We start from the raw sequence: 215,712 nt of genomic DNA on the forward strand, positions 1-215,712 counted from the left end.
TTGGCGATGAGGATTTTCTGGAACATCTTTTGGTTGTTCCCGGCTCTACTCAAGAACCACCAGCGGCATTCCGTATTCGACCGGCTGGGCGTCCTCGATGAGGATCGCCGTCACCGTGCCGGCACGCGGCGAGGGGATCTGGTTCATCGTCTTCATCGCTTCGATGATGAGCAGCGTTTGGCCTTCCTTCACCTTCTGGCCGATCTCGACGAACGGCTTGGCGTCGGGCGAGGGCGCCAGATAGGCTGTGCCGACCATCGGCGAGGGCACGGCGTTCTTCGACGGGTCGGCAGGCGCGGTGGCGGACTGAGCCGCTGCGGTCGCCGGAGCCGCGGCGGGCGCCGGCAGCGGCGCTGCAACCGCGTGGACGGCCTGCGACTGGCGCGAGACACGCACCTTGAGGTCGCCGAGCTCGACCTCGATCTCGGTCAGATTGGTGTCGTTCAGAATGCCCGCCAGATCGCGGATCAGCTGCTGGTCAACACCGTTCTTTTTTATCGACATTTTCGAGCCTTCTGTTTGGGGGCCGGTCACAGGCGTGCCGCCAGTGCCTGCAGCGCGAGCGTGTAGCCGAGCGGCCCGAACCCGCAGATCATGCCGACAGCGACCGGCGCGACCATGGAGACGTGGCGGAAGGGCTCCCGCGCGTGGATATTGGAAAGATGGACTTCCGCGACGGGCAGCGGCGCGATGGCGCGGATGGCGTCGTGGATAGCGATCGAGGTGTGGCTGTAGGCGCCGGGATTGATGACGATGCCTGCCGCCTTGTCGCCGGCTTCCTGGATCCAGTCGACCAGATCGCCCTCATGGTTGGACTGGCGAAAATCAATCTCGAGCCCGAGCGCGGCGCCGGCTGCCTTGCAGTCCTCGGCGATGGCCGCAAGCGTCTTGCCACCATAGATCCCCGGCTCGCGTTTGCCGAGCGCATTGAGATTGGGACCGTTGAGGACGAAAATCGTTTTCAATATGGCGACCTTGTTCTACGCCGGCCCCGAGCCGGCGCACTGGCCTCTATAATGGGCATAGCCGCCCGCGAAAAGAGCGCAAGTGCGTTCTTGCGCTGTCCACAGCGGCCGGCTCTCGCATCCGCAAGCGCTTACAGCGCGCTCTTGGCCTCTTCGATCTTTTCCGCCAGAACCTGCTGGCCGAGTGCTCCGAAGACCACCTCGTTGCCGACGACATAGGACGGCGTGCCGGTGATAGATAGTTTCGTCGCAAGGTCATAGGTGCGCGACAGCGTTTCGGCGATGCGCGGATCCTTCATCTTCTCGCGCAGTGCCGCCTCGTCGGCGCCGAGCGAAAGCGCCACCTTGATGGCGGTTGCTTCGGTGGCGCGGCCCTGGCCGCCGAGCAGCGTGGTGTGGAACTCGCCGTATTTCTCCGGATGCATCAGGTGGAACGCCATGGAGACGACGCTGGCCTTCTGCGAATCCGGGCTGAGGATCGGGAACTCCTTGAGCACGAAGCGCAGGTCCGGGTCGGATTTGGTCAGCGCCTGCATGTCCTCGATGGCGCGTTTGCAGAAGCCGCAATTGTAGTCGTAGAACTCGACGATCGTGACCTTGCCCTTCGGGTTGCCGACGACGCCGTCGAAGGTGGAGTTGAAGATCTCGTCCTTGGAATTCTTGATGACGCCGAGTGCCGCGAGCCGCTGCTCTTCCTTCTGCTTGGCCTCGAGCGCGTCCTGCACCTCGAGCAGAACCTCGGGGTTCTTCAACAGGTAGTCGCGGATGATGCCCTCGACCTCCTTGCGATCGATCTTGGTGTCGGTGGAGGACGTGACCTGCGCGATTTGCACGGTGTCGGCCTTCGCAGCCTGCGGGTTTCCCGCGACGAAGCCGAAGGCCAGCATGCCAAGCGCCACCGCCAGACCGCCGGCACTGCCAAGCAGGATTGCCCTGTTCATGATTGTCTATCCTTTTGCCTGTCCCGGTGCGCCCTGGTCGCGGCCAATCCCCGGGAGGTTCATTTGAGTTTGTTCGATGGCGTGAAGTTTATAATATCCTGAGCGCGGACCCAGCGGGGTTCGCCGCGCTTCAATTTCTGTTGAGCGCGCATGGCGAAGATCTTCGCGTTCTTGTAATCGCCCGAATAGTAATGGCCCTCGGCGGTGGCGAGATCCGCAGCCGGAATGTCGCCGAGTTCGCCATAGGCCTGCGCGAGAAAGCGATAAGCATCGGAATTCTCTCTGTCCCGCCCAACGCCGTTGTTGAGCTGGGTGACCGCCTTCTTGAGCGAATCGGGTGTACCGACCGCCATCAGCGCCTGGCCGAGGGAGACCAACAGCAGGCCGGAGCGTGCGGGGTCGAGGCTAACCGCCTTGGCATAGGCGTCCGCCGCGTCCTTCGGCTTGTTGATCTTCATCAGGATGTCGCCGCGCAACTCCTGGAAATAGGGGTTCTTCGGCTGCTCCTTGATCAGCGCCGCCGTCTTGGTCAGTGCCGCGCCCGGATTGCCATAGAGATAGGTCTGCTGCGCGTCGCCATAGCGGGCGGCGAGGCTGCTCGGGTTCTTGCGCATCAGCCGCGCGACGGCTGCCTGGCCCTGCATATAGGCGGCGATCTTGATGCGCATCATGTCGTGCCGCTGCTGCAGCGCCGGCGGGTCGATCGTGTTGACGAAGGGGCTCTGCTTGACGAGCGCTTCGAGGTTGGCGATGCGCTCCTGCGGCATCGGGTGGCTGATCCGGTAGGGGTCGACCTGGGTGCCGGCGAGCGACAGCGCGCTCTGGAAGCGGCCGAAGGTCTTCAGCATGCCCATGCCGGATTGGCCGGTGGCGTTGAGATAGGTGATCGCCGAACGGTCGGCGGTGATCTCTTCGGTACGCTGATAGGCAAGGATCGAGCGCTGCGCCATCTCGCCGCCGCCCGCGGCGACGCCCATGCCGGCGCCGGCAAGGCCGCGGCTGTTGGTGGTGGCGCCGGCCACCATGGCGCCGGCGCCAAGCAGCGTGGCGATGATGGCCATGGTCTTGGCGCGGTCAAGCTGGTCACGCAACTTCTGCTGATGCCCACCGGCGAGGTGGCCGGCCTCGTGCGCGATGACGCCGATGATCTCGTTTGGCGTCTCCGCGGTTACCAGCGCGCCGGTGTTGATGAACAGTCGCCGTCCTGTGACGAAGGCGTTGAAGCTCTGGTCATTGACCAGGACGATGTCGATGCCGTCATTGGCGAGCCCCGCCGCCTTGAAGATCGGCCGGGCATAGTCGCGCACCAGCGCCTCGATCTCGGCGTCGCGCACCACCGGCACGCCTTGCGCGAAGGCACTGACCGAGTTCGACACCGCAACGGCGGCGGCAAGCATAAGCGTCGCGAAACCGCGCGCGGTTCGGCTGAGGGAGGTCGAGTTGCCAATCGATGGTCGGGGTCGGCTCAACATAGGTCCACTGGTAGACGAGCGGGCGAAAGATGAAAAGTCGGCGCCGGCAACTTCCTGCGCGCTTGTGATCCCCATATCAATCGGGCATTTGTGCGGCACTGCCCTTTAACTAGGGCAGTTCAGGGGCAAGTCAGCAACGGTTTGCGTCCCGAATTTCGCCGAACAACGGCAGTTGGAAGAGGTCAAATGGTCGTTCCGCTTTCGCGCCGGGGGGAAGTCGAGCCCTTCCACGCCATGGACATCCTGGCCGAAGCCAACCGGCTGAAGGCAACGGGCGTGCCCGTCGTGTCGATGGCCGTCGGCCAGCCGTCTGATCCGGCGCCGGTCGGCGTCCGCGAGGCGGCGGCCGCGGCGCTTCGACATGGCCGCATCGGCTATACCGACGCCTTGGGCCTGGCCGACCTGCGCAAGGCGATCGCGGCGCATTATGGCGAGCATTACGGGGTCGACGTCGCGCCGTCGCGCATTGCCGTCACGACCGGCTCGTCGGCCGCCTTCAACCTCGCTTTCCTCACCATGTTCGATCCGGGCGAGCGCGTCGCCATCGCCGCGCCCGGCTATCCTGCCTACCGCAACATCATGGCCGCACTCGGCATCGAGATCGTCGAGATCGAGCTCGGCGCGGATGCCTACCTTCACGCCGAGCATCTGAAGGCCGCGCATCGCGAGAAGCCGCTGAAGGGCGTGCTGTTCGCCAGCCCCGCCAATCCGACCGGCGCGGTCATACCGGCGGACGAGCTCGCCGCGCTGGTCAAGACAGCCGAAGAACTCGGCATCGCCGTGATCTCCGACGAGATCTATCACCGGCTGGCCTACGCGGCGCCCGATGTCACCGCGCTGGCGCATGGCGCGGGCGTCACCGTGATCAATTCCTTCTCGAAATACTATTGCATGACCGGCTGGCGCATCGGCTGGATGGTGTTGCCGGAAGAACTGGTGCGGCCGGTCGAGCGTGTCGCCCAGAGCCTCTATATCTCGCCGCCGGAACTGTCGCAGATCGCGGCGATCGAGGCTTTCAAGGCGACGGAGGAGCTCGAAAAGGTGAAGGCGCGTTACGCCTGGAACCGCGACCTTCTGATGACACGTCTGCCGGAACTCGGCTTTACGCTCGCCGCACCGATGGACGGCGCCTTCTATGCTTTCTGCGATGTCACCCGCCACACCAATGACAGCATGGCCTTTGCCCGCAAGATGCTGGCCGAAGCGCATGTCGCAGCGACGCCCGGCCGCGATTTCGACCCGCTTCAAGGCCACCGCACCATGCGCTTTTCCTATGCCGGCAGCCATGACGATATGGTCGAGGCGCTGGCGCGCATCGAAGGCTGGCTGAAATAGATGCCGGAACTCGAGCAGGCATTGGCCGAAGTCGCGGCCGAAATGGCGGCGCGCGCCGATCGCGGCGAGGTGGCGACCTACATCCCTCAGCTCGGCAAGGTCGATCCGACGAAATTCGGCATCGCCGCCGTGACCAATGACGGCCGCGTCATTCTTGCCGGCGACGCCGACCAGCCCTTTTCGATCCAGAGCGTCTCGAAAGTCTTCACGCTCACGCTGGCGCTGGGCAAGGTCGGCGATGCGCTCTGGCATCGCGTCGGCCGCGAGCCGTCCGGCAATCCATTCAACTCGATCGTTCAGCTCGAGCACGAGAACGGCATCCCGCGCAATCCGTTCATCAATGCCGGCGCCATCGTCGTCTCCGACGTCCTGCTCGCCGGCCATCAACCGCGCGAGGCGATCGGCGAAATCCTGCGCTTCATCCAGTTCCTCGCCGACGACGAGGCGATCATCGTCGACCGCGAAGTGGCGGCATCCGAGCGAGCCACCGGCTATCGCAACTTCGCCCTGGCCAACTACATGAAATCCTTTGGCAATCTCCACCATGAGCCGGAGCTGGCGCTGGGTGTTTATTTCCACCATTGTGCCATTGCCATGAGCTGCCGCCAGCTCGCCATGGCCGGCCGCTTTCTGGCCAATGGCGGCAGGAACCCGGCGACAGGGCATTCTGTCGTGTCGGCCGAGCGGGCACGCCGCATCGGCGCGCTGATGCTGACCTGCGGCCATTATGACGGTTCCGGCGATTTTGCCTTCCGTGTCGGCATTCCCGGCAAAAGCGGTGTCGGCGGCGGCATTCTCGGCATCGTGCCAGGGGTGGCTTCGCTGGCGGTGTGGTCTCCCGGCCTCAACGAGAACGGCAACTCCAAGCTCGGCTCCGTCGCGCTGGAGAAACTCGCCCGGATGATGAACTGGTCGATTTTCGCGCCTTAAAAGCAATTCCAGGAAAAGTGTGCAGCGGTTTTCCGTTCGGAATTGCGCAAGCAAAAACAGCAATTCCAGGAAAAGTGTGCAGCGGTTTTCCGTCCTGCGCGGAAACGAAAAATCCCGCGCCAGATACGGCGCGGGATTATTTTAGAAGATCAGTCTAACGACCTAAAGGTTTAGAAAAAACCCTTGCGCTGCCACCAGCCGGCGCGCTTCGGCTTGTCTTCGGCCTTGGCCTCGTCGGACACGTTCGAAGACACAACGGGAACAACCGGTGCGTCGACTGACTGTGGCTTGCGCCGCGTCGGATGGGCGCTGGTGGCAAGCTCCGCCTCGGTGGCCGCGGGAGCAGCAGCCGTCGGCTCCGGCTCGGGCTCGACAGCCACGGGCGCGACCTGGGCCTCGGCCACAGGCTCCGACACCGTCTCCGTCACCGTTTCCTCGGCTGCCTTCTTGGCTCTGGAACGGCGCGGCTTCTTCGGTTTTGCAGCCGCCTCGGCGTCGTCATTGGCTGCCGCAGGAGCGGCAGGCTCTGGCGCGGCTGCCACGACCGGCTCGCCGGCGGCTTCCTCGCCCTCCGCCGCTCCGTCCTCGGTGTCGCCGACAGTCTCGCCGGCAACCGCCTCCGAAACCTCGTCCTCGCGGCGATTGCGTTTGCCGCCGCGCTTGCCGCGCCGGCGCTTCTTGCCGGCGCCCTCATCGCTTGCCGCCGCCACGGCTTCGCCGCCGGCGGTCACTTCCTCGGCTGCCTCATACATCGCCGCATCGACGGCTTCGCCGGCTTCCTCCGGCGCCGGAGCGGCAATGGCTTCACCATTGTGCTCGCGATCGCGATCCCTGCCGCCGCGCCGCCGCCGGCGTTTGCGGCGCCTGCGGCCTTCGCCGTCCTCGGAGTGCTGCGGGTGCTGGCCCTGCTGCTGCGGGTGGCGGGGCTGTTCGGCCTTCGGCGAAACCTCTTCTTCCTCTTTCTCGACGACGATCTCGTCCTCGGGCTCTTCCGGCTCGACATAGGCCGGCAGGCTGCGCACCTCGACAAAGCCTTCCGGCTTTTCGGCAACGGCGCCGCGGAAGATCGCGTAGTGCTGGGTGCCGAGCGTCTCGTCAGCCTCGATCGTGATGGTCAGGCCGAAGCGGGCTTCGAGCTCCACCAGATTGGCGCGCTTGTGGTTGAGCACGTAGAGCGCGGTCGCGGCCGGCGTGCGCACGATGATGTGGCTGCGCGAATCCTTGAGCAGGAATTCCTCGATCGCCCGCACCACCATCAGCGCCACGGAAGAATCGGAGCGCACATGGCCGGTGCCGCCGCAGTGGGGGCAGGGCTTCATGGTCGATTCCAGCACGCTGGCGCGGATGCGCTGGCGCGACATTTCCATCAGGCCGAAATGCGAGATGCGGCCGACCTGGATGCGCGCGCGGTCGTTCTTGAGGTGATCCTTCAGCCGCTTCTCGACGGAGCGGTTGTTGCGGTTCTCCTCCATATCGATGAAGTCGATGACGATGAGGCCGGCAAGGTCGCGCAGTCTGAGCTGGCGTGCGACTTCCTCGGCTGCTTCCAGATTGGTGTGGAGCGCGGTCTCCTCGATCGAATGCTCCTTGGTGGAGCGGCCGGAGTTGACGTCGATCGAAACCAGCGCCTCGGTCTGGTTGATGATGATGTAGCCGCCGCTCTTCAACGTCACCTGCGGCTGAAGCATGCGGTCGAGCTGCGCCTCGATGCCGTTGCGCACGAAGATCGGCGTGGTGTCGCGGTAAGGCTGAACCACCTTGGCGTGGCTCGGCATCAGCATGCGCATGAAGTCCTTGGCCTCGCGATAGCCGTCCTCGCCGGAGACCAGGATCTCGTCGATATCCTTGTTATAAAGGTCGCGCACTGAGCGCTTGATCAGGCTGCCTTCCTCATAGACCAGGGCCGGGGCCGTGGATTGCAGCGTGAGGTTGCGGACATTCTCCCAGAGCCGCATCAGATATTCGTAGTCGCGCTTGATCTCGGCCTTGGTGCGGCTTTCGCCGGCGGTGCGCAGGATGACGCCCATGCCTTGCGGCACTTCGAGGTCGGCCACGACCTCCTTCAGGCGCTTGCGGTCCTGCGCGTTGGTGATCTTGCGCGAGATGCCGCCGCCGCGCGCCGTATTCGGCATCAGCACCGAATAGCGGCCGGCAAGCGAGAGGTACGTGGTGAGCGCAGCGCCCTTGTTGCCGCGCTCTTCCTTGACCACCTGCACCAAAAGGATCTGGCGGCGCTTGATGACTTCCTGGATTTTGTACTGGCGACGCACCGGCTTGCGGCGGTTGCGGATCTCCTCGAGCGCGTCTTCTGCGCCGACCGATTCGACCTCGTGCTCGTCCGAATGCGAAGAAGACACCTCCTCCAGCATGCCGCGATCATTGTCGCTGGCAGCGGCTTCGCCGCTTTGCTCGGGCTGATCCGTCTGCCGGACCGCTTCGGAGATCACGTCGGCGTCGACGCTCGCGGCAATCGAGGTGGAGCCGCCTTCGGACGGCTCGCCGTCCTCGTCATCGGCGGCACCGTCCGCCGCTAGGGCGTCGCCACCGGTCCTGGCGGCAGGTTCTTCAGACGCGGCCTCGACCGCCTCGGAGGCTGTTTCGGCATTTTCAGCCTGGGCGTCGGCGGTCTCGCCGCCGACATCCTCGCTTCCGGCAACCTCGGCAGCGGTGTCGTGAGCCTCTACGGTTTCCTGGTTCTCCGGGGAAGCCGCGATTTCAGCATCGTGCTTGTGCTCGCCGCGGTCGCGGTTCTTGCCGCCGCGGCGCCTGTTGCGGCGGCCGCCGCGATCGCGCGCCTGCTCTTCGCCGCTCTCGGCTTCCTCGTCGTCTTCGTCCTCGGCTTCCTGCGCTTCGGCGCGCAGCAGAGCCTGACGGTCGGCGACCGGGATCTGGTAATAATCGGGATGAATTTCACTGAAGGCGAGAAAACCGTGACGGTTGCCGCCATACTCGACAAAGGCTGCCTGGAGGGAAGGTTCGACCCGGGTTACGCGGGCGAGATAGATGTTTCCTTTGAGCTGCTTCTTGTCCTGGGATTCAAAGTCGAATTCTTCGATGCGGTTACCGCGAACGACGACAACGCGTGTTTCCTCCGGGTGGGAGGCGTCTATCAGCATCTTGTTGGGCATTATTTTGTTTCCTGCCGGCAGCCGACGGCCGCAGCCGGCGTGGCAATGCCCGCCGCTGTGCGCCTGTATCTGTGTGCATGCCGGATAATTGAATGTCCGCTAGCCGCCGCTTGAGCGCGATGGCGGTGCCGCCCGCAGCCACTATGGCGCGGTTCGATGCGGACCTTTCCATGATTGCGCTTGAAGCCATCGGCACCAGCAGAACCTTTTGAACCAAAGCCCGGGCTCAGCCGGACCAGCTTGTTTGCTCACGAAGAGCCGGCGCGGGGCAAACCCGGCCGTTTTCCTCACGCAAGCGATTCCCCCGCCACGGGAGCACGCCTGCGAAAATCGTCGCGACCACCTGAGCCTGGAAGATAACGGAGCCGCCTTTGCATCCGACCTTTGGCAGGAAACTGCTGAGGCGAGCGGTTCCAGGATTGCAGTGATCCAATGTCGCTTTTATGATTTGGCGGGATGGAAGGCAACCCCGATTTCGGATGCCGGCAAAAAGCGCTTCCGCAGGGGAAGGTGCCTTCCATCGCGTCCGTGAAAGGCTTGGTTAACCTTCTCTGAATACCAATCGTTAATTGAATTGGTGGCCTGACAGGCACTCTGCGGGATTGCTGGGCGCAATGCGTCGAACCGGGAGCGACGGATAAGAGATGGGACCGGCGGGTACCGCGGACAAGAGGGGTAGGGTCGCCGGGGGTTTCCTGCGCCTGGTCTGGACTGCCTTGCTGTTGACCGTCCTGTCCTGTTTCGCCGCCGCGCACGCCGACACCCTGCTTGACGCGACCGGCTACAAGATGGCCGGCGACGCCACAAAGATGCGCATCGTCGTGAATTTCGACCGCGAGCCGGACGTCAAATGGTTCCTGCTGCGCGGCCCCAATCGCCTGGTCATCGACCTGCCGCGCACACGATTCGCCCTCGACGCCAAGGATGTGAAGCCGCGCGGGCTTGTGCGGGCCGTCCGCTACGGCGATCAGGGACACGGTTCGCGCCTGATCCTCACCGGCAAGGGACCTTTCGCCGTCGACGAGCTCGACGTGCTCAAGGATGACGATGGCAGCGGCTATCGCATCGCCGTCGACATGTCGGCCGCCTCCGAACGGGAGTTCGACGCGGCTCTCGCCAACCAGTCGCTGACAACCGGTTCGACGGTTTCCACCGAAAAGGGCGAGCGGGTCGGCACCGGACCGATATCTGCGCCCGGCCATCGCTTCACGGTGGTTATCGATCCGGGCCATGGCGGCGTCGATGGTGGCGCAGAAAGCTCGGCCGGCACGGTCGAGAAGGACGTCACGCTCGCCTTCGCCAAGGAACTACGCGACAAACTGGCCGCGGTCGGCAAATACGATGTCTACATGACACGCGACAACGACTTGTACCTGGCGCTGGACGAACGCGTGCGCATCGCGCGCCAGCACGAGGCCGATCTTTTGATCTCCATCCATGCCGACACGATTGCCGTCAAAGGGCTCCGCGGCGCCACGGTCTACACGCTCTCGGACAAGGCCTCCGATCCGGAGGCCCAGGCGCTCGCCGATCGCGAGAATCTCTCCGACCAGTTCGCCGGAATGAAAATCGAGGACGACAACAAGGAAGTCACCGACATCCTGATCGACCTGATCCGCCGCGAAACCCATAATTTCTCGATGAGCTTCGCTCACACGCTGGTCGGTCAGTTGTCGACCAGCGTCGGCCTCATCAACAATCCGCAGCGCTCGGCCGGCTTCAGGGTGCTCAAGGCTCCCGACGTGCCGTCCGTCCTGGTCGAGCTCGGTTATCTTTCCAACGTCAAGGACGAGGCGCAGCTGCTCAACGCCGACTGGCGCGGCAAGGCGGCTCAAAGCATAACCAACGCGGTCGCCCTCTTTGCCGCGGCCAAGGCCGGTACCGCGACGGGCGGCTGACCCGCCGCACCTGCCCGCAACCGCCGGAGGTCTGCAACCACAAGCAGCGTTGCATGACGACAACACCGGGCGTTATTATTCGGCAACCGAGTCCTCAAATTTCGCGCTGCCGTATTTTGTCCACATGGCCGCGACATGGGTTTTTCGATTGCGGATTGGGACCGCCCCGGGAAGCTTGCGCGACTGTCGGCTTCGTTTAGGAAATTCCCGAACCTCGGACTGGAGCGGGCATGATTCGTCTCATCGGCTATTTCTTCGGCATCGGCACGACGCTGGCGCTGCTGGTGGCGGCCGGCCTTGCCATCTATATCAGCCATCTGACGAAGGACCTGCCGGACTACGAGGTTTTGGCCAAATACGAACCGCCGGTGACGACGCGCATTCACGCCTCCGACGGTTCGCTGATGGCCGAATATGCGCGCGAACGGCGTCTCTATCTGCCGATCCAGGCCATCCCTGACCGCGTCAAGGCCGCCTTCATGTCGGCCGAGGACAAGAATTTTTACAACCACCCCGGCATCGACATCACCGGCCTCGGCCGCGCGATTGTCGTCAACTTGCAGAACTTCGGCTCAGGCAGGCGCCAGGTCGGCGCCTCGACGATCACCCAGCAGGTGGCGAAGAACTTCCTTCTCACTTCCGACCAGACCTATGAGCGTAAGATCAAGGAGATGATCCTGGCCTTCCGCATCGAGCAGGCCTATTCGAAGGACCGCATCCTCGAGCTCTACCTCAACGAAATCTTCTTCGGCTTCGGCGCCTACGGCGTCGCGGGTGCTGCGCTCACCTATTTCGACAAGTCGGTCAACGAGTTGACGGTCGCGGAAGCCGCCTATCTCGCCTCGTTGCCGAAGGGCCCGAACAACTATCACCCCTTCAAGCACGCCGACCGCGCGCTCGAGCGCCGCAACTGGGTCATCGACCAGATGGTCGAGAACGGCTACGTCACCCGCGAGGAGGGCGACAAGGCCAAGGCCGAACCGCTCGGCGTGACGCCGCGCCGCAACGGCTCATACCTGTTCGCCGGCGAGTACTTCACCGAGGAGGTCCGCCGCCAGATCATCGCGCGCTACGGCGAGAATGCGCTGTACGAAGGCGGCCTGTCGGTACGCACCACGCTCGATCCGAAGGTCCAGCTCATCGCGCGCAAGGCGATGCAGAACGGCCTGCTCAAATACGACATGCTGCGCGGCTATCGCGGTCCTGTGACGCATATCGACATCTCCGGCGACTGGGGCGTGCCGCTCGGCAATGTGAAGGGTCTCGAGGACGTGCCGGAATGGACCCTGGCCGTCGTGCTCGACAGTTCGGCGTCTGGTCTCGCCATCGGCCTTCAGCCGGCGCGACAGGTTTCCGGCGACCTCGTCAAGGACCGTGTCCAGGGTACCGTCAGCAAAGAAGACATGGGTTTCGCCATGCGCCACTTCGTCAACGGCAAGTCCGTCAGGGCGAAGTCCCCGGCGGAGGTGCTGGAGCCCGGCGACGTGATCTACGTGCAGAAGAACGAAGGCTCCGACAACACCTACATGCTGCGCCAGGTGCCGGAGGTGGAGGGCGGCCTCGTCGCGATGGATCCGCATACCGGCCGCGTGCTTGCCATGGTCGGCGGCTTCTCCTACGCGCAGTCCGAGTTCAACCGCGCAACCCAGGCGATGCGCCAGCCCGGCTCCTCGTTCAAGCCGATCGTCTATTCGGCGGCGCTCGACAATGGCTACACCCCCGCCTCGGTGATCATGGACGGCCCCATCACCATCCAGAGCGGCAACACCACCTGGACGCCGAAGAATTATGACGGCACGGTCGCGGGCCCGGCCACCTTGCGCTCCGGCATCGAGAAATCGCGCAACCTGATGACCGTGCGGCTCGCCAACGACATGGGCATGAAGCTGGTCGTGGAATATGCCGAGCGCTTCGGCGTCTACGATCATCTGGCGCCCTATCTGCCGATGGCGCTGGGCTCCGGCGAGACGACCGTCATGCGCATGGTGTCGGCCTATTCGATCATGGCCAATGGCGGCAAATCGATCAAACCCTCGCTCATCGACCGCATCCAGGACCGTTACGGCAAGACGGTGTTCAAGCAGGACGAGCGCGGCTGCGAAGGCTGTAACGCCACCGAATGGAAGGACCAGCCCGAGCCTGAGCTGGTCGATAATTCCGAGCAGGTGCTCGACCCGATGACCGCCTACCAGATCACCTCGATGATGGAAGGCGTGGTGCAGCGCGGCACCGGCGCCACCATCGGTGAACTGGGCCGCCACATCGCCGGCAAGACCGGCACGACCAATGACGAGAAGGACGCCTGGTTCATCGGCTACACGCCCAACCTCGTCGTCGGCCTTTATATGGGCTACGACACGCCGCGCGGCCTCGGCCATGGCGCCACCGGCGGTGGTCTCGCTGCGCCGATCTTCAAGGACTTCATGCGCGTCGCGCTCGACGGCAAGCCGAACACCGACTTCCAGGTCCCGGACGGCATGAAGCTGATCGCCATCAACCGCAAGACCGGCATGCGCGCCGCCGAAGGCGATCCCAACACCATCGTCGAGGCATTCAAGCCCGGAACCGGACCGGCCGACAGCTACTGGGTGATCGGCATGGGTGCCGACGGTTCGAACGGCTCGGGCGGAGCGCTGTCGCCCCAGGCCAACCAGGCCATCCAGGATGGCGGCGGCGGCCTCTACTGACCTCGTGCATTTCTGAGTTGGGCCGGCGAGAAGCCGCCGGCCATTTCGCTTTACAGGCGGCGATGCCGTGCCTATGTATCGCGCCTATTCCGAAAAGCCGAAAAGAACAGGACCGAACGAAACGCCATGCGCGCGGAAACGCAAAACATTGTCGACGAAATCAGGCAGGCGATAACCCTGCTGAGGAGGCATCTTTGACTGGGATCAGGCTGTAAAGCGGCTTGATTACCTGAATTCGCGTGCCGAGGATTCCAGCCTCTGGAACGATCCGACCGAAGCGCAGAAGCTGATGCGGGAGCGCCAGGAACTCGAGGACGGTATCGCTGCCGTTAAGGGAATGACACAGGCGCTGGAAGACAATATCGGTCTGATCGAGCTCGGCGAGGAAGAGGGCGATGAGAGTATCATCGCCGAGGCGGAGGCAGCCCTGCGTTCGATGCAGGGCGAGGCCAAGGCCCGCCAGGTCGAGACGCTGCTCTCCGGCGAAGCCGATGCCAACGACACTTATCTCGAAATCCATGCCGGCGCCGGCGGTACCGAGAGCCAGGACTGGGCCTCGATGCTCCTGCGCATGTACACGCGCTGGGCCGAGCGCCGCCGTTTCAAGGTCGAGGTGCTGGAAGTCCATGATGGCGAAGAGGCGGGCATCAAGTCCGCCACCGTGCTGATCAAGGGCCACAACGCCTATGGCTGGCTGAAGACGGAGTCCGGCGTCCATCGCCTGGTGCGCATTTCGCCTTACGACAGCAACGCGCGGCGCCATACATCCTTCGCCAGCGTCTGGGTCTATCCGGTCATCGATGACTCGATCGAGATCAATGTTTCCGAATCCGATGTGCGTATCGACACCTATCGTTCCTCGGGTTCGGGCGGCCAGCACGTCAACACCACCGATTCGGCGGTGCGCATCACCCATCTGGCGACCGGTATCGCGGTCGCCTGTCAGGCCGAGCGCTCGCAGCACAAGAACCGCGCCAAGGCCTGGGAAATGCTGCGCTCGCGCCTCTACGAGGAGGAGCTGAAGAAGCGCGAGGCGGTCGCCAACGCCACGGAAGCGTCGAAGAGCGACATCGGCTGGGGCCACCAGATCCGTTCTTACGTGCTGCAGCCCTATCAGCTCGTGAAGGACCTGCGCACGGGCGTCGAAAGCACCTCGCCGTCGAGCGTGCTCGATGGCGACCTCGACGAGTTCATGGAAGCCTCGCTCTCGCATCGCATCGAGGGCGGTGCCGGCGAAGCGGTGGCGGACCTCGACTAGCATTCCCGGCGCTGCACGACGGAGGAAGCCGATGACGCGCAAACTTACCGGGAAATGCTTCTGCGGCGCAGTCCACTATGAAGTGGCGGACGAATTCGTTTACGCTGCCAATTGCCACTGCTCCAACTGCCGGCGCACGACCGGGTCGGCGTTCAAACCCTTCGCCGGCATCGAGCGCGGCAAGTTTCGTCTCACCGCCGGCGACGACAGGCTACTGATCTTCGGCGACGAGAGCGGCCATGACGCCCATTGCGGCCGATGTGGCTCGCTCCTCTATTCATTGGTGCGTGATGGCGCCTACGTTCATGTCGCCATGGGAACGTTGATCGACGATCCAGGCATTCGCCCGAGCGCACATATCTTCGTCGGTTCAAAGGCGCCGTGGTTCACGATTACAGACGATCTGCCGCAATATCGTGAACATGCCGACGGCTGAAGGCCGGAACCTCCGTCAGCGGAACTTCGTTCTTAGGCACCCTGGGCGCAGGCCTGTCGTCTGGTTCTCGCCAGTCAAGTCTGCGTACCTTTCTGTCGCCGAAGCTTGAAGCCCGGCGCGCCGCGGGGGCGCGTCCACTTCTTGCGCCGGCTATGGAATCAGCTCAGCATTCGGGCTGTGGGATAGAAGCATTTATGGCCGGACGCGGCATAACTGCGACTGACGATCCGGCCACTGGGAAGAACACGTTCCGGGAACGGGCAAGCGAAAACGCTTGATGCTCGAAAGGAACGTTTCGATGTCTGCTGCCATATCAAGATCGGCCAAAGCCGTTCGACCGGCCGGCCGACTTTTATTCTCCCTCTTCGCTGTTGGAGCCATCTCGGTGCTGGCGCCGCCGGCCATCGCGCACGACGCCCAACCCACGGCGGCCATGCCGCAAGGCTGGAAATACCCATTTGCCTGCTGCGCCAATTTCGACTGCAAGGAGGTGCCGCAGTCGTCCATCAGCGAGCGGCCTGAAGGCTATGTCATAAAGGGCACAGGCGAGGTGGTGGCCTATAGCGACAAGCGGATCAAGAATTCGCCCGACGGCGAGTACCACTGGTGCGCGCACCAGGCCGGACTCGACGCCGGCAAGACCATCTGCCTTTTCGTGCCGCCGCCCTCTTACTAGAGCAATTCCAGGAAAGTGTGAGCGGTTAAGTTCGGCGCCTTCGCCGTAACCTTCCCTCCGGAATTGCGTAAAAACAAAGAGATAGGGCGCTTCGCCGTTTCCGTGAAACGGTGGAGCGCACTACCTTTACGAGCCGAATGCGAGGCGCGAGAAAGCTTCGAGCGCCGGCATGTTTGCCGAAGCTGCCGAGAGACAGTTGTCAGGACCGCTTCTTTATGTTGCCCTGCTGCCAGGGGAATCCGGCTTGGCGGCGGACAACGGGAGAGGTGATTTCATGACCATCAGGGGAAGCTGCCACTGCAAGGCGACAACCTTCGAGGTTACCGACGCGCCGCAGACGGTGACGCAATGTACATGCTCGTTCTGCGCGAAGCGCGGGTCGCTATGGGCCTATTATGTGCCCTCGCAATTCAAGCTCACAAGTCCGCCGGAGAACGTCTCCTTCTATCGCTGGGGCTCGAAGACCGTGAAGCATGGTTTCTGCGCCATTTGCGGTTGCGGCACCTTCACCGAAACGCCTGACTGGTCGACCGGGAAGCCTGATTTCGACAATCCGAAGATCAGCGTCAACTCGCGCCTGTTCGACGATTTCGACCTGGACAAAGTCGAGGTGGTGGTCATCGACGGCAAGAACTTGTGGTAGAGGCGACGCGGGAACGGCGACCGGGCTTTGCGGCCGCATTGCCGTTCCGTTTTTCGCCGCATTTCATGTTACAAGGCTGCGGAAGGGCTGATTTGGCGTGGCCGCAACGGCCGCGAATTGGAGAGGGACCAATCTTATGAAGAAGACCGTGCTCGTCGTCGTGGCGACGGCTGTGCTGGTGAGCGCCTGCACCACCACCGATCCGTATACCGGCGACCAGAAGATTTCCAACACGGCGGCCGGTGCCGGCCTTGGCGCGCTGGCAGGCGCCAGCCTTGGTCTGCTCGCCGGCGGCAATGACCGCCGCAACGCCTTGATCGGCGCCGGCATCGGCGCTCTCGCCGGCGGCGCTATCGGCGCGACCATGGACCAGAACGAGGCCGAGCTCCGCCGTCAGTTGCAGGGCACCGGCGTCAGCGTCACCCGCAGCGGCGACCAGATCATCCTCAACATGCCGTCCGACATCACCTTCAATGTCGACCAGGACGCGGTGAAGCCGGGCTTCTATCCGGTGCTCAATTCAGTCGCGCTGGTGCTGAAGAAGTTCCGCCAGACCACGGTGGACGTCTTCGGCCATACCGATTCGACCGGCAGCGATCAGCACAATTTCGACCTGTCGCAGCGGCGCGCGCTTGCCGTCGCCAATTACCTTGCCGGCCAGGGCGTCGATCAGCGCCGCTTCGCCGTCACCGGATTCGGCAAGACGCGGCCGATCGCTTCCAATGCGACGGCCCAGGGTCGCGAACAGAACCGGCGCGTCGAAATCCAGCTGTCGCCGCTTACCTGAGAGAAAACTGCGCCCGGCGGCGCGCCTATCAAAACAGACGGCCCCGCACGGGGCCGTTTTCGTTCGGCGAGTCCAAAGACAAATCGGCCGAAGACATAAGCTTATTCTAATTTTCTAATTCATGCTTTTCCAGAACCAGGGAAGGGACTACCATCCTGCTGTTCCAGAGGGGATGGGGCGGTCAACCGGCCGCGCAATCAGCATCTGCCGCCCCGGTCTTGCACGGCCAGATCAAGGAATCTGGGAGGAATGCATGATAAGAACAGCTCGCCTCGGGCGCTGCGGCGTCCTCGCTTTGAGTGGTGTTTTGGGCGCATGGCTTGGAGCCGCCCCGGCGCAGGCCGAGGACGCCAACAAGGCCGATATCGAGGCCCTGAAGAAATCGCTCGCCAAATATGAGGACTACACCGCCGCGGTGCGGGATCTCTATTTGTCGACTGTCGGCTGCGTCCATTACGCTGGCGAGAAGATAGACGGCACGATGTATTATCCGAAGGGCGCCATGGGCATCCATTTCGTCAACGTCCCGAGCGTCGGCAAGCCGCTCGACCCGATGAAGCCCAATGTCCTGATCTACGAGCCGACCAAGAAAGGTTTGAAGCTGGTCGGCGTGGAATGGCTGGTCCCGCTGACGCCGGACACCAAGGAGGTGCCGACGCTGTTCGGCCAGAAATTCATGGGGCCGATGGAAGGGCATTATCCGCTCATTCCGAGGGAGTTCGTCCACTACGACCTGCATGCCTGGCTGTTCAGGGACAATCCGAACGGCATGTTCAGCCCGACGAACCCGAACGTGAAATGCACCAAGGCCGATTTTCCGATGCTGGAAAAGCCGACCAAGATGATGCCGGGACCGATGTAGGGCAGGGCCTGCGAAGGACAGCAAAAGAAACGGCCCCGCTCGGGGGCCGTTTTCATGTCTGACCGGGCTGGAGCTCAGACTTTCGCGACGATCCGCATGAAGGCCGGCACGTCGTCGCCGAAGCCGACGGTTGCGTCGTCTCCCTCCTGACGGTGACGGCCGGGCCGGTCGCGCTGCGGCCGGGTATCGGCGCGCTGCTCGTGCCGGTTGCTCGAGCCCTTGCGGTCGTTCTCGGAACGGATAGCGTCCTTGCGGGCGCGGCGTTCGGCAATGTCTGCCACTTCGGCGACAAGCTGCTCCTCGCGCGCGACTTCGGGCGCCTCCTCGCGCTTGGTGTGACGCTCCTTCTTGGGCTCGCGCCGGTCCTTGCGGCCCTCGTCCTTGCGGCCGGCCCTACGCGGCGCGCCGCGGCCGCGGCGTGGCTGCTCCTCGCCCTCGCTTTCGGTCACGGTCGACAGGTCGCCGTCATGCCATTCGATCTTCGTGCCGATAAGCCTCTCGATGGCATCGACATATTTGGTGTCCGAGCGGGTGGCGATGGTGAAGGATTTGCCGGAACGTCCGGCCCGGCCGGTGCGGCCGATGCGGTGGACATAGTCCTCGGCATGGATCGGCACGTCGTAGTTGAAGACGTGGCTGACGTCGGGAATGTCGAGACCGCGCGCGGCGACATCGGAGGCAACGAGGTAGCGCAGTTTGCCGTCGCGGAAATTGGCAAGCATCTGCATGCGGGCGCGCTGGTCCATGTCGCCATGCAGGGCGCCTGCGTCGAAATCATGTTTCAGCAGCGAGCGGAAGAGCTCCGACACCTCGACCTTGCGGTTGCAGAAGATGATGGCGTTCTTCAGGTCGGCGTCTTCGGCTTTGATCAGGTTGCGCAGCGTCTCCCGCTTCTCCCACGGCTTCGTGCCGGACTTCACCAGCCGCTGGACGATGTTGGTCGCAGCCGACGCCGCCTTGGAGACTTCGACGCGCACCGGCGCGTGCAGGAATTTTTCGGTGAGCTTCGTGATCTCCGGCGGCATGGTCGCCGAAAAGAACAGCGTCTGGCGCGTGAACGGGATCATCTCGCAGATGCGCTCGATATCGGGAATGAAACCCATGTCGAGCATGCGGTCGGCTTCGTCGATGACGAGGATTTCGACGCCGTTGAGCAAGAGCTTGCCGCGCTCGCGGTGGTCGAGCAGGCGGCCGGGCGTGGCGATCAGCACATCGGCGCCGCGCTCGAGCTTCTTGTCCTGCTCGTCGAAGGAGACGCCGCCGATCAGAAGCGCGATGTTGAGCTTGTGGTTCTTGCCGTATTTGACGAAGTTCTCCTCGACCTGAGCGGCGAGCTCGCGCGTTGGTTCGAGGATCAGCGTGCGCGGCATGCGGGCACGGGCGCGGCCCTTTTCCAGGCGCGTCAGCATCGGCAGCACGAAGGAAGCGGTCTTGCCGGTGCCGGTCTGGGCGATGCCCAGCACGTCCTTGCCGAGCAGAGCGTGCGGGATGGCGCCGGCCTGGATTGGAGTCGGCTCGGTGTAGCCGGCATCAGTGACTGCGGAGAGGACCTTGGGCGATAGGCCAAGGTCTGTGAACGTCAACGCTTCTTGAGCGATCGTGGTGTCTGATGACAAGTGTTTGATGTCTTTGGCTGGTTCGGGAAATCGCAACGGTGTCCGTCACGGCAGGCGCCACGCGCCTGCAAGATTGGCCTGCAGTTAGGCGCAAGTCCGCGATTTGTCAACAGAAACAGCCGGGAATCCGGCAATTGTGAAGTCGTAACCTTAATTGCGATGCTTAAAGTGCGTCGCATCGAACGGATTGAGGCTACGCGCTTTAAATCTTTGCTTGACGCATGTCGTATTCCCAAACCGCTGCGCTCTTTTGGGCGACATGCATTGATCGACCGGTATCGTTGCGCCGGCTCAGTAGCGGAACTGCTCGGCCAGGATGCGTTCGTTCCAGGAATGGTTCGGATCGAACAGCAAAGTTGCAGTCGCCGTCGGGGATTCCCGCACGGTGACGGAAGCCACGGCCTTGACCTCGGTGTGGTCGGCTGCGGCGTTCACCGGGCGCTTTTCGGCTTCCAGTATGTCGAAGCGCACCGTCGCCTTGTTAGACAGCAGCGCGCCGCGCCAGCGGCGCGGCCGGAAGGGACTGACCGGCGTCAGCGCCAGCAGCGGCGCATCGAGCGGCAGGATCGGCCCATGCGCGGACAGATTGTACGCGGTGGAGCCGGCGGGCGTCGCAATCATCACGCCGTCGCAGTTCAGCTCCTCCAGCCGCACCTGGCCGTCGACGGTGATGCGGATCTTCGCGGTCTGGTAGGACTGACGCCACAGCGCCACTTCGTTGATCGCAGGCGCCGAAACGGACTCGCCGTCATGGGTTGCAGCGATCATTTCGAGCGGGCGTATCGTCTCGGCAACGGCGTTGGCGATGCGTTCCTCGAGCCCGCCGGCGCGATATTCGTTCATCAGGAAGCCGATGGTGCCACGGTTCATGCCGTAGACCTTCTTGCCCGTGCTCATCGTCTCGCGCAGCGTCTGCAGAAGAAAGCCGTCGCCGCCGAGCGCAATGATGATCTCGGCCTCGGCGACAGGCACCTGCCCATAGCGCGCCGACAGACTTTCCAGGGCGGCGCGGGCGTCGTCGGTGTCGGAAGAGACGAAGGCGAAACGGCTGGCGGCTTTGCTCATGGCTCCCGGAGGGCGACCATCTGCGGGGCCGCGCCGGCGACGGCGTAGCATGCGCCGCCCACATCTGTGAAGGGTGCTGCGCCGGCCGGCGGGTCACACCCGACAATCGCGCTTCGTGACAGGCGCGACATGAATGTGATGGCCGCTATGGTTAAGACGCGGCTTAAACACTCGTAAAGCCGGATCGATCATGTTAGCCGACAGTGGATGGGTTGGCGGGGGCTGGCCAGTCGAGAGACCTGTCTATTGCCGGTAACGCGTCTGATCATAGTCTTCCTGATGATGGGAAGTTTCGCGCTGATGTTCGCTGAACTCGTGCGTCATTCGGAAGAGATGAGTCAGCGGCCGCAGCCGACGACTTCCCGCTGCGGCGACGCGACGGGAACGCCTTGCCCGCAAAGGGCGCTTTAAAGCGATTCCGGGAAACGTGCGAAGCGGTGTCCGTCCGCGGTTGCATCAGCACAAAGGTATGAGCGGTTTGCCGTTCCCATGAGGCGCTTTGGTCTGCGCGGGAATGGCATTCGCCAGATATGCGGCGTGAACGGCCCGCGGTCGCGATGACCGCGGCATCTTTCGTGAAATCGCGTGGGACGTCTCCAGCTGGTTGGGTTCCGCATGCATTTGCGAGATCGGCGGGGTAGCGAAAACGCGCTCGCTAGATTGCTTAGCAATTCGCCAGGCTCTATGTGTCTTTCGATTCAACTCCGGGGCGAGTGCGCTCCGAAAACAAAATCGGCGTGATGATGCATGGAACAAGTCGTAAGGATCGTCGCGCGGTGTTGGTCGCCGGAGGCAGTGGCTTCATAGGCTCGCATCTGGCCGATCGTCTCTTGCAGCGCACGGATCTCGACTGCCTTGTTGTGGTCGACAACTTATGGACCGGCTCGCGCCAGAACCTTGCGCACGTTAACGATCCGCGATTCAGCATCGAGATCGAGGATGCGGAGGTCTTCGCTACCTCGGAACGGTTCGACGAGATTATTCACCTGGCATCGCCCGCTTCACCATGCTGGTATATGAGTGATCCGGCTCGCACCATTCGCGCCAATGTCGGCGGTGCTTTCAACCTCCTGGGTTTGCTCAAGCCTGGCGGCCGCTTCTGCTTTTCATCCACCTCGGAGGTATATGGAGATCCGCAGATCTCCCCACAGCCAGAGAGTTACCGAGGTTCAGTGGATTGCACGGGCCCCAGGTCCTCCTATGACGAAAGCAAGCGCTGCACGGAAGCGCTGTTGTTCGAGACCCAACGCACGCAAGGTCTCGACGTGAGAGTGGTGCGGCTCTTCAACGTATATGGACCCCGCACGCGTATAGATGACGGGCGTGCGATTTCGAACTTCATAAGCCAGGCGCTGACGACTGGAATACTGACAGTCTATGGTGATGGCCTGCAATCGCGCAGCTGGGGTTATGTCGATGACATCGTCGACGGATTGGAGCGTTTCTTCTGGCGCGACAACATTTCACATCGTGGCCCGCTCAATATCGGCAACAATTGCGAGGTTTCGGTCCTGGATATCGCGAAGTTCGTCTGCTCCCTGGTTCCCGGCAGCTCGGTCGTCCATCATGAACCGGTTCCTCAAGATCCGACAAATCGTTGCCCCGACTTGAGATTGGCCAAGCGTATTCTTCCAGGTTGGGAAGCCGTTACAGATTATCAGGACGGTATTCGACGGACATTTGAGTGGTTCCGGAGCCAGATTGCCACCCCTGCCGCGGCCCTAGCCTAGATCAGGATGACGTTTCGTTGAATCGCCATCCTGATCTAACTCTTTTGTTGGAGCATGTCCGAAAACCGGTTCCACTTTTCGGGATCATCCTCTAGTTGTTAAGAGTTTGGCCGACTTCGCTCAGGAAGGCCGTCCTCTCATCGACACCGTCTCCGATCGACCTTCGAGATACGGCACGAAGACGGTCTCGAATGCCTTGAGCGCCGCGCCGATTGCCTGGTGCATGTCGAGATAGCGGTATGTTCCGAGCCGGCCGCCGAAATGAGTGTTTTGTTCGAGCCGAGCGCGCGCCAGGTAGCGCTCGTAGATACGTTGGTCGGCGCGGGTGTCGATAGGATAGTAAGGTTCGTCGCTGCGACGAGCAAAACGCGAGAATTCGCGACCGATCAGCGTCCTGTTGCCTTCAAATTCACGCTCCGGGTTGAAGTGCCTGAACTCGACGATGCGCGTGTAAGGCACGGCTTGGTCGGCGAAATGCACGATCCCTGTGCCTTGATAGTCCGGCGTGTCCATATGTTCGAACTCGATGTCGATTGTCCGCCATCCGAGGTCTCCTTCCGCGTAGTCGAAATATCGGTCGATGGCGCCCGTGTAGGCGATGGGAATATTTTTGGGCAGCGATCCCTTGATCTGGAAGAAATCGACGCCGAGCCTGGTCTCGATCAGCGGGTGCGCAAGCATCTTCTGGAAGATTGCCGTATAGCCTTCGAGCGGCTGTCCCTGGTATCGATCGTTGAAATAGCCGTCCTCGAATGTGTAGCGCACCGGCAAACGCGCGATGATCTGCGGCGGAAGCTCGCGCGGGTCGGTCTGCCACTGCTTGGCAGTGTAGCCTCTGATGAGCGCCTCGTAGAGCGGGCGCCCGATAAGGGAGATAGCTTTCTCCTCGAGATTGGCGGGCTGCCGGTCGCCGAGTTCGGACGATTGCTCGGCAATCAGCGCTCGCGCTTGATCCGGGCTGAGCCGTTTGCCGAAGAACTGGCAGATCGTCGCAAGGTTGATCGGCAAGGAATAGATCTGATCGCGATACGACGAAAACGCACGGTGCCGATAGGAGCTGAATTGCGTGAAGGCGTGCAGATAGTCCCAGACCTCTTTGTTGGATGTATGGAAGAGGTGAGGCCCGTAGCGATGGATCTCGACGCCGGTAGCAGCGTCAGGCTCGGTGTAGGCGTTGCCGCCTATGTGCGCGCGTCGATCGATCACCAGCACACGGCGGCCCAGCCTGGTTGCAACACGCTCGGCAAGCGTTGCGCCGTAGAATCCGGCCCCTACGACAAGAAGTTCGGCGCTATTCAACATGTCATTGCCCCGTCGGCGGTCCGAGCCGGAAACGGCTCGATCGCGATGGCTGAGAGTTCGATCGCCTTGAAATGCTGTCGGCGAACATGCCGCCACAGCGTTTTCTTCAGTCGATACACCTGTCTGAATGCATTTAGCCGTTGGGCGTAATGCAGCATCATGCGCAGGCCTATGGCAGTCTTCGATCGCCAAAGGCGCCCCTTTCTGTCCACGGCCTCATAGGAGATCGGATAAAATTCATCCAGGCCAAATCTGGCCTTCAACTGCGCGTATTCCGCCTGGGGTGTAAGGCCTTTTTCCAACATCGTTCGGGCAAGCGCGCTTCCGACAGGGCGCGTGTGACGAATCGACAAATCATCGAACACGGCGGACTTGCGTCGGTTGTCCGGCGCCAGGCGCGTCCAAATCGAATCAAGGCCGAAGCCGCTCATTGAATGTTCGAAGAGCGGCAGCACCTTGACCAGCACGTCGGCTCTGATGCAGGGAGCCATAATCTCGATCTTGTCCACGAAGCGGAACTCGAAGCTGTCGCAACGCATGAATGGCAGATGCGAAAAATAGCTGTCGAGCGTCAGAGAGGGTTGGCCGACATCAAGGCCGAGCCGGCGCATATTCGCAAATATGGCCTCGATTGTTCTTCGATCTGCATCGAGATCATCGTCCGGAAGCCAGAAATACCGATAGCGCTGGAGCAGGTCCGGCTGCTGATTGAACAGCGCGAAAAGGCCGTCAAACTTGCCGCCTTTCCGATCCACTCGTCTTTCGTAAGGCAGTCTGAAGGCCGATGGATCGGATCCGTAGTAACTGACGATCAGGTCGAAGTCACATCCAGGCTCGTCCGCGCCCCAACCACGATGCAGGGAATGGTCGCCGGCTCTGACGATCACGAGATTGCGGTGGCTGGTCGGCTGCGGAGATCTGCTGGTGGAGTTCATGCTTCGGTGGGCTGCTTTGCTGTCTCGCGGCACTTACACCAAAGTTGCTCGCTTCAGAAGGTTCGAATGCTTGGCACGCTTGCCGCGAGATCGGCGGCCGGTTATCGACTGACGGATAGTTCGCATTTGCGCAAAACGTCCCGTCAGGATGGCTATCCATGAAGCTGATCGTTGTTACTCCGGCCGGACGTGAGAAATATCTTGGCGTGCTTAGCCACTATGTCCTGAAGAGTTCTCATGTGCACGAATGGCATCTGTGGGACAACTGCCGCAACGAGCAGGATCGGGCCTATCTCAGGCAATTGGCGAGCGCCGATTCGCGGACCAAAATCATGACGTTGCCCGGGGCCAAAGGAAAAAACGACGCCATCGGACTTTTTTTCCGTTTCTGCGACGATCCGGATGCTTTCTATCTGAGGCTGGACGATGACATCGTGTTCCTTGAGGACGGTTTTTTCGAAAAGTACATGGAACGGGTGCTGACCGAGCGGGGCTCGGCCCTATGGTATGCGCCGCTCATCATCAACAACGCCATCTGCAACACATTCATCAAATACCTCTCGGCGGTTCAGATCGAAGGGCCGCTGACCTGCCAGGCGATGTGCCCATTCTCATGGTCTCATCCAACGTTCCCGCTCGCGATGCATCCGGTGCTGATCGAGGCGGTGCGCACCGGCCGGCTGGGCGATTTCCGGGTGCCCGACTGCGAAGTCAAGGCGTCGCGTTTTTCCATCAACGCGATCGGCTTTTTCGGTTCGGAGATCGTTGAACTGGGCGACCTTTTTCACCCGCTGGGAGACGAAGAAGAGTGGTTTTCCGCCGTCCTGCCCGTCAAGCTCGGACGGCCGGGCAAGGTTTTCGGCGATCTGATCGCGGCGCACTTTTCCTTCTACCCCCAAGAGAAGGCGCTTCTCGGCACTACGATCCTCGAGGATTATTACGATCTCGCCGGGCTGCCGGCGCCTGTCTACAAGAAGACGGTGGTGCGGTTGAAGGATCGGCTGAGGCCATGGAAGAAGTACCGCAATGGAACGCCGCCGAAATATACGATCACGCTCCCGAAAGATAGGGCTGATCCAAAACGGTGACACGGCGGCGTCGAAAGATGCTTGTTCCCATCGGAAGGCTGGACCGCATCGTCCGCCGTCGGTGTTCCTCACCTTTGCAGGTGGCACCCGGCCTTGCGCTTGCCCGCGACATACTCGTCGATGAGTTGCCGGTAGCGCACCTTGCCGAAGCTCGGAAAATGACCGCCATGCACGACCGAGACGTCAAGCTCGCGCATGGCAAGCAGCGTCTCGACATAGTCGCCGATGTCTGAGTGGTAGACATCGTCGATCAGCGGCCCGTCATAAACGATGTCGCCCGACAGCAGGATACCGGTCTTCCTCTCATAAAGCGCGATGCCGCCGGGCGAATGTCCAGGCGTGTGGATCACCTCGAAGGCGCGGTCGCCGAGATCGACGACATCGCCGTGCTCGAGCAGCCGGCCTGCCGGCGCGGGCAGGATGCGGTAGCGCGCCGTATCCCAGCCTTCCGGCGCGCCGTCGAACATCTCCTCATTGGCATAGCGGTCCGCCACCGTCCATTCGTTGCGCGGATCGGCCAGGATTGCCGCTTCGGCCGAATGCACGCAGCGCTCCGGGAATTCGTGATGGCAGCCGATATGGTCGAAATGCGTGTGGCTGGCCACGCAAGTAAGCTTGCGCTCGCTCACCAGCGGCACATGGCGCCTCAGGCTGAAATGGCCAAGGCCAGTGTCGAACAGCAGATCGCGGTCGCGCCCGCGCACATGCCAGATATTGCAGCGGAAGAACGGTTTTATCCACGGCTCATGGATGAGCGTGATGTCGTCGCCCATGCGGATGGTTTCGTACCAGTCCGGAGCCTCGATGACCGGAAGCGTGCCCATGGATCAGTCCGCCAATAAGATGATGTCTTGAGCCTGGCATGAAACCGGGATCGTGTCGCCTGCCTGAATGGCAGCGGAAGCGGGCGCCTTCGCGATAAATTGCAGTGCAGGATCCAGCGTCGAGGTGGCCAGCACGCGCTTGAAACTACCCTGGAAGACGACATCGCCGACCTTGGCCATGCCCAGCGTGACATTGCCTTTCGCTTCGCCAAAAAACAGGTGCTCGGGTCGGATGGCGAGCGCGACCGTGGCATCGGCAGGCGAGACACCGGGCAGTGAAATCGGCCCGAGCGCCGTCATGGCCGTGACGGTCCCATTCTTCGCCTCGGTAACGGTGCCGACAAGGATCGTGCTTTCGCCCATGAAGGTGGCGGAAAAGCGCGTCGCCGGCCGCGCATAGACCCGCTCGGGCGGGCCTTCGTCCTCGATCCGGCCCTCATTCATCACCACGCAATGGTCGGCCAGCGCCATCGCTTCTTCCTGGTCGTGCGTGACATGGATAAAGGCGGTGCCGACGCGCTTCTGGATCGCCTTCAGCTCGTCCTGCATCTGCCGGCGCAGCTTGAGATCGAGCGCACCGAGCGGCTCGTCGAGCAAAAGCACCGCGGGCTCGATCACCAGCGCGCGGGCCAGCGCTACGCGCTGCCGCTGGCCGCCGGAGAGCTGATGCGGCTTCTTGTCGAAGGCGGCCGCCAGCCCGACAAGCGCCAGTGCCTCGCGCGCCTTCGCCGCCCGGGTCGCGCCGTCAACGCCCTGCATGCGCAGCCCGAAGCCGACATTGCCGCCGACGCTCATATGCGGAAACAGCGCGTAGTCCTGGAACACGGTGGTCGTCGGACGCTTGGCCGGCGGCAGTGCGGTGCAATCCGCGCCGCGGATGAACACCTTGCCCTCGCTGGGCGTGACGAAGCCGCCGAGAATCGAAAGCAGCGTGGTCTTGCCGGAGCCGGACGGCCCGAGCAGGATCGTATAGCTGCCGGGCTCGATGGCGAGCGAGACGCTCTTCAGCACCGCCAGCTGACCGAAGCGGTGCGAGACGCTGCGGATGTCGACCAAAGGCGCGCTCATGCCGGCTTTCTCCGCAACAGCGTCAGTTCGAAAAACACCACCAGGACGATGGAGACGGCAAAGACCAGCGAGCCGACGGCATTGGTCTTGGGGTTGAGGCCGGAACGCAGAAGGTTCCAGATCTCCACCGGCAGCGTCGTTTCGAAGCGGGTGAGCAGGAAGGAGATAACGAACTCGTCCCAGGAGAAGGTCATCGACAGGAAGAAGCCGGCGAAGATCGCCGGCGCCATCACCGGCACGGCGATCATGAGCAGCACCTTCCACTCGGCGGCGCCGAGGTCGCGCGCGGCGCGTTCGATGTTGATCTGGTGGTCGCCCATCTGGCTGTAGATGATGGCGAAGCAGAGCGGCAGGTTGATCACGACATGGCCGATGCCGGCCGCGAGCAGCGATTTCGGCACGCCGGCCCAGTTGAACAGCACCAGCAGACCCATACCGATGATGAGATAGCTGACAGTGAGCGGCAGCGTGATCAGGCCGCGCAGTATGGCCGAGCCCGGCAGCACGAATCGCGCGAACCCCCAGGCTGAGAGGAAGCCGAGCGTGACCGAAACGAGCGAGGAGAGCACCGCCACCAGCAGCGAATTGAGGAGCGCCGAGGTAAGCCGCGCGTCGGAGAGCACCGCCTGATACCAGCGCAGCGACGGGCCGGTGAAGGGCGGGATCGGGAAGGAGGTCGCCTGCAGCGAGAACAGCACCAGCACGACCACCGGCAGGAAGATGAAGCCGTAGATGGCGATGGCGTAGACCCAGGCGGCGAGGCGAACGGCGGCGCGCATGGTCAGGCCCGCTCGATCTTCAGCCAGCGTGCGCAGGCGAGATAGGCGATGGTCACAACAGCCATCAGGATGATCGACAGCGCGGACGCCAGCGGAAAATCGCCGCGGCGGCCGATCTGCATCATGACGAGCTGCGGCATGACCAGCTCGTTGTTGCCGCCGAGGATCTGCGGCGTGATGTAGTCGCCGATGCAGAGCACGAAGGTGAGGAAGGCGCCGACCATGATGCCGGGCAAGGTGAGCGGCAGCACGACATGCAGGAAGGTGCGCACCGGCCCGGCGCCCAGATCGGCGGCAGCCTTGCGGCAACTCGGGCTGAGCTGCTTCAAATTGGCGAAGATCGTCAGCGTCAACAGCATGACGAAGAAATGCACGAAGCCGGTGACGGTGGCGAAACGCGTATTGGCAAGCTGCAGCGGCTCGCCGATCAGGCCGATGCCGGTCAGCGCCCGGTTGATGACGCCGTTTTGCGCCAGCACCAGCAGCCAGGAATAGGAGCGCACGACATGGGAGGTCCAGAACGGCAGCACGGCCAGCATCAGCGCCAGCCGCTGCCAGCGTTCGGGCACCATCTCGGCAAGGATCCAGGCAAAGGGATAGGCAAGCAGGATCGAGATGACGGTGACGATCGCCGTCACCTCCAGCGAGTTCACCATTGCCCGCCAGTAGGACGGATCGGTGAAGAACTGGCTGTAATTGGCTAAAGTGAAGCCGCCGCCTTCATGCGCCGTGAGGCTGGAAAACCCCATGGCGATGAAGGGCAGCACGAAGAACGCACATGTCCATGCCAGCGCCGGCGTGACCAGCGCCCAGGGCAGGGCACGCGAATTGTTTCCCGCGAATGCCATCGGCCGATTTACTGCGCCTGGAGCATCTCGGTCCACATGTCCTGCATCTTCTTGTCGAGAACGGCGTTCGGCGCCGGATAGGCTTGGGCGCGGGCGAGGAAGCCGGGCTGCTCGTCGAAGCGCAGGATCTTCTTCTGATCGTCGGTGAGCGCCGCCTTCTTGTTCGACGGCATCCCCCAATAGCAGGAAGAGGTCGCAAGCCGCGCCTGGCCCTCGGGGCTCAGAATGTACTGGATGAATTTCAGCGCCATGTCCTTGTTCTTGGAATCCTTGAACATGGCGAGCGACTGCGACCAGAGCACAGCACCCTCCTTCGGGATCGAGAAGTCGAGCGCCGGGTTTTCCTTGGCAAGGCCGGCCGTCACCCATTCGCCGCCGCCGACCAATATGTCGACCTCGCCGGTGGCGAGAGCGGTCTGGCTGGCCGTGACCTCGCCGACCAGCTTGGCGTTGGCCTTCATCTTGAGCAGTTCGGCCTTGAGGGCAGGCAGATCGGCCTCGGTGAGGTCGGCGGTCTTCTTGCCGATGGCCAGAGCGGCCATGCCGATCACCGGCAGGTAATAGTCGTAGATCGCGATCTTGCCCTTGTATTTGTCGCTGGTGAGCGACACCAGCGACTGCATGTCGGCCGGGTCGACCTTGGTCTTGTTGAAGCCGATCGTGTTGTAGCCGAACTTTTCGGTGATGCCGTAGCGCTTACCGTTGACGACGGTCGACTTGTCCATCTTCACTTCGGGAAACAGGTCGACGAAGGGCAGCTTGTCCTCGGGCAGCGGCTCGAACAGGCCTTTCTCGACGCCGCGGGGCACGTCGACGGAATCGATCACCATCACGTCCCAGTCGCCGGGTTGCGACTGGTCGACGATGGCGAGCCCCGCGCCGGTGCCTTCGAATTCCTTGACGTTGACCTTGACGTTGTTGGCTTCCTCGAAGGGCTGCAGCAGGGCCGGGTCGGAATGGTCGCACCAGATCAGCGCGTTGAGATCGGCCGCCTGGGCGCCTCCGGCAGCGAGGAGCAGCGCCGCAGCCGCGCAAGCGGCTGAAAGATGAGACTTCAGGGTGGAAAGCGGATTCCGAATGTTGACGGTCATCGAGTGTTCTCCCTGCCTTGCTGGCTTGTTGGAAGAAAAGTTGAACCAATTCTAAAATTGAGTCAATTATGATTTTGTGGCAGAGAGGCCGATATGAGCGGATTGCGCGAACGGCAGAAGGCGGACCGGCACCGCCGCATCATCGATGCGGCAACCGCGCTGTTTCGCGAGGCCGGCTATGAAGGCGCCAAGATCGAGGCGATCGCGACGCAAGCCGAGGTCTCGATCGGCACCATCTACAATTACTACCAGAACAAGGGCGACATCCTCGGCGCCATCGTGTCGATGGAGGTCAACGAGGTGCTGAATGCCGGGCGAGGGGTGGTCGCCAACCCGCCCGCCAATGTCGGCGACGCGCTGGACACGCTGATCGGCATCTATATCGAGCACTCGCTGAATTATCTGAGCAAGGAGATGTGGCGCCAGGCAATGGCGATCTCGACGCAATTGCCCGACAGCCCCTTCGGCCAGGCCTACACCGCGCTCGACCGGGAATTGACCAAGCAGATCAGCGCGCTGATAGTCCGCCTGCAGGAACTCGGCCTTGTGCGCCCGGACATAGACGGCCCGGCGGTGGGCGAGCTGATCTTCAACAACATGAACATGATGTTCATCGAGTTCGTGAAGCGCGACGAGGCTAAGATACCGGAGCTGCGCGCGGCGATACGGCGGCAGAACAGGGTGCTGGTGGCGGCGGTCGGGGTGTGAGTGCGAAAACGCTACCGCCGAAGTGCCCCTAACGGTCGATCAGCCATAGGATCGCCGAGACCACGACGCTGATCAGTATTCCCGTGGTGATGGGAACGTAGAGCCTGAAGTTCTCGCGCTCGATCAAGATATCACCAGGCAACCTGCCAAGGCCGATCCGGGCCACCCAGGGCCACAGCAGACCTACGGCAACCATACCGAGACCAACGATGATCAGTGTTCGCGACATGGCGGCATCCTGCCGGAATAGCATCCTGCCGGAAATATAGAGCGACGGATCTTGCTGGCGGGGCTGCTTCCCCGCATCTGCGTCACGCCACTAGCGATCATAACAGGCGTGCTTAGCCGCGTGCGCTCGCGAACAGCGTTTGTTCGAAGGGGCAATGCGGTCGTCTCCGCTACAGGATGGTGCCCCCGGCAGGGATCGAACCCGCGACCTTCGGTTTACAAAACCGCTGCTCTACCAGCTGAGCTACAAGGGCACGGCGCTCCGGTAGCACATTTCGTGCGCCAGTAAAGACAAAACTCCGTTTCGGGTTGCCAATGGATGCCGCCGCTTGGCCGGCATGCTGAAAAGCGGACCGCCGCTTCCTACATCTTTGTCAGGTGCAATCGCATCGAACGGGGTGCCGCATGATCAGATTTGTCATCATCCTGCCGCTCATCGTCGTGACCTGGCTTTTGCTGGTGAAAGCCGTCAGCGATCTGAAGAAGGCCAATATCGACTGGACCGGCGTCGCCACCTTCGTCGGCTTCATCGTGCTGGCCTTCTGGCTGAGGCACATCATGGGGATGGGTTAGCGAATAGGGAATAGCGGATAGGGTGGCCGGATCGCGAATTGTCCCTATTCGCTACCCGTATTCGCTGTCGCAAAAAAATTTCGAACCTTTTTCCGGGCCGCAGCGACAGACGATCAAGAGGCGGATAGTTCGCCTCTCCACCGAAACAGGAGATCGTCATGTTCAAGCGCACCATCGTTTCCGGCCTCATCGCCACCACCGTCGCGGCCGGCTCGCTCGTCGGCACCGTCCAGCCTTCGGCCGCCCACGACCATCACCACCGCCGCGAGCTTGGCATCGGCATCGCCGCCGGCGTCGGCGGTTTCGTTCTCGGCAGCCTGCTTGCTCAGCAGCAGCCCCGCAGCGTCTATGTCGAAGACGACGGCTATGACTCGATCCACGTCCGCCGCTGCTACGCCCGCTACGCCAGCTATGACGAGCGCACCGACACTTATATGAGCTACGACGGCCCGCGCTATTGCAGGCTCTAGGAGGGAGCTAACTCGACGGCCAGTAAAGAGGGGCTGCCCGCAGCCCCTCTTTTGCGTCTGGGCACAAAGCATCCCTGATTGGCGTGATTTGAACCGGACAATGTTCCCGCCTGCATCAGTTCAGGAACTGGGCTTCAGCTCCGGCAGCGCCAATCCCGCCGCCTTGCAGGCGCCGCTGACTGAAACGGCATTTATCGCAATGAGTTCGAAGCTGTTTCCGGCATCGGGATAGATCTTGCCGATGAAAGGCTCGTTGCCGGGAGAGCCCTTGTCGTCGACAGAGCCGCACACCACGATTTCGTGGCGGCCGTTCAAACTGCGCTCGCCGGCAAGCATAGTCCCGAATTTAGCAGCGATAGGGTTCTTCAAATGCTGGCGCACGCCAGCGGTGATGATCTCCTCCAGAGCCAGCGAGATCGGAATGAGATCGACCAGCGGGTTGCTGCTGGGGCTGCCGATCGGCTCGACCGGCGGTGTCGCCGCCATGCATCCGCAAAGTGAAGCGGCGGATAGAAGGTAAACTGTTTTCCGCATTCGTGCCCTTTTGCGTGCATCCCGACGCCCCGGCAAGACGGTCAAGTCCGGGCCTGGCTATCGCCGGTCGACCTTGCCGAGAAACCAACGATGTACAGCGATTTTGCGAGCGTTTAATCTGGCTTTGACGGCAACCGAGGGAAGGTTCGCTTGGACAATCAGGATCCCAAGGAAGAACGGGTCGAACCGGTTTTCCGCAACGGCACCATCACCATCGTCGGCATCCTGCTGGCGTTCTCGCTAGGCTTCATCACCCATTGGGCGGCCAACCCGATCCCATGGCAGACTTATCATCTGATTGCCGTCCTGCCGATCCTGGTCGGCATCGCGCTGCAGATGCGGGCGCTTGCCATTCTGCTCGACATCAAATCCCTCCAGCGAAGCATTCATGACCGCGCCTGTCGGATATTCATCGCCGGCCTCATCTTGGCGGCCTGTGGCGTCGGCCTGGCCATCCTGCTCGATTTCTTCGACATATCGGCAAAGAGCCCATTGCCGGGCGCGTCCTAGAGCAATTCCAGGAACAGTGTGAGCGGTTTCCGTCCGGAATTGCGGTAAAACAAGAAGATAGTGCGTTTCGCCGTTTCCGTGAAACGGTGAAACGCACTGGTCAGTAGGCTTTCACGCCGCCAATCATCTTCGTCACTTCGACCGCGGCGTCGCGCACCAGCGGACCGATTTCGGCCAGCCGCTCGGGCGTGACCCGCACCGTAGGTCCGGACACCGAAACGCCGCCGAGCGGCTCGCCGAACTCGTTGAAGATGGCGGCGGCCACGCAGCGCATGCCGGGATGGCGCTCCTCGTCGTCGACCGACCAGCCGCGATGCTTGATAACGGCCAGATCATGGGCAAGCGCCGAGATGTCGGAAAGCGTCTTGTCGGTATAGCGCTGCAGGCCCGCCTTGCGCAGGATAGCGGCCACCCGTTCCGGCTCGAGATGCGCCAGCACCGCCTTGCCGATGCCGGAAGCATGAAAGGGGCTGCGCGTGCCCGGCCGGAAGAAGGCGCGGATCGCCTGGTGCGTTTCGACCTGGCTGACGAAAACGACGCAATCGTCCTCGGCGACGCCGAGATTGGCGGTCTCGCCGGTCTTTTCCATCAATTCCTGCATGACGATGCGCGCGCGGTCGACCAGCTTGCGCCGACGCAGGAAAGCAGCGCCCATACGGTAGGTTTCGACGCCGACCGACCAAAGCTGGTCGGCCGTATCGAACTCGACCATGCCGTGGTTCTCCAGCGTCGTCAGCATGCGATAGGCGGTGGAGGCGGCGATGCCGCTTTGCGCCGCGATTTCACTCAGCGACAAGCCGCTGGCCTCGGCGACAATCGCCAGGATCCGCAGCGCCCGGTCGAGCGACTGCACCGAGGCCGCTTCGGACGGGCCATTGAAGGCGCGCGGCCTGCCGCGCTGGCGTTTTTCCGTCGTTTCCATAGGCGGCATTCTCGCCGGTTTTGATTCGGATGCAATGAAAAAGTTTTTCAGTCGTTTCTGCGATGGGTTTTCTGGAAAACGAAAAGTGAAGCAAAATCAGCTTATAACAGCCGTTTCCTGGAAATGGAAAAATATTCTGAAAAAATTGAAAAATCGGAGACGCGCTGTCATAGTCAAGCCAACCAACGAAGTGGAGGCTTGTCATGGCCAGGATGCGCGCTGTCGACGCGGCGGTTCTCGTTCTCGAAAAGGAAGGCATCACCAATGCCTTCGGCGTGCCGGGCGCGGCGATCAATCCGCTCTATTCGGCGCTGAAGGCGCGCGGCACCATCCGCCATGTGTTGGCACGCCATGTCGAAGGCGCCTCGCACATGGCCGAAGGTTATACGCGCGCCAAGGCCGGCAATATCGGGCTCTGCATCGGCACCTCCGGTCCGGCCGGCACCGACATGATCACCGGCCTTTATTCGGCCTCGGCGGATTCGATTCCGATCCTCTGCATAACTGGTCAAGCTCCCCGCGCGCGCCTCAACAAAGAAGATTTCCAGGCCGTCGACATCGCTTCGATCGCAGCACCTGTCGCCAAATGGGCGGTCACCGTCATGGAACCTTACCTGGTTCCAATGGCGCTGCAGAAGGCGTTTCACCTGATGCGCTCATCGCGGCCCGGACCTGTGCTGGTCGACCTGCCGCTCGACGTGCAGCTTGCCGAGATCGAATTCGACATCGACGCCTATGAGCCGCTCGCTCCCTTCAAGCCGGCGATGACGCGCGCCCAGGCCGAGAAGGCGCTGGCGATGCTCAACGAGGCGGAAAAGCCGCTGATTGTCGCCGGCGGCGGCATCATCAACGCCGACGCTTCCGATCTTTTGATCGAATTCGCCGAAGTCACTGGCGTGCCGGTCATCCCGACTTTGATGGGCTGGGGCGCGATCCCCGACGACCATCGGCTGATGGCTGGGATGTGCGGACTGCAGACCTCGCACCGCTACGGCAATGCGACGATGCTGGCCTCCGACTTCGTCTTCGGCATCGGCAACCGCTGGGCCAACCGCCACACCGGCTCGGTCGACGTCTACACCAAGGGGAAAAAATTCATCCATGTCGACATCGAGCCCACCCAGATCGGCCGCGTCTTCGCGCCGGATCTCGGCTTCGTCTCGGATGCGGGCGCCGCGCTGAAGATCCTGCTCGACGTTGCCACGGAGTTGCGCACCGCCGGCAAGCTGCGCGACTGGTCGGGCTGGGCAAAGGAGTGCCAGCAGCGCAAGAAGACGATGAAGCGCAAGACGCATTTCGAGCAGGTGCCGTTGAAGCCGCAGCGCGTCTATGAGGAAATGAACAAGGCGTTTGCCCGCGACACCACCTATGTCACCACGATCGGCCTGTCGCAGATCGCCGGCGCGCAGTTCCTGCACGTCTACAAGCCGCGCAACTGGATAAATTGCGGCCAGGCCGGCCCGCTCGGCTGGACGCTGCCGGCGGCGCTCGGCGTGCGCGCCGCCGATCCGGATCGCGACATCGTCGCGCTTTCCGGCGACTATGATTTCCAGTTCATGATCGAGGAGCTGGCTGTCGGCGCCCAGTACAAGCTGCCTTACATCCACGTCGTTGTGAACAACGCCTATCTCGGCCTCATCCGCCAGGCGCAGCGTGGTTTTTCGATGGATTACGAGGTGAGCCTTGCCTTCGAGAACGTCAACCGTGCAGGCGATCCGGAGGCCGGCTACGGCGTCGACCATGTCGCGGTGGCCGAGGCGATGGGCTGCAAGGCGGTCCGTGTGAAGAAGCCCGAGGAATTCGCCGGTGCCTTCAAGGAGGCGCAGCGGCTGATGAAGGAGCACCAGGTTCCAGTGGTGCTGGAATTCATCCTCGAGCGCGTCACCAACATTTCCATGGGCACGGAAATCGACAAGATCACCGAGTTCGAGGAGCTTGCCGAACGCAACGAGGATGCGCCGACGGCCATCATGATGCTCGATTGAGGCCTGGCGAGCGAAGGAGAAAAAAGGAATGCCGCGTTTTTCAGCTAATCTTTCGATGCTCTTCGGCGAGCATGAGTTCTTCGATCGTTTCGATGCCGCCGCCCGCGCTGGTTTCAAGGGCGTCGAATATATCGGCCCGTATGACCATGCCCCGGACGTCGTCGCGGCGTGGCTGAAGAAGAACGGCCTGACGCAGGTTCTGTTCAACCTGCCGGCCGGCGACTGGGCGAAGGGTGAGCGCGGCATTGCGGTGCTGCCCGACCGGGTGCCAGAATTCAGGCAGGGCGTGGCTAAAGCGATCACCTATGCGCATGCGCTGGGCTGCGAACAGATCAACTGCCTTGCTGGCATCGCGCCGCAGGGTGCCGATCGTACTGTCTTGGAAAACGTCTTTGCCGAAAACCTCGCCTTCGCGGCCGAGAAACTGGAGCAGGCCGGCATCAGGCTCTTGATCGAGCCGATCAACACCCGCGACATCCCCGGCTTCTTCCTGAACTATTCCGACCAGGCCCTGGCGTTGATCGACCGCATCGGCTCGAAGAACCTGTTCCTGCAATACGACATCTATCACATGCAGATCATGGAGGGGGATCTCGCCCGTACCATCGAGGCGAACCTCGGGCGCATCGCGCATATCCAGCTTGCGGACAATCCCGGCCGTCACGAGCCGGGGACGGGCGAGATCAATTATCCCTTCCTCTACGACCACATCGACCGCCTCGGCTATTCCGGCTGGATCGGCGCCGAATACAAGCCGAAGGCCGGCACCGAGGCCGGGCTCGGCTGGTTCAATGAATTCGCCGGGCAGGGCAGCGCGGCGGCTTAAGAGCGTCCTTCTCCCCGTCTCTATAAGGGGAGAAGGTGCCGGCAGGCGGATGAGGGGCAGCGCCGGCCTTCGATGAGTTAGATCAAGCTTTCAGGAGCGACACCAATGGAAACCATCGGCTTCATCGGCCTCGGCATCATGGGCGCGCCGATGGCGGGGCATCTGCTCGATGCCGGCTATCCGGTCGTCGCTAGCGACCATCGCTCCAGGCCGTCTGCTGACCTTGTCGCCAAAGGGCTGAAGACCGTTTCCGGCCACAACGCGGTGGCGAAGGCCGCCGACATCATCATCACCATGGTTCCGGATACGCCCCAGGTGGCCGAGGTGCTGTTCGGCGAGAACGGCGTCGCCTCCGGCTTGGCCAAGGGCAAGCTCGTCATCGACATGAGCTCGATCTCGCCGATCGCCACCAAGGAATTCGCCAAAAAGGTCAACGAACTCGGCTGCGACTATCTTGACGCGCCGGTGTCGGGCGGCGAAGTCGGCGCCAAGGCGGCCTCGCTCACCATTATGGTCGGCGGCGAGGAAAAGGCCTTCGAGCACGCCAGGCCCGTGTTCGAGAGGATGGGTAAGAACATCACGCTGGTCGGACCGAACGGCGTCGGCCAGACCACCAAGGTCGCCAACCAGATCGTTGTGGCGCTCACCATCGAAGCCGTCGGCGAAGCGCTGGTCTTCGCCTCGAAGGCGGGCGCCGATCCGGCCAAGGTCAGGCAGGCGCTGATGGGCGGGCTCGCCGCCTCGCGCATCCTCGAAGTGCATGGCGAGCGTATGATCAAGCGCACCTTCGCGCCGGGCTTTCGCATCGAGCTGCACCAGAAGGACCTCAATCTGGCGCTTGAAGGCGCCAAGGCGCTCGGCGTCTCGCTGCCCAACACCTCGACCACGCAGCAGCTGTTTAATTCCTGCGCCGCCAATGGCGGAGCCAAGGAGGATCACTCGGCGCTGGTGAGAGTGCTGGAGCGGATGGCGGGGCATGAAGTGGGTGAATAGTGAATAGTGAATGGGGGCGCGTCCTGACCATTCACCATTGACTATTCACCATTCACCTTTTCGCCAGGAATTTCCTCGCCGCATAAAGGCTGACCGCCGCCGCATTCGATACGTTGAGCGAGTGGATGGCCCCAGGCATGTCGAGCCGGGCGAGCGCGGCCACTGTCTCGCGGGTTTTCTGGCGCAGGCCCTTGCCTTCCGCGCCCAGCACCAGCGCGATTTTATCGCCGTCGAAGGTCTTTTCGAGCTCGGCCGGTCCTTCCGAATCGAGCCCGATGGTCTGGAAACCGGCCTCGTGCAACTGGCCCAGCGCATCGGCGAGGTTCTTCACCTCGATCTGGTCGATATGCTCCAGCGCGCCGGAGGCGGATTTGGCCAGCACGCCCGATTCCTGCGGGCTGTGGCGGGCGGTGGTGATCAGCGCGCCGGCGCCGAAGGCGACGGCGGAGCGCAGGATCGCACCGACATTGTGCGGGTCCGTCACCTGGTCGAGCACCAGCACCAGCTTTGTGTCGCCGAGCGCGTCGAGACGCTTCGGCGTGAGCGGCTCGGCCTCGATCAGCACGCCCTGATGCACGGCGTCGGACCCTGTGATCCTGTCGATATCCTTCGGCTCGACCAGTTCGGCCTTGAAGGGCAGGGCGGCAAGGTCGGGAATCGAAAGCCGCTCCGCGGCGTTGCGCGTCACCAGCATCTTTTTGATCTTGCGCCGCGGATTGTCGAGCGCGGCCCGCACCGTGTGCAGGCCGTAAAGCCGCACCAGCCCGTCGCCGGGCGCTTCGCCAGGCGGCACCGGCTGGCGCGGCCGGAATGCCGGCGCGCCGCCTGCCTTCTGGTCGCGATGCGCGCGCCTCAGCTTGGCATAATGGGTGTCCTTGCGCGTACCGGGCTTGTTGCTTTTATCGTCGCTCATGCCGGCCTCTATAGCCGTCCCGTCCGGCTAAGGATATGGGCTGGACAAATGAATGCCGAACATCCTCGAAAAACCCTGACCGCGCCGGTTGACACCCACCGGCCTTGCCGCCATAAGGCGCTTCGCTGATTTCGGAGAAGATCTTACTCGGGCTCCGGATCGGCGCGAACGCCTCGTTGCATGGCTCCGGCGGCAGACTGGAGAGGTGCCCGAGTGGTTAAAGGGGACGGACTGTAAATCCGTTGGCTTAGCCTACGTTGGTTCGAATCCAACCCTCTCCACCACTGCCGGCCCGGAAGCCCTGAAACGAAAAGTCTCGGACCGAAATGCATGGCGCTTTTCGGGTGAATCCGGTACCTCAGTGCAAGGCGCGGGTATAGCTCAGTGGTAGAGCAGCAGCCTTCCAAGCTGAATATGCGGGTTCGATTCCCGCTACCCGCTCCACCTTGCGCCACAAGGCTTTGAGCCACTTTCAGCAAGCCTGGAAACAGGACGGTTTTACACCGAGTTTTACTGGCTCCGTTCACTTTCTGGCCTCGTTCATCTTGCGAATCCGATCCTTGATGGCGGCCTGGCGATCGACATAGCGGCGGATGATCTTGCGCACGCTCTCTTCCTCCCAGCCCATAATCTCGCCGATCTCTCGCTCGCTCATTCCAGCCAGGTAGAACTTGGTCGCAGCTGTCCCGCGAAGGTCGTGGAAGTGCAGATCGATGCCGCCCGGCCACGCCTTGGCCTTGGCCTTCGTGTAGGAGGCGCCGAAGCCGGACCATGGCCGATTCTTGCTGTTGGTCAGGATGACCGGCGAGCGGCGCGGGATACGCGCCAGAACATCGCGGAGGGCGTCGTATAGCGGAATGATGGCCTCGCTCTTGGTCTTGCTGGTCTTGACGACAATGGCGTCCTCGCCGACGTGAGACCACGACAAGCGCAGCAGGTCGCCAAGCCGAAGGCCAGTATGGGCTGCCAGATCGACGGCATGGGCTATCTCTGGCGAGCACGTCTTTTTCAGGTGCGCAATGTCGGCATCGGTCCAGATGATCTCGGCTCGGGAGCCGCTATAGACCTGCCTGATACCCTCGCATGGGTTCGACGCGATCTTGCCGAGCGGATCAACGCAATAGGCCAGGACGCGCGAAAGCACCTGCATGCCATAATCCGCGGTGCGCGGCTTGTCGGCCCATTTGGCGCGCCACTTGATGATCAGCGGCCTGATCTTCTCGGATCGATCGAACTGCGCAATGCTCAGATCCCCGAAATGATCGTTGATCCGATCAAGCCAACGCGACCAGTTTCGGCGCGTGCTGTCGGCGAGCTTCTGATAATCAGGGCTCGCCTTGTAGAGGTAGACCGCTGACTTGAATTTCTTCTGGTCCGGCGCCCTATGGTTCGCCACGGCCTCGTTATAGGCGGCTTGGAACTCTGGCGTTCCCGGCACACCCTTGACCGCTGGACCGCCGCGCCAGGCATAGTAATACGTCCGGCCCTTGGCCTTCACGACATGAAGGCCCTTCAACTCAACCATGACCATGCTTCGCCTCGAATGCTGCTAATTCAGCATCGAGGTCGTCCTCTGCTGAGGTGTCAACCACCTCCGGCCTGTGTGTATCGGGGATAACCAGCATCGATCCGTCGCGGCCGAGCTTCACCATAACGCCATGTTCCCGGCAAAGCTTTGCGGCGCTTGCCAGTTCGGCCTTGGTGAAGCGCAGCGGCTTGCTCACCCTGCATCCCCCTTGCGCTCCATGAAGGCGCGGGCGGCGGAATCGTCTGGCTGCAACAGTTGGCTCAGATAGCTGTGCGCCTCCGTTGCAAGCATCCGGTTTTCCTCTCTGAGCCGGGAGAGTTCGTCTAGGATGGCGCTAATGTTCTCTGGGCTGCAAAGGTCAGTGAAGGCATCGATTGCCGACGTTGTGGCAGAGCTAAGATTGAAGATTCCTCGCGTTCCCCAATGCAGGTTGCCGACGCTCTCTAGCGCTTCGCGCATGCCACGCTCTATGCGCTCGATATCAGCCGGGTCGGTCATGGCCGGCCCCCAAGCTCGGGGACGCGGCGATACATTGCGCTATCCGGGTCGGGGCGCTCCTCCAGCCAGAGACGCACTTGTTCCGGGGCAAGCGACATGGCAACCTGCGTCGGAAGCATTCGCTTGCCGTTGTCAACGCAATCGCCGTTCGGCGTCATCAAATCTAGGATGAAGGCGAAGGGCGCCGTGTCGCTATCCGGCTCGGCGTCATCGGAAACTGCGGCATCTTGCTCCGCAATGAAGGATCGAGCCGCTTCCTCTGACAGGCCAGACCATTGGGCAAGCGCGACGAAACCGTTCTGCTCGAAATCCGCTACCGTTAGGACTACGTGGTTCATGGTCGCTCTCCATCGGTGCGCTCCAAGGCAGCGCGGCGGGCCATCTCTCGAAGGTATTCCGCGTCAGCAAACGCGCGCAGGGTGGCGCGATCAACAAAGCCGACACGTTTGCCGCATAGGGTGCATTCTCCCCAGCAGCCGGTATCGTCCGATTGGGTCGTGAATGTCTGGCAAAGGGAGAACCAGCACAGAATGCCGCGCGCCGCGCGCTGGAAGACGTTGCCTGGTAGAGCGGTGACAATCGGGTAGCCACCATGCTCGTTGTTCTGCTGGAAATCCTCTGGGCTCATGGCCTGCCTCCCGGAGCGGTGGGGAGAGAGCGCATGCGGTTGAACACCTCGCGCCACCAGAATCGGCCTTTAGGGTTCAGTGCCTCATGATTGTCGCCGAACCAGTAGCCATTATCATCCGGGCCTTCACCGTTAAGCCAGTCGAGCGCGGCCTTCGGCACCAGCACCATATCTCCAGATAGGGATGCGGCGGCTTCGACGATTTCGAGCAATTCGCAGGCATCATCATAGGAAAACTCGAATGTTTTCGGGTCATGGACGTGCAGGCGAAGACGATCCACGACAGTGGGCGCCTTGTTCAAATCTTCCAAGATTCGATTCTGCGCTTCCGTGACGGCGCTATTCATGTGCTTGATCCTTCGGAGAGAGGGCGGCGTCTGCTTCATCGACAAGCCACTGGCGCATTTCGTCCCGCAGCGTGAAGAACGTGTCGTTCAGCTCGGTACTGAATTTGGGGATCTCCATGAGCAGACTTGAAAACAGCGAAACCGAGCGTCCGATCATATCGTGCGCCTTCTCCAATACGGCTATACGAGCGCGGTCGGATGCGGCTTCCTCTTTTGGAACGTAGAAGATGCAGCTTCCGGGTGCGCCGCCATCGTCAGCGTGGAGGTATCCGGTGGCCGGGTCGAAGCCAAACGCCTGCCCGCTTTCGAGCGCCTCGTGCATGCCGCGGTTTTCCCGCTCCACCACTGCCAGCTTCTCGGCTTGGCTGGCGAGGAGGGCGGCGGCTTCGCGACCATTTCCCCCGAACGCGCTGAGGATGCTTTCGAAAGCGTCGCGCGGCCATGAACCGCCACCGCCTTCAGCGATGTATTTGCGCCACGCGTCCCAGTGGGACATGATACGCTCGTACTCTTCCGGATCGCTCCACTTCGTCAGTTGCGCCACCAGTTCGCCCACCTCTGCCGGTGGATGTGGATGCGGGGCGGCAAGCAAAGCCTGCTTTTCGCGCTCAAGACGTTCAGCGACGCGCCGCCAAGTATCTGCCTCGGTCATATTGCCTCCAAAAACAACGGGCCGGGCAGCATCTGATGAGCCGTCATCGGTTCCGGCATGGCATCGGGAAGGATTTGGAGGGCGTGCAAGCCGCCCTTGGTGAAGCCGGCGTGCTTGAAGCCTGCCTTCAGATAGCAACGGCCAAAATCTCGCTTGCGGCGCACTTTTGTGGTGTCAACGAACGTAACCATCCCGAGCGGTGGCGGCGGCCCGAAATAGGCTTTGGACGCGGCGAGCGCTTCGATGATCAGTTCCGACGACAGAGCAGCTGCTTCGTTGCGAAATGCCGAGCAAACCCATGCGCCAGCCCATTCGTGCTTGACGTACTCAGCGAACGGCCACGAAGTGATCCAGAACGCTTCACCTTGGCCCGTGCGGGCATAGAGGACGAGGCAGCGGCCCGGAGGGACGAACTGGGGCGAACCGATCTTTTGGCGGTTGTAATGCCTGTCAGCCAACGCTCTGGCGTTCCGGTCGGCGCGATGTGAAAGAGACCACCTCACGGCCGCACCCCCTCCACCGCCCCTGCCTTTGCATCTCCTGCGGGGAGAAGGGCATGATCGTCGTGGAACTTCAGCAGGGCGCGCTGCAGGCTTGCCCCAATCCGGTCCCCGCGCTCAATCATTGCGCGATCAACTTCGTCTATTTCCATAAGCTTCACTCTCTCTGGAGCGGCCGCCTGCCGCGTTTCAAACCAACCGAGGTAGTCTGCCGGCACGGGGCCATTCGTCCACGGTCCCCATTTGTCTTCCTTGTGGCGCCGCAAGCGATGCTGCATCTGCCCCCTCCTCTGCACTGGCGCGGCGGTTAACATCTTCCCCACCCTGAAGGACGGGGATTTCCTATTGGAAGTTCGCGCTTCATCGGAAAGCCAAAGCTTTCCTCCACGCGCATAAACGCCGTGTTCCGACGCAAGATGTTCAACGCCGCATTGGTGTCAGCATGCTCAACGTAACCACAATCAATACAGACGAAGCGAGCTTGGCTCTCGCGGCTTCGTTTGTCGATGCAATCGCATTGCGAACACTGTTGCGACGTGTAGGCGGGATCGACCTTTTCGAGCGTCCCGCCGCGCTCGGCAAGCTTGTAGGCAAGGATCGTCTCGAAGCCGAACCAACCCTGGTTAAGAATGCTGCGGTTGAGACCGGCCTTTTGCCGGACGTTACGCCCCGGCTCGGCCATAGTTCCGCGGCCGGAAGCGGTCATGTTGTTGATTTTGAGGTCTTCAAGGACAACCGTTCCGAAGCGGCAGGCAATATCGAGACTGGTCTTGTGATGCCAGTCCTTGCGAATGCGCGAGATGCGAGCAGAAAGACGCGCCACCCGGCGCAATGCCTTGGCCCAGCGCTTCGAGCCGCGCTTGCGTCGCGCCACCACCTTCTGGACGCGCCGCTTGCGTTGCTCTATCGCCTCAAGCGAGCGCGGCATGGACATCTGCTCGCCAGTCGAAAGCGCCAGCGTATTCACAACGCCACGATCAATGCCGACAGACGGGCGAGTATTGGCCGCCGCATCGTGCTCGATCTCGCGGGCGAAGCTGATGTGCCAGCCAAGCGCATCGACCGAGACGGTAACGTTCTTGAGCGTGCCACGCATCGGGCGAGTGTCGCGGAACTTCACCCATCCGATCTTCGGGAGGCGCACGGCAGACCATTTGCCGTTCAGCCGCTTGACATTGACCTCGCGACCCTGAAAGCGGAAGCTGTCATTGACGCCTTTGCAGCGAGATGTCGGATAGCGGGCGACACCTTTGAAGAAATTGGCGAACGCCTTGTCGAGATCACGCAGTGCCTGCTGCTGGCAGGTCTGCGACACAGCGGCAATCCAATCGTATTCGGCGCGGAGACGGGTCAGGTCAACGGCCTGCTGAATGTATCCGATGCGATGCGAGCGACCCCAAACCTGCCGCTGTTCAAGCGCGAGATTGTAGACCAACCGGCAAACGCCAGCGAACTGCCGGAACAAGGCTTCCTGCTCAGGTGCCGGAACCAGCTTGTATCGGAAGCCGCGAAGGATCATGGCAATTTCTCCTGAAATAAAGTTCTCGGAGGCAGCGGCATCTTGGTCTGCTGGCGCGGTTGCTTGGGCGGTTGTGGTATCTTGACCTTGACGCGCGTCTTCATGCCCATGAGGGATTGCGCGACGGTTTTTGCGGCGGTCGGCGTGTCATGGTGGGCCGTCTTGTAGCGGTGACACTTGACACACACGGCAGCGCAATTCTCCAGGCTGTTATCCTTGGAATTGGCATCGAGGATGATATGATCGTACTCGACGCCATGAGCTAAGCCTGCGTGGCAACGCTGGCCTGGTCCGAGTCCGTACCATTCGCCCACAGCCTCGCAGCGCATGTTGGAGCGCTTGAGAGCGGCCTTGCGTGTGGCGGCCGTGAATTCACGACGGTTGGCCATGGCTCTCCAACTCTTCCTCGATCGCCTCTGCCAGCCTCATTTCAAGGAGCGGCCCCGTCACCTCGTCATAGAGCATGTTGTGCAAATTGCGGGATGCCGTCGAGCGCTCTGGCTTTTTCGGTTCTGGCTTACGGCGCCAGTATCCCTCTACGTAGACGGGGGTGATCATGCGACTTTCCCCATGGCGCGATAGTTGCTCTGAACGGTGCGCCACGCCTCTATGACGGCCTCGCACTTGCTGCGCTGGTTGCGATATTCCTCGTCGGCCTCAACAGCCGCATAGAAGCGCTCGCAGGCTTGTTGGTAGGCTTCGTCCAGCACAGATCGCGCATCGCGCTCTGCAACGCTGCCTGTGGCGTTCAGGAAGGCGCGGGCCTTGGCTTGGCGCTTCTCTTCCTCACGACGCTCGCGCATGGCTCTTGCGGCTGCCGCCGGCTGCGCATGGCTTTCGAGCATGTCGAAGGCGCCATGCACAGTTTCGTCTCGAATGGTGAACCGCATCATTCTCGTTGCCCTTTCCGGGCCGGCATTCGCGCCGGCCCTTTGCTCTAGCCAGCCATCAATAGACGGGCTGCTTCGGGGAGTTCTTCACGCAGATGCACCTTGGCGAACGCCAGATAGTCGGCCGCCAGCTTTTCGCAGTGGTCGTGCATTTCCGGGTAGCGGTAGGCCTTGAGCACCTGCGGTTCAGACACGCCATAGACCATCGGCTCCAGTTCCTTCAGAACGAAGATGTTCCAGCGGAATTCATTGGCGCCGAAGATGTCGAGATAGAACTTCCACTGGCACCCGTTCAGATACCGCTCGGGGTCGAACTTGCTGGTTGTCTTGTGATCGGTGACGACGCGGCCTTCCACGCCGTCAACCTGTCCGGTAACGGTCAGGCCGCCATATTGCCCATAGGCGCGCATCTCCCGAATGGCGGGCAGGGAGATGGCAGCGTCGGGCAGATAGAACGTATAGTCGTCCACCTCGAACTGCGTGTGGAGGCCGTCGCCGGCGGTCTCCATGGCCTTGTGGAAGGCCGTGCCGGCTTTCATAGCCTCCGAGGGCTCATCGACGGTGATGAACTGCACCAAGTCTTCCACGGTCGGCTCTTCTTGGCCTTCGAAAAGCGGCTGCCAATTCTTCCACTGCCGGTAGGCCTCAATGTTAGAGACGCGGGCCAGCATTACGCCGCTTCCTTCTTGCTCTCGGCGTATTCGGCGCGCGCCTTGTCGAAGGCCAGACCAAGTTCCGTTGCTCGCTTGTGGAGAAGCGTCTTGCAGACTGTGCCAGCGGTGATGGCCCGGGGCAGAAGCTCATTGATGCCCGAGAGGCTTTCGACTTTGGGAAGGGCGTCACGGAACCACTGCTGCTCGGCCATAGCTTCGCGCTGGTCTTCCGTCAGTTCGTTCAGGCGAGATTTGATGCGATCGATGACGCCGGCAAGGAATCCGTCGAATTCGGGTGCCGACATGTCAGGCACGTCGAGCGGTTCCAACTGGCCCGGATTCTTGCCGAATGCTGCATCGGTCGGGGAGAACCGGAGCTGCCGTTTGCCGTTGGAGATTACAAGCCGGCCCATGGCGTCGGCGGCCTTGTAGATTTCGCCCTTCGATCCTCCCTGAACGTCCAGACGCTCGATGATGTCGTCTCCGTTGCGCTGCTCATCCATATGGGCGATGAGTACGACATCCTTGCCGAAGCTGTTCAGGAGCTTTAGGAAGGCCGTGAACCGCGCCTTGAGTTCGCCGTAGCCCTGGAGGGTGAGGGCGCCGCCACGACCATGCTTGGGGTTGATGCGGATGATGTCGGCGGTGAGCGTGTCGAGCGCGCGGCCGGCTGTGTCCACGATGACGGTATTGAATGGAGCGAGGTCTTCGGCGTTAATGCCGGCGACATCGGACCAGTCAGACACGCGTACGGTATCCTTGCGGTTCGCAGCCCGGTGACTGCCGTTATCGAAGTCGAGCAGGAGCGGCATGTCAGCAGTAAAGGCGAGAGAGGACTTCCCCAACCCGGGCGGCCCGTAAATGACTGTGTTTAGACGCTCGACTGTGATAGGCTCGGAAGCCTTGGTGATGCGCAATGCCATTGGTTTATCCTTTCCTCTGGTTCATTTTCGCGCGTTCCAGATGCCACTTGGCGTCACGCCAGAGCCGCCGCGCTTCGAGCATGCAGGACGCGTAATTCCGGTGGTTGCCGTCAGCCTCGTACTTGAGCGCGTCGGCGCGATAGCGATGAGCCAAGCGCCGTTGCGTCTGTGACAGGCTGAACCATGCGCTTGCCTGCCGAATATTGTCGTTCGCCTGTACCGGCGCATCAGCGATGGCTGTTGCTGCCTCGTACATGGAGGCCATGTGATCACGCGGCATGGCGCATCTCCTCCACCGCCGCTCTGTCTTGTGCTGCAAGATGAGCAATGCGGGATGCTTCGGTTGGGGATATGCCGGCTATGAGGAGCAATGAGCGCTCCCATGCCTGGCGTTGCGCGCGTGACAGTTCGATGTTGACGCGCTCGTCGAGTTCGTCGCGGGCCATGTCAGGCACCCTCCGCCTTGGCGATGACTTCGCGAAGCCAATCCCAATCCGGGAGAGAGCCATCTTCGACGATGCGCAGGCACCTCTTGGCTACGGCGAGCAGTTCGTAGTGGCTGTTGACTGCTCGGACGATAAACTCTGCATCTTCGGCCGGCACAATCTGGAGCATGCCCTGTGGGTGCTTCCATGCCTCCGCGCCGCCACGCCGGAGAATAGCTCCGCCATTGGAACAGGGGGCAGTGGACCACGGAGTTGCGGTATGTTCTGGACCGGTCATCTCACTCTCCCCAAATCTCATCGTCGGAAGCAGCCGGATCGACTTCCAGCATGAAGAGTTCATCCGGGCTGACGCCGCGCTTGAGTTGTGAAAGGCCAAGCTCGCCGCAGATGAATTCGCGGGTATCGGCGCCGTGGCCGTAGGCGATGCGGTATTCCGTCCCGAGCAGCTTGTTGCAGCGCTTCGTCATCACGCGAACGTCACAGCCGACTTCGCGAACAGCCTGGAAGCTGAAACCGAGCGCGTTCACTGGCGTTGCCCCGCAATTGCAGCGCGGCCTTCTGCCTTCAAAATTGCGGCGATTGGCGCATCCCAGTTCTGTTCAAGGAACCATCGCGGTCCGAGGCGCGCGGCAACTTCCTTGAGCGCAGCCAGCATGTCGGGCGCTGCCGCGATCAGGCGGGCGTTGGCCATATTCTCAGGGTGGAATTCGCCTCTTACGAGAACGGCCCCAGATACTTCGCAAACCTCAACCGTCTCGTTTGCTATCACGCACTGTTGCAGCCCGTTGTCGTCGGCGGATAGCGAAATTTCCAGGTGCCACGGTCCTGGCGTAAAATCAGACATGATTTGCCTCCCGCTGCGCGCGCCTAAAAGCTCGGGTTCCGTTCGCTTGGTTGCTCGCCCTAATGGCCGCAGAATGGGATGCGCCTCGGGAAGTTCTCCCATGGCGGGCGCGATCCTCTGCGTTTTCTTTCTGCGTACCCCACGCAAGATTGTCCGCGTTCGGGTTCAATTTATTCCCGTCGAGGTGCCGAACCTCATGTCGAATGGACGGCTTTTGCGGGAGGAAATGTTTGGCTACAAGGCTATGAACTGTGCGGTTCTTCCGCTTTCCGTCGATGATTATCCGAACGCTTGGGTAGCCATCTTTATTCAAGACCTGGGTCAGCTCGCGCTTGCCGTATCCGCGCCAGTTTGAACCGACAGAGAACACGCGACCATCACGAGTGACCTCGTAAGTCGGCGTATGCTTCACTGTCTCAGACATCTCTCGGTTTCCGTTCGTTGTGTTTGAACTGGATGGGATTAGGCGGCGTCGAGTTCGAACCGCGCTTTCTCGTTGAGAGCCGAGAGCGCTGCCTTCTTTGCCGCGATGTGCGCCTCGATGATTGGCCGCGCCAAAGGCCAAGGAACTTGGTAGAGCGTCCTGCCAGTGTCGCTTGTCGGAATGCCGAGCTGCAGGCCATCTGCCCGCCGGCCGAACGCATCGCGGATATCGACGTGGCTGCTCTTGTCCATGGTGGCAGCTATGTCAGTCAGCAGCTTCTCAGCCGTCTCGATCTCGCGATAGGCGTAAGCGATGTCGGTCGCGGTTTCCTTGCTGATCATCTGCTCATTCCCTCATGCTTGTGATAGGGTTGGAGTTAGTTCGGGGATTAGGCACGCCGCGCGATCGCTAGTGCCGCCGCTGCCTCTGTGCCTGGATAGCCGCCTGGGGCTCCATTGGCCCATGCGATCATCTTTTCCAAAGCCGCTACGAGAGCATCGATCACCATTCGGTCGTCGCTGCGTCGCTGGGCATCGAGAACTGGCGTCCAATCTTCCTGCTCCATCTTCATCTTCCTTATTGGCTGCTGATAGGCTGGGAGGGGGTGTTGCGGCTGGGGTTGGCGCTCGGGGATAGATTGGCATTCCGCTATCGGCCGTCTGCATTTCCGGCAGAGGAGAGGGTATGAATAGCGATTGTCCCTGAGCCATTGAGCGCAGTCCTCGGTCACCGGGTGCCTCCGTAGTTCCAGAGAACTTTGGCCGCGCCGCGCGGTCCAAACTTGCGCAACGAAACCGTGTCGTCGGCTTCGTTGCAGACGTAGTAGAGGGCGCGAACCTTCTTATTCTCGGCGAACTTGCGCATGGCGTCGCGGCGAGCATCCATAGCGCGAAGGCGCTGACCGCCAGCGCGAACACGTTCGGCAACCTCGGCGATGTCGATCTGGTTGGCAGGATGGTTCGGGTTGGTCGGGAAAGTCAGCATCGGTAGTTCTCCTTCGTTGAGACCAGATCGGCTTGCGCTTCTTCGTGGTCTCGTTAGTGCCCGTCGCCATCCATCTTGCGGGTGACGCGGGTGTTCCAAGCCTCGATGGCGTCGCTCTCGCTGTCCTTGGCGGGACCATCCGCATGGCAGTCCCGGCAGACCACGAAGAAGATGCTGTGGTACTGGGTCGGTTCGGTCTTGCGGGAACCGCAGAAGGGGCAAGCTTTGAGCCGGTGGGCCATCGGAGCAATTCCGTTTCTGTCCCTAATACCTACTACGGAAAAAAACGTAGTGCAAGCCCCTTTACGGAAAAATACGGAAATAGTTGTTTGGCTTGTGCGTAAAGTTCCGCTATATGGACAGCATGGTGATCAAGACACACAACCGGCCCCAACGTACGCGCGAGGGCGAGTGGTACTTTCAGCGAGACAACTGGGTGAGGGATCTGGACAAGCGAACAGACCTGCCGATTATGGCCAGGTTTGTGGGTGGATATATTGCCATGCATATCAACCGGATCGACCGGGACATGTGGCATCAACAAACTACGATGGCTAAGGAATTGGGCCTGCACAAGCAGACCATCAAGATGGCGATTCGCGCCCTCGTGGAGGCCGAATTGATCGTTGTTGAAAAGGTCAGGCGCGGCGTCAAAAAGCGCGCGGTCAATCGCTACCGGATCAACGCACCATGGTTTCTCTAGGGTACGCTACAGGACCCTAGAGGAGGGTACTCACCATGACCCCCTAATAACCGAAGGCAGAATAACAGAAGGTCTTTCTCTCTTAAGAAGGATATGGCTTAGGAGAATAAGCGCTAGAGCTTCTGGGGGTTGTAAACGCTTAAAACGATGCCTCTGATAAAAACGTCCACGCCATTGTGGCGCCGCGTCGTAATTGGCTTGTAGATCGGGTTTGAGCTGCGCGGCCGAAGGATTGTTTCACCGCTGTCGAAAGCAATCTCCTTCAGGGTCGTCTCCGATTTTCCGACCTCAACACTTTCGACATGGGCAATCATTCCGGCTTTTAGCCTGAGGCCGCTTTCGGCGAAGTCGACGCAAACGACGAATGACCCATCGGGCGCTATTTCGTCCATGCTGTCGCCGGAGACAGCAAGGGCATATTGGCGGGCGTGGGGGAATCGACGATCACGAGCGACCGGGATTGTTCCCTGGTCTTCTACGTCGAGCATATAAGTTTCAATCCAAGCTCCCGCGCGTATCGTTCCGATTACGGGGAGCTCTGGCAAATCATTTCTGAGGGGCACCTCCGTCAAGGTTAACGAGGCGTCTATGCCGCCAACCTTCTCGGCTATGCGGAGCAGATCGTCAGCTTTAAGGCTGCGCTTCCGGCCAACCAGGTAGTCGCGGATGTAGTCTTTGTCCCGGCCTATGGCGAGCGCCAGCCCAGCGGGGGTCATTCCCGCTTGTTCTATGGCTTCCGCGAGCTTTTCCGGCGTGATTCCAGACATGTACGGAACTTATCTTTTTAGGGAAATTGCCGCCATGCGTATAAATTCGCGGAACGGGGCTTGTAGGCTGCGTAGAAATACGTATACTGCAGTGCCATGGAACAAGAGCTTCGCAACCGACTATTCGAAACCGCCGCCCTTGTCACCGCCGTGACGGGCCAGACCGAGCAGACGATCGGTCTCCGGGCGATCAAGGACAACACATTTTTTCGAAGGGTGCGAGAGAACAACGCCGGCTTCACGGTCAAGACGTACGACCGGCTAATGGAATGGATGAGGGCCGAACTGACCAAGAAGCAGGAGCGCGCTGCATGAGCGACACCATCGCCGCCGGCCAGCTTCGCTCTTTCGTTGAGCGCATCGAGCGTCTTGAGGCCGAGATCAAGGAACTGAACACCGACAAGTCCGAGATCTACAAGGAACTTCGCGGCTTCGGCTTTGACGTGAAGGCGGTTCGCCAGTGTGTCACGGCTCGCAAGCTCGACATGTCCGAGCTGCAGGAGCGCAATGCGATTTTCGACATGTACTGGGAAGCGCTGACGGGCGTCTCTCGCGTGCACGTGCACGAGGAACAGCCACAAAGGCAACGAGCAGCCGAGAACCCACGGTTCGAGTCCGTGCATGCAGCAAGGGAAGCTGGTCGGCCCGCAACCTACGGTCAATTGGTGACAGCCGGAGAGACGGCGCAGGTTTCTAATTCGCAGCCAGTAACGACGGATCAGTACGCCGACGTGATCACTGCGGATAGCCCGGCTCTCGCCACCCCGGGGCCGGGCACCATTTCCGATGATGACGTGCCGGCCTTCCTCTTGAAGGATCGCGCGCCAGTCGTCCTCCGCCCTCACTGCAAAAACCCCTCACTTTGCGCCGGCACCGGTCGCCAGCATTGTCATTCTTGTTCGAGGGCTATCGCCGAAAGCGAGGCCGCATGAGCCACCCGTCTTCCCATTCATTGCCAGCCTGTTCTGTTGCGAGGGCGATATGAGCGAGATCAACACGGACATCGCGGTCTGCCCGAAATGTGATGGCGAGGGTTTCCTGATGAATCGCGGCCAGCAGATTGCGGCCGGTATTATTAGCCTCGGCCTATTCCCTCTGGTTGACGCCGCCATGAGCAATTCTGTTCGGGATAGCGAATTTTCCCGTCGCTGTAATGTCTGTCGGGGACACGGCGTTGTTCGGGTGCCGACATGACCATCAACCTCACCAAGAGAGCACAGAGGCAGTCATGAGCGGCACCAGGATTTTCGTCTATTCGCTTTTCTGGTCGCTCGGAAACGTGGTGTACGGAATCGCAACCCATAAGAGCAGTCTGGTAATTTTCAGCAGCGCTTGGGACCTTACCTGTTTTGCTTTGTCGGTCGCTCTCATAGCTCGGATCGAGGGCGCCCGCCCATGATCTTCACTGCCAACACCTCATTTCCGATGCGCGTTGCGACTTACACCCCGCACCGTAAACCCGCCGGCTACCTCATCCGCATCGGAATGCGGGCAGGGGGTAGTGAAGACCGAGTTAGTTCCTCCCCTCGGGCCGGCATTTTGTCGATTAGCCTGAACCTGCCCGCAGACCCTTTCCAATCCACTGCTTGGTTCCCCTTGAGCAGTGTGGTCGCCAGCCTGTCCTCCCTGGCTGGTGTTCGACTGGCCGGTAGCTTTGAAGCGCAGCGGACCCCTAAGGCGCTCAGCTACCGGCCAACTTTCAGCTCGCGAGACAAGGGACATTTGTCGCGGCTGATCAGAATTTGGGCCGACACCAAGTCCACTGTCGGCAAGTGTTTTTCTCTTCTTCGCGCGCTCGTCCAAGACGCCAATCAAACGGCGAGCCGCATCTTCGAGGCTTTCGGCCTCACGCCAGTTCAGTTCCTTTCGTTGATCGCCCTCAGCCATGGGAAAACCATGCATCAGAGGAGTGTTCGAGGTCATGGAAAAAGTCTCCGCAAACACGGATAGCCAGAAAATGTCAGACGTTACCTTGGCTCGATCTTACGTTGCCGACATCGGTGGAAGGGGAAAGGTAAAAGCCATCCTCAACGCCGCTTATGACCGGCTTGTTGAAATGTTCCCGCACAAGGGGAATCCAGAATGGCAATGGACCGAGAGGCGCATTCGCTCGTTCTGGTATGGGGAGGCCGCCTACGTTGAGTTCCGAGAGATGAAGGAGCTCCACGCGGCTGCCGCCAGGGCAAAAGAAGAGCATGAATTGCTCCAGAAAGCGAGGAAAGAGCATGCCTCATTCATCGAGAAAACCGCCTCTCTTCGTGCGCTTCTTGAGCACGCGGACCCGGATTTCCATCGCCCTTCGATTGAGGGATTGGGCGGCCAATTTGGCGACTTGGATAGCACCCGAGTTGGAAGAGGCTGACGATGTTGAAGACAGTGGTTTCGGGCACTGAAAAGAAAAATGGCGGCACACCCGAAAGTGCCCGCCAAGGAATTCAACTGATGCTGAACATACTCGAACGAGAGAATGACGGCAAGATTGAGCCGGAGTTCACTGATCGCATGCTGAAGGCGTCCAGGGACTACCTGGCCCGCAAGATTTCACGGGCTGAAGCCTCCGGTCAGCCGTTTGCCGAAGTTGTTACCATCGATCCGCCTCTTGCCCACCTTCTACTCCAGCGCAACCCGGCAGACGAAAACCGCAAGCTGTCGGCCTCCACTGTGGCCAAATATGCTGCCGATATGGCTGGGGGCCGCTGGCAGGGGCTTAACGGCCAGACCATCGTCATCTCGAAAGATGGATATCTGAACGACGGGCAGCATCGTCTCAACGCGGTTATATCGTGTGGCGGAAGCATTCCGTTCACGGTGGTGTTCGGCGCCGAACGCGAGAGCCGGATGACCATCGATCAGAACAAGGTCAGGACATCCGGCGACTATATCGGAATGGCGGGCATCAAGAACGCCAATAAGGTCGCTGCGATAGCCGCTCTTGTTCATGCCTATGAGACTAACCAATTGCCAAAGGGGTCAGCTGTCGGCCCCACGCACGGTGACGTGAAGCCAACGAAGGCGCTTTTGCATAAGTTCGCGCTCGCCCGCCTTCCTGATATCGAACAGGCTCTCCGCTTTGCCGACCGGAAAGACGTTCGAAAAATTGCCACCGACACTCGCATAGCCGGCGCTTTATACATCATCGCTGGAGTGGTCGGGTTCGAAGACGCGGAACAGTTCTTCGCAAAGTTTATCGACGGCGACAATCTCGGCAAGACGAGCCCGGCTTTTCAAGTTCGCGAGCGCCTTCTTCAAGAACGAATGAACGGCATGGTTCCGATCAGGCGCACGCTCGAAATCATTTTCCGTGGCTGGAATGCTTATCGTCGTGGCGAGCGCATGTCTCGCCTCACGCTCCGCAACGATCTCCCTGAAATCGAGGGCTGATCCATGAAGCCGGCCGCGCCAGAAAACATTGACGTTGACCTGATTACCATTGGTCACGGCCGCCGCCATATCGATGCAGAGGCTGTGTCTCGCCTCGCGAAGTCGATTGATGAAATCGGCCTCAGAACGCCCATCACGGTTTTGAGCGTCAATGAGGGTGAGAGGCTTGACTTGGTTGCTGGCGCACATCGCCTCGCAGCCGTCAAGTCTCTGGCGTGGCCGACTATTCCTTGTCTGGTCATAGAGGGCGATGCCCTCGATGCCGAGATGTGGGAAATTACCGAAAACCTCCTCCGCGTCGATCTCTCCAAAGAGCAGCGCGATCAGCAGATCAGGCGTTACGCAGAACTGTTGGAGGAGAAGGAAACGAGAGTAGCGGTTCAAAATGAACCGAAACTCAGTAAGCGCAATCGGACTAATGAAGGTCGCCCGAAAGGTATTGCTAAGAAGGTTTCTGAGCAAACCGGACTCAGCAAAAGCACGGTGCGTCGCGCCCTTTTCCACCCAGACCCTGAAAAGGTGGAGCAAGAAAAGGCCAAGAAGGCTCATGACAAGACCATCAAGGCGGACCTCTCCGAAGATGCGGCTGAGTTGCTGTTCGACAATTTCGGCCTGCAAGGTGTTCCGCATCTCCTAAGCCTTCTGGACGGGGCTAGTCTCAAGGAAATCATCGCCGGTCTTCGCCGTCGTCTTCATGATGCCCCCGTCTTCGACAGGAGCGCTGCATGAGACCCCGCATCGTCACCCTCGACGGCATCTATCAGCTCAACCGAGACGGCTTCTACGAGCCTGAACGAGAGGAAGAAGAAACACGCCTCTCTTGGCGCTACCTCCTCTTCTACGGCTGGCCTCTTGTGGTGGGTGTTGCTGCTGCTGCTATCACGGTGTGGAGGCACTTCGCAGGATGAGCATTCGCATCATCACTGGCGATTGCAGAGACGTGCTCGCCGGCCTTCCTGCGGGGTCTGTCGACTGCTGCGTGACCTCGCCGCCATATTTTGGTCTCCGGGATTATGGCGTTGATGGCCAGATCGGACTTGAGGAAACGCCTGACGCTTTTGTTGCTGAGATGGTGGCGGTGTTCCGTGATGTGCGGCGCGTGCTGCGTGACGACGGCACGCTTTGGCTTAACCTCGGAGACAGCTACGCCAACGACGGAAAGTGGGGTGGTTCTAGCGGCGGTAAGCACGTCACGGCGCTTCACGGCAACACTGGCGTTGGGCGGGCGAAGAAATCGACGGGCCTTAAGCCTAAAGACCTGACCGGCATCCCGTGGCGCGTCGCGTTCGCCCTGCAAGCAGACGGCTGGTATCTGCGCCAGGACATCATCTGGTCGAAGCCGAACCCAATGCCTGAAAGCGTGCAGGACCGCTGCACCAAGGCGCATGAATATATTTTCCTGCTGAGCAAGAGCCAGCGCTACCATTTCGACGCCGCGTCGATCGCAGAAGAGAGCCTGACCGACGATCCTCGCCGGCCGTACGGCTCGCCAGGCGCGAACGCGCTCGATCCGCGCGGACGGCAAGGGAACGGCGAGCGGCGCCGAGGCGTTCCGCCTCGTCATGCCGACTACGAAAGCAGCGACCAATCCGGCCTTAACCAGGTCGGACGTGGCATGGGCCGCAACAAGCGCTCTGTCTGGACCGTCGCAACACAGCCTTTCAAGGAAGCGCATTTCGCGACATTCCCGCCCGAACTGATCGAGCCTTGCATCAAGGCAGGATGCCCAGCAGGCGGCACGGTGCTCGACCCCTTCGGCGGCGCTGGCACGACCGGCCTCGTTGCTGATCGCCTGCAGCGCAACGCCATCCTGATCGAACTCAACCCAGCCTATGCCGAAATGGCACGCAAGCGGCTTTCAACAGACGCCGGCATGTTTGCGGAGGTCGCATGATCACCATCGATCTCCCGTGGCCGCCCCGCGAGCTTCATCCAAACGCCAGAGTGCATTGGAGAAGACGCGCGCGAGCAGCCAAAATGTGCCGCACGCTGGGCTGGGGAATGACGCTAACTGCCGGAGTTCGCGGGAACGACCCAGACATTCCGCAAGCCTTGAAGGTCACCGCAGTCTTCTTTCCGCCAGACGATCGCAGGCGAGACGAGGACGGCATGCTCTCGAACATCAAAAGCTATCTCGACGGAATCTCCGATGTGATCGGCGTCGATGACAGCAAATGGCAGATCGCCATCCGTCGCGAAGCCAAGAGGACAGGCGGTCTCGTCCGTATCGAGTTGGAAGCTGCCTAGACGCATTCGATAGGGCGCAATGCCCTGACTTTGAGGGATCGAAGATGAGCCATTGGGAAACCGCCGGCCAGTCCGATGAGTGGTATACACCGAAGTACATCTTTGACGCGCTCGGGTGCCGCTTTGATCTCGACGTGGCACACCCGCATAGTGTCAAGACCCATGTTCCGGCTGACATGATGTATTCAGCGGATGGCCTCGACAGGCCATGGCATGGGCTTGTCTGGATGAACCCTCCATTTGGCGGAAGAAACTCCATAGAGCCATGGCTCGACAAATTCTTCGACCACGGCCACGGCATTGCCCTAGCGCCAGATAGAACCTCGTGTCCCTGGTGGCAGACAGCCAATCGCAGGGCGAGCTTCACACTTTTCATTGCTGGCAAGGTGAAGTTCGAGCGGCCCGATGGATCGCTCGGCAAAAGTCCATCCAACGGTACAACCCTGTTCGCCGTGGGGCCAATAGCTTGCCAAGCGCTCAAGCGTGCCGAAGAGCGCGGGCTTGGGTGTCTCATGTTTCGCTATCAGGCGCTTTGGGTGAGGGCGGCTGCATGAGCCAAGCCATTCTGAATGAGCTGATGACCGTGCTCGATGAGGACTCCGCGCTGGCGATCATTAATCATCGCAACGCGAAGCCAACGAAGAAGCCATTTGACCTATATCGCGCCAAGCTAACTACGGCAGCGATAAAACGTTCCCTCGATCGAAACGCGACCATCACCGCAATGCTATACGGTTCGGATAATAAGAAGAACCTCACGGTCGAATATCTCCGCGCGGTTATCCATTACGATCCAGAAACGGGCGCCTTTACAAGGCGAGAGACTGGCGAGCGTTGTGAGAGCAAACACCTAGCTGGCTATGTTACTATTGCAGTCGCCGGACGTTCATATCTCGGCCATAGGGTAGCCTGGTTTTATGCCCACGGGGAGTGGCCCACTCATCAGATAGACCACCGAGACCGCGACCGAACCAATAACCGTCTTGATAATCTGCGGTCAGCTACCAACCAGCAAAATTGCTGGAACATGAGTTTGCCCAAACACAACTCAACGGGGGTCAAGGGTGTCCACGTTGAGCGCCGTACAGGCAAGTTTGTCGCGACAATTCGCTTGGACGGGAGGACTAGGTACCTGGGTCGGTTTCCCACATTGGAAGAGGCCGCTGCCGCCTATCGTGCCGTCGAGTTCATGCATCGCGGTGACTTCTTGGGGAGGGCGGCATGATCACCTTTGAGGATTTCTGGTCGTTGTACCCGCGCCGCGTTGCCAAGCGGGCTGCACTTAAGGAGTGGGAGCGCGAAATTCGCGCCGGAACAGACCCCAGCGAGATCATCTATGGTCTTCAAAGGCAACTCCCCTCTCTCCGGAACAAAGAGCCGCAGTTCATACCGCACGCGCGAACTTGGCTCCATCAAGGAAGATGGGAAGACGAGATTGAGGATCGACGATCCCCAGGAAATCGGAAGCGAACCATAGTTGATGCAGCGCGGGACAGGATCAATGAACTATACGGCCATAACGGAAATCACGCGGATGCTCAACGCCTTCCCGACGAGCAAGTCAGACCCGGATCTGACGCTGGACACGTTCGAAATGGCTACGTCGGGCCTCTCGTCCCAAGCCGTCATTGAGGCAGCGCAACGGTACACCATGGGCGAGGTCCATGGTCAGACCAAGACGTTTGCCCCGTCAGTGGCGGAGTTCGTGACGGAAGCTCGCCAGCGGCAGGAATACATCGAGCTGAAGGCAAAGCCGCGCCTGCCGGCACCGCGGTACTTCCCGGGCCCGCTAGCGCCCTTCCAGGTGCGCCAGGAAAAGCGCAGGGCAGAGAACGCCGATCGGCAGGTGATTGAGGCCAATGTTCCGCTAGACCGGTTCGTTGCCCTGTCTCGGGCAAAGCAGCTTCCCGTGGGCGCGGTCTGGGTGGCGACAATGGGTATTCTCGGCCCTGCGCCAAAGGAACAAACCATCATCAAAGGGGGAACGTAATGAACTTGCTTCAAGGCGCATGCGCGCTTGTCCTTTGGGAATCCGGTCGCTTCGACACGCTGGATATCGCCAAGGCGCTGAACGTTTCGGAGGCGGATGTCTGCCGCCTGTTAGACGCCGCAAAGGAGCGAAAGCGCGGCCCGAAGTTCATGGTCATAGAGGGATCGCTGGCATGAAAGAGCCCGTGAATTGGTGGAAGGCAGAAGAGGACGAGGTAATCGTCCGCATGATCGGCGAAGGAAGGTCTGGCTCGGAGATCGGGAAAATACTGGGTCGATCCAGGATGGCGGTCATCAGCCGGAATCTCAGACTCAAGGAGCGCCAGGAGCGGCAGAAGCAGAACAGGAAGCCCTATGCGAAAGTGCGCTTCACGGCCGAAGAAGACGCCAAGATCGCAGAGATGTCGGATGATTGCCGCTCCGGCAGGGAGATCGGGCTGGCGCTCAAACGGAGCGCGGCGTCCATTATCAAGCGGGCCAGAACAATCGGCAAGCCGCTGCACGCTCGGAGTGGGGCCAAGAAGCAGGAACGGCCGGAGGGAACTGTGATCCCGTTCCCAGTCAAGCAGCGCCGACCACAACATAAGCCGGCGGAGCGTCCCAAGCTGATGGTGGTATCGAACAACATCCCTCTCATGGTTGAGGATTGGCTTGCGAGGCACGGCGGCCCGAGGCGGTTCACAGCGAACGACACGACCGATCCCATCTATGTTGCCGATTATCTAAGGGAACATGGTGTAATCGCGAAGCGCCTCCGGGGGGACTGGAACTCGCCTACAGGGAAGTGGTCCGTCTCGCGAGGCACAGGGCGACCGAAAGCGGCAACGTGGTCCGACGTTCTTCGGATTGCGGATGGGTTCCGGGCCTCGGAAGGTCTGCAACCTTTCTTGGCGCCGCAACAGCAGCCCGAGCAGCAACTTCGGAGGGCAAGATGAGCCAACACGATAGAGGAGGCCGCTTGGGCGAAGGTTGATTCCAATATCGATGACTTCTGGCGCGCTATGGTAGACGCCGCGCTCTCCAACTCCAAGCACGGGGAGAGGGAGCCGTGAGCGAGAAACGGCCGGCAGACTTTTGCCCATATTGCAATAAGCACGTCGGCTACGTCGGCCGTGCGCTTGCATGGTTCTTCGGCACGCGAATCCACGGCTGCGATTTCTCGAACACCGACAGCCCGAAGCCATGGCTCATTGATCGCGAAGGCATAGTCTACAAGCCGGAGCGGCGCGTCGTGCTCAAGGCCAAAGATTCCGCCTAACCCCCATCCGCCAAGCAATATTGAGGGACAGCCGCATGACCTGGTACGCAGTCAGAACAAAGCCTGGCTCTCAACAGCCACAACGTGCCTACGAGGTCGAGACAACCCGGAGCGCGAAGGGCTATCGGCTCGTCCCCAGCTTAGATCCAAACATATCAGCGGTGGAAGTGTCCCTCAAGCGCGGCGGCTTCACCTACTACATGCCGGCTGACATGCGCGTTGTCCGCGATCGGAAGAAGACGAACGTTTGGACGAAGCGCCGGTTTGCGCTGCTCCTCGGCTACGTCTTCGTTAGTGACGCGGAGAAGGCTATTGACTGGCGCAAGCTCGAAGAGAAGACGCCCGGCGTTGAGAAGGGCGTGAAGTGCCGCGGAACGCCCATGCCGATCCCCGAAAGCGACATGGAGTTGCTTCGTGAGATGGAGGCTGAATCGGCGGAAATAGCCGAGAAAAAACTGCGCTTCTTTGAAGAGCAAGCCGCACTCAAAAGCCAAACGCGTAGGATGACATCCAGCAAGTTCCCGACCGGGACGCTTGTCAGGATCACAAAGGGGCCAGCACAGGACAAGCATGGCCATGTGACGGGTCTATCGAGAGACGGGCGCCTGAAACTACTGGTTCAAAAGCTGGAGATGTCGGTGCCGTTTGATTCAGTTGAGCTTGATTATACGGAGGCAGCGGAATGACGAATTGGGAAACAGACAGACGCGATATCGGTGAATGCCTATCATCATGGGAGCGACAATACGGTTGGTCAGAGGAAGACGCTGCGCTTGAGTTGCGTCTAACCAAACAGACCTATCGGAGAATTAAAATCGAGCAGCACCTAGTGGGCGAGGGTTGGCTTCGCCGCATGATGTGTCTGATAGATAAGGTTGGACCGGAGGATGTCTCCGAAGACGTGGAAAGGTGGCTCAATGCCCACGCATGCTCTTGAGACTGAAACCATCATGACGGCATACGACCTTGCCGGGGACTTTGAGGAGAAATGCAAGGAAGCGTCGTCCATGCAGGACATCATGTGGCTAGCGTGCGACCTTGCCCACAAAGCCATTCTCGCGGAACGCCATCGTTGTACCCTAGCCGTCACGGCTGCATTCGAGGAGCAGGGAGGACGCACAGCGCTGATGGAAGCCATATTCGAGCACTTCAATCGGCCAGAACAGGACTTGCAATAGAAATTATTCTCGCGTATATTTTCCGCAGGTGATTTGGGCGCAGGGACACGTCCCGGTCTGTCAGCGGAAATTCACCGTTCCGCGCCAAACCCTTAACTTTGCCAAAATTCCAGATCGAGACGGCGGAGCGCCAAAGCTTCGTGAAGGTTGGGGTTCGGTCCTGGCCGTTCCGTCTCGCTTCATTTGCAGGTCTTCCGGCCTCGCTGTGAACAGCATGGTCTCGGGATAAGCGCATACCCTTGAGGATGCCGCCTGCAAGCCACTATGTAGAAGAAAAAATACTGCTTTCGCGGGATTCACATGCTCGAATACCGTCACTATATTATGGGCATGAGCAACTCTTTCGACTCACTCGCGGAGATCATGCGCGAAGGCTCGAAGCCCAGCCATATCGGCTTCATCGTCAATTCCTTCCTGAGCAAGTTTGCTTCCGGTCTCGCAATTGGTGCCGGTGTTGTTCTTGTTCTGGCGATCGCAAAGGCCACCGGCCTCTAAGTGCCCCGCCAAAGGTCACGACCGATGGCCCCCTGCCGCTCCGTGCGGCAGGACTTATCATTGTCAGATGAAAGGGCATAGAATGACCCTTCGCTACACCTCAGGCGGTGCTGGCTCAGCTATTGCCGCTGCCGGCTTCAATGTCGCCGACGTAAGCTATGTCTCGGCCCTGAACGAGTTGCCAGCAGGAATGCTTGGCCTCGTCTATCTCGGGGAGAAGAGCGGCGCAACGGATGCGTTCAAGGCCAAGGTCAAGCCATTCATCGGCAATCCGAAGCTGTACGGCTTTTTCCTGTGTGATGAGCCCGATGCACGGTATGTCCCGGCTTCGCTGCTCAAGGCTGAGTCAGACTACATCCACACCACCTGTCCCGGCGCAAAGACATTCATCTCGATGAACAACATGGGTTCGGTCGCAAGCCCGAGCTTCATGAATACCTACAACCCGGCAAACACCGGTATCGATCTCTACGGCATCGGCGCCTATCCGATCAAAGCCAAGACGCTGAGCAATCCAGACTATGCGATGATCGATCGCATGGTTGCCGCGGCCCTGGCTTCCGGCATTCCGCTTTCGGCCATCGTTCCAGAGTATCAGGCATTCGGCGGTGGCAACTGGATCAGCTCAACGGGCGATGCGTTCGTTGTCCCGACTGTCGCTCAGATGCAGACCATGCTGGATCGCTGGGCCAAGCTGGTGCCGAGCCCGCAGCTCGAATACTGCTACAAATGGTCATCGCAGAACGGCGACACCGCACTCGGCACATTGCCTGAGCTGCAGAAGGTGTTCCTTGCCCACAACACTGCAACCGCCCCGGCGCCCACACCGACGCCTGTGCCAACGCCGGTTCCCGCACCGATATCCACCCTGACCATCGAAGGCCAGCCAGCCACACAGGCAGGCATTGACGCATTGGTGGCAGCTCGCAACGCTGCACAGAAGATCATCGCAAGCGTGAAGACGCTGGTGGCATGACCTGGCTGATTGGCTCGCTAGTTGTCTACGTGCTCGGCTGTGCCTTTACCGTTGGCGTTATCGGCGAGATGGGACAGCGTAACCCCAATACGATAGACGATTGTTTTTCGGGCGATTATGGGCTGGACGCGCTTATCGTATTGATGTGGCCTGTCTTCTGGCCATGTTGGACATCATATAAACTCGGTTGCGCTCTACCGCTTAGCGATGATGACGAGCAATCCAAGCAGCCATTAACCACTATCGGCTGCCCTGATCTTGGCGGCAATCCGCCCAAGGTCAGAAGGTAGGCGACGTGAAGGCGTTTCTCGTCGTCGCGCTCCTCACCCTCACAGCCTGCACAACTCAACAGCCATGCAGCTTCGACAAGTGGCTGGTCACGCCGACGTGTAGATGAGCAGGCGCCAGGATCGTAGAAGCGAAGAAGCCAAGGCATACCGCAAGCTCTACTCCACCGCACGATGGCAGGCCATTCGGGCCAAGCAACTGGCCAAGCACCCACTATGCCAGAGGTGCAAGGCCAAGGGGTACGTGGTCGAGGCAACGGTCTGCCACCACATAGACCCAGAGACAAAGAAGACAGCGTTCTTCGAAGGTCCATTCCAATCCGTCTGCGCTCCTTGTCATGACGGGCCAATCCAATCGATAGAGAAGACAGGGTTCGACACGACCATCGGATCTGATGGCTGGCCGATCGATGGCAACCACCCCGCCAACCGATAGGGGGGGGTAGTCACGACCGAAATTGAAATCGGCCCCAGACCGCTTGGGCAGTATTTTTGCCATATCTGCCCCGAAAAAAGATTACGACATAAGGATATCTTTATATGGGAGTGCGAGGCAGGAAGTCCGTTGCATCCTTGGCTGTTGCGGCGCCGATCGAGACGCTAGAGCGCCCGGATGCGCCTTACGATTTGACGGACGAGCAGGCAGACGAATGGTGGGCCGTCGTCAACAGGATGCCGGCGGATTGGTTTCCACGTGAAACGCATGGGATGCTTGCCCAGTATTGCAGGCATGTCGTCTCTGCCAGACGCGTGGCGCAATTGATCGCGGCCGAGGAAGGCAAGAAGGAAATCGAAATCCCCGTCCTGGACCAGCTCTACAAGATGCAGGAGCGGGAGGGGCGGGCGCTGTCCTCATTGGCCACGCGCATGAGGATCACGCAGCAAACGACATATGACAAGTCCAAGAAAAAGCCGCAGCAAGTCAGCAAGCCTTGGGAGTAGGTGCGCTTGCGAAGGCTGCACAAAGCCTTCGGTTCCACTTTGGAGGAGTGGCGGAAAGCTCTATTGTACTCGATCATGCCGGAACATCGGGTGGATCGAGGATAAATGCCATATTCCAGAAGGCCGCGATGTCGGTAAACCCGTGGTGCTACGAGGATGGCAGCGGGCTGAGCTAGTCAAGATCTATGACAATCCGGCCGGTACAAGGCGAGCAATTCTCTCCTTCGGCCGTAAAAATGCGAAGACGACACTCGCGGCCTTCATCCTTTTGCTCCATCTCTGCGGGCCGGAAGCAAAGCCAAACTCGCAACTCTACAGCGCGGCGCAATCGAGGGATCAAGCGGCTATCCTGTTCAATCTGGCGGCGAAGATGGTTCGCATGTCGCCAGCGCTGATCGAAGTCACAACTATTCGGGACACGGCAAAGCAGCTCTTTTGCGCTGAGTTGGGCACGTTATACCGGGCTTTGTCGGCCGAAGCGTCCACAGCCTATGGTCTTTCGCCGGTTCTGACCATTCATGACGAGTTGGGCCAGGTCAAAGGCCCGCGCTCGGAACTTTACGAGGCATTGGAGACGGCGACGGGCGCACAGGAAAGCCCGCTTTCGGTGATCATCTCGACGCAGGCGCCGACAGATGCGGATTTGCTGTCCGTCCTGATCGATGATGCGCTTGCAGGGCATGATCCAAGGACGGTCGTTTCCCTGCATACCGCTCCGCCAGAGGAAGATCCATTCGCTGAGGAGTCGATCCGCAAGGCGAACCCCGCCTTCGGTGACTTTCTCAATGCGAAAGAAGTCCTGGCAATGGCGGAAGATGCGCGCCGCATGCCAAGCCGAGAGGCAGAATACAGAAATCTCGTTCTTAATCAACGGGTTGAAGCATCAAGCCCGTTTGTGTCGCGGTCGCTATGGCTCTCGTGCGGAGAAGCACCGAAGTCGCTGAAGGGCGTTCCTGTTTACGGCGGGCTCGACCTTTCGAGCGTCAACGATCTGACAGCTCTGGTTCTGATCGGCAAAATCGATGGCATCTGGAATGTCAAGCCGACATTTTGGCTACCAAAGGAAGGACTGGCTGAGAAATCCCGCAAGGACCGCGTTCCATACGATGTCTGGGAGAAGGATGGGCATCTTAAGGCCGCCCCCGGGAAATCAGTCGACTACCGCTTTGTAGCCGAGGAAATGAAGCGGCTTTTCGACCAACTGGATATTCGCAAGATCGCCTTTGATCGCTGGGGCTTCAAACATCTGAAGCCCTGGCTACTTGAGGCAGGATTCACCGAAAAGCAGATCGAGGAGCATTTCGAGGAGTTCGGGCAGGGATACCAGTCCATCTCCCCGGCTCTGAGAGAGCTTGAGAGCGAAATCCTCAATGGGCGCATAGCTCATGGGAATCATCCCGTCCTGACCATGTGCGCGGCCAATGCGGTCGTTCAGTCTGACCCGGCGGGAAACAGGAAACTTGCCAAGGACAAGTCATCGGGCCGCATCGACGGCATGGTGGCGCTCACAATGGCGATTGGTGTTGCCCCAGCCGAGCAAACCAGGGCGCCCGAATATCAGATGCTCGTCATCGGTTAAGGACTACCAACATGAACAGAGCCTATTCCGTATTGACGGTGAAAGCCGTCGATGAGGACCAGCGCGTCATCCGCGGCATGGCCACAACGCCAACTCCAGATCGCATGGGCGATATCGTTGAGCCGATGGGCGTTGAGTTCAAGAACCCGATGCCGCTGCTCTGGCAGCATCAGGCCGATAAGCCGGTTGGGACCGTCAACTTCGGCAAGCCGACCAAGAATGGCATCCCTTTCGAGGCGTCTCTTGCACAGATCGATGAGCCAGGCACGCTGAAGGACCGCATTGATGAAGCCTGGCAGTCGGTGAAGGCAGGCTTGGTCCGGGCTGTCTCGATCGGCTTCCGGGCCTTGGAATATGCCTTCATCGAAGGTACTGGCGGCATCCGCTTTGAGAAATCCGAAGTGATGGAGCTGAGCCTGGTCACCATCCCGGCCAATGCTGAGGCCGTCATCACCACGATCAAGTCGATCGACACCGAAGTTCGCACGGCCACAGGCGTTAAGGAAGATCGCCCCGTGCCTCCCGAGATTCAGACCGACGCCGCCGCCGCGACAGGCAATACCGTTCGCGTCGTGAAGCTGAATGACCCCGCCCGCGACAGGGCCAAGCCGTTCGTGATCCGCAAGATACGAACGAGCTAGTCCGCTTTCAAACGCCCTTGGACAAGGCGCCCGCCAGCGTCGCGATGACGCCGGCCTTCCCAGCACCCGAAAGGGTCCGAAGGAGTCCCCAAAATGGCAACCATTGCCGAACAGCTCGCGGCCTATGAGGCCAAGCGAGCCGCAAATGTCGCGTCCATGAAGTCGATCATGGACAAGTCCGGTGAAGAGGGCTCGACCCTCGACGCCGCACAGCAGGAAGAGTTCGACGGCCTCAACGAAGACAACGAGGCCATCGACAAGCACATCGACCGCCTCCGCATCATGGAGAAGGTCAATGTGCAGACCGCCAAAGAAGTCAACGGCACCAATGGCCAACAGGCCAGCCAGAGCCGCCAGACTGGCCCAGTCGTCAAAGTTCTCGGTTCTCCGGCGCCGAAGGGCTCCGGCTTCGTCCGTCTTCTGTCGGCCAGATTCATGGCCAAGGAATACGGCGGCCACCCGGCCGATATCGCCATCTCGCGTGGTTGGGGCGACGATCTCGCCTCCATCCTGCGCACGCCACGCGACATCCTGCAGAAGGCAGCCGTAAGCGGCGGCAGCACGACCGACCAGGCGTGGGCCGGCGCGCTGGTAACCTACCAGAACCTGCAGAACGAGTTCATCGATCTGCTGCGCCCGCGTACGATCATCGGTCGCATCCCCGGCATCCGTCAGGTTCCCTTCAACATCAAGGTGCCGCGCGAGACGGGCGAGACGACCGCCTACTGGGTGGGTCAGGGTTCGCCCAAGCCGGTTTCGAAGGGTGCCCTCGATACCATCACGCTGGACTTCAACAAGGTCGCCGGCCTGACCTTCCTTACGCAGGAACTGCTCCGTTTCTCGGCTCCGAGCGCAGAGCAGATGATGATCAACTCGCTCACCAAGGCGATCATCAAGCTCACCGACAACGACTTCCTCGACCCGTCGAAGGCCGTCGCTACCGGTGTGTCTCCGGCCTCGATCACCAACGGCGTGACCCCGATCACGGCAAGCGGCACGACGGCGGATGCATTCCGCGCGGACTTCGCCGACCTGCTGGCGCAGTACACGATGTCCAACTACACGCTGGACGATCTGGTCATCGTCATGAGCCAGACGCAGGCTCTTCGCCTCGCTCTGATGCGCAATGACTTTGGCGGTCGCGAGTTCCCCGACCTCAATAAGGACGGCGGCTTCATCGAGGGCGTTCCTGTCGTCACGTCGGAAAACGTTGCAGCCAATGGCGGTTCGCCGGCCGATGGCCGCATCATCGTAGCCCTGGCGGCCAACTCGATCCTGATGGCCGACGATGGCGGCGTGGAGGTCAACATCTCGACCGAAGCGTCCATCCAGACCGACGATGCTCCGGACTCGCCGCAGACTGCCTCGACCTCGTTCGTGTCGATGTTCCAGACGAATCAGGTCGCTATCCTCTGCGAGCGTTTCATCACATGGACCAAGGCTCGTTCGGGCGCCGCCGTCTACATCACGGGCGGCAACTACGGCAACTGATGACCACACCCAAACCCGCCGGGCTCCGGCTCGGCGGGCCTTCCATGAGGTTTGCATGATCAAGATGATAGCCGCGAAACGGATTTATGACGGGTCGGTTCGCAAGGAATACAAGCCAGGTCAGGAATTCGAGATCGCCAGCGAGCGCGAAGCCGCGAAACTGGAGCGGACGCACAAGGCCGTTCGCAAGACATTCGTCCAGCCGGCCATGGTCGATATCCCGGCCGTTCGTCTTCAGCCAGAGGGGGCGCCGGGGGAGCCCAAGAGACGCGGCCGCCCGCCAAAATATCTCCGCCGCGATATGACGGTAATGGATGGCCAGAGTGGCGAGGAGATACCATTGCCATCGTCGCTTCAGGAGCCTCCACAAGAGGAACAGACCTCGGAAAGCTCAGAGAGCGCTCCCGAATAATCGCGATCAAGGAAAATATAGACCTCTGCCCATGGGCGGATGTGGTGTACGGATGCGATGCGGCCTGGTGGGTGCATCGTAAGGGATTGCCTGAATTCGACGGCTTGAAGCTCTGCTTCCGCGATAATGGATTGGCAGGCTTCCACGACATCCGAAGGATCGAAATCAACCGTCGTGAGGACAAGTTACAGCTCGGCAGGATTGGGCTAGTCGGAAATGGCGGCAACAGCGGGTTCCAGGCGCTGAATCTGGCAGTTCAGTTTGGGGCCAAGCGCATCCTGCTGATCGGCCTCGATATGTCGCTCTCGGGCGGCGTTCATTGGTACGGGCCGAACAAATGGCCGAACGCCAACAACCCGAACGATAGCAACTTCAAACGCTGGATTGACGCTTTCGAAGGCTCGGCCGCGCTTCTCAAGTCAATGGGCGTCGAAATCATCAACTGCTCGATGAATTCCGCCATCCAATGCTTCCCCAAACGCTCCCTGGAGGACGCCATCCCCGCATGATGCCATTGGCTGTGTTCATCGGCTTTGATCCGCGCGAAGCGGCGTCATTTGCCGTGGCAAAACATTCCCTGGAACGCCACGCCATAGCGCCAATTCGAGCGCGCGGGCTTATTCTTTCGGACTTGATCCGGCGCGGGCTCTACAGGCGCCCCACAGAGCGCAGGAACGGCAGGCTTGTGGACGTTCTGTCCATTCGCCCGGACTATGACGGCTCTATATCGACCGAGCACGCGAATGCCCGGTTTCTGGTGCCGTTCATCGCCGACAAGGGCTGGGCTCTTTTCTGCGATGCCGACGTGCTCTTCCGGGCCAATGTCGACATGCTCGCAAAAGACCTCGATTCCTCGAAAGCCGTCTATTGCGTGAAGCACAAGCATGAGCCGAAGCCCGGAATCAAAATGGACGGGCAAATCCAGAGTGTCTACGCCCGAAAGAACTGGACATCGTTCCTCGTCTGGAACGTCGGCCATGAGGCAAACAACCGGCTCACCTTGGAGATCGTCAATTCGTTACCGGGGCGCGATCTTCATCGACTGTGCTGGCTTGAAGACCATGAGATTGGTGAACTCGATCCGGCTTGGAACTGGCTGGTTGGACACAGCGATCCGGCGACTGACCCCAAGGTCTGCCACTTCACTGAAGGTACGCCAGATATGCCAGGCTATTCCGAATGCGAATATGCCGACGAGTGGAGGGCGGAACTAGAGCGTTGGGCCGCCTGAATGGGGCTCGGAGATAACTTGATGGCTACGGGCCTTGCGCGTGGTGCCCATGCTAAAGGAAAAAAAATTGCCTTCGGGGACGGGATCAAAATCCGTTGGGACCATCATTCCCATGAGGTCTTTAAGTGGAACCCAAACATCGCTGCCCCGGGGCGCGAGCGTGACAGCTGCGTCGAGTGGATTCCGTTCTTCAAGGGCCATCGTATCTACAACCGCCAGGACGGCGATCGGTGGATCTGGAATATGGACTTCAGCCCGACGCCGGGCGAGATCTATCTAGACGATATCGAGCGCAAGCACGGCAAGAGGTATGGCTCTGGGTTCATCATCATTGAGCCGCAGAGCGCACCTTGGAAATCGGTGGCGGCGAATAAGGATTGGGGTCGCTCGAAATATCAGGAAGTGACGAACCGGCTTAAGGCCGAGGGCTACAAGGTTCATCAGTTCCTTTCGGATAAGGGTTCGCCACCCCTTTCTGGAGTATCGCCGCTTCGAACTGAGAGCTTCAGGGACGCCATTTCGATCCTGGCCAATGCGTCGATGTACATCGGCTCGGAGGGCGGACTTCATCACGCCGCGGCGGCGGTAGGTATCCCCGCTGTGGTGTTGTTCGGAGGGTTCATTCCTCCGAAGGTTACCGGGTATCCGACACATGCGAATTTGACCGGCGGCGCTGAAGCTTGCGGCTCTCTGAAGCCTTGCCAGCACTGCCGGAGGGCAATGGAAGCCATATCCGTCGATGAAGTCGTTGAAGAGGCTCTGGAAAGGCTCTGAATGGTCGATAAGTTCAAACCCGCTGGCGCATCGTATGTCGTTCAGCGACGTGTTGCGGGATATCACGATATCCGCATGGACGGCATGAGCGATCTGCTCCTGAGAGCCAAAGGCAAGTCGGTCTTCGATATTGGTTGCAATCGGGCGAAGGTAGCTGAGGAATTTTACAGGAACGGCGCAATCAAGGTTCATGGCTGCGATATCTATGAGCCGGGGATCACTCTCGCCCGCGAGAATTTCGCCGATTATCGCTCCTGCCAAAGTCGTTTCGAGGTTGTTGATCTGTCGAAGGGCGCATCTGCGCTTAGTGCTTTTGCCGGCGAACAATACGACTTCACGCTCTGCCTTGCGACGTATCACAAGCTGAAGCGCATCATGCCGACTTCGGATCTGACGGCCTTAATGCAGCATTTCGGGAGGTGGACGAAGGGCTATTTTGCCTGGCGTGGGACTTCCGACAAGCCAACCGAGAATGACGAGGAAATCGCGGCATTGGATCGCGACCTGAAGCCGGTCGGCTTGGTTCGCATCCATACCTCCTACATTTCCGCAGAACTTGGCGTTGCAGCCATATGGGCGCGCGCATGACCGGGGGAAGCTACACGTTCAAGCTCCGGCGCCGACATCAATGCGTTGTTGATGCACTTGAAGAATTGCAGAAGCCTAACGGTGACGTTGAGCAACAGCATTGCGATGCCGATGGCATTCTAATCCAGTTTATCCGCTCTCTCGGCTATGACGACATTGCTGACGCATGGCTAAAAGTTCCGAAGTGGTACGCATGACGACACAGGCGCTTCTACAGGTAGAGGAAGAGATCGACGGGCTTGCGGACATCATACGCTCTGAGGGCTGCCGCTCGCTTCTGGAAATAGGATCAAAGTTCGGCGGATCGCTTGATCGACTTGCGCGCGCAATGCCGGTTGGCTCGACTGTTGTTTCGGTCGATCTTCCGGGCGGAACCCGGCTATGGGAGCAGAGCCGCAAGTCGTTGATGCAAACCGTCGATGGCCTGATCAAGGACGGCTATAACGCCCGTATCATCTGGGGCGACAGCACCGATCCGAACGTGATTGAGCGCGTCAAGGCCCTTGGCCCGTTCGATGCGGTCTTCATCGACGCGAACCACACTATGCCGTTCCTCGAGAAGGATTGGGCGAATTACGGCCCCATGGGTAGGATCGTGGCTTTCCACGATATCGCTTGGCACCGCGCGCCGGAATGGGTCGGGACCAGGATCGACGCACCGCAGTTCTGGGACCGCATCAAGCAGGATTACGCCCATCGGGAATTCAAGCTCTGCCCGACCGGCAAGAATAACGGGATTGGCGTCCTATGGCGCTCATAATCTCGACGTGGGCTTGGGGCACGAAATATGGTCCTGAGTACGTCGCCAAGCTTGCCTCTGCGGTAAGGCGAAACCTGAAACAGCCGCATCGGTTCGCGGTATTCTTCCCGCAAGAGGAAGACGCCTATCTGACCGAAATTCCAGGTTGCTTTGCTCGGCTGCGGGCGTTCGACCCAGAATGGCAGGCGTCGAATGGGATTGAGCCCGGCGACAAGATCGTCTGCATGGACTTGGATCTGGTCGTGACGGGCTCCTTGGACGGCCTGTTCGATAGATATGAGCCTTTCACCATCTTGCAGGGCGTTAATTCTGCAAATCCTTGTCCATTCAATGGGAGCTTATGGGCTTTGACGGCCGGCTACCGCCCAGATGTTTGGCATGAGTTTTCGCCTGAGCTTGCAGCAAAGGTGCCGTTCTACGAATTCCCCGACGACCAGGCATGGCTTGCCGATATGATCCCTGAAGCCAGGTCATTCGGTCCGGAAGACGGCGTGTACGCATTCCAGAAAAAAGGCTGGCCCAAGGGCGAAGCGTTGCCAAAGAATGCGCGCATCGTGGCTTTCCCCGGCTGGCGTGATCCTTCGCAATATGTGCGGCTCGATTGGGTCGCGGAGAATTGGCGCGCATGATCCACGCGCTGGCCCACTATGACGGTTCCGGGCAGATAGGCGAGGGAACGAAGGTCTGGCAGTTCGCCAGCATCATTCGCGGCTCGACTATAGGCCGAGACTGCACAATAGCGAGTTGCGCGATTATCGACGGCGCGGCGGTCGGAGACGATAGCATCGTCAGCCACGGCGCTTCGATTAATCCAGGGACGGTGATCGGCAACGGCGTCTTCGTCGGGCCAAATGTCACCATCTGTAACGATATGTGGCCCTCCGCAGATAAGGAAGGCTACGAAACGCCGAAGCGGTCAACGGTAGTGATCGAAAATGGCGCCTCGATCGGTGCCGGGGCGGTCATCCTGCCGGGTGTTCGGATTGGCAAGAATGCAGTTGTCGCGGCCGGCGCGGTGGTCAAGGGCGATGTCCCTCCTGGCTATGTCTATCGGAGGAACGACTATAAGGCCCGGAAGCCGGATGACTGGCATCAGCGGCGTATGAGGTATGTAGCCTAAAGGAAGTGCTTCTTAATCGTTCCGTATATTGTTTCGGGGCGCACCCGATGCATAGAAGCCACGGTTAGAACCGGAAGAGCATCTACAAGGACCGACCTGGCTCTCTCTATTGCCTTTGCTGTGATTTTCAGACGGGAAGCGATGCTGTCAAATTCATCTCCCGACAAGATGCCTTGGTACATCGCCTGCTTGGTCGGAGTGCGCATTTGATCACTATAGCCTGCTGCCTCTGGGATGCCAACGATCTTAGCGCGGATTTCTCCCGCTGCTATGATGAAACGTGGGTCGATAAGCTCTATCGCGGGTTCGAGCGCAATCTGACCAAGCCATTTAGTTTCGCCTGCTTCACGGATCGCGAAAGGAACTTTCGGGAGCCCGTAGAGCAAATCATCGACAAGACGCTAGGCATGAACGGTTACGGCGATTGCATCGCGCCGTTCATCCTGGATGAGCCGATGATCTTCTGTGGTCTCGATACCGTCATCACCGGGAACTGCGACGAGTTCGCCAACTACTGCCTGACATCCGACATCATGGCGCTCCCGCAGCACCCGAGAGAGCCGCAACATGCCTGCAACGGGATAGCTCTGGTCCCTGCCGGTTATCGCAAGGTCTATGAGGACTGGCGAGGCGAAAACGACATGGTGTGGCTGCGCAAGTGGCCTCACGTCTACATCGACGCGATCTTCAAGGATCAGGTGAAGAGCTACAAGGCGCATGTGCGCGAATTTGGGTTAGGCGATGCTCGGATCGTTTACTTCCACGGCCGGCCCAAGCAGCCTGACTTGAACGAAGCCTGGATCAAGGAAAACTGGCGTTGATCGACCCCGCCAAGGTCTGCCTGTTTATCCCCGGCCATCTGAAGAAGTTCAAGCTCGAACTGTTCAATCGGATCGGTGCCACGGTCGAGAGAGCAGGCGGGCGGGTTGTACGAGCCGAGTTTGCAGCGCTCGATAGATTGCCCGACGACATCATTCCGATTGTCGGTTGCACACCGGAATTGAAGCCGCTGATTGAAGGCTGGCGGGCGCGCGGCAGGAAGTGGATTTACTGGGATCGGGGCTATGCGCGCAGAGTGTTCGCGACCGATCTGCCAACGGGAGAAAACGGAGGGTTCTATCGCTGGCATGTTGGCTCATTCCAAACCCAGGCGATTCGCGACGTTCCTGACGATCGTTGGAGGGCGCTGAAGACCGAAGTATGGCCATGGCAGAGAACTGGCCGCCACATCGTCGTTGCCGAGCCGAGCGAAACCTATGAGCGCTTTCACGGCATCGAAGGCTGGACGATGCGAACGGTCAGGCGGTTGAACGAACTGACCGACCGGCCGCTGATTATCCGCAACAAGGAGATGCAGCGCTTCGGACGCAAGCTGCATGAGGATCTAAAGGGCGCGCATTGCCTCGTCACTCACGGCTCAAATGCAGCCGTTGAAGCGGTGATCATGGGTTGCCCGGTGTTCGTCCATCAAGACAGCGCTGCAAGCATGGTGGGGCGCTGTGATCTTTCGAGAATCGAAGAGCCTATCTATCCCGACCGCCAGCCTTGGCTCAACTCGCTTGCCTACTCTCAGTTCGATGAACGCGAACTGGTGAACGGGGATTTGTGGAAGATGATCACCTGATGAAACTTCCGTTTGGCCTTTCCATCACACGCCAAAAAGCAGCGCCGGCAAGCGCCGTTGCCGTCGCGGAAAATCGTGGCGGCTGGTACAACCTTATCAGGGAAAGCTTTACCGGCGCGTGGCAGCAAAACATTACAATCGACTACAATTCGGTCCTCTCCTACAACGCGGTCTATGCGTGCATCACGCTGATCGCTTCGGACATCTCGAAGCTTTGCGTTGAGCTTGTTCAGAAGGACAAGAACGGCATTTGGACCGAGACGGACAGCCCGGCTTACTCGCCTGTCCTTCGCAAGCCCAACCGCTACCAGAATCGCATCCAGTTCTGGGAGACGTACATCCTCTCCAAGCTGATGAGGGGCAACGTCTATGTCCTGAAGCAGCGGGACGGGAATACGAACGTCAAGGCGCTTTACGTTCTCGACCCGAACCGGGTTAAGGTGCTTGTCGCCGATGACGGTTCGGCCTGGTATCAGCTTAGCAGCGACAATTTAGCAGCAATCGGAGAACCGGTGACGGTCCCGGCGAGCGAGATCATCCACGACCGCTTCAATTGCCTGTTCCATCCGCTTGTGGGGACGTCTCCGATCTTTGCGGCAGGCGTTGCTGCGACCCAGGGCCTCGCAATCCAGAACAATTCGGCGACGTTCTTTGGAAATAAGTCCCAGCCCGGTGGCGTTCTCACAGCGCCAGGGTCGATTTCGGATGAGACCGCGGCACGGCTGAAAGATGCATGGGAAACCAAGTTCTCCGGCGCGAATGCCGGCAAGGTCGCGGTCCTTGGTGATGGACTCACTTACGAGCGCATGGCCCTCACTGCTGAGGAATCGCAGCTCATCGACCAATTGAAATGGACTGCCGAGGTCGTCTGCTCCGTCTTCCATGTGCCGCCCTATAAAATCGGCCTCGGCACGATGCCGACCTATAACAACATCCAGAGCCTCAACGTCGAATATTATAGCCAGTGCCTTCAGAGCCTCATCGAGGCCGCAGAGCTTTGCCTGGACGAAGGCTTGGGCATCGGTGAAGGCGTTGTCGTCAATGGCAAGACCTATGGCGTCGAGTTCGACATCGACAATCTGCTCCGCATGGATTCGGTGACGCAGATGCAGGTGCTCAAGGATGGTGCTGGCATCATGGAAGTGGACGAGATGCGAGGCAAGCTAGGTCTGCCCAAGACCAAGGGCGGCAATGCGGTCTATCTCCAGCAGCAGAATTATAGCTTGCAGGCCCTCGCCAAACGGGATGCCCAGCCCGATCCATTCACAATAGCGAAGCCGACTTCAGTCCCCATGGAGCCGCCGGCTGCGCAAGCGGAAGACCCGCAAGCCGCAAATGACAACGCCACGGCAGCAGCCGCAAAGGATGCTCTCCTTGAAATCTGGAAAGGTCTCGGCTGATGTTTGACGGGAAGGCATTCGGCCAAGATGTGGTTGGCGTCGTCAAGACGTACATGGAGCGCACAGTCGCTCCATTGCTGACGAGGATCGATGCATTGGAAAAGGCAATCGCTTCGATGCCGATCCCGAAGGATGGTAAGGACGCGGATGTCGAAGAGGTGGCAGCCTTAGCGGCAGCAAGCATTCTCCCCGACATCATGGAAGTGCGGGGCATGGTTGAAGCACTTCAGACGATGCCGGATGTTCCCGCGCTTGTTGCAGAAGCCATCGCGGCTATCCCAGCGCCGAAGGATGGCGAGCCGGGCAAGTCCATCACCGTCGATGATGTTGCGCCGCTGATCGCCGATGAGGTCGCGAAAGCCGTCGCCGATATCCGCGTTCCCGAGGATGGCAAGCCGGGCGCAGACGGCAAGGACGCCGATCCCGAAATCGTCAAGGCTCTAGTCGCAGAAGCTGTTGCCGCATTGCCGCCCGCAGAGAGGGGCAAGGACGCCGATCCTGCGTTGGTGGAGGAATTGGTCATCCGACACGCCGAACGCATCCTGGCTGGCTGGGAGAGGCCAAAGGACGGTGTTCCCGGCGAGAAGGGATCTGACGGCAGGGACGGCGAGCAAGGACCAGCCGGCCGCGATGGAAAAGACGGCCTCGACGCCGTGGAATTCCTCCGCGATGCCAACGGCCATCTCATCGTCACCATGTCGAACGGCAAGACGCGCGATCTTGGCGAGGTCAACGGCAAGGATGGGGCGCCAGGCGCTCCGGGCAAAGATGGCATCGATGGCGTCGGCTTCGCTGACATGGACATGGTGGAGACAGATGAGGGCGTATTCCTCCGCTTCACGCGCGGCGATGTCGTGAAGGATTGGCGCCTGCCGGTGCCGCGCTATTGCGGCATCTATAGCGCCGGAAAGTCCTACTATGTCGGCGATAGCGTGACGTGGGGCGGCTCACTGTGGATTGCGCAGGAGCCCACCACTGACAAACCGGATAGCGGCAAGGGGTGGAAGCTTGCAGTCAAGCGCGGTGCCGATGGCAAGACCCCCGCACTGAAAAAGGGCGAATGACCCATGTTCATGCTGGTCACCGTCGATCAGGTCAGGACTGCGCTAAAGCTCGACAGCGGCGAGAGCGATACCATCATCGCTCTGTACATATCAGCCGCCTCTCGCGCGATCGTGCGACATCTCAAGGGCCAAGCCGGAGACCTTCTGACCATCGATAGCCCGCCGAATTCGCCGCCCGACGACCTTTCGTCGGTTCCCGAGGATATCCAGATGGCGACGATCCTCTTGACTGGCCACTTCTACAACAACCCGGACGGCGATCCAGACCACGATTGGGAGCGGGGGTATCTGCCTCGCCCGGTGACGGCTCTGCTCTATCCGCTTCGCGATCCGGCGCTTGCCTGATGCCCGTCAAAGGTTCGCGCGAGACAGCGGCGGCGCTGCGGGAACTATCGAAATTCGTTGCCACGCCGATCTCTGCGGCGTCACGCTTCGCCCTGCAGCCGACTTTGAAGACCGCCAAGGCCAACGCGCGCAACATCGAAGAGAAAGAGCGCACTAATACGCTGGCGAACTCGCTCACGATCAAGCAGGAGGCCCGAACCTCGAAATTGAACCCGACCTACCAAGTTGGTCCAGATTCCAGTGTCGAGAAGCAGACGCAATACGGTCTGCGTAGGCCAGTGAAATACGCTCATCTCTTGGAGTTCGGCACAGCACCGCATTACCAGCCGGGCAGGGGCGTCGTGCATCCTGGGTCGCGTCCCGAGCCGTTCTTGACGCCGGCCTATTTCGAAACGCGCGATCAGGTCGTGAAGCGGTTCGGCGATAAGATCGGCCCCGAGATGGAAAAGCGCGCGGCTAAACTGGCGGCTAAGCAGGCAAAGTGAATTCATGCCGGCAGAACCGGCAAATCTTGGCATCGACCTTCACCAATTCGGCGCATAGCGGGCACGCCTTTTCGAATATTGGGCCGTTGGTGAAGCGCTGAGGCTCTTCGGCCGTCACGCTTACTGTCAGATGAGACTGGCGCAAGTCCTTTGAGGCCAAAAGCAGAAGACCGCCTATCAGCGGTGTAGCGACGAGAGACAGCAGGAACCAAGGCATTCCACGCCGGCCGCGATGGTTCTGCGCGGCTATGCCGACAATGAAACTGAGGCCGAGATAGATAGCGATCAGCATGGTTTCAGCCGGTGAACTCGATAGACAGGTGCAACTACAAAGCGCCACCACTTCGACCAATGACTATAACGAGGTTGTGCAGACGTGGGCAACCTACGCCACGGTCTGGGCAAAAATGGAATTCCATCAGGCCAATGAAGCCACGGAATCGGCCAGGCAGTTTGCGCAGATGGACCTGTATTTCACCATCCGCTGGCGCTCGGGTTTGGAGCCTGACCACCAACTGGTTTTCGAAGACAAGACCTATCGCATTGTCGGCCGCCCGCGAGAGATCGATCGGCGCCGGTTCCTGAAAATTCAAGCGAGCCTAGTTGAATGAGCGGCGTTTCCCTGACCATCAATGCATTGCTCGCACAGGCTGGCGTGACTGCTCTGGTCTCTACGCGCGTCAGGCCGTTCCCACTCCCCCAAGGAGAGAGCCTGCCGGCAATCGCCGTTGCGATGTCAGCGGAGGATGAAGAGCAGCTTTTGTCGGGCGGCTCGCAATACCCGCAAACCTCGGTCCAGATCCACTGCATCGCGACCAAGGCAAGTGCCGCGATCGATCTCGGGGAGGCGGTGAAGAACGCTCTCCGCGATCTGCTCTACACCTCGACGGATTCGCCGCCTGTCAAAGCCTCGTTCCAGAAAGACCCAGTGGATTTCACCGACTTCGCTGACGATCTCTCAACCCACCGCCGCGTGATGGCCTACTCGGTACGCTGGCGCTGAAATTCCCCATTCCCGGGGATGAGCCCAAATGCCCTTGGGCAAGGCACTAGGCCCGCTGTGAAGCGCGCCAATCCCAATAGATGGAGCCTCTTATGACGCAAACGACCGGCTTTACCGGGATCGGCGCCGCACTCAAATTGGGTGACGCCGCTTCGCCGGAAACCTTCAATGTCATCGGCAACACCACGTCCTTCTCGATCGAACAGCAGGCCGATCAGGTAGACGCCACCCACCTTCAGTCTACCTCCGGCTTCCGCGAATACAAGCAGGGCTTCAAGGCGGCTACCGTTTCGTTCGAAGGCCACTTCGACCCGGACAACACTTCGCAGGATGACAGCACGGGCGTGATGTCAGCCTTCGCCGCTGGCACTTCGCGCAACTTCAAGGCTGACTTCTCCGCTGCCGACAACAACGGCGCCGGCAAGCCCGCCACCGATCCGGTCTGTTCCTTCTCCGGCGTCATCACTCAGCTGTCGATCAACGTCGCTGAGGGCATGGTGACCTATCAGGGCCAGATCAGCCTGTCGTCGGCACCGACCTGGGGTGCGACCTGATGGCTAATAAGTTCCTCGCCGAAGTCGAGGCGGAGGAGTTCGGGACGGGTTACACGATCCGTCTCGACATGGACGGAATGGCTAGGCTTGAGACTGAGCACGGCGAGTTCGATTTCGCCCACAAGCTTAACTATGGGCTTGCACTGCTCTCGGCCAAATATCTGCGCTCCTTCCTGAACGTGGCGCTGCGGGACGCAAATGGCGATGTCGTGAAGACATACGACATGCCGCTTCCGCTTGAGACGGTAGGGCGCAAGTGTCTCGATGCATTCTCGCTGTTTCGCTATGGCAAGGATCACGAGACATGGACCGCCGAAGCCGCCAAGGCTGACAAGAAGAAAGCAGGCGCCGAAAACCCTACGAAGGGCACGAAAGCCTGACAGGGTTCCTCCTGTCGCTTGCTGTTCGTGCCAGCGTCTCCGAGCGTGACTTCTGGAAAATGACAGCCTTCACGGTCGTCCAGTGCTTCAACGCCTCTCTCGTCCAGCGGAACGAGGAAATGAGCATCCTTGCCTATCGCACGGGGCTCTATTCCTCCTCCTTCCGCCTCTCCCGCGTCAAGTTGAACAAGCTGCCCATGTCTGAAGCTGAGCTTCTGAAGAAGCCCGAGCCTAAGAAGGCAACTCAGTCGCTTAAGGATCAGTTAGCCATGGCTAAGTTCGTCACGAAGTTCATGGGCGGGACGGTCCACTAATGCCCGCGACAGTCGGCTCGATCAGCATTGATCTTTCGACCAATGCCGCCAAGTTTGCGACCGGCTTCAAGTCGGCTGCGACGACGGTTGAGAGCCAAAGCGCGCGTATGGCCAAGAGCGTTGCGGCGGTTGAGGTTGGCGTCAACAGGATCGGCGGCACGCTGAAGACATTCCTTGGTGGTCTTGCGGCAGGGGCCGGCATCGCGGCTCTCGGTTCCTTGGGCGGCGCGTTCGATAAGCTGAAGGAAACCATCTCTCAGTTTGACGAAATCGCGACGAACGCCAAGACGGTTGGGCTTAATACAGACGCCTATCAAGCTTTCGCTTTCGCAGCGAAGCAGGCCAACATTGATCAGGCATCCTTCAATTCCTCCCTGTCCATATTCGCAAAAAATGCCGGCCTTGCTCAAAAGGGTACCGGCGCGCTCTTTGCCAGCCTATCGAAGCTAAACCCGGAACTTCTGCGAAACATACTTAGCACCACAGATCAGGAGAAGCGTCTTGATGCCGTTGCCGATGCGATGGCTCGAACGAAGGACGCGACCCAGCAGGCAGCTCTTGCCACTGCAGTTTTCGGTAAGGGCGGTGTCGAGATGGCGCGCATCCTGGATGGAGGCCGAAAGCAGCTTGAGCAGTTCAAGCAATCAGCGAAGGAAATGGGGATTATCATCCCCAATGACCTTCTCCAGCGCGCTGGAGAATTGGACGACAAGCTTGACGCATTGCAGGCGATCATTAGCAGCCAGCTTAGCCAGGCAGTCATCAATTTGGCACCGGTCTTGGTGAAAACCACAGGTGCCTTCGCTACGTTCTCCCAAGAGGTCAACACACTTTCTGGCAACCTAGACAAGTTTGTCCAGAATCCCAGCCTTGAGACGTTCAGGAAGTTTATCGGTGCTCCTGATACGAGCCAGGGGTCTCTTCTCGATTATCTTGAGCGGTTCAACAAGTACCTCGCCAATGCCCCGCTTGCAAATGCCATGCGGGACACGTTTGACACGACGAACGATGAGCAGATCCAAGCCATTAAGGCGAATATCGAATATGTCGAAAGCTTGCTCGACAATCTGCATCAGGCAGCGGCCCAGGGTCAGGACGTTCATCTAGAAATCGCTGATGCTGAGGCGAAGCTGAAGCGTCTCCAGGACGATCTGGCGGCTACTGGTGCCGCCGGGGTATCCGCCGCCAATGATATCAGGGCGGCCTTTGCGCAAGCGTTCAGAGAGGCTGAAAATGCTTCCATGGCAGCCCTGGCGGCATTCCGCAAAGAAGGCGGCACTGCTGTTCCGCTGCCGACTGTCACGCGTTACGGTGCGCCTGCCAGCTCAATCACGCCAGGGTCGACTTATCAGACGGATGTCAATGGGTCAGGAGTTTCTGTCCGCAAATACGGCGGCACATCACTTAGCCCTACAGGCGACAGGACCGAGCAAACGGATGTCAACGGTTCCGGTGTCAACGTCACAAAATACAGCAGCGCCACTGCAGATAATACCAAAGACACCGCGGGCTACACCCACGACACCGCCGACAACATCGATAAGCTGGATCAAAACACGCGCGGTTATTTCCGCGATCTGAGCAACGATATCGGCGGCTACACGTCACGTCAGATCGATGCCATTGGCGGACTTGGTAATTCAATTTCTTCTCAATTGGACACCTTGGATGCTATTACTGCGCAGATGGTGGCTGAGGGGCTGAACTCCGGCAACATCAGCCAGCCCTCGTCCATGTTCGGCGACCAGTGGGACCCTCAGCACGGCTCCCATGTCGGCGGCATCATCAATACAGGCTTGCGCCACAGTGGCGGCAATGTGGGGCATTTCCGCCTCCCGTCTTACGCGGATGATGGCTCATCGAACAACCAGGTTTCTGTCGCGCAACCTGGCTCCGACATCACCCTCAACTATTACGCAGCTCCCGGCGAAAGCACCGAGACAGCCAAGCAGCGGGCGCGCGAAATGTTCAATGAACTCGTGCTCCAGGCATCGAGGGCATAATGGTCGATACAGTCGCAATCAATGACAAGTTTGCCCTGAACATGAAGATGGGGCCGCAGTTCCAGACCACTACGGTCAAGCTCTCTGGCGGTTATGAGGACAGAAATCAAGACTGGCAGATCGCGCTGTGGCGCTACGATGTCGAGCTGAACAACCGGCCATTGTCGGAGATCCGGTCCTTCCTTGCGCATGTGCTCGGACGTCGCGGTTCGGCCTATGCCTTCCCGCTGCGCGACCCACTGGACAATACCCTGACGGACGAGAACATAGGAACTGGTGACGGTACGACTGCGGCCTTCCAGATCAAGAAAACCTATTCAGACAGCGACCGCCCATATCAGCGGCCGATCACCATTGTTTCCAGCCTAGTGGTGAAGGTTGCAGGAGTGACAAAAACCGTCACCACTCACTACACGCAAACGGATGGTTTGATCACTTTCACTCCCGGCAATATCCCGACCGGCGGGCAGGCGGTGACGGTCTCCTGTAGCTTCCTGATCCGCGTTCGGTACGATGCCGACTATAACCCGATAACATTGCCAATCGGCCCTGACACCGCAACCCCGTTTGCTTCGGCGGCCTGCACGTTGATGGAAGTTCTGCGGTGAGAATTACCAGCGCGGCGCTCAAGGCGGCAATGTCTAGCACGCCGCACACGCTCGGGTGGCTCGGCCAGTTTGTATTCGCCGATGGGACGACTATTCGCGTGTCGGCTACCGGGCACGATGCCAGTTTCAACAGCCAGACATGGACCGCCGACAAAAGCTTCAAGGGGTCCACCCTGAAGTCCCAAGGTGACGGCTCCGTTCCCGATGGCGAGGTCACGGCACCGACCGCAATCTCAGACGCCTACGATGCGGAGGATGTCTATGCCGGAACCTTCGAGGGGATGGAGATCACCCTTTTTCTCATCAGCTTTGATAGCCCGTCAGATGGCGGCATGCAGCTTGGTCCCTATACGGTCTCGGAAATCAATTATGATGACCGGGGCAAGATAGCGACATTCGAGGTTCGCGGAATCCTGCAGAAGGCGAAGACGATTACCGTTGAGGAGTTGTCCGTTTCCTGCCGATCTGACTTGGGAGATCAAAGACCAGGCTTCTGCAATCTCCCGCTCTATCCCGACGATGTGGCAAGAAGCACGGCATACGCGGTCGGGGATTATGTTCGCGTCCCAGACAGCGGTGACTATCATAATCGCATGTTCAGATGCTCTACGGCCGGCACGACGGCCGGTAGCGCGCCTAGCTATACCTACACCGTTGCGGCAACCACAACCGATGGGACCGCAGTCTTTACCGCCGAAGAAGCATGGGTGCGCTCAGGCGTTGTCGCAACCCGGACAAACGATGGCGACTTCACTGCGACTCTGACCGAAACCAGAGCAGACACGATCAACAGCCCTGACGATGAATGGTTCAACGGCGGCGTCGTCAAATGGACATCAGGGCTGAATGCCGGCCTTTACAACCAGGTTCGTCAATACTCCCATTCCACAAAGCGAATCCAGCTTTGGGGTACAGCGCGCTGGACTGTCGCGGTGAATGACACGTTCGAGATCACCCCAGGCTGCGACAAAACCTTCGCCATGTGCCTATCGCGGTTCGCGAACTCGATAAATTTCCGGGGCGAGCATTTGCTTCCCGGTCGTGACTTCCTTGCGGGGGCGGGGACGTAATGTCTGGCGCTAAAGATCTGATAACCGGCGTTGGCATTATTCGCCTGCCCGGCTATGGCACGCCTAGTCCGGAGGTGCCTGAGGCCTCCCCAATCCAAACGACGCTGCCAACGTCCGCATACGGCCAAACTATCCCGGTGGTGTGGGGGAAGGCCAGGGTTCCGGGCGCCTATATCTGGGTGCCTCCAATTCTAACCGTGACATCGACCCATACGGAATGGTGGGACCAGATCACGACCACGACAAGCAACATGTCCTGTCGATTGAGGTTCGCTCGTCCACTCGTACCCAACTCCACATGGACGTTGCGTCGTCTTTGGTCGAATGGAGCGCTGATCTACGACGCGAGCCAGAATTACCGCAAAAAGGGGCTGAATTTCCGCTTCTATGACGGCAGAAGCACTCAAGGCCGCGATCCTACGATGACCAAGGAAGAGGGGACGACCAATGTCTCTGCCCATCGTGGCTACATCGATATTGTCATCAGGGATTTTGACATCCAAGGGTTCGGCGCCCCGCCGGTATTTGAGGCCGAAGTCATTCAGGATGGCGGCTCAACCGTGCAGACTCAAAACTTCCTTTCGTTTGGAGGCACAGTCACTCAATTTCTGATGGCGCCTGTGTGGGACCGACAGAAGCTCTATTGCTTCGACATCGGCCTAGCGTGGTATTCGATACCGGCACAACGGCAATATTTTTTTGCCGATGTGAGCACAGTCGGTCAGGTCTATTTCGACAGCTTCCGCTACAGCAAGGCCCTTGATCGCGTCGTTTATTTGAGCGCAGGGACAGGCGTTGGCCCGTTCAGAGCGCGTATGCTCGACGGCTCAACAGGCGCGCTGATGGCGACATCATCTGTGACAGCCGATCCCACGTTTTGCGCATGTCTTCAGGATGTCACGGCCAGCAAGACACTGATGGTTGCCACCGCTGCATCGGGACAGTTCTATTGCTACCAGCTGAATACATCCCAAGCGCCGACAGAGACAGTCGAACAGGTCTATGCATCAGGTTCTGGCTGGAACGGATATTCGACTTTGCAGTGCGTGACCCCTGGCGGGATCGTCGGCGGAAATGCGGTTTTCTACCTTTGCGCTGACAGCGATCTGGTGAAAATTTCCTTCACCTCCGAGGGCCTGTTGGCCAGTTCGTCTGTCATCGCGACTTTAGCCGATCCTCTGCGATACGCGGTTTTTGATGATGGCGACCTTGTGGTTTGGACAGACAGCGCAACTGTCTCCCGCGTCGATGGCGCCACGGGTGCGATCGAATATACAAAGTCAGTCCCATATCAGATCCCCGATGTTGCCGGCCGCCATCTTGGCGCCCCCGACCTTCATCGCCTGACGGAAGAGTTCAATTTTCAAACCGAACTGACCCACGGAACATCATATTTCACCGACCTGGGCACAGGCGCCACACGCACCGTAAGCGGCGGCCTAACGGTAGGATCGGTGTATTTCTATGATGGCGCGACCAACACCCTACTCGCCGTCAACGGCGCCAGCGACATTCCTATGAGCATAAAATTCATCGCAGGGGATGGCGACATGCGTCTCCTGTCTGACTTCCTCTCTGATCTCATGGTTTACGGTGGCGACTTCGATCCGGCAGACGTGATCACCGAGAACATTGATGATCTGATTCAGGGTGCTGTCATCGACATAACCGCAGGCGCACGCGACATCGCGAGGGCGGTCATCGAGCCGTATTCCATCGCCATGTTTGAACGGTGAACTATGGCCATCATCTTCAAACGGGCAGCCACGGACGGAGACTTCGTGGTCGATCAGTCGATCGCCACGGCGGGCGATGCAATCGATCAAAACGGTCAAGCGATCAAGGCAAAGAAATACAACCCCGAAGAGTTCATTGCCAGATATGGGGTCAATTACCGCGACCCAGGCGCTATCTACCAGACACGCACCCAATGGGGGGAAATCCCATCGCTTCCTCTCCCCGTTGCCCCAGCAGACCAGTCGGTCAACGCCAACATCCCGATCATCATTGATGCAGATACGGTCAAGACACTCGCCACGCAAAAAGTAAACCGCCTAGCGCTTGAGCGTCATGAGATCCAGATGTCACTCAGGGCGCGATTTGCCGATATCGAACCCGAGGACATCCTTCAATTCACCTTTGCGGGAAGGCTTATTACCGCCCGCGTCACTGAGGTAACAGTTCGGCCGGACTACCTGGCAGATATAATCTGCACCGAATTTCTGGCCAGCGTGTCAGTATCGATCTCAGGCTCGTCGGGAAGACCAACGGAGCCTCAGCCAGTCGGGACTCCCGATAGCGCTTACTACCATCTCGATATTCCCTTGATGAACGACGGCGACGATCTGAATGGCACGGGTTTTGTTCAGTATCATATCCTTGCTTCTGCGGGCCAACCATATTGGAGCGGCGCGACCCTCTTCAGAAAAGACAATGCTGGTCTTTACCAGCCAGTCTCGGGGCAGGTGACAGACGGGCTTATCGGCATAGCCCTCACAGCGCTCCCGGACTGCGACAACCCATATGTGACAGAGCTAGACCGCAGCCTGACAATCTCAATTCTCTCAGGTGATACCAGCCTCCTGACATCGGCCACGTATCTTGAGGCCATGAACGGGGCGAACATGTTTGCGCTCGGTCAGCCCGGCAGATGGGAAGTCTGCCATGTTCTGACCATTACGAACAATGGAGATGGAACGTACACCTTCACCGGATTCCGCCGTGGCCGAAAGTCTTCAGAGGAATACACCGGCCTTCACCAGGCTGGCGATTTCATGGTTTGGCTTGGAGAAGAAAACGTCCAGAACATCACCTATTCGCTGGCATCTCTAGATCAGGAATTTACCTACAAGGCCGTGGGCATCGGCGATAATATCAATTCAGCCAATGCGGTTCAGAGGACGGTGACCGGCCAAGCCGAGAAAATACCGAAGCCCTGTCAGTTGAAAGCATCAATAGACAGTCCCTCCGATATCAGATTGCGCTGGGTTCGCCGCTCGCGAATGGGCTCTTATTGGGCTGATGATGGCGACTACGAGGCGCCTCTTGGGGAAACCCTAGAGCAATATGTGGTGCGGATCAAAAGCGGCCCCGGCGGCTCGGTCCTCAGAACCATTATGGTCGATGACGCCACCTTCTACGATTATTCCGGCGGGTTTCAGATAGCCGACTTTGGCTCTCTTCGCACAAGCGGGATGCAACTGACATTCGACGTTCGCCAGGTATCTGGAACTGGCGTCACTTGTCCCGCGCGGGAAGCGACTATCGACCTTTAAGGAGGCCACATGGCCAACGATTTGAACATCCCGACCATCGCCGATGGTCAGGCCGATGGCCAATGGCAGACGAGCAATGATGCAGATGCCGCAGTGGCAAATGCGTTGGCTGATCTTTATGGCTCTGGCGTTGATTTCTCTGGCGGCAACGTCACGCTGAATTCGACGCAATACCGTTCAGCCTATGTCTTCAAGCCTAGCGCAGCGTTGGCCGCCGCGCGAACCCTTATCCTGCCTGCAGTGAAGCGGCCTTTCGTGTTTCACAATACCGATGCCACATACACTGTCACGCTAAAGAAGACGGACGGCGCATCTCCCGAAACAGCCACATCCATCGCTGTCACGGCCGGGCAAATATTCTACGGCTACACGGATGGAACCGCGTCCGGTTTGTTCGGTGCGGCAATCGCCACGTCTGGAGCGGCTACCCCGGTAGCCTATGATCTGCCGCTTTCATTCCCGGGCACGCCGACGGCAGGCCAATTGTTGGGGAAATTAATGGTTGTGCGCGATGTCGCGCTGTCAGCCAATTTCTCCGGCTCTTATGGTCATGTCGGGACAAATCCGGCGGCGACGTTTGCCATTGATGTCCAGGATAATGGAGTCTCGATCGGGACTATCTCCATATCCACCGGTGGCGCCTTCACATTCACGACCGCAAGCGGAACTGCAAAGACCATATCTGCGGGCCATCGTCTGGAATTCTACGCCCCGGCAAATTCTCCGGCTGATGCATCGATAGCCAATATTGCCGCAACCCTGAAGGGCACCGCCTGATGCTTCTTTCGACAGGAGCCCTCTTCGGTGGCGCGCTATCGATTTCAGGCTCTCCAACCCTCTCGGCCACCGAAGATTCCCCCTATGGAAGTTTCACCGCGCGTGCTGCGGGTGGATCGCCACCTTATACGTATTCTTTGGTTGGAAGCTGGCCAGCAGGATTGAGCATCAATTCATCAAGCGGCTTCGTCTCTGGAACTCCAACGCTCGCGGGCGTGTATTCGGGTCTATCTGTCAGGGTCACTGACCATGCCGGCACGACCAAAGACCTTTCTACCTTCACAATCACTGTCTCTGAAGCTCTGGACACCATCCAATCAGCCATACCTGGCGTGTTCGCCAACAGCGACGGCCCGAGGCAGTCGGCGCTTCCTGGCTCCTATATCAACGAGGCATAATCAATGACGCTTCGCTATGTGCGCTCTGGTGCCGGCGGTGCTGCGACTGGTGCAGATTGGGCAAATGCCTATCTGACCCTTGCTGCCGCGCTGACTGCTTCTGCTGCGGGTGATACGATCTATGTCTCGGAAGAACATGCCGAGACGCAGGCAAGTTCGATGACACTCACTTCTCCCGGAACGGGCGTCAGGGTCATCTGCGTCAACCATTCCGGTTCTGTGCCTCCGGTCTCGGCAGATCTTAGGACAACGGCCACCGTGTCTGTCACCGGATCAACTGTCATTACATTCGGCGGCGTGTCGAGTGACACGGAATACGAGGGCATTACATTCTCGGCCGGATCGTCGAACCTAGCCACCAGAATTGATATTGCTACAAACAATATATCGGTATCACTGAAGTTCAAAAATTGCCTATTGAAACTTAATTCGACATCCACGGGTAGCGTTATCAATGTTGGGGGCACGTCAACAAGAGGTTGCTTCATAGCCCTTGAAAACACGCAGCTGCAATTCGGCTCTACTGCACAATCCGTCGTCATTGCTGCCGCTTTCGTTTGGCGCGACACGGCCAGCGCGCTGGCGGGGGGTACATTCCCGACCACCCTGTTCACCAACGTCAGCAACGGAGGCGGGGAAGCTGATGTCGCCGGCGTTGACCTCAGTGCAATCACGGGAACGATATTCGGTGGGGGGGCCAATTCTGCAGCGCTCCGCTACATAATGCGCGATTGCAAGATCAATGCTTCAGCTACGATAGGAGCAGCGCCTACAGCGCGCGGGACATACAAGGTCGATTATATCCGTGCGGATTCCGGCGGCACCAATTACAAACAAGGCCGGATTACCTATGACGGGTCTACCAAGGAAGAAACGACCATTGTCAGAACCGGTGGCGCCACTGATGGCACGACGCCACTTGCCTGGAAGATAATCACTACCGCAAACTCCGGCCGGCACTTCCCCTACGAAAGCGCTCCCATCGCCATCTGGAACGATACAACAGGCTCGAGCATCACGGCGACTATCGAGGGCATTGCCGCCTCCCTGCCGAACAACGACGAGATTTGGATCGAGGTCGAATATCTGGGATCGGCCTCATCCCCGAAAAGCTCCTTCGTCAGGACATGTCCGGCCGACACGCTTGCCGCGGCTGCGGCAGTTACCACCAGCTCATCGACGTGGGGCGGCTCAACATCAGCGTTCAAGCTTGCGGCTACGTTCACACCGCAGCAGAAGGGATGGATTTTCGTGCGGGTGTGCGCGGCGAAGGCGTCGGCGACGTTCTACATCGATCCAAAGATCACGCTTTCATGAGAAAGGGGCCGGCGCGATGAAGCGCCGACCCCTCCCGCCGATAGTCTGGCCAGGGGTAACCTCCAAGTCAGCCCAAACCATCTATCGAATGCGCGCTGGTTCAGGGCGCGCAAACTGCTCATGATATCATGCGCCGCCGGCCGCAGCGCCAGTGCAGTTAAGGCCGGCACCGTTCACCGTGTCGGCGCCCAGATTCGTGCATAGCGTGCTCCATGCATTGGTGACATAGACTCCGACCGCGATGATGAACGTGATGACGGCAGCGGTGATGATGCCGATGAGGATCGAATACTCGACCATGGCGGCACCGTTTTCGTCAGCCCGGAAGGCCTTCGCGACGTTCAAAAGCTTCTTCATGTGGAATCCCCTGTTTACCCAAATACCCGGACAGAGGTGCTCCTGAAAGATAGCTCATCCCCCGGTCCCGAAGGTGATCCTGTTCCCGTCATCCGGCTGGAGTCAACTATCCTTTAACGAACGGTTAACCTTTGGTTGCTTGGCGCGCCTAAGTCGTTCCAGCTAAGTGGCTGCATACATTCGGGAATTCAGCCTCTTTACCATAGTCAAAAGTGGTATGCCCGCGCTCAGCGTCCTGTAAGTGGCAGATATACCCCGTTATTTAGCCATCGCTTAACATTCAACTACCGCGATCACGGAACAATTGCCCATGCGCCTGATCAATCCAACGAGGACCAACCCTTGCCGCTCTGAATTCGGCTAATCCCCGATTGGTGGATGCCGAGCATCCTACTCAAAGCGCTCTGAGAGAGTTTACCCTTCATCGACCGAAGGAACGTAACTTCTTCTTTCGTCAACTTCGCCGACCAGTTTCGTGCCCCACGCGTGTCGGTCCAATGCGAAAACTTATCGTGCATGTTTTCGACATGCGTCTTCCAACTCAAATGGTTCTTGCTCACGCAACCGAGGTGCCCGTTGCCGCAGGAATGAGCGGCTTCATGTTTGGCTGTTGGTGGCGGCCCGTTTTTGTGCTCGCAGGCGAAACGGGAAACGATAGTCCGTTTTCCATCCAATTGGAGCGAGCCGTAGCCGCGGCTTTTGGCATATGGCCAGAAGAGGCACTCGTCGCCTTCATAGGTCAATACCACTTCATGCAGGAACCGTAAGGGCGCTCCTCGTTCTGTTCGGCTAGGTCGCAGGCCGCCAGTTTTGCGCATTCGGGTATAGTGCATTTGGCACCAACCGAGCGCGAGATGCGGCTTGCCGCAACCGGACACTGAACATACACGTGAATTAGCCATCTCGACCTCCTGTAAGGTTGGGCTTGGTTAGAGCGCGTCGCCGGGCTGCAATCCCCGCGACGCGTTCGCTATTTGTACCACAAAAATCGCAGGATTTACAACATGCTAGTGACCAACTGGCGTGTCGTTTTACGTCACGCTTGGACTGTTCGGATAGCCATTGGCATCGCTCTGCTCAATGGCGTCTACGTCACTGTCGCCATCCTCACCGACCGTATGCCTATGCCGCCTATCTGGCTGGCTTTCGTTAACGGCCTTTTAGCAACAGCAGTACCGCTGGCGCGCCTCATCCCGCAGAAGAAGATTTCAGGAGACGATCAATGAGCCGCATTAAGAAAGGCGGGGCCTTGGCCGCGTCTGTCGTCGCACTTGTCTCCGGTTTCGAGGGCCTGCGCACCTATGCCTACCGCGATCCCGTGGGCATCCCGACGATCTGTTTCGGCGAAACTCGCGGCGTGAAGATGGGAGATCACAAGACGCCAGCCGAATGCAAGGACATGCTCATCTCCCGGCTTGCTGAATTCGAGACGGGCATGCGCAAGTGCCTCGCCAGCCCTGATACGATCCCAGACAACGCTTATGCGGCGTTCCTGTCACTGTCATACAACATCGGAACAGGCACATTCTGCAAGTCATCGGTGGCGAGGAACGCCAATGCCGGCAACATTCGCGCGGCCTGCGATTCCATCCTCGCTTTTAATAAGGCCCGCGCTGCTGGCGTCCTTGTCACACTTCCCGGCCTCACCAAGCGCCGCGCCAAGGAGCGCGAGCTGTGTCTGCGGGGCCTCCAATGAGCATCTGGTTCGCTCTCCTCATGGCTGGCGGTGTTTTCGGTGCAGCCATCGTCATTAAGGTTCTGTCCGGCTATGTGCGGGGGATGCCGAAATGAGATTGCTCCTTCTTATTCCGGCGCTCCTGTTCCTCATTGCTGGTCATGGGATGCTCGCGTCTGCCACACAAATCGCCATCCGTCGAAACAATTCAGTATGGAAAACAGCCATGCCCGAATTCGGGGGCGCCGTTCTTTCCTATTCCTTGGCGGCTTTGTTTGCCGCTTTGGCCGGGGGCGCGCTGTGACCTGGCTCATCGGACAAATTGCCTTGCGAACCGGGCTTGGTTCGCTGCTCTCGTCGCTCATTACCTACGCCGTCATCGCAGCTCTTGCGGTTGGTGGTTATTGGCTCTGGAGCAGCCACCTCTACAATTCTGGGTACAGCGATGGCTCAGCCCACGAGCGCGCCGCATGGGTTGCGCAGCGCGAAGAAGATCAAGCCAGGCGCGACGCGAAGAACGCCGCTGATCAGCGCAAGCTCAACGAAATTGAGGCTGAAAACCTCGAACTGGAACGGCTGCTGGCTCAGACGCATGCCGATCTCGAGGAGGCATTGAAAGCCGATAACGCAGACCAGAAGCCAGCGATATCAAAGAACATCGCGAAGGCCATCAATGCGACGGGGCGCCCATGAGAACGCTGCTCCTCTGCACTGTGCTCGCTCTCGGCGGCTGCGCGTCGCTCGACCGGCATTCGGTTCTGCCGCCTGTCACCGCCAAGATTCCGCAATCGCTCAAGCAAGCCTGCCCTGGCGTCGTCACCATCCCCGAGCGGGATTTGACGGAAGCCGACGTGGCCCGACTCTGGGCCAAGGATCGAACCTCACTTGCAACATGCGCTAGGCGCCACGGAGCGCTGGCAAAGGCAGCCTCCGTTCTGGAGGACAGTAAATGACCATCGATAGGGTTACCAACAGCGTCGCCGTCGCTTCAGTATTCTCCCAATTGTGGCTCCCATCGCTCGCCGACGTTTCGCAGACGGCGGCTCTTCTCCTGCCTATCGCGGGTCTGGGGTGGCTCATCATCCAGATCATCTGGAAGGTCACCGGGCGCGACCAATGACACCGCAAGCCCGCTTTGTTCTTGGCGTCCTCGTTCTTGCGTTCCTTGCCTGCCTGACTGTCACCATCCTCCTCTCCCTCAAAGGCTAAATCCCATGAACCGCTTTGTCCTGAAGCCGGCCCTTTGGCTGGCCGCCTTGGTTTGCGCCGTTCTGTTCTCTGCTATTGGCATCGCTCATGCTGCCGATAAAGCCGAACTGGAAAAACTCCAGAAGGAAGTCCTTGGCGTCACCGTCCAGCTTAACGGCAATTGCAGCGGCACCATCATCTATTCCAACCGCGACAAGGTGAGCGGCGAAGTCACCACGCTCATCCTATCGGCCGGCCATTGCGCCATCGACAAGGATGCAGACCAGCGCATCGAGGTGCCGGTTTACCAGGCCAACGAAATCGTCAAGAAAGACGCATATGTCGGCCGCGTGCAAGGCATCTACTTCAACGCCGATCTGTCGCTTTGGAGGCTGAAGGACAAGCAGACTTTTTTCCCCAATGTGGCGAAGCTGGCGCCGGAGAATCCTACCTTGCTTATGGGCGAGGATACGTGGACGGCCGGCTACCCGTTGGGCGCAGCCCTGACCATCACCAAGGGCATGTTCATTTCCAAGGAGACGAACGACTACGACAAGCCTGGCCGCGTCTACTACAGGGTTACGACCGACATCGCGCCTGGTTCCTCGGGCGGCGGGATGTACCACAAGAATGAGGCCGGCGATTACGAGTTGTTGGGCGTCACCACCGCCGGCATGCGCGGTTTCCCCTACTTCGGGCTTTACACACAAATTTCCGACATCTACGCCTATCTGAAGGTAGCGGCTCCCGACATCGTTATCCCGCCAACGGAGGCCGCCAAGTAGGGCCGCAATCCCTCAATTCTCCGCAACAAAACCAGGAGATGAAGGATGGCGGCTCCGCCAAAGTTCTCCGATGCCGATCTGAAATTCCATTGGGACCAGACCGGCAATATCCGTGAAACGGCACGGCGATTGAAAGTCCAATACTCTGCCGTCCATGAACGCCTCGTCAAGGGCAACTTCATTCAAGCCGCCACCTTCAATCCAGATCGCGGCGGCTACACCTCCAGAACCATCCCCGAGGCGACCACCCTCATCGTCCCCGACCTCCAGGCGCCAGCACATCACCCCGACGCGTTGGCGTTCCTCTGCGCTATCCGGGACAAGTTCAAGCCAACCAACATCGTCTGCATCGGTGATGAGGTGGATCTGAATTGGCTCTCCGATTTCGCCAAGATACCGGAGGCGGACCAGCCCCACAGCGAATGGGGCGCTGCCCAATCATTCATGCGGGCCTTCTATGCGGCGTTTCCCGAAGGCGTCTCATGCATCTCAAATCACGTTGAGGGGCGCATCGCCAAAGCTCGCACACGTGGCCGATTGCCGGCGGCATTTCTGCGGCCGGTGGAAGACCTCCTTGATGCGCCAATTGGCTGGAGCTGGCACACCTCCATCCGCATGGGCGATATTCTCATCCGCCACGGCCACCGTGACACCGCTGGGCTCAAGCGGGTTATCGTTGAGGAAATCCCCGCCGAACATGGCCGGCATCTCTCCCTCCTCATCGGCCACTTCCATTCACGGATCGGTGTCGCCACCCCTGACATCAAGATCGGCGAGAAGTTCTATTGGGGCGCCTTCACGGGATGCCTGGTGGACCCTCGCCATCCGTTCTTCTCGTATTCCAAAGGCACCGAAAAGCTTGGGACCGTGGTCCTGATGCACGGGCGGGTCGTGCCTATTGCCATGTCGCTCAATGAGCATGGCCGGTGGACAGGTGTTCTATGAGCAACAGCAAGCTTCGTATCCGCGTTGATCTGGGCCCGGACGGAAAGACCCCGAGCTATGAACTCCTGCACAACGGACTGAAGATATGCGACCTGAGCTTTGTGGATGTGGTGGAGTTTCTGACGCAAGCGGCGAGCAGCCTGAGATGGGAGCGGGAGCGGATGAGGTAGACGAGCTAGCGCGAGAGCTATTCCACAAAGCCGACGCTACCGGTCTGTGGAGTTGCGCCGATCACGGCGTGCAGCTCTATTTCCGTAAAGAGGCGGTGCGAAAATTGCAACAAAGCCATCGTATTATCCTAGACGAATCCGCCTGATTTTGCTATAGAAATCAGTGGGACTTAGCGCGAGAGGCTTCGGTCTGTCTGCGGTGCGACGTAGACCCTCGCACGGGTAGCGCGGTTCTTCAATTTGCTGAGCCAAGCAGGTGGTAGTAGCCGGTGCAGGCACAGCTTAGGCGGCGCGAATGCCGCCTCGCATCTTCCTTCCCTCCCAGCCCCTTGCTATCCTCCCCGGATGAGCGAAGGACCAACCTTCATCAGGCATCGATTTCCAAGGGCTCATGCAAAGGCTCGGCGTGGTACAGCACTTGGCCTAAGTCGCGTCGATCGAACGCTTGCCCGCAGACAGGGCAGACCATGAAGTGACCTATCTCGCTCACGGGCTCCTCACCGTGACGTTTGCCCGTCTTGCCGATCGTGGGCAGTTCCAAAAGCTTCATAACCACTCGTCCATCAAATTTCGCTAAAATGCCTGGAACCGATATGGCTCATCCAACTTGAGTCCCGGTTGTAAGGTATGTGTTGAATGCGTAACGAGAAACCCCGGCTTAGGTTCATCAAGCCGCTGGAACCCATCCAGGTGGAAGAGCCACCAATAAGCGACGACTGGCTGCACGAGATCAAATATGACGGGTTCAGAACGCAGGTTATCCTGGACTGGGCCGGTGCCAGAGCATTCTCCAGGAACGGCCATGACTGGTCCAAGCGCTATTGGCCGATCGTCCAGGCGGCGGAAAATCTCCCCGCAAAATCCGTCATTCTCGATGGCGAGATGATCGCGCCGGAACCGGACGGGCGGCCGAACTTCCACGAGATGCATTCCCGCATGACATGGAACGCCGAGCTGCTCGCGTTCGTGGCGTTTGACATCCTCTATCTTGATGGCGAGGATTTGCGCGCAACACCCCTTATCGAGCGCAAGGCAAAGCTCTGGAATCTCATCAAGCCAGCCAAGGGCATCATCCAATATTCGGACCATGTTGAGGGTGGCGGTGCAGAGTTCTTCAAGGCAGTTGAGAAGATGGGCCTTGAGGGTATGGTGTCGAAGCGTCGGGAGAGTCTATACCGTTCCGGCAAGATGGACGCCTGGGTCAAGACGAAGTGCTGGGAGGTTGGGGACTTCGAGCTGCTGGGCATCAAGCGGGAGCCGGGCAAGCCTGTGGTGGCCTTGATGGCGAAAGATGGCAAGTATGCCGGTGGCGCGGCCGTCACGCTTCCTGCGGGCATTAGGGAGCGGCTTTGGAAGCGGGTGGAGCAGGGCAGAGCCGTGAAGCCACGGAATGGTGTCCCTACTGTCGCCAGAGGCCCTGACATCGAATGGGTGAAGCCCGGCATCACGGGCCGGGTCAGATTCCTTCGCGGCGAGCACAAGCTTCGCCATGCGACAATGCAGGACTTTCGGGAGGAATGATATACCCCAAACCGTTGAAAGCTTTTTCGACATGCTCGCCGCTGAGCAGTCATGTTCTTCAAAGTTCGCGCAGGAGAAAGTGAAAGGCCGCCAAACCGTTTGCAGCGGAGAGGCGGCCCTGAGATGATCAGCAACCGAATGAGAGGCGGTAGAGCCTCGCGATCACTAGCATACATCTTAGAATCGCACTTCTGCCGCCTCTTTTCAAGAGCCATCTGCTACACTCGGCTCCATGAGCACCATCCAAGAGCGCATAGACCGCGGCGAGAGAATATGCGCGTGGTGCAACAACCCCACATGCTACTCTCCCGGCCGGGAACTCGACCTGCATGCTCTCCGCGACAAGCTCGGGCCCGACCACGGCGCGATGCATGGTGATCTGGTGCCATTGCTTCGATGTAGCCTCTGCGGCTCCAGGAACGTCGGCATCACCATTCATGTGGATAATAGCCGGAAGCCGGATTTGAAATCACCATATGCCAGGAGCGGGGGCGAATAGGTCACATCCCCCACTCCTATTACCGGACCGGCGGCTCCGGGAGCGGGAATAGCTCGAAGCCAGCTCCGATCTCACCCTCTTCGCCATCTTCCTCAAGCTTGCGCCGCAGCCACTCGCGGCTGATGAATTTCGGATGGCCGCACACGATGCATGGATCGCTGGTTTTCGTGTTCTTGCATTGGCAATATGTACGCTTCATCACCTGATCTCGCCTTTGCAGTGCTCGCCTTTGCAGTGCTCGCCTTTGCAGTGCTCGCCTTGAGCCGCGCCGCATGAGAGGCATTCGCCCATACCACCAACGAGGTTCGTTTCGCAGCGTGACGGCGGATGAGTGCATGAGCCGTCACAGTCGCCGGGGCGGTAGCATTCGCAATCTTCGCTCCCCCGCGGCCACCCGCATGCTTCACGCCATTCCCCCCAAGAGCAATCACGCTTTCGGAGGGCGTGCGCGACGGCCGACAGAACGATGTTGCGATGGTGAACGCTTACTGCAAACTCTGGGTTTTTGCGGCCTCTGGTTTCAACATCGAGATGGACGCGCCTCAGAAGTTCATCAGAGGGGAAGCCTATTTCTGGGTCTAGTTCGTTTGACAGGAGGGCTTGGGCGATAGTATCCGCCAGCCCATCAACCGCATGCTCTGACAGATGGCCAAACGAGTTGCCGGCTTTCAGCCATTGGTCAAAATCGCTGGCGAATTGCCGCGCTGCGGTTCGGATGTCTTCCGGCATCTCACTCGCCATGGTCTAGCTCCTGTGATGATTGGGGAGATCGCCAGCCGCGACAATCGGGGCATTGTTCGAAGTCAGCCCAGCCGTGTTCGCAACGCGCCGTCATCCCGCGCACCCATGACCGGCGCTGAGCCGCGAACATTTCCTCGCGCTGCTCTGGTGTCATGCGGGCAATCCGCTCTTTTGCCTCGGCTAGCAGTTTGTCGATCTCGCTCATCTCTCTCTTCCTTGTTGAGGCTTTTGAGGCGGGTTAGCGAGCCACGAAGGCCGCGAGATCGCCGTCAAGTCTGAACCATTCGCCGGACAGCCTGTGCGCGGCAAAATGCGCGTGGAAGTACCTTTCGGTCTGATCGGTTCCCGGGATGATCTTGATAATCTCGGCGGGCTCAGGACACGCAGTCTGGATTGATCGGAGGCGCTGCCCTACCTTGCGCGAGAACCCGATCTTCAGGCTGTTGCCCATGCGGAGGAAATACACATAGCCAGGACTGCCCGCCTCGCCGCTCATTTCGCGCAGCGGGGCAGGTGACTTCGGCTCCGATGTGCGCCGACCCTTCAGCGCAGCCTCATATGCGATGTTGAAGACCGACGGATCGACCTTATCAGGATCGGGAAGCCGGAGGCGTGGCCCGGTCTTCGTTCGCCTAAAGTAGTAGACCGTCTTTCCGTGCCGGGTCGTTTCCCGGGTGACGTATTTGCGTCGGGTGGCGGCCAGTTCGCGAAGGTTGGCACCGGCCCGGACTTCCTTAATTCGCTGCTCAAAATAGCTGGTCATCAGTTTTACAGGCCCATTGGTTTCAATGGATAATTTCAGGTCCAATATAGCCCAGTTTTGCAGCTAAAGCCATTGAAAGCGTTGAAGTTTTACAGCCTTCCAAGCTGAATATGCGGGTTCGATTCCCGCTACCCGCTCCAGATTTCCTCCTCGCATGCCCCAAAGAAAACGCCGCGCGCCGAGAGGCGCAGCGTCTTCATTTCATCTAGCCTGTTAGCTGTTGAAGGCCGAAGCAACCTGATGGTGCTGCGGGATCTGGCCGTTCGGCGTCAGCTTGTCGACGATGCCGGGCAGCGCCGTGGAGAGCTGCTGCAGCAATTCCTGCTCGTTCATCCCGGCGCGCTGCGCGATCTCGCGGATCACCGAGGGCCCGAGCGCCGAGCCGAGATCACCCGGGTTGATCGGTTGGTTCTGGCCGGTGCCGACCCAGGAGTCGGCGACATTGCCGTGGCCAGCGTTCTTGAGCTTGTCGAGCAGGCCGCCGAGACCGCCGAGCAGGCCGCCATCGGCGGACGCGTCGGTTCCCGCAGGCGTCGGCGCCGGCGCTTGCGGCGCGGCCGCCTCTTCGCTTCTGCCGCTCAGCATCTTGCCGACCAGAAGCGCGCCGAGCGCGATCATCAGGGGTTTGGTGATGTTGCCGCCCGGAACGGCATTGTCGAAAAGGCCCATAATGGATCTCCTTATCCAGCCAAGTCCGCCCGGCCCCAGAATGGCGCAAACGGACGGAATTTCAAGCTGACTTGAGCTTTTGACAATCATATGAACATGATTGGGGCGGCGGGGGAATTTTGGAGGGAATTATGGGCATCATCAGTTGGATCATTCTCGGCCTTATCGCCGGGTTCATCGGCAGCAAGATCGTCAACAAGACAGGCCAGGGCATGATCATGGATATCGTGCTCGGCATTGTCGGCGCCATCGTCGGCGGGTTGATCTTCAGCGCCTTCGGCTCGGCGGGTGTCACGGGTCTCAACATCTGGAGCCTGATCGTGGCCGTGATCGGCTCGATCGTCGTGCTTTGGGCCTATCACCAGATTTCCGGCAAGCGCACGCTGTAGAAGGCCAGGGATCAGCCAGTAGGCCGCTGGAGGTCGACCCGGTCGGGTCGACCCAGGCTGGAAGCGCGCCGTCAGGCGACCATGGCCAGCCGGCGTTTTCTTTCGTCGAGTGAGACGATGATGAGGCCGCTGGCCATGACCAGCAGGATGCCGCAGACGGCGAGCGCGTTGGGAAACTGTCGGAACACCAGCAAGCCCGAAATAACTGCCCAGACGGTGAAGCAGTAATAAAAGGGCGCGACCGCACTCGTCGGCCCAACCCGGTAGGCCATGAAGATGAAGAAATGGCCGAAGATCAGGAATAGGCCGGCGCCGGCGATCAGGAGCAAATGATGTCCTTCGGGCATCACCCATTGCTCGGAGACGAGATGCGCCGCGCCTGAGCCGACCAGCACCACCAGGACTGCGGAGATGGCGACGATCATGCCCGGCACCTCGGCACCCACCTTGCGCCCGGCAAGGTCGCGCACCGCCGCGAAGGCGGCGTTGCCGAGCGCCAGCAGCGCATAGGCCGAAATGCCCTGCATGGTCGGCTGCGCCACCATGAGCGCCCCGACAAAGCCGAGACCGATCAGCGCCATGCGCATGGCGCCGATGTTTTCGCCGAACAGCATCGAGGAACCGACCAGCACGATGAGCGGTGTGACTTGCCCGAGCGCGGTGGAATCCGCGATCTGCATGTTGGCTAAAGCCACGACGTAACACAGGATCGCCAGGAGCTCGAACAGGTTGCGGCGCAGCACCTTGCGCTCGAAGAGCAGGGCGATCTGCCTGGCATAGCCCAGCATCAGAAGCAGCGGCACGCCCCACAGAGTCGCGGCAGCACCCCGCAGCAGGAGCACTTCATAAGGCGGCAGTCCGGTGGTCGCGAGCTTCATCATCGTGTCGTTGACGAGATAGGATCCCGTCGAGATGATCATGAACAGCGGACCGCGGAGATTGGATGGAATGAACTGCATCCGCCGACAAGATCAGAGCGGCGTCGCGGCGGCAATGGGCCAGGCGGGAGCCTTTGATTTTATGCACCGCAGCCCTATATCCGCGCCATATCTCGTGAAATCGACCATTGGTTCGGGTCGAGCGGCAATCCGCTCAGCCACAAGGTACTTGTGTTTTTCGGCCGTTGTCGCTAATCGCCCCGCATTCGACTGAACTGAAGGTCAAGGCCGTCCAAGGAAAGAGACTATGGCAAAAGGTAAATTCGAGCGCACCAAGCCGCATGTGAACATTGGCACGATCGGCCACGTCGATCATGGCAAGACGTCGCTGACGGCGGCGATCACGAAGTATTTTGGCGAATACAAGCGCTATGACCAGATCGACGCAGCGCCGGAAGAGAAGGCGCGCGGCATCACGATCTCGACGGCGCATGTCGAGTATGAGACGGCCAACCGTCACTATGCCCATGTCGACTGCCCCGGCCACGCCGACTATGTGAAGAACATGATCACGGGTGCCGCGCAGATGGACGGCGCGATCCTGGTGGTTTCGGCCGCCGATGGCCCGATGCCGCAGACCCGCGAGCACATCCTCTTGGCCCGCCAGGTCGGCGTGCCCTCGATCGTGGTGTTCCTGAACAAGGTCGACCAGGTCGACGACGCCGAGCTGCTTGAGCTGGTCGAGCTCGAGGTTCGCGAGCTTCTGTCGAAGAACGAGTTCCCCGGCGACGACATTCCGATCGTCAAGGGCTCGGCTCTGGCTGCTCTTGAAGACTCCAACAAGACCATCGGCGAGGACGCCATCCGCGAGCTGATGGCTCAGGTCGATGCCTACATCCCGACGCCGGTTCGTCCGCTGGACAAGCCGTTCCTGATGCCGATCGAGGACGTGTTCTCGATCTCGGGCCGCGGCACGGTTGTGACCGGCCGCGTCGAGCGCGGTGTGGTCAAGGTCGGCGAGGAGCTGGAGATCGTCGGCATCCGTCCGACCGTCAAGACGACCTGCACGGGCGTGGAAATGTTCCGCAAGCTGCTCGACCAGGGTCAGGCCGGCGACAACATTGGCGCGCTCTTGCGCGGTATCGACCGCGAGGGTGTGGAGCGCGGCCAGGTTCTGGCCAAGCCCGGTTCGGTCAAGCCGCACAAGAAGTTCGTGGCCGAAGCCTACATCCTGACCAAGGACGAGGGCGGCCGTCACACGCCGTTCTTCACCAACTACCGTCCGCAGTTCTACTTCCGCACGACGGACGTGACGGGCATCGTGACGCTGCCGGCCGGCACCGAGATGGTGATGCCCGGCGACAACATCACCGTCGACGTCGAGCTGATCGTGCCGATCGCGATGGAAGAGAAGCTGCGCTTCGCCATCCGTGAAGGCGGCCGCACCGTCGGTGCCGGCATCGTCGTCACCATCAAGGAATAATCGATCCGGCACTTGCCGGTTCGGCAGGAAAGGGCGGTCCTCGGGCCGCCCTTTTTCTTTGGCAGCAGTATTGGCCTGACCTGCTCAATTCTATTGCAAGCACCGTCACCGTAACTAATATGGGTGTACCGAGGGGCTTGCCAGACGTGGTTTCAACATTCCGTTCAAAGACCATGCGGTGTTGGCGCGAGCTGCTTCGGCTGGGATTGGCCGCTGCCGCAGGGCTGGCCACCCTCAACGCCGCCGCGAAGGAGACGCCTCCGGACTACGGTCCGCCGATGCGTTTCGTCGTCGTGCGCAGCAGCGCGCCGGGCTGCGAGCCGAACTGCCCGGAATGGATTTCTGCCGAAGGCACGATCGAGGCCGGCACGCCGGCGCTGCTGAAACGCCTGCTGAAGACGCTTGGCGGGCGGCAATTGCCGATCGTCGTCAATTCTCCCGGCGGCAATGTCGATGCCGCGCTGCAGCTTGGCCGCATGGTCCGCAAGAACAAGCTCGATATCGCGGTCGGCATCACGGAGTTTTCCGGCTGCTCGCCGGGGACGAAGAATTGCCGGGACAATGACGGTAAGGACCAGCCCTATTTCGGCGTCGCTTATGACAGCGGCGCGATGTGCAATTCGGCCTGTCCGCTGATGTTTGCCGGCGGCATCCGCCGCGTGGTCGGCGAATGGGCCTATCTCGGCGTCCATCAGATCACCACCACCTACCAGCGCGAGAAGCTGCTCTACCGAACGACCTATCGGATCGTGAGCGGCAAGAAGAAGATCGTCAGCACCAGGGTCGTCAGTCGCAAGAGCGCCGGCAGCTACAAGACCTATGAGATGAGCAAGGCAGTCGAGAAGCGGCTGTCGGCCTATCTGAAGGAGATGGGTGTCGAGCAGGGTGTGCTCAGCGTGATGAAGGCGACGCCTGCCAGCGACATCAGGCAGATCGAGCCCGAGGACATGCTGGAGATGAAGCTCGTCACCAGCCTGGATTCGCTCGATCTGCTGACCGAGAAAGCCATCTGCCAGCGCCAACCGGCGCCGGCGAATTGTCGCGAGATTCCCACCAACGGCGCGCCGGCCGCGGTCGCAGCCGTCGAAACCGGGCCTTCACCCATTGCCCCTGTTCCCGCACCCGCGCCGCAGGCCAACGAAATGCGCTTCGTCCTTGTTCGGGGCAGCAATCCGCTTTGCAATCCCGACTGTCCGGAATGGATTTCGGCGGAAGGCAGGATCGCGGCAGGTACCGCCGACAAGTTGCGCCAGCTGCTCGATACGATCCGGGAGCGCCCGTTGCCCATCATCGTCGACTCGCCGGGTGGAGACGTGCAGGCTGCGCTTGCCGCAGGCCGGCTGATCCGCGAGCGCAGGATGGACGTCGCGATCGCGCGAACGGATTTTCTCGATTGCGATCCGGGCGAAGTGGGGTGCGTCGCACCTGACGGGTTCCATACCGGCCTCACCATCGATGCAGGCGCCGAATGCGATGCGGCTTGCGCGGTGATGATCGCCGGCGGCGTCCGGCGTTTGGTCGGCGCCAATGCGAATTTCCTGGTGCATTCCATGGGCATCGAAGACAAAGTCAAGGCGTATCTTGACGAGATGGCGATCGGCTCAGGCTTTTTCGTTGCCATGCAGTCTGCCGAATATGCCAAGCACAGGGAACTCAGCCGGGACGAACTGAAGACATTCGGACTGACGACCGGGCCACAATCGGTGGACGCGCTGACCGGCGCCACCATTTGCAGATCCGCGCCCAGGCCGGACAATTGCCGCGTTCTTCCGGCCGCCGATGCCGAGGCGAAGGCGCCGGCGAAACTCTAGATCAGGATGGCGTTTCGTTGAATCGCCATCCTGATCTAACTCTTTGTTGGAGCATGATCTTCTCCAAAAACGGGTTCCCACTTTTTGCATTCGCTGACCTTCAGTTCGGGATCATGCTCTAGCTGCGCACTGGCCATCGAGGCAGGTTGAGCGGGGCAGGGCGCTGACGCTATCTTGCTGTATGCACGGGGAGGAGCGGCGATGAGCGAGGACATCCCGACTTTGTACGAATGGGCCGGCGGCAGCGAGGCGCTGAACCGGCTGACACGGACCTTTTACGACAAGGTGGCGGCGGATCCGATCGTCGGTCCGGTGTTCGAGCACATGTCGCCGGATCACCCGGCGCATGTCGCTGCCTTCATCGGCGAAGTCTTCGGCGGGCCGAAGACCTATAGCGAGACGCATGGCGGCCATCGCGAAATGGTGATGCATCATCTCGGCAAGCATCTGACCGAGGAGCAGCGCCGCCGCTGGATCAGTCTCCTTGCCGACGCGGCGGATGAGGTCGGCCTGCCCGACGACCCCGAGTTCCGCTCCGCCTTCATGGGCTATATCGAATGGGGATCGCGGCTGGCGAAGATGAATTCGAATCTGGGCGAGACCTGCGATCCCGAGACCGAGCCGATGCCGGCCTGGGGCTGGGGAGTGCCGGGCGGACCTTACAAGCCGCCAGCCGGGAAGTCGTAGGCGCGGGCGCCCGCGATCGATTGCAGGCAGCTGCGCGATTCAGATTTCTGGCAAAGCTTCCAAAACGGCATCGGAGTGCTCTTTACAGAGCGCACGGAAGCTTTTAGGAAGCGCCTGCGCCGAACAAGCGCATGCACGGGCATAGCTCAGTTGGTAGAGCGGCGGTCTCCAAAACCGCAGGTCGTAGGTTCGAGCCCTGCTGCCCGTGCCATCTTTCCAAATGCCAAAACGAGGCCTCCGCGGTTGAAAATCGGCGGGTGGCTTGCCACATGACGCAAATTCGGGCATAAGCCCCGTATAGCCGGGACGGGACGACTGGATGGTTCCGAGGCGGCGTTGAGACATAAAGCGGACCCTTGCCACTTGCGTGGATTAAGAATCGGTTTTATGTAGACAAGACAGACACGCGACGCGTGGAGCTGGGAAGCCGGCTTTACGCGTCTGATTTGCGTGGGTGAAATAGCGGCGCTGATTCGCGCCGCATAGAGCCCAGGCGGCACGTCCCGGTCAGCGGGATCATCCAGGAGGCCCGGCCAACGGGTCTCGAAAACAGGCGGCGCATGGCTTCGAAAACCACTAATCCCTTCACCTTTCTCCAGCAGGTTCGCGCGGAGACGGCCAAGGTGACATGGCCTTCGCGGCGCGAAACCATGATCTCGACCGTGATGGTCCTGATATTCGCGGTGATCGCGATGCTGTTCTTCTTCGCTGCCGATATTCTGATGGGCTATGCGATCGAGTGGATCCTGGGTCTCGGGCATTAATTCGGCGGTTTACGGAGAGGTCGTGAAATGACTGCGCGGTGGTATATCGTCCACGCCTATTCGAACTTCGAAAAGAAGGTCGCCGAGGACATCGAGAACAAGGCCAAGCAGAAGGGCCTGTCGGGGGACATCGAACAGATCGTGGTCCCGACCGAGAAGGTCGTCGAGATCCGTCGCGGCCGCAAGGTCGATGCCGAGCGCAAGTTCTTCCCGGGCTATGTGCTCTTGAAGGCCAATCTGACCGATGCCGTGTTCTCGCTGGTCAAGAACACGCCGAAGGTCACCGGCTTCCTGGGCGACTCCAAGCCCGTGCCGATCACCGAGACCGAGGCGCAGCGCATCCTGAACCAGGTCCAGGAAGGCGTCGAGAGGCCGAAGCCTTCGGTCACCTTCGAGATCGGCGAGGCGATCCGCGTTTCGGACGGTCCGTTCGCGTCGTTTAACGGCGTCGTCCAGGAAGTGGACGAGGAGCGGGCCCGCCTCAAGGTGGAAGTTTCGATCTTCGGGCGCGCCGTGCCCGTCGATCTGGAATTCGGACAGGTCGAAAAGGGCTGATCCGTAAGCCGCGCCGAAAGGCGTGGCATACCCGCGCCGCAGGGCGTCGGGTTCCCTGCTCCGATAGGTGCCAGGGGCGGTTGCTTAAAGCGCCGCATGAACGGGTGGGAGGCGAAGGCGGCATAGCCGGCCGTCGGAACCGCACCACCAGACTGCAACCGCCGGCGTTCCCCGGATAAAGGGGCCGGCATGAGAAAAGGCAGGAATAGAGATGGCTAAGAAAGTTGCAGGCCAGCTCAAGCTCCAGGTTGCCGCGGGCTCGGCCACGCCGTCGCCCCCGATCGGCCCGGCGCTTGGTCAGCGCGGTATCAACATCATGGAGTTCTGCAAGGCGTTCAACGCGCAGACCCAGGAGATGGAGAAGGGGTCGCCGATCCCGGTCGTCATCACCTATTACCAGGACAAGTCGTTCACCTTCGTCATGAAGACGCCGCCGGTGAGCTACTTCCTCAAGAAGGCCGCCAACCTGAAGTCGGGCTCCAAGGAGCCGGGTAAGTCAAAGGTCGGCACGATCAGCCGCGACAAGGTGCGCGCGATCGCTGAGCAGAAGATGAAGGACTTGAACGCAAACGACGTCGAAGCGGCCATGCGCATGGTCGAGGGCTCCGCCCGCTCGATGGGCCTGGAAGTGGTGGGCTAAGATCATGGCAAAGATTGCAAAGCGTGTTGCCAAGAGCCGCGAAGGCATCGATCCGAACAAGGCTTACGCCCTCAACGAGGCGCTGCAGCTGCTCAAGGACCGGTCCACGGTGAAGTTCGACGAGACCGTCGAGATCTCGATGAATCTCGGCGTCGATCCGCGTCATGCCGACCAGATGGTCCGCGGCGTGGTCAATCTGCCGAACGGCACCGGCCGCTCGGTGCGTGTCGCGGTGTTCGCCCGTGGCGACAAGGCCGAGGAAGCCAAGGCCGCCGGCGCCGATATCGTTGGCGCCGAGGACCTGGTCGACATCGTCCAGAAGGGCACGATCGATTTCGATCGCTGCATCGCGACCCCGGACATGATGCCGCTGGTCGGTCGTCTGGGTAAGGTGCTCGGCCCGCGCGGCATGATGCCGAACCCGAAGGTCGGCACCGTGACCACCGATGTGGCCGCAGCCGTCAAGGCTTCGAAGGGCGGCGCCGTCGAGTTCCGCGTCGAGAAGGCCGGTATCGTCCAGGCCGGCGTCGGCAAGGTCTCGTTCGACGTCAAGGCGTTGGAAGAGAATGTCCGCGCCTTCGCCGATGCGGTGAACAAGGCGAAGCCCGCGGGCGCCAAGGGCAACTACGTCAAGAAGGTGTCGGTCACCTCGACGATGGGCCCTGGCCTCAAGCTCGACATCGCGACGCTCGCCGCGTCGTAAGTGTCGTCTGACCGGGTTTAAGGCCGGTCATTGAAGAATTCCGGACCGCCGATCCGTCGGCGGCCCGGTACCCGGGAGCCGAGAGGTTTCCGGATATCCTGTCCGAGATTGCAGGCGGCCAGCCTTGTTCAAAAAGGGGGCCTTAATTCATGTGGGCCTGCATGAGACGGGTGAAGACCCGACAAAGGAGCCAGTGCTCCAATGAAAGGTTCGAACCGTGTTTGCCTTTTGTCAGCACATCGCCGGCTTGCCGTCGGTGTGGCGAAAAGGGGGCAGGATCCTCGAGCGCCGTTCGGGAGATCCAGGATTTTGGATGGCCCGGCCGGCAAAAGGCAACCCGACTTCTGACCTCGAGAATGAGGCAGGGGTCAACTGGAGATAGGCAGTGGACAGAGCGGAAAAGCGCGAACTCGTCACGGGCCTGAACGAAGCGTTCTCGAACGCGGGTTCAGTCGTCGTGGCCCACTACGCCGGTATCACCGTGGCGCAAATGAACGACCTTCGGTCGAAGATGCGCGCCGCCGGTGGAACCGTCAAAGTCGCGAAGAACCGTCTCGCCAAGATCGCTCTTCAGGGCACGGACTCCGCATCGATCATCGATCTGTTCAAGGGACAGACGCTGGTCGCCTATTCGGAGGATCCGGTTGCGGCGCCGAAGGTCACGTCCGATTTCGCCAAAGGGAATGACAAGCTAATCATTCTCGGCGGCGCGATGGGCCCGACCTCGCTCAACGCCGATGGTGTCAAGGCACTCGCCACGATGCCGTCGCTCGATGAGCTGCGCGCCAGGCTGGTTGGCATGATCGCCACGCCGGCAACCCGGATCGCCCAGATCGTCAATGCGCCCGCGGCTTCGGTCGCGCGTGTCATCGGCGCTTACGCCCGGAAGGACGAGGCGGCATGAGGCCGTTCCTCGCTGTCAACAACACACGTTCGAACCAACTAAAGGAATATCAAAATGGCTGATCTCGCGAAGATCGTAGACGACCTTTCGAAGCTGACCGTCCTCGAGGCGGCTGAGCTGTCGAAGCTCCTGGAAGAGAAGTGGGGCGTTTCGGCCGCCGCTCCGGTGGCTGTTGCCGCCGCTGGCGGTGGTGCTGCCGCTGCCGCTGCGCCGGTTGAAGAGAAGACGGAATTCGACGTCGTTCTCGCCGACGCCGGCGCCCAGAAGATCAACGTCATCAAGGAAGTCCGCGCCATCACCGGCCTTGGCCTCAAGGAAGCCAAGGACCTGGTCGAAGCGGCTCCGAAGCCGGTCAAGGAAGGCGTTTCCAAGGCCGACGCCGACAAGTTCAAGGCTCAGCTGGAAGCAGCTGGCGCCAAGGTCGAGCTGAAGTAAGCCTGTTAGGCGAGGGCGGACGGTCTCGCGCCGTCCGCCCCCTCCCTTGACGAGAGGGAGGCTTTGTTGCGCGAGGCGTTTGAAAACCTCTTTCCTGAGGGCCGAAAAGCGGCCTTCCGGAAACGGGTTTTCTCCCGTTTTAGCCGGTACCCCGCCAAATGAGTGGCAAGGGCGGCCGGAAAAACAGATAGGGGCAGCCGCCGAGGCCGCCCGTTGGTGCAAGGCGAGCCGCGGCGAGGTTCGTCCCGAGTTTAGAGCTAAGGAGCGACGATGGCCCAGACCCAGACTTTCAATGGCCGCAGACGCGTACGCAAGTTCTTCGGAAAGATCCCGGAAGTTGCGGAGATGCCGAACCTCATCGAGGTTCAGAAGGCATCCTATGACCAGTTCCTGATGGTGGACGAGCCCAGGGGCGGCCGTCCGGACGAAGGACTGCAGGCCGTTTTCAAGTCGGTCTTCCCGATCTCCGACTTTTCCGGCTCCTCCATGCTGGAGTTCGTGAAGTATGAGTTCGAGGCACCGAAATTCGACGTTGACGAATGCCGTCAGCGCGACCTGACCTATGCTGCGCCGCTCAAGGTGACGCTGCGCCTCATCGTGTTCGATATCGACGAGGATACCGGCGCGAAGTCGATCAAGGACATCAAGGAGCAGGACGTCTATATGGGCGACATGCCGCTCATGACGTCGAACGGCACCTTCATCGTCAACGGCACCGAGCGCGTCATCGTCTCGCAGATGCACCGTTCGCCGGGCGTCTTCTTCGACCATGACAAGGGCAAGTCGCACTCGTCGGGCAAGCTGCTGTTTGCCGCGCGGGTCATCCCCTATCGCGGCTCGTGGCTCGACATCGAGTTCGATTCCAAGGACGTCGTGCACGCCCGCATCGACCGCCGCCGCAAGATTCCGGTGACGTCGCTCTTGATGGCGCTCGGCATGGACGGCGAAGAGATCCTGTCGACCTTCTACAACAAGATCACCTACAAGCGCGCCGGCGACCACTGGCGCATTCCGTTCAATGTCGAGCGTTTCCGCGGCCTCAAGGCCGTCGGCGACCTGGTCGACGCTGACACGGGTGAAGTCGTTGTCGAGGCCGGCAAGAAGATCACCGCCCGCCAGGCCCGCCAGCTGGGCGAAAAGGGTCTCAAGGCCATCAAGGCAACCGACGAGGACCTGCTCGGCAACTACCTTGCCGAGGACATCGTCAACTACGCCACCGGCGAGATCTTCCTCGAAGCCGGCGACGAGATCGACGACAAGACGCTGAAGGTGCTGCTCGGCACCGGCGAGGACGAGATCCAGATCCTGGACATCGACCACGTCAATGTCGGCGCCTACATCCGCAACACGCTCAACGTCGACAAGAACGAGAGCCGCCAGGACGCGCTGTTCGATATCTACCGCGTCATGCGCCCGGGCGAGCCGCCGACGCTCGAGACCGCCGAAGCCATGTTCAACTCGCTGTTCTTCGACAGCGAGCGCTACGACCTGTCGGCCGTCGGCCGCGTCAAGATGAACATGCGCCTCGAGCTCAAGGCCGAGGACACCGTGCGCGTGCTGCGCAAGGAAGACATCCTGGCCGTGGTCAAGACGCTGGTCGAGCTGCGTGACGGCAAGGGCGAGATCGACGACATCGACAATCTCGGCAACCGCCGCGTGCGTTCGGTCGGCGAGCTCATGGAGAACCAGTACCGCGTCGGCCTGCTGCGCATGGAGCGCGCGATCAAGGAACGCATGTCCTCGATCGAGATCGACACGGTCATGCCGCAGGACCTGATCAACGCCAAGCCGGCCGCGGCGGCCGTGCGCGAGTTCTTCGGTTCCTCGCAGCTGTCGCAGTTCATGGACCAGACCAACCCGCTGTCGGAGATCACCCACAAGCGTCGCCTGTCGGCGCTTGGACCGGGCGGTCTGACCCGCGAGCGCGCCGGTTTCGAGGTGCGCGACGTGCACCCGACGCATTACGGCCGTATCTGCCCGATCGAGACGCCGGAAGGCCCGAATATCGGTCTGATCAACTCGCTGGCCACCTTCGCCCGCGTCAACAAATACGGCTTCATCGAAAGTCCGTACCGCAAGATCGTGAACGGCAAGCTGACCAATGAGGTCGTCTACCTGTCGGCGATGGAAGAGGCCAAGCACTATGTCGCGCAGGCCAACGCCGAGCTCGACAAGAATGGCAGCTTCGTCGACGAGTTCGTCATTTGCCGTAACGCCGGCGAAGTGATGATGGCGCCGCGCGAGAACGTCGACCTTATGGACGTCTCGCCGAAGCAGATGGTGTCCGTCGCGGCGGCGCTCATTCCGTTCCTCGAGAACGACGACGCCAACCGCGCGCTGATGGGCTCGAACATGCAGCGTCAGGCCGTGCCGCTGGTGCGCGCCGAAGCGCCGTTCGTCGGCACCGGCATGGAGCCGGTCGTCGCCCGTGACTCGGGCGCGGCCATCGGCGCCCGCCGCGGCGGCGTGGTCGACCAGGTGGACGCCACCCGTATCGTCATCCGCGCCACGGAAGATCTCGATCCCGGCAAATCCGGCGTCGACATCTACCGGCTGATGAAGTTCCAGCGTTCGAACCAGAACACCTGCATCAACCAGCGTCCGCTGGTGCGCATGGGCGACCGCGTCAACAAGGGCGACATCATTGCCGATGGCCCGTCGACCGAGCTCGGCGATCTGGCGCTCGGCCGCAATGTGCTGGTCGCGTTCATGCCGTGGAACGGCTACAACTACGAGGACTCGATCCTGCTCTCCGAGCGCATCGTGGCCGACGACGTCTTCACCTCGATCCACATCGAGGAGTTCGAGGTCATGGCGCGCGACACCAAGCTCGGGCCGGAGGAAATCACGCGCGACATTCCGAACGTTTCGGAAGAGGCGCTGAAGAACCTCGACGAAGCCGGCATCGTCTATATCGGCGCGGAAGTGCAGCCGGGTGACATCCTGGTCGGCAAGATCACGCCGAAGGGCGAAAGCCCGATGACGCCGGAAGAAAAGCTTCTGCGCGCCATCTTCGGCGAAAAGGCCTCGGACGTTCGCGACACGTCCATGCGCATGCCCCCGGGCACCTTCGGCACGGTCGTCGAAGTGCGCGTCTTCAACCGCCACGGCGTGGAGAAGGACGAGCGCGCGATGGCGATCGAGCGCGAGGAGATCGAGCGTCTGGCCAAGGACCGCGACGACGAACAGGCGATCCTGGATCGCAACGTCTATGCGCGTCTCTCCGACGTGCTGGTCGGCAAGGAAGCGATCGCAGGACCGAAGGGCTTCAAGAAGGGCTCGAAGCTGTCGAAGGACACGCTCGACGAGTATCCGCGTTCGCAGTGGTGGCAGTTCGCCGTGGAGAACGAGAAGCTCCAGGGCGAGCTCGAGGCTCTGCGCGGCCAATACGACGAGTCCAAGAAGGCGCTCGAGCAGCGCTTCATGGACAAGGTCGAGAAGGTGCAGCGCGGCGACGAAATGCCTCCGGGCGTCATGAAGATGGTCAAGGTCTTCGTGGCGGTGAAGCGCAAGATGCAGCCGGGCGACAAGATGGCCGGCCGTCACGGCAACAAGGGTGTCGTGTCGCGCATCGTTCCGGTCGAGGACATGCCTTTCCTCGAGGACGGCACGCATGCCGACATCGTGCTCAACCCGCTGGGTGTGCCGAGCCGCATGAATGTTGGCCAGATCCTGGAAACGCATCTGGGCTGGGCTTGCGCCGGCATGGGCAGGAAGATCGGCGAGCTGATCGACGCGTATAAGGGTGGCGGCGACATCAAGCCGCTGCGCAAGACGCTGGAAAGCTTCATGCCGGCCAACGACCGCAACGAGCCGATCCGCGAGTATGACGACGAGAGCATCGTTCGCCTGAGCGAGCAGATGCGCCGCGGCGTCTCCATCGCGACCCCGGTGTTCGACGGCGCGCATGAGGCCGACATCAACACCATGCTGGAGCAGGCTGGCCTGCACACCAGCGGTCAGTCGCAGCTCTATGACGGCCGCACCGGCGAGCCGTTCGATCGCAAGGTGACGATGGGCTATATCTATATGCTCAAGCTGCATCACCTGGTCGACGACAAGATCCACGCGCGTTCGATCGGTCCGTACTCGCTCGTCACCCAGCAGCCGCTGGGCGGCAAGGCGCAGTTCGGTGGCCAGCGCTTCGGCGAAATGGAGGTCTGGGCGCTCGAAGCCTACGGCGCAGCCTACACGCTGCAGGAAATGCTGACGGTGAAGTCGGACGACGTCGCCGGCCGCACCAAGGTCTACGAGGCGATCGTGCGCGGCGACGACACGTTCGAGGCGGGCATTCCGGAGAGCTTCAACGTTCTCGTCAAGGAAATGCGTTCGCTCGGCCTCAACGTGGAGCTGGAGAACACCCAGGTCGAAGAGACCCCGACGCGTCTGCCCGACGCGGCCGAGTAAGCCTGTGGCGCGCCGCGCTCAAAGACGCGGCGTGCCCCGAGCATGATCCCGAAAAGTGGCCACCGGTTTTCGGCCAGGATCATGCTCAACCAAGAAATCTTCGGCCGGTTCGACCGGCCATTCTGCGGACAAGTCGTCCGCGATCGATGCAAGGGGTTATCGAGGACCCCGAAAAGGAGAACGGCATGAACCAAGAGGTCATGAATCTCTTCAACCCGCAGGCGCCTGCGCAGGTGTTCGATTCCATCAGGATCTCGCTTGCCAGCCCAGAGAAGATTCTGTCCTGGTCGTTCGGCGAGATCAAGAAGCCGGAGACCATCAACTACCGCACCTTCAAGCCGGAGCGTGACGGCCTGTTCTGCGCGCGCATTTTTGGCCCGATCAAGGACTATGAGTGCCTGTGCGGCAAGTACAAGCGCATGAAGTACAAGGGCGTCATCTGCGAAAAGTGCGGCGTCGAAGTCACGCTGTCGCGTGTTCGCCGCGAGCGCATGGGCCACATCGAGCTCGCCGCGCCCGTCGCCCATATCTGGTTCCTGAAGTCGCTGCCCTCGCGCATCGGCACGCTGCTCGACATGACGCTCAAGGATATCGAGCGCGTGCTCTACTTCGAAAACTACATCGTCACCGAGCCCGGCCTCACCGCGCTGAAGGAGAACCAGCTCCTCAGCGAGGAAGAGTACATGCTTGCCGTCGACGAGTATGGCGAGGACTCTTTCACCGCCATGATCGGCGCCGAGGCTATCCATGACCTGCTTGCCGGCATGGACCTGGAGAAGATTGCCGGCGACCTGCGTTCGGAGCTGGCTTCGACCACCTCCGAGCTCAAGCAAAAGAAGTACTTGAAGCGGCTCAAGGTCGTTGAGAACTTCATGGAATCCGGCAACCGTCCGGAATGGATGATCATGAAGGTGGTTCCGGTGATCCCGCCGGACCTGCGTCCGCTGGTTCCCCTGGACGGCGGCCGCTTCGCCACGTCCGATCTCAACGATCTCTATCGCCGCGTCATCAACCGCAATAACCGCTTGAAGCGGCTGATCGAGCTGCGCGCGCCCGGCATCATCGTGCGCAATGAAAAGCGCATGCTGCAGGAAGCCGTCGACGCGCTGTTCGACAACGGCCGCCGCGGCCGCGTCATCACCGGCGCCAACAAACGTCCGCTGAAGTCGCTGTCCGACATGCTCAAGGGCAAGCAGGGCCGGTTCCGCCAGAACCTGCTCGGCAAGCGCGTCGACTATTCCGGCCGGTCGGTCATCGTGACCGGTCCGGAGCTGAAACTGCATCAGTGCGGTCTGCCGAAGAAGATGGCGCTCGAGCTCTTCAAGCCCTTCATCTACGCCCGTCTCGACGCCAAGGGTTTCTCCTCGACCGTCAAGCAGGCGAAGAAGCTGGTCGAGAAGGAGCGTCCGGAGGTCTGGGACATCCTCGACGAGGTCATCCGCGAGCATCCGGTGCTGTTGAACCGTGCGCCGACGCTGCACCGCCTCGGCATCCAGGCGTTCGAGCCGACCCTGATCGAAGGCAAGGCGATCCAGCTGCATCCGCTGGTCTGCACCGCCTTCAACGCCGACTTCGACGGTGACCAGATGGCGGTCCACGTGCCGCTGTCGCTGGAAGCGCAGCTTGAAGCCCGCGTCCTGATGATGTCGACCAACAACATCCTGCACCCGGCCTCCGGCGCGCCGATCATCGTGCCGTCGCAGGACATGGTTCTCGGTCTCTACTATCTGTCGATCGTCAACCAGAACGAGCCGGGCGAAGGCATGGTGTTTGCCGACATGGGCGAGCTCCAGCACGCGCTGGAAACCAAGGCCGTGACGTTGCACGCCAAGATCAAGGGCCGCTTCCGCTCCGTCGACGCCGAAGGCAAGGTCGTGTCGAAGATCTACGACACCACGCCTGGCCGCATGATCATCGGTGAGCTTCTGCCGAAGAACGTCAACGTTCCGTACGACATCGCCAACCAGGAGATGACCAAGAAGAACATCTCCAAGATGATCGATACCGTCTACCGCCACTGCGGTCAGAAGGAGACGGTTATCTTCTGCGACCGCATCATGGCGCTCGGCTTTGCGCATGCCTGCCGTGCCGGCATTTCGTTCGGCAAGGACGACATGGTCATTCCGGACACCAAGCTGAAGCTTGTTTCCGACACCGAGGCTTTGGCCAAGGAATACGAGCAGCAGTACAATGACGGCCTGATCACGCAGGGCGAGAAGTACAACAAGGTCGTCGACGCCTGGGCCAAGTGCTCGGAAAAGGTCGCCGACGAGATGATGGCGCGCATCAAGGCGGTGGAGTTCGAGGACAACGGCCGTCAGAAGCCGATGAACTCGATCTACATGATGTCGCATTCGGGCGCGCGCGGTTCGCCCACCCAGATGCGTCAGCTCGCCGGCATGCGCGGCCTGATGGCTAAGCCCTCGGGTGAAATCATCGAGACGCCGATCATCTCGAACTTCAAGGAAGGCCTCACCGTGCTCGAGTACTTCAACTCGACCCACGGCGCCCGCAAGGGTCTGGCCGATACCGCCTTGAAGACGGCGAACTCGGGTTACCTCACCCGCCGTCTCGTCGACGTGGCGCAGGACTGCATCGTCAATTCGCTGGATTGCGGCACCGACAAGGGCCTCACCATGCAGCCGATCGTCGATGCCGGTCAGGTTGTCGCCTCGGTTGGCCAGCGCGTGCTCGGCCGCACCGCGCTCGACGACATCAACCATCCGGTCAGCGGCGAACTGCTGGTGAAGGCCGGCACGCTGATGGACGAGCGCGACGTGGAGCAGATCGAGAAGGCCGGCGTGCAGTCGGTCCGCATCCGCTCGGCGCTGACCTGCGAGGTCAGGACCGGCGTGTGCGCGGTCTGCTACGGACGCGACCTGGCCCGCGGTACCCCTGTCAACCAGGGCGAGGCCGTCGGCGTCATCGCGGCGCAGTCGATCGGCGAGCCGGGCACCCAGCTCACCATGCGTACCTTCCACATGGGCGGCACGGCGCAGGTGGTGGATTCCTCGTTCCTTGAAGCCTCCTATGAGGGCAAGGTGCAGATCCGCAACCGCAACGTGGTGCGCAATTCGGAAGGCCAGCAGATGGTCATGGGCCGCAACATGGCGGTGCTCATCCTCGATGAGACCGGCAAGGAGCGCGCCACGCACCGCGTTGCCTATGGTTCGCGTATCTTCGTGGACGATGGCGACAAGGTGAAGCGCGGCCAGCGTATCGCCGAGTGGGATCCCTATACCCGCCCGATCCTCACCGAAATCGAGGGCAGGGTGGCGTTCGAGGATCTGGTCGACGGCATCTCCGTTCAGGAAACGGCCGACGAGTCGACCGGCATCACCAAGCGTGAGGTCATCGACTGGCGTTCGACGCCGCGCGGCAGCGACCTGAAGCCCGCGATCGTCGTCCAGGACGCCAAGGGCAAGGTCGGCAAGCTGTCGAAGGGCGGCGATGCGCGCTTCCTGCTCTCGGTCGAGGCCATCCTCTCGGTCGAGCCGGGCGCCCATGTGAAGCCTGGCGACGTGCTGGCGCGTATCCCGATGGAAAGCGCCAAGACCAAGGACATCACCGGTGGTCTGCCGCGCGTTGCGGAACTGTTCGAGGCTCGTCGTCCGAAGGATCACGCCATCATCGCCGAGATCGATGGCACGATCCGCTTCGGCCGCGACTACAAGAACAAGCGCCGCATCATCATCGAGCCGCATGACTCGACGCTCGAGCCGGTGGAGTATCTGATCCCGAAGGGCAAGCCGTTCCATCTCCAGGACGGCGACGTCATCGAGAAGGGCGACTACATCCTCGACGGCAATCCGGCGCCGCACGACATCCTGGCGATCAAGGGCGTAGAGGCGCTGGCCTCCTACCTCGTCAACGAAATCCAGGAGGTCTACCGTCTGCAGGGCGTGTCGATCAACGACAAGCACATCGAGGTGATCGTTCGCCAGATGCTGCAGAAGGTCGAGATCACCACGCAGGGCGACTCGACCTACATCCCGGGCGACCACGTCGACGTGATCGAGCTGGAAGAGGTCAACGAGCGCCTGATCGAGGACGGTAAGAAGCCGGCCGAAGGTCAGCCGGTGCTGCTCGGCATCACCAAGGCCTCGCTGCAGACGCCGTCCTTCATCTCGGCCGCCTCCTTCCAGGAGACGACCAGGGTGCTCACCGAGGCGGCGGTTGCCGGCAAGACCGACATGCTGCAGGGCCTGAAGGAAAACGTCATCGTCGGCCGCCTGATCCCGGCCGGCACCGGCGGCACGATGAGCCAGATAAGGCGCATCGCCACCTCGCGCGACGAGCTCATCATCGACGAGCGCCGCAAGGCCTCCGGTGTCGAGGTCGCCGAGCCGATGCTGACCGACATGGTCAACGCCGCGCAGTAAGCGGCATGATATGACAAACGAAGAGAAGGGGCCCACGCGGCCCCTTCTTGCATTTTGGCTTCACCAACGAGGAAGAGCTATGAGCAGCAAGATCTGGACGGCCGTCGACGAATACATTGTTTCCTCTCTTTTCGAAGCGGATCCCGTGCTGGATGCAGTGCTAAAGGCCAACCGCGATCAGGGCCTGCCGGCGATCGACGTCTCGGCCGCGCAAGGCAAGCTGCTGTCGCTGCTAGTGCGCATCCGCGGCGCGAGAACCGTGTTGGAGGTCGGCACGCTGGGCGGCTACTCGACCATCTGGATGGCGAGGGGATTGCCGGCGGACGGCAAGGTCGTGACGCTGGAGCTAGACCCGCACCACGCCAAGGTCGCGCGCTCGAATTTCGAGCGGGCAGGGGTTTCCGGCAAGGTCGACCTGCGGGTCGGTCCCGCGCTTCAATCTCTTGCCGCATTGGCGGACGAAAATGCCGGTGCGTTCGACTTGATTTTCATCGACGCCGACAAGCCCAACAACCCGAATTATCTGAACTGGGCGATGAAGCTGTCGCGCTCGGGCACGGTCATCGTCTGCGACAACGTCATCCGCGACGGCGCGGTCGTGAAAAAGAATAGCGGGGACGCCAATGTTGAAGGCGCTCGCGAGGCGTTCTCGTTTATCGGCGGCGAGAAGCGGCTGGACGGCACCGCCATACAGACCGTCGGCACCAAGGGTTATGACGGTTTTGCCATCGCGATCGTCGCGTGAGATTGCCGTTCGCCTCGACGCTTTGCCGCTGCCTCAGTCGAAAAACGCCTCGACCACATTGCGCTTGCCTAGCATGAAGGCATCGGCGACGTGCTGCAGCGGCGCGAGATCGACATCGGAAATGCCTGCGCGAACGATCTCGGCGAAGCGCTTGTAGAGCATCGGATATTCGGCCTCCGGCTCGTCGTGGATGGTCTTGCCATCGACGGCGAGCTTGGCGCCGCCGCCGGACAACACCATCCTGCCCTTGTCGGTCTCGGCAACGATGTCCCAGCTTTGCGGGCCGGTCTGCAGCCAGTCGAGATCCATCATCACCGGCAGGCTGTTCGAGGTGCGGAAGGCGACATGCGCCGCGACCGGCGCCGCGCGGTTCTCGGGAAAATCGAGCACGGCCGAAGTGATGAACATCGGCGGCAGGATATGCGTGGCGATCGACAGTGCGTTGATGCCCGGGTCGAACACCCCGAAGCCGCCGGGCTCCCAGATCCATTCCTGGTTCGGATGCCAGCGGCGTACGTCTTCCTTCCAGTTGATGGCGGCCGAGGTCAGCCTGGCCGAAGCGAGGAAGCTGCGCGCGGCCTCGACGGCCGGCGCATAGCGGGAGTGCCAGCTGGCGAAGAGCGTGACGCCGTTCTTGTCGGCAAGCGCCTTGAGGTGCTCGACCTCGCTCACCGTCGCGCCCGGCGGCTTTTCGAGGAACACGTGCTTTTTCGCTTCCAGCGCGGTGCGCGCGGCATCGTAGCGGAATTGCGGCGGCATGCAGAGCGAGACCGCATCGAGGCTGGGCTCGGCCGCAAGCATCGCTTCGATGCTCGGGTAGTTTGCGATCCCATCGACCTTGCCGTGGCGGCTCGCCGCGGCGACGAGATGATAGGCATCGTCCTTGGCGACCGCCGGCAGGTGCTGGTCGCGAACGATCTTGCCCACACCGACAATGCCGAGCTTGATGGGGGTACTGGTCATGAGAACTCCGGAGAGGAAGAAAAATGGCTGGTCAGGTTGTTTAGGTGAGGCGGGAGGGATGTTCAGCCGCAGGCGATTAGGACGGCTCGTCGAAGGTGACGATTGAGACCTCGCCTTCGAGTGCGCCCTGATAGGCCGACAGATGCGGCTCCTCGTCGGGCTCGCCTTCCATGTCGCCGATCTGGTCGAGCTCGGCCTCCGCGAATCCTTCCGCCGCGAGCGATTCGAGCGCGCGGCGCACGGCAGAATCATCGTCGGGCGCCACCAGCATCACGTGCACGCCTTCCGGCTTGCCGCCTTTCTTGCGCCAGACCCGTCCGGTGATGATGGTGACCGGCCGTTCCTCATTGTCGTTCACGGGCTGATTCCTCGTTTTACCGGGAGATTGTCCGGCTCAAGCCGCCTTTTGACACGAAGCAGGCCGGGAAGACAGCCGCAAGCCGGTCACTTTCTTCCTCGCTCTTGAAAAAAGGCGCAAGAAAATTACATGCGTTTTTCGCATGGCTGCCCAGCCTCCGGTTGGGCGCAATATTTGCCGCTTCGGGGTTGACGGACCTTGGGGTTGCGAGTAGAAGCCGCGACGTCAGAACCGATGTGAGGCTCTCCTGTCCGAAGCGACACGCTTTGGAGTTTGCCTCAAACAGGGTTCGTTTTACGAGCGAAAAGACATTTCCGGCGCGCATGAAGCGGCTTCCGCTTCCTCTGCAATTTGTTCGGGCAGGACCGCGAGGCGCGGTGTGTTGCCCGAATTTGCGTATGGAAATGACGCTTTGAGCGGCCCTGACAGGGCAGACACGGAATTGAGAGACAAGAGGGTTTAATGCCTACCGTCAACCAGCTGATCCGCAAGCCGCGCCTGGCGCCGGTGAAGCGCAACAAGGTCCCGGCCATGCAGCAGAACCCGCAGAAGCGGGGCGTCTGCACGCGCGTCTACACGACGACGCCGAAGAAGCCGAACTCGGCGCTGCGCAAGGTGGCCAAGATTCGCCTGACCAACGGCTTTGAAGTGATCGGCTACATCCCGGGCGAAGGTCACAACCTTCAGGAGCACTCGGTGGTCATGATCCGCGGTGGCCGCGTCAAGGATCTGCCGGGCGTCCGCTACCACATCATCCGCGGCGTGCTCGACACGCAGGGTGTGAAGAACCGCAAGCAGCGTCGTTCGAAATACGGCGCCAAGCGTCCGAAGTAAGGGTTTCCCATGTCCCGTCGTCACAGTGCAGAAAAGCGTGAGATCAATCCGGACCCCAAGTTCGGCGATCTGGTCGTCACCAAGTTCATGAACGCCGTCATGTATGACGGCAAGAAGTCGGTTGCCGAGACCATCGTCTACGGCGCGCTGGACCAGGTCCAGGCCAAGACCAAGCAGGAGCCGGTCACCGTCTTCCACCAGGCGCTCGACAATGTCGCGCCGCATGTGGAAGTGCGCTCGCGCCGCGTCGGCGGCGCCACCTACCAGGTTCCGGTCGACGTGCGCCCCGAGCGCCGCCAGGCGCTGGCCATCCGCTGGCTTATCGCCGCGGCCCGCAACCGCAACGAGACCACCATGGTCGACCGCCTCTCGGGCGAGCTGATGGACGCGGCCAACAACCGCGGAACGGCCGTCAAGAAGCGTGAAGACACCCACAAGATGGCGGAAGCCAACCGCGCCTTCGCGCATTACCGCTGGTAACGCGAAAGAGACTGAGAGGCACCTCCCATGGCCCGCGAATACAAAATCGAAGACTACCGCAATTTCGGTATCATGGCGCATATCGACGCCGGCAAGACGACGACGACCGAGCGCGTCCTGTACTACACGGGCAAGTCGCACAAGATCGGCGAAGTCCATGACGGCGCTGCCACCATGGACTGGATGGAGCAGGAGCAGGAACGCGGCATCACCATCACGTCGGCCGCCACCACGACCTTCTGGAAGGGTCGCGACGGCCAGATGCGCCGCTTCAACATCATCGACACTCCCGGACACGTCGACTTCACCATCGAGGTCGAGCGTTCGCTGCGCGTGCTCGACGGCGCCATCGCGCTGCTCGACGCCAACGCCGGCGTTGAGCCGCAGACCGAGACCGTGTGGCGCCAGGCCGACAAGTACCACGTGCCGCGCATGATCTTCTGCAACAAGATGGACAAGATCGGTGCCGACTTCTACCGCTCGGTGGAAATGATCGGCTCGCGCCTCGGTGCGCAGGCCGTCGTCATGCAGCTGCCGATCGGCGCCGAGACCGAGTTCAAGGGCGTCGTCGACCTCGTCGAGATGAACGCGCTGGTCTGGCGTGACGAGACCCTGGGCGCCGCATGGGACGTCGTCGAGATCCCGGCCGACCTCAAGGACAAGGCCGAGCAGTACCGCGAGAAGATGATTGAAGCCGCCGTCGAGATGGACGAGACCGCGCTCGAGAACTACCTCGAAGGCAAGATGCCGTCGAATGACGAGATCCGCGCGCTGATCCGCAAGGGCACCATCGCGGTCAAGTTCTTCCCGATGTTCTGCGGCTCGGCCTTCAAGAACAAGGGCGTACAGCCGCTGCTCGACGCCGTCGTCGAATACCTGCCGTCGCCGATCGACGTGCCGGCCATCAAGGGTGTCGACGCCAAGACCGACGCCGAGATCGAGCGTCATGCAGATGACAACGAGCCGCTGTCGATGCTGGCGTTCAAGATCATGAACGACCCGTTCGTCGGTTCGCTGACCTTTGCCCGCATCTATTCGGGCAAGCTCACCAAGGGCACCTCGCTCGACAACACGGTGAAGGGCAAGAAGGAGCGCATCGGCCGCATGCTGCAGATGCATGCGAACTCGCGCGCCGATATCGAGGAAGCCTATGCCGGCGACATCGTTGCGCTCGCCGGCCTCAAGGACACGACCACCGGCGACACGCTCTGCGATCCGCTGCACCCTGTCATCCTCGAGCGCATGGAATTTCCCGATCCAGTAATCCAGATCGCCATCGAGCCGAAGACCAAGAACGACCAGGAAAAGATGGGCCTCGCGCTGCATCGCCTGGCGGCCGAGGATCCGTCCTTCCGCGTCAAGACCGACGAGGAAAGCGGCCAGACCATCATCGCCGGCATGGGCGAATTGCATCTCGACATCATCGTCGACCGCATGCGCCGCGAGTTCAAGGTGGAAGCCAATGTCGGCGCGCCGCAGGTGGCCTATCGCGAGACGATCACCCGCACGCACGAGCAGGACTACACGCATAAGAAGCAGACCGGCGGTACCGGCCAGTTCGCCCGCGTCAAGATCATCTTCGAGCCGAACACCGAGAGCGAAGAGTTCGTGTTCGAGTCCAAGATCGTCGGCGGTGCGGTTCCGAAGGAATACATCCCGGGCGTCGAGAAGGGAATCCAGAGCGTCATGGGTTCCGGCCCGTTCGCCGGCTTCCCGATGATCGGCGTCAAGGCGACCCTCGTCGACGGCGCCTTCCACGACGTCGACTCCTCGGTGCTGGCGTTCGAAATCGCCGCCCGCGCCTGCTTTAAGGAAGCCGCTCCGCGCCTCGGCGTGCAGCTGCTCGAGCCGATCATGAAGGTCGAGGTCGTGACGCCGGAAGACTATGTCGGCGGCGTCATCGGCGACCTCAACGGCCGTCGCGGTCAGATCCAGGGCCAGGAAGCGCGCGGCGTTGCCGTCGTCATCAACGCGATGGTGCCGCTGGCGAACATGTTCAAGTACGTCGACAATCTGCGTTCGATGTCGCAGGGCCGCGCCCAGTACACGATGCAGTTCGACCACTATGAGCCGGTTCCGACCGCGGTCGCCCAGGAAGTTCAGAAGAAATACGCGTAACTCGAGCGGGTTGCACGAGACCTTAATTCAAGGCCCGCACGGGCAGGCAGGAATGGAGAGATCACATGGCAAAAGGTAAATTCGAGCGCACCAAGCCGCATGTGAACATTGGCACGATCGGCCACGTCGATCATGGCAAGACGTCGCTGACGGCGGCGATCACGAAGTATTTTGGCGAATACAAGCGCTATGACCAGATCGACGCAGCGCCGGAAGAGAAGGCGCGCGGCATCACGATCTCGACGGCGCATGTCGAGTATGAGACGGCCAACCGTCACTATGCCCATGTCGACTGCCCCGGCCACGCCGACTATGTGAAGAACATGATCACCGGTGCCGCGCAGATGGACGGCGCGATCCTGGTGGTTTCGGCCGCCGACGGCCCGATGCCGCAGACCCGCGAGCACATCCTCTTGGCCCGCCAGGTCGGCGTGCCTTCGATCGTGGTGTTCCTGAACAAGGTCGACCAGGTCGACGACGCCGAGTTGCTCGAGCTGGTCGAGCTCGAGGTTCGCGAGCTTCTGTCGAAGAACGAGTTCCCCGGCGACGACATTCCGATCGTCAAGGGCTCGGCTCTGGCTGCTCTTGAAGACTCCAACAAGACCATCGGCGAGGACGCCATCCGCGAGCTGATGGCTCAGGTCGACGCCTATATCCCGACGCCGGTTCGTCCGCTGGACAAGCCGTTCCTGATGCCGATCGAGGACGTGTTCTCGATCTCGGGCCGCGGCACGGTTGTGACCGGCCGCGTCGAGCGCGGCGTGGTCAAGGTCGGCGAGGAGCTGGAGATCGTCGGCATCCGTCCGACCGTCAAGACGACCTGCACGGGCGTGGAAATGTTCCGCAAGCTGCTCGATCAGGGCCAGGCCGGCGACAACATCGGCGCGCTCTTGCGCGGCATCGACCGCGAGGGTGTGGAGCGCGGCCAGGTTCTGGCCAAGCCCGGTTCGGTCAAGCCGCACAAGAAGTTCGTGGCCGAAGCCTACATCCTGACCAAGGACGAGGGCGGCCGTCACACGCCGTTCTTCACCAACTACCGTCCGCAGTTCTACTTCCGCACGACGGACGTGACGGGCATCGTGACGCTGCCGGCCGGCACCGAGATGGTGATGCCCGGCGACAACATCACCGTCGACGTCGAGCTGATCGTGCCGATCGCGATGGAAGAGAAGCTGCGCTTCGCCATCCGTGAAGGCGGCCGCACCGTCGGTGCCGGCATCGTCGTCACCATCAAGGAATAATTGGACTGAAACGGATCTGTCGCGGGCGCGGGAGCTGCCCGCGCCGCGCCAGAACAAGGAATTGACGCATGAACGGACAGAATATCCGCATCCGCCTTAAGGCGTTTGACCACCGGGTGCTCGACGCCTCGACGCGCGAAATCGTGTCGACCGCCAAGCGCACCGGCGCCAACGTCCGCGGCCCCATTCCGCTGCCGACGCGGATCGAAAAATTCACGGTCAACCGGTCGCCCCACGTCGACAAGAAGAGCCGTGAGCAGTTCGAAATGCGCACGCACAAGCGGCTGCTCGACATTGTCGATCCGACCCCGCAGACGGTCGATGCTTTGATGAAGCTCGATCTGGCGGCCGGTGTCGACGTCGAGATCAAGCTCTAAGGAATGGAGCGCGGCAAGGGGCGTTGCCCCCGGCCCGGAACTCTAAAGGAATTGAACCGATGCGTTCAGGTGTGATTGCAAAGAAGGTGGGAATGACCCGCATCTATAACGATGCCGGGGAACACGTTCCCGTCACCGTTCTCCAGATGGAGAACTGCCAGGTCGTGGCTCAGCGCACGCAGGAGAAGAACGGCTACACGGCCGTCCAGCTCGGCGTTGGCCTTGCCAAGGTGAAGAACACGTCGAAGGCGATGCGCGGCCATTTCGCCGCCGCTTCCGTCGAGCCGAAGGCGAAGCTCGCCGAGTTCCGCGTATCGGCCGACAACATGATCGACGTCGGCGCCGAGCTGACCGTCGAGCATTTCGTCGCCGGCCAGAAGGTGGACGTCACCGGCACCTCGACCGGTAAGGGTTTCCAGGGTGTGATCAAGCGGCACAACATGGGTGGTGGCCGCGCGACCCACGGTAACTCGGTCTCGCACCGCACGCACGGTTCGACCGGCCAGCGCCAGGACCCCGGCAAGGTGTTCAAGGGCAAGAAGATGGCCGGCCACATGGGCGACACCCGCGTCACCACGCAGAATGTCGAGGTCGTCTCGACCGACGCCGATCGCGGCCTGATCCTGATCCGCGGCGCGGTTCCCGGCGTCAAGGGCGCCTGGATCCTGGTTCGCGACGCCGCCAAGGTTGCGCTGCCGGCCAATGCGCCGAAGCCGGCCGCGATCCGTGCCGCTGCCGCCAAGAACGAAGCCCCGGCCACTGAGGGAGCCGAATAATGGATCTCAAGATCACAACGCTGGGCGGCAAGGACGCCGGCAAGGTGAAACTCTCCGAGGAGATTTTCGGCCTTGATCCGCGCGAAGACATCCTGCAGCGCGTCGTGCGCTGGCAGCTCGCCAAGAAGCAGCAGGGCACGCACAAGGCCAAGGGCCGCGCCGAAATCGCGCGCACCGGCGCCAAGATGTACAAGCAGAAGGGTACGGGCCGCGCCCGTCACCACTCGGCTCGCGCTCCGCAGTTCCGCGGTGGCGGCAAGGCACACGGCCCGGTCGTTCGCAGCCATGAGCACGAGCTGCCGAAGAAGGTCCGTGCGCTGGGCTTGAAGCATGCTCTCTCGGCCAAGGCCAAGAGCGCTTCGCTCATCATCGTCGACGAGCTGAAGCTCGCCGACGCCAAGACCAAGGCGCTGGTGGCGAACCTCGAGACGCTGGGGCTGACCAACGCCCTGGTGATCGGCGGCGCCGAGCTTGACCAGAACTTCAAGCTGGCCGCGACCAACATTCCGAACATCGACGTGCTGCCCATCCAGGGCATCAACGTCTACGACATTCTGCGCCGCGGCACGCTGGTCCTTTCGAAGGCCGCCGTCGAGGCTCTCGAGGAGCGCTTTAAATGACCGACCTCCGTCACTACGACGTGATCGTCTCGCCGGCGATCACCGAAAAGTCGACCATGGCTTCCGAGCAGAACCAGGTCGTCTTCAACGTCGCCAAGAAGGCGTCGAAGCCGGAAATCAAGGCTGCCGTGGAAGCTCTCTTCGGCGTCAAGGTGACGGCTGTGAACACGCTCGTCCGCAAGGGCAAGATCAAGCGCTTCCGCGGCACCGTTGGCCGCCAGGGCGATGTCAAGAAGGCGGTTGTGACGCTGGCCGACGGCCAGTCGATCGACGTCGCGACGGGTCTCTGAGCAAGGCCGCGAGGACAGGACAATGGCACTTAAGAAATTCAACCCGGTAACGCCGAGCACCCGCCAGCTGGTCATCGTCGACCGCTCGGGCCTCTATAAGGGCAAGCCCGTCAAGGGCCTGACCGAAGGCCTGACCAAGTCGGGCGGCCGCAACAATTACGGCCGCATCACGGCCCGCTTCATCGGCGGCGGTCACAAGCGTTCGTACCGCATCATCGACTTCAAGCGTAAGAAGTACGACGTTGTCGGCACGGTCGAGCGTATCGAATACGATCCGAACCGCACCGCCTTCATCGCGCTGATCAAGTATGACGATGGCGAGCTGTCCTACATCCTGGCTCCGCAGCGCCTGGCTGCCGGCGACAAGATCGTGGCCGGCGAAGCGGTTGACGTGAAGCCGGGCAATGCGATGCCGCTGGCCTCGATGCCGGTCGGCACGATCGTCCACAACATCGAGCTGAAGCCGGGCAAGGGTGGCCAGGTCGCCCGTTCGGCTGGCGGTTACGCCCAGCTCGTCGGCCGCGACCAGGGCATGGCGATCCTTCGCCTCAACTCGGGCGAGCAGCGCGTCGTGCACGGCTCCTGCATGGCCACCGTCGGTGCCGTGTCGAACCCCGACCACGGCAACATCAACGACGGCAAGGCCGGTCGCACCGTGTGGCGCGGCAAGCGCCCGCACAATCGCGGCGTGGCCATGAACCCGGTCGATCATCCGCATGGCGGCGGCGAAGGCCGCACCTCGGGTGGCCGTCATCCGGTTTCGCCCTGGGGCAAGCCGACCAAGGGCAAGAAGACGCGGTCCAACAAGGCGACCGACAAGTTCATCCTGCGCTCGCGCCATCAGCGCAAGAGCTAAGAAGAGGTAACGCCAAGTGACTCGTTCGATTTGGAAAGGCCCCTTCATCGACGGCTACCTTCTCAAGAAGGTGGACAAGGTTCGTGAAGGTGGTCGCAATGAGGTGATCAAGATGTGGAGCCGTCGCTCCACCATCCTGCCGCAGTTCGTCGGCCTCACCTTCGGTGTCTACAACGGCCAGAAGCACGTCCCGGTCTCGGTGAACGAGGACATGGTCGGCCACAAGTTCGGTGAATTCGCTCCGACCCGGACCTATTACGGTCACGGCGCGGATAAGAAGGCGAAGAGGAAATAATCATGGGCAAGGCCAAAGCTCCGCGCAGGCTTGCTGATAACGAGGCGCGTGCCGTTCTGCGCACGATCCGTATCAGCCCGCAGAAGCTGAACCTGGTTGCCGCGCTGATCCGCGGCAAGAAGGTCGCGACAGCGCTTTCCGACCTCGAATTCTCGGCCAAGCGGATTTCCGGCACGGTCAAGAAGACGCTGGAATCGGCGATCGCCAACGCGGAAAACAATCACGACCTCGACGTCGATGCGCTGGTCGTGGCGGAAGCCTATGTCGGCAAGTCCATCGTCATGAAGCGTTTCCACGCTCGTGGCCGCGGTCGCGCCAGCCGTATCGAAAAGCCGTTCTCGCACCTCACGATCGTCGTTCGTGAAGTCGAGGAAAAAGGGGAGGCCGCATAATGGGCCAGAAAGTCAATCCGATCGGGCTGCGTCTCGGCATCAACCGTACCTGGGATTCGCGCTGGTTCGCGAACACCGGCGAGTACGGCCAGCTGCTGCATGAGGACATCAAGATCCGCAAGTATCTTGAGAAGGAACTCAAGCAGGCCGCGATCTCCAAGGTCGTGATCGAGCGTCCGCATAAGAAGTGCCGCGTCACCATCCACGCCGCGCGCCCGGGCCTCATCATCGGCAAGAAGGGCGCCGACATCGAGAAGCTTCGCAAGAAGCTGACCGAGATGACGAAATCCGAAACGCATCTCAACATCGTTGAAGTGCGCAAGCCGGAAATCGACGCGACGCTGATCGCCCAGTCGATCGCCCAGCAGCTCGAGCGCCGTATCGCGTTCCGCCGTGCCATGAAACGTGCCGTTCAGTCGGCCATGCGTCTCGGCGCCGAAGGCATCCGCATCAACTGCTCCGGCCGTCTCGGCGGCGCCGAAATCGCGCGCATGGAGTGGTACCGCGAAGGCCGCGTGCCGCTGCATACGCTGCGCGCCGATGTCGACTACGGCACGGCCGAGGCTAACACGGCCTACGGTATCTGCGGCGTCAAGGTGTGGGTGTTCAAGGGCGAGATCCTCGAGCACGACCCGATGGCTTCCGAGCGCCGTGCAACCGAAGGTGATGCCGCGCATGGCGGCGGCGGTGCTGGTGGCGAGCGCGAACGCGGCCGCCGTCGCGAGAACGCCTGAGACATTTGAGAATTTGGAGTTAGAACGATGCTGCAGCCAAAGCGCACAAAGTTCCGCAAGCAGTTCAAGGGCCGTATCCACGGTACCGCCAAGGGCGGCACCAACCTGGATTTCGGCGGTTTCGGGCTGAAGGCGCTTGAGCCGAACCGCGTCACCGCGCGCGAGATCGAGGCGGCCCGCCGCGCGATCACCCGCGAGATGAAGCGCGCCGGCCGCGTCTGGATCCGGGTGTTCCCGGACCTGCCGGTCACCTCGAAGCCGACCGAAGTTCGCATGGGTAAGGGCAAGGGCGCAGTCGACTATTGGGCGGCGCGCGTCAAGCCCGGCCGTATCATGTTCGAGATCGACGGCGTCAGCGAGGAGACCGCTCGTGAAGCGCTGCGCCTCGGCGCCGCCAAGCTCTCGGTCAAGACGCGCTTCGTGCAGCGCATCGCAGAATAAGGACAGGCGATCATGAAAGCCGAAGACATCCGGACCAAGACCCAGGATCAGCTGACCGACGACCTGGCCGCTCTCAAGAAGGAGCAGTTCAACCTGCGCTTCCAGAAGGCCACCGGCCAGCTCGAAAAGACCGCGCGCGTGAAGCAGGTCCGCAAGGACATCGCGCGCATCAAGACCATCGCCGCGGAAAAAGCCGCGGCCAAGAAGGGTTAAGGACGAGAACCATGCCAAAGCGCATCCTGCAGGGCACCGTCGTCAGCGACAAGAACGAGAAGACGGTCGTGGTCAAGGTCGAGCGTCGCTTCACCCATCCGGTGATGAAGAAGACCGTGCGCATGACCAAGAAGTACAAGGCGCACGACGAGAACAACGCTCACAAGGTCGGCGACCAGGTGTTCATCCAGGAATCGAAGCCGATTTCGAAGGACAAGCGCTGGGTTGTCGTCTCTTCGGATCAGGCTTGATCCGGGCGAACGAACCGAATTTTGGACAGACCGGGGAGGGGTGAAGAACCCGTCCCGTTAGAAAAGAAGAAGGCGGCCAGTCATGATTCAGATGCAAACAAACCTCGACGTCGCGGACAATTCCGGCGCCCGTCGTGTCATGTGCATCAAGGTGCTGGGCGGCTCGAAGCGGAAATATGCCTCCGTCGGCGACATCATCGTGGTGTCGATCAAGGAAGCCATTCCGCGCGGCCGCGTTAAGAAGGGCGATGTGATGAAGGCGGTCGTGGTTCGCACGGCCAAGGACATCCGCCGCCCGGACGGCAGCGTGATCCGTTTCGACAAGAACGCGGCCGTTCTCGTCGACAATAAGAAAGAGCCGATCGGCACCCGCATCTTCGGACCGGTTCCGCGCGAATTGCGCGCCAAGAACCACATGAAGATCATCTCGCTCGCGCCTGAAGTGCTGTAAGGAGCCGGACCAATGCAAAAGATCAAAAAAGGCGACAAGGTCGTCGTGCTTGCCGGCAAGGACAAGGGCCGTTCGGGCGAAGTCCTGTCGGTGCAGCCGAAGGAAGACACCGCGGTTGTCCGCGGCGTGAACCTCATTCGCCGTCACCAGAAGCAGACCCAGTCCCAAGAGGGCGGGATCATCACCAAGGAAGCGCCGATCCACCTGTCGAATATCGCGCTGGCCGACCCCAAGGACGGCAAGCCGACCCGCGTCGGCTTCACCATCCAGAAGGATGGCAAGAAGGTGCGCGTCGCCAAGCGTTCGGGAGAAGTCATCAATGGCTAAGGCTGAAACCAAGCAGGCAACTGCCAAGAACGAGCCGCGCCTCAAGAAGGTCTACAACGAGACCATCCGCAAGGCGATGCAGGAGCAGTTCGGCTACGACAACGACATGCAGGTTCCGCGCATCGACAAGATCGTGCTGAACATGGGGGTCGGCGAAGCAACCGCAGACTCCAAGAAGCCCTCGGTCGCGGCCGAGGATCTGGCGCTGATCGCCGGCCAGAAGGCCGTCGTCACCCGCGCCCGCAACTCGATTGCCGGCTTCAAGGTGCGCGAGAACATGCCGATCGGCGCCAAGGTCACGCTGCGCAAGGAACGCATGTACGAGTTCCTCGACCGCCTGGTGAACATCGCGCTGCCGCGCGTTCGCGACTTCCGCGGGCTGAACCCGAAGAGCTTTGACGGCCGTGGCAACTACGCCATGGGCATCAAGGAACACATCGTGTTCCCGGAGATCAACTACGACAAGGTTGATCAGGTCTGGGGCATGGACGTCATCGTTTGTACGACGGCGAAGACGGATGACGAGGCCAGAGCGCTGCTCAAGGCCTTCAACTTCCCCTTCCGCCAGTAACGGCAGCGAAAAAGGAAAAATCTGAAATGGCAAAGACCAGCTCAGTCGAGAAGAACAACCGGCGCCGCAAGCTCGCCGACCAGTACGCCGCCAAGCGCACGGCGCTCAAGGCCATCATCATGGATCAGTCCAAGCCGATGGAAGAGCGTTTCCGCGCCCAGTTGAAGCTTTCGGCGCTGCCGCGCAACTCGGCCAAGATCCGCATCCGCAACCGCTGCGAGGTGACGGGCCGTCCGCGCGCCTATTATCGCAAGCTGAAGCTTTCGCGTATCGCGCTTCGCGATCTGGGCAATACTGGCCAGATCCCGGGCCTGGTCAAGTCGAGCTGGTAAGGAGACACTGAGATGTCATTGAGCGATCCTCTCGGCGATATGCTGACCCGCATCCGCAACGCCTACGGCCGCAAGAAGTCGAGCGTTTCGACCCCGGCCTCGCGTCTGCGTGCCCGCGTCCTCGAAGTGCTGAAGTCGGAAGGCTATATCCGCGACTACAGCCAGACCGACTTCGAGAACGGCAAGTCGGAAATCGAGATCGAGCTGAAGTATTTCGACGGTGCCCCGGTGGTGCGCGAGATCGAGCGCGTCTCGAAGCCTGGCCGCCGCGTCTATGTCTCGGCCAAGTCGATCCCGCAGGTCGCCAACGGCCTCGGCATCGCCATCCTCTCGACCCCGAAGGGCGTCATGGCCGACCATGAAGCGCGCGAGCAGAATGTCGGCGGCGAGATTCTCTGCCAGATCTTCTGATCCGGCGCGAGATTGATGAATGGGCTTCGGTTCTCGGGATCGCGCCCGGGAACTGGAACCTGAAACCAAAGAAGTGACGAGGACAACAAAATGTCTCGTATCGGAAAGAAACCCGTTTCGCTGCCGCAGGGCGTGACCGCCTCCGTCAACGGCCAGACCGTGACGGCGAAGGGTCCCAAGGGCGAGCTGAAGTTCGTGGTGAACGACGAAGTGCTGGTGAAGATGGAGAACAACGAGATCTCCGTCGAGCCGCGCGACCAGACCAAGAACGCCCGCTCCAAGTGGGGCATGTCGCGCACGCAGATCGTTAACATCCTGCAGGGCGTGAAGGACGGCTTCGAGAAGAAGCTCGAGATCACCGGCGTCGGCTATCGTGCGGCGCTGCAGGGCAAGAACCTGCAACTGGCCCTCGGCTTCAGCCACGACGTGGTCTATGAGACGCCCCAGGGCATCACCATCACGGTGCCGAAGCCGACCGAAATCACGGTCTCGGGCATCGACAAGCAGCAGGTCGGCCAGGTCGCCGCCGAGATTCGCGAATATCGCGGTCCCGAGCCCTACAAGGGCAAGGGCGTGCGCTATGCCGACGAGCGCATCGTGCGCAAGGAAGGCAAGAAGAAGTAATCGGCCTGGCCCCGAAAGGCCAAGCCGGAGAAGTGTAACGCCGCGGGGAGCGGCCGCGGGAGGCTTGGCCTACCGCACAGGGTTGCCCCCGTTTTCTGAAGGCAAGGAACTGACATCATGGCAAGCCCCAAAGAAACCATCCAGCGCCGCGCGCAGCGCGTGCGCCGCCAGCTGAAGAAGGTCGCCGGCGAGCGTCCGCGGCTTTCGGTGCACCGTACATCGAAGAACATCTACGTTCAGGTGATCGACGACGCCAACGGCCACACGCTGGCCGCCGCCTCGACGCTCGAGAAGGACCTCAAGGGTTCGCTCAAGACCGGCGCAGACACCGCTGCCGCGGCCGCGGTCGGCAAGCTGATCGCCGAGCGCGCCGCCAAGGCGGGCGTCAAGGAAGTCGTCTTCGACCGCGGCCCGTATATCTATCACGGCCGCGTCAAGGCGCTGGCCGAGGCAGCTCGCGAAGGCGGCCTCAGCTTCTGATTTTTCGCCGCTGACGACCCCAAGGCGGCGTCAGTAATTAGCAACCCGTGCTTCCGGAAAAGAACAAGGACTAGGATATGGCACAGGAACGTAGAGAAGGCGGCCGCGGCCGAGAGCGTGAACGCGAAGAGCGTGACGACGGCATGGTGGACAAGCTCGTCCACATCAACCGCGTCGCCAAGGTGGTGAAGGGTGGCCGTCGTTTCGGCTTTGCCGCTCTCGTCGTCGTCGGCGACCAGAAGGGCCGCGTCGGCTTCGGCCACGGCAAGGCGCGCGAAGTGCCGGAAGCCATCCGCAAGGCGACCGAATCGGCCAAGCGCGACATGATCTTCGTGCCGCTGCGTTCGGGCCGCACGCTGCATCACGACGTCGAGGGCCGTTGGGGCGCCGGACGCGTTCTGCTGCGCGCCGCCAAGCAGGGTACCGGCATCATCGCCGGCGGCCCGATGCGCGCCGTCTTCGAGACGCTCGGCATGCATGACGTGGTTGCCAAGTCGATGGGTTCGTCGAACCCCTACAACATGGTTCGCGCCACCTTCGACGCGCTGAAGAGCCAGATGCATCCGAAGGATGTGGCTGCCGCGCGTGGCATCAAGTACTCGACCCTTCAGGCCCGCCGCGGCACCGCCGTTGCGGCTGAAGAATAGTCGACGCTGACCAGGGATTTCGACCATGGCCAAGAAAGCTACCAAGACCATAACCGTCGAGCAGATCGGCTCCCCGATCCGCCGGCCGAAGGAGCAGCGCGCGACGCTGGTCGGCCTCGGCCTGAACAAGATGCACAAGCGGCGCACCCTGGAAGACACCCCTTCCGTGCGCGGCATGATCGCCGCCGTCCAGCACCTCGTCCGCGTCGTGGACGAGGCCTGAACGGAAGCGCAGGAGAAGAATGATGAAACTCAACGATCTGCGTGACAAGGACGGCGCCACGCACTCCAAGAAGCGCCTCGGTCGCGGCATCGGCTCCGGCTCGGGCAAGACCGCCGGTCGCGGCGTCAAGGGCCAGAAGGCCCGTTCGGGCGTTGCCATCAACGGCTTCGAGGGTGGCCAGATGCCGCTCTACCGGCGCCTGCCGAAGCGCGGCTTCAACAACCTGTTCGGCAAGAGCTTCGCGATTGTGTCGCTGGCCAAGATCCAGGCGGCGATCGACGCCAAGAAGCTCGACGCCAAGGCGGCCGTGACGGCCGAGGCCCTGGTTGCCGCCGGCGTCATCCGCCGCGCCAAGGACGGCGTGCGCGTGCTGTCCGACGGCGAGCTCAAGGCCAAGCTCTCCTTCGACGTGGCCGGCGCCTCCAAGGCCGCGATCGAGAAGATCGAGAAGGCCGGCGGTTCGGTGAAGCTGCCGGAAGCGGCCGCCGCCGAGTAACGGCGATTTGAAGCGCGGCCGACCGGGATGATTTCGCATTTTCCGTCGAACCGCGCTTTGACCAGATGAATTGGGCGGCCGCGTCAACGCGGCCGCTTGCATGTTTAAGGTCCGGAGCTTATCTCGTGAGCTTCGGTGACACGCGCGCCTGAGCTGCGGGCATAGAGCGTGACACAGAAATCAATGAAGTAGAGCATGATATCGTCCGAAAACCGCTCCATATTTTTCGGCGTCATGCTCTAGCGGAGAATCAGGCATGGCTTCGGCTGCTGAACAACTAGCCTCCAATCTGAATTTCGCGGCCTTCGCCAAGGCCGAGGATCTCAAGAAGCGCATCTGGTTCACCATCGGCGCGCTGCTCGTCTACCGCCTCGGCACCTATATCCCGCTTCCCGGCATCAACCCCGACGCTTTCGCCCAGGCCTTCTCCTCGCAGAGCAAGGGCGTGCTCGGCATGTTCAACATGTTTGCAGGCGGCGCCGTGCAGCGCATGGCGATCTTCGCGCTGGGCATCATGCCCTACATCTCCGCCTCCATCATCATGCAGCTGATGACCTCGGTCATCCCGTCGCTGGAAGCGCTGAAGAAGGAAGGCGAGCAGGGCCGCAAGATCATCAACCAGTACACGCGCTACGGCACCGTGCTTCTGGCGCTGATCCAGGCCTACGGCATTTCGATCGGCCTCGAAGGCGGCAACGGCATCGTCAACGATCCCGGCATGTTCTTCCGCATCTCGACCGTCGTCACACTGGTCGGCGGCACCATGTTCCTGATGTGGCTCGGCGAGCAGATCACGGCGCGCGGCATCGGCAACGGCATTTCGCTGATCATCTTCTCCGGCATCGTCGCGGGCCTGCCGCGGGCGATCTCCGGCACGCTGGAGCTCGGCCGCACCGGCGCGCTGTCGACGGGCCTCATCCTCGCCATCATCGTTCTGGCCATTATCGTCATTGCGCTCATCGTCTTCTTCGAGCGCGCGCAGCGCCGCCTGCTCATCCAGTATCCGAAGCGCCAGGTCGGCAACCGGATATTTCAGGGCGATACCTCGCATTTGCCGCTGAAGCTCAACACCTCGGGCGTCATCCCGCCGATCTTCGCGTCCTCGCTGCTGCTTCTGCCGGCCACCGTCGCGGGCTTCTCGCAGGCGACCAACATGCCGGCCTGGGCAAGCACGATCCTGGCCTCGCTTGGCCACGGCCAGCCGCTCTACATGATCTTCTATGCGGGCATGATCGTCTTCTTCGCCTTCTTCTACACGGCGATCGTCTTCAACCCGAAGGACACGGCCGACCAGCTCAAGAAGCATTCCGGCTTCATCCCGGGCTATCGTCCGGGTGAGCGCACGGCCGACTATATCGACTATGTTCTGACGCGTATCACCGTCGTCGGCGCCATTTACCTGGTGCTGGTCTGTCTGCTGCCGGAGTTCCTGATTTCGGCGACTGGCGTACCTTTCTATCTCGGTGGCACATCGCTTCTGATCGTGGTCAGTGTCACGCTCGACACGGTGGCGCAGATTCAGGGCCACCTGATCGCGCACCAGTATGAAGGCCTGATCAAGAAGTCGAAGTTGCGCGGGGGTAAGAGGAGCAGATGAGGCTGATATTGCTTGGGCCGCCAGGAGCGGGCAAGGGGACGCAAGCACAAAGACTGGTAGAAGAATACGGCATCCCGCAGCTCTCGACGGGCGACATGCTGCGTGCCGCCGTCCAGGCGGGAACCGAGGTCGGCAAGCGCGCCAAGGCGGTGATGGATGCGGGTGAGCTGGTCTCGGATGCGATCGTCAACGCCATCGTCGCCGAACGCATCGATCAGCCGGATTGCGCCAAGGGCTTCATCCTCGATGGCTATCCGCGCACGCTGGTCCAGGCGGACGCGGTCGAGGCGATGCTTGCCGAGCGCGGCATTGCGCTCGACACCGTCATCGAGCTGGTCGTCGACGACAAGGCGCTGGTTGGCCGAATCGTCAAACGTGCCGAGGACGCCAAGGCTGCCGGCCAGCCGGTGCGCAAGGACGACAATCCGGAGGTATTCGAGGAACGCCTGCGCGAATACTACAAGAAGACGGCGCCGCTGACCGGTTACTACTACGCCAAGGGCAAGCTCAAGACCGTCGACGGCATGGCCAGTATCGATGCCGTGACCGCCGAGATCAGCAAGGTGCTCGCGGCCGCCGCGAAGTAGGCTGCGCAGACAATTGACGATTGCGCTTGGCGACAATTGACGATTGCGCTTGACTGGAGGGGGGCGTTGGGGTATGGCGGCCCGTCTTCCTATCAGGCATGGACTTTGCTTGCCCTTGCGGGCAAGGCATCCGCTTTGAACCAGGAAACTCCCGCAAGGGCCGGCCTCCACCGGACGCGGGGCAACTTCGACAGCGCCGGGCATGCCCGGCCCACATGGAGAAAGAGAAGAAAATGGCTCGTATAGCCGGCGTCAACATTCCGACCAACAAGCGCGTCGTCATTGCGCTTCAGTACATTCACGGCATCGGCAAGAAATTTGCCCAGGAGATCGTCGATAAGGTCGGCATCCCGGCGGACCGCCGCGTCAACCAGCTGACCGACGCGGAAGTGCTGCAGATCCGCGAGACGATCGACCGCGACTACCAGGTCGAAGGCGACCTGCGCCGCGAAGTCTCGATGAACATCAAGCGGCTCATGGACCTCGGCTGCTACCGCGGCCTGCGTCACCGCCGCTCGCTGCCGGTCCGTGGCCAGCGCACGCACACCAATGCGCGCACCCGCAAGGGTCCGGCCAAGGCGATCGCCGGCAAGAAGAAGTAATTTAGGGAGTAAGGGTAGGGCAGTAAGGCAATAGGGATTGCGTTTTCCCTACTCCCTTACTGCCTTACTCCCCTACTGCCTTCCCAAGGTGGAGCCGCTGGCATTACGGCGGTGTAGAGATCAACTGAAAGGACTACCATGGCCAAGGAAGCCGCTCGTGTTCGCCGTCGCGAACGCAAGAACATCTCGTCGGGCGTCGCCCACGTCAATTCGACCTTCAACAACACCATGATCACCATCACCGACGCGCAGGGCAATTCGATTGCCTGGTCGTCGGCCGGTGCGCAGGGCTTCAAGGGTTCGCGCAAGTCGACCCCGTTCGCTGCCCAGATGGCTGCCGAGGACGTCGCCAAGAAGGCGCAGGAACACGGCATGCGCATGCTCGAGGTCGAGGTCTGCGGACCCGGCTCCGGCCGTGAATCGGCTCTTCGCGCGCTGCAGGCCGCAGGCTTCACCATCACCTCGATCCGCGACGTGACGCCGATCCCGCACAATGGCTGCCGTCCGCGCAAGAAGCGCCGCGTCTGATTTTTTAAACGCCGCGCGAACGCCACGGCGTTCCTCCGCGGTTTTCCGTGTCGCCCGCCACGATTGGATGGTGGCGGGGCAAAGGAAGGAAGATATTTATGATCCAGAAAAACTGGCAGGAACTGATCAAGCCGAACAAGATCGAGTTCTCGTCGAAGAAGAAGACGCTGACCACGCTGGTGGCCGAGCCGCTCGAGCGCGGCTTTGGTCTCACGCTGGGCAACGCGCTGCGGCGCGTGCTTCTGTCTTCGCTGCGCGGCGCGGCTGTCACCGCCGTTCAGATCGACGGCGTGCTGCATGAATTCTCGTCCATCGCCGGCGTGCGCGAGGACGTGACCGACATCGTGCTCAACATCAAGGAAATAGCCATCCGCATGGAAGGCGATGGTCCCAAGCGCATGGTCGTGCGCAAGCAGGGCCCGGGCGCCGTGCTCGCCGGCGACATCCAGACCGTGGGCGACGTCGAGATCCTCAACCCCGACCACGTCATCTGCACGCTGGACGAGGGCGCCGAGATACGCATGGAGTTCACCGTCGACACCGGCAAGGGCTATGTCCCGGCAGAGCGCAACCGCGCCGAGGACGCGCCGATCGGCCTGATCCCGGTCGACAGCCTCTACTCGCCGGTCAAGAAGGTCTCCTACAAGGTGGAGAACACACGTGAGGGCCAGGTTCTCGACTATGACAAGCTGACCATGACCATCGAGACCAACGGCTCGATCTCGGGCGAGGACGCGGTCGCGTTCGCCGCCCGCATCCTGCAGGACCAGCTCGCGCTGTTCGTCAATTTCGACGAGCCGCAGAAGGAAGTCGCCGCCGAAGCCGTCACCGAACTCGCCTTCAATCCGGCGCTGCTCAAGAAGGTCGACGAGCTCGAGCTTTCGGTGCGTTCGGCCAACTGCCTGAAGAACGACAACATCGTCTATATCGGCGATCTGATCCAGAAGACCGAAGCCGAGATGCTGCGCACCCCGAACTTCGGCCGCAAGTCGCTGAACGAGATCAAGGAAGTGCTGGCCGCCATGGGTCTGCACCTCGGCATGGAAGTGCCGGACTGGCCGCCGGAAAACATCGAAGACCTCGCCAAGCGTTACGAAGACCAATATTGAGCATGAATTCCAAGGATCGGCGGCGAGAGCCGCTCGATCCGACGGTCATGCGGAAAACCATCAGAGGCCATGGCCTCTTGAACAACTGAAGAAGGAAAAGAGCCATGCGCCATGGTTTCAAAGGCCGTCGCTTCGCCCGCAGCGTAAGCCACCGCAAGTCGATGTTCGCCAACCTCGCCGTGTCTCTGATCGAGCACGAGCAGATCGTCACCACTCTGCCGAAGGCGAAGGACCTGCGTCCGATCGTCGAGAAGCTCGTCACGCTCGGCAAGCGCGGCGATCTGCACGCCCGTCGTCAGGTCATCGCCCAGATCGGCAACGAGTCGGTCGTGAAGCGCCTGTTCGACACGCTTGCGCCGCGTTACGCGCAGCGCAACGGCGGTTATCTGCGCATCATGAAGGCGGGCTTCCGCAAGGGCGACAACGCCGCGATGGCGGTGATCGAATTCGTCGACCGCGACACCTCGGCCAAGGGCGCCGCCGACCGCGCCCGTATCGAGGCGGAAGGCGCCAATGAGGAAACCGCGGCCGCCTGAGGCCGCTGTTTCGCCAATGACTTCGAGGGGCCTACGGGCCCCTTTTGCATTTGGAGCAGGTTTGAGCCGAGTGAGCGGAATTTCACGCCCAGGCTCAAGCTTTTGCGCGACAAGTGTCGCATTTGTGTGCATTAGCCTTTCATTCTGCACATTCGTCGAGACAATGGCGCCCGATCTGGAGGGATTCGAAAATGCACCTCAAACGAGTGTTTCTTGTTGCCGCGCTGGCTATCTTCGCCGCGGCACCGGCCGCAAGACAGGCTTTTGCCGAGGATGCCGCCAAGCCGGCCGATCCGGGCCTCTCCGATGTGCTGACCGACCTGCTGCATGGCGTCGAAGGCGAGAACGGCACGTCCGGACCTGACAAGCGCGTCCCGTTCGGCCGTGAGGAGGTGCAACTCTCCTTTGCGCCGCTGGTCAAGCAAACGGCCCCGGCCGTCGTCAATGTCTATGCCTCGCAGACCGCCAAGGTGACGTCGCCTTTCGAGGGCGATCCCTTCTTCGAGGAGTTCTTCGGCCGCGCCAAGCCGCGCGCGCAGTCCTCGCTGGGCTCCGGCGTTCTGGTCGATCCGACCGGCGTCATCGTCACCAACTTCCATGTCATCAAAGATGCTGACGAGGTGAAGGTCGCGACCGCCGACGGACGCGAATTCACCTCCAAGGTCATGCTCAAGGACGAAACGCTCGATCTCGCCGTGCTCAAGATCTCGGCCGACAAGCCGTTCCCGGTGATTGCCATCGGCGATTCCGACGCGCTCGAGGTCGGCGACCTGGTGCTCGCCATCGGCAATCCGTTCGGCGTCGGCCAGACCACCACCAGCGGTATAGTCTCGGCGCTTGCCCGCAGCCATATCGGCGTCTCGGATTCGGGCTATTTCATCCAGACCGATGCGGCCATTAATCCGGGCAATTCGGGCGGCGCGCTGATCAACATGGGCGGTCAGCTGGTCGGCATCAACACGGCGATCTACAGCCGCAGCGGCGGCTCGATCGGTATTGGCTTCGCCATCCCCTCGAACATGGTGCGCGCCTTCGCCGACGCCGCCAAGGCCGGGCTGGACTTCTTCGAGCGTCCCTATATCGGCGCAGAATTCGAAATGGTGACCCCGCAGATCGCGGAATCGCTCGGCATGGAGAAGCCGACCGGTGCCCTGGTGTCGTCCGTGGACGTAGCCGGGCCTGCCGGCAAGGTTGGCCTGAAGCCTGGCGACGTCATCCTGTCGCTCAACAACACGCCGGTCGAAAGCATCGAGGCGCTCGACTACCGCATGGCGACGCTGTCGATCGGCACCAAGGCGACGTTCGGCGTGCTGAGCAAGGGGCAGCAGACGACGCTGGAAATCCCGCTGGAGCGCGCGCCGGAAGGCGCCAAGCCCAGTGAGGTCACTCTGCGTGGCCGCAGCCCCTTTTCCGGCGCCAAAGTCGCGGAGCTTTCGCCCAGACTTGCCCAGCGGCTTGGCCTGCGCACCGATCTCAAGGGCGTCACCGTCATCGATATCAGCCGCGATTCGCCGGCCGCCGATTTCGGCTTCCAGCCGGGCGATATCGTGCGCGAGGTGAACGGCACCACCATCGAGACCGCGGCAACGCTGGCGCAGGTTGCCCAGCAGGACACGCGCTGGTGGCGCTTTACCGTCGAGCGCGGCGGGCAGATACTGCGCCAGGTGTTGCGTTATTGAGGCGATCTGCCCATTTAGAGCGTGATCCCGAACCGAAGGCCCGCGTAGCAAAAAGCCGGAACCGGTGTTCGGACAAGATAATGCTCTAAAAAGGGCGGAATCGCGTTTCAACCAAAAGACTTGCATGGCCGATCTGTTCAGTTCCGATGAGCCGGAAAAGGCGCCGCCCGGGCGGCCGCTGGCCGATCGGCTGCGCCCGAAAAACCTCGGCGAGGTCGTCGGCCAGGAGCATCTGACCGGCCCGGACGGCGCGCTGACCAGGCTGATCGATTCCGGCTCGCTCGGCTCGATGATCTTCTGGGGTCCGCCCGGCACCGGCAAGACGACGGTGGCGCGGCTGCTCGCCGGTGAGACCAACCTTGCCTTCGAGCAGATCTCTGCCGTGTTTTCCGGCGTCGCGGACCTCAAGAAAGTGTTCGAGGCGGCGAAGCTCAGGCGCGCCAGCGGCCGCCAGACGCTGCTCTTCGTCGACGAAATCCATCGCTTCAACCGCGCCCAGCAGGACGGTTTTTTGCCGGTGATGGAAGACGGCACCGTGGTGCTGGTCGGCGCCACCACGGAGAACCCGTCCTTCGAGCTGAATGCAGCACTTCTGTCGCGAGCGCGTGTGTTGGTGTTCCGTTCGCTGAGCGAGGAAAGCATCGCCAAGCTTCTGGCCCGGGCGGAAGAAACCGAGGGCAGGGCGCTGCCGCTCGACGAAGAGGCGCGCGCGATGCTGATCCGCATGGCGGATGGCGACGGCCGCGCCTCGCTGACGCTGGCCGAGGAAGTCTGGCGCGCCGCAAAGAAGGGCGAGGTGTTCGGCCCGGAAGGCCTGCAACGCGTCATCCAGCGCCGAGCGCCGATCTACGACAAGGGCCAGGACGGCCATTACAATCTGATCTCGGCACTGCACAAATCGGTGCGCGGCTCCGATCCGGATGCGGCGCTCTATTATCTTGCCCGCATGTTCGATGCCGGCGAGGATCCGCTCTATCTTGGCCGCCGGCTGGTGCGCATGGCGGTGGAGGATATCGGGCTCGCCGATCCTCAGGCGCTTGTCGTCGCCAATGCGGCCAAGGACGCCTATGACTATCTTGGCTCGCCCGAGGGCGAACTCGCCTTCGCCCAGGCCGCCGTCTATCTCGCCACGGCGCCGAAATCGAACGCAGTCTACACAGCCTTCAAGGCTGCGACCGCGGCGGCCAAGGAGTTCGGCTCGCTGCTGCCGCCCAAGCACATCCTCAATGCCCCAACCAAGCTGATGAAGCAGGAGGATTACGGCGCCGGCTATCGCTACGACCATGACGAGCCGGACGCGTTTTCAGGCCAGGACTATTTTCCGGAGAAGATGGGCCGGCACACTTTCTACGATCCGCCGGAACGCGGTTTCGAGCGCGATATCCGCAAGCGGCTGGAATACTGGGCGAAGCTGCGCAGCGAACGGAACAGCTGAGTTCCGCGGCCCGGCGGTCGGCACGCTTCGTCGCCAAGCAACGCGATGGTGGACCACACCTGCTGCGGCATTGTGCCGGGAAACAAAAAATCCTATCAAGACGCACGGCTGGCGGGGGTCGCCGTGATTTGGCAAACGCAACAGGACCGCGCTCCCGCGCGCATGACAATGACAAAGCAAACCGTCAAGACGCTCCGCAAGGCCGCCATCGCGGTCGTGGTCCTCGCGCTCGCCTTCTATTTCATCCCGGTCCTGACCGCCATCTGGGTCGTCTGCGGCCTGATCGATGTCATGCGCAACGACCAGAAGGACCGGAACCTGTTCGAACGTTATTTCCTCGGCAATGGCCTGTTCACCTGGCTGTTGTCGCCGTTCAATCTGGTCGTCGACCTTCTCTGCTACCGCAACCCCGGCGTCTGGAAACCAGAGCAGTTCCCTGAGGACTATCAGCGCGAGATCAACGAGGTCCTGGGCGTCTTCAAGGAGCGCAAGGACGAGATCATCGCCGACATCGACGCCAATTTCGGCGCCGGCCGGCGCGGCATGTATGTCTACCAGTGGTACGGCAAGCACAAGATCGACAATGTTCCCGAATTCAACAGGGATTACAAATACATCAAGACGATCGCGGTATCCGTTTTCAGCAAGCGCGAATCCACATCCTGGCATTTCGGTCCGCTCCGGCTCAGCCTGCGCATCCTCTACAATCTGATTCCGGTGCAGGCGGAGATTTTCGTCCAGTGCGGCAGCAAGAAGAACTACTGGTACGACAACCCTTTGTTCATCTTCGACGACACGCTGTTCCACCGCTCGGTCAACGAATATGACGGCCGCCGCTACTGCGTCTTCGTCGACATCATCCGGCCTTCTCCGTTCCCAAAACTGATCGCGGGCCTTCTCGCCATCGTCTCGGTCAGCGTGGAGCGCATCAATTCCATCTTCTACAAGAACTGGAAGATGATCGGTTCGTCCAAGCCGAAGGCCGCTGCCAACTGATCACCGCGCTTCTTCAATCGGTGGTTCGGCCGGCGTGCGGCCGAACCTCGGATGGCTGCGATTGGGGTAATCATCCGGCTTTGTTGGGTCTTTGGCTCGCAACATGCTCGCCTTAGTGCTATGGCCCCGCTTTCAAACGGAAAAGCGTAGCCATGGCAGGTGTTGAACAGATCACGGTTGAGGCCGGCGAGGCGGGCATGCGGCTCGACCGCTGGTTCAAGGTGCATTATCCGGGCCTCGGCTTCGGCCACCTGCAAAAGCTGTTGCGTTCGGGGCAGATCCGCGTCGACGGTGGCCGGGTGAAGGCGGACACGCGCGTCGAGCCCGGCCAGTCTGTCCGCGTTCCGCCACTCGACGTCGACAAGAAGGGCGATGCGCCGCTCACCGGCCACTCGATCCGCAATCAAGGCGATGCCGATGTGCTCGCCAAGATGCTTCTGCACGAGGACCCGAAAGTCTTCGTCTTCAACAAGCCCGCCGGCCTCGCCGTGCAGGGCGGCTCCGGCGTCACTCGCAATGTCGACGACATGCTGGAAGCCTGGCGCAACCAGAAGGGCGAGAAGCCCCGCCTCGTCCATCGCCTCGACCGCGACACGTCCGGCGTGCTGGTGGTTGCCCGCACCCGTCTTGCCGCGATGAAGCTTTCGGAAGCGTTCCGCGCGCGCGAAACCAAGAAAACCTACTGGGCGCTGGTCAAGGGTGTGCCGCCCAAGCGCGAGGACAAGATCTCGACCTGGCTGATCAAGGAGCCGACGGAGGATGGCGACCGCGTGCGCGTGGCCGCGCATGGAGAGAAGGGCGCCGACCACGCCGTCTCCTACTACCGTGTCATCGAGCAGGCGGCGCAGACGATGACCTGGCTGGAGATGGAGCCCTATACCGGCCGCACTCACCAGCTTCGCGTTCACGCCGCCTACATAGGTTGCCCGATCATTGGCGACCCCAAATATTTTGAGGCCGATACCAACTGGGACTTCCCGGGCGGCATTCAGAACCGCCTGCACCTGCATGCGCGCCGCATAATCATCCCGCATCCCGACCAGGGTACCATCGACGTGACGGCGCCGATGCCGCCACATATGCGCCAGAGCTGGAACCTGATCGGCTTCGACGACCAGAGCGCGGAAGACTGACTTGGCTGTCGCCCCCGCATTGGATCGCCGCGATGCGGTCGACATGGCGGCGGCGGCCATCATGGTCGGGCTGACCTTTTCCTGAGGCCTGAACTACGTTGCCGCCAAGGTCTCCTATGCGGGCTACGACCCAGTCTTCGTCTCGATCGCACGTTCGCTCATCGGGGGAGCCTGCGTATTCGCCTGGTGTCGGCTGCGCGGCATCAAGCTCTTCGAAGCGGACGGGACGCTTAGTGCCGGCATCATCGTCGGCGTGCTCTTCGGCGTCGAGTTCCTCTGCCTCTATATCGGGCTCGAATACACGACCGTTGCCCGCAACACGCTCCTGGTCAACACAATGCCGTTCTGGGTGCTGATCGGCGGCCATTTCCTGCTTGGCGAGCGCATCAACGCGCGCAAACTCGGTGGGCTTGTTCTCGCCTTCTGCGGCCTGGCGGCGGTTTTCGCCGACGGCATCGCTGCCGGCAGCGACGCGACACTGACAGGCGATCTGCTCAGTCTCGGTTCGGGCATTCTCTGGGCGGCGACCAGCATCGTCATCAAGCGATCGAAGCTGGTTGAGACGCGCGCGGAGAAGCTGCTGCTCTATCAGTTGGCCGGCGCTGCCATTGTGGGTGCCTTGGTGATGCCTTTCGCCGGTCCGCCGATCCGCGCGGTTGCCGCTTTGCCGACGCTGGCGCTGCTGTTCCAGTCTTTCTATATCGTTGCCTTCACCTATGTGTTGTGGTTCTGGCTGCTCACGCGCTATCCGGCAGCAAGCCTGTCGAGCTTCGCCTTCCTGTCGCCGGTGTTCGGCGTCCTGTGCGGCGCGCTGCTGTTGGGCGAGCCGCCGACGGTCAGGATAATCGTGGCGCTCGGCCTGATCGCGGCCGGGCTGATTATCGTCAACCGGCCGGCGCGCAGGCAGCCAACAGCATAGATCAGCTCGCCGAACAGCAAGCTGCTCTATCTCTTTGTTTTGACGCAATTCCGGACGGAAAACCGCTTCACACTTTTCCTGGAATTGCTTTAAGGAGTTCGGCATGCGCGACATCCTCGAAGACCTCGAAGCCGGCAAATTGCTGTCCGATCCCGATCCCGTGCGCCGCGCCCAGATCCAGATGAAGACGTCGCTGCCGAAGCGTTTCTACAAGGCCGTTTCGGTGGCTCCCGTCGAGAACGGTTTTGCCATCCATCTCGACGGACGGCCGGTGCGCACGCCGGGCAAGGCCGTGATGGTGCTGCCGACCGAAAAGGCCGCCGCCCTAGTGGCCGATGAATTCAGCGCGCAAACCGAGGTCATCGATCCGATGACGATGCCCGTCATGCGTCTCGTCAACACCGCCGTCGACGGCGTCGCCTCCGATCCGCAGGCGGTGCTGGAGGACGTGCTGCGCTTCGCCTCGTCCGATCTTTTGTGCTACCGGGCCGATGGCCCGCAGGGACTGGTCGATCGCCAGAACAAACTCTGGGATCCGGTGCTCGACTGGGCACGCAGCAGCCTCGGCGCGCGCTTCAATCTTGCCGAAGGCGTCATCCATGTCGAGCAGCCGCGCGAAACCATCGCCGTCCTCGGCGCGCATCTTGGCCAACGCTCCGAGCCGATGCGGCTGGCCGCCATCCATGTCATGACGGCGCTGACCGGCTCGGCGCTGCTGGCTTTAGCCGTCGATTTCGGCGAGCTCGACGCCGAGGAAGCTTGGGCGGCGGCCCATGTCGACGAGGACTGGCAGATCGAGCATTGGGGACAGGATGCCGAGGCGGTGGCGCGTCGCTCGGCGCGCAAGCGCGACATGATGGCGGCGGTCAGCCTGCTCGAGGCGCTGCAAGGCTAAAGCAATTGCAGGAGGTGGGCAGCGGCTTCTGCCCAAGAATTGCGCGAAGCTGAGCCGCTCCAAGCGTCGCGCCGCTTTCGCAGCGCACCTAATACCAAAGTCATAATCCCATCGTCGCGGTGCCTTTCACCGGCGCTTTCTGTCATTTTTCTGCGTTGGCTGCGTTTTTTGAGTCCGCGTCCGGAGGAGTTGTGGACGGTGGCGCGCAGCCATCGAGGACAGACGGGATCTCACGGGAGGATATATAAATGGCAATGGCTTCGACCGCCGGCGGAACCAGCCGCGGCATGACGCGGGAGGAGAAGAAGGTCATCTTCGCCTCATCGCTCGGCACCGTTTTCGAGTGGTATGATTTCTATCTCTACGGCTCGCTGGCAGCCTTCATCGGCTCGACCTTCTTCAGTCCGGCGATTCCCGAGGCGACGCGCAACATCTTCGCGCTGCTGGCCTTTGCTGCAGGCTTCCTCGTGCGTCCCTTCGGCGCCCTGGTGTTCGGCCGGATCGGCGATCTCGTCGGCCGCAAATACACCTTCCTCGTCACCATGACGATCATGGGCCTGTCCACCTTCCTGGTCGGCCTGCTGCCCGGCTATGCCAGCTGGGGCATTGCGGCGCCAGTGATCCTGATCGGGCTGCGCATGCTGCAGGGCCTTGCGCTTGGCGGCGAATATGGCGGCGCCGCGACCTATGTCGCCGAACACGCGCCGGACGACCGACGCGGCTACTACACGTCCTGGATCCAGACCACGGCGACGCTCGGCCTGTTCCTGTCGCTGATCGTCATCCTGATCGTCCAGGGCTCGCTCAGCAAAGAGACCTACGCCAGTTGGGGGTGGCGCATCCCCTTCATCGTCTCGTTCTTACTCCTCGCCATCTCGATCTGGATCCGGCTGTCGCTTTCAGAGTCGCCGACCTTCCAGCGCATGAAGGAGGAAGGTAAGGGCTCGAAGGCGCCGTTAACGGAAGCTTTCGGTCAGTGGAAGAACGCCAAGATCGCCCTTCTGGCGCTGCTCGGCCTTACCGCCGGCCAGGCCGTGATCTGGTACAACGGGCAGTTCTACGCCCTGTTCTTCCTGCAGAACGTGCTGAAGGTCGACGCATGGTCGGTCAACGTCATGATCGCTATCGCGCTTGCCGTCGGCTCGATCTTCTTCGTCGTGTTCGGCTGGCTGTCGGACAAAATCGGTCGCAAGCCCATCATCATGGCGGGCCTTGCGCTCGGGATCGTCTGCACTTTCCCGCTGTTCAAGGCGCTTACCTGGGCCGCCAATCCGGCTCTGGCCACCGCGCAGCAGAACACCCGCGCGACGGTGACGGCGGCGCCCGGCGACTGCAAGTTCCAGTTCAATCCGGTCGGCACGGCGAAGTTCACGACATCCTGTGACATCGCGACGTCGTTCCTGACGAAGAACTCGGTGCCTTACGACGTCGTTGCGACGGCGGCGCCCGGCACGGCTGCCACGGTCAAGATCGGCAACGAGACGGTGGCGTCCTATGACGCCGTTGCCGCTGGCGATCAGGCCAAGGCCAAGGAGGCGGCCTTCCAGAAAGCGGTGAACATGGCGCTGCAGGACGGCGGCTATCCGCTGAAGCGCGCCGCGGCCAAGGTTCCGGACCAGAAACTCGACGCCTTCATCGCGGCCAATCCGGAACTGAAGCTCGACGCTGCCACGATCCGTGCCGGCGAGAAGACGACGGTTCCGGTCGACAAGGCAATCGCCGATAAGCTGCTGACCAAGGATGAGGCGGCCGGCGCGCCGGAAGTTACCGTCTACACCATCCCGGGCGGCGGTGCCTTCGCCATGACTGCCGATCCGGCAGCCATCAACTGGCCGCTCACGATCGGCATCCTGTTTATCCTGGTGCTGTTCGTCACCATGGTCTATGGGCCGATCGCCGCGGTCCTGGTCGAGATGTTCCCGACCCGCATCCGCTACACCGGCATGTCGCTGCCTTACCACATCGGCAATGGCTGGTTCGGCGGCCTGCTGCCGGCGACGGTGTTCGCCCTCAGCGCCTATAAGGGCGATATCTATTACGGTCTCTGGTATCCGGTGATCATCGCGGCGATGTCGCTTATCATCGGCATGATCTTCGTCAGGGATACGCTCGGCACAGACCTGCACGCCAAGGAATGACCTCGGTCATCCGTTCAAACAGAAAGCCCGGCGTGAGCAATCACGCCGGGCTTTTTTATGCCGAACTGAAAGAAGTGCTCAGCTATTGCGCTGCTGGCTCTCTTCCTCGATCGCCGCTTCGTGGTACCAGCCGTCGAAGTCGGCGTGTTCGCCGCGAAGTGCTGCAAGTTCTGCCGCGAATTTGGCCTTGGCGCCTAAATTTGAGGCAGGCTTGCGTGCTGCAAGCGGGAACAGCAGGATTTTTGCCGACGGCCGCGATGGCGTGACTTGCATTGCCAACCTCCTCGTCTTTTCAGGAGCGTACCGATTCACTTTCCCATCAAAATATGTCCTGCGATTCCTTTAGGCAATATGCTTACAAAAAGATCAGCAATTGCCTATTTTGTAAGCAAAATTGGCGCCTGAACGTTCCAGGCGCATTGCTGAGGCGGCTCAGCAAAATCAACGCGTTGCCATGACCATTTTGCCGCACCCGATGAAGGCCGAGTGGCATACGAATTGCTTTTTAATCGTCGGCAGGCCGGCTCCAGCCGGCCGAGCGTCGCCACCGTGTGGCGGTGATCAAGCAACGAGAGGCACTGGAATGACCAAATACAAGCTCGAGTATATCTGGCTCGACGGCTACACCCCGACCCCCAATCTGCGCGGCAAGACCCAGATCAAGGAGTTTGCCGAGTTCCCGACGCTCGAGCAGCTGCCGCTATGGGGCTTCGATGGTTCCTCCACCAACCAGGCTGAGGGCCGCAGCTCCGATTGCGTGCTGAAGCCGGTCGCGCTTTATCCGGATCCGGCCCGTACAAACGGCATCCTGGTCATGTGCGAAGTCATGATGCCCGATGGGGTCACCCCGCATGAATCGAACAGCCGCGCGACCATCCTCGACGACGAGGACGCCTGGTTTGGCTTCGAGCAGGAATATTTCTTCTACAAGGATGGCCGCCCCCTCGGCTTCCCCGAGAGCGGCTATCCGGCCCCGCAGGGTCCGTATTACACCGGCGTCGGCTACAAGAATGTCGGCGACGTCGCCCGCCAGATCGTCGAGGAGCATCTCGACCTCTGCCTCGCCGCCGGCATCAACCATGAAGGCATTAACGCCGAAGTGGCCAAGGGCCAGTGGGAATTCCAGATTTTCGGTAAGGGCTCCAAGAAGGCCGCCGACCAGATCTGGATGGCGCGCTATCTGCTGCTGCGCCTGACCGAAAAATACGGCATCGACATCGAATTCCACTGCAAGCCGCTCGGCGACACGGACTGGAACGGCTCGGGCATGCACTGCAATTTCTCGACCAAGTACATGCGTGAAGTTGGCGGCAAGGCCTATTTCGAGGCGCTGATGGCGCAGTTCGAGAAAAACCTGATGGACCACATCGCCGTCTACGGTCCGGACAACGACAAGCGCCTGACCGGCAAGCATGAGACCGCGCCGTGGAACAAGTTCTCCTACGGCGTCGCCGACCGCGGCGCTTCGATCCGCGTGCCGCACTCCTTCGTCAAGAACGACTACAAGGGCTACCTGGAAGACCGTCGTCCGAACTCGCAGGGCGACCCCTACCAGATCGCCTCGCAGGTGCTGAAGACGATCTCGCAGGTTTCGACAGCCGCCGTTTCGGCCGCCGCCTGATCTGTTTCGTCGCCACAGCTTGAAGGCTGTGGTGCGCCGAGAACGACAAAAAAGCCCCGGCGGGTTACCGCCGGGGCTTTTTGCCGTTTGGAAACATGGCCGCAAAACCTGTCTCCAAAAATGAAAAAGCCCCCGGAGGCGGTCACCTCTGAGGGCTTGATTTCAGCGTGCGATCAGAAAGCTTAGACCGAATAGTACATGTCGTACTCGACCGGGTGCGGGGTCATTTCGAAGCGCATGACCTCGGCCATCTTGAGCTCAATATAGGAGTCGATCTGGTCGTCGTCGAAAACGCCGCCGGCCTTCAGGAAGCCGCGGTCCTTGTCGAGGCTCTGCAGCGCTTCGCGCAGCGAGCCGCAGACGGTCGGGATCTTCTTCAGTTCCTTCGGCGGCAGGTCGTAAAGATCCTTGTCCATCGGCTGTCCCGGATGGATCTTGTTCTTGATGCCGTCGAGGCCGGCCATCAGCATGGCGGCGAAGCCGAGATAGGGGTTCGCGCCCGGATCGGGGAAGCGGACCTCGACCCGCTTCGACTTCGGCGACGAGCCGAACGGAATGCGGCAGGAAGCCGAACGGTTGCGCGCCGAATAGGCGAGCAGCACCGGCGCCTCATAGCCCGGCACCAGACGCTTGTAGGAGTTGGTGAGCGGGTTGGTGAAAGCGTTGATCGCCTTGGCGTGCTTGATGATGCCGCCGATGTAATAGAGGCAGCTCTCCGACAGACCGGCATATTCGTTGCCGGCAAAGGTCGGCTTGCCGCCCTTCCAGATCGACTGGTGCACATGCATGCCCGAGCCATTGTCGCCAAACACCGGCTTCGGCATGAAGGTGGCTGTCTTGCCATAGGCGTTGGCGACCTGGTGCACGACATATTTGTAGATCAGCATCTTGTCGGCGTTGCGCACCAGCGTGTCGAACTTGATGCCGAGTTCGTGCTGGGCGGCGGCAACCTCGTGGTGATGCTTTTCGACCCGCACGCCCATCTCGGCGAGCACAGTCAGCATTTCCGAACGCATGTCCTGGCAGGAATCGATCGGCGGCACCGGGAAATAGCCGCCCTTGATGCGCGGGCGGTGGCCGAGATTGCCTGTCTCGTAGTCGGTGTCGTCGTTGGAGGGCAGCTCGGTCGAGTCGAGCCGGAAGCCGGTGTTGTAGGGATCGGCCTTGTACTTGACGTCGTCGAACACGAAGAACTCGGCCTCCGGGCCGACATAGATCGTGTCGCCGATGCCCTCCGACTTCATATAGGCTTCGGCCTTCTTGGCGGTGCCGCGCGGATCGCGGTTATAGGCCTCGCCCGAGACCGGATCGAGGATGTCGCACAGGATGACCATGGTCGACTGCGCGAAGAACGGGTCCATGTGGACGGTGTCGGTGTCGGGCATCAGCACCATGTCGGACTCATTGATCGCCTTCCAGCCGGCGATCGAGGAGCCGTCGAACATGACGCCGTCGGCGAACATGTCTTCCTCGACCTCGACGACATCCATCGTCACATGCTGCAGCTTGCCCCGCGGATCTGTGAAGCGCAGGTCGACGAATTTCACGTCGTTGTCCTTGATCTGCTTCATGATGTCTTTGGCTGTCGTCATGTTGTTTTTTCCCTGTGTGATGACGTCTGGAATGGGGTGAAGGTCAGATGGCGTCGATGCCGGTCTCGCCGGTGCGGATGCGCACGACTTCCTCTATGTTGGAGACGAAGATTTTTCCGTCGCCGATGCGGCCGGTCTGCGCCGCCTTGCGGATGGCCTCGATGGCGCCTTCGACGGCCTCGTCGCCAAGCACCACCTCGATCTTCACCTTGGGCAGGAAGTCGACGACATATTCGGCGCCGCGATAAAGCTCGGTGTGACCCTTCTGGCGGCCGAAGCCCTTGGCTTCGGTAACGGTGATGCCTTGCAGTCCGGCCTCCTGAAGCGCTTCCTTCACTTCGTCCAGCTTGAATGGCTTGATGATCGCTTCGATCTTTTTCATGTAAAAAGTGGCCTCCACTGCCAAGAAGACGGGTTGTGTGCCCCGCTTGCGCCTTCATCAAGCACGAAGCGTGCCAATCGTCAGGAGTGCAGGCGGTGAGGGGCGTTTTCGAGCCCATGCCGCACATGAATGCAAATTCGCGTCATCCGCTGCATCGCATGCGTCATGGACGCCCAAATCCTATACATCGCCCCTCCTCACGTCTGCGCAAAAAGTGGGCAGACAGCGCAACTTGCAAGCAGAACCCTCTCGGACGCGACCGCATGTGCAGGATAATGCCGCAATCGCGCTGGTTTGCTTCGAACCGAAAACTGGACAATGCTTGATCGCATGGAGATCGGCAATCCCATGCGCAATGAACTTCTATCGCCGGCCGAAATGGCCGAGGCCGACAGACTGGCGATCGCGGCCGGGCCGCTCGACGGCTATCGCTTGATGCAACGTGCCGGCGAGGCGGTCGCTGCCGTCGTGCTGGCGCGCTACCCTGGCGCGAAGAGGGTGCACGTGCTGTGCGGCCCCGGCAACAATGGCGGCGACGGCTATGTCGTGGCGCGGCTGCTGGCCGAGGCCGGCGTCGATGTGGCCCTGTGGACATCGGGCAAACCGCGTGCGGGCAGCGACGCCGCGCTTGCGGCGGCTGATTGCGCTCTGGAGCGGCACCCGCTTTCGGCCTTCACCGCGGAAGCCGGCTCGCTGGTCGTCGACGCGATCTATGGGGCGGGCCTGTCGAAGCCTCTCACCGGCGACGCCAAAGGCGCGGTCGACGCCGTGACCAGGCTGAACCTGCCGGTTATCGCGATCGACCTGCCTTCGGGCGTTTCCGGCGAAAGCGGCCAAATCCTCGGCTCGGCATTTAGCGCGGCCGTTACGGTGACCTTCGCGCGAAAAAAGCCTGGGCACCTGCTTCTGCCTGGCCGTGAGCGATGCGGCGAGATCGTGTTGGCCGACATCGGCATTCGTGACGAGATCATCGACGCGATTGCGCCGCAAGCCTTCGAGAACCGGCCTAGGCTCTGGATCGCGAACTTCCCCGCGCCCGCCGTCGACACGCATAAGTACAGGCGCGGCCATGCAAGCGTCTTTTCAGGCGGACCATCCGCGACGGGTGCGGCGCGCCTCGCAGCGCTTGCGGCCGCAAGGAGCGGGGCAGGGGCCGTCACCGTGCTGTCGCCGGCGAACGCCATGCAGGTCAACGCGGCGCATCTGACCTCGATCATGCTGCGCAAGGTCGACGCGATCGAAGACGTGCACGACCTTCTCGGCGATCGCCGGCCATCCGCCTTCGTTCTCGGCCCCGGCTTCGGCATCGGCGACAAGGCACGCGATTTCACGCTCGCCGCGCTCGCCAAAAACCGCCAGGACGGCGGCGTCGAGGGCCTCGTGCTCGACGCCGACGGCATCACGTCTTTTCGCGACGCGGCCTCGACGCTGTTCGAGGCGGCCGCCAGACCGGACGCGCCGGCGTTGATCATGACGCCGCATGAGGGTGAGTTCGCCAGGCTGTTTGCGGACATTGCCGCCGACAAGGCTTTGTCAAAGCTCACCAAGGCGCGCGAAGCCGCGCTGCGCGCCAACGCCATGATCGTCTACAAGGGCGCCGACAGCGTGATCGCCTCGCCGGACGGCCGCACCGCGATCAACAGCAATGGCGCGCCTTGGCTCGCAACAGCCGGTTCAGGCGACGTGCTGGCGGGCCTCATCGCCGGGCTTCTCGCCCAAGGCATGCCGGCCTTCGAAGCGGCTTGCGCCGGAGTCTGGATCCATGCCGAGGCCGGCAGCCGTTTCGGCCCAGGTTTGATTGCCGAAGACCTGCCGCTGGCGATGGTGCCGGTCCTCCGCGAACTGACGGAATGTGCTGTCCAATGAAGCTGCTGGGCTTCCTTGTCGCCGTCGTTCTCCTCGCGGCTTTCACCACACAGGCGGCGCGCGCCGCCGGTCGCCCGGTCACCATCGTCGACGACCCGCGCGTGCTCGCCGCGCTCGATGCCAAGGGATATGGCTTCGCCGGCCTCTTCGGCGTCGACGGCAGCGACGACCTGAAATACCTCTACGACTCCGCACCGGCCTATCACGCCATCGTCGAAACGGTGGCCGCCGATGTCGCCGCGTTGCGCGCCGACATGAAGGCGGGCGGCCGTACCCTCTACGAAGTCACCGACGGCAATGTCGGCCGCATCATCGACATGCGATGGCTGAAGACGAACGCCGCGCGCTTCCGTTTGGTCGGTGTCGTCAACCGCCTCGACCGGCGCGATTTCCCAGCGCTTGGCAACGAGACGAGCTGCGGGGAGGTGCGGTTCATCTATCGCCTGGCCTACAGATTCAAAAAGAACGGCAAGCAACTGGCCTCGCGCCTGCCGTTCAACTTCAGCGCCATATACCGTGTCGCTCAAGACGCCGACGGCGGCTGCGTGGGCGCTGCCGGCCGCTGGACGCCGCAGCTCGACGAGGCGGTCGATGCCGGCTGGCTGGCCGGCGGGCCGCTCGAAAAGGCCTCGCTATCTTTCAAGCAGCTCGAGCTCAACGCGCAGGTGGTGCGCTTTCCTTCCGGCCAGGAAACCGAGTTCGGCGGCCAGGCCGCTTACCTGATGCGCATCTTCAGCATCGATGGGGCGACGGTCGGCGAGAAGCCTTTAGAAAATACGCCGGACACGGCCCGGCTTGCCGAGGACGCCGATCTGAAGGCGCGGCTCGCCGACTATGTCCGCGCCAATGCCGCGGCGGTCGATATCGGCGTCTACGAAATCCCGGATCAATTCCTCGCCCGAAAAGTCATCTCCTGGTCGACCTTCGGCAGCGTAAGGCAAGCGAATCATCCGTTCACCCCGCTGTTCGACGCAAAGGAGTTCGCCGGGCTCGACTATTCGAAGTTTTCCTTGGCGCGCACGCCGGACGCTTTGGTCGAGCGGCTCGACAACGGTGCCTGCCAGGGCTGCCATCAGGCGGGCTCAACTGCCGGCTTCCATTTCATCGGTCTCGACGACGCCACGACCTCGCCGCTCAACCGCATCGAAGTCGGTATCTCGCCGCATCTCCACGCCGACATCCCGCGCCGCGAAGCGTGGCTCAAGGCGACCGCCGAGGGCAGGGAGCCCAATCGTTCTCGCCCGCTCTCCTTCGCGCCGCCCGCCGCCTGGAAAGATACCGGCGAGCCCGTCTATGCGCCGGCCGAAACGGCGATGCCATGCCTTATGCCGGAAGACGCAAGCCGCTTCGGCGGCACCTGGCAATGCGGCGCCGGAACGGTCTGCACACCGATCGCGACCGCTTCGGGGGTGAGGACCAAACTGGCGCAATGCCTGCTGCCTAAAGACAGTCCCGCGATGTTTTCGGGCCATCCTTGCCTCGCCGGCTCGATCGCCAGCAACGTGACGCAGCCGTTCAACGACCGCTACAAGATCAGCGGCCAGTTCGCCGCTCCCGCGCCGTCGATCTCGCGCACCGCCTATACCTGCCGGCCGCCGAAGATCGGCGTTCCGGGAGGCTTCGCGTATCGCGCCTGCGATGACAAGGATCGCGCCTTCGCCGCCTTCAAGCCCGGCAAGCCGATGCCCAGCGAAATCTGCGGCCTTGTCGGCGGCAAGAAGTTCGACATCTGCGTGGCCACCAACAATTTCGACCAGTGTTTGGGCGGCGCGGTCAACCGCGGCAACCGTCCAGCCTGCTCGGCCGAGCATTTCTGCCGCGAGGACTATATGTGCCAGTCGCTGCCGCCGGACACGCCGGGCGCGGCCAAGGTCAAGGGCATCGGCTTCTGTTCGCCGACCTATTTCATCTTCCAGATGCGTATCGACAACCATGCCACGCCGTGGACGACCACAGCGCGCGCCGGCATGGACGCCGGCTTCGGCGCGGCAGCCGAAGAATAATAGGTCAGGCAACCTAGCTGGGGCGCGGCTGCCTCACGGCGTCGGCCAAAGCGGCAAGAACGCGTTCCTCGCTGACACCGCGTGTGTCCTGGACCCAGCTCGGCGTCGAAATCGGCGGCTCGAGATAGCGCACCTGGTCGTTCACCGGTCCGGTCTCATAGGAGCGGTTTGATCCGAAGATAAGCACGCATGGTCCGCCCAAGGCCGCGGCAGCATGGCAGAGCCCGCCATCGACGCCAAGAAAGACCGTCGAGGCGGCGATCTGGCATATGGCGTCGGTCAGTTGCGGCGTCGATGTGAAATCCACCGCCTCCGGAAGCGCTGCCCGGATCTGGGCGGCGGCCTCGCGTTCGCGCGGGCCGCCGATGAGCCAGACCGACCAGCCGCGCCGGGCGTGATCCTGCGCTACCGAGATAAACCGCTCCGCCGGCCATGAACGGAAATTGCTGAAAGCCGAGGTGTAAAGCGCCAGCGCCGGCCGTGCCGGATCGATTCCATGCCGGACGCGCCAATCGGAAAGTTCCTCGGCTGAAACCGCTATTTGCGGCGCAGGCAGGCGCATGTGATCGCCAGGCTTCTCGCCCAGCATCGCGATCGCGCAGACTTGCTCGAACAATCTCGTCTTGCGCGGGCCGAACGCCACGAAGCTCTTCGGCCAGCGGGCGGGCAGGCGGTTGATGATGCCGAACTGGAATTCGCGCGGATAGCCGATACGCTCCGGTATGCCGGCCAGCCATGGCACAAGCGCGGCCTTGGTGCTGCTGGTGAGCATATAGGCCGCCTGGTAGTTCTCCTTGCGGATTTCGCGCGCCAGACCTGCGCGCTCTTTCAGCCCGGGCTTCCAGTGCTTCTCAACGACCCAGGTCTTGCGGATATGCGGCATCAGCCGCGCCAGCGGCGCGGCAAGCGGCGAGGTGGCGACGTCGATCGGGTGCCCAGGGAACTTCTCGGCAAGTATCCGGATTGCCGAATGGCAACGGATGAAATCACCGATCGCCGGCAAGCAGAAGACGAGGATGGGACGCAACAAGCGCTACCTTTTCGATCCGGAACGGCCGCTGCCAATGGCGAGCATGACGGTGATTTGTCACGGAAGCGCTTCGCCATCAAGGATGCGGGCATAGAGTTCCAGATAGGCTTTTGCCGTTTTCTCGATCGGGAACCTGTCCGCGGCAGACTGCCGGCATCGCTGCGCCGGCAGGCCTCCGACCTCGCCAAAACCGCGCCCGAACTCCTCGTCGGTCTCGAAGAAGCGGCCGGTATCCGCGTCGACGGTTTCCACGAGCGCGCCGCGCGGTGTGGTGAGCACTGGCGTGCCGCACAGCATGGCCTCGACCTGCGCCATGCCGAACGGCTCCTCCCAGGAGATCGGGTTGAGGAATGCCTTCGATTCACCCAGCAGGCGCAATTTGTCCTGGCCGTCGACCATGCCGTGAAAGCGGTAGCGCGCGGAAAGGCTCTTGAAAAAGACGCCCTCGCGACGTGTCTTGCTGCGGCCGAGCAGCTTCCAGCGCGAGCCGCCGGCGATATCGAGGGGGAAGTCGAATTTTTTCGCCAACTCCACCGCCCGGTTCAACCCCTTTCCGGCCCGCGCGATGGCCGCCATGAAAAACAGATGGTCGTTCTTCGACGGTGCCGTGCGATAGGCGTCCACCGGAAAGCCGTTGTAGACGAAGGTCTTGCGGCCATGCAGCTCCGCATGACGGGCGCTGAGGAAGCTCCAGTTGGGCTGCGGCCGCGGATAATCCGGAAGATGACCGTGCTCGGTGTTGAGCGTCGGAAAGGGGACCTCGACCTTCCAGGCGTGGAGATGGACGATCTGCGTGTCGCGTGGGATCGCCGCCCGGCATTCGGCATCGCTGATCGCATGCCTGACCTCGCATAGTGGATGCGACGATCCCGGCGCGGCGATCAGGACTACATGGTGCCCGAGCCTGACCAGTTCGGTGATCAGCCATTCGACCTGGCGCTGTGTGCCGCCATACCCCTTCGCTGGAATAAGGCTCTGGGCTGCAAGGGTTATGCGCATTTCTTGTCGGTGCAGCTTGTCACAGCGGGATGTTGTCGTGCTTCTTCCAGGGGTTCTGCATGTCTTTGTTGCGCAGCATGCGCAGCGCTCGCGCGACGCGGCGGCGGGTCGAATGCGGCATGATCACCTCGTCGATGTAGCCGCGTTCGGCTGCAACGAAGGGCGACAGAAAGCGATCTTCGTAAGTCTTTGTATGGGCGGCAATTTTCTCCGGATCGCCGATATCCTTGCGATAGATGATCTCGACCGCGCCCCTGGCGCCCATCACCGCGATCTGCGCTGTTGGCCAGGCATAGTTCATGTCGCCGCGCAGATGCTTCGAGGCCATCACGTCATAGGCGCCGCCATAAGCCTTGCGGGTGATGACGGTGATCTTCGGCACGGTCGCCTCGGCATAGGCGAAGAGCAGCTTGGCGCCATGCTTGATCAGCCCGCCATATTCCTGCGCGGTGCCCGGCAGGAACCCAGGGACATCGACGAAGGTTACGATCGGAATCGAAAAACAGTCGCAGAAGCGCACGAAGCGCGCAGCCTTGCGGCTGGCGTCGGAATCGAGCACGCCGGCCAGCACCATCGGCTGGTTGGCGACGAAACCGACTGTGCGGCCTTCGACCCGGCCGAAGCCGGTGACGATGTTCTTGGCAAAACTCTGCTGGATCTCGAAGAAATCGCCTTCGTCCGCGACCTTCAGGATCAGCTCCTTGATGTCGTAAGGCTTGTTGGCGTTGTCGGGGATCAGCCGGTCGAGCGACAGGTCATGATCCGTCACCGACTGGTAGCATTCGATCTCGGGAATCTCGGCCGTGTTCGATGCCGGCAGCAGGTCGACCAGCCGGCGCATCTGCAGCAGCGCCTCGACATCATTGTCATAGGCGCCATCGGCGATGGAGGATTTGGTGGTGTGCACGCTTGCGCCGCCGAGGCTTTCCGCGGTCACCGTCTCGTTGGTCACCGTCTTTACCACGTCCGGTCCGGTGACGAACATGTAGGAGGTGTCGCGCACCATGAAGATGAAATCGGTCATGGCGGGCGAATAGACGTCGCCGCCGGCGCAGGGACCCATGATCAACGAAATCTGCGGAATGACGCCGGATGCCAGCACATTGCGCTGGAATATCTCGGCATAGCCGCCAAGCGCGGCCACGCCTTCCTGGATGCGTGCGCCGCCGGCATCGTAGAGGCCGATGATCGGCGCGCGATTGCGCAGCGCCATCTCCTGGACCTTGATGACCTTTTCGGCATGGGCTTCCGACAGCGAGCCGCCGAACACGGTAAAATCCTTGGCAAAGATATAGACCGGGCGGCCGTTGACGGTGCCCCAGCCGGTGACCACGCCGTCGCCGGCGATCTTGGTCTTCTCCATGCCGAAATCGGTCGAGCGGTGCTCGACATACATGTCGAACTCCTCGAACGAGCCCTCGTCGAGGAATATCTCGATACGCTCGCGAGCGGTGAGCTTGCCCTTCTTGTGCTGCGCCTCGATGCGGTCCTTGCCGCCGCCCATGCGGGCAGTCTCGCGGCGGCGCTCGAGTTCCTTCAGCACGTCCTTCATTGCCGGTCCTCAAAACCAATAAGTAAATTTGTGGTAATCGCGCGGGCAGGGGAGCGCAAGCACCCCTGTTTTGCTGCATTGCAACATGGAGCCCTTGCATTTCGGAACGAACTCAGCCATATGCAGCGGCATAGGCGCTTGGGCTGGGAAGAATCCGGCCTTCTCGACGAATGAGACTGGTTGCGTCTGTTTTCCCTCTTTCCGGCAAATCGGCCCTGGTCGATCGGCAAGCTGGCGAAAAAGCCCCGCGGCATGATGCTGGCGGGCACGACAGCGCAGCCGCGCGGACGATTGTCCGCCGCCTTGTCGTTCCATGACAATTATCCGACGGCAGGTTGCGCCCTGCCGCCATTGATGTTTGCGGCCACAAGGTCGCGTGAAAGAAGAATATTTTGACCAACGAAAACACAGCGGAACTGAACGGTTTCGCAGCACTTGGGATTTCGGGCGCGCTGCTCAAGGCAACCCATGCCGCCGGTTTCACCGATCCGAAGCCGATCCAGACGCAGGCGATCCCGCCGCAGATGGAAGGCCGTGACATTTTCGGCATCGCCCAGACCGGCTCGGGCAAGACCGCAGCCTTCGCGCTGCCGATCCTCTCGAAGATCATCGGCCTGGGCACCAAGCGACGGCCGAAGACGACGCGGGCGCTCATCCTGGCGCCGACGCGCGAACTCGCCGTGCAGATCGAGGACACCATCAAGATCCTCGCCAAGGGCGCGCATGTCTCGACCGCGCTGGTGCTGGGCGGCGTCTCGCGCTTCAGCCAGGTGAAGAAGGTTGCGCCGGGCGTCGACATCCTGATCGCCACGCCCGGCCGCCTGACCGACCTGGTGCGCGAAGGCGACCTCATCCTTGCCGACACCAAATGGCTGGTGCTGGATGAAGGCGACCGCATGCTCGACATGGGCTTTATCAATGATGTCAAGCGTATCGCCAAGGCGACCGCGGCCGACCGTCAGACGGTGCTGTTCTCGGCCACCATGCCGAATGAAATCGCCGAATTGGCAAAGGGCCTTCTGAAGAACCCGATCCGCGTCGAAGTCGCGCCGCAGAGCACTGCGGCAGCCGAGATCGTGCAGAGCGTGGTGCTCGCCCGCACCAAGCAGAAGCGCCAGGTGCTGTCCAAGATGCTCGCCGACGAGGCAATGCGCTCGGTGATCGTGTTCTCACGCACCAAGCATGGCGCCGATCGCGTCACCAAGGACCTTGCCCGTGACGGTTTCGAGGCTGCCGTCATCCATGGCAACAAGTCGCAGAACGCCCGGCAGAAGGCGCTCAACGATTTCCGCGACGGCTCGGTTCGCATCCTGGTCGCGACCGATATCGCGGCGCGCGGCATCGACGTGCCCGGCATCAGCCATGTCGTGAATTTCGACCTGCCGGACGAAGCGGAAAGCTACGTCCATCGTATCGGCCGCACCGGCCGCAACGGCAGGGACGGTATTGCGATCACGCTGTGCGATCCTTCGGAAAACGCCAAGCTGCGGCAGGTCGAGCGCATCATCCGCATGAAGCTGCCGGTCGTCGCCGATCATCTCGGCAGCCCGGACCCGCAGCGCGATCCCAGGGAAAAGACCGAGCGTCATTTCGAACCGGCCAATGACCGCGAGCATCACGGCGCCCGCCGCGATGGCCGCCGCCCTGGCAACGGTAGCGACAACAAGCGCTTCGGCGGTCAGCCCCATGGCGAGCGCGCTTCGAAGCCCCAGGGGGAACGCCCGGCTGCGGCCAAGCCGAATGCCTCGAGCAAGCCCGACGGCTTCAAGCGCTTCAAGGGCAATAACAAGCGCCGCTTCGGCGGCAAGCGTCCGGCGAACCGGGCCGCTTGAGCCTGGCAGAATCACGCGAACAGGAACGGCCGGAGCGATACTTCGGCCGTTTTCATTTCACTGTCTGATTTGATTTGCCCCATTTCACTGGGCTGACTGCTGCTGCATCAACGCCTTCACCCACACCACGATACGCTGGGTGAGGAAGGCTGTGGTTTGCGGCGACAGCACATCGCCAGCGATGACGTGATTGTCCGGATCGCCGGTGTCGTCGACCGGCACCAGCTCATGCGGCGCACCCCAGCGCCCGGCTATCTCGCGCGCCCGGTCGGGCCGCACCACCTTGTCGGAATCCGAGAAGATGAAGAGGGCGGGGATTTTCGCTTTCTCGACCGGCGCCTCGTAGGCAAGATTGGTGAGCGCCGCCATCGGCAGCACCGCCCTCATGGGATATTTGGTGGTCCAGAATTTCTCGTGCAGTGCGTTGCGCGCAGGGAGGCTGCGCTCCTTGCCACCGACAAGCTCGGCGATCTGCCGGCCCCAGGGTATGGTGAGCAACTCGGCGCCGGAGGCCTTCACGCCGAAATTCGGCGATATGAATGCGATGGCCGCGACATCGTCGGATGCGCCCGGCTGCGTGGCGGCCCACGCCGCCAGCGCGCCGCCGGTCGAGGTTCCGATGACGATCACCTTGTCGCCGATGGCGCGGCCGATGGCCAAGGCCTCCTCATAGTCGTTGATCCACGCATTGACGCTGCCTTGCGCCATCGCCGCGCCGTCCTGGCCGTGCCCGGTCAGGCGCGTGTAGAACAGGTTGGCATCCAATTCCTCCGCGATATCGTCCGGCAAGGGGCGAACCTCGCCCTTCGAGGCGGAAAAGCCATGGATGTAAACGATGGCTAAAGGCGTCTTGGCGTGGACCATCGGATTCGCCCAGATGATCTCCTTGTCGAGGCCGTCGCGGATGTTGGGCACGGCAGCCTCTTCACGCGCCAGATAGGCCTGCGGATCATCGCCGATCACCGATGGATTGAAATGGATTGTGGTGTCGACCGGCACGCGCGGTCCGAGAAAGAAGCCGGCGACCAGGATGACTGCAAGGCCAAGCACCGCCAGCACGATCCGCCGCCCCATTACAGTCTCCAAGCAATGATTCTCAACCTATGGCCGTACCCGCCGGCAGGCAATCGCCGTTTCGCCGGCTTATGCCGCCTTGTCGCGGGATGGGTTTTTGTCGCCAGGCAGCCTGCGATCGAAATGCAATGGCCGTCCCCACCAGTGGGTGGTGAGCCCGATGACTAAGCGGCCAACCGGCCGCGGCAGCAGGCCGAGCAGCTTCAACGGCCAGCTTATGTGGTACGGGAAGGTGACTTCGAAGCCGCCCTTTCGGATGCCGCGCGCCATGCGACGCGACGCGCGGTGCACAGGCATGAGGCCCGGCATCGGCAGCTTGTTCTTTTCAGTCAAAGGCGTGTCGATGAATCCCGGATTGATGACCTGGACACGGATGTTCATCTTGTCGAAGTCGTATTTCAGCGATTCCGCCAGGATGTTGATCGCGGCCTTGGTGCCGCCATAGGCCGCCGTCGTCGGCCAACCGGAATAGGCGGTGACCGATCCGACCAGAACGACATGGCCGCGCCCGCGCACGCGCATATGCTCGACGACGGGCACCACGCCGTTGACGATGCCGAAATAGTTCACGGCGAAGGAGCGGTGGAAATCACGCACCACCAGATTCTCGCCGGGCGTGGCGATGTAGTTGCCGGCGTTGAACACAGCAAGCACGATCGGCCCCATCTGTTCCTCGATCGCGGCGGCCGTGCGCGCCATGCCGTGCTCGTCGGTCACGTCGCAGGGAAAGGATCTCACATGTCCCGACATTTGCGCCGTTTCGACGATCAGCGTCTCGGCCGGATCGTTTGGCAGCGACGTCACCGCCACGGCATAGCCTTGATTGGCGAGATCCTTGGCAAGTGCGCGCCCAAGCCCACTGCTGCCGCCCGTGATCCAGGCGACACCGTCTTTCGGATTGGCCCGGTAGAGTGTCATGGGGTGTCCTGCGGATGTTCCGGTTTGCTCTAGCGGCGGAGAAATCAGTTGAAAAGAGCGGTTTTGCGCCTGGCGTTGAAATGATTGCAAGCATTGCACCATCCGGAATGCGAATGGACCAGGCAAAATCTTGCCTTGAAACCGCGGCGTCCGGTTTTTAGGGTCTCGCCGCACACATGAAGGAATCCCGCATGCCCCGTTCTGTCATCGAAGCGATCGGCAACACGCCCCTGATCCGACTCAACAAGGCTTCGGAGGCGACCGGCTGTGAGATTCTCGGCAAGGCCGAGTTCATGAATCCGGGGCAATCGGTGAAGGATCGGGCCGGCCTGTTCATCATCCGCGACGCCGAACAGCGCGGGCTGCTCAAGCCAGGCGGGCTTATCGTGGAAGGGACTGCTGGCAACACGGGCATCGGTTTGACGTTGGTCGCCAAGGCACTTGGCTACCGCACCGTCATCGTCATCCCCGACACGCAGAGCCAGGAAAAGAAGGATGTGATCAAGATCCTGGGCGCGGAGCTTATCGAGGTGCCCGCCGTGCCCTACAAGAACCCAAACAATTACATAAAACTGTCCGGCCGGCTTGCCGAGCAACTGGCGCGCTCGGAGCCTAACGGCGCGATCTGGGCCAATCAGTTCGACAATGTCGCCAACCGCGACGGTCATATCCGCACGACGGCCCAGGAGATCTGGGCTCAGACCGACGGCAGGGTCGATGGCTTTGTCTCGGCCGTAGGCTCCGGCGGCACGCTCGCCGGCGTCGCGCTCGGCCTCAAGGGCAAGAGCAAGGACGTCAAGATCGCACTCGCCGATCCGCTCGGCGCCGCGCTCTACAGTTTCTACACCAGTGGCGAGTTGAAATCGGATGGCAACTCGATCACCGAGGGCATCGGGCAGGGCCGCATCACGGCCAATCTCGAAGGCTTCACGCCGGACTTCTCCTACCAGATCCCGGACGAGGAAGCGTTGCCCATCATTTTCGACCTGATTCAGGAAGAGGGGCTCTGCGTCGGCGGCTCGACCGGCATCAACATCGCCGGCGCCATCCGGCTGGCGCGAGAGCTCGGACCCGGCCACACCGTCGTGACGATCCTTGCCGACTACGGCACGCGCTACCAGTCCAAGCTCTTCAATCCAGAGTTCCTGCGCGGCAAGAATCTTCCGGTGCCGGGCTGGATGGAAGAGAAAGTCAACATTTCCGTGCCGTTCGAAAAGGTAGCATGATGGCGCACAAGACCGAGGCGCTGTTTCGCGACGACGCCTATCAGAAGACGGCCGAGGCCGAGGTCGTCGCCATCAACGATCGTGGCGGCATCCTTCTCGACCGCACGATCTTCTATGCAACGTCCGGCGGGCAGCCGGGCGATACCGGCATGCTCGAACGTGCAGACGGCGGCCGCATCGCGATCGCAGCCACCATCACCGGCGAGACCAAGGACGAGATTATCCATGTGCCGGCCCCCGGGCAGACGCTTCCCGCGGTCGGCGAAAGGCTGAAGCTTCTGATCGACTGGGAGCGGCGGCACCTCCTGATGCGCATGCACTCCGCCTGCCACCTGCTGACCGTGGTCTGTCCGTTTCCGATCACCGGAGCGGCGGTCGCGGAGGACGACAGCCGCGTCGATTTCGACATTCCCGACGCCAGCTTCACCAGGGAGGATGTGACGGCTCGGCTGATGGAGCTGGTGCGCGCCGACCATCCGATCCTCACTCGACTGATCACCGACGAGGCGCTGGCCGCCAATCCCGGCCTTGTCAAATCGAAGAACGTCCGCCCGCCGGTCGGCACCGGCAAGATCCGCCTGGTCTTGATCGGCGACAACGGCTCGATCGACAGCCAGCCATGCGGCGGAACGCATGTGAGGTCGACCGGCGAGGTCGGCGACATACATATCGGCAAGATCGAGAAGAAAGGCCGCGAGAACCGGCGCTTCCGCATCCGCTTCGGGCCGATGCCGGCGAACTGACGCTCGAAGAGATAGAGCATGATGTCGCCCGAAAACCGCTTCACACTTTTAGGCATCATGCTCTAAAGCGAGGCGGGGCAGGAGAACAAAATGGCGCAGGACAGTCCCTTCATCGTCGACGCCGACTGGCTGCAGAAGCGGCTTGGCGAGCCCGGCCTCACCATCGTCGACGCCTCCTGGTATCTGCCGGCGCAAAAGCGCGACGCCCGCGCCGAATACGATGCCACCCACATCCCCGGAGCGCGCTTTCTCGACCAGGACGCGGTTTCCGATCCGGATTCGACACTGCCGCACACCTTGGCGTCGCCGCAGCACTTCGCTCAATATGTCGGCGCCATGGGTGTTTCGGCCGACGACACCATCGTGGTCTATGACGGGCCCGGCCTGTTCTCGGCGCCGCGCGCCTGGTGGATGTTCCGCGTCATGGGCGTCTTCCAGGTCTACATTCTGAATGGCGGATTTGACCGCTGGAAGGCCGAGGAGCGGCCGGTGACGGCTGAGCCGACCAAGATCGCGCCGAGTGTCTTCTATGCCGATTTCGACAAGGACCGGGTTGTCGGTCTCGACGAGATGCGCAGGATCGTCGGCAGCCAAGAGAGCCAGATCGCCGACGCACGATCGGCCGGCCGCTTTGCAGGCATCGATCCGGAGCCGCGGCAGGGCGTCCGTTCGGGCCATATGCCGGGTGCGCATAATGTCCCGATCACGGCGCTTGCCGAGAATGGCGAATTGCTGCCGAAGGATCGCCTGCGCAAAGTCATCGAGGATGCCGGCATTGACCTCTCGAAGCCCGTTGTCACGTCCTGCGGCTCGGGCATCACGGCGGCGGCGATCACGCTGGCGCTGGAGACGCTCGGCCATACCGACAACCGGCTTTACGATGGGTCCTGGACTGAGTGGGGCAGTCTCAGCGACACACCGGTGGTGACGGGGAAAGAATGATGGAAAACGGCGCGCTGCAAGATATCGATGTCACGGTCACGTTCCTGGAGATGCATGCGGCGCCGGCGGTTTCGCCGCCGATCCCCTACAATCGCCAGATCGCGCTGCTGAAGACGAAAGATATTCCGCTCCATTTCTACCGCTATTTGATGGATCGCGTCGGGCGCAAATGGCACTGGGTTAATGTGCTGAGGCTGAGCGACGAGGAGCTCGCCGCCGGCTTGCATCGCGAGGACCGCGATATCCGCGTGCTCTATCTCGACGGCGCTCCCGCCGGCTTCTTCGACCTCAAGCCGCATCTTCCGGACGAAGTGGAGCTCGCTTATTTCGGCATGATGGAGCATGCGCATGGCCAGGGCATCGGCCGCTGGTTCCTTGGCGCCGCGATCTCGGCGGCCTGGTCGCATGGGCCAAGGCGCGTCACCGTGCAGACTTGCACGCTCGACCATCCGGCGGCTCTGCCGCTTTACCAGAAGCTCGGCTTCACGCCGGTGGCCCAGAAGAAGGAGGTCGTGCATCCGCTGACCTTCGCTGAGCGCTCGGCCAGTGTCATGCGAGACTAGAGCGATTCCAGGACTGGTGAGAAACGGTTCCGCCAGTCAGGAATCGGGTGGGAGGCAGTGTCACCAAGGCATAATTTCCGGAGATCGACACCGGAGATTTGCCATGACCATCCAGTTCAAAGCCTTGCCGACCGAAGCCGTGCGCGCCTTGCAGCGGGGAGGGCCCGATGCCTATGGCCGCAGCCCGGAGCACCGCATTTCCGACGGCGACGGCGTGCCCTGCAGGCATTGCCTCAGGAACGTCGCCGAGGGTGACGGCTATCTGATCGTTGCCTACCGGCCATTTCCGGAACTGCAGCCCTATGCCGAAACCGGCCCGATCTTCCTTCATGCCGACGAATGCAAGCGTGCCGCCGACGGGGACGCGCTGCCGGAAATGCTAGAAGGCAGCGACTATATCGTCAGGGGCTACGGCAAGGACGATCGCATCGTCTACGGCAGCGGCGCGGTCACACCGACGGGCGACATCGCAGCTCGCGCGACAGCACTGCTCGAGCGCGACGACATCGCCTATATCCACGTCCGGTCGGCGCAGAACAATTGCTATCAATGCCGCATCGAGCGGCCATAATCCAAAAAGAAGCCCGCCGATGGTCAGGCGGGCCGTTGGAGGGTCTGACAGAAGCTGCGGCAAGCGCTGTCCGGGCCGGACTTGTCCGACTCGGCAAGCAGCAGGCCGCCAGTAACGCCGCGTGTCTTGGCGTCTTTCCTGTCGGGCGAATGTGAAGCATTTCACACAAGGAGCATAATGGCCGGGGAAGATGAAACCCGCGCCTTCCAAGACTGTCGTATTCCCGTCGTACTACTGCGCTAAACAGTGATCGTTGAGGATTGTCGACCGCGGATGGACCGGCGACAGATCGCGACATCGAGGAAGCGGGGCTTTTGCTCCGCTTTTTGTTGCCCGGATTCGGTCACGGATTAAGTCTTACGCGAAAAAAGCCCGCCGGAATGACCCGGCGGGCACGACAGGAGGAAGTAGCCGGATGTCAGGCGGCAAGGACCGCCTTCGGCTCGACCATCTCGTACCCGAGCGCCTCGGCGACGGCGCGGTTGGTGATCTTGCCCTTGTGGACATTGAGGCCGTTGCGCAGGTGGTGGTCGTCGACCAGCGCCTTGAGGCCCTTGTCGGCGAGCTGCAGGCCAAAGTGCAGCGTCGCGTTGTTGAGCGCATGCGCCGAAGTGACCGGCACGGCGCCGGGCATGTTTGCGACGCAATAATGGATCACGCCGTCGACCTCATAGGTCGGATCGGCATGCGTCGTGGCATGCGAGGTCTCGAAGCAGCCGCCCTGGTCGATCGCGACGTCGACCAGCACTGAGCCCTTCTTCATGCCGGAAAGCATTTCGCGGGTCACGAGCTTGGGCGCTGCGGCGCCCGGAATCAGCACGGCGCCGATGACGACATCAGCCGAGAAGCATTCTTCTTCCAGCGCTTCGACGGTCGAGTAGCGGGTATGGACGCGGCCGCCGAAAATGTCGTCGAGCTGGCGAAGGCGTGGGATCGAGCGGTCGATGATGGTGACATCGGCGCCGAGGCCGGCAGCCATCTTGGCCGCGTGCAGGCCGACGACGCCGCCGCCGAGCACGGTGACCTTGCCGGGCAGCACGCCGGGCACGCCGCCGAGCAGCACGCCGCGGCCGCCATTAGCCTTCTGCAGCGCCGTCGCGCCGGCCTGGATCGACAGGCGGCCGGCGACTTCCGACATCGGCGCGAGCAGCGGCAGGCCGCCGCGATCGTCTGTCACGGTCTCATAGGCAATCGCGGTGATGCCCGAAGCGAGAAGACCTTTGGTCTGCTCCGGATCCGGAGCCAAATGGAGATAAGTGTAGAGGATCTGGCCGTCGCGCAGTTGGACCCATTCGTTGGGCTGCGGCTCCTTGACCTTGACGATCATGTCCGACTTGGCGAACACGTCGGCGGCCGTCTTGGCGATGGTGGCGCCGGCGGCGCGATAGGCGTTGTCGTCGGCACCGATGCCGGCGCCAGCACCGGTCTCGACCAGCACTTCGTGGCCATGCGCGACATATTCGCGGACCGAGCCGGGCGTCATGCCGACGCGGTATTCATGGTTCTTGATTTCCTTGGGGCAGCCGACACGCATCTTTCTTCTCCTGTCCGCGCCTTTTCAAGAGGCGCTCTCCCTGTCACTCGCGCATGCCATCGGCTCCGAACGCGGAGGTGGACACGCAGTAATGGCAGTCAATCACGAATCGTTCCGTATGTGTTTGCGAATGCACTTGCAGCAATGGTCGCTCTTCGATAATCGTTGCGTAAAACGGCTGAAAATTCGCAGGAACCACGAAAAATGCGGCTCGACAGGATTGATATCGCCATTCTAGAGACTTTGCAGAAGGATGGCCGGATCCCCAATGCGGCGCTTGCCGAGAAGGTCGGCCTTTCCCAATCGGCTTGTTCGCGCAGGCTCGACAATCTGGAGAAGTCCGGAACCATCCGCGGCTACCACGCGCGGCTGTCCAATTCCGCGCTCGGCCACCAGATGACGGCGATCGTGCACATATCGCTGTCGGGCCAATTCGAGAAGACGTTGTCGGATTTCGAGGCAGCGATCAAGCGCTGCCCGAATGTGCTCTCCTGCCATTTGATGTCGGGCGAATACGACTACATCCTTCGCATCGCGGCGAAAGATCTTGTCGACTATGAGCGCATCCACAAAGAATGGCTGTCGGCCATGCCGCACGTGACCAAGATCAATTCGTCCTTCGCGCTGCGTGAGATCGTCGATCGCACGGCGGTTGGGCTGCGGCCCGAGATGGCTTAGGCGCTGGCCTCCGTCACCACAGTCGTCATCGGAATGTCGTGCGGCTGCGGGTAGATGGTCGCGATGCGCTGCAATTCGTAGCCGACGCCGATGACCAGAGGCCTGAACGGCATCGCGGCCAGCGTGCGGTCGTAGAAGCCGCCGCCATAGCCCAGTCGATATCTGCCGGGATCGATGCCGACGATCGGCGAGATCACGATGTCGGGCAGCACCGGATCGCCTTCGGCCGGGATCGGAATGTTCCAGACGCCTTTTTCCAGCCGGTCGCCCGGTCTATAGGCGCGAAAGACCAGCGGCTGTCCCTTCTCGATGACGACAGGGAGCGCAGTGCGGCCGCCGCGCTCGTTGATCGACGCCATCCAGCCGCGCAGATCCGGCTCGCCGCGAAACGGCCAATAGAGGCTGACCATCCGGCCGTCTATGTCGCCGATCAGCGCGTCAATGCCTTCCGCGATGCGTGCCGACATGGCGGCGCGTGCGTCGGCTGAAACGGCGAGGCGGGCATTGATAAGCCGCTCGCGCTCGGCCTTGCGCCATCGCCTGACATCCGTCCAGTCGGAGAGCGGCTCCCGATATTGCGGGTCGAGTTCATGCATGAAGCAGGGCGGCGATGCGTATTGGGCCGGCCCGTCGTCGCGATTATCAGCCATGATAGGGTCCTGTAATGCTGTCTCACGCTATACCTGTGGCGGGGCGCGCTCCATGTGCATTCACGACGCCACGCGACGACTCTGGGGCATGTTTCCTGCCCGGCAAGATGTTGTTGCAGTGCACAAAATACTTACATCTCGGTGTGGTAGCTTTTACGTCGCGAGGTGGATGAGATGAGCGAAGCCAAGCATCATGTCGTGGTCGTTGGCGCCGGGTTCGGCGGGCTCGAACTTACCCGCGCATTGTCTGGCGCCCCGGTGCGCATCACCATGATCGACAAGCGCAATCACCACCTTTTCCAACCGCTGCTTTACCAGGTGGCGACGACGTCGCTGGCGACCTCGGAGGTTGCCTGGCCGATCCGTCATCTGCTGCGCAGGCGCAAGGACGTGACGACGCTTCTCGGCAATGTCACCGGCATCGATCGCGCCGCCAAGCGCGTGCTGCTCGAGGACGGCAGCTCGATCCCCTACGACACGCTGGTGCTCGCCACCGGCGCGCGCCACGCCTATTTCGGCCATGACGAATGGGAGCCGTTTGCGCCGGGTCTGAAAACGCTTGAGGATGCCACGACGATCCGGCGCCGTATCCTGCTCGCCTTCGAGCAGGCCGAGCGCGAAACCGATCCGGCCAGGCGTCAGGCGCTGCTGACGCTGGTCATTGTCGGCGGCGGGCCGACCGGCGTCGAGCTCGCCGGCACCATTGTCGAGCTTGCAAATGACACGTTGCGCGGCGAGTTCCGCAATATCGACACGCGGCAGGCGCGCGTCGTGCTGATCGAAGCCGGCGATCGGATCCTGGCCAATTTCGCGCCGCAGCTTTCCGACTATGCCCGCAAGGCGCTGGAACGGCTGGGCGTCACCGTCGAGCTCGGGCGCCCCGTCACAAAGCTCGATGCCGAAGGCGTCGTCTTCGGCGACAAGCGCCTGCCGGCAAGGACGATTATCTGGGCGGCCGGCGTCGCCGCTTCGCCGGCTGCCGAATGGCTGGGAGCGCCGGCCGATCGGGCGGGCAGGGTGATGGTCGAACCGGACCTCACTGTGCCGGGCAATCCAGATATTTTCGTCATCGGCGACACCGCGCATGTGCTGCGGCCGGATGGAAAACCGGTGCCGGGCGTGGCGCCTTCCGCGAAGCAGGAGGGCAAGCATGTCGCCGCGACAATCAAGGCGCGACTTGCCGGCGACACGGCGACGCGTCCCTTCCAGTACCGGCATGCCGGCGACCTGGCGACGATCGGCAAGCGCGCCGCCGCCATCGATTTCGGCTGGATCAAGCTCACCGGCTGGCTCGCCTGGTGGCTCTGGGGCATAGCGCACATCTATTTCCTGATCGACTTCCGCAACCGCCTCGCGGTTTCGCTTAGCTGGCTATGGATTTATCTTACCGGCCAGCGCAGCGCGCGGCTGATCACGCAGGGCGACGACGACAAGAGTTGATCCCCTGGCCGTCGCCTGCCGGCAGAGGAGATGCCTGATGGCCGATCGCGGTTTCATTTCGTCGCCTCACGAGCGTGACTTCGCGCTCATGGGCGCAGGCGCTGCTGGCCGAAAGCCAGGCAAAGGCGGTGAACTGGAAAAACTGCCGTCGCTCCCCCCTCTGGTTCCGCACTTCCACATGCGATAGTTTTAGACATGCGTTATGTGATCGTCATCGCCGCCATCGCCTTCTTTCTGATCTGGGATGGCCTCTACAACCACGGCCACTACCTCGATGTGACCGTGCGGGAAATGTCGCGCATCGCGCGCCTCGTTACTGGGTGAGGCCTTGACGTTTGCGCGCCGGCGGGCGCGACATCGTTGCCGGTTGACGCCCGGGCCTGGCTCCCACAAAAACGCCGCTGAATCGAAGCTCAGGGAGGCTGGCTTGATCCGGCACATCGTTTTCTTCAGCGTGCGGCGCAAGGAAGATGTCGAGGCTGTGCGTTCGGGCCTGCTGGCGCTCGGCAAGATTCCGCACTCCAAGCATTTCGAGGTGACGCTCAACACCAAGGTCGATCTGTTCTCCAACGCGATCGACGTGGTCGTCTATGCCGAGTTCGAGGACGAGGCGGCCCTTGCCGCTTACAAGGCGCATCCGATTTACGCGGATACGACAAACAAGGTGAAGCCGCTGCGCGAACTGCGCTATTCTGCGGATGTCGTGGCCGCTGCCTGAGCGGCAAAGCCGCGGCCAACGGTTCGGTGCACTTGAATAGCCGGCCGGAATGGGGCACACCCCGCCGGCATGATCGAAAGCTCCGCCCATCCGCTCGACCATCTCGTGCTGCCGACACCGAGCCTCGATGCCGTCCGGTCGCGTCTGACCTCGCTCGGCTTTGTCGTCGCGCCCACAGGCATTCACCCCTTCGGCACGGAGAATGCTTGCGTCTTTTTCGCCGACGGCACCTATCTCGAGCCGTTGACGGTGGGAGATGCGCAGGCGACGGAACAGGCGATTGCGGCCGGCAATGTCTTCGTAGCGCGCGACCGCCTTTATCGCCAACGACTGGGCGAGGAGGGTTTATCCGCCGTCGTGCTTGGAACCGGCAATGCCGATGCCGACCATAGGCGCTTTGTCGAAGCCGGCCTGTCGGCCGGCGACATGCTGGGTTTTTCACGCGCCTTCACCGATACGAACGGAAAGAGCGACACGGCGTCCTTCAAGCTGGCCTTCGCGGCCGACAAGCAGGCGAGGGACGCCTTCCTCTTCGCCTGCGAGCGCGTGAACCCGCCGAAGATCGATCGCACGGCGCTCCAGGCGCATGCCAATGGCGTAACCGGCATCGTCGAAGTGATCGCGGTCAGCGACGCGCCGCCCGCGCAGATCGGACTGGTCGCGATCGCCGCAGGCGCAAAGGCGGACGGTAACGCGGTGCGGCTGCCAAATGCGATCCTGAGCATCGTCACGCCCGAAAGCTACGCGCAGCGCTTCGGTCTAGCGGCCGAGCCTTCGCCGCATTTGCGCTTTCAAGCGATTGTTTTCTCGGTCCGCGACAAAGCTTCAACCTTACGCGCGCTTGCGGCCGGGGCCATCGATCACAACATGAGCGGCGGTGATATCGTGGTTCCACCCGCGCTCGGGCAGGGCGCCGCCTTCATCTTCCGGGAGATCCCATGAGCAAGCCCCTGGCGCCCAATTCATCGGTAACCGTCGGCAAGGTCGTCTTCGCCAACAATGCGCCGCTGTCGCTGATCGCCGGCCCGTGCCAGCTTGAATCGCGCCAGCACGCTTTCGACATGGCCGGCGCGCTGAAGGAACTGACGGAACGGCTGGGAATCGGCCTCGTCTACAAGACCAGCTACGACAAGGCCAACCGCACCTCGCTATCGGCGACGCGCGGCGCGGGGCTCGATGCGGCGATGCCGATCTTCGACGATCTGCGCAAGGCGTTCTCGCTGCCGGTGCTGACCGACGTCCACACCGAGGAGCAATGCGCGATCGTAGCGCCCCATGTCGATGTCCTGCAGATCCCGGCCTTCCTGTCGCGCCAGACCGACATGCTGGTCGCCGCGGCTAGGACCGGCAAGGTCATCAATGTGAAGAAGGGCCAGTTCCTCGCGCCCTGGGACATGAAGAATGTCGTCGCCAAGATCACCGGCTCCGGCAACCCGAATGTGCTTGCCACCGAGCGCGGCGTCTCGTTCGGCTATAACACGCTGGTTTCGGACATGCGAGCGCTGCCGGTCATGGCCGAGATCGGCGCCCCGGTGATCTTCGATGCCACCCATTCGGTGCAGCAGCCGGGCGGGCAGGGCGGCTCCTCCGGCGGCGAACGGCGCTTCGTCGCGACGCTCGCGCGCGCGGCCGTTGCCGTGGGCGTGGCGGGTGTTTTCATCGAAACCCATCAGGACCCCGACAATTCGACATCCTCCGACGGTCCGAACATGGTCCCGTTGAAGGACATGCCGGCGCTGCTGGAAAAGCTCATAGCCTTCGACCGGATCGCCAAAGGGCACTGATTCCGGCGACGGATCTCGAACTTGCGCCGGCTTGTGGGGAGCTACCGCTACCTCACGGAAGGCTGAGCAAATCATCGGGAACCTTAGCGCGCTCCTCTCATTGTCAGTGCATGCATTCAACGAGAGGAGCACCATCATGACCACCCCGTCCGGGCATACCGAAGCCATTGCCGCCTCGCGCGTCATCGGCACGTCTGTCTACAACACTGAAGGCCAGAGCATCGGCAGCATCGAGGACGTGATGCTGGACAAGATGTCGAACGGCATCATGTTCGCCGTGATCGGTTTCGGCGGCTTCCTTGGCATGGGCGAGAAGTACCACGCTATTCCGTGGGCGACGCTCGATTATGACGAGGACAAAGGCGGCTACGTCGTGCCGTTCACCAAGGAGCAGCTCCAGGCTGCGCCCGCATATTCGATCGAGGAGCTGACCGGCGCCGACGGCGAAGCCGCTCGCGATGCTTCATTCCAGTATTACCATGTGAAGCCCTATTGGCATTGATCGCACGATCGGCAAGCTGGAAATCGAAAGGCCCCCGACACAAAGCCGGGGGCCTTTGACGTTTAACTACTCCGCTGCGTTGAGAGTCGATAGCTCTGCCGAACTCTGCTGGGGTTTCCGATCGTCGCAGGACGTCAGGAACGCCGCCGCGATCAGAAACAAACTCACGATACCGCTCAACTGGGACATGGCGAAACTCCTCCTGTTTCGCCCCGCGCGAACGCGACCATAGATGAGAAGGCCACGCAATGCGCATGACTTATGATGACAGAAATTTGCGCTTCGTGAATCCGGCCCGCGGCAATAATTGCGGCGGCGCCGATTGCCTTTTGCGCCGCTTTGGCTAAGAGGGGCGCGACGCTTCAATCGATCAATCGGGGACATCGCAAATGACCGCCATCATCGACATTGTCGGGCGTGAAATCCTGGACAGCCGTGGCAATCCGACCGTGGAGGTCGACGTGGTGCTGGAAGACGGCTCCATGGGCCGTGCCGCGGTGCCCTCGGGCGCATCGACCGGCGCGCATGAAGCGGTCGAACTGCGCGATGGCGGACCACGCTATCTCGGCAAGGGCGTTCAGCGCGCCGTCGAAGCGGTGAACGGCGAGCTGTTCGAGGCGATCGGCGGTATGGAAGCCGAGAACCAGATCCATATCGACCAGACGATGATCGAGCTCGACGGCACGCCGAACAAGAGCCGCCTCGGCGCCAACGCCATCCTGGGCGTCTCGCTGGCGGTCGCCAAGGCCGCGGCCGAGGCCGCCGGCCTGCCGCTCTACCGCTATGTCGGCGGCACCAAGGCGCACATCCTGCCGGTGCCGATGATGAACATCATCAATGGCGGCGCGCATGCCGACAACCCGATCGACTTCCAGGAGTTCATGATCCTGCCCATCGGCGCGCCGACGCTGCGCGACGGCGTGCGCTGGGGCTCGGAGATTTTCCACACGCTGCGCAAGAAGCTCAAGGACGCCGGCCACAACACCAATGTCGGCGACGAGGGCGGCTTCGCCCCCAACCTGAATAGCGCGCCGGCGGCGCTCGATTTCATCATGGAATCGATTGAGAAGGCCGGCTTCAAGCCAGGCGAGGATGTTGCGCTCGGCCTCGACTGCGCGGCGACCGAGTTCTTCAGGGACGGCAACTACGTCTATGAAGGCGAGAAGAAGACCCGCGATCCGAAGGCGCAGGCCAAGTATCTCGCCAAGCTGGCTGCCGACTATCCGATCATTACCATCGAGGACGGCCTTGCCGAGGACGACTGGGAAGGCTGGAAGATCCTGACCGACCTGATCGGCAACAAGACCCAACTCGTCGGCGACGACCTCTTCGTCACCAACACGGCGCGGCTGCGCGACGGCATCCGCATGGGCGTCGCCAATTCCATCCTGGTCAAGGTCAACCAGATCGGCTCGCTGACCGAGACGCTCGACGCGGTCGAGACCGCGCACAAGGCCGGCTACACCGCCGTCATGTCTCACCGCTCCGGCGAAACCGAGGATTCGACCATTGCCGACCTCGCCGTCGCCACCAATTGCGGGCAGATCAAGACCGGCTCCCTGTCGCGTTCGGACCGCATGGCCAAATACAACCAGCTCATCCGCATCGAGGAAGAGCTCGGAAAACAGGCGCGCTACGCCGGCAAATCGGTGGTCAAGGGCTGATCCGGCCCGTTCGAACAGTCTGAAAAAGGGCGGGTCATTCCCGCCCTTTTTCGTTTCCGGCGATCCTGCAATGGTCGTCCGTAACCGTCCATTAAGCACAATCGGGCGAAATACGACTCATGGTCGCTTGCGTTCGCGGCCGCGAGGGTTCGGGTCATGTGGACACGTCAGCACAAGCAGAGAAACACCGGCAGGCTGATCATCCCTTCGCTTTGCGTGCTCTTCCTGGCCTATTTCGGCTTCCATGCCTATCACGGCGAGTTCGGCATCTACTCCAAATATCGGCTCGAGGCCCGGGCAGTCGAACTGCAGGCCCAGCTTGATACCGTGAAGGCACGCCGGATCGACTTTGAGCGCCGTGTCCAGTTGATGCACGAAGGCACGCTGGAGAAGGACATGCTTGACGAGCAGGCCCGAAAGGCGCTCAATCTGTCCCATCCCGACGAAATCACCATCATGCTGCCCGCTCCGACAAAATAACCGAATTTCGGTTAATCGCTCGTATTTGCAATGATTCTAATCGCTTAGACGCATGTCAGCCATGCATTTTTCAGCATGGCGCAATGCATCCTTGCATGTTAGCCTCGCGCAAATCGGTGGGGAGGCGATCGATCTCCCTGAATGTCCGCAAAGAGACGCCAACAGGGAGTGACGCATGGCCACCGCCGCCAAAAAAGCGCCCGCCAAATCCAGATCCGACAAACAGCCCAATCTGTCAGCACCCAAGCCCGCTGATTTCACCAAGGATGAAGAGCTTTCCGCCTACCGGCACATGCTCTTGATCCGCCGCTTCGAGGAGAAGGCCGGCCAGCTCTACGGCATGGGCTTCATCGGCGGCTTCTGCCATCTCTATATCGGCCAGGAGGCCGTCGTCACCGGCATGAAGATGGCGCTGGTCGAAGGCGACCAGATGATCACCGCCTATCGCGACCATGGCCATATGTTGGCGATGGAACTGTCGCCGCGCGGCGTCATGGCCGAGCTCACCGGCCGCCGCGGCGGCCTGTCGAAGGGCAAAGGCGGCTCCATGCACATGTTCTCCAAGGAGAAGCATTTCTATGGCGGCCACGGCATTGTCGGCGCGCAGGTGTCGCTCGGCACCGGTCTCGCCTTCGCCAACCGCTACCGTGACAACAAGAACGTCGCCCTGACCTATTTCGGCGACGGCGCCGCCAACCAGGGGCAGGTCTATGAAAGCTTCAACATGGCCTCGCTGTGGAAGCTGCCGGTGATCTACATCATCGAGAACAACCGCTACGCCATGGGCACGTCCGTGTCGCGCTCCTCGGCCGAGACCGACTTCTCCAACCGCGGCGCCTCCTTCAAGATCCCCGGCATCCAGGTCGACGGCATGGACGTTCGCGCTGTGAAGGCCGCGGGCGACCTCGCTACCGAATGGTGCCGCGCCGGCAATGGCCCGCTGATCCTCGAGATGCAGACCTACCGCTATCGCGGCCATTCAATGTCCGACCCGGCGAAATACCGCTCCAAGGAGGAAGTGCAGAAGATGCGCTCCGAGCACGACCCGATCGAGCAGGTCCGGGTGCGGCTGCTCGACAAGAAGTGGGCAAGCGAGGACGAGCTCAAGGCCATCGACAAGGAAGTCCGCGACATCGTCGCCGATGCCGCCGAATTCGCCCAGAACGACGCCGAGCCGGATCCGTCCGAGCTCTGGACCGACATCGTACTCTAAGGAGAGGGCAAGGACATGCCGATCGAAATTCTCATGCCCGCGCTCTCGCCGACGATGGAAGAGGGCAATCTTTCCAAATGGCTGAAGAGCGAAGGCGACAAGGTAGTCGCCGGCGATGTCATCGCTGAGATCGAGACCGACAAGGCGACGATGGAAGTCGAAGCCGTCGACGAAGGCACGCTCGCCAAGATCCTGGTTCCCGCCGGCACCGAAGGCGTCAAGGTCAATGCGGTCATCGCCGTGCTCGCCGTCGACGGCGAGGACGTCGACAAGGCCGGCGAAGGCATCGGCGAAGAAGAACCCGCCAGGGCTGAAAAAGCCGCACCCGCGCCGGCCCCTACCACAGCTAAGAGCCAGGCTGCGGCTCCCTTGGTCGCCGCGCCGAAGACGGAGATCGCGGCGGACCCGGATATTCCCGCCGGCACCGAGATGGTTTCCACCACGGTGCGCGAAGCGTTGCGTGACGCGATGGCCGAGGAAATGCGCCGCGACGGCGACGTCTTCGTCATGGGCGAGGAGGTCGCCGAGTACCAGGGCGCCTACAAGATCACGCAAGGCCTGCTGCAGGAATTCGGGCCGCGACGGGTCGTCGACACGCCGATCACCGAGCACGGCTTTGCCGGCGTCGGCGTCGGCGCTGCCATGGCCGGGTTGAAGCCGATCGTCGAGTTCATGACGTTCAACTTCGCCATGCAGGCGATCGATCAGATCATCAACTCGGCCGCCAAGACGCTCTATATGTCCGGCGGCCAGATGGGCGCGCCGATCGTCTTCCGTGGCCCGAACGGAGCCGCGGCCCGCGTCGCCGCCCAGCACTCGCAGTGCTATGCCGCCTGGTACAGCCATATTCCCGGCCTGAAAGTGGTGATGCCCTATACGGCCGCCGACGCCAAGGGCCTGCTCAAAGCGGCGATCCGCGATCCGAACCCGGTCATCTTCCTGGAGAACGAGATTCTCTACGGCCATTCCTTCGATGTGCCGAAGCTCGACGACTTCGTGCTGCCGATCGGCAAAGCGCGCATACATAAGCAGGGCAAGGATGTGACGATCGTCTCGTTCGGCATCGGCATGACCTATGCGGTCAAGGCGGAGGCCGAGCTGCGCGGCATGGGCATCGATGCCGAGATCATCGATCTCAGAACCATCCGGCCGCTCGACTTCGACACGATCATCGCTTCGGTGAAGAAAACCAACCGTCTCGTGGTGGTGGAAGAAGGTTTTCCGCAAAACTCGGTCGGCGATCACATCGCCAACCAGGTCTCGCAGCGCGCCTTCGACTTCCTCGATGCGCCGGTGATCACCATCGCCGGCAAGGATGTGCCGATGCCTTACGCGGCGAATCTCGAGAAGCTGGCGCTGCCGAACGTCGGTGAAGTCGTCGAGGCCGTCAAAGCCGTTACCTATCGCTGAGCCGGTCGGGAGGACATCATGCCAATCAACATCACCATGCCGGCGCTCTCGCCCACGATGGAAGAGGGCAATCTTTCCAAGTGGCTGGTCAAGGAAGGCGACAAGGTTTCGCCGGGCGATGTGATCGCCGAGATCGAGACCGACAAGGCGACGATGGAGGTCGAAGCCGTCGATGAAGGCACGGTCGCCAAGCTGGTCGTTCCGGCCGGCACCGAGGGCGTCAAGGTCAACGCGCTGATCGCCATCCTGGCCGGCGAGGGCGAGGATGTCGGCGCCGCGGCCAAGGGCGGCGGCGATGCCGCGCCCAAGGCTGAAGTTCCCAAAGCGGAAGCCCCGAAGCCTGAAGCGGCCAAGGAAGCGCCGAAAGCGGCAGCCGCTGCGGCGCCCGCGCCGGCGAAGGCCGAGCCTGCTCCCGTCGCCAACGGCCACGCCGCCGGCGATCGCGTCTTCGCATCGCCGCTGGCCCGCCGCATCGCCAAGGATGCCGGCGTCGATGTGACGGCATTGACCGGTTCCGGCCCGCATGGCCGCGTGGTGAAGGTCGATGTCGAGGCGGCGATCGCTTCCGGCGGCGTTCCAGCTGCGAAGGCGCCCGCCGGCGCTCCGTCCGCTCCGGCGCCTGCACCCAAGCCGATGTCGGACGACCAGGTGCTGAAGCTGTTCGCCGAAGGCTCCTACGAGCTCGTGCCGCACGACAATATGCGCAAGACCATCGCGCGCCGCCTGGTCGAGGCGAAGTCCACCATCCCGCATTTCTATTTGACGCTGGACTGCGAGCTCGATGCGCTGCTTGCGTTGCGCACGCAGCTCAATGCCGCGGCACCGATGAGGAAGACCGAGAAGGGCGAGGTTCCAGCCTACAAGCTCTCGGTCAACGACATGGTGATCAAGGCCATGGCCATGGCGCTGATGGCGGTGCCGGATGCCAATGCCTCCTGGACGGAGAACGCCATGGTCAAGCACAAGCACGCCGATGTCGGCGTTGCCGTGTCGATCCCCGGCGGCCTGATCACGCCGATCATCCGGCATGCCGATGAAAAGACGCTGTCGGTCATCTCCAACGAGATGAAAGACCTGGCAAGCCGCGCCCGCAGCCGCAAGCTGAAGCCGGAAGAATATCAGGGCGGCACGACGGCGGTGTCCAATCTGGGCATGTTCGGCATCAAGGATTTTGCCGCCGTCATCAACCCGCCGCATGCGACGATTTTGGCGGTCGGCGCCGGCGAGGAGCGGGCGGTGGTGAAGAAGGGCGAGATCAGAATAGCCACCGTGATGTCGGTGACCTTATCGACCGACCATCGCGCCGTCGACGGCGCGCTTGGCGCGGAACTGCTCGGCGCCTTCAAGCGCTTGATCGAAAATCCGATGGGCATGCTGGTGTAGGAAGGAAAAGGCGGTGCGGAAATTCTTCACCAGCCTTTTCGCCCTGATCATTTTCGATCCCGACGGCGAGCTCTTCGCGCGCCGGCGCGGCAGGCGCTCGCAGCCAGTTTTCGGCAAGGGTGGGACAACCGCATGAAGACAATTCTTTGCTACGGCGACTCCCTGACGTGGGGCTACGATGCCGCCAGCCTCGGCCGCCATGCGCTCGAGGACCGCTGGCCGAGCGTTCTTGGGGCCGAACTAGGGGGTGACGTCGAGGTCATCGCCGAAGGCCTCAACGGCCGCACCACGGCCTTCGACGACCATCTGGCCGGTGCCGATCGCAACGGCGCCCGCATCCTGCCGACGATCCTGACCAGCCATGCGCCGCTTGATCTCATCATCATCATGCTCGGCGCCAACGACATGAAGCCCTGGATCCACGGGAATCCGGTCGCCGCCAAGCAGGGCATGGAGCGGCTGATCAACATCGTGCGCGGCCATGCCTATCCGTTCGACTGGCCGGCCCCACAGATCCTCATTGTCGCGCCGCCTGTCGTGACACGCACCGACAATGCCGAATTCAAGGAAATGTTCGCCGGCGGTGACGACGCGTCCAAGCGGCTGGCGCCGCAATATTCCGCGCTGGCCGACGAGGCCGGCTGCGGCTTCTTCGACGCGGGCACTGTCGCTGCCACCACGCCGCTCGACGGCGTCCATCTCGATGCCGAGAACACGCGGCGGATCGGCCAGGCGCTGGCGCCGCTCGTGCGTGTGATGTTAGCGACATGATAGCCAATGCATTTCTGATCATTGGCCTTTGGTTGGCTGTGCGTGGGCAAGGCCGTCGAAGTCGGCTGATTACAGGCTCTGCATTTGTGGGACTCTGGGCTCTCGACGCCCTGTCGGTACTAATGCATGAGCCAACTTTCAGGCCTCCAATGCTGATGCATGAGCCATGGGCGATACCAAAGCCCCCTATCGGCAAAGCGTCGCTTCAATAAGGACCATAAAATGGCTGAATCCTACGACGTCATCATCATCGGCTCAGGCCCCGGCGGCTATGTCACGGCGGTGCGCTCCGCCCAGCTCGGCTTCAAGACGGCAATCGTCGAGCGCGAGCATCTTGGCGGCATCTGCCTGAACTGGGGCTGCATCCCGACCAAGGCGCTGCTGCGCTCCGCCGAGATCATGCATTATTCGGATCATCTGAAGGATTACGGGCTGAAGCTTGAAGGCGGTAAAATCATCCCCGACACCGCCGCCGTGGTCGACCGCTCGCGAAAAGTGTCGCTGAGGCTCAATACCGGCGTCGGCTTCCTGATGAAGAAGAACAAGGTCGATATCATCTGGGGCGAGGCAAAGCTTTCGAAGGCTCCTGCCGGTGACAAACCGGGCGAGGTCGTCGTCTCGAAGACCGCGAAGAAGGCAATGGAGCCGCAACCGCCGGTGCCGAAGGGCGTCAAGGGCGAGGGCACCTACACGGCCAAGCACATCATCCTGGCGACCGGCGCCAGGCCGCGCGCGCTACCCGGCATCGAGCCGGACGGCAAGCTGATCTGGACTTATTTCGAGGCCATGGTGCCGAAGGAAATGCCGAAGTCGCTGCTGGTGATGGGCTCGGGCGCCATCGGCATCGAATTCGCCTCCTTCTACCGCACCATGGGCGCCGATGTGACGGTGGTCGAGTTGCTGCCGGCGGTGATGCCGGTCGAGGACGCCGAAGTCTCGAAATTCGCGCAAAAACAGTTCGAGAAGCAGGGCATGAAGATCCTCCTCGAGGCCAAGGTGACCAAGGTTGAAAAGGGCGCCAATTCGGTCACCGCGCACGTCGAGATGAAGGACGGCAAGGTCGAGAAGATCACCGCCGACCGCATGATCTCGGCCGTCGGCGTGCAGGGCAACATCGAGAATCTCGGCCTGGAAGCGCTTGGCGTGAAGACGGACCGCGGCTGCGTGGTCGTCGACGGCTACGGCAAGACCAATGTGCCCGGCATCTATGCGATCGGCGACGTGGCCGGCCCGCCTATGCTCGCCCACAAGGCCGAGCACGAAGGCGTGGTCTGTGTCGAGAAAATCGCCAATTTCCCAGGAGTGCACCCCATCGACAAGCTGAAGATCCCCGGCTGCACCTATTGCAGCCCGCAGGTCGCGTCCGTCGGCCTGACCGAAGCGAAGGCCAAGGCGGAAGGCAAGGATATCCGCGTCGGCCGCTTCCCGTTCAGCGCCAACGGCAAGGCCATCGCGCTCGGCGAGGACCAGGGCTTCGTCAAAACTATCTTCGACAAGAAGACCGGGCAGCTGCTCGGCGCGCATATGGTCGGCGCCGAGGTGACCGAGCTCATCCAGGGTTTTGTGGTGGCTATGAACCTGGAGACCACCGAGGAAGAGCTGATGCATACGATCTTCCCGCATCCGACGCTGTCGGAAATGATGAAGGAGAGTGTGCTCGACGCCTATGGCCGCGTTTTGAACGCATGATAGGTCACCAATCGGTGATCGATGGCCAATACGTGCTAACGTGGTCGGGCGAGTCTCACACGCGGCAGCCGGAGAAAGCTGACGGCAAGGCGGTTCGTATCCGGATGCATTTTCACCTGATCGAGGAGGAATTGGCACATGCATATGAATGGCGTCGGCTGGATCGCAGCCATCATCGTCGGCGGCCTGGCGGGCTGGCTGGCCGAGATGGTCATGAAGAGCAACACCGGTATCTTCATGAACATCATCATGGGGATCGTCGGTGCGATAGTGCTGAACGCGATCCTGCAGGCTCTCAACATCCAGTCGTTCGGCGTCGGCTGGGTCGCCTATCTGATCACCGGCTTCATCGGCGCCTGCCTGCTGATCTTCGTCGGACGGCTCGTGCGTCGCTGACCCGAAGCCACCGTTATGCGAAAATGGCCGCGGCGGCATGCGCTGCCGCGGCCTTTTTCTTTGTCCCGAAAAGTCCTAGATGACGCAAGACAGGCGGCCGGCGGAATCCCGGCCGCGAAGGGTTCGAGATGGTCACAGTCGTAGACACGATCGCCAACCGGCCGCGCCCGCGGCATCCCGAGAAGGCGCACCGGCCCGACCAGGAGGTGCTGCGCAAGCCTGACTGGATCCGCGTCAAAGCGCCGGTTTCGAAGGGCTATGCCGAAACGCGCGAGATCGTGACGTCGCACAAGCTGGTGACGGTGTGCGAGGAGGCCGGCTGCCCGAATATCGGCGAATGCTGGGACAAGAAGCACGCCACCTTCATGATTATGGGCGAGATCTGCACGCGCGCCTGCGCCTTCTGCAATGTCGCGACAGGCATCCCGACCGCGCTCGATCCGGATGAGCCGCCGCGCGTGGCCCACGCCGTCAAGCAGATGGGGCTGAGCCACGTCGTCATCACCTCCGTCGACCGCGACGATCTGGCCGATGGCGGGGCGCAGCATTTCGCCGACGTCATCCGCGCCATCCGCACGGCAACGCCTTTGACGACGATCGAGATCCTGACGCCTGACTTCCTGCGCAAGGACGGCGCGCTGGAGATCGTCGTTGCCGCCAAGCCCGATGTCTTCAACCACAATCTCGAAACCGTGCCGTCGAATTACCTGACGGTTCGCCCCGGCGCGCGTTATTTCCACTCGATCCGGCTTTTGCAGCGGGTCAAGGAACTCGACCCGTCGATCTTCACCAAATCCGGCATCATGGTGGGCCTCGGCGAGGAGCGGAACGAGGTGCTGCAGTTGATGGACGATCTGCGTTCGGCCAATGTCGACTTCATGACCATCGGCCAGTATCTGCAGCCTTCCAAGAAGCACCATCCGGTGATCCGCTTCATCCCGCCGGACGAGTTCAAGTCCTACGAGACGATCGGCAAGACGAAGGGTTTTCTCCTCATGGCGTCGAGCCCGCTGACGCGCTCCTCGCACCATGCCGGCGAGGATTTCGCCAGGCTGCGCGCGGCGCGCGAGGCGCAGCTCGCGAAGGCCAACTGACCTTCGATGCCGAAATTCGAGGCGACACGCCGCGTCGCACATACGCCCGACGAGATGTTCGCGCTGGTGGCGGACATCGAGGCTTACCCGCAATTCCTGCCGCTGTGTGAATCGCTCACCGTGCGCTCGCGTAAGGAGCGTGACGGCCGCACGATCTTGGTTGCCGACATGAGCATCGGCTACAAGGCAATCCGCGAGACCTTCACGACACAGGTGCTGCTGAAGCCCGACGAGAAAGCGATCGACGTCAAATACATAGATGGCCCGTTCAAATATCTCAGCAATATCTGGCGCTTCGACCCCGCCGGCGCCGGCTGCGAGGTGCATTTCTTCATCGACTACGAATTCAAGAGCCGCATACTCGGCGCCGTGATGGGCACGATGTTCGACCGTGCCTTCCGCATGTTCTCGGAAGCCTTCGAGAAACGGGCAAACGTGATTTACGGTGTAAAGCCCGCCTAACGTTCGCCCAGCGCCCGCAACCCGAGTTGCAGCGCGTGCCGCACCGTCTCATGCCGGATGAATTCGCGGCCCTTGTGGCCGAACAATTGCCGCTCCGCGACGATCTGCTGTCCGGCAAGCGCTATCCCGAACCAGACCAGGCCGACCGGCTTATCGGCCGAGCCGCCGCTGGGGCCGGCAATGCCGGTGACGGCGAGCGACAGGCTCGCTTGCGAGTGCGCCAGCGCGCCCGCGGCCATCTCCAGCACCGTCTCGCGCGAGACCGCGCCATGCGCATCGAGCGTGGCCGCGGAAACGCCGAGCATCTCCATCTTGGCTTGGTTGGAATAGGTGATGAAGCCTCGATCGACCACGGCGGAGGATCCGGCAATGTCGGTCAGCGCGGCGATGATCAGACCGCCGGTGCAGCTTTCGGCCGTCGCCAGCATGATGCCGCGCTGCTGGCAGGCCTGGAGCAAAGCGATGGCGCGTTCGGCGTTGCTCATGCCGGCACCTCGCCCGGATAGACGACGCTGGCGGTGGCGATCGCGGCGATACCTTCGCCGCGCCCGACAAAGCCGAGCTTCTCGTTGGTCGTGGCCTTGATCGAAATGCGCTCGGGCGCAATGCCGAGCATGGCGGAAAGCGCCTCCGTCATCGCCGCGCGATGCGGCCCGACACGCGGCGCCTCGCAGATCAGCGTAATGTCGGCATTGGCGATGCGGCCGCCGCGCTCGCGCACCAGCTTCGCCGCGTGCTCGACGAATATCTTCGAGGCAGCACCCTTCCATTGCGGATCGGACGGTGGGAAATGCGTGCCGATATCGCCGGCGCCGCAGGTGGCGAGCAGCGCGTCCGTCAGGGCGTGAAGTCCGACATCGGCGTCAGAATGGCCGGAGAGTTTTCGCTCATAGGGAATGGCGACGCCGCAGAGCGTTACCTGGTCGCCGGGCTCGAACGCGTGCACGTCATAGCCATTGCCGGTGCGAATATCCGGGAAGCGCTGCTGCGCGCTCGAAAGCCGCTGGTCGGCCAATGCGATGTCCCTTGCCCAGGTGAGTTTGACGTTGTCCGGCGATCCGGGAACGATCTTGACCGGTATCTGTGCCCATTCGGCGATCGCCGCATCGTCGGTGAACTCGGTCTTGCCCAGGTGATGCGCCTTCTCATGCGCGGCGAGCAGCGGCCAGAACGGAAAACCCTGCGGCGTCTGCGCGGCATGAAGGCCGTCCCTCGACACCGTCTCATCGATCATGCCGGCCGCCGATTCCCGCTTCAGCGTGTCGGCGACGGGCAGTGCCGGCAGCGCGCCCTGGCGCTCGCCGATGGCCTCGATGGTGCGGTCGATCAGCCCGGTATCGACGAAGGGGCGCACGGCATCGTGCACCAGCACTTTTGCCGGTGCCTGGTCCCTCAACGCCAGGAGGCCGAGCCGGACGGACGCCTGGCGCGAAGGGCCGCCGATGACGGCGACAAGACGATCGCCATGCGCTTCGGCCGCGCGTTGGAAGAGTTCGGCGTCGTCGGCATGGATGGCCACGACCACTGGACCGATCCTCGGATGGGAGAGGAAGATATCCAGCGTGTGCGCGATGACGGCGCGGCCGCCGATGCGCTGATACTGCTTCGGACCGTCGGCCTGCCCGGCGCGCGCGCCGCGGCCGGCAGCAACGATCACCACCCCGATCCCGCCGCTTGGGGCGGCCGCTTGCTTTTCGCTTGCCTCGCTCATTCCGATCGGTCCTAGAGCCGGATGATTTCAGGTGGATTCGACCTGAAATCTGAATCCGTCTCTAAATCAAAGAAGTAGAGCATGATGTCGGCCGAAAACCGCTCACACTGTTCGGCATCATGCTCTAGTCGGGGTGATGGCCGAAGGCCAGCATTTTCCAAAATGCGCCTTAATGTGACGTCATTGCGCGTTGCACAATGCCACACTTCTGGCTAGAGAATGTGCAACGATGGAACATGCTTGGTTTTTGTGCATGACTGAACTGACCACATTGGCATCGCCACTCGATGTCGGCGGGATAAAAATCCGCAATAGGGTTTTCCTGGCGCCGATGTCCGGCATCACCGACGAGCCGTTCCGGCAGCGTGCCCATGCGCATGGTGCGGGGCTGGTCGTTTCGGAAATGGTGGCGAGCGGCGAACTAGCCAAGGGCAGGGCCGGCTGCGACCTGCGCATCCGCCATTCCGGCCTGCCGGTGCATATGGTGCAGCTCGCCGGCCGCGAGGCGATCCATATGAGCGAGGGCGCGCGAATCGCGGCGGGCGAGGGCGCCGATATCATCGACATCAACATGGGCTGCCCGGCGAAGAAGGTGACCGGCGGCTATGCCGGCTCGGCGCTGATGCGCGACCTCGACCATGCCTTGTCGCTGATAGAGGCGGTGGTCGGCGCCGTGTCGGTGCCGGTGACGGTCAAGATGCGGCTCGGCTGGGACGAAAGCGCGCTTAACGCGCCGATGCTGGCGCGCCGCGCCGAACAGGCCGGCGTCAGGATGGTGACCGTGCATGGCCGCACGCGCTGCCAGTTCTATCAGGGCAAGGCCGACTGGCGTGCCATCGCGCGCGTCAAGCAAGCCGTCTCGATCCCGGTGGTGGCCAATGGCGATGTCGGCTCGCCGGAAGAGGCGGCGACCATCCTCGAACAATCCGGCGCCGACGCGGTGATGATCGGCCGCGCGCATTATGGTGCCCCCTGGGTCGCGGGCAACATTGCGGCCGCCGCAACTGGTGCATCCGCTCAAGGCATTCCGCAAACCCCGCAGGCGCTCGCCGACTACGTCGTCTCGCATTACGAGGATATGCTCTCGCTCTACGGCATAGAAAGCGGGCTGCGCCAGGCGCGCAAGCATCTCGGCTGGTATCTCGACCGCCATGCTCCCGATGTTTCAGCCGAGCAGCGCAAAGCCATTCTCACGTCCTTCGAACCGAGGGAGGTCATTGCAGGCTTGCGCAGCGTGTTTGCCGACAGCCTGCCATCGATCAGCTTGCGGAGCGCAGCATGAAGGCCGATGTTCCCCGGCAGGCCGATATGGCGGATGCCGCCAATGTCGTGCTCAACACCATCCGCCGCCCGGTGATCATGGTCGATACCGACGGCTTTATCACTTTCGCCAACGCCGATGCCGAGGACTTCTTCCGCTCCAGCGCGAATATGCTTGCCCGCAACACGCTCGCCAAGCTGGTGCCCTTCGGCAGCCCATTGCTGACGCTGGTCGACCAGGTACGCGAGCGCCGCGCGCCGGTCAATGAATACCGCGTTGACGTGTCGTCGCCGCGCCTCGGGATAGAGAAGATGGTCGATCTCTATGTCGCGCCGGTGCCGGAGTTTCCGGGCTCGGTCGTGGTCATGTTCCAGGAACGGTCGATGGCCGACAAGATCGACCGCCAGATGACGCATCGCGGTGCGGCGCGCTCCGTCACCGGCCTTGCCGCGATGCTCGCGCATGAGATCAAGAACCCGCTCTCCGGCATCCGCGGCGCCGCCCAGTTGCTCGAGCTTTCCGCTTCCGACGAGGATCGCGCGCTGACTCGCCTGATCACCGACGAGACAGACCGCATCGTCTCGCTGGTCGACCGCATGGAAGTGTTTTCCGACGAGCGGCCGATCGAGCGGTATCCGGTCAACATCCACGTCGTTCTCGATCATGTGAAGGCGATCGCGAAGAACGGTTTTGCAAGGCGGATCAAGATTTTGGAGGAATATGATCCATCATTGCCTCCGGTCTTCGCCAACCGCGATCAGCTGATCCAGGTCTTTCTCAATCTGGTCAAGAACGCCGCCGAGGCGATCGGCGCCGACCCGCAGGGCGAGATCGTGCTGTCGACGGCCTTCCGCCCGGGCATCCGCGTCTCCGTGCCCGGCACGCAAGACCGAGTCTCGCTGCCGCTGGAATTCTGCGTGCGTGACAATGGCCCCGGCGTTTCCGAAGACATCCTGCCGATCCTGTTCGATCCGTTCATCACCACAAAGCCGAACGGCTCCGGCCTCGGGCTGGCCCTGGTCGCCAAGATCGTCGGCGAGCATGGCGGCATCATCGAATGCGATTCGACGCCGCGCGGCACCACGTTCCGCATTCTGCTGCCGGCCTGGAAAGAGATTTCGCAAGGCTCGAGCGACGAAGCTGAAGGAGACCGCACATGAGCGCTCGCGGCAATATTCTGGTCGCTGACGACGATGCGGCGATCCGCACCGTGCTCAATCAGGCGCTGTCACGCGTCGGCCATGAGGTGCGCGTAACCTCGAATGCCTCGACGCTGTGGCGCTGGGTGGCGGCGGGTGAGGGCGATCTCGTCATCACCGATGTGGTGATGCCCGACGAAAACGCCTTCGACATGCTGCCGCGCATCAAGAAGGCGCGGCCCGAGCTGCCGGTCATCGTCATGAGCGCCCAGAACACCTTCATGACCGCCATCCGCGCCTCCGAGACCGGCGCCTACGAATATCTGCCGAAACCGTTCGACCTGACCGAACTGCTCAACATCGTCAACCGGGCGCTGGCCGAGCCGAAGCGGCCGAAGCTCGATGCCCGCGCGGAAGACCAGCCGGAGACGATGCCGCTGGTCGGCCGCTCCGCTGCCATGCAGGATATCTACCGCATGCTGGCGCGCATGATGCAGACCGACCTCACGGTCATGATCAGCGGCGAATCCGGTACCGGTAAGGAGCTGGTAGCGCGCGCGCTGCATGAATATGGCCGCCGCCGCGGCGGCCCGTTCGTGGCCATCAACATGGCCGCGATTCCGCGCGACCTGATCGAATCGGAACTGTTCGGCCATGAGAAAGGCGCCTTCACCGGCGCCCAGAACCGCTCCAGCGGCCGGTTCGAACAAGCGGAGGGCGGCACGCTGTTCCTCGACGAGATCGGCGACATGCCGATGGAAGCGCAGACGCGGCTGCTGCGCGTGCTGCAGCAGGGCGAATACACCACGGTCGGCGGCCGCACGCCGATCAAGACCGACGTGCGCATCGTCGCGGCCACGAACAAGGACCTGCGCACGCTGATCAACCAGGGCCTGTTCCGCGAGGACCTGTTCTACCGTCTCAACGTCGTGCCGCTCAGGCTGCCGGCGCTGCGCGAGCGTTCCGAGGACATTCCCGACCTGGTGCGGCATTTCTTCAAGCAGGGCGCCAGCGAGGGCCTGCAAACCAAGCGCATTTCGTCCGGCGGCATCGAGCTTATGAAGCGCTATCCCTGGCCGGGCAACGTGCGCGAGCTGGAAAACCTGGTGCGCCGGCTGGCCGCCCTCTATTCGCAGGACGAAATTTCGTCGGAGATCATCGAGTCCGAGCTCAAGACCGGCGAAAGGCCGGTCGTGCCGGACGGCGGCGCGCTCATCCCTGACGATCTGTCGATCGGCCAGGCGGTCGAGCATTTCCTGCAGCGTTATTTCGCCTCCTTCGCCGGCGAATTGCCGCCAGCCGGGCTCTATCAGCGCATTCTCGCCGAGGTCGAGTATCCGCTGGTGCTGGCTTCGATGACGGCGACGCGCGGCAACCAGATCAAGGCGGCGGAGCTTCTGGGGCTCAACCGCAACACGCTGCGCAAGAAGATCCGCGAGCTTGGCGTCAACGTCTACAAGTCGGCTAGGCAGCCGTAGCGTCGCTTCCTTATTTCGGTGAATTGCCCGGGAAAGATTATCTTCCCGGCCACACTTGTTGCATAATCGCCACAATGCGTTGCATACATCCGACGCGATGACCGACTCTGTACCGCGACATGGCAGCTGAGGCTCCGACCCTGAACCAACCGCTTTTCAACCAAACCGGCACGCGTGACGGGCGACGGTTGCTGGCGTTGCCCGGCGTGGTCGCCATTGCCGGCGCGATGATCACGGCAGCCATCTCGTTTGCCATCCTGGTCGGCGCGACGCCGATCGCACCGAACGCCGGTGCGACCTGGGCCTTGATCGCGGCCAATGCCGTGTTCGTTCTGTTCCTGATCGCCTTGATCGCCCGCGAGGTACGTCGCATCGTCTTGGCACGGCGCCACGGCAGGGCTGCCTCGCGGCTGCATGTGCGCATCGTCGCCATGTTCGCGCTGGTTGCCGCCATCCCGGCCATCATGGTGGCGATCGTCGCCTCGATCACGCTCGACATCGGCCTGGACCGCTGGTTCGAAATCCGCACCAAGACTATCGTCAACTCGTCGCTCTCGATTGCCGACGCTTATGTGCAAGAGAACGCGCGCAACCTCCAGGGCACGACACTGTCCATGGCATACGATCTCGATGCCTCGCGCACGCTCTATGGTCTCGACAAGGGCGGTTTCCTCGATCTGTTGAACAAGGAAGCCGTAGGCCGCGGACTGGCGCATGCGGCCCTGATCAAGCCTGACGGCTCGTTCGTCATGAACGCCAAGACCGATGCCGATTTTCCGATACCGGAGCCGCCCGCGGGTGCCGTCGACACCGCGGCCGACGGCAAGCCGGTGCTGATCGAGCCGCGCACCCGCAACATCATGGGTGCCATCATCAAACTGCGCGAGATCGAAGGGCTTTACCTCTATACAATCCGGCTGGTCGATCCCGACGTGATCAAGGCGCGCCAGATCGTCAGGGGCAACACCGACGAATACCGCAACCTGGAAGACAATCGCCGGACCTCGCAGGTCGCCTTCGCATTGCCTTATCTGTCGCTCACGCTGATCATCACGCTTTCGGCGATCTGGACAGGCATTGCGGTCGCCGACCGGATCGTGCGGCCGATCCGCCAGCTGATCGGCGCGGCCGACGAGGTGGCGACCGGCAATCTCGATGTTGCCGTTCCCGTGCGTCAGTCCGATGGCGACGTCGCTTCGCTCGGCGAGACCTTCAACAACATGATCCTCGAGCTCAAATCGCAACGCAACGAGCTGCTCTCGGCCAAGGATCTGATCGACGAGCGCCGGCGTTTCTCCGAGGCGGTGCTCGCCGGCGTCACGGCCGGCGTCATCGGCGTCGACCCCTACGGCACCATCACCATCGTCAATCGCTCGGCCGAGACCATGCTGACCATTTCGGCAAATGCGACGCTCGGCCAGAATCTTTCGGCGGTCCTGCCGCTGGTCGGCCGCGTCTTCGAGATCGGGCGGCAGTCCGGCAAGCCGGTCTATCGCGAGCAGGTGACCTTCTTTCGCACCGGCCTGGAGCGCACCTTCAATGTCCAGGTCACGGTCGAGTCCGGCGACGACGGCGAGGAGGAGAAATCCTACGTGGTCACCGTCGACGACATCACAGATCTTGTCCAGGCGCAGCGTTCGTCGGCCTGGGCGGATGTGGCGCGGCGCATCGCGCACGAGATCAAGAACCCGCTGACGCCGATCCAGCTTTCGGCCGAGCGCATCAGGCGCCGCTACGGCAAGGTCATCACCGAGGACCGCGAGGTTTTCGATCAGTGCACCGATACCATCATCCGCCAGGTCGAGGACATCGGCCGTATGGTCGACGAATTCTCGGCTTTCGCCCGTATGCCGAAGCCGGAGATGAAGGCGATAGACCTTCGTGAGTCGTTGCGCGAAGCGTCCTTCCTGGTCGAGGTCAGCCGCTCCGACATCGCCTTCGAACGCGACTTCGGCAGCGAGCCGTTGAAAGGCACTTTCGACAGCCGCCTGATGGCTCAGGCCTTCGGCAACATCATCAAGAACGCCGCCGAGGCGATCGACGGACTTGATGCGAAAGGCCGTTCGGACGGCACAATCCGGATTCAGGCCGGACGCCAAGATGGCGCCATACGAATCGATGTTATCGACAACGGCAAGGGGCTGCCGCGCGAGAATCGCCAAAGGCTTCTCGAGCCCTACATGACGACGCGCGAAAAGGGCACCGGGCTTGGCCTCGCTATCGTCAAGAAGATCGTGGAAGACCATGGCGGCCGTCTCGAATTGCACGACGCGCCGCCGGATTTCCATGGTGGCCGGGGTGCGATGATCTCGATCATCCTGCCGCCGGCAACGGTCGTAGCCGCGCCGCCACGCGGTGAAGGCCGAAACGAACACGAACGAGAAACTGAAAAGGTCGATAATGGCGTCTGACATTCTCATCGTCGATGACGAGGAAGACATCCGCGAACTTGTCGCCGGTATACTGAGCGACGAGGGTCATGAAACCCGCACGGCACACGATGCCGACAGCGCCCTTGCGGCGATCGCGGACCGCGCGCCGCGGCTCATTTTCCTCGACATCTGGCTGCAGGGCTCCCGCCTCGACGGCCTGGCGCTGCTCGACGAGGTCAAGACCATGCATCCGAGCATGCCGGTGGTGATGATCTCCGGCCACGGCAACATCGAAACGGCGGTGTCGGCCATCCGGCGCGGCGCCTACGACTTCATCGAGAAACCGTTCAAGGCCGATCGCCTCATCCTGATCGCCGAGCGCGCCCTGGAGACATCCAAGCTGCGGCGTGAGGTTTCCGACCTCAAACAGCGCAGCGGCGAGACCTTCGACCTGATCGGCATGTCGTCGGCCATGAGCCAGCTGCGGCAGACCATCGAGCGTGTCGCGCCCACCAACAGCCGCGTCATGATCGTCGGCCCTTCCGGCTCCGGCAAGGAACTGACGGCGCGCGCCATCCACGCGCTGTCGTCGCGCAAGACCGGTCCGTTCGTCACGCTGAGCGCGGCCACCATCACGCCCGAACGCATGGAGATCGAGCTGTTCGGCACCGAATCGAACGGCACCGAGCGCAAGGTCGGCGCGCTGGAAGAGGCGCATCGCGGCATCCTCTACATCGACGAGGTCGCCGATATGCCGCGCGAGACGCAAAACAAGATCCTGCGCGTGCTGGTCGAGCAGCAGTTCGAGCGGGTAGGCGGCACGAAGCGCGTCAAGGTCGATGTCCGCATCATCTCCTCGACCTCGCAGAACCTCGAGGCGATGATCGCCGACGGCCGGTTCCGGGAGGACCTTTACCATCGCCTGGCGGTGGTTCCGGTCATGGTGCCGGGGCTAGCCGAGCGGCGCGAGGACATCCCTTACCTCGTCGACAATTTCATGAAGCAGATCGCGCGTCAGGCCGGCATCAAGCCGCGCCGCATTGGCGATGATGCGCTGGCCGTGCTGCAGGCGCACAACTGGCCGGGCAATGTTCGCCAGCTGCGCAATAATGTCGAACGACTGATGATCCTGGCGCGAGGGGACAATCCCGATGCCCCGATCACCGCCGACCTTCTGCCCTCAGAGATCGGCGACGTCATGCCACGCACGCCCAACCAGTCGGACCAGCACATCATGGCGCTGCCGCTGCGTGAGGCACGCGAGCAGTTCGAGAAGGACTATCTGATCGCCCAGATCAACCGCTTCGGCGGCAACATCTCGAAGACGGCCGAGTTTATCGGCATGGAGCGCTCGGCACTCCACCGCAAGCTGAAGTCGCTGGGAGTCTAAGCAATTCCGCGAAAAGTGTGCAGCGGTTAGGCTCGGCGGCTCCGCCGTAGCCTTCCGCCCCGATTGCATAGAACCGGCTTGGCCCACGCGATTGTTCATTACGGCCAGGGGCGGAATCACCTAAGAAAGCCGGATATTTCCCTGAGGATGCCCATGCCGCGCATTGCCTATGTCAACGGGCGCTATGTCGTCCATAGCCAAGCCAGCGTCCATATCGAGGACCGCGGCTATCAGTTCGCAGACGGCGTCTATGAGGTCTGCGAAGTGGCGCACGGCCACATCGTCGACGTGCCGCGCCATCTTGCTCGGCTCAAGCGCTCCCTGAAGGAACTGTCGATCGCCTGGCCGGTCTCGGAAGGCGTCCTGCCGATGCTGCTGCGCGAGGTGGTCAATCGCAACGGCGTGGTCAACGGCCTTGTCTATGTGCAAGTGACGCGCGGCGTCGCCAGCCGCGAATTCGTCTTTCCGCCGGCAGGCACGAAGCCTTCCCTGGTCATAACCGCCAGGAAAGCCGATCCGGCCGCGAGTGCAAAGCGGGTGGAGAGCGGCATCAAGGTCATCACCGTTCCGGAGAACCGCTGGGACCGGGTCGACATCAAGAGCACGGGCCTCTTGCCCAATGTGCTCGCCAAGCAGAAGGCCAAGGAAGCGGGTGCCCAGGAAGCCTGGTTCGTCGACACCGACGGCAACGTCAAGGAAGGCGGCTCGTCAAACGCCTGGATCGTCACCCGCGACGGCGTCCTGGTGACACGGCCGGCCGAGCACGGCATTCTGCGCGGCATCACCCGCACGACGCTTTTCGATGTCGCCGCCAAGCTCGGCCTCAAGATCGAGGAGCGGGGTTTTTCGGTCGCCGAAGCCCAGGCAGCCAGAGAGGCGTTCATCAGTTCGGCGACGACAATTGCCATGCCGGTGGTCGAAATCGACGGCACGCCGATCGCAAATGGCCATCCCGGTTCTATGACACTTTCGTTGCGGCAGGCCTTTTTTGACATTGCGGAAAAAAGTCCAGCCTGATAACCGCACAACTGGAATGAACCTCAACTATCTCGTTCTGCTTGCCTTTGTATCGGCAAGAGGGGGTTTGCGCGCTTGACAGGTGCCGCGTAATTTGGCGCATTGGCCGCAAACCGAAGGGGATCGGCGAAAGACAAGAAAAATGGCGGAACGATCGCAAAACCTTCAGGACCTGTTCCTGAATTCAGTTCGCAAGAGCAAAAATCCACTTACCATCTTCCTCATCAACGGCGTGAAGCTGACCGGCGTCGTCACTTCGTTCGACAATTTTTGTGTGTTGTTGCGGCGTGACGGGCACTCCCAGCTCGTCTACAAGCACGCTATTTCCACGATCATGCCGAGCCAGCCGGTTCAGATGTTCGATGGCGAGGAAAGCCAGGGCGCCTGATTGGCACGTGAGAAAGACGCGGACCGCAGCGTTCGCGGAAAACAAGGACATCAACTCGGGCCGGAAGCCAAGGATCCGACCCGGGCCGTCGTTATTGTGCCGGTGCTTACCCGCCAACCGCGCGGCGACGATGAATCGAGCCGTCCGCGCCTGAGCCGTTCGGCGGATGCACGCCACGACGAAGCGGTCGGGCTTGCCAGCGCCATCGATCTCAACCCGGTTCACACCGCGGTGGTGACGGTTGCCGATCCGCGGCCGGCCACGCTGCTCGGCAGCGGCAAGGTGGCCGAGTTCGCGGATATCGTGAAGGAACGCAAGGCGGAGCTGGTCATCGTCGATCATCCGCTGACGCCGGTGCAGCAGCGCAATCTCGAAAAGGAACTGAACGCCAAGGTGCTCGATCGCACCGGGCTCATCCTCGAGATCTTCGGCGAGCGGGCGCGCACCAAGGAAGGCACGCTGCAGGTCGAGCTTGCGCATCTCAACTACCAGAAGGGCCGGCTGGTGCGAAGCTGGACCCACCTCGAGCGGCAACGCGGCGGCGCCGGTTTCCTCGGCGGCCCCGGCGAAACCCAGATCGAATCCGACAGGCGCATCCTGCAGGACAAGATCACCAAGCTGAAGCACGAGCTGGAAACGGTGCGGCGCACGCGGGACCTGCACCGTGCCAAGCGCAAGAAGGTGCCTTTTCCGGTGGTGGCGATCGTCGGCTACACCAACGCCGGCAAGTCGACGCTGTTCAACCGGCTGACCGGGGCAGGGGTGCTGGCCGAGGACATGTTGTTTGCAACGCTCGATCCGACGTTGCGGCGCGTGCGGTTGCCGCACGGCACGCCGGTGATCCTGTCGGATACGGTTGGCTTCATTTCCGACCTGCCGACGCATCTTGTGGCCGCCTTCCGGGCGACGCTGGAAGAGGTCGTCGAAGCCGATCTGGTGCTGCATCTGCGCGACATCTCCGACCCGGACACCGCGGCCCAAGCTGAGGATGTCGAGCGCATCCTTGGCGATCTCGGCGTCGATGCCGCCGACGCGAACCGAGTGATCGAGGTCTGGAACAAGATCGACCTGCTCGACGAAGGCAATCGCGAGCGGCTGCTTGCCGAAGGAGCAAGCGGCAAGTCTCCACCGATCGCCATATCGGCGGTGACCGGCGAGGGCATAGACACGCTGAAAGCGCTCATTGAGGCGCGCGTGTCGGGCGAGCTGGAAACGATGACGGTGACATTGAGCCCGGCCCAGCTCGGCCAGGTCGACTGGCTCTACCGCAATGGCGATGTCGTTTCGCGCACCGACAATGAAGACGGCAGCGTCACCCTTTCGCTGACGGCCACGCACAGCGCCCGGCAGGAGATAGAGAACCGCCTGCAACGCAGGAGCCGTAGCTAACCGGCTGATTAATTGGTGCCTTTGGCCTGCTGCCAGAGTGCTTCCATCTCGTCGAGCGTTGCCTTCTCCAGCGAACTGCCCGAAGCCGCCAAGGCCTGCTCGACATAGTGGAAGCGCGAGCGGAACTTTTCATTGGTGCCGCTGAGCGCCGCTTCCGCATCGAGCTTGAGGTGGCGGCCGAGATTGACGACGGCAAACAACATGTCGCCGAATTCGTCCTTGATTGGAGCCGCGTCGCCCGTGGCCAGCGCCTCGCGCAATTCGCCGATCTCTTCCTCTATTTTGTCGAGGATGGGTGCCGCTTCGCTCCAGTCGAAGCCGACACGTGCAGCCTTTTCCTGTAGTTTCAGCGCACGTGTCAGGGCAGGGAGCGCCACCGGAACGCTGTCGAGATAGCCCTTGCCGTGATCTTCCGGATCGAGCCCGCGCGCGATGCGGGCGTCGCGCTTCTCGGCCTTTTCGGCCGCCTTGATCTTCTCCCACATGCCCTTGGCCATGCCGGCGCTGCGCGCCTTCTCGTCGCCGAAGACGTGGGGATGGCGGCGGATCATCTTGGTGGTGATGGCTTCGACGACATCGCCGAAAGCGAACTCGCCGATCTCCTCAGCCATCTGCGCATGGTAGACGACCTGCAGCAGCAGATCGCCCAGCTCCTCGCGCAGATCGTCGAAGTCGCCGCGCGCGATTGCATCGGCCACTTCATAGGCCTCCTCGATCGTATAGGGTGCGATGGTCGAGAAATTCTGCTCGATATCCCAGGGGCAGCCGGTCTTCGGCGCCCTGAGCGCCGCCATGATCTCGATCAGCCGTGAAATGTCTTTCGAGGGTTTCATCCTGCAAACCCTAGCGCGCAGCGTGGTGGCGACCAATCCCGCCGGCCGGCAAAAGCCTATTGTCCACAGTTGCGCGGGCTCTCAGTCGAGCACCGAGACGATCGCCTTGGCGAGATCGTCCATACCGTCCTCCGGCAGGCCGGCCACGTTGATGCGGCTGTCGCCGACCATGTAGACGGCATGGTCGGCGCGCAGGCGTTCGACCTGCGCCTCGGTCAGCCCAAGTCTCGAAAACATGCCGCGATGGCTGGCGACGAAATCGAAGCGGTCGGAGTTGGACTGCCGGCGCAACGCCTCGGCGAAAGCGACGCGCAGCCTGAGCATGCGCAGCCGCATCTCCTCGAGCTCCGTCTCCCAGTCCTTTTTCAGGCCGGCGTCTTCGAGCACCATGCGCACCGCTGCCGCACCGTGATCCGGCGGCATCGAATAAAGCGCGCGCGCCGCGGCCAGCATCTGGCTCATCGCCACATCCGCCTGGGCGCCGTCCTCGGCCATGATCATCGCCGCGCCCACGCGGTCGCGATAGACGGCAAAATTCTTCGAGCAGCTCGAGGCGACAACCATCTCCGGCACCTTGTCGGCCAGCAGCCGCAGGCCGGCGGCATCGGCGTCGAGGCCCTCGCCAAAGCCCTGATAGGCGATGTCGATGAAAGGCATGAGGCCGCGATCCAGCAGGACATCGGCGACCTTGGCCCACTGCGCGATATCGAGGTTGGCGCCGGTCGGGTTGTGGCAGCAGCCATGCAGCAGCACGACATCGCCGCTGTTGGCCGTCTTGAGCGCCGCCAGCATCTCGTCGAAGCGGACTGCGCCCGATGCGGCATCGAAATAGGGATAGTCGCGAACCTGCAAACCAGCGGCGCGCATCACCGGCAGATGGTTCGGCCAGGTGGGGTCGGACAGCCAAACCGTCGCGCCGGGGCGCGTGCGCTGCAGAAGCTCTGCCACCAGCCGGAGCGCGCCGGAGCCGCCCGGCGCCTGCGCCGCGCGGATGCGCGAATGGTCGGCTTTGTCGCCAAAGGCGAGCTTGATCATGGCCATATTGAAGGTCGTATCGCCGGCAAGGCCGAGATAGGTCTTGGTGTCCTGGCTCGCCAGCAGCCGCTTCTCGGCCTCGCGCACCGCGCGCATCACCGGCGTCCTGCCGTCGATGTCTTTGTAGACGCCGACACCGAGGTCGACTTTGCCGGGCCGTGGATCGTTGCGATAAAGGCCGATCAGGGCAAGGATCTTGTCGGCGGGCGCGGGCTGCAGGGTCTCGAACATCGAAAAGGACTCCAATGGCGGCGGAGTGATACGCAAATCGATCCCGCCGCGCCAGCGGTTTCCGCGGTGCCGGCAACACGAAAAGAAATGCCGAGCAGGGGATTAAAGTCTCTACATGCTCCGTAAACAGGGCATGAAACGGTCGATGGCACGCTTCGATATCGTCGGGCAGTTGGGGTCGCTGCAGCGTTATGCGCGCTCGCTGACGCGAGACAGCACTGAGGCCGAGGATCTCGTCCATGATGCGCTGGTGCGCGCCTATGAGCGGCGCGCGACCTTTCGCTCGGGCGGCAATCTGCGCGCCTGGCTGCTGGCGATCGTGCACAACATCTTCATCGACCGCATGCGTTCGCGCCGCTCCGAGACGGCGCGCATCGAACAGGCCGGCTTTGTCGCCGACCAGAGCGTACCTGCCTCGCAGGACCATTCGGTGCGCCTGTCGCAGGTCCGGGAAGCGTTTCTTTCGCTGCCGGAGGAACAGCGCTCTGCGCTCCATCTCGTCGCCATCGAAGGGCTTTCCTATCAGCAGGCCGCCGAAGTCGTCGGCGTGCCGCTCGGAACGCTGATGTCGCGCATCGGCCGCGCGCGTGCCGCTCTGCGCGAGCTGGAGGAGGGCGCGGCGCCGAAAACCAGGCCTCATCTCAGGATCGTGGGAGACGATCAATGACCGCCATTGTCGACCCCGTAACCGATGCCGATCTCGACGCCTATGTCGACGACCAGCTGGATGTCGCCCGCCGCATCGAAGTCGAGGCGCACCTCGCCGCGCGTCCGGAAGTGGCGGCGCGCGTGATGTCGGATCTGAGGACGCGCGACGAACTGCGTGTCGCGCTTGCCGGGCCGGTCGGCAGGGCGCGTCCGGCCACAACCGAAGCGGCGCGGCGGCTGGAAAGGGCGCTTGCCAGGGGACGTTTGCTTGTCGTGCTGCAGCGGGCGGCCGCCGCGGCCGTTCTGGTCGCGGCAGGCTGGCTGGCCAACGGTATTTTCGGGCCGATCGCCGTTACCAAGGTGATCGCTTCGACGCAGCCGCCGGCCTATGTCGAGGATGCGGTCCGAGCACACCGGACGACCTTGGTGCGCGAAACGATGCCGTCGCAGCAGGAAGCGCCGGGCTACAATGCCGACGAGATCCGCGCCGCCACGGCAATCGTCATGCCGTCGCTGCCCGACGACTGGAAGATCCGCGACGTCCAGGTCTATCCCTCGCAATTCGGCCCGAGCGTCGAGATGGCGGTCGAGACCAGGGATCTCGGTCTTGTCTCGCTGTTCGCCATTAGGCCGGGAACATTCGATGTCGTGAAGCCGACGGTCGCGCCCGCCGACGACATCTCAACCGCGTATTTCCAGATCGGCGAAGTTGCCTATGCGGTGGTCGGACGCGGCGACGCCGGCAATCTCGACCGTGCCGCCGAGAAACTCGCCAGAACACTCTACTGAGAACCAAGGAGAACCAAATGAACAGCCCCAATCTGGGATACCGAATGGGCACCGGCGTCCAGGCCGGAGCCGTCTATGACGAGGGCCTGCGCAAGCATATGCTGCGCGTCTATAACTATATGGGTCTCGGCCTCGTCGTCACCGGCCTCGTCGCCTTCTTCGTGGCCTCGACGCCGGCGCTTTATGTGCCGATCTTCTCCAGCCCGCTGAAATGGGTGGTGATGCTGGCGCCGCTCGCCTTCGTCATGATCTTCTCGTTCAAGATGCAGACCATGTCGGCCGCGAGCGCGCAGGCGATGTTCTGGGCCTTCTGCGCGGTGATGGGCCTGTCGCTCGCCTCGGTGTTCCTGGTCTTCACCTCGACCAGCATCGCGCGCACCTTCTTCATCGCCGCCACGATGTTCGGCGCCACAAGCCTTTACGGCTACACGACCAGGCGCGACCTGACGCAGTTCTCGTCCTTCCTGATCATGGGCTTGATCGGCGTGGTGATCGCCAGCCTGGTCAACCTGTTCCTCGGTTCGACTGCGCTGCAATTCGCCATCTCGGTGATCGGCATTGCCGTCTTCATCGGCCTCACCGCCTGGGACACGCAGACGATCAAGGAGCAGTATGCGGAGAATTTCGATGCGGAATCGCAGCAGAAACTCGCCGTCTTCGGCGCCTTCTCGCTCTATCTCAACTTCATCAACATCTTCCAGCTGCTCCTGAATTTCACCGGCGAGCGCGAATAAGCCGGACCGCAGCGGGCAACGCTACCGACCACGGCACGGCCGGAGGGAGACCTCCGGCCTTTTTTGTCGATCGCGCACCAAGGCGTCCACGACCAGGTGCGATCTGCCTGCCGCGCTTGAGTTCGCGCGGCCTTTTGCTAGCCTGCCGGCCACCAGCCAGCCGCGAGGACGCAATGGACCAGCTGACGCTTCACGCTGACGGCATTTCGGCGACCATCGTCGGGCAGGGGGCCGAACTGGTCTCGCTGCGCGATGGCGACGGCACCGAGCTTCTATGGCAGGCAGGTCCCGCGTGGCGCCGTCATTCGCCGGTCCTGTTCCCAATCGTCGGCAAGTTGAAAGGCGATCAGCTCCGACATCGCGGCCAAACCTATCCGATGACGCAGCATGGATTCGCGCGCGACAGGCGCTTTGCCTGGGCGGAGCAGGGGCCGACCTCCTGCACATTGTTCCTGACGGATGACCCCGAGACCCGGACGCACTATCCCTTCGCCTTCCGTCTCGCCATCAGCTACGAGCTGAAACCACGGCAACTCGGCGTGACCTTCGAGATCGCCAACACCGGCGACCAACCGCTGCCGGCCTCGATCGGCGCGCATCCGGCGTTCAATTGGCCGCTGTTGCCGGAACTGCCGAAGAAAGTCTATCGGCTGACCTTCGCCGACAATGAGCCGGCGCCGGTCCGCCGCCTGAAGGACGGTCTGCTGCTGCCGGACCTGCAACCGACGCCCATCGAGGGAAGGACGCTGCCGGTTTCCGAAAGACTGTTCGACGACGACGCCGTCATCCTCGACAAGCCGGCGAGCAAGAGCGTGCGCTACGCCGCCGGGCGCGGGCCGGCGATCGAGATGTCGTGGCAGGGATTCAATGAGCTGGGCATCTGGTCCAAGCCTGGCGGCGCGCCCTTCCTCTGCATAGAGCCCTGGCACGGCACCGCCAGTCCCATCGATTTCGACGGCGAGTTCGCCGACAAGCCGGGCGTCATGCTGATCGAACCGAGCGGCCGGCGCGTGCTGACGTACCGGATCGGCCTCACCCGGGAACCGTAGGGCATGGCATACGCCATCAAGACCGAGATCGAGGACCCGGCGGCGGAGACGTTCGTCTTCGCCGCCCAGAAAACCATGTACGGCGGCAAGCGCATCGCCGAAGGCGACGTCATCTTCCTGTTCGCCAGTGAGAACGAAGGCGGGCAGGGGCTTGTCGCTCGGGGCGTCGTGACGTCCTCCGAGGCCACCCCCGGACGTCCGGGTCTCGAACGGCAGACGCCGCGCGTCACCGTTGCCGTCCGCCGCACCGCCCTGGCGACTAGACGTTTGGGTCGCAATGAGCTCAAGCGCTTCAAGGATTGGAAGGACGGCCGGCCCGAGACCGAGCTCAACTTCAAATTCTACCGTCAGGCGACCAACAAGATCGTTGATGTTTCAGACGAGGCATCGGCGTTTCTGAACAGCTTTTTCTAGACCACCTGATCGGATCTCAGCCGGTCTGCCGGACAATGGCGCCGATCACGTTGACAAGAAGACGGGCCGCCGTAAGTGCCGACACGCCGTCTATATCGGCGGGAGGATAAAGCTCGACAAGGTCGAATCCCGCAATCCTGGCCCGCTTGCCGAGGCCCGCGATCAGGTCGATCGCCTGCGTGTAGGTGAGGCCGCCGGGCGTGCGCGCTGCGACCCCGGGGCGTGATCGAGGGATCGAGGCTGTCGCAGTCGAAAGTGACGACGACACGTGCGCCGTCCGGAATGTGCTGCAAAACGGCTTCAACACCCTGGGCGTGAACCTCGCGAGCCGTGACGAAGCGGCTGCCGTAGCGCCGCGCCGCTTCAATTTCGCCGATGCGTGCGCTGCCGACGCTGCGCAGGCCGACCTGCACCATGCCGGCGACATGCGCCATCTCGCTCGCCCGGCGCATCGGGCTCGAATAACCGTAGCGTTCGCCATGCACCTCGTCGCACCAGTCGATATGGGCGTCGACCTGCAGGATCCAGATTGGTTCCTGGCCGGCAAAGCCGGCCAGGAACGGAATGACGACGGAATCGTCGCCGCCAAGCAGGACCGGTACGGCCGGCAGGGACAGAGCTTCGCGTGTTTTCGCCTCGATGCGAGTCCGGTTGCCAGTATTGTCATGCATGGTGGTCAAGACATCGCCGGCATCGATGCAGCAGACCGGTCCGCCATCGAACAGCGGGCCGCCGAGGTCGAAATCCCAGTGCTCCACCAGCGGAATGTCATCTTGGCTTGCAGCTCGGATGGCGCCGGCGGCCGAGGCATGGCCGCTGCTGTCTTGGCCGCGATAGGTGCTTCCATGACCCGCCCCGAAGATCACGGCTCGCGGCACGCGCCCGTCGGCGAGGCGATCGGGAAAGCCGAGAAAGGAAGGCGAGGCGGTCATTTTTCTGGATGCTTTCATTGTTGCGCTGCGGCGCGATGGCAGCTTGGGGCTTCGATGTTTCTCGGTGGTTTTTAGGACGGCAAGCCATGAACCAAATCGATCTCTTTCAACGGGTCGCCGCCGTCGATGAAAAGCCTGCCATGCGGCTTCAGCGCCGCCTTGATCCGCGTCAAGGGCGCACGGTTGGCTTCGGGGTGGACGCCCGTCGAGCGCGCCGACCCGCATGGCAAAGGCGATGTCAAAAAGAGCCTCGCCAGCATTCAATGCGAAGTCTTCGATTGCCGCATGCCTGAAATCGAGGCAGCCCCAAGCCATCTCATCAGCCGATCGCGCCCGCGCCAATCGGATTGCCTTCTCCGAACGGTCGATGGCCAGAATGAAGCCGTCGCCGATGCGGCGAGCGACGTCGCGAGCGGCAACGCCGGGACCGCATCCGATCTCCAGGACGCGAAGTCCCGGCTTCAATGGAAGCGCTCCGACGAAGGCGGATATCCGATCTGAGATTCCGGCAGCCATGAAATAAATTATCCAATCTGGTCTGCGCCAGGAAAGCGAGACGGAAATGGCGGACAGGGCAGCGGCCAGAACATTGATGCCGGACAATGTATCCCCAGGCGTCGGCCGCGTTCGGGTCGGCCAGACTCAAGGACTATTGCCGTTCCAGGAAGTCGACCATAAACGACGCAGCTTGGTTGGCATGCGTTTCCAGCAGGAAATGAGGCCCGTCGAGAATGTGTGCTTCCATCCTCGGCAGGGCCTGCATCCATGACAGCGTCTCTGCCAGGTCGAAGAACGTGTCGTGCCGGCCCCACAGCATCAGGGCGCGGGGCTGCCTGCGCCGCAGATAGTCGGCAATCGCGTCGAAGCGAGCGACGTAATTGCCATAGTCCGCAACGAGCGCATGCTGCGTCTCCATGCCTCCGGGGCGCTGCATCACGCGCCAGTCTTCCTCCCAGTTCTCGTGCGGAATTTGCGCGACGACATCGTCGGGAACACCTGCCACATATTGGTCGCGCGTGCCCTCGAAGGTCAGATGCGCGGTGGCTTTCGCTTCATTGTCGGGATTCGGATTGACCCAAAAGTCCTGCGTCGCCTTCCATGATGGCCCCATTCCGCTCCGATGGGCGTTGGCGTTCTGGATGATCAAGCCCAATACCGCATCGGGAGCCTGCATGGCTATCCGCAGCCCGACCGGCGCGCCAAAGTCATGAAGGTAGATGTGGCGCGGGCCGACCGAGAGATGGCTGAGCAACTCCGAGATCGCATCTGCAAAACCATCAAAGGACGGCTCGGGCAGAGCATCGGACATGCCGAACCCAGGCATGTCGGGAGCAACCACATAAGCCACCTTCGACAATGCGGGAATGACGTTGCGAAAGGTCCTGGAGGAACTCGGAAAACCGTGAAGAAGCAGAAGAGCCGGTTTGGAGGGCTCTCCAGCCGTGAGGAAAGACAATTCCGTGCCGCTTGCCAACTCAATCCGTGAACGCATGCAAAGGTCCTCAAACCGCTCACCAGGCCAACGCGAGGTTCGGCGGTTGAGTTCCGAACACTTTCGCGGCAACGAGGGACGACTTGTGCCAGCATCCGACGTGTTTGAAAGGAGGTGGTGGCATACGGATGCGCAACAGCTCTGTGCGACTGGCGAGCAGGGCTGTGTAACACAAGGCGCTCGACATCTCGTCGCACACCAGAAAGTCGCATAAGATAGATTATGGAACTAACTCGTCGGCCGCTCGGCTTCGAGATCGCAGCAGAAGGTTCGACAGACGAACTGCGGCAACAACTAAGCAGGCGTCGCTATCGTTCTGACTCGTAAAGGATTTCGACCACCATGCCGTCATAGGCCGGCGCTACGTGTTCCGGCGTCTCGGTCATCACGACGGCATAATCCAACGGCACATGCATATGCGTCAGCACGGCGTTCCTTGGCGCCAGCTTATCGATCCACTCCAATGCCTGGCCGAGCGACAGATGGCTGGGATGGGTGTTGTACTGCAGCGCATCGATCACCAACATATCGAGGTCGCGCAAACGTTCCACGGTCGCGTCCGGGAAGCCGCTGATATCAGGGCAATAGGCAAGCCCGCCGATGCGGAAGCCGAGCGAGATGATATCGCCATGGAACTGCGGCAGCGGCTCAAGGGTGAGGGCGCCCCCCTCGCCTTCGATCACGACCGGCCTCGCGTGATCGATGATGTGTGCCTCGACGATCGGCGGATAAGAGCTGCCGGGTGGCGTCTCGAAGCAATAGCCGAACGCCTGGCGCAACCGCAGCATGGTCGGCTCGTCGGCATGGATGTCGATCCGATGGCGTTGCTCGAGCACATAGCCGCGCAGATCGTCGATGCCGTGGATGTGGTCGGCATGCGGATGCGTGTAGACGACCGCGTCGATGCGCTTGACCGAGGCCAGCAGCATCTGCTCGCGGAAGTCCGGCCCGGTGTCGATGACGACCGTGGTGCGCGCGCCATTGGCGGCAATCCGCTCGACCAGGGCGGCCGTGCGCATGCGCCGGTTCCTCGGGTTCTTGGGGTCGCAATTGCCCCAGTCGCCGGTGATGCGCGGTGTGCCGGGCGATGAGCCGCAGCCAAGGACGGTAAAGCGCAGCCGGTCGCTCATGCCTCAGCCTGCAGCCGTGTCGGGACGCGGCATCTTGGTGAACAGCCTGAAGAAGTTCCCGGTGGTGATATCAGCGATTTCGGCCTCGCTGACGCCGATGGTCTCGGCAAGCACCTTCGCCGTATTCGCCACATAGGCCGGTTCGTTGCGTTTCCCGCGATGCGGGACCGGCGCAAGGTAAGGCGCGTCTGTCTCGACCAGCAGCCTGTCGCGCGGGACATCGGCGGCGATGGCGCGCAGCTCGGTGGAGTTCTTGAAGGTAAGGATGCCGGAGAAGGAGACATAGCCGCCCAGCGCCACGCCGACTTCAGCCAGCCTGCGTCCGGACGAAAAACAATGCAGGATGAAGGGAAAGGCGCCCTTCCCTGTTTCGTCCTCGAGGATCGTCGCCATGTCGTCGTCGGCATCGCGCGAATGGATGACCAGCGGCAGGCCGGTCTGGCGCGCGGCCGCGATATGGGTGCGAAAACCCTGCGCCTGCGCATCGCGCGGCGCCTTGTCGTAGTAGTAGTCCAGCCCGGCTTCGCCGATCGCCACCACCTTTGGATGGCCGGAGAGCCGGACCAGCTCGTCAGCGGTGACGTCGAGCTCCTCGGCCGCATTGTGCGGATGGGTGCCGACCGAGCAATAGACTTCATTGAAAGATTCAGCGATTTCAAGGATCTGCTGAAAACGCTTCACACGCGTCGAGATCGTGACCATGCGGCCGATTCCGGCGGCGAGGGCGCGGCCGACGATAGCCGCCCGCTCCTCGGCGAAGTCCGGAAAATCGAGATGACAATGGCTGTCGACCAGCATCAGGCGCTCTGCTCGACATAACGCGGAAACACGCCCTCCGGCGCCGGCAATGCGGTGCCCGGCTCCAGCGCGTGGTCGGCATGGACGTGCTCGAAAGCACGGCTCTCAGCCGGCACAGCCAACAGGTCGAGCAGCTTGGCGGCCGATCCGGGAATGAACGGCTGGCAAAGCAGCGTCACGCGGCGCACCACCTCGGCCGTCGTCCAAAGCACCGTTTCCATGCGCTCCGGATTGGTCTTCTTCAGCGCCCATGGTTCCTGGGACGCGAAATAACGGTCGGCTTCCGCAACAACGCCAAAAATCGCCGCCAGCGCCAGATGGATCCCCTGCTCCGCCATCGCCCGGCGCGAAACGGCCAGCGCTTCGACCGCCTGATCGAGGATCGCCGTGTCGGCTTCGGTTAGTTCGCCGCGCTTCGGCACCGCGCCGCTGCAGTTCTTGGCAATCATCGACAGCGAGCGCTGAGCCAGATTGCCGAGGCCATTGGCGAGGTCGGCGTTGGTGCGGTTGACGATCGCTTCGTGGCTGTAGTTGCCGTCCTGGCCGAACGGCACCTCGCGCAGGAAGAAGTAGCGCACCTGGTCGACGCCGTAATGCTCGACCATCGTAAAAGGGTCGATAACGTTGCCGACCGACTTCGACATCTTCTCGCCGCGGTTGAACAGGAAGCCGTGGCCGAAGACGCGCTTCGGCAGCGGGATTCCCGCCGACATCAGGAAGGCCGGCCAATAGACGGCGTGGAAGCGCACGATGTCCTTGCCGATGATATGCGCATCCGCTGGCCAAAAGCGCCATTTCTCATCATTTTCATTGGGATACCCGATGCCGGTTATGTAATTTGTCAAAGCGTCGACCCACACATACATCACATGCTTTTCGTCCCCCGGTACCGGTACGCCCCAATTGAAAGTGGTGCGCGAGACCGACAGGTCCTTCAGCCCAGATTTGACGAAGCTCATCACCTCGTTGCGGCGCTCGACCGGACCGATGAAATCGGGCTGGCTTTCGTAAAGCGCGATCAGTCTGTCCTGGTAGGCCGACAGCCGGAAGAAATAGCTCTCTTCCTCGACCCATTCCACCGGCGTTCCCTGCGGCCCGTAGCGGACATTGTCGGGGCGGACCTCGGTCTCCTCCTCGCCGTAATAGGCTTCGTCGCGCACCGAATACCAGCCGGCATAGCCGCCCTTGTAGATGTCGCCATTGGCGGCCATCGCCTTCCAGATCGCCTGGGAGGATGCATAATGCCGCTCTTCGGTGGTGCGGATGAAATCGTCGTTGGAAGCGTTGAGCGCGGTGGCCATGCGCCTGAACTCGGCCGAGTTGCGGTCGGCGAGCTCGCGCGCCGTGATGCTTTCCTTGCGCGCCGTCTGCAGCATCTTGATGCCGTGCTCGTCGGTGCCGGTCAGGAAGAAGACATCCTTGCCGTCCAGCCGCTGGAAGCGGGCAAGCGCGTCTGTGGCGATCAGCTCATAGGCATGGCCGATATGCGGCTTGCCGTTTGGGTAGGAGATCGCGGTCGTGATGTAGAATGTGTCGCGTGACATGAATGAACCGTCATGAATATCTGAATGTGAGTTGTGGCGGTGGATATCGCATCGGAACGTCGATTGCCATCCCGAGGCCAATGCATGCCGCCCAAAACTGGGCCAACGGCATGCATCGAACGAGCCGTCACATTCGCATCGCAGAATTCAGGCGGTCGATCATGGTCAGGGCGTGCTGCTTCTTGTCGAGGTTGTAGGTCTCAGCCTCAGATATCGTGTTCAGCGCCTCGTGCCAAGCCTCGGACAGGGTTTTGGCCCGGGCGAGATCGCCGGCCAGCGCGGCGTCACTGGCGGCAGTCGAAAGCAGGTCGAGCGCGCGGCGGTTGAAGATGTCGAACTGGATCGCCTGGTCGCGTCCCGCCACGGCTTCGGCAAGGCGATGGGCGTCGGCAATGTCGGGCTTCTTGGCCGCCACCAGCGTGTCGAGCGCGCCTGCGATCTCCAGCCCGCCATATTGGGTGAGCAGGATCGCGTTGCGGGCGCTGCCCCCTGCCCGCTCGGCCAGCGCTGCGCGCGCGCCCGGATCCTCCGGCGGCGGCGGCTCGACATTTTCCAGCACCGCCATCAGCTCGTCGGCGGCCAAAGGCGCCAGCCGCACCATCTGACAGCGCGAGCGGATCGTCGGCAACAGGCTGCCCGGCGCATGCACCACCAGAATGAACAGGGTGCGCGCCGGCGGCTCTTCGAGATTCTTGAGCAAGGCATTGGCGGCGTTGGTGTTCATGTCGTCGGCCGGATCGACGATGACGACCCGGTAGCTGCCGTCATGCGAGGTCATCGACAGGAAGCGGCTGACCTTGCGGATCTCGTCGACGGTCAGCACCGTCTTGAAGCTCTTGGTCTTTTCGTTGGCCGGACGGGTGAGATGCAGCACCGAAGGATGCGCGCCGGTGGCGATCTGGCGAAACAGCGAGGAGGCCGGATCGGGAACGGCAAGCGTGTCGGGCGCCGTCTTGAAATCCGGATATCTCAGAAGATGGTGCGCCATGTGGAACGCCAGCGTCGCCTTGCCGATACCCTGCGGCCCGGCGAAAATCAGCGCATGCGGCAGCTTGCCGGCGCGGTAGGCGCTGGCAAGCATCCCTGCCGCCGACGCGTGGCCGATCAGCCGCGGCGTTTCGGCGGGCTCGGGCACGCCGTCCAGCGTGTCGTGCTGTTCGGGAGCGATGCGTTCGAAGATCATGCCGGCGCCGTCTCAACCCTTTGCGCCGGCATCCGCTCTTCCAGCGCCGCGAAGACGGCGGCGGTAACGACGTTCTCCACCGTATCGGGATCGGCGGAGGCGTCGATGACGACGCAGCGCTCCGGTTCGGCCGCGGCGATGGCCAGGAAAGCCTCGCGCCGCCGCCGGTGGATGGCCAAAGTCTCCTTCTCGAAGCGATCGGCGGCGTCACCGGCGCCGCGCCGCGCGGCGGCTCGTTTCAGGCCTTCAGCGGGATCGATGTCGAAGATCAGGGTCATGTCAGGCATCATGCCGTTGATCGCCACCGCCTCCAGCGCCTTCATGAAATCGGCATCGAGCCCGCCGGTGACGCCCTGGTAGACGCGAGAGGAATCGATGAAACGGTCGCACAGCACGATCGAGCCGCGCTCGACCGCCGGCCGGATGACCTGCTCGACATGATCGGAGCGCGCGGCGGCGAACAGGATCGCCTCCATCTTCGGGCCGAACGGTTCGGCCGCCCCGGACAGAAGCACATGCCTTACGGCCTCGGCGCCGGGCGATCCGCCCGGCTCGCGGCTGACCAGGACCTCGTATTTCTTGGCGCGCATGCGCCGCGCCAGCCGCTCGATCTGCGTCGACTTGCCTGCTCCTTCGCCGCCCTCGAAGGTGATGAAAAATCCGCTCGCCAATCGAGATTGCCTTTGCTCGCGCTGGCCGCTGTCATAGCTCCCGTCCGACAAAAGGTCCACGAACTTGCCCGTTCACAAATGTTTCTGACGCAGCCAGCCGACAGCGAGTTCCTTGGCCGCGTCGAGCGCGCGCTGCGGCAGCGTGCCCACTTTCACCGATTCGGCGGCATAGAGCGGCGTCTGCTGGCTCAGCGTCTCGCCTATCCAAACGCGCAATTCTCCGACCGGTTGCCCCTCCTCGACCGGTGCAGACACCGGACCCTGGTAGACAATCCTGGCGGTCAGCTTGTCGCGGTTGGCTATCGGCAGAAAGATGTTCACGGGGCCTTTGGCTTTCAAGGCCAGGCCGGATTTGGCGCCGCCGAAAACCTGTGCTTCCCCCACCACCTCGTCCTTGGCGAAGATCTCGGTCTTCTGGAATGAACGCGAGCCCCACTCGAGCAGCTTGGGCGCCTCTTCGGAGCGTTCGCGATCATTCGCCAGTCCGCTGAGAGCGGCGATCACGCGCGTGCCGTTGTGACTGACGGTGCCGACCAGGCCGAAACCCGCCTGCTCGCTGGCGCCTGCCACGAAGCCATCGGCCTCGATGCCCATGGCGATCAGCGGATTGCGGTTCCTCTGCGATATCTTGTTCCAGGTGAAGTCCGGCTGGCCGTAATAGTGGAAGAACTCCGGATAGTCGCGCCACAGATGCAGCGCCAGCATCGTCAGTTCCCGCACCGTCGTCTGCTGCCCGTCGGCCGGCAGACCGGTCGAATTGACGAAGGTCGATTTCGAGAGGCCGAGCTGGCGGGCGCGATCGGTCATCTGCGCGGCGAAATTCGCTTCCGAGCCCGCCATCCCCTCGGCGAGCACGATGCAGCCGTCATTGGCGGCCTGCACGGTGACACCCTGGATCAGATCCTCGACGCGAACCTCGGATTTGAGCTTGGCGAACATGGTCGAGGTTCCGGACGGCGCGCCGCCGGTGCGCCAGGCGTTTTCGCTGACGACAAAAGTGTCATCGAGCGTGATCCGCTTCGACTTGATGGCGTTGAAGACCATTTCCATCGTCATCAGCTTGGCCATCGAGGCGGGCGGGATCGGCTTGTCGGGGTCCTTGGCCAAGAGCACTGTGCCGGTGTCGGCATCGATCATGAACGCCTGCGTCGCCTTGGTCTCGAAAAGCTGTGCGCTTGCCGGGACGCAGCAAAGCAACATCAGCACCAATCCCAGAACGCTGGCGAAAGGCGGAAGAATGCGCAATTGCATGAAATGTCGACCCATCTGAGCAATACCGGAGGGGGTCGCCCCGGAATGCGCAAAGACTACCCCGCGGCCAAGCTATCAGGATTTTTTCAGCCGGATCAACGGGTAGCGTGAATTTGATTAGTTACGCACAACCAGCGCGTCCGGCGCGCCATGCGACCAAGCTGCCTGAAGCAGATCGTCGATGCTGCCATGGCCGTTCGGATAAACGTTGACCGCATACCAGTCATTGCCGTCGAATTCGGTGCGCTGGATCTCGGTCCGGCCGAACGGCTCCAGCGCGGCGGCGACGCGCTTTGCCTCCGCTGCTTTGTCGAAGGAACCGGCGGCGACATAGTCGGGCGCAAGCGCCTGTTCCTGGCGGTTCGATTTTCGCCACGACTGCAGGATATCGGCCGGCGACATGCCGCCGGTATCGAGCGCGGCAAAAACATCGGCGCGCTTTACCCGCTCATCCGCGTAGGACAGCGAAGCCATGGCGAAAGGCGAGTTCGCAGGAAGACCGAGATCCGGCCGTTCCGGCACGATCGGCCCGAAATCGGGCAGCGCGACATCGCTGGCGCTCTGCACCGGGAAGGCTGCCGGCTGCACGGTAGGCTGCTCCGATAGCCCCGGCTGCGCGTCAAAAGCTTGCCCCGAATTGGTAAGCTGGCCCGGGAACGGCACGGCGGCCGGCGACGCCCCCACCGGCACTCTCGGCGACGGGCCGTTCATGGCCACCATCACGCCGGTCGGCAGGCCGTCCGACGGATCCGGGCGGTTCTTGCCGGGGTGGTAGGAGGCCACCAGATACTGGTCGTCATCGCCGTCGAGCGGCGCGCGGCCGACATACTCCACTTTGACCCTGGCGGTGCCGACCTTGTCATAGTCGAGCATCTGCGCCGCGCGTTCGGAGACGTCGATGATGCGGCCTTCATGATAGGGGCCGCGATCGTTGACGCGCACGATCACCGAACTGCCGGTCTCTAGGTTGGTGACGCGGGCATAGCTCGGCAGCGGCATCGTCGGATGCGCCGCCGTCAGATGCGTCATGTCATAGACTTCGCCATTGGCGGTCAAACGGCCGTGGAAGGCATCGCCATACCACGAGGCTAGTCCTACCTTGGCGTAGTTCTTCTCTTCCTTGGGAAAGTACCACTTGCCGCGCACCTGGTAGGGCTTGCCAAGCTGGTCGCGGCCGCCGCCGCGCCGCATGAACTGGACACGCGGGCTCGCCTTCACGCCATATTCGGATTCGGCGAAATATTCCTTGGAGCGGGCCTTCTTGTAGAGCATCCCCTTCGGTTCGGGTTGTGAGGCGCAGGCAGCCAAAAGCAGGCCCGAAAGGGCGCACAGGGCGAAAGCAGAAGCGCGACGAAGACGCGGGCGCGCCGGAGTCTGCATGTTTTCGATTGTCCCCTACCGTGCTGCCACTCGACGGAGCCAAGCGTCCGCCGATGCCAGCAACACCTTGATCCCCAATCCCTTTTGCACAGGAATTGTTTATCACGATGTTAATCGATTATGGCAGCAAAAGGGCGAGATTATGGCCGAGGTCATGGCGCGGGCGGTGCCACCGTGGCTCGGAAAGTCCGTGCTGTTCGGGAATGCCCTGCTGCCAACAGCGCCGGCCACAAGACCGACGGCAAATCCGAATAAGAGTAAGGTCGTCCGCTAATCCGCCCGCGCATCGGACGGCAGCTGCTGGGCCGTCGCACGAGATAGCATGCCACGCTTTGTCAGCACGGGTTTCTCGTAGGTTTCTTCATGATTGCCCCCCTGTCAAAGTATTAGAAGATTGAGATTGACTGGCTTTTGACGGCATTGTCAATGCATCGAATCGGCTAGCAGGACGAAGCGGGAAGCAACCTGATTTTGGCCAAGGTCGGGGCTTACCATGCATAAGTCGTACTGTACGTCGGCGCGATTGGGATGGTCGCCGCCGTGCCGCTGTGGCCAGCTATACATCTATCCGGTGGCGTCGGTACTGTTGAGACTGCACATCCGGATCAGCCAACCTCCGCCAACCTGATGCTCAAAGACACTCAGCGAGGTGCCGTTGCCGACCGCCTCTCCTTCCGAATAGGCAGCCAGTGTCCAAGCCAGATTTCCGGAGCTACCCGCTTCGATCACCTGAAGGGTCTTATTAGGCCCGGCATGTTGAACCCAAATGTCGTGCAGCGCCTCTATTGCCGCGCGCCCCCGCGCCGGAGGCCCATAGGGTGAATGCATTTCCGCGTTCTCGGTGAAGATAGCAGCACAGCCAGATGCATTCCCCGATCGGTACGCTGCGACATACACGTCCCAAAGCTCCTGCAGATCATCTCGGATCGGCATAGTTACCTCCTTCGCCGCCCGGATGTAGTTTAGTTAATACTAATACGATTAGCTAGATCGCCGTCTTTTCCTGCGGATTTCCCCCAGCCGTCCCGGTGCATGTCGTTTCCGCCGGCCCTGGCAACGTAGCCCGTCGGGTCACGCCGAATATTCTTCCAGACCTTTTGCCACGACAGTTGGAAGGTGCAGCCGCAGTGGTTGACGCGGCCCCGGCAGCCGCACTACAGGAATGAAGCGCGAACCGGCCGGGAATGCCTTCGGTGCCAACCGAATCGACCGGTCGCGATGACCTAAATGGTTGAAAAACCATAGCGGAGGGATGGCCGAGCGGTTTAAGGCACCGGTCTTGAAAACCGGCGTGGGCGCAAGTTCACCGTGGGTTCGAATCCCACTCCCTCCGCCATGCTGCCCACAAGCTGTGCTTCCAATCCCTATCCAAGGGCATCCCAGCCATTGGGTGGCGCGGGATGGAAGACAGTCGCGAAATCGCCGAGGCCGGAATGGCACACCGGATCGCCTGACCGACACCACGAAAGCAGCGCCGGCGCGGCGCGGCAGCCGACAGGCGGTAGAGCACCGTTTATTTGATTTCTCGGACAAAATATGCTGCTTCTCGCGCCCATGAAAAAGCTCTGCCTGATGGTTTTGGCGTCGTTGATGCTGGTCTTGCCGGCCAAGGCGATGGACAATGCGTTGCGCGCCGGCCTGATGAAACTCGATCCTGAGACCCGCCTTGAGCAGCGGTGTGACGCAGAGGTGCTCGACCGGATCAGCCACGACGATCATAACTACAAGGCCGACCGTGTCGTGGCCTACGCCTTCGCCACGCCGCAGATGAGCGCCGATGCCATAAAGAGCTCGGGCGCCGCCTTCCGTAGCAAGGGCCAATGGTACCGGCTGAAGTTCAAATGCCAGACCGCGCCGGACCACATGCAGGTGCTGCAGTTCCGCTACAGGATCGGCGACGAAATCCCGGAATCCGACTGGTCCAAATATAATCTCTACGACTAGTTTTCAGCCTTGCCCTTGCCGGCAAACACCCGAAATCTTTGACGGCTTGCGCCGGCGGCGTTGTTTTCCGGCGATGTCCAACCCTGCGTCTTGACGCCGGTGGACCATGCCTTTAGGCCCGTCGAAGTAAAGGGCCACATTCATTTCAGGCAAGGATTTCTAGTCGATGGAAATATTCACTGCCACAGGCCTTTCAGCTCTCCTCCAGGTCGTCGCAATCGATCTCGCCCTCGCCGGCGACAACGCAATCGTGATCGGCCTTGCGGCAGCCGGCCTTCCCGCGGATCAGCGCAAGCGCGCCATCCTTGTCGGCATCGCGGCAGCCACGGTTCTGCGCATCGTCTTTGCCCTGATCACGCAATGGCTGCTGAGCATCGGCCCCATGCTGCTCATCGCTGGCGGACTTCTGCTTCTGTGGGTGTGCTGGAAGATGTGGCGCGAGCTACGCGTGAGCCATGACGACGAGCGTGATGCCACCGAGGCGCTGTCGAACAGCGATTACAACAAGGATGGATCCGTCTCCGGCAAGGGCCCGCGAAAGACCTTCTCGCAGGCCGCCTGGCAGATCGTCATTGCCGACGTTTCCATGTCGCTCGACAACGTTCTGGCCGTTGCCGGCGCCGCCATGAAGCACCCCACGGTGCTGATCATCGGACTGGCCCTTTCGATCGCGCTGATGGGCTTTGCCGCATCCTTTGTCGCGCGCCTGCTGCACAAATACCGCTGGATCGCCTATGTCGGCCTGCTGATCATTCTCTACGTCGCGGTGAACATGCTTCTCGGCGGCGCCGTGCAGCAGTTTCCCGACCATTTTGCCTTCCTGGCGCCCTGGTTCGGGCCGGACGGCCACTGACGCTCTTTCGAGGCGAGCGGCTACCCCCATCGCCTCTTGTCTCGGTCACGGGCAGGTTTGCTTCTGGGCCGAAGCGTGCTATTGCGCCGCGCGAAATGGCTCAAAGCCGCGCCTTAGATCGAAATTCAGAGCCTGAGGCTCAATCTTCGATCTCGCCCTCACCTCTTGGAAACAAAGTTTATGTCCGCCCCACGCGTCAGTTTCGTCAGTCTCGGATGCCCGAAAGCGCTCGTCGATTCCGAGCGCATCATCACACGGCTCCGCGCCGAAGGCTACGAGATCGCGCGCAAGCACGACGGCGCCGACCTCGTCGTCGTCAACACCTGCGGCTTCCTCGATTCCGCGCGCGACGAGTCGCTTAACGCCATCGGTTCCGCCCTTTCCGAGAACGGCCGCGTCATCGTCACCGGCTGCCTCGGCGCCGAGCCGGAGGTCATCCGCGAGAAGCATCCCAATGTGCTGGCGATCACCGGCCCGCAGGCCTATGAAAGCGTGATGGCGGCGGTGCATGAAGCGGCTCCGCCC

The 215,712-nt window shown here is 61.6% G+C and carries 255 protein-coding genes, 5 tRNA genes and 2 pseudogenes (2 of these 262 running past the window's edge); 181 read left to right on the plus strand and 81 right to left on the minus strand.

The window, feature by feature from the left end; all coding sequences use genetic code 11:
• The 5 genes from accC to LB553_RS00630 all read right to left on the minus strand — a co-directional run.
• Window positions 1-26 carry the 5' end (the start) of an acetyl-CoA carboxylase biotin carboxylase subunit gene (accC, locus tag LB553_RS00610; protein ID WP_224509389.1) on the minus strand. Its footprint begins 1,318 nt before the window's first position, so the window shows 26 of its 1,344 coding nt (coding positions 1-26); the start codon lies at window positions 24-26; the stop codon falls past the left edge of the window.
• A gap of 19 nt (window positions 27-45) precedes the next feature.
• Window positions 46-504, minus strand: a complete 459-nt coding sequence (gene accB / locus LB553_RS00615) for an acetyl-CoA carboxylase biotin carboxyl carrier protein (RefSeq protein ID WP_224509392.1) — start codon at window positions 502-504, stop codon at window positions 46-48.
• 26 nt (window positions 505-530) lie between these two features.
• Window positions 531-965, minus strand: a complete 435-nt coding sequence (aroQ, locus tag LB553_RS00620) for a type II 3-dehydroquinate dehydratase (RefSeq protein ID WP_124999875.1) — start codon at window positions 963-965, stop codon at window positions 531-533.
• Between the two features lie 131 nt (window positions 966-1,096).
• The gene (locus LB553_RS00625; protein WP_224509395.1) at window positions 1,097-1,906 is read right to left on the minus strand and encodes a DsbA family protein; all 810 of its coding nucleotides are present in this window, start codon (window positions 1,904-1,906) and stop codon (window positions 1,097-1,099) included.
• A gap of 59 nt (window positions 1,907-1,965) precedes the next feature.
• Window positions 1,966-3,378 (minus strand): M48 family metalloprotease, encoded by a 1,413-nt coding sequence (locus tag LB553_RS00630; protein WP_224509398.1) that lies wholly within the window; start codon window positions 3,376-3,378, stop codon window positions 1,966-1,968.
• Window positions 3,379-3,564: 186 nt separating this feature from the next.
• On the opposite strand from LB553_RS00630, the gene LB553_RS00635 reads away from it, so the two are divergent.
• Complete coding sequence (locus tag LB553_RS00635; protein ID WP_224509401.1) at window positions 3,565-4,713, plus strand: pyridoxal phosphate-dependent aminotransferase; 1,149 nt, start codon at window positions 3,565-3,567, stop codon at window positions 4,711-4,713.
• On the plus strand, window positions 4,714-5,643 hold the full coding sequence (locus tag LB553_RS00640) for a glutaminase (RefSeq protein ID WP_224509404.1): 930 nt from the start codon (window positions 4,714-4,716) through the stop codon (window positions 5,641-5,643).
• A gap of 170 nt (window positions 5,644-5,813) precedes the next feature.
• On the opposite strand, the gene LB553_RS00645 is transcribed toward LB553_RS00640, so the two are convergent.
• Window positions 5,814-8,771, minus strand: coding sequence for an Rne/Rng family ribonuclease (locus tag LB553_RS00645; RefSeq protein ID WP_224509407.1), 2,958 nt, complete (start codon window positions 8,769-8,771; stop codon window positions 5,814-5,816).
• Between the two features lie 644 nt (window positions 8,772-9,415).
• Here LB553_RS00645 and LB553_RS00650 point away from each other — a divergent pair.
• The 8 genes from LB553_RS00650 to LB553_RS00685 all read left to right on the plus strand — a co-directional run bounded on the left by LB553_RS00650 (window position 9,416) and on the right by LB553_RS00685 (window position 18,018).
• Window positions 9,416-10,669 carry an N-acetylmuramoyl-L-alanine amidase gene (locus LB553_RS00650; protein ID WP_224509410.1) on the plus strand — a complete coding sequence of 418 codons (1,254 nt, stop codon included), beginning with the start codon at window positions 9,416-9,418 and terminating at the stop codon, window positions 10,667-10,669.
• A 230-nt stretch (window positions 10,670-10,899) separates the two neighbouring features.
• Window positions 10,900-13,356 carry a penicillin-binding protein 1A gene (locus LB553_RS00655; RefSeq protein WP_224509413.1) on the plus strand — a complete coding sequence of 819 codons (2,457 nt, stop codon included), beginning with the start codon at window positions 10,900-10,902 and terminating at the stop codon, window positions 13,354-13,356.
• A gap of 126 nt (window positions 13,357-13,482) precedes the next feature.
• Window positions 13,483-14,614 (plus strand): peptide chain release factor 2 gene (gene prfB, locus LB553_RS00660; RefSeq protein ID WP_224509415.1). Its coding sequence is split into 2 segments (ribosomal slippage): window positions 13,483-13,548 and window positions 13,550-14,614, totalling 1,131 coding nucleotides; the frame shifts between segments, so codons are not numbered across the junction.
• Between the two features lie 31 nt (window positions 14,615-14,645).
• The gene (locus tag LB553_RS00665; RefSeq protein WP_224509418.1) at window positions 14,646-15,050 is read left to right on the plus strand and encodes a GFA family protein; all 405 of its coding nucleotides are present in this window, start codon (window positions 14,646-14,648) and stop codon (window positions 15,048-15,050) included.
• Window positions 15,051-15,348: 298 nt separating this feature from the next.
• Window positions 15,349-15,726 (plus strand): hypothetical protein, encoded by a 378-nt coding sequence (locus LB553_RS00670; protein WP_224509421.1) that lies wholly within the window; start codon window positions 15,349-15,351, stop codon window positions 15,724-15,726.
• A gap of 274 nt (window positions 15,727-16,000) precedes the next feature.
• Window positions 16,001-16,369, plus strand: a complete 369-nt coding sequence (locus LB553_RS00675) for a GFA family protein (RefSeq protein WP_224509424.1) — start codon at window positions 16,001-16,003, stop codon at window positions 16,367-16,369.
• A 136-nt stretch (window positions 16,370-16,505) separates the two neighbouring features.
• Window positions 16,506-17,156, plus strand: coding sequence for an OmpA family protein (locus LB553_RS00680; protein WP_112129995.1), 651 nt, complete (start codon window positions 16,506-16,508; stop codon window positions 17,154-17,156).
• 253 nt (window positions 17,157-17,409) lie between these two features.
• A complete protein-coding gene (locus LB553_RS00685) occupies window positions 17,410-18,018 on the plus strand; it encodes a hypothetical protein (RefSeq protein WP_224509427.1) in 609 nt (202 codons plus the stop codon).
• Window positions 18,019-18,092: 74 nt separating this feature from the next.
• Here LB553_RS00685 and LB553_RS00690 read toward each other — a convergent pair whose 3' ends face one another.
• On the minus strand, window positions 18,093-19,634 hold the full coding sequence (locus tag LB553_RS00690) for a DEAD/DEAH box helicase (RefSeq protein WP_224509430.1): 1,542 nt from the start codon (window positions 19,632-19,634) through the stop codon (window positions 18,093-18,095).
• Between the two features lie 291 nt (window positions 19,635-19,925).
• A complete protein-coding gene (locus LB553_RS00695) occupies window positions 19,926-20,699 on the minus strand; it encodes an NAD kinase (RefSeq protein ID WP_224509433.1) in 774 nt (257 codons plus the stop codon).
• 743 nt (window positions 20,700-21,442) lie between these two features.
• On the opposite strand from LB553_RS00695, the gene LB553_RS00700 reads away from it, so the two are divergent.
• The gene (locus LB553_RS00700) at window positions 21,443-22,429 is read left to right on the plus strand and encodes an NAD-dependent epimerase/dehydratase family protein (RefSeq protein ID WP_224510464.1); all 987 of its coding nucleotides are present in this window, start codon (window positions 21,443-21,445) and stop codon (window positions 22,427-22,429) included.
• Window positions 22,430-22,549: 120 nt separating this feature from the next.
• Here the strand turns inward: LB553_RS00700 and glf are convergent, their stop codons facing one another.
• On the minus strand, window positions 22,550-23,731 hold the full coding sequence (glf, locus tag LB553_RS00705; RefSeq protein WP_224510467.1) for a UDP-galactopyranose mutase: 1,182 nt from the start codon (window positions 23,729-23,731) through the stop codon (window positions 22,550-22,552).
• Window positions 23,725-24,666 carry a hypothetical protein gene (locus tag LB553_RS00710; RefSeq protein WP_224509436.1) on the minus strand — a complete coding sequence of 314 codons (942 nt, stop codon included), beginning with the start codon at window positions 24,664-24,666 and terminating at the stop codon, window positions 23,725-23,727. The genes glf and LB553_RS00710 overlap by 7 nt, the downstream gene beginning before the upstream one ends.
• A 158-nt stretch (window positions 24,667-24,824) precedes the next feature.
• Between LB553_RS00710 and LB553_RS00715 the strand changes: the two genes are divergently transcribed.
• Entirely contained in the window at window positions 24,825-25,754 is a 930-nt protein-coding gene (locus LB553_RS00715) for a hypothetical protein (RefSeq protein WP_224509440.1), read from the plus strand.
• Between the two features lie 68 nt (window positions 25,755-25,822).
• Here the strand turns inward: LB553_RS00715 and LB553_RS00720 are convergent, their stop codons facing one another.
• Genes LB553_RS00720 through LB553_RS00740 form a run of 5 tightly spaced genes read right to left on the minus strand, consistent with a single transcriptional unit; the run spans window position 25,823 to window position 30,364 of the window.
• Window positions 25,823-26,578 (minus strand): MBL fold metallo-hydrolase, encoded by a 756-nt coding sequence (locus LB553_RS00720; protein WP_224509443.1) that lies wholly within the window; start codon window positions 26,576-26,578, stop codon window positions 25,823-25,825.
• Between the two features lie 3 nt (window positions 26,579-26,581).
• On the minus strand, window positions 26,582-27,646 hold the full coding sequence (locus tag LB553_RS00725) for an ABC transporter ATP-binding protein (RefSeq protein ID WP_224509446.1): 1,065 nt from the start codon (window positions 27,644-27,646) through the stop codon (window positions 26,582-26,584).
• Window positions 27,643-28,425, minus strand: a complete 783-nt coding sequence (locus LB553_RS00730; protein WP_224509449.1) for an ABC transporter permease — start codon at window positions 28,423-28,425, stop codon at window positions 27,643-27,645. The genes LB553_RS00725 and LB553_RS00730 overlap by 4 nt, the downstream gene beginning before the upstream one ends.
• A 2-nt stretch (window positions 28,426-28,427) precedes the next feature.
• Window positions 28,428-29,273 carry an ABC transporter permease gene (locus LB553_RS00735; RefSeq protein ID WP_224509452.1) on the minus strand — a complete coding sequence of 282 codons (846 nt, stop codon included), beginning with the start codon at window positions 29,271-29,273 and terminating at the stop codon, window positions 28,428-28,430.
• 8 nt (window positions 29,274-29,281) lie between these two features.
• The gene (locus tag LB553_RS00740) at window positions 29,282-30,364 is read right to left on the minus strand and encodes a spermidine/putrescine ABC transporter substrate-binding protein (protein ID WP_224509455.1); all 1,083 of its coding nucleotides are present in this window, start codon (window positions 30,362-30,364) and stop codon (window positions 29,282-29,284) included.
• Window positions 30,365-30,457: 93 nt separating this feature from the next.
• On the opposite strand from LB553_RS00740, the gene LB553_RS00745 reads away from it, so the two are divergent.
• Window positions 30,458-31,072, plus strand: coding sequence for a TetR/AcrR family transcriptional regulator (locus LB553_RS00745; RefSeq protein WP_224509459.1), 615 nt, complete (start codon window positions 30,458-30,460; stop codon window positions 31,070-31,072).
• A gap of 28 nt (window positions 31,073-31,100) precedes the next feature.
• Here LB553_RS00745 and LB553_RS00750 read toward each other — a convergent pair whose 3' ends face one another.
• Both LB553_RS00750 and LB553_RS00755 read right to left on the minus strand, forming a co-directional pair.
• Window positions 31,101-31,301: a DUF2905 domain-containing protein gene (locus LB553_RS00750; protein ID WP_224509463.1), complete on the minus strand. Its 201-nt coding sequence runs from the start codon at window positions 31,299-31,301 to the stop codon at window positions 31,101-31,103.
• A gap of 177 nt (window positions 31,302-31,478) precedes the next feature.
• Window positions 31,479-31,554 (minus strand) — tRNA-Thr (locus LB553_RS00755).
• 151 nt (window positions 31,555-31,705) lie between these two features.
• On the opposite strand from LB553_RS00755, the gene LB553_RS00760 reads away from it, so the two are divergent.
• Both LB553_RS00760 and LB553_RS00765 read left to right on the plus strand, forming a co-directional pair.
• Window positions 31,706-31,873 carry a hypothetical protein gene (locus LB553_RS00760; RefSeq protein WP_224509465.1) on the plus strand — a complete coding sequence of 56 codons (168 nt, stop codon included), beginning with the start codon at window positions 31,706-31,708 and terminating at the stop codon, window positions 31,871-31,873.
• 158 nt (window positions 31,874-32,031) lie between these two features.
• Entirely contained in the window at window positions 32,032-32,343 is a 312-nt protein-coding gene (locus tag LB553_RS00765) for a BA14K family protein (RefSeq protein WP_095767586.1), read from the plus strand.
• A gap of 120 nt (window positions 32,344-32,463) precedes the next feature.
• Here LB553_RS00765 and LB553_RS00770 read toward each other — a convergent pair whose 3' ends face one another.
• Complete coding sequence (locus tag LB553_RS00770; RefSeq protein WP_224509468.1) at window positions 32,464-32,922, minus strand: hypothetical protein; 459 nt, start codon at window positions 32,920-32,922, stop codon at window positions 32,464-32,466.
• 105 nt (window positions 32,923-33,027) lie between these two features.
• Here LB553_RS00770 and LB553_RS00775 point away from each other — a divergent pair, with 105 nt between their 5' ends.
• A complete protein-coding gene (locus LB553_RS00775; protein ID WP_224509471.1) occupies window positions 33,028-33,387 on the plus strand; it encodes a hypothetical protein in 360 nt (119 codons plus the stop codon).
• Window positions 33,388-33,487: 100 nt separating this feature from the next.
• Here the strand turns inward: LB553_RS00775 and bhcR are convergent, their stop codons facing one another.
• Window positions 33,488-34,309 carry an HTH-type transcriptional regulator BhcR gene (gene bhcR / locus LB553_RS00780; RefSeq protein ID WP_224509474.1) on the minus strand — a complete coding sequence of 274 codons (822 nt, stop codon included), beginning with the start codon at window positions 34,307-34,309 and terminating at the stop codon, window positions 33,488-33,490.
• Window positions 34,310-34,512: 203 nt separating this feature from the next.
• Between bhcR and gcl the strand changes: the two genes are divergently transcribed.
• The 3 genes from gcl (at window position 34,513) to LB553_RS00795 (ending at window position 38,113) form a co-directional block, all read left to right on the plus strand.
• Entirely contained in the window at window positions 34,513-36,294 is a 1,782-nt protein-coding gene (gcl, locus tag LB553_RS00785) for a glyoxylate carboligase (RefSeq protein WP_224509476.1), read from the plus strand.
• 28 nt (window positions 36,295-36,322) lie between these two features.
• A complete protein-coding gene (gene hyi / locus LB553_RS00790) occupies window positions 36,323-37,120 on the plus strand; it encodes a hydroxypyruvate isomerase (RefSeq protein WP_224509479.1) in 798 nt (265 codons plus the stop codon).
• 105 nt (window positions 37,121-37,225) lie between these two features.
• The gene (locus tag LB553_RS00795; protein WP_224509482.1) at window positions 37,226-38,113 is read left to right on the plus strand and encodes a 2-hydroxy-3-oxopropionate reductase; all 888 of its coding nucleotides are present in this window, start codon (window positions 37,226-37,228) and stop codon (window positions 38,111-38,113) included.
• Window positions 38,114-38,165: 52 nt separating this feature from the next.
• Here LB553_RS00795 and LB553_RS00800 read toward each other — a convergent pair whose 3' ends face one another.
• Window positions 38,166-39,026: a TrmH family RNA methyltransferase gene (locus tag LB553_RS00800; RefSeq protein ID WP_224509485.1), complete on the minus strand. Its 861-nt coding sequence runs from the start codon at window positions 39,024-39,026 to the stop codon at window positions 38,166-38,168.
• A gap of 199 nt (window positions 39,027-39,225) precedes the next feature.
• On the opposite strand from LB553_RS00800, the gene LB553_RS00805 reads away from it, so the two are divergent.
• Together LB553_RS00805 and LB553_RS00810 are read left to right on the plus strand one after the other, a co-directional pair.
• A tRNA-Tyr gene (locus LB553_RS00805) sits at window positions 39,226-39,310 on the plus strand.
• Between the two features lie 86 nt (window positions 39,311-39,396).
• Window positions 39,397-39,470: transfer RNA gene (locus LB553_RS00810), tRNA-Gly, on the plus strand.
• A 79-nt stretch (window positions 39,471-39,549) separates the two neighbouring features.
• Here the strand turns inward: LB553_RS00810 and LB553_RS00815 are convergent.
• The 8 genes from LB553_RS00815 to LB553_RS00850 are packed head-to-tail and all read right to left on the minus strand — an operon-like array spanning window position 39,550 to window position 43,137.
• The gene (locus LB553_RS00815; protein WP_224509489.1) at window positions 39,550-40,557 is read right to left on the minus strand and encodes a tyrosine-type recombinase/integrase; all 1,008 of its coding nucleotides are present in this window, start codon (window positions 40,555-40,557) and stop codon (window positions 39,550-39,552) included.
• Window positions 40,544-40,750, minus strand: a complete 207-nt coding sequence (locus LB553_RS00820) for a hypothetical protein (RefSeq protein WP_224509494.1) — start codon at window positions 40,748-40,750, stop codon at window positions 40,544-40,546. Before LB553_RS00820 ends, LB553_RS00815 begins: the two co-directional genes overlap by 14 nt.
• On the minus strand, window positions 40,747-41,052 hold the full coding sequence (locus tag LB553_RS00825; RefSeq protein WP_224509496.1) for a hypothetical protein: 306 nt from the start codon (window positions 41,050-41,052) through the stop codon (window positions 40,747-40,749). Before LB553_RS00825 ends, LB553_RS00820 begins: the two co-directional genes overlap by 4 nt.
• Window positions 41,049-41,390, minus strand: coding sequence for a hypothetical protein (locus LB553_RS00830; protein ID WP_224509499.1), 342 nt, complete (start codon window positions 41,388-41,390; stop codon window positions 41,049-41,051). The genes LB553_RS00825 and LB553_RS00830 overlap by 4 nt, the downstream gene beginning before the upstream one ends.
• Window positions 41,387-41,680: a hypothetical protein gene (locus tag LB553_RS00835; RefSeq protein ID WP_224509502.1), complete on the minus strand. Its 294-nt coding sequence runs from the start codon at window positions 41,678-41,680 to the stop codon at window positions 41,387-41,389. Before LB553_RS00835 ends, LB553_RS00830 begins: the two co-directional genes overlap by 4 nt.
• A complete protein-coding gene (locus tag LB553_RS00840; protein ID WP_224509505.1) occupies window positions 41,677-42,027 on the minus strand; it encodes a hypothetical protein in 351 nt (116 codons plus the stop codon). Before LB553_RS00840 ends, LB553_RS00835 begins: the two co-directional genes overlap by 4 nt.
• On the minus strand, window positions 42,020-42,679 hold the full coding sequence (locus tag LB553_RS00845; protein ID WP_224509508.1) for a hypothetical protein: 660 nt from the start codon (window positions 42,677-42,679) through the stop codon (window positions 42,020-42,022). Before LB553_RS00845 ends, LB553_RS00840 begins: the two co-directional genes overlap by 8 nt.
• Window positions 42,676-43,137: a hypothetical protein gene (locus LB553_RS00850; protein WP_224509511.1), complete on the minus strand. Its 462-nt coding sequence runs from the start codon at window positions 43,135-43,137 to the stop codon at window positions 42,676-42,678. The genes LB553_RS00845 and LB553_RS00850 overlap by 4 nt, the downstream gene beginning before the upstream one ends.
• A gap of 98 nt (window positions 43,138-43,235) precedes the next feature.
• Here LB553_RS00850 and LB553_RS00855 point away from each other — a divergent pair, with 98 nt between their 5' ends.
• Window positions 43,236-43,490 carry a hypothetical protein gene (locus LB553_RS00855; RefSeq protein ID WP_224509514.1) on the plus strand — a complete coding sequence of 85 codons (255 nt, stop codon included), beginning with the start codon at window positions 43,236-43,238 and terminating at the stop codon, window positions 43,488-43,490.
• Here the strand turns inward: LB553_RS00855 and LB553_RS00860 are convergent.
• The 15 genes from LB553_RS00860 to LB553_RS00930 all read right to left on the minus strand — a co-directional run bounded on the left by LB553_RS00860 (window position 43,487) and on the right by LB553_RS00930 (window position 50,104).
• Entirely contained in the window at window positions 43,487-44,698 is a 1,212-nt protein-coding gene (locus LB553_RS00860) for an RNA-guided endonuclease InsQ/TnpB family protein (RefSeq protein ID WP_224509517.1), read from the minus strand. The two genes, LB553_RS00855 and LB553_RS00860, sit on opposite strands and share 4 nt — an antisense overlap.
• Complete coding sequence (locus LB553_RS00865) at window positions 44,695-45,087, minus strand: HNH endonuclease (protein ID WP_224509521.1); 393 nt, start codon at window positions 45,085-45,087, stop codon at window positions 44,695-44,697. Before LB553_RS00865 ends, LB553_RS00860 begins: the two co-directional genes overlap by 4 nt.
• Entirely contained in the window at window positions 45,071-45,256 is a 186-nt protein-coding gene (locus LB553_RS00870; protein ID WP_224509525.1) for a hypothetical protein, read from the minus strand. Before LB553_RS00870 ends, LB553_RS00865 begins: the two co-directional genes overlap by 17 nt.
• Window positions 45,253-45,591, minus strand: a complete 339-nt coding sequence (locus LB553_RS00875) for a hypothetical protein (protein ID WP_224509527.1) — start codon at window positions 45,589-45,591, stop codon at window positions 45,253-45,255. Before LB553_RS00875 ends, LB553_RS00870 begins: the two co-directional genes overlap by 4 nt.
• A 44-nt stretch (window positions 45,592-45,635) precedes the next feature.
• Window positions 45,636-46,259, minus strand: a complete 624-nt coding sequence (locus LB553_RS00880) for a hypothetical protein (protein WP_224509530.1) — start codon at window positions 46,257-46,259, stop codon at window positions 45,636-45,638.
• Entirely contained in the window at window positions 46,259-47,164 is a 906-nt protein-coding gene (locus LB553_RS00885) for an ATP-binding protein (RefSeq protein ID WP_224509533.1), read from the minus strand. Before LB553_RS00885 ends, LB553_RS00880 begins: the two co-directional genes overlap by 1 nt.
• 4 nt (window positions 47,165-47,168) lie before the next feature.
• The gene (locus tag LB553_RS00890) at window positions 47,169-47,444 is read right to left on the minus strand and encodes a hypothetical protein (protein WP_224509536.1); all 276 of its coding nucleotides are present in this window, start codon (window positions 47,442-47,444) and stop codon (window positions 47,169-47,171) included.
• A complete protein-coding gene (locus LB553_RS00895) occupies window positions 47,434-47,610 on the minus strand; it encodes a hypothetical protein (RefSeq protein ID WP_224509541.1) in 177 nt (58 codons plus the stop codon). Before LB553_RS00895 ends, LB553_RS00890 begins: the two co-directional genes overlap by 11 nt.
• A gap of 1 nt (window position 47,611) precedes the next feature.
• The gene (locus tag LB553_RS00900; protein ID WP_224509543.1) at window positions 47,612-47,779 is read right to left on the minus strand and encodes a hypothetical protein; all 168 of its coding nucleotides are present in this window, start codon (window positions 47,777-47,779) and stop codon (window positions 47,612-47,614) included.
• Between the two features lie 109 nt (window positions 47,780-47,888).
• The gene (locus LB553_RS00905; protein WP_224509546.1) at window positions 47,889-48,137 is read right to left on the minus strand and encodes a hypothetical protein; all 249 of its coding nucleotides are present in this window, start codon (window positions 48,135-48,137) and stop codon (window positions 47,889-47,891) included.
• Window positions 48,134-48,454, minus strand: a complete 321-nt coding sequence (locus LB553_RS00910; RefSeq protein WP_224509549.1) for a hypothetical protein — start codon at window positions 48,452-48,454, stop codon at window positions 48,134-48,136. Before LB553_RS00910 ends, LB553_RS00905 begins: the two co-directional genes overlap by 4 nt.
• Window positions 48,447-48,878, minus strand: coding sequence for an HNH endonuclease (locus tag LB553_RS30745; RefSeq protein ID WP_224509552.1), 432 nt, complete (start codon window positions 48,876-48,878; stop codon window positions 48,447-48,449). The genes LB553_RS00910 and LB553_RS30745 overlap by 8 nt, the downstream gene beginning before the upstream one ends.
• 38 nt (window positions 48,879-48,916) lie before the next feature.
• Window positions 48,917-49,219: a hypothetical protein gene (locus tag LB553_RS00920; RefSeq protein ID WP_224509555.1), complete on the minus strand. Its 303-nt coding sequence runs from the start codon at window positions 49,217-49,219 to the stop codon at window positions 48,917-48,919.
• Window positions 49,220-49,604: 385 nt separating this feature from the next.
• On the minus strand, window positions 49,605-49,862 hold the full coding sequence (locus LB553_RS00925) for a hypothetical protein (protein ID WP_224509558.1): 258 nt from the start codon (window positions 49,860-49,862) through the stop codon (window positions 49,605-49,607).
• Between the two features lie 53 nt (window positions 49,863-49,915).
• Window positions 49,916-50,104: a Lar family restriction alleviation protein gene (locus LB553_RS00930; RefSeq protein WP_224509560.1), complete on the minus strand. Its 189-nt coding sequence runs from the start codon at window positions 50,102-50,104 to the stop codon at window positions 49,916-49,918.
• Window positions 50,105-50,226: 122 nt separating this feature from the next.
• Here LB553_RS00930 and LB553_RS00935 point away from each other — a divergent pair, with 122 nt between their 5' ends.
• Window positions 50,227-50,565 carry a hypothetical protein gene (locus LB553_RS00935; protein WP_224509564.1) on the plus strand — a complete coding sequence of 113 codons (339 nt, stop codon included), beginning with the start codon at window positions 50,227-50,229 and terminating at the stop codon, window positions 50,563-50,565.
• A 113-nt stretch (window positions 50,566-50,678) separates the two neighbouring features.
• Here LB553_RS00935 and LB553_RS00940 read toward each other — a convergent pair whose 3' ends face one another.
• Entirely contained in the window at window positions 50,679-51,332 is a 654-nt protein-coding gene (locus LB553_RS00940; protein WP_224509568.1) for a LexA family protein, read from the minus strand.
• Between the two features lie 96 nt (window positions 51,333-51,428).
• Between LB553_RS00940 and LB553_RS00945 the strand changes: the two genes are divergently transcribed.
• The 39 genes from LB553_RS00945 to LB553_RS01140 all read left to right on the plus strand — a co-directional run bounded on the left by LB553_RS00945 (window position 51,429) and on the right by LB553_RS01140 (window position 77,599).
• On the plus strand, window positions 51,429-51,647 hold the full coding sequence (locus LB553_RS00945) for a hypothetical protein (protein WP_224509570.1): 219 nt from the start codon (window positions 51,429-51,431) through the stop codon (window positions 51,645-51,647).
• Window positions 51,644-52,264, plus strand: coding sequence for a DUF2312 domain-containing protein (locus LB553_RS00950; RefSeq protein WP_224509573.1), 621 nt, complete (start codon window positions 51,644-51,646; stop codon window positions 52,262-52,264). Before LB553_RS00945 ends, LB553_RS00950 begins: the two co-directional genes overlap by 4 nt.
• A gap of 49 nt (window positions 52,265-52,313) precedes the next feature.
• The gene (locus LB553_RS00955; RefSeq protein ID WP_224509577.1) at window positions 52,314-52,526 is read left to right on the plus strand and encodes a hypothetical protein; all 213 of its coding nucleotides are present in this window, start codon (window positions 52,314-52,316) and stop codon (window positions 52,524-52,526) included.
• A gap of 201 nt (window positions 52,527-52,727) precedes the next feature.
• A complete protein-coding gene (locus LB553_RS00960; RefSeq protein WP_224509582.1) occupies window positions 52,728-53,282 on the plus strand; it encodes a hypothetical protein in 555 nt (184 codons plus the stop codon).
• Window positions 53,254-53,694 (plus strand): hypothetical protein, encoded by a 441-nt coding sequence (locus LB553_RS00965; RefSeq protein WP_224509585.1) that lies wholly within the window; start codon window positions 53,254-53,256, stop codon window positions 53,692-53,694. The genes LB553_RS00960 and LB553_RS00965 overlap by 29 nt, the downstream gene beginning before the upstream one ends.
• Window positions 53,695-53,696: 2 nt before the next feature.
• A complete protein-coding gene (locus LB553_RS00970; protein WP_224509588.1) occupies window positions 53,697-54,713 on the plus strand; it encodes a hypothetical protein in 1,017 nt (338 codons plus the stop codon).
• Between the two features lie 3 nt (window positions 54,714-54,716).
• Window positions 54,717-55,442 (plus strand): ParB N-terminal domain-containing protein, encoded by a 726-nt coding sequence (locus tag LB553_RS00975; protein WP_224509591.1) that lies wholly within the window; start codon window positions 54,717-54,719, stop codon window positions 55,440-55,442.
• Window positions 55,439-55,621, plus strand: a complete 183-nt coding sequence (locus tag LB553_RS00980) for a hypothetical protein (RefSeq protein WP_224509594.1) — start codon at window positions 55,439-55,441, stop codon at window positions 55,619-55,621. The genes LB553_RS00975 and LB553_RS00980 overlap by 4 nt, the downstream gene beginning before the upstream one ends.
• Window positions 55,618-56,607, plus strand: coding sequence for a DNA-methyltransferase (locus LB553_RS00985; protein ID WP_224509597.1), 990 nt, complete (start codon window positions 55,618-55,620; stop codon window positions 56,605-56,607). Before LB553_RS00980 ends, LB553_RS00985 begins: the two co-directional genes overlap by 4 nt.
• Window positions 56,604-56,960, plus strand: coding sequence for an endonuclease (locus tag LB553_RS00990; protein WP_224509602.1), 357 nt, complete (start codon window positions 56,604-56,606; stop codon window positions 56,958-56,960). The genes LB553_RS00985 and LB553_RS00990 overlap by 4 nt, the downstream gene beginning before the upstream one ends.
• Window positions 56,961-57,004: 44 nt before the next feature.
• On the plus strand, window positions 57,005-57,514 hold the full coding sequence (locus LB553_RS00995) for a phage N-6-adenine-methyltransferase (protein WP_224509605.1): 510 nt from the start codon (window positions 57,005-57,007) through the stop codon (window positions 57,512-57,514).
• Window positions 57,511-58,185: an HNH endonuclease gene (locus LB553_RS01000; RefSeq protein ID WP_224509608.1), complete on the plus strand. Its 675-nt coding sequence runs from the start codon at window positions 57,511-57,513 to the stop codon at window positions 58,183-58,185. The genes LB553_RS00995 and LB553_RS01000 overlap by 4 nt, the downstream gene beginning before the upstream one ends.
• 276 nt (window positions 58,186-58,461) lie before the next feature.
• A complete protein-coding gene (locus LB553_RS01005; RefSeq protein ID WP_224509611.1) occupies window positions 58,462-58,950 on the plus strand; it encodes a hypothetical protein in 489 nt (162 codons plus the stop codon).
• The gene (locus tag LB553_RS01010; RefSeq protein ID WP_224509614.1) at window positions 58,950-59,126 is read left to right on the plus strand and encodes a hypothetical protein; all 177 of its coding nucleotides are present in this window, start codon (window positions 58,950-58,952) and stop codon (window positions 59,124-59,126) included. Before LB553_RS01005 ends, LB553_RS01010 begins: the two co-directional genes overlap by 1 nt.
• Window positions 59,123-59,884 (plus strand): hypothetical protein, encoded by a 762-nt coding sequence (locus LB553_RS01015; protein WP_224509617.1) that lies wholly within the window; start codon window positions 59,123-59,125, stop codon window positions 59,882-59,884. The genes LB553_RS01010 and LB553_RS01015 overlap by 4 nt, the downstream gene beginning before the upstream one ends.
• A 113-nt stretch (window positions 59,885-59,997) precedes the next feature.
• Window positions 59,998-60,207: a hypothetical protein gene (locus LB553_RS01020; RefSeq protein WP_224509621.1), complete on the plus strand. Its 210-nt coding sequence runs from the start codon at window positions 59,998-60,000 to the stop codon at window positions 60,205-60,207.
• A gap of 35 nt (window positions 60,208-60,242) precedes the next feature.
• A complete protein-coding gene (nusG, locus tag LB553_RS01025; protein ID WP_224509624.1) occupies window positions 60,243-60,893 on the plus strand; it encodes a transcription termination/antitermination protein NusG in 651 nt (216 codons plus the stop codon).
• A gap of 264 nt (window positions 60,894-61,157) precedes the next feature.
• A complete protein-coding gene (locus LB553_RS01030; RefSeq protein ID WP_224509627.1) occupies window positions 61,158-61,385 on the plus strand; it encodes a hypothetical protein in 228 nt (75 codons plus the stop codon).
• 300 nt (window positions 61,386-61,685) lie between these two features.
• Entirely contained in the window at window positions 61,686-61,880 is a 195-nt protein-coding gene (locus LB553_RS01035; protein WP_224509630.1) for a hypothetical protein, read from the plus strand.
• Between the two features lie 82 nt (window positions 61,881-61,962).
• A complete protein-coding gene (locus LB553_RS01040; protein WP_224509633.1) occupies window positions 61,963-62,856 on the plus strand; it encodes a hypothetical protein in 894 nt (297 codons plus the stop codon).
• On the plus strand, window positions 62,853-63,146 hold the full coding sequence (locus LB553_RS01045; protein WP_224509636.1) for a hypothetical protein: 294 nt from the start codon (window positions 62,853-62,855) through the stop codon (window positions 63,144-63,146). Before LB553_RS01040 ends, LB553_RS01045 begins: the two co-directional genes overlap by 4 nt.
• 570 nt (window positions 63,147-63,716) lie before the next feature.
• Complete coding sequence (locus LB553_RS01050) at window positions 63,717-64,085, plus strand: hypothetical protein (RefSeq protein WP_224509639.1); 369 nt, start codon at window positions 63,717-63,719, stop codon at window positions 64,083-64,085.
• 142 nt (window positions 64,086-64,227) lie between these two features.
• Complete coding sequence (locus LB553_RS01055; protein ID WP_224509642.1) at window positions 64,228-65,664, plus strand: terminase large subunit; 1,437 nt, start codon at window positions 64,228-64,230, stop codon at window positions 65,662-65,664.
• 11 nt (window positions 65,665-65,675) lie between these two features.
• On the plus strand, window positions 65,676-66,305 hold the full coding sequence (locus tag LB553_RS01060) for an HK97 family phage prohead protease (RefSeq protein ID WP_224509645.1): 630 nt from the start codon (window positions 65,676-65,678) through the stop codon (window positions 66,303-66,305).
• Window positions 66,306-66,398: 93 nt separating this feature from the next.
• Window positions 66,399-67,796: a phage major capsid protein gene (locus LB553_RS01065; protein WP_224509648.1), complete on the plus strand. Its 1,398-nt coding sequence runs from the start codon at window positions 66,399-66,401 to the stop codon at window positions 67,794-67,796.
• Between the two features lie 55 nt (window positions 67,797-67,851).
• On the plus strand, window positions 67,852-68,208 hold the full coding sequence (locus LB553_RS01070; RefSeq protein WP_224509651.1) for a hypothetical protein: 357 nt from the start codon (window positions 67,852-67,854) through the stop codon (window positions 68,206-68,208).
• A gap of 86 nt (window positions 68,209-68,294) precedes the next feature.
• Window positions 68,295-68,717: a hypothetical protein gene (locus LB553_RS01075; protein ID WP_224509653.1), complete on the plus strand. Its 423-nt coding sequence runs from the start codon at window positions 68,295-68,297 to the stop codon at window positions 68,715-68,717.
• On the plus strand, window positions 68,714-69,439 hold the full coding sequence (locus LB553_RS01080) for a hypothetical protein (protein WP_224509655.1): 726 nt from the start codon (window positions 68,714-68,716) through the stop codon (window positions 69,437-69,439). Before LB553_RS01075 ends, LB553_RS01080 begins: the two co-directional genes overlap by 4 nt.
• Window positions 69,440-69,460: 21 nt before the next feature.
• Window positions 69,461-70,213 (plus strand): glycosyltransferase family 9 protein, encoded by a 753-nt coding sequence (locus LB553_RS01085; protein ID WP_224509657.1) that lies wholly within the window; start codon window positions 69,461-69,463, stop codon window positions 70,211-70,213.
• A complete protein-coding gene (locus LB553_RS01090) occupies window positions 70,214-70,801 on the plus strand; it encodes a class I SAM-dependent methyltransferase (RefSeq protein WP_224509659.1) in 588 nt (195 codons plus the stop codon). It abuts the gene before it with no gap.
• A 166-nt stretch (window positions 70,802-70,967) separates the two neighbouring features.
• The gene (locus tag LB553_RS01095) at window positions 70,968-71,561 is read left to right on the plus strand and encodes a class I SAM-dependent methyltransferase (protein WP_224509661.1); all 594 of its coding nucleotides are present in this window, start codon (window positions 70,968-70,970) and stop codon (window positions 71,559-71,561) included.
• Entirely contained in the window at window positions 71,549-72,190 is a 642-nt protein-coding gene (locus LB553_RS01100) for a hypothetical protein (RefSeq protein ID WP_224509663.1), read from the plus strand. Before LB553_RS01095 ends, LB553_RS01100 begins: the two co-directional genes overlap by 13 nt.
• Window positions 72,187-72,681 (plus strand): DapH/DapD/GlmU-related protein, encoded by a 495-nt coding sequence (locus LB553_RS30410; RefSeq protein ID WP_263483875.1) that lies wholly within the window; start codon window positions 72,187-72,189, stop codon window positions 72,679-72,681. Before LB553_RS01100 ends, LB553_RS30410 begins: the two co-directional genes overlap by 4 nt.
• Window positions 72,682-72,887: 206 nt before the next feature.
• Complete coding sequence (locus LB553_RS01115) at window positions 72,888-73,502, plus strand: hypothetical protein (protein WP_224509665.1); 615 nt, start codon at window positions 72,888-72,890, stop codon at window positions 73,500-73,502.
• Complete coding sequence (locus LB553_RS01120; RefSeq protein ID WP_224509667.1) at window positions 73,499-74,305, plus strand: hypothetical protein; 807 nt, start codon at window positions 73,499-73,501, stop codon at window positions 74,303-74,305. The genes LB553_RS01115 and LB553_RS01120 overlap by 4 nt, the downstream gene beginning before the upstream one ends.
• Window positions 74,305-75,705 (plus strand): phage portal protein, encoded by a 1,401-nt coding sequence (locus LB553_RS01125; protein ID WP_224509670.1) that lies wholly within the window; start codon window positions 74,305-74,307, stop codon window positions 75,703-75,705. The genes LB553_RS01120 and LB553_RS01125 overlap by 1 nt, the downstream gene beginning before the upstream one ends.
• Window positions 75,705-76,769 carry a hypothetical protein gene (locus LB553_RS01130; protein WP_224509673.1) on the plus strand — a complete coding sequence of 355 codons (1,065 nt, stop codon included), beginning with the start codon at window positions 75,705-75,707 and terminating at the stop codon, window positions 76,767-76,769. The genes LB553_RS01125 and LB553_RS01130 overlap by 1 nt, the downstream gene beginning before the upstream one ends.
• Window positions 76,770-76,772: 3 nt before the next feature.
• Entirely contained in the window at window positions 76,773-77,114 is a 342-nt protein-coding gene (locus LB553_RS01135; RefSeq protein WP_224509676.1) for a head-tail connector protein, read from the plus strand.
• A gap of 104 nt (window positions 77,115-77,218) precedes the next feature.
• Window positions 77,219-77,599 carry a hypothetical protein gene (locus LB553_RS01140; RefSeq protein ID WP_224509679.1) on the plus strand — a complete coding sequence of 127 codons (381 nt, stop codon included), beginning with the start codon at window positions 77,219-77,221 and terminating at the stop codon, window positions 77,597-77,599.
• Here LB553_RS01140 and LB553_RS01145 read toward each other — a convergent pair.
• Window positions 77,583-77,891, minus strand: a complete 309-nt coding sequence (locus LB553_RS01145) for a zinc ribbon domain-containing protein (protein WP_224509682.1) — start codon at window positions 77,889-77,891, stop codon at window positions 77,583-77,585. The two genes, LB553_RS01140 and LB553_RS01145, sit on opposite strands and share 17 nt — an antisense overlap.
• Between LB553_RS01145 and LB553_RS01150 the strand changes: the two genes are divergently transcribed.
• The 13 genes from LB553_RS01150 to LB553_RS01210 all read left to right on the plus strand — a co-directional run bounded on the left by LB553_RS01150 (window position 77,890) and on the right by LB553_RS01210 (window position 89,298).
• On the plus strand, window positions 77,890-78,210 hold the full coding sequence (locus LB553_RS01150) for a phage head closure protein (RefSeq protein ID WP_224509686.1): 321 nt from the start codon (window positions 77,890-77,892) through the stop codon (window positions 78,208-78,210). The genes LB553_RS01145 and LB553_RS01150 overlap by 2 nt on opposite strands.
• Entirely contained in the window at window positions 78,207-78,602 is a 396-nt protein-coding gene (locus tag LB553_RS01155) for a DUF3168 domain-containing protein (RefSeq protein ID WP_224509688.1), read from the plus strand. Before LB553_RS01150 ends, LB553_RS01155 begins: the two co-directional genes overlap by 4 nt.
• 92 nt (window positions 78,603-78,694) lie before the next feature.
• Window positions 78,695-79,156: a phage tail tube protein gene (locus LB553_RS01160; protein ID WP_224509691.1), complete on the plus strand. Its 462-nt coding sequence runs from the start codon at window positions 78,695-78,697 to the stop codon at window positions 79,154-79,156.
• Window positions 79,156-79,536, plus strand: coding sequence for a hypothetical protein (locus LB553_RS01165; RefSeq protein WP_224509694.1), 381 nt, complete (start codon window positions 79,156-79,158; stop codon window positions 79,534-79,536). The genes LB553_RS01160 and LB553_RS01165 overlap by 1 nt, the downstream gene beginning before the upstream one ends.
• A gap of 119 nt (window positions 79,537-79,655) precedes the next feature.
• Window positions 79,656-79,850 carry a hypothetical protein gene (locus LB553_RS01170; RefSeq protein ID WP_224509697.1) on the plus strand — a complete coding sequence of 65 codons (195 nt, stop codon included), beginning with the start codon at window positions 79,656-79,658 and terminating at the stop codon, window positions 79,848-79,850.
• The gene (locus LB553_RS01175; RefSeq protein ID WP_224509700.1) at window positions 79,850-81,853 is read left to right on the plus strand and encodes a hypothetical protein; all 2,004 of its coding nucleotides are present in this window, start codon (window positions 79,850-79,852) and stop codon (window positions 81,851-81,853) included. The genes LB553_RS01170 and LB553_RS01175 overlap by 1 nt, the downstream gene beginning before the upstream one ends.
• The gene (locus LB553_RS01180) at window positions 81,853-82,461 is read left to right on the plus strand and encodes a DUF2460 domain-containing protein (protein WP_224509703.1); all 609 of its coding nucleotides are present in this window, start codon (window positions 81,853-81,855) and stop codon (window positions 82,459-82,461) included. Before LB553_RS01175 ends, LB553_RS01180 begins: the two co-directional genes overlap by 1 nt.
• On the plus strand, window positions 82,458-83,531 hold the full coding sequence (locus tag LB553_RS01185) for a DUF2163 domain-containing protein (RefSeq protein ID WP_224509707.1): 1,074 nt from the start codon (window positions 82,458-82,460) through the stop codon (window positions 83,529-83,531). The genes LB553_RS01180 and LB553_RS01185 overlap by 4 nt, the downstream gene beginning before the upstream one ends.
• Window positions 83,531-85,267 carry a hypothetical protein gene (locus LB553_RS01190; RefSeq protein WP_224509710.1) on the plus strand — a complete coding sequence of 579 codons (1,737 nt, stop codon included), beginning with the start codon at window positions 83,531-83,533 and terminating at the stop codon, window positions 85,265-85,267. Before LB553_RS01185 ends, LB553_RS01190 begins: the two co-directional genes overlap by 1 nt.
• Before the next feature lie 3 nt (window positions 85,268-85,270).
• Window positions 85,271-86,806, plus strand: a complete 1,536-nt coding sequence (locus LB553_RS01195; RefSeq protein WP_224509713.1) for a phage tail protein — start codon at window positions 85,271-85,273, stop codon at window positions 86,804-86,806.
• Window positions 86,807-86,815: 9 nt separating this feature from the next.
• Window positions 86,816-87,583 (plus strand): hypothetical protein, encoded by a 768-nt coding sequence (locus tag LB553_RS01200; RefSeq protein WP_224509716.1) that lies wholly within the window; start codon window positions 86,816-86,818, stop codon window positions 87,581-87,583.
• Complete coding sequence (locus LB553_RS01205; RefSeq protein ID WP_224509720.1) at window positions 87,583-87,981, plus strand: putative Ig domain-containing protein; 399 nt, start codon at window positions 87,583-87,585, stop codon at window positions 87,979-87,981. Before LB553_RS01200 ends, LB553_RS01205 begins: the two co-directional genes overlap by 1 nt.
• A gap of 3 nt (window positions 87,982-87,984) precedes the next feature.
• On the plus strand, window positions 87,985-89,298 hold the full coding sequence (locus LB553_RS01210; RefSeq protein ID WP_224509723.1) for a hypothetical protein: 1,314 nt from the start codon (window positions 87,985-87,987) through the stop codon (window positions 89,296-89,298).
• A 126-nt stretch (window positions 89,299-89,424) separates the two neighbouring features.
• Here the strand turns inward: LB553_RS01210 and LB553_RS01215 are convergent, their stop codons facing one another.
• Window positions 89,425-89,655 carry a Flp family type IVb pilin gene (locus LB553_RS01215; protein WP_224509726.1) on the minus strand — a complete coding sequence of 77 codons (231 nt, stop codon included), beginning with the start codon at window positions 89,653-89,655 and terminating at the stop codon, window positions 89,425-89,427.
• A 320-nt stretch (window positions 89,656-89,975) separates the two neighbouring features.
• Window positions 89,976-90,398, minus strand: coding sequence for a helix-turn-helix domain-containing protein (locus tag LB553_RS01220; protein ID WP_224509729.1), 423 nt, complete (start codon window positions 90,396-90,398; stop codon window positions 89,976-89,978).
• Between the two features lie 261 nt (window positions 90,399-90,659).
• Here LB553_RS01220 and LB553_RS01225 point away from each other — a divergent pair, with 261 nt between their 5' ends.
• The 9 genes from LB553_RS01225 (at window position 90,660) to LB553_RS01265 (ending at window position 94,418) form a co-directional block, all read left to right on the plus strand.
• Complete coding sequence (locus LB553_RS01225) at window positions 90,660-90,881, plus strand: hypothetical protein (RefSeq protein ID WP_224509733.1); 222 nt, start codon at window positions 90,660-90,662, stop codon at window positions 90,879-90,881.
• Window positions 90,878-91,351, plus strand: coding sequence for a lysozyme (locus LB553_RS01230; RefSeq protein WP_224509736.1), 474 nt, complete (start codon window positions 90,878-90,880; stop codon window positions 91,349-91,351). Before LB553_RS01225 ends, LB553_RS01230 begins: the two co-directional genes overlap by 4 nt.
• Window positions 91,352-91,442: 91 nt before the next feature.
• The gene (locus tag LB553_RS01235) at window positions 91,443-91,634 is read left to right on the plus strand and encodes a hypothetical protein (RefSeq protein WP_224509738.1); all 192 of its coding nucleotides are present in this window, start codon (window positions 91,443-91,445) and stop codon (window positions 91,632-91,634) included.
• Window positions 91,631-92,023, plus strand: a complete 393-nt coding sequence (locus LB553_RS01240; protein WP_224509743.1) for a hypothetical protein — start codon at window positions 91,631-91,633, stop codon at window positions 92,021-92,023. Before LB553_RS01235 ends, LB553_RS01240 begins: the two co-directional genes overlap by 4 nt.
• Window positions 92,020-92,283 (plus strand): dehydrogenase, encoded by a 264-nt coding sequence (locus LB553_RS01245; protein WP_224509746.1) that lies wholly within the window; start codon window positions 92,020-92,022, stop codon window positions 92,281-92,283. The genes LB553_RS01240 and LB553_RS01245 overlap by 4 nt, the downstream gene beginning before the upstream one ends.
• Window positions 92,280-92,450, plus strand: a complete 171-nt coding sequence (locus LB553_RS01250; RefSeq protein ID WP_224509750.1) for a hypothetical protein — start codon at window positions 92,280-92,282, stop codon at window positions 92,448-92,450. Before LB553_RS01245 ends, LB553_RS01250 begins: the two co-directional genes overlap by 4 nt.
• A gap of 94 nt (window positions 92,451-92,544) precedes the next feature.
• Window positions 92,545-93,303 carry a S1 family peptidase gene (locus tag LB553_RS01255; RefSeq protein ID WP_224509754.1) on the plus strand — a complete coding sequence of 253 codons (759 nt, stop codon included), beginning with the start codon at window positions 92,545-92,547 and terminating at the stop codon, window positions 93,301-93,303.
• A gap of 45 nt (window positions 93,304-93,348) precedes the next feature.
• The gene (locus LB553_RS01260) at window positions 93,349-94,248 is read left to right on the plus strand and encodes a hypothetical protein (RefSeq protein ID WP_224509757.1); all 900 of its coding nucleotides are present in this window, start codon (window positions 93,349-93,351) and stop codon (window positions 94,246-94,248) included.
• A complete protein-coding gene (locus tag LB553_RS01265) occupies window positions 94,245-94,418 on the plus strand; it encodes a hypothetical protein (RefSeq protein ID WP_224509760.1) in 174 nt (57 codons plus the stop codon). The genes LB553_RS01260 and LB553_RS01265 overlap by 4 nt, the downstream gene beginning before the upstream one ends.
• Window positions 94,419-94,785: 367 nt before the next feature.
• Here LB553_RS01265 and LB553_RS01270 read toward each other — a convergent pair whose 3' ends face one another.
• Window positions 94,786-94,968, minus strand: a complete 183-nt coding sequence (locus LB553_RS01270; RefSeq protein WP_224509762.1) for a hypothetical protein — start codon at window positions 94,966-94,968, stop codon at window positions 94,786-94,788.
• Window positions 94,969-95,054: 86 nt separating this feature from the next.
• Here LB553_RS01270 and LB553_RS01275 point away from each other — a divergent pair, with 86 nt between their 5' ends.
• Window positions 95,055-95,939, plus strand: a complete 885-nt coding sequence (locus LB553_RS01275) for an RNA ligase family protein (RefSeq protein WP_224509765.1) — start codon at window positions 95,055-95,057, stop codon at window positions 95,937-95,939.
• 697 nt (window positions 95,940-96,636) lie between these two features.
• Here LB553_RS01275 and LB553_RS01280 read toward each other — a convergent pair.
• The 4 genes from LB553_RS01280 to LB553_RS01295 all read right to left on the minus strand — a co-directional run bounded on the left by LB553_RS01280 (window position 96,637) and on the right by LB553_RS01295 (window position 98,611).
• Window positions 96,637-97,179 (minus strand): hypothetical protein, encoded by a 543-nt coding sequence (locus LB553_RS01280; RefSeq protein ID WP_224509768.1) that lies wholly within the window; start codon window positions 97,177-97,179, stop codon window positions 96,637-96,639.
• Window positions 97,169-97,384: a hypothetical protein gene (locus LB553_RS01285; protein WP_224509771.1), complete on the minus strand. Its 216-nt coding sequence runs from the start codon at window positions 97,382-97,384 to the stop codon at window positions 97,169-97,171. The genes LB553_RS01280 and LB553_RS01285 overlap by 11 nt, the downstream gene beginning before the upstream one ends.
• A gap of 33 nt (window positions 97,385-97,417) precedes the next feature.
• Entirely contained in the window at window positions 97,418-97,987 is a 570-nt protein-coding gene (locus LB553_RS01290) for a GIY-YIG nuclease family protein (protein ID WP_224509774.1), read from the minus strand.
• A gap of 168 nt (window positions 97,988-98,155) precedes the next feature.
• On the minus strand, window positions 98,156-98,611 hold the full coding sequence (locus tag LB553_RS01295) for a YidB family protein (RefSeq protein ID WP_224509778.1): 456 nt from the start codon (window positions 98,609-98,611) through the stop codon (window positions 98,156-98,158).
• Window positions 98,612-98,742: 131 nt separating this feature from the next.
• Here LB553_RS01295 and LB553_RS01300 point away from each other — a divergent pair, with 131 nt between their 5' ends.
• Window positions 98,743-99,000: a GlsB/YeaQ/YmgE family stress response membrane protein gene (locus LB553_RS01300; RefSeq protein WP_126061040.1), complete on the plus strand. Its 258-nt coding sequence runs from the start codon at window positions 98,743-98,745 to the stop codon at window positions 98,998-99,000.
• A gap of 71 nt (window positions 99,001-99,071) precedes the next feature.
• On the opposite strand, the gene LB553_RS01305 is transcribed toward LB553_RS01300, so the two are convergent.
• A complete protein-coding gene (locus LB553_RS01305; RefSeq protein WP_224509781.1) occupies window positions 99,072-99,959 on the minus strand; it encodes a DMT family transporter in 888 nt (295 codons plus the stop codon).
• Window positions 99,960-100,185: 226 nt separating this feature from the next.
• Between LB553_RS01305 and tuf (LB553_RS01310) the strand changes: the two genes are divergently transcribed.
• The 13 genes from tuf (LB553_RS01310) (at window position 100,186) to LB553_RS01370 (ending at window position 117,394) form a co-directional block, all read left to right on the plus strand.
• A complete protein-coding gene (gene tuf, locus LB553_RS01310; protein WP_224509783.1) occupies window positions 100,186-101,361 on the plus strand; it encodes an elongation factor Tu in 1,176 nt (391 codons plus the stop codon).
• A gap of 173 nt (window positions 101,362-101,534) precedes the next feature.
• Window positions 101,535-103,172 carry a hypothetical protein gene (locus tag LB553_RS01315; protein ID WP_412033172.1) on the plus strand — a complete coding sequence of 546 codons (1,638 nt, stop codon included), beginning with the start codon at window positions 101,535-101,537 and terminating at the stop codon, window positions 103,170-103,172.
• Window positions 103,173-103,373: 201 nt separating this feature from the next.
• Window positions 103,374-103,859: a group II truncated hemoglobin gene (locus tag LB553_RS01320; protein ID WP_224509787.1), complete on the plus strand. Its 486-nt coding sequence runs from the start codon at window positions 103,374-103,376 to the stop codon at window positions 103,857-103,859.
• A gap of 135 nt (window positions 103,860-103,994) precedes the next feature.
• Window positions 103,995-104,070 (plus strand) — tRNA-Trp (locus LB553_RS01325).
• A gap of 349 nt (window positions 104,071-104,419) precedes the next feature.
• Window positions 104,420-104,623 (plus strand): preprotein translocase subunit SecE, encoded by a 204-nt coding sequence (gene secE / locus LB553_RS01330; RefSeq protein WP_095765634.1) that lies wholly within the window; start codon window positions 104,420-104,422, stop codon window positions 104,621-104,623.
• Window positions 104,624-104,650: 27 nt separating this feature from the next.
• Window positions 104,651-105,178 carry a transcription termination/antitermination protein NusG gene (gene nusG / locus LB553_RS01335; RefSeq protein ID WP_140545994.1) on the plus strand — a complete coding sequence of 176 codons (528 nt, stop codon included), beginning with the start codon at window positions 104,651-104,653 and terminating at the stop codon, window positions 105,176-105,178.
• Window positions 105,179-105,389: 211 nt separating this feature from the next.
• Window positions 105,390-105,818, plus strand: a complete 429-nt coding sequence (gene rplK, locus LB553_RS01340) for a 50S ribosomal protein L11 (RefSeq protein WP_041003120.1) — start codon at window positions 105,390-105,392, stop codon at window positions 105,816-105,818.
• 4 nt (window positions 105,819-105,822) lie between these two features.
• The gene (gene rplA, locus LB553_RS01345) at window positions 105,823-106,521 is read left to right on the plus strand and encodes a 50S ribosomal protein L1 (RefSeq protein ID WP_224509791.1); all 699 of its coding nucleotides are present in this window, start codon (window positions 105,823-105,825) and stop codon (window positions 106,519-106,521) included.
• Between the two features lie 385 nt (window positions 106,522-106,906).
• On the plus strand, window positions 106,907-107,425 hold the full coding sequence (rplJ, locus tag LB553_RS01350) for a 50S ribosomal protein L10 (protein WP_224509794.1): 519 nt from the start codon (window positions 106,907-106,909) through the stop codon (window positions 107,423-107,425).
• Between the two features lie 54 nt (window positions 107,426-107,479).
• Window positions 107,480-107,860 carry a 50S ribosomal protein L7/L12 gene (gene rplL / locus LB553_RS01355; RefSeq protein ID WP_140755767.1) on the plus strand — a complete coding sequence of 127 codons (381 nt, stop codon included), beginning with the start codon at window positions 107,480-107,482 and terminating at the stop codon, window positions 107,858-107,860.
• A 270-nt stretch (window positions 107,861-108,130) separates the two neighbouring features.
• Entirely contained in the window at window positions 108,131-112,267 is a 4,137-nt protein-coding gene (gene rpoB / locus LB553_RS01360; RefSeq protein ID WP_224509797.1) for a DNA-directed RNA polymerase subunit beta, read from the plus strand.
• Window positions 112,268-112,452: 185 nt separating this feature from the next.
• The gene (gene rpoC / locus LB553_RS01365) at window positions 112,453-116,649 is read left to right on the plus strand and encodes a DNA-directed RNA polymerase subunit beta' (RefSeq protein ID WP_224509800.1); all 4,197 of its coding nucleotides are present in this window, start codon (window positions 112,453-112,455) and stop codon (window positions 116,647-116,649) included.
• A gap of 79 nt (window positions 116,650-116,728) precedes the next feature.
• Window positions 116,729-117,394 (plus strand): O-methyltransferase, encoded by a 666-nt coding sequence (locus LB553_RS01370; RefSeq protein WP_224509803.1) that lies wholly within the window; start codon window positions 116,729-116,731, stop codon window positions 117,392-117,394.
• 33 nt (window positions 117,395-117,427) lie between these two features.
• On the opposite strand, the gene LB553_RS01375 is transcribed toward LB553_RS01370, so the two are convergent.
• Complete coding sequence (locus tag LB553_RS01375; protein WP_224509806.1) at window positions 117,428-118,357, minus strand: Gfo/Idh/MocA family protein; 930 nt, start codon at window positions 118,355-118,357, stop codon at window positions 117,428-117,430.
• A 76-nt stretch (window positions 118,358-118,433) separates the two neighbouring features.
• Window positions 118,434-118,715, minus strand: coding sequence for a hypothetical protein (locus LB553_RS01380; RefSeq protein WP_041003122.1), 282 nt, complete (start codon window positions 118,713-118,715; stop codon window positions 118,434-118,436).
• Between the two features lie 462 nt (window positions 118,716-119,177).
• Here LB553_RS01380 and rpsL point away from each other — a divergent pair, with 462 nt between their 5' ends.
• The 38 genes from rpsL (at window position 119,178) to LB553_RS01570 (ending at window position 147,349) form a co-directional block, all read left to right on the plus strand.
• Window positions 119,178-119,549, plus strand: a complete 372-nt coding sequence (gene rpsL, locus LB553_RS01385) for a 30S ribosomal protein S12 (protein WP_006202128.1) — start codon at window positions 119,178-119,180, stop codon at window positions 119,547-119,549.
• A 9-nt stretch (window positions 119,550-119,558) separates the two neighbouring features.
• Entirely contained in the window at window positions 119,559-120,029 is a 471-nt protein-coding gene (rpsG, locus tag LB553_RS01390; protein ID WP_127229703.1) for a 30S ribosomal protein S7, read from the plus strand.
• A 27-nt stretch (window positions 120,030-120,056) separates the two neighbouring features.
• The gene (fusA, locus tag LB553_RS01395; RefSeq protein WP_224509810.1) at window positions 120,057-122,147 is read left to right on the plus strand and encodes an elongation factor G; all 2,091 of its coding nucleotides are present in this window, start codon (window positions 120,057-120,059) and stop codon (window positions 122,145-122,147) included.
• Between the two features lie 65 nt (window positions 122,148-122,212).
• Window positions 122,213-123,388, plus strand: a complete 1,176-nt coding sequence (gene tuf / locus LB553_RS01400; RefSeq protein ID WP_224509783.1) for an elongation factor Tu — start codon at window positions 122,213-122,215, stop codon at window positions 123,386-123,388.
• A gap of 68 nt (window positions 123,389-123,456) precedes the next feature.
• Entirely contained in the window at window positions 123,457-123,765 is a 309-nt protein-coding gene (gene rpsJ, locus LB553_RS01405; RefSeq protein ID WP_006205468.1) for a 30S ribosomal protein S10, read from the plus strand.
• 59 nt (window positions 123,766-123,824) lie between these two features.
• Complete coding sequence (rplC, locus tag LB553_RS01410) at window positions 123,825-124,541, plus strand: 50S ribosomal protein L3 (protein WP_224509813.1); 717 nt, start codon at window positions 123,825-123,827, stop codon at window positions 124,539-124,541.
• Window positions 124,541-125,161, plus strand: a complete 621-nt coding sequence (gene rplD / locus LB553_RS01415; protein WP_224509816.1) for a 50S ribosomal protein L4 — start codon at window positions 124,541-124,543, stop codon at window positions 125,159-125,161. The genes rplC and rplD overlap by 1 nt, the downstream gene beginning before the upstream one ends.
• Window positions 125,158-125,451 (plus strand): 50S ribosomal protein L23, encoded by a 294-nt coding sequence (locus tag LB553_RS01420; RefSeq protein WP_040983033.1) that lies wholly within the window; start codon window positions 125,158-125,160, stop codon window positions 125,449-125,451. The genes rplD and LB553_RS01420 overlap by 4 nt, the downstream gene beginning before the upstream one ends.
• 22 nt (window positions 125,452-125,473) lie before the next feature.
• The gene (gene rplB / locus LB553_RS01425; protein ID WP_126084116.1) at window positions 125,474-126,307 is read left to right on the plus strand and encodes a 50S ribosomal protein L2; all 834 of its coding nucleotides are present in this window, start codon (window positions 125,474-125,476) and stop codon (window positions 126,305-126,307) included.
• 16 nt (window positions 126,308-126,323) lie between these two features.
• The gene (gene rpsS / locus LB553_RS01430) at window positions 126,324-126,602 is read left to right on the plus strand and encodes a 30S ribosomal protein S19 (protein ID WP_015317982.1); all 279 of its coding nucleotides are present in this window, start codon (window positions 126,324-126,326) and stop codon (window positions 126,600-126,602) included.
• A gap of 2 nt (window positions 126,603-126,604) precedes the next feature.
• On the plus strand, window positions 126,605-126,994 hold the full coding sequence (rplV, locus tag LB553_RS01435; protein WP_010909277.1) for a 50S ribosomal protein L22: 390 nt from the start codon (window positions 126,605-126,607) through the stop codon (window positions 126,992-126,994).
• Window positions 126,994-127,728, plus strand: coding sequence for a 30S ribosomal protein S3 (gene rpsC / locus LB553_RS01440; RefSeq protein ID WP_140815875.1), 735 nt, complete (start codon window positions 126,994-126,996; stop codon window positions 127,726-127,728). The genes rplV and rpsC overlap by 1 nt, the downstream gene beginning before the upstream one ends.
• A 27-nt stretch (window positions 127,729-127,755) precedes the next feature.
• Window positions 127,756-128,169, plus strand: a complete 414-nt coding sequence (rplP, locus tag LB553_RS01445) for a 50S ribosomal protein L16 (RefSeq protein ID WP_027170364.1) — start codon at window positions 127,756-127,758, stop codon at window positions 128,167-128,169.
• A gap of 12 nt (window positions 128,170-128,181) precedes the next feature.
• The gene (rpmC, locus tag LB553_RS01450; protein WP_042642190.1) at window positions 128,182-128,382 is read left to right on the plus strand and encodes a 50S ribosomal protein L29; all 201 of its coding nucleotides are present in this window, start codon (window positions 128,182-128,184) and stop codon (window positions 128,380-128,382) included.
• An 11-nt stretch (window positions 128,383-128,393) separates the two neighbouring features.
• Window positions 128,394-128,633 (plus strand): 30S ribosomal protein S17, encoded by a 240-nt coding sequence (gene rpsQ / locus LB553_RS01455; RefSeq protein WP_023675136.1) that lies wholly within the window; start codon window positions 128,394-128,396, stop codon window positions 128,631-128,633.
• Window positions 128,634-128,715: 82 nt separating this feature from the next.
• The gene (gene rplN / locus LB553_RS01460; RefSeq protein ID WP_006205457.1) at window positions 128,716-129,084 is read left to right on the plus strand and encodes a 50S ribosomal protein L14; all 369 of its coding nucleotides are present in this window, start codon (window positions 128,716-128,718) and stop codon (window positions 129,082-129,084) included.
• A 12-nt stretch (window positions 129,085-129,096) separates the two neighbouring features.
• Complete coding sequence (rplX, locus tag LB553_RS01465) at window positions 129,097-129,411, plus strand: 50S ribosomal protein L24 (protein ID WP_042642195.1); 315 nt, start codon at window positions 129,097-129,099, stop codon at window positions 129,409-129,411.
• Window positions 129,404-129,982 (plus strand): 50S ribosomal protein L5, encoded by a 579-nt coding sequence (rplE, locus tag LB553_RS01470; RefSeq protein WP_095765509.1) that lies wholly within the window; start codon window positions 129,404-129,406, stop codon window positions 129,980-129,982. The genes rplX and rplE overlap by 8 nt, the downstream gene beginning before the upstream one ends.
• A 26-nt stretch (window positions 129,983-130,008) precedes the next feature.
• Window positions 130,009-130,314, plus strand: coding sequence for a 30S ribosomal protein S14 (rpsN, locus tag LB553_RS01475; RefSeq protein ID WP_042642199.1), 306 nt, complete (start codon window positions 130,009-130,011; stop codon window positions 130,312-130,314).
• Between the two features lie 12 nt (window positions 130,315-130,326).
• Window positions 130,327-130,725, plus strand: coding sequence for a 30S ribosomal protein S8 (gene rpsH, locus LB553_RS01480; RefSeq protein ID WP_042642201.1), 399 nt, complete (start codon window positions 130,327-130,329; stop codon window positions 130,723-130,725).
• 90 nt (window positions 130,726-130,815) lie between these two features.
• Window positions 130,816-131,349: a 50S ribosomal protein L6 gene (gene rplF / locus LB553_RS01485; protein ID WP_095818135.1), complete on the plus strand. Its 534-nt coding sequence runs from the start codon at window positions 130,816-130,818 to the stop codon at window positions 131,347-131,349.
• A gap of 117 nt (window positions 131,350-131,466) precedes the next feature.
• Complete coding sequence (gene rplR, locus LB553_RS01490) at window positions 131,467-131,829, plus strand: 50S ribosomal protein L18 (RefSeq protein ID WP_095765507.1); 363 nt, start codon at window positions 131,467-131,469, stop codon at window positions 131,827-131,829.
• Window positions 131,830-131,906: 77 nt separating this feature from the next.
• On the plus strand, window positions 131,907-132,476 hold the full coding sequence (gene rpsE / locus LB553_RS01495; RefSeq protein ID WP_027046810.1) for a 30S ribosomal protein S5: 570 nt from the start codon (window positions 131,907-131,909) through the stop codon (window positions 132,474-132,476).
• A gap of 25 nt (window positions 132,477-132,501) precedes the next feature.
• A complete protein-coding gene (rpmD, locus tag LB553_RS01500) occupies window positions 132,502-132,699 on the plus strand; it encodes a 50S ribosomal protein L30 (RefSeq protein ID WP_027170355.1) in 198 nt (65 codons plus the stop codon).
• Between the two features lie 22 nt (window positions 132,700-132,721).
• Window positions 132,722-133,195 (plus strand): 50S ribosomal protein L15, encoded by a 474-nt coding sequence (gene rplO / locus LB553_RS01505; protein WP_224509819.1) that lies wholly within the window; start codon window positions 132,722-132,724, stop codon window positions 133,193-133,195.
• A gap of 256 nt (window positions 133,196-133,451) precedes the next feature.
• Entirely contained in the window at window positions 133,452-134,792 is a 1,341-nt protein-coding gene (secY, locus tag LB553_RS01510; protein WP_224509822.1) for a preprotein translocase subunit SecY, read from the plus strand.
• Window positions 134,789-135,379, plus strand: coding sequence for an adenylate kinase (locus LB553_RS01515; protein ID WP_224509825.1), 591 nt, complete (start codon window positions 134,789-134,791; stop codon window positions 135,377-135,379). Before secY ends, LB553_RS01515 begins: the two co-directional genes overlap by 4 nt.
• Window positions 135,380-135,612: 233 nt before the next feature.
• A complete protein-coding gene (gene rpsM / locus LB553_RS01520) occupies window positions 135,613-135,981 on the plus strand; it encodes a 30S ribosomal protein S13 (protein ID WP_027170351.1) in 369 nt (122 codons plus the stop codon).
• 138 nt (window positions 135,982-136,119) lie between these two features.
• Complete coding sequence (gene rpsK / locus LB553_RS01525) at window positions 136,120-136,509, plus strand: 30S ribosomal protein S11 (RefSeq protein WP_006205444.1); 390 nt, start codon at window positions 136,120-136,122, stop codon at window positions 136,507-136,509.
• A gap of 98 nt (window positions 136,510-136,607) precedes the next feature.
• Window positions 136,608-137,618 carry a DNA-directed RNA polymerase subunit alpha gene (locus LB553_RS01530; RefSeq protein WP_040983001.1) on the plus strand — a complete coding sequence of 337 codons (1,011 nt, stop codon included), beginning with the start codon at window positions 136,608-136,610 and terminating at the stop codon, window positions 137,616-137,618.
• Window positions 137,619-137,722: 104 nt separating this feature from the next.
• Entirely contained in the window at window positions 137,723-138,154 is a 432-nt protein-coding gene (rplQ, locus tag LB553_RS01535) for a 50S ribosomal protein L17 (protein ID WP_224509828.1), read from the plus strand.
• Between the two features lie 191 nt (window positions 138,155-138,345).
• Window positions 138,346-139,833 (plus strand): DegQ family serine endoprotease, encoded by a 1,488-nt coding sequence (locus LB553_RS01540; RefSeq protein WP_224509832.1) that lies wholly within the window; start codon window positions 138,346-138,348, stop codon window positions 139,831-139,833.
• Between the two features lie 124 nt (window positions 139,834-139,957).
• Complete coding sequence (locus LB553_RS01545; RefSeq protein WP_224509834.1) at window positions 139,958-141,268, plus strand: replication-associated recombination protein A; 1,311 nt, start codon at window positions 139,958-139,960, stop codon at window positions 141,266-141,268.
• Between the two features lie 168 nt (window positions 141,269-141,436).
• A complete protein-coding gene (locus LB553_RS01550) occupies window positions 141,437-142,264 on the plus strand; it encodes an aspartyl/asparaginyl beta-hydroxylase domain-containing protein (protein WP_224509836.1) in 828 nt (275 codons plus the stop codon).
• Between the two features lie 152 nt (window positions 142,265-142,416).
• On the plus strand, window positions 142,417-143,397 hold the full coding sequence (locus tag LB553_RS01555) for an RluA family pseudouridine synthase (RefSeq protein WP_224509838.1): 981 nt from the start codon (window positions 142,417-142,419) through the stop codon (window positions 143,395-143,397).
• Window positions 143,398-143,485: 88 nt separating this feature from the next.
• Window positions 143,486-144,316: a DMT family transporter gene (locus LB553_RS01560; RefSeq protein ID WP_224510474.1), complete on the plus strand. Its 831-nt coding sequence runs from the start codon at window positions 143,486-143,488 to the stop codon at window positions 144,314-144,316.
• Between the two features lie 103 nt (window positions 144,317-144,419).
• The gene (locus tag LB553_RS01565; protein WP_224509840.1) at window positions 144,420-145,211 is read left to right on the plus strand and encodes an ATP12 family chaperone protein; all 792 of its coding nucleotides are present in this window, start codon (window positions 144,420-144,422) and stop codon (window positions 145,209-145,211) included.
• Between the two features lie 248 nt (window positions 145,212-145,459).
• Complete coding sequence (locus tag LB553_RS01570) at window positions 145,460-147,349, plus strand: MFS transporter (protein ID WP_224509841.1); 1,890 nt, start codon at window positions 145,460-145,462, stop codon at window positions 147,347-147,349.
• Between the two features lie 78 nt (window positions 147,350-147,427).
• Here LB553_RS01570 and LB553_RS01575 read toward each other — a convergent pair whose 3' ends face one another.
• Complete coding sequence (locus LB553_RS01575; protein ID WP_224509843.1) at window positions 147,428-147,622, minus strand: DUF2735 domain-containing protein; 195 nt, start codon at window positions 147,620-147,622, stop codon at window positions 147,428-147,430.
• Between the two features lie 310 nt (window positions 147,623-147,932).
• Here LB553_RS01575 and LB553_RS01580 point away from each other — a divergent pair, with 310 nt between their 5' ends.
• Complete coding sequence (locus LB553_RS01580; protein WP_224509846.1) at window positions 147,933-148,970, plus strand: glutamine synthetase beta-grasp domain-containing protein; 1,038 nt, start codon at window positions 147,933-147,935, stop codon at window positions 148,968-148,970.
• Window positions 148,971-149,152: 182 nt separating this feature from the next.
• Here LB553_RS01580 and glnA read toward each other — a convergent pair whose 3' ends face one another.
• Both glnA and LB553_RS01590 read right to left on the minus strand, forming a co-directional pair.
• A complete protein-coding gene (glnA, locus tag LB553_RS01585; protein ID WP_224509847.1) occupies window positions 149,153-150,562 on the minus strand; it encodes a type I glutamate--ammonia ligase in 1,410 nt (469 codons plus the stop codon).
• Window positions 150,563-150,605: 43 nt separating this feature from the next.
• Window positions 150,606-150,944: a P-II family nitrogen regulator gene (locus tag LB553_RS01590; RefSeq protein ID WP_018428041.1), complete on the minus strand. Its 339-nt coding sequence runs from the start codon at window positions 150,942-150,944 to the stop codon at window positions 150,606-150,608.
• A gap of 348 nt (window positions 150,945-151,292) precedes the next feature.
• Between LB553_RS01590 and LB553_RS01595 the strand changes: the two genes are divergently transcribed.
• Together LB553_RS01595 and LB553_RS01600 are read left to right on the plus strand one after the other, a co-directional pair.
• Complete coding sequence (locus LB553_RS01595) at window positions 151,293-152,810, plus strand: NAD(P)H-hydrate dehydratase (RefSeq protein WP_224510477.1); 1,518 nt, start codon at window positions 151,293-151,295, stop codon at window positions 152,808-152,810.
• Window positions 152,807-154,813: a hypothetical protein gene (locus tag LB553_RS01600; RefSeq protein WP_224509848.1), complete on the plus strand. Its 2,007-nt coding sequence runs from the start codon at window positions 152,807-152,809 to the stop codon at window positions 154,811-154,813. The genes LB553_RS01595 and LB553_RS01600 overlap by 4 nt, the downstream gene beginning before the upstream one ends.
• A 13-nt stretch (window positions 154,814-154,826) precedes the next feature.
• On the opposite strand, the gene waaF is transcribed toward LB553_RS01600, so the two are convergent.
• The 4 genes from waaF to LB553_RS01620 are packed head-to-tail and all read right to left on the minus strand — an operon-like array spanning window position 154,827 to window position 158,709.
• The gene (gene waaF / locus LB553_RS01605; protein WP_224509850.1) at window positions 154,827-155,843 is read right to left on the minus strand and encodes a lipopolysaccharide heptosyltransferase II; all 1,017 of its coding nucleotides are present in this window, start codon (window positions 155,841-155,843) and stop codon (window positions 154,827-154,829) included.
• Window positions 155,844-155,900: 57 nt separating this feature from the next.
• The gene (locus LB553_RS01610) at window positions 155,901-156,842 is read right to left on the minus strand and encodes a glycosyltransferase (RefSeq protein ID WP_224509853.1); all 942 of its coding nucleotides are present in this window, start codon (window positions 156,840-156,842) and stop codon (window positions 155,901-155,903) included.
• Between the two features lie 19 nt (window positions 156,843-156,861).
• Window positions 156,862-158,394, minus strand: a complete 1,533-nt coding sequence (locus tag LB553_RS01615) for an acyl-CoA carboxylase subunit beta (protein ID WP_224509856.1) — start codon at window positions 158,392-158,394, stop codon at window positions 156,862-156,864.
• Window positions 158,395-158,403: 9 nt separating this feature from the next.
• A complete protein-coding gene (locus tag LB553_RS01620; RefSeq protein ID WP_224509859.1) occupies window positions 158,404-158,709 on the minus strand; it encodes a hypothetical protein in 306 nt (101 codons plus the stop codon).
• A 77-nt stretch (window positions 158,710-158,786) separates the two neighbouring features.
• On the opposite strand from LB553_RS01620, the gene LB553_RS01625 reads away from it, so the two are divergent.
• The gene (locus LB553_RS01625) at window positions 158,787-160,226 is read left to right on the plus strand and encodes a DEAD/DEAH box helicase (RefSeq protein ID WP_224509862.1); all 1,440 of its coding nucleotides are present in this window, start codon (window positions 158,787-158,789) and stop codon (window positions 160,224-160,226) included.
• A gap of 84 nt (window positions 160,227-160,310) precedes the next feature.
• Here the strand turns inward: LB553_RS01625 and LB553_RS01630 are convergent, their stop codons facing one another.
• Both LB553_RS01630 and LB553_RS01635 read right to left on the minus strand, forming a co-directional pair.
• Window positions 160,311-161,300 (minus strand): alpha/beta hydrolase, encoded by a 990-nt coding sequence (locus LB553_RS01630; protein WP_224509863.1) that lies wholly within the window; start codon window positions 161,298-161,300, stop codon window positions 160,311-160,313.
• A gap of 69 nt (window positions 161,301-161,369) precedes the next feature.
• A complete protein-coding gene (locus LB553_RS01635) occupies window positions 161,370-162,218 on the minus strand; it encodes an SDR family NAD(P)-dependent oxidoreductase (RefSeq protein WP_224509866.1) in 849 nt (282 codons plus the stop codon).
• A gap of 191 nt (window positions 162,219-162,409) precedes the next feature.
• On the opposite strand from LB553_RS01635, the gene LB553_RS01640 reads away from it, so the two are divergent.
• From LB553_RS01640 to LB553_RS01660, 5 genes are all read left to right on the plus strand, one after another.
• Complete coding sequence (locus LB553_RS01640; RefSeq protein WP_224509869.1) at window positions 162,410-163,444, plus strand: cysteine synthase A; 1,035 nt, start codon at window positions 162,410-162,412, stop codon at window positions 163,442-163,444.
• Window positions 163,444-164,187 (plus strand): alanyl-tRNA editing protein, encoded by a 744-nt coding sequence (locus LB553_RS01645; RefSeq protein ID WP_224510481.1) that lies wholly within the window; start codon window positions 163,444-163,446, stop codon window positions 164,185-164,187. Before LB553_RS01640 ends, LB553_RS01645 begins: the two co-directional genes overlap by 1 nt.
• A 90-nt stretch (window positions 164,188-164,277) precedes the next feature.
• Window positions 164,278-165,129 (plus strand): 3-mercaptopyruvate sulfurtransferase, encoded by an 852-nt coding sequence (sseA, locus tag LB553_RS01650; RefSeq protein ID WP_224509872.1) that lies wholly within the window; start codon window positions 164,278-164,280, stop codon window positions 165,127-165,129.
• Window positions 165,129-165,692, plus strand: a complete 564-nt coding sequence (locus LB553_RS01655) for a GNAT family N-acetyltransferase (protein WP_224509875.1) — start codon at window positions 165,129-165,131, stop codon at window positions 165,690-165,692. The genes sseA and LB553_RS01655 overlap by 1 nt, the downstream gene beginning before the upstream one ends.
• A gap of 103 nt (window positions 165,693-165,795) precedes the next feature.
• A complete protein-coding gene (locus tag LB553_RS01660; protein ID WP_224509878.1) occupies window positions 165,796-166,263 on the plus strand; it encodes a DUF1203 domain-containing protein in 468 nt (155 codons plus the stop codon).
• A gap of 418 nt (window positions 166,264-166,681) precedes the next feature.
• Here the strand turns inward: LB553_RS01660 and ald are convergent, their stop codons facing one another.
• On the minus strand, window positions 166,682-167,797 hold the full coding sequence (ald, locus tag LB553_RS01665) for an alanine dehydrogenase (RefSeq protein WP_224509881.1): 1,116 nt from the start codon (window positions 167,795-167,797) through the stop codon (window positions 166,682-166,684).
• Window positions 167,798-168,001: 204 nt separating this feature from the next.
• On the opposite strand from ald, the gene LB553_RS01670 reads away from it, so the two are divergent.
• Window positions 168,002-168,475 (plus strand): Lrp/AsnC family transcriptional regulator, encoded by a 474-nt coding sequence (locus LB553_RS01670; protein ID WP_040982960.1) that lies wholly within the window; start codon window positions 168,002-168,004, stop codon window positions 168,473-168,475.
• On the opposite strand, the gene LB553_RS01675 is transcribed toward LB553_RS01670, so the two are convergent.
• The gene (locus LB553_RS01675) at window positions 168,472-169,125 is read right to left on the minus strand and encodes a 5-formyltetrahydrofolate cyclo-ligase (protein WP_224509884.1); all 654 of its coding nucleotides are present in this window, start codon (window positions 169,123-169,125) and stop codon (window positions 168,472-168,474) included. The two genes, LB553_RS01670 and LB553_RS01675, sit on opposite strands and share 4 nt — an antisense overlap.
• 174 nt (window positions 169,126-169,299) lie before the next feature.
• On the opposite strand from LB553_RS01675, the gene LB553_RS01680 reads away from it, so the two are divergent.
• The 16 genes from LB553_RS01680 to LB553_RS01750 all read left to right on the plus strand — a co-directional run bounded on the left by LB553_RS01680 (window position 169,300) and on the right by LB553_RS01750 (window position 184,131).
• Complete coding sequence (locus LB553_RS01680) at window positions 169,300-170,565, plus strand: NAD(P)/FAD-dependent oxidoreductase (RefSeq protein WP_224509887.1); 1,266 nt, start codon at window positions 169,300-169,302, stop codon at window positions 170,563-170,565.
• Window positions 170,566-170,760: 195 nt separating this feature from the next.
• The gene (locus LB553_RS30415; protein ID WP_263483876.1) at window positions 170,761-170,889 is read left to right on the plus strand and encodes a hypothetical protein; all 129 of its coding nucleotides are present in this window, start codon (window positions 170,761-170,763) and stop codon (window positions 170,887-170,889) included.
• A gap of 103 nt (window positions 170,890-170,992) precedes the next feature.
• Complete coding sequence (locus LB553_RS01685) at window positions 170,993-171,283, plus strand: Dabb family protein (RefSeq protein WP_224509890.1); 291 nt, start codon at window positions 170,993-170,995, stop codon at window positions 171,281-171,283.
• Window positions 171,284-171,352: 69 nt separating this feature from the next.
• Complete coding sequence (locus LB553_RS01690) at window positions 171,353-172,225, plus strand: VOC family protein (RefSeq protein WP_224509893.1); 873 nt, start codon at window positions 171,353-171,355, stop codon at window positions 172,223-172,225.
• Window positions 172,222-173,067, plus strand: coding sequence for a 3-deoxy-8-phosphooctulonate synthase (gene kdsA / locus LB553_RS01695; RefSeq protein WP_224509896.1), 846 nt, complete (start codon window positions 172,222-172,224; stop codon window positions 173,065-173,067). The genes LB553_RS01690 and kdsA overlap by 4 nt, the downstream gene beginning before the upstream one ends.
• A gap of 136 nt (window positions 173,068-173,203) precedes the next feature.
• Window positions 173,204-173,569, plus strand: a complete 366-nt coding sequence (locus LB553_RS01700; protein WP_224509899.1) for a PRC-barrel domain-containing protein — start codon at window positions 173,204-173,206, stop codon at window positions 173,567-173,569.
• A gap of 389 nt (window positions 173,570-173,958) precedes the next feature.
• On the plus strand, window positions 173,959-175,233 hold the full coding sequence (gene eno / locus LB553_RS01705; protein WP_224509902.1) for a phosphopyruvate hydratase: 1,275 nt from the start codon (window positions 173,959-173,961) through the stop codon (window positions 175,231-175,233).
• A gap of 156 nt (window positions 175,234-175,389) precedes the next feature.
• Window positions 175,390-175,713 carry an FtsB family cell division protein gene (locus tag LB553_RS01710; protein ID WP_224509905.1) on the plus strand — a complete coding sequence of 108 codons (324 nt, stop codon included), beginning with the start codon at window positions 175,390-175,392 and terminating at the stop codon, window positions 175,711-175,713.
• A gap of 175 nt (window positions 175,714-175,888) precedes the next feature.
• On the plus strand, window positions 175,889-176,926 hold the full coding sequence (pdhA, locus tag LB553_RS01715; RefSeq protein WP_224509908.1) for a pyruvate dehydrogenase (acetyl-transferring) E1 component subunit alpha: 1,038 nt from the start codon (window positions 175,889-175,891) through the stop codon (window positions 176,924-176,926).
• A 15-nt stretch (window positions 176,927-176,941) separates the two neighbouring features.
• Window positions 176,942-178,336, plus strand: coding sequence for a pyruvate dehydrogenase complex E1 component subunit beta (locus LB553_RS01720; protein WP_224509912.1), 1,395 nt, complete (start codon window positions 176,942-176,944; stop codon window positions 178,334-178,336).
• 18 nt (window positions 178,337-178,354) lie between these two features.
• On the plus strand, window positions 178,355-179,719 hold the full coding sequence (locus tag LB553_RS01725; protein WP_224509914.1) for a pyruvate dehydrogenase complex dihydrolipoamide acetyltransferase: 1,365 nt from the start codon (window positions 178,355-178,357) through the stop codon (window positions 179,717-179,719).
• 132 nt (window positions 179,720-179,851) lie between these two features.
• Window positions 179,852-180,490, plus strand: a complete 639-nt coding sequence (locus tag LB553_RS01730) for an SGNH/GDSL hydrolase family protein (protein WP_224509917.1) — start codon at window positions 179,852-179,854, stop codon at window positions 180,488-180,490.
• Between the two features lie 222 nt (window positions 180,491-180,712).
• Window positions 180,713-182,179, plus strand: a complete 1,467-nt coding sequence (lpdA, locus tag LB553_RS01735) for a dihydrolipoyl dehydrogenase (protein WP_224509920.1) — start codon at window positions 180,713-180,715, stop codon at window positions 182,177-182,179.
• A gap of 138 nt (window positions 182,180-182,317) precedes the next feature.
• Window positions 182,318-182,575 (plus strand): GlsB/YeaQ/YmgE family stress response membrane protein, encoded by a 258-nt coding sequence (locus LB553_RS01740; RefSeq protein ID WP_095765464.1) that lies wholly within the window; start codon window positions 182,318-182,320, stop codon window positions 182,573-182,575.
• A 128-nt stretch (window positions 182,576-182,703) separates the two neighbouring features.
• A complete protein-coding gene (gene lipA / locus LB553_RS01745; protein ID WP_224509923.1) occupies window positions 182,704-183,669 on the plus strand; it encodes a lipoyl synthase in 966 nt (321 codons plus the stop codon).
• A gap of 6 nt (window positions 183,670-183,675) precedes the next feature.
• Window positions 183,676-184,131: a type II toxin-antitoxin system RatA family toxin gene (locus LB553_RS01750; protein WP_224509926.1), complete on the plus strand. Its 456-nt coding sequence runs from the start codon at window positions 183,676-183,678 to the stop codon at window positions 184,129-184,131.
• Here the strand turns inward: LB553_RS01750 and LB553_RS01755 are convergent.
• Window positions 184,128-184,616 (minus strand): CinA family protein, encoded by a 489-nt coding sequence (locus LB553_RS01755; RefSeq protein WP_224509929.1) that lies wholly within the window; start codon window positions 184,614-184,616, stop codon window positions 184,128-184,130. The two genes, LB553_RS01750 and LB553_RS01755, sit on opposite strands and share 4 nt — an antisense overlap.
• On the minus strand, window positions 184,613-185,842 hold the full coding sequence (locus LB553_RS01760; RefSeq protein ID WP_224509933.1) for a bifunctional 2-C-methyl-D-erythritol 4-phosphate cytidylyltransferase/2-C-methyl-D-erythritol 2,4-cyclodiphosphate synthase: 1,230 nt from the start codon (window positions 185,840-185,842) through the stop codon (window positions 184,613-184,615). The genes LB553_RS01755 and LB553_RS01760 overlap by 4 nt, the downstream gene beginning before the upstream one ends.
• 253 nt (window positions 185,843-186,095) lie before the next feature.
• On the opposite strand from LB553_RS01760, the gene dusB reads away from it, so the two are divergent.
• The 8 genes from dusB (at window position 186,096) to hflX (ending at window position 196,276) form a co-directional block, all read left to right on the plus strand.
• Window positions 186,096-187,124 (plus strand): tRNA dihydrouridine synthase DusB, encoded by a 1,029-nt coding sequence (dusB, locus tag LB553_RS01765; RefSeq protein WP_224509935.1) that lies wholly within the window; start codon window positions 186,096-186,098, stop codon window positions 187,122-187,124.
• Window positions 187,121-188,263 carry a two-component system sensor histidine kinase NtrB gene (locus LB553_RS01770; protein ID WP_224509938.1) on the plus strand — a complete coding sequence of 381 codons (1,143 nt, stop codon included), beginning with the start codon at window positions 187,121-187,123 and terminating at the stop codon, window positions 188,261-188,263. The genes dusB and LB553_RS01770 overlap by 4 nt, the downstream gene beginning before the upstream one ends.
• The gene (ntrC, locus tag LB553_RS01775) at window positions 188,260-189,720 is read left to right on the plus strand and encodes a nitrogen regulation protein NR(I) (protein ID WP_224509941.1); all 1,461 of its coding nucleotides are present in this window, start codon (window positions 188,260-188,262) and stop codon (window positions 189,718-189,720) included. Before LB553_RS01770 ends, ntrC begins: the two co-directional genes overlap by 4 nt.
• A 119-nt stretch (window positions 189,721-189,839) precedes the next feature.
• Complete coding sequence (locus tag LB553_RS01780; protein WP_224509945.1) at window positions 189,840-192,131, plus strand: sensor histidine kinase NtrY-like; 2,292 nt, start codon at window positions 189,840-189,842, stop codon at window positions 192,129-192,131.
• Complete coding sequence (locus LB553_RS01785; RefSeq protein ID WP_224509948.1) at window positions 192,121-193,482, plus strand: sigma-54-dependent transcriptional regulator; 1,362 nt, start codon at window positions 192,121-192,123, stop codon at window positions 193,480-193,482. Before LB553_RS01780 ends, LB553_RS01785 begins: the two co-directional genes overlap by 11 nt.
• Window positions 193,483-193,635: 153 nt before the next feature.
• Window positions 193,636-194,499, plus strand: a complete 864-nt coding sequence (locus tag LB553_RS01790; protein WP_224509951.1) for a D-amino-acid transaminase — start codon at window positions 193,636-193,638, stop codon at window positions 194,497-194,499.
• A 142-nt stretch (window positions 194,500-194,641) separates the two neighbouring features.
• Window positions 194,642-194,887: an RNA chaperone Hfq gene (gene hfq / locus LB553_RS01795; RefSeq protein WP_006202172.1), complete on the plus strand. Its 246-nt coding sequence runs from the start codon at window positions 194,642-194,644 to the stop codon at window positions 194,885-194,887.
• Entirely contained in the window at window positions 194,888-196,276 is a 1,389-nt protein-coding gene (hflX, locus tag LB553_RS01800; protein ID WP_224509955.1) for a GTPase HflX, read from the plus strand.
• A gap of 8 nt (window positions 196,277-196,284) precedes the next feature.
• On the opposite strand, the gene mazG is transcribed toward hflX, so the two are convergent.
• Together mazG and LB553_RS01810 are read right to left on the minus strand one after the other, a co-directional pair.
• The gene (gene mazG, locus LB553_RS01805; RefSeq protein ID WP_224509958.1) at window positions 196,285-197,109 is read right to left on the minus strand and encodes a nucleoside triphosphate pyrophosphohydrolase; all 825 of its coding nucleotides are present in this window, start codon (window positions 197,107-197,109) and stop codon (window positions 196,285-196,287) included.
• Between the two features lie 81 nt (window positions 197,110-197,190).
• A complete protein-coding gene (locus LB553_RS01810) occupies window positions 197,191-198,375 on the minus strand; it encodes an aromatic amino acid transaminase (RefSeq protein ID WP_224509960.1) in 1,185 nt (394 codons plus the stop codon).
• Between the two features lie 133 nt (window positions 198,376-198,508).
• On the opposite strand from LB553_RS01810, the gene LB553_RS01815 reads away from it, so the two are divergent.
• From LB553_RS01815 to LB553_RS01835, 5 genes are all read left to right on the plus strand, one after another.
• Complete coding sequence (locus LB553_RS01815; protein ID WP_412033173.1) at window positions 198,509-199,042, plus strand: sigma-70 family RNA polymerase sigma factor; 534 nt, start codon at window positions 198,509-198,511, stop codon at window positions 199,040-199,042.
• The gene (locus LB553_RS01820; protein WP_224509963.1) at window positions 199,039-199,812 is read left to right on the plus strand and encodes an anti-sigma factor family protein; all 774 of its coding nucleotides are present in this window, start codon (window positions 199,039-199,041) and stop codon (window positions 199,810-199,812) included. The genes LB553_RS01815 and LB553_RS01820 overlap by 4 nt, the downstream gene beginning before the upstream one ends.
• Window positions 199,813-199,829: 17 nt before the next feature.
• Window positions 199,830-200,546 carry a Bax inhibitor-1/YccA family protein gene (locus tag LB553_RS01825; protein ID WP_224509965.1) on the plus strand — a complete coding sequence of 239 codons (717 nt, stop codon included), beginning with the start codon at window positions 199,830-199,832 and terminating at the stop codon, window positions 200,544-200,546.
• Window positions 200,547-200,719: 173 nt separating this feature from the next.
• Window positions 200,720-201,595 (plus strand): aldose 1-epimerase family protein, encoded by an 876-nt coding sequence (locus LB553_RS01830; RefSeq protein WP_224509969.1) that lies wholly within the window; start codon window positions 200,720-200,722, stop codon window positions 201,593-201,595.
• A gap of 3 nt (window positions 201,596-201,598) precedes the next feature.
• Window positions 201,599-202,009, plus strand: a complete 411-nt coding sequence (locus LB553_RS01835; protein ID WP_224509972.1) for a hypothetical protein — start codon at window positions 201,599-201,601, stop codon at window positions 202,007-202,009.
• Window positions 202,010-202,025: 16 nt separating this feature from the next.
• On the opposite strand, the pseudogene LB553_RS01840 reads toward LB553_RS01835, so the two are convergent.
• The 10 genes and pseudogenes from LB553_RS01840 to LB553_RS01885 form a co-directional block, all read right to left on the minus strand.
• Window positions 202,026-202,941, minus strand: a pseudogene (locus tag LB553_RS01840) (agmatinase).
• 276 nt (window positions 202,942-203,217) lie between these two features.
• Window positions 203,218-203,457: pseudogene (locus tag LB553_RS01845) on the minus strand (class I SAM-dependent methyltransferase); the annotation flags it as partial.
• 133 nt (window positions 203,458-203,590) lie between these two features.
• Entirely contained in the window at window positions 203,591-204,433 is an 843-nt protein-coding gene (locus LB553_RS01850) for an alpha/beta fold hydrolase (RefSeq protein WP_224509975.1), read from the minus strand.
• A 308-nt stretch (window positions 204,434-204,741) separates the two neighbouring features.
• Complete coding sequence (locus LB553_RS01855; protein ID WP_224509978.1) at window positions 204,742-205,563, minus strand: MBL fold metallo-hydrolase; 822 nt, start codon at window positions 205,561-205,563, stop codon at window positions 204,742-204,744.
• Between the two features lie 3 nt (window positions 205,564-205,566).
• Window positions 205,567-206,361: a TatD family hydrolase gene (locus LB553_RS01860; protein WP_224509980.1), complete on the minus strand. Its 795-nt coding sequence runs from the start codon at window positions 206,359-206,361 to the stop codon at window positions 205,567-205,569.
• The gene (gene metG, locus LB553_RS01865) at window positions 206,361-207,905 is read right to left on the minus strand and encodes a methionine--tRNA ligase (protein WP_224509982.1); all 1,545 of its coding nucleotides are present in this window, start codon (window positions 207,903-207,905) and stop codon (window positions 206,361-206,363) included. Before metG ends, LB553_RS01860 begins: the two co-directional genes overlap by 1 nt.
• A 127-nt stretch (window positions 207,906-208,032) precedes the next feature.
• Window positions 208,033-209,088, minus strand: a complete 1,056-nt coding sequence (locus LB553_RS01870) for a DNA polymerase III subunit delta' (RefSeq protein ID WP_224509984.1) — start codon at window positions 209,086-209,088, stop codon at window positions 208,033-208,035.
• Window positions 209,085-209,759, minus strand: a complete 675-nt coding sequence (gene tmk, locus LB553_RS01875) for a dTMP kinase (protein WP_224509987.1) — start codon at window positions 209,757-209,759, stop codon at window positions 209,085-209,087. Before tmk ends, LB553_RS01870 begins: the two co-directional genes overlap by 4 nt.
• A gap of 72 nt (window positions 209,760-209,831) precedes the next feature.
• Window positions 209,832-211,010: a D-alanyl-D-alanine carboxypeptidase family protein gene (locus LB553_RS01880; RefSeq protein WP_224510484.1), complete on the minus strand. Its 1,179-nt coding sequence runs from the start codon at window positions 211,008-211,010 to the stop codon at window positions 209,832-209,834.
• Window positions 211,011-211,127: 117 nt separating this feature from the next.
• Entirely contained in the window at window positions 211,128-212,390 is a 1,263-nt protein-coding gene (locus LB553_RS01885) for a septal ring lytic transglycosylase RlpA family protein (protein ID WP_224509989.1), read from the minus strand.
• Between LB553_RS01885 and LB553_RS01890 the strand changes: the two genes are divergently transcribed.
• Window positions 212,389-212,664 carry a hypothetical protein gene (locus LB553_RS01890; RefSeq protein WP_224509991.1) on the plus strand — a complete coding sequence of 92 codons (276 nt, stop codon included), beginning with the start codon at window positions 212,389-212,391 and terminating at the stop codon, window positions 212,662-212,664. The genes LB553_RS01885 and LB553_RS01890 overlap by 2 nt on opposite strands.
• A gap of 290 nt (window positions 212,665-212,954) precedes the next feature.
• Here the strand turns inward: LB553_RS01890 and LB553_RS01895 are convergent, their stop codons facing one another.
• Complete coding sequence (locus tag LB553_RS01895) at window positions 212,955-213,323, minus strand: YybH family protein (RefSeq protein ID WP_224509993.1); 369 nt, start codon at window positions 213,321-213,323, stop codon at window positions 212,955-212,957.
• Window positions 213,324-213,636: 313 nt separating this feature from the next.
• Here LB553_RS01895 and LB553_RS01900 point away from each other — a divergent pair.
• From LB553_RS01900 to rimO, 4 genes are all read left to right on the plus strand, one after another.
• Window positions 213,637-213,726: transfer RNA gene (locus LB553_RS01900), tRNA-Ser, on the plus strand.
• A gap of 200 nt (window positions 213,727-213,926) precedes the next feature.
• On the plus strand, window positions 213,927-214,334 hold the full coding sequence (locus tag LB553_RS01905; protein ID WP_224509995.1) for a DUF930 domain-containing protein: 408 nt from the start codon (window positions 213,927-213,929) through the stop codon (window positions 214,332-214,334).
• 166 nt (window positions 214,335-214,500) lie between these two features.
• Complete coding sequence (locus LB553_RS01910; RefSeq protein ID WP_224509999.1) at window positions 214,501-215,187, plus strand: TerC family protein; 687 nt, start codon at window positions 214,501-214,503, stop codon at window positions 215,185-215,187.
• A 180-nt stretch (window positions 215,188-215,367) separates the two neighbouring features.
• Window positions 215,368-215,712: the beginning of a 30S ribosomal protein S12 methylthiotransferase RimO gene (gene rimO / locus LB553_RS01915; protein ID WP_224510001.1), read on the plus strand. The gene runs 969 nt beyond the window's last position; 345 of the gene's 1,314 nt are visible here — the first part of the coding sequence; it begins with the start codon at window positions 215,368-215,370; its stop codon lies off the right edge, out of view.

Origin of the sequence: Mesorhizobium sp. CA8 (genome assembly GCF_020164955.1) — a bacterium.
GTDB lineage: Bacteria > Pseudomonadota > Alphaproteobacteria > Rhizobiales > Rhizobiaceae > Mesorhizobium.

What these genes read in the sequence shown, in the direction of transcription:
- LB553_RS00920 (WP_224509555.1), bottom strand. Translation starts at nt 49,219, where the DNA reads ATGATCAGCAAGGAAACCGCGACCGACATCGCTTACGCCTATCGCGAG.
- rpsQ (WP_023675136.1), top strand. Translation starts at nt 128,394, where the DNA reads ATGCCAAAGCGCATCCTGCAGGGCACCGTCGTCAGCGACAAGAACGAG.
- LB553_RS01545 (WP_224509834.1), top strand. Translation starts at nt 139,958, where the DNA reads ATGGCCGATCTGTTCAGTTCCGATGAGCCGGAAAAGGCGCCGCCCGGG.
- LB553_RS01820 (WP_224509963.1), top strand. Translation starts at nt 199,039, where the DNA reads ATGACCGCCATTGTCGACCCCGTAACCGATGCCGATCTCGACGCCTAT.
- LB553_RS00760 (WP_224509465.1), top strand. Translation starts at nt 31,706, where the DNA reads ATGATCAGATTTGTCATCATCCTGCCGCTCATCGTCGTGACCTGGCTT.
- LB553_RS01565 (WP_224509840.1), top strand. Translation starts at nt 144,420, where the DNA reads ATGCGCGACATCCTCGAAGACCTCGAAGCCGGCAAATTGCTGTCCGAT.
- LB553_RS00830 (WP_224509499.1), bottom strand. Translation starts at nt 41,390, where the DNA reads ATGAACCACGTAGTCCTAACGGTAGCGGATTTCGAGCAGAACGGTTTC.
- rpsJ (WP_006205468.1), top strand. Translation starts at nt 123,457, where the DNA reads ATGAACGGACAGAATATCCGCATCCGCCTTAAGGCGTTTGACCACCGG.
- LB553_RS01880 (WP_224510484.1), bottom strand. Translation starts at nt 211,010, where the DNA reads ATGCAATTGCGCATTCTTCCGCCTTTCGCCAGCGTTCTGGGATTGGTG.
- LB553_RS01785 (WP_224509948.1), top strand. Translation starts at nt 192,121, where the DNA reads ATGGCGTCTGACATTCTCATCGTCGATGACGAGGAAGACATCCGCGAA.
- LB553_RS01370 (WP_224509803.1), top strand. Translation starts at nt 116,729, where the DNA reads ATGAGCAGCAAGATCTGGACGGCCGTCGACGAATACATTGTTTCCTCT.
- LB553_RS01200 (WP_224509716.1), top strand. Translation starts at nt 86,816, where the DNA reads ATGGCCAACGATTTGAACATCCCGACCATCGCCGATGGTCAGGCCGAT.
- rpsE (WP_027046810.1), top strand. Translation starts at nt 131,907, where the DNA reads ATGGCACAGGAACGTAGAGAAGGCGGCCGCGGCCGAGAGCGTGAACGC.
- LB553_RS00625 (WP_224509395.1), bottom strand. Translation starts at nt 1,906, where the DNA reads ATGAACAGGGCAATCCTGCTTGGCAGTGCCGGCGGTCTGGCGGTGGCG.
- LB553_RS00950 (WP_224509573.1), top strand. Translation starts at nt 51,644, where the DNA reads ATGAGCGACACCATCGCCGCCGGCCAGCTTCGCTCTTTCGTTGAGCGC.
- rplN (WP_006205457.1), top strand. Translation starts at nt 128,716, where the DNA reads ATGATTCAGATGCAAACAAACCTCGACGTCGCGGACAATTCCGGCGCC.
- nusG (WP_224509624.1), top strand. Translation starts at nt 60,243, where the DNA reads ATGACCTGGTACGCAGTCAGAACAAAGCCTGGCTCTCAACAGCCACAA.
- LB553_RS01675 (WP_224509884.1), bottom strand. Translation starts at nt 169,125, where the DNA reads ATGGCTGATAATCGCGACGACGGGCCGGCCCAATACGCATCGCCGCCC.
- nusG (WP_140545994.1), top strand. Translation starts at nt 104,651, where the DNA reads ATGACTGCGCGGTGGTATATCGTCCACGCCTATTCGAACTTCGAAAAG.
- LB553_RS00895 (WP_224509541.1), bottom strand. Translation starts at nt 47,610, where the DNA reads ATGGCCCGCGACGAACTCGACGAGCGCGTCAACATCGAACTGTCACGC.
- ntrC (WP_224509941.1), top strand. Translation starts at nt 188,260, where the DNA reads ATGAGCGCTCGCGGCAATATTCTGGTCGCTGACGACGATGCGGCGATC.
- LB553_RS01885 (WP_224509989.1), bottom strand. Translation starts at nt 212,390, where the DNA reads ATGCAGACTCCGGCGCGCCCGCGTCTTCGTCGCGCTTCTGCTTTCGCC.
- LB553_RS01160 (WP_224509691.1), top strand. Translation starts at nt 78,695, where the DNA reads ATGACGCAAACGACCGGCTTTACCGGGATCGGCGCCGCACTCAAATTG.
- rpmC (WP_042642190.1), top strand. Translation starts at nt 128,182, where the DNA reads ATGAAAGCCGAAGACATCCGGACCAAGACCCAGGATCAGCTGACCGAC.
- LB553_RS01100 (WP_224509663.1), top strand. Translation starts at nt 71,549, where the DNA reads ATGGCGCTCATAATCTCGACGTGGGCTTGGGGCACGAAATATGGTCCT.
- bhcR (WP_224509474.1), bottom strand. Translation starts at nt 34,309, where the DNA reads ATGGAAACGACGGAAAAACGCCAGCGCGGCAGGCCGCGCGCCTTCAAT.
- LB553_RS00655 (WP_224509413.1), top strand. Translation starts at nt 10,900, where the DNA reads ATGATTCGTCTCATCGGCTATTTCTTCGGCATCGGCACGACGCTGGCG.
- LB553_RS01070 (WP_224509651.1), top strand. Translation starts at nt 67,852, where the DNA reads ATGATCAAGATGATAGCCGCGAAACGGATTTATGACGGGTCGGTTCGC.
- ald (WP_224509881.1), bottom strand. Translation starts at nt 167,797, where the DNA reads ATGCGTGTCGGCTGCCCCAAGGAAATCAAGAACCATGAATACCGCGTC.
- LB553_RS01060 (WP_224509645.1), top strand. Translation starts at nt 65,676, where the DNA reads ATGAACAGAGCCTATTCCGTATTGACGGTGAAAGCCGTCGATGAGGAC.
- LB553_RS01000 (WP_224509608.1), top strand. Translation starts at nt 57,511, where the DNA reads ATGAGCCAAGCCATTCTGAATGAGCTGATGACCGTGCTCGATGAGGAC.
- LB553_RS01670 (WP_040982960.1), top strand. Translation starts at nt 168,002, where the DNA reads ATGCGGCTCGACAGGATTGATATCGCCATTCTAGAGACTTTGCAGAAG.
- LB553_RS00880 (WP_224509530.1), bottom strand. Translation starts at nt 46,259, where the DNA reads ATGCTGGCCCGCGTCTCTAACATTGAGGCCTACCGGCAGTGGAAGAAT.
- LB553_RS01145 (WP_224509682.1), bottom strand. Translation starts at nt 77,891, where the DNA reads ATGCTGATCGCTATCTATCTCGGCCTCAGTTTCATTGTCGGCATAGCC.
- rpsM (WP_027170351.1), top strand. Translation starts at nt 135,613, where the DNA reads ATGGCTCGTATAGCCGGCGTCAACATTCCGACCAACAAGCGCGTCGTC.
- LB553_RS01855 (WP_224509978.1), bottom strand. Translation starts at nt 205,563, where the DNA reads ATGAGCGACCGGCTGCGCTTTACCGTCCTTGGCTGCGGCTCATCGCCC.
- LB553_RS00640 (WP_224509404.1), top strand. Translation starts at nt 4,714, where the DNA reads ATGCCGGAACTCGAGCAGGCATTGGCCGAAGTCGCGGCCGAAATGGCG.
- tuf (WP_224509783.1), top strand. Translation starts at nt 100,186, where the DNA reads ATGGCAAAAGGTAAATTCGAGCGCACCAAGCCGCATGTGAACATTGGC.
- LB553_RS01420 (WP_040983033.1), top strand. Translation starts at nt 125,158, where the DNA reads ATGACCGACCTCCGTCACTACGACGTGATCGTCTCGCCGGCGATCACC.
- LB553_RS01250 (WP_224509750.1), top strand. Translation starts at nt 92,280, where the DNA reads ATGACCATCGATAGGGTTACCAACAGCGTCGCCGTCGCTTCAGTATTC.
- LB553_RS00945 (WP_224509570.1), top strand. Translation starts at nt 51,429, where the DNA reads ATGGAACAAGAGCTTCGCAACCGACTATTCGAAACCGCCGCCCTTGTC.
- LB553_RS01270 (WP_224509762.1), bottom strand. Translation starts at nt 94,968, where the DNA reads ATGAAGCTTTTGGAACTGCCCACGATCGGCAAGACGGGCAAACGTCAC.
- LB553_RS00635 (WP_224509401.1), top strand. Translation starts at nt 3,565, where the DNA reads ATGGTCGTTCCGCTTTCGCGCCGGGGGGAAGTCGAGCCCTTCCACGCC.
- eno (WP_224509902.1), top strand. Translation starts at nt 173,959, where the DNA reads ATGACCGCCATCATCGACATTGTCGGGCGTGAAATCCTGGACAGCCGT.
- LB553_RS01090 (WP_224509659.1), top strand. Translation starts at nt 70,214, where the DNA reads ATGGTCGATAAGTTCAAACCCGCTGGCGCATCGTATGTCGTTCAGCGA.
- kdsA (WP_224509896.1), top strand. Translation starts at nt 172,222, where the DNA reads ATGAGCAAGCCCCTGGCGCCCAATTCATCGGTAACCGTCGGCAAGGTC.
- rplL (WP_140755767.1), top strand. Translation starts at nt 107,480, where the DNA reads ATGGCTGATCTCGCGAAGATCGTAGACGACCTTTCGAAGCTGACCGTC.
- LB553_RS00965 (WP_224509585.1), top strand. Translation starts at nt 53,254, where the DNA reads ATGGAAAAAGTCTCCGCAAACACGGATAGCCAGAAAATGTCAGACGTT.
- LB553_RS01260 (WP_224509757.1), top strand. Translation starts at nt 93,349, where the DNA reads ATGGCGGCTCCGCCAAAGTTCTCCGATGCCGATCTGAAATTCCATTGG.
- LB553_RS00975 (WP_224509591.1), top strand. Translation starts at nt 54,717, where the DNA reads ATGAAGCCGGCCGCGCCAGAAAACATTGACGTTGACCTGATTACCATT.
- LB553_RS01375 (WP_224509806.1), bottom strand. Translation starts at nt 118,357, where the DNA reads ATGACCAGTACCCCCATCAAGCTCGGCATTGTCGGTGTGGGCAAGATC.
- LB553_RS00890 (WP_224509536.1), bottom strand. Translation starts at nt 47,444, where the DNA reads ATGCCGCGTGATCACATGGCCTCCATGTACGAGGCAGCAACAGCCATC.
- rpsN (WP_042642199.1), top strand. Translation starts at nt 130,009, where the DNA reads ATGGCAAAGACCAGCTCAGTCGAGAAGAACAACCGGCGCCGCAAGCTC.
- LB553_RS01285 (WP_224509771.1), bottom strand. Translation starts at nt 97,384, where the DNA reads ATGAGCGAGATCGACAAACTGCTAGCCGAGGCAAAAGAGCGGATTGCC.
- LB553_RS00735 (WP_224509452.1), bottom strand. Translation starts at nt 29,273, where the DNA reads ATGGCATTCGCGGGAAACAATTCGCGTGCCCTGCCCTGGGCGCTGGTC.
- LB553_RS01205 (WP_224509720.1), top strand. Translation starts at nt 87,583, where the DNA reads ATGCTTCTTTCGACAGGAGCCCTCTTCGGTGGCGCGCTATCGATTTCA.
- rplO (WP_224509819.1), top strand. Translation starts at nt 132,722, where the DNA reads ATGAAACTCAACGATCTGCGTGACAAGGACGGCGCCACGCACTCCAAG.
- rplP (WP_027170364.1), top strand. Translation starts at nt 127,756, where the DNA reads ATGCTGCAGCCAAAGCGCACAAAGTTCCGCAAGCAGTTCAAGGGCCGT.
- LB553_RS01810 (WP_224509960.1), bottom strand. Translation starts at nt 198,375, where the DNA reads ATGTTCGAGACCCTGCAGCCCGCGCCCGCCGACAAGATCCTTGCCCTG.
- sseA (WP_224509872.1), top strand. Translation starts at nt 164,278, where the DNA reads ATGGCGCAGGACAGTCCCTTCATCGTCGACGCCGACTGGCTGCAGAAG.
- rplD (WP_224509816.1), top strand. Translation starts at nt 124,541, where the DNA reads ATGGATCTCAAGATCACAACGCTGGGCGGCAAGGACGCCGGCAAGGTG.
- secY (WP_224509822.1), top strand. Translation starts at nt 133,452, where the DNA reads ATGGCTTCGGCTGCTGAACAACTAGCCTCCAATCTGAATTTCGCGGCC.
- LB553_RS00695 (WP_224509433.1), bottom strand. Translation starts at nt 20,699, where the DNA reads ATGAGCAAAGCCGCCAGCCGTTTCGCCTTCGTCTCTTCCGACACCGAC.
- LB553_RS01910 (WP_224509999.1), top strand. Translation starts at nt 214,501, where the DNA reads ATGGAAATATTCACTGCCACAGGCCTTTCAGCTCTCCTCCAGGTCGTC.
- LB553_RS30410 (WP_263483875.1), top strand. Translation starts at nt 72,187, where the DNA reads ATGATCCACGCGCTGGCCCACTATGACGGTTCCGGGCAGATAGGCGAG.
- LB553_RS00845 (WP_224509508.1), bottom strand. Translation starts at nt 42,679, where the DNA reads ATGACCGAGGCAGATACTTGGCGGCGCGTCGCTGAACGTCTTGAGCGC.
- LB553_RS00875 (WP_224509527.1), bottom strand. Translation starts at nt 45,591, where the DNA reads ATGATGCGGTTCACCATTCGAGACGAAACTGTGCATGGCGCCTTCGAC.
- LB553_RS01215 (WP_224509726.1), bottom strand. Translation starts at nt 89,655, where the DNA reads ATGAAGAAGCTTTTGAACGTCGCGAAGGCCTTCCGGGCTGACGAAAAC.
- LB553_RS00935 (WP_224509564.1), top strand. Translation starts at nt 50,227, where the DNA reads ATGGTGATCAAGACACACAACCGGCCCCAACGTACGCGCGAGGGCGAG.
- LB553_RS01710 (WP_224509905.1), top strand. Translation starts at nt 175,390, where the DNA reads ATGTGGACACGTCAGCACAAGCAGAGAAACACCGGCAGGCTGATCATC.
- lpdA (WP_224509920.1), top strand. Translation starts at nt 180,713, where the DNA reads ATGGCTGAATCCTACGACGTCATCATCATCGGCTCAGGCCCCGGCGGC.
- LB553_RS30415 (WP_263483876.1), top strand. Translation starts at nt 170,761, where the DNA reads ATGCGTTATGTGATCGTCATCGCCGCCATCGCCTTCTTTCTGATCTGG.
- LB553_RS01175 (WP_224509700.1), top strand. Translation starts at nt 79,850, where the DNA reads ATGCCCGCGACAGTCGGCTCGATCAGCATTGATCTTTCGACCAATGCC.
- rplQ (WP_224509828.1), top strand. Translation starts at nt 137,723, where the DNA reads ATGCGCCATGGTTTCAAAGGCCGTCGCTTCGCCCGCAGCGTAAGCCAC.
- LB553_RS00730 (WP_224509449.1), bottom strand. Translation starts at nt 28,425, where the DNA reads ATGCGCGCCGCCGTTCGCCTCGCCGCCTGGGTCTACGCCATCGCCATC.
- LB553_RS01755 (WP_224509929.1), bottom strand. Translation starts at nt 184,616, where the DNA reads ATGAGCAACGCCGAACGCGCCATCGCTTTGCTCCAGGCCTGCCAGCAG.
- LB553_RS01225 (WP_224509733.1), top strand. Translation starts at nt 90,660, where the DNA reads ATGCTAGTGACCAACTGGCGTGTCGTTTTACGTCACGCTTGGACTGTT.
- LB553_RS01180 (WP_224509703.1), top strand. Translation starts at nt 81,853, where the DNA reads ATGGTCGATACAGTCGCAATCAATGACAAGTTTGCCCTGAACATGAAG.
- LB553_RS01135 (WP_224509676.1), top strand. Translation starts at nt 76,773, where the DNA reads ATGTTCATGCTGGTCACCGTCGATCAGGTCAGGACTGCGCTAAAGCTC.
- LB553_RS01235 (WP_224509738.1), top strand. Translation starts at nt 91,443, where the DNA reads ATGAGATTGCTCCTTCTTATTCCGGCGCTCCTGTTCCTCATTGCTGGT.
- rplX (WP_042642195.1), top strand. Translation starts at nt 129,097, where the DNA reads ATGCAAAAGATCAAAAAAGGCGACAAGGTCGTCGTGCTTGCCGGCAAG.
- LB553_RS01850 (WP_224509975.1), bottom strand. Translation starts at nt 204,433, where the DNA reads ATGCGTTCACGGATTGAGTTGGCAAGCGGCACGGAATTGTCTTTCCTC.
- rplA (WP_224509791.1), top strand. Translation starts at nt 105,823, where the DNA reads ATGGCAAAGATTGCAAAGCGTGTTGCCAAGAGCCGCGAAGGCATCGAT.
- LB553_RS01770 (WP_224509938.1), top strand. Translation starts at nt 187,121, where the DNA reads ATGAAGGCCGATGTTCCCCGGCAGGCCGATATGGCGGATGCCGCCAAT.
- LB553_RS01210 (WP_224509723.1), top strand. Translation starts at nt 87,985, where the DNA reads ATGACGCTTCGCTATGTGCGCTCTGGTGCCGGCGGTGCTGCGACTGGT.
- LB553_RS01130 (WP_224509673.1), top strand. Translation starts at nt 75,705, where the DNA reads ATGTTTGACGGGAAGGCATTCGGCCAAGATGTGGTTGGCGTCGTCAAG.
- LB553_RS01045 (WP_224509636.1), top strand. Translation starts at nt 62,853, where the DNA reads ATGACCTGGCTGATTGGCTCGCTAGTTGTCTACGTGCTCGGCTGTGCC.
- LB553_RS01155 (WP_224509688.1), top strand. Translation starts at nt 78,207, where the DNA reads ATGAGCGGCGTTTCCCTGACCATCAATGCATTGCTCGCACAGGCTGGC.
- lipA (WP_224509923.1), top strand. Translation starts at nt 182,704, where the DNA reads ATGGTCACAGTCGTAGACACGATCGCCAACCGGCCGCGCCCGCGGCAT.
- LB553_RS00900 (WP_224509543.1), bottom strand. Translation starts at nt 47,779, where the DNA reads ATGCTCCAGATTGTGCCGGCCGAAGATGCAGAGTTTATCGTCCGAGCA.
- LB553_RS01780 (WP_224509945.1), top strand. Translation starts at nt 189,840, where the DNA reads ATGGCAGCTGAGGCTCCGACCCTGAACCAACCGCTTTTCAACCAAACC.
- LB553_RS00835 (WP_224509502.1), bottom strand. Translation starts at nt 41,680, where the DNA reads ATGAGCCCAGAGGATTTCCAGCAGAACAACGAGCATGGTGGCTACCCG.
- LB553_RS00825 (WP_224509496.1), bottom strand. Translation starts at nt 41,052, where the DNA reads ATGACCGACCCGGCTGATATCGAGCGCATAGAGCGTGGCATGCGCGAA.
- LB553_RS01620 (WP_224509859.1), bottom strand. Translation starts at nt 158,709, where the DNA reads ATGGAACGACAAGGCGGCGGACAATCGTCCGCGCGGCTGCGCTGTCGT.
- LB553_RS01690 (WP_224509893.1), top strand. Translation starts at nt 171,353, where the DNA reads ATGATCGAAAGCTCCGCCCATCCGCTCGACCATCTCGTGCTGCCGACA.
- LB553_RS00940 (WP_224509568.1), bottom strand. Translation starts at nt 51,332, where the DNA reads ATGTCTGGAATCACGCCGGAAAAGCTCGCGGAAGCCATAGAACAAGCG.
- LB553_RS01015 (WP_224509617.1), top strand. Translation starts at nt 59,123, where the DNA reads ATGAAAGAGCCCGTGAATTGGTGGAAGGCAGAAGAGGACGAGGTAATC.
- LB553_RS01760 (WP_224509933.1), bottom strand. Translation starts at nt 185,842, where the DNA reads ATGAGCGAGGCAAGCGAAAAGCAAGCGGCCGCCCCAAGCGGCGGGATC.
- LB553_RS00650 (WP_224509410.1), top strand. Translation starts at nt 9,416, where the DNA reads ATGGGACCGGCGGGTACCGCGGACAAGAGGGGTAGGGTCGCCGGGGGT.
- LB553_RS01245 (WP_224509746.1), top strand. Translation starts at nt 92,020, where the DNA reads ATGAGAACGCTGCTCCTCTGCACTGTGCTCGCTCTCGGCGGCTGCGCG.
- LB553_RS01640 (WP_224509869.1), top strand. Translation starts at nt 162,410, where the DNA reads ATGCCCCGTTCTGTCATCGAAGCGATCGGCAACACGCCCCTGATCCGA.
- LB553_RS01590 (WP_018428041.1), bottom strand. Translation starts at nt 150,944, where the DNA reads ATGAAAAAGATCGAAGCGATCATCAAGCCATTCAAGCTGGACGAAGTG.
- rplB (WP_126084116.1), top strand. Translation starts at nt 125,474, where the DNA reads ATGGCACTTAAGAAATTCAACCCGGTAACGCCGAGCACCCGCCAGCTG.
- LB553_RS01030 (WP_224509627.1), top strand. Translation starts at nt 61,158, where the DNA reads ATGACGGCATACGACCTTGCCGGGGACTTTGAGGAGAAATGCAAGGAA.
- LB553_RS01730 (WP_224509917.1), top strand. Translation starts at nt 179,852, where the DNA reads ATGAAGACAATTCTTTGCTACGGCGACTCCCTGACGTGGGGCTACGAT.
- LB553_RS01860 (WP_224509980.1), bottom strand. Translation starts at nt 206,361, where the DNA reads ATGCTGGTCGACAGCCATTGTCATCTCGATTTTCCGGACTTCGCCGAG.
- LB553_RS01035 (WP_224509630.1), top strand. Translation starts at nt 61,686, where the DNA reads ATGCTCGAATACCGTCACTATATTATGGGCATGAGCAACTCTTTCGAC.
- LB553_RS00700 (WP_224510464.1), top strand. Translation starts at nt 21,443, where the DNA reads ATGCATGGAACAAGTCGTAAGGATCGTCGCGCGGTGTTGGTCGCCGGA.
- LB553_RS01300 (WP_126061040.1), top strand. Translation starts at nt 98,743, where the DNA reads ATGGGCATCATCAGTTGGATCATTCTCGGCCTTATCGCCGGGTTCATC.
- LB553_RS01255 (WP_224509754.1), top strand. Translation starts at nt 92,545, where the DNA reads ATGAACCGCTTTGTCCTGAAGCCGGCCCTTTGGCTGGCCGCCTTGGTT.
- LB553_RS01150 (WP_224509686.1), top strand. Translation starts at nt 77,890, where the DNA reads ATGGTTTCAGCCGGTGAACTCGATAGACAGGTGCAACTACAAAGCGCC.
- rpoB (WP_224509797.1), top strand. Translation starts at nt 108,131, where the DNA reads ATGGCCCAGACCCAGACTTTCAATGGCCGCAGACGCGTACGCAAGTTC.
- LB553_RS01740 (WP_095765464.1), top strand. Translation starts at nt 182,318, where the DNA reads ATGCATATGAATGGCGTCGGCTGGATCGCAGCCATCATCGTCGGCGGC.
- LB553_RS00740 (WP_224509455.1), bottom strand. Translation starts at nt 30,364, where the DNA reads ATGACCGTCAACATTCGGAATCCGCTTTCCACCCTGAAGTCTCATCTT.
- LB553_RS01065 (WP_224509648.1), top strand. Translation starts at nt 66,399, where the DNA reads ATGGCAACCATTGCCGAACAGCTCGCGGCCTATGAGGCCAAGCGAGCC.
- LB553_RS01305 (WP_224509781.1), bottom strand. Translation starts at nt 99,959, where the DNA reads ATGCAGTTCATTCCATCCAATCTCCGCGGTCCGCTGTTCATGATCATC.
- LB553_RS01295 (WP_224509778.1), bottom strand. Translation starts at nt 98,611, where the DNA reads ATGGGCCTTTTCGACAATGCCGTTCCGGGCGGCAACATCACCAAACCC.
- LB553_RS00855 (WP_224509514.1), top strand. Translation starts at nt 43,236, where the DNA reads ATGATCGTCGTGGAACTTCAGCAGGGCGCGCTGCAGGCTTGCCCCAAT.
- rpsG (WP_127229703.1), top strand. Translation starts at nt 119,559, where the DNA reads ATGTCCCGTCGTCACAGTGCAGAAAAGCGTGAGATCAATCCGGACCCC.
- LB553_RS00645 (WP_224509407.1), bottom strand. Translation starts at nt 8,771, where the DNA reads ATGCCCAACAAGATGCTGATAGACGCCTCCCACCCGGAGGAAACACGC.
- hfq (WP_006202172.1), top strand. Translation starts at nt 194,642, where the DNA reads ATGGCGGAACGATCGCAAAACCTTCAGGACCTGTTCCTGAATTCAGTT.
- LB553_RS01635 (WP_224509866.1), bottom strand. Translation starts at nt 162,218, where the DNA reads ATGACACTCTACCGGGCCAATCCGAAAGACGGTGTCGCCTGGATCACG.
- LB553_RS00630 (WP_224509398.1), bottom strand. Translation starts at nt 3,378, where the DNA reads ATGTTGAGCCGACCCCGACCATCGATTGGCAACTCGACCTCCCTCAGC.
- LB553_RS00860 (WP_224509517.1), bottom strand. Translation starts at nt 44,698, where the DNA reads ATGATCCTTCGCGGCTTCCGATACAAGCTGGTTCCGGCACCTGAGCAG.
- LB553_RS01660 (WP_224509878.1), top strand. Translation starts at nt 165,796, where the DNA reads ATGACCATCCAGTTCAAAGCCTTGCCGACCGAAGCCGTGCGCGCCTTG.
- LB553_RS00670 (WP_224509421.1), top strand. Translation starts at nt 15,349, where the DNA reads ATGTCTGCTGCCATATCAAGATCGGCCAAAGCCGTTCGACCGGCCGGC.
- rpoC (WP_224509800.1), top strand. Translation starts at nt 112,453, where the DNA reads ATGAACCAAGAGGTCATGAATCTCTTCAACCCGCAGGCGCCTGCGCAG.
- LB553_RS00990 (WP_224509602.1), top strand. Translation starts at nt 56,604, where the DNA reads ATGATCACCATCGATCTCCCGTGGCCGCCCCGCGAGCTTCATCCAAAC.
- dusB (WP_224509935.1), top strand. Translation starts at nt 186,096, where the DNA reads ATGACTGAACTGACCACATTGGCATCGCCACTCGATGTCGGCGGGATA.
- LB553_RS00930 (WP_224509560.1), bottom strand. Translation starts at nt 50,104, where the DNA reads ATGGCCCACCGGCTCAAAGCTTGCCCCTTCTGCGGTTCCCGCAAGACC.
- LB553_RS01530 (WP_040983001.1), top strand. Translation starts at nt 136,608, where the DNA reads ATGATCCAGAAAAACTGGCAGGAACTGATCAAGCCGAACAAGATCGAG.
- LB553_RS00745 (WP_224509459.1), top strand. Translation starts at nt 30,458, where the DNA reads ATGAGCGGATTGCGCGAACGGCAGAAGGCGGACCGGCACCGCCGCATC.
- LB553_RS01540 (WP_224509832.1), top strand. Translation starts at nt 138,346, where the DNA reads ATGCACCTCAAACGAGTGTTTCTTGTTGCCGCGCTGGCTATCTTCGCC.
- LB553_RS01895 (WP_224509993.1), bottom strand. Translation starts at nt 213,323, where the DNA reads ATGCCGATCCGAGATGATCTGCAGGAGCTTTGGGACGTGTATGTCGCA.
- LB553_RS01230 (WP_224509736.1), top strand. Translation starts at nt 90,878, where the DNA reads ATGAGCCGCATTAAGAAAGGCGGGGCCTTGGCCGCGTCTGTCGTCGCA.
- rplV (WP_010909277.1), top strand. Translation starts at nt 126,605, where the DNA reads ATGGGCAAGGCCAAAGCTCCGCGCAGGCTTGCTGATAACGAGGCGCGT.
- glnA (WP_224509847.1), bottom strand. Translation starts at nt 150,562, where the DNA reads ATGACGACAGCCAAAGACATCATGAAGCAGATCAAGGACAACGACGTG.
- LB553_RS01680 (WP_224509887.1), top strand. Translation starts at nt 169,300, where the DNA reads ATGAGCGAAGCCAAGCATCATGTCGTGGTCGTTGGCGCCGGGTTCGGC.
- tuf (WP_224509783.1), top strand. Translation starts at nt 122,213, where the DNA reads ATGGCAAAAGGTAAATTCGAGCGCACCAAGCCGCATGTGAACATTGGC.
- LB553_RS00765 (WP_095767586.1), top strand. Translation starts at nt 32,032, where the DNA reads ATGTTCAAGCGCACCATCGTTTCCGGCCTCATCGCCACCACCGTCGCG.
- LB553_RS01645 (WP_224510481.1), top strand. Translation starts at nt 163,444, where the DNA reads ATGGCGCACAAGACCGAGGCGCTGTTTCGCGACGACGCCTATCAGAAG.
- LB553_RS00885 (WP_224509533.1), bottom strand. Translation starts at nt 47,164, where the DNA reads ATGGCATTGCGCATCACCAAGGCTTCCGAGCCTATCACAGTCGAGCGT.
- LB553_RS01600 (WP_224509848.1), top strand. Translation starts at nt 152,807, where the DNA reads ATGAAGCTGCTGGGCTTCCTTGTCGCCGTCGTTCTCCTCGCGGCTTTC.
- LB553_RS01815 (WP_412033173.1), top strand. Translation starts at nt 198,509, where the DNA reads ATGAAACGGTCGATGGCACGCTTCGATATCGTCGGGCAGTTGGGGTCG.
- LB553_RS01010 (WP_224509614.1), top strand. Translation starts at nt 58,950, where the DNA reads ATGAACTTGCTTCAAGGCGCATGCGCGCTTGTCCTTTGGGAATCCGGT.
- LB553_RS01515 (WP_224509825.1), top strand. Translation starts at nt 134,789, where the DNA reads ATGAGGCTGATATTGCTTGGGCCGCCAGGAGCGGGCAAGGGGACGCAA.
- LB553_RS01630 (WP_224509863.1), bottom strand. Translation starts at nt 161,300, where the DNA reads ATGGGGCGGCGGATCGTGCTGGCGGTGCTTGGCCTTGCAGTCATCCTG.
- LB553_RS00925 (WP_224509558.1), bottom strand. Translation starts at nt 49,862, where the DNA reads ATGCTGACTTTCCCGACCAACCCGAACCATCCTGCCAACCAGATCGAC.
- LB553_RS00955 (WP_224509577.1), top strand. Translation starts at nt 52,314, where the DNA reads ATGAGCGAGATCAACACGGACATCGCGGTCTGCCCGAAATGTGATGGC.
- LB553_RS00815 (WP_224509489.1), bottom strand. Translation starts at nt 40,557, where the DNA reads ATGGTCATGGTTGAGTTGAAGGGCCTTCATGTCGTGAAGGCCAAGGGC.
- LB553_RS00865 (WP_224509521.1), bottom strand. Translation starts at nt 45,087, where the DNA reads ATGGCCAACCGTCGTGAATTCACGGCCGCCACACGCAAGGCCGCTCTC.
- fusA (WP_224509810.1), top strand. Translation starts at nt 120,057, where the DNA reads ATGGCCCGCGAATACAAAATCGAAGACTACCGCAATTTCGGTATCATG.
- LB553_RS01830 (WP_224509969.1), top strand. Translation starts at nt 200,720, where the DNA reads ATGGACCAGCTGACGCTTCACGCTGACGGCATTTCGGCGACCATCGTC.
- LB553_RS00675 (WP_224509424.1), top strand. Translation starts at nt 16,001, where the DNA reads ATGACCATCAGGGGAAGCTGCCACTGCAAGGCGACAACCTTCGAGGTT.
- LB553_RS00680 (WP_112129995.1), top strand. Translation starts at nt 16,506, where the DNA reads ATGAAGAAGACCGTGCTCGTCGTCGTGGCGACGGCTGTGCTGGTGAGC.
- rplF (WP_095818135.1), top strand. Translation starts at nt 130,816, where the DNA reads ATGTCTCGTATCGGAAAGAAACCCGTTTCGCTGCCGCAGGGCGTGACC.
- glf (WP_224510467.1), bottom strand. Translation starts at nt 23,731, where the DNA reads ATGTTGAATAGCGCCGAACTTCTTGTCGTAGGGGCCGGATTCTACGGC.
- gcl (WP_224509476.1), top strand. Translation starts at nt 34,513, where the DNA reads ATGGCCAGGATGCGCGCTGTCGACGCGGCGGTTCTCGTTCTCGAAAAG.
- rpsK (WP_006205444.1), top strand. Translation starts at nt 136,120, where the DNA reads ATGGCCAAGGAAGCCGCTCGTGTTCGCCGTCGCGAACGCAAGAACATC.
- LB553_RS01550 (WP_224509836.1), top strand. Translation starts at nt 141,437, where the DNA reads ATGACAAAGCAAACCGTCAAGACGCTCCGCAAGGCCGCCATCGCGGTC.
- LB553_RS00870 (WP_224509525.1), bottom strand. Translation starts at nt 45,256, where the DNA reads ATGATCACCCCCGTCTACGTAGAGGGATACTGGCGCCGTAAGCCAGAA.
- LB553_RS01720 (WP_224509912.1), top strand. Translation starts at nt 176,942, where the DNA reads ATGCCGATCGAAATTCTCATGCCCGCGCTCTCGCCGACGATGGAAGAG.
- LB553_RS01555 (WP_224509838.1), top strand. Translation starts at nt 142,417, where the DNA reads ATGGCAGGTGTTGAACAGATCACGGTTGAGGCCGGCGAGGCGGGCATG.
- LB553_RS01905 (WP_224509995.1), top strand. Translation starts at nt 213,927, where the DNA reads ATGCTGCTTCTCGCGCCCATGAAAAAGCTCTGCCTGATGGTTTTGGCG.
- LB553_RS01870 (WP_224509984.1), bottom strand. Translation starts at nt 209,088, where the DNA reads ATGATCTTCGAACGCATCGCTCCCGAACAGCACGACACGCTGGACGGC.
- rpsL (WP_006202128.1), top strand. Translation starts at nt 119,178, where the DNA reads ATGCCTACCGTCAACCAGCTGATCCGCAAGCCGCGCCTGGCGCCGGTG.
- rplK (WP_041003120.1), top strand. Translation starts at nt 105,390, where the DNA reads ATGGCTAAGAAAGTTGCAGGCCAGCTCAAGCTCCAGGTTGCCGCGGGC.
- LB553_RS01190 (WP_224509710.1), top strand. Translation starts at nt 83,531, where the DNA reads ATGTCTGGCGCTAAAGATCTGATAACCGGCGTTGGCATTATTCGCCTG.
- secE (WP_095765634.1), top strand. Translation starts at nt 104,420, where the DNA reads ATGGCTTCGAAAACCACTAATCCCTTCACCTTTCTCCAGCAGGTTCGC.
- LB553_RS00800 (WP_224509485.1), bottom strand. Translation starts at nt 39,026, where the DNA reads ATGAGCGACGATAAAAGCAACAAGCCCGGTACGCGCAAGGACACCCAT.
- LB553_RS01610 (WP_224509853.1), bottom strand. Translation starts at nt 156,842, where the DNA reads ATGCGCATAACCCTTGCAGCCCAGAGCCTTATTCCAGCGAAGGGGTAT.
- LB553_RS00995 (WP_224509605.1), top strand. Translation starts at nt 57,005, where the DNA reads ATGAGCCATTGGGAAACCGCCGGCCAGTCCGATGAGTGGTATACACCG.
- LB553_RS01725 (WP_224509914.1), top strand. Translation starts at nt 178,355, where the DNA reads ATGCCAATCAACATCACCATGCCGGCGCTCTCGCCCACGATGGAAGAG.
- LB553_RS01095 (WP_224509661.1), top strand. Translation starts at nt 70,968, where the DNA reads ATGGCTAAAAGTTCCGAAGTGGTACGCATGACGACACAGGCGCTTCTA.
- rpsH (WP_042642201.1), top strand. Translation starts at nt 130,327, where the DNA reads ATGTCATTGAGCGATCCTCTCGGCGATATGCTGACCCGCATCCGCAAC.
- LB553_RS01890 (WP_224509991.1), top strand. Translation starts at nt 212,389, where the DNA reads ATGTTTTCGATTGTCCCCTACCGTGCTGCCACTCGACGGAGCCAAGCG.
- LB553_RS01165 (WP_224509694.1), top strand. Translation starts at nt 79,156, where the DNA reads ATGGCTAATAAGTTCCTCGCCGAAGTCGAGGCGGAGGAGTTCGGGACG.
- LB553_RS01125 (WP_224509670.1), top strand. Translation starts at nt 74,305, where the DNA reads ATGAAACTTCCGTTTGGCCTTTCCATCACACGCCAAAAAGCAGCGCCG.
- LB553_RS01615 (WP_224509856.1), bottom strand. Translation starts at nt 158,394, where the DNA reads ATGAAGGACGTGCTGAAGGAACTCGAGCGCCGCCGCGAGACTGCCCGC.
- LB553_RS01265 (WP_224509760.1), top strand. Translation starts at nt 94,245, where the DNA reads ATGAGCAACAGCAAGCTTCGTATCCGCGTTGATCTGGGCCCGGACGGA.
- LB553_RS00685 (WP_224509427.1), top strand. Translation starts at nt 17,410, where the DNA reads ATGATAAGAACAGCTCGCCTCGGGCGCTGCGGCGTCCTCGCTTTGAGT.
- LB553_RS01195 (WP_224509713.1), top strand. Translation starts at nt 85,271, where the DNA reads ATGGCCATCATCTTCAAACGGGCAGCCACGGACGGAGACTTCGTGGTC.
- LB553_RS01835 (WP_224509972.1), top strand. Translation starts at nt 201,599, where the DNA reads ATGGCATACGCCATCAAGACCGAGATCGAGGACCCGGCGGCGGAGACG.
- LB553_RS01700 (WP_224509899.1), top strand. Translation starts at nt 173,204, where the DNA reads ATGACCACCCCGTCCGGGCATACCGAAGCCATTGCCGCCTCGCGCGTC.
- LB553_RS01315 (WP_412033172.1), top strand. Translation starts at nt 101,535, where the DNA reads ATGCGGTGTTGGCGCGAGCTGCTTCGGCTGGGATTGGCCGCTGCCGCA.
- pdhA (WP_224509908.1), top strand. Translation starts at nt 175,889, where the DNA reads ATGGCCACCGCCGCCAAAAAAGCGCCCGCCAAATCCAGATCCGACAAA.
- LB553_RS01580 (WP_224509846.1), top strand. Translation starts at nt 147,933, where the DNA reads ATGACCAAATACAAGCTCGAGTATATCTGGCTCGACGGCTACACCCCG.
- LB553_RS01595 (WP_224510477.1), top strand. Translation starts at nt 151,293, where the DNA reads ATGCGCAATGAACTTCTATCGCCGGCCGAAATGGCCGAGGCCGACAGA.
- LB553_RS01575 (WP_224509843.1), bottom strand. Translation starts at nt 147,622, where the DNA reads ATGCAAGTCACGCCATCGCGGCCGTCGGCAAAAATCCTGCTGTTCCCG.
- LB553_RS01655 (WP_224509875.1), top strand. Translation starts at nt 165,129, where the DNA reads ATGGAAAACGGCGCGCTGCAAGATATCGATGTCACGGTCACGTTCCTG.
- rplE (WP_095765509.1), top strand. Translation starts at nt 129,404, where the DNA reads ATGGCTAAGGCTGAAACCAAGCAGGCAACTGCCAAGAACGAGCCGCGC.
- LB553_RS00970 (WP_224509588.1), top strand. Translation starts at nt 53,697, where the DNA reads ATGTTGAAGACAGTGGTTTCGGGCACTGAAAAGAAAAATGGCGGCACA.
- LB553_RS01170 (WP_224509697.1), top strand. Translation starts at nt 79,656, where the DNA reads ATGAGCATCCTTGCCTATCGCACGGGGCTCTATTCCTCCTCCTTCCGC.
- LB553_RS00910 (WP_224509549.1), bottom strand. Translation starts at nt 48,454, where the DNA reads ATGTCTGATTTTACGCCAGGACCGTGGCACCTGGAAATTTCGCTATCC.
- mazG (WP_224509958.1), bottom strand. Translation starts at nt 197,109, where the DNA reads ATGAAACCCTCGAAAGACATTTCACGGCTGATCGAGATCATGGCGGCG.
- LB553_RS01570 (WP_224509841.1), top strand. Translation starts at nt 145,460, where the DNA reads ATGGCAATGGCTTCGACCGCCGGCGGAACCAGCCGCGGCATGACGCGG.
- LB553_RS00665 (WP_224509418.1), top strand. Translation starts at nt 14,646, where the DNA reads ATGACGCGCAAACTTACCGGGAAATGCTTCTGCGGCGCAGTCCACTAT.
- rpsC (WP_140815875.1), top strand. Translation starts at nt 126,994, where the DNA reads ATGGGCCAGAAAGTCAATCCGATCGGGCTGCGTCTCGGCATCAACCGT.
- LB553_RS00725 (WP_224509446.1), bottom strand. Translation starts at nt 27,646, where the DNA reads ATGAGCGCGCCTTTGGTCGACATCCGCAGCGTCTCGCACCGCTTCGGT.
- LB553_RS01790 (WP_224509951.1), top strand. Translation starts at nt 193,636, where the DNA reads ATGCCGCGCATTGCCTATGTCAACGGGCGCTATGTCGTCCATAGCCAA.
- LB553_RS00720 (WP_224509443.1), bottom strand. Translation starts at nt 26,578, where the DNA reads ATGGGCACGCTTCCGGTCATCGAGGCTCCGGACTGGTACGAAACCATC.
- LB553_RS01080 (WP_224509655.1), top strand. Translation starts at nt 68,714, where the DNA reads ATGATGCCATTGGCTGTGTTCATCGGCTTTGATCCGCGCGAAGCGGCG.
- metG (WP_224509982.1), bottom strand. Translation starts at nt 207,905, where the DNA reads ATGTCACGCGACACATTCTACATCACGACCGCGATCTCCTACCCAAAC.
- LB553_RS00840 (WP_224509505.1), bottom strand. Translation starts at nt 42,027, where the DNA reads ATGAATAGCGCCGTCACGGAAGCGCAGAATCGAATCTTGGAAGATTTG.
- LB553_RS01750 (WP_224509926.1), top strand. Translation starts at nt 183,676, where the DNA reads ATGCCGAAATTCGAGGCGACACGCCGCGTCGCACATACGCCCGACGAG.
- LB553_RS00750 (WP_224509463.1), bottom strand. Translation starts at nt 31,301, where the DNA reads ATGTCGCGAACACTGATCATCGTTGGTCTCGGTATGGTTGCCGTAGGT.
- accB (WP_224509392.1), bottom strand. Translation starts at nt 504, where the DNA reads ATGTCGATAAAAAAGAACGGTGTTGACCAGCAGCTGATCCGCGATCTG.
- LB553_RS30745 (WP_224509552.1), bottom strand. Translation starts at nt 48,878, where the DNA reads ATGTCTGAGACAGTGAAGCATACGCCGACTTACGAGGTCACTCGTGAT.
- LB553_RS00985 (WP_224509597.1), top strand. Translation starts at nt 55,618, where the DNA reads ATGAGCATTCGCATCATCACTGGCGATTGCAGAGACGTGCTCGCCGGC.
- rpmD (WP_027170355.1), top strand. Translation starts at nt 132,502, where the DNA reads ATGGCCAAGAAAGCTACCAAGACCATAACCGTCGAGCAGATCGGCTCC.
- LB553_RS01085 (WP_224509657.1), top strand. Translation starts at nt 69,461, where the DNA reads ATGGCTACGGGCCTTGCGCGTGGTGCCCATGCTAAAGGAAAAAAAATT.
- hyi (WP_224509479.1), top strand. Translation starts at nt 36,323, where the DNA reads ATGCCGCGTTTTTCAGCTAATCTTTCGATGCTCTTCGGCGAGCATGAG.
- LB553_RS01825 (WP_224509965.1), top strand. Translation starts at nt 199,830, where the DNA reads ATGAACAGCCCCAATCTGGGATACCGAATGGGCACCGGCGTCCAGGCC.
- LB553_RS00960 (WP_224509582.1), top strand. Translation starts at nt 52,728, where the DNA reads ATGATCTTCACTGCCAACACCTCATTTCCGATGCGCGTTGCGACTTAC.
- LB553_RS01320 (WP_224509787.1), top strand. Translation starts at nt 103,374, where the DNA reads ATGAGCGAGGACATCCCGACTTTGTACGAATGGGCCGGCGGCAGCGAG.
- LB553_RS01275 (WP_224509765.1), top strand. Translation starts at nt 95,055, where the DNA reads ATGCGTAACGAGAAACCCCGGCTTAGGTTCATCAAGCCGCTGGAACCC.
- LB553_RS00795 (WP_224509482.1), top strand. Translation starts at nt 37,226, where the DNA reads ATGGAAACCATCGGCTTCATCGGCCTCGGCATCATGGGCGCGCCGATG.
- LB553_RS00715 (WP_224509440.1), top strand. Translation starts at nt 24,825, where the DNA reads ATGAAGCTGATCGTTGTTACTCCGGCCGGACGTGAGAAATATCTTGGC.
- LB553_RS01005 (WP_224509611.1), top strand. Translation starts at nt 58,462, where the DNA reads ATGAACTATACGGCCATAACGGAAATCACGCGGATGCTCAACGCCTTC.
- LB553_RS01040 (WP_224509633.1), top strand. Translation starts at nt 61,963, where the DNA reads ATGACCCTTCGCTACACCTCAGGCGGTGCTGGCTCAGCTATTGCCGCT.
- LB553_RS00980 (WP_224509594.1), top strand. Translation starts at nt 55,439, where the DNA reads ATGAGACCCCGCATCGTCACCCTCGACGGCATCTATCAGCTCAACCGA.
- LB553_RS01280 (WP_224509768.1), bottom strand. Translation starts at nt 97,179, where the DNA reads ATGGCGAGTGAGATGCCGGAAGACATCCGAACCGCAGCGCGGCAATTC.
- rplC (WP_224509813.1), top strand. Translation starts at nt 123,825, where the DNA reads ATGCGTTCAGGTGTGATTGCAAAGAAGGTGGGAATGACCCGCATCTAT.
- rplR (WP_095765507.1), top strand. Translation starts at nt 131,467, where the DNA reads ATGGCAAGCCCCAAAGAAACCATCCAGCGCCGCGCGCAGCGCGTGCGC.
- LB553_RS00710 (WP_224509436.1), bottom strand. Translation starts at nt 24,666, where the DNA reads ATGAACTCCACCAGCAGATCTCCGCAGCCGACCAGCCACCGCAATCTC.